This is a genomic window from Rhizobium sp. No.120 (assembly GCF_054558365.1).
On the sequence record NZ_BAAJNQ010000007.1, the window covers coordinates 1 to 223,123 of the forward strand.

216 protein-coding genes and 2 tRNA genes (1 of these 218 cut by a window edge) are annotated in these 223,123 nt (G+C 60.3%); 128 read left to right on the forward strand and 90 right to left on the reverse strand.

Going from position 1 to position 223,123, the window contains the following annotated elements; all coding sequences use genetic code 11:
* The first annotated feature begins 251 nt into the window (after positions 1–251).
* The 3 genes from ACYJRZ_RS19565 to ACYJRZ_RS19575 all read left to right on the forward strand — a co-directional run bounded on the left by ACYJRZ_RS19565 (position 252) and on the right by ACYJRZ_RS19575 (position 3,099).
* Positions 252–1,265: an ABC transporter substrate-binding protein gene (locus ACYJRZ_RS19565; RefSeq protein WP_459461691.1), complete on the forward strand. Its 1,014-nt coding sequence runs from the start codon at positions 252–254 to the stop codon at positions 1,263–1,265.
* A gap of 120 nt (positions 1,266–1,385) precedes the next feature.
* Positions 1,386–2,204 (forward strand): ABC transporter ATP-binding protein, encoded by an 819-nt coding sequence (locus ACYJRZ_RS19570; RefSeq protein WP_459461692.1) that lies wholly within the window; start codon positions 1,386–1,388, stop codon positions 2,202–2,204.
* A 13-nt stretch (positions 2,205–2,217) separates the two neighbouring features.
* Positions 2,218–3,099: an ABC transporter permease gene (locus ACYJRZ_RS19575; protein WP_459461694.1), complete on the forward strand. Its 882-nt coding sequence runs from the start codon at positions 2,218–2,220 to the stop codon at positions 3,097–3,099.
* A gap of 334 nt (positions 3,100–3,433) precedes the next feature.
* Here the strand turns inward: ACYJRZ_RS19575 and ACYJRZ_RS19580 are convergent, their stop codons facing one another.
* The 5 genes from ACYJRZ_RS19580 to ACYJRZ_RS19600 all read right to left on the reverse strand — a co-directional run bounded on the left by ACYJRZ_RS19580 (position 3,434) and on the right by ACYJRZ_RS19600 (position 10,471).
* Positions 3,434–4,642, reverse strand: a complete 1,209-nt coding sequence (locus ACYJRZ_RS19580; RefSeq protein ID WP_459461696.1) for an aminotransferase class V-fold PLP-dependent enzyme — start codon at positions 4,640–4,642, stop codon at positions 3,434–3,436.
* 376 nt (positions 4,643–5,018) lie between these two features.
* Positions 5,019–6,434, reverse strand: a complete 1,416-nt coding sequence (locus ACYJRZ_RS19585; protein WP_459461698.1) for a sensor histidine kinase — start codon at positions 6,432–6,434, stop codon at positions 5,019–5,021.
* The gene (locus tag ACYJRZ_RS19590; RefSeq protein ID WP_459461700.1) at positions 6,424–7,092 is read right to left on the reverse strand and encodes a response regulator; all 669 of its coding nucleotides are present in this window, start codon (positions 7,090–7,092) and stop codon (positions 6,424–6,426) included. Before ACYJRZ_RS19590 ends, ACYJRZ_RS19585 begins: the two co-directional genes overlap by 11 nt.
* Positions 7,093–7,155: 63 nt before the next feature.
* Complete coding sequence (locus ACYJRZ_RS19595) at positions 7,156–8,946, reverse strand: alpha/beta fold hydrolase (RefSeq protein WP_459461702.1); 1,791 nt, start codon at positions 8,944–8,946, stop codon at positions 7,156–7,158.
* A 10-nt stretch (positions 8,947–8,956) separates the two neighbouring features.
* Complete coding sequence (locus tag ACYJRZ_RS19600) at positions 8,957–10,471, reverse strand: lipopolysaccharide biosynthesis protein (RefSeq protein WP_459461704.1); 1,515 nt, start codon at positions 10,469–10,471, stop codon at positions 8,957–8,959.
* Positions 10,472–10,658: 187 nt separating this feature from the next.
* Between ACYJRZ_RS19600 and ACYJRZ_RS19605 the strand changes: the two genes are divergently transcribed.
* Complete coding sequence (locus ACYJRZ_RS19605) at positions 10,659–11,513, forward strand: glycosyltransferase family 2 protein (protein ID WP_459461706.1); 855 nt, start codon at positions 10,659–10,661, stop codon at positions 11,511–11,513.
* On the opposite strand, the gene ACYJRZ_RS19610 is transcribed toward ACYJRZ_RS19605, so the two are convergent.
* Complete coding sequence (locus tag ACYJRZ_RS19610; protein WP_459461708.1) at positions 11,480–12,682, reverse strand: glycosyltransferase family 4 protein; 1,203 nt, start codon at positions 12,680–12,682, stop codon at positions 11,480–11,482. The two genes, ACYJRZ_RS19605 and ACYJRZ_RS19610, sit on opposite strands and share 34 nt — an antisense overlap.
* Before the next feature lie 243 nt (positions 12,683–12,925).
* The gene (locus tag ACYJRZ_RS19615; RefSeq protein ID WP_015341532.1) at positions 12,926–13,162 is read right to left on the reverse strand and encodes an Lrp/AsnC ligand binding domain-containing protein; all 237 of its coding nucleotides are present in this window, start codon (positions 13,160–13,162) and stop codon (positions 12,926–12,928) included.
* 207 nt (positions 13,163–13,369) lie between these two features.
* Here ACYJRZ_RS19615 and ACYJRZ_RS19620 point away from each other — a divergent pair, with 207 nt between their 5' ends.
* Positions 13,370–14,653 carry an NAD(P)/FAD-dependent oxidoreductase gene (locus ACYJRZ_RS19620; RefSeq protein WP_459461710.1) on the forward strand — a complete coding sequence of 428 codons (1,284 nt, stop codon included), beginning with the start codon at positions 13,370–13,372 and terminating at the stop codon, positions 14,651–14,653.
* Between the two features lie 156 nt (positions 14,654–14,809).
* The gene (amaB, locus tag ACYJRZ_RS19625) at positions 14,810–16,345 is read left to right on the forward strand and encodes an L-piperidine-6-carboxylate dehydrogenase (RefSeq protein WP_459461712.1); all 1,536 of its coding nucleotides are present in this window, start codon (positions 14,810–14,812) and stop codon (positions 16,343–16,345) included.
* Positions 16,346–16,439: 94 nt separating this feature from the next.
* Here amaB and ACYJRZ_RS19630 read toward each other — a convergent pair whose 3' ends face one another.
* The 4 genes from ACYJRZ_RS19630 to ACYJRZ_RS19645 all read right to left on the reverse strand — a co-directional run bounded on the left by ACYJRZ_RS19630 (position 16,440) and on the right by ACYJRZ_RS19645 (position 20,011).
* Positions 16,440–17,765 (reverse strand): glucoamylase family protein, encoded by a 1,326-nt coding sequence (locus ACYJRZ_RS19630; RefSeq protein WP_459461714.1) that lies wholly within the window; start codon positions 17,763–17,765, stop codon positions 16,440–16,442.
* Positions 17,766–18,035: 270 nt separating this feature from the next.
* Positions 18,036–18,599, reverse strand: a complete 564-nt coding sequence (locus ACYJRZ_RS19635; RefSeq protein ID WP_459461716.1) for a TetR/AcrR family transcriptional regulator — start codon at positions 18,597–18,599, stop codon at positions 18,036–18,038.
* Between the two features lies 1 nt (position 18,600).
* Positions 18,601–19,065 carry a nuclear transport factor 2 family protein gene (locus ACYJRZ_RS19640; RefSeq protein ID WP_459461718.1) on the reverse strand — a complete coding sequence of 155 codons (465 nt, stop codon included), beginning with the start codon at positions 19,063–19,065 and terminating at the stop codon, positions 18,601–18,603.
* Between the two features lie 82 nt (positions 19,066–19,147).
* Complete coding sequence (locus tag ACYJRZ_RS19645; RefSeq protein ID WP_459461720.1) at positions 19,148–20,011, reverse strand: DMT family transporter; 864 nt, start codon at positions 20,009–20,011, stop codon at positions 19,148–19,150.
* A gap of 88 nt (positions 20,012–20,099) precedes the next feature.
* Between ACYJRZ_RS19645 and ACYJRZ_RS19650 the strand changes: the two genes are divergently transcribed.
* Positions 20,100–21,569, forward strand: a complete 1,470-nt coding sequence (locus ACYJRZ_RS19650) for an aminotransferase-like domain-containing protein (RefSeq protein ID WP_459461722.1) — start codon at positions 20,100–20,102, stop codon at positions 21,567–21,569.
* Positions 21,570–21,747: 178 nt separating this feature from the next.
* Here the strand turns inward: ACYJRZ_RS19650 and ACYJRZ_RS19655 are convergent, their stop codons facing one another.
* Complete coding sequence (locus ACYJRZ_RS19655; RefSeq protein WP_459461724.1) at positions 21,748–22,176, reverse strand: VOC family protein; 429 nt, start codon at positions 22,174–22,176, stop codon at positions 21,748–21,750.
* A gap of 103 nt (positions 22,177–22,279) precedes the next feature.
* Between ACYJRZ_RS19655 and ACYJRZ_RS19660 the strand changes: the two genes are divergently transcribed.
* The 12 genes from ACYJRZ_RS19660 (at position 22,280) to ACYJRZ_RS19715 (ending at position 33,428) form a co-directional block, all read left to right on the forward strand.
* Positions 22,280–23,137, forward strand: coding sequence for a LysR family transcriptional regulator (locus tag ACYJRZ_RS19660; protein ID WP_459461726.1), 858 nt, complete (start codon positions 22,280–22,282; stop codon positions 23,135–23,137).
* Between the two features lie 159 nt (positions 23,138–23,296).
* Entirely contained in the window at positions 23,297–23,953 is a 657-nt protein-coding gene (locus ACYJRZ_RS19665) for a response regulator transcription factor (RefSeq protein WP_069614823.1), read from the forward strand.
* Positions 23,950–25,326, forward strand: coding sequence for a sensor histidine kinase (locus ACYJRZ_RS19670; RefSeq protein ID WP_459461728.1), 1,377 nt, complete (start codon positions 23,950–23,952; stop codon positions 25,324–25,326). The genes ACYJRZ_RS19665 and ACYJRZ_RS19670 overlap by 4 nt, the downstream gene beginning before the upstream one ends.
* Before the next feature lie 103 nt (positions 25,327–25,429).
* Positions 25,430–26,113: an MtnX-like HAD-IB family phosphatase gene (locus ACYJRZ_RS19675; RefSeq protein WP_459461730.1), complete on the forward strand. Its 684-nt coding sequence runs from the start codon at positions 25,430–25,432 to the stop codon at positions 26,111–26,113.
* A gap of 20 nt (positions 26,114–26,133) precedes the next feature.
* Positions 26,134–27,552: an aspartate aminotransferase family protein gene (locus tag ACYJRZ_RS19680; RefSeq protein ID WP_459461732.1), complete on the forward strand. Its 1,419-nt coding sequence runs from the start codon at positions 26,134–26,136 to the stop codon at positions 27,550–27,552.
* Positions 27,553–27,556: 4 nt separating this feature from the next.
* A complete protein-coding gene (locus ACYJRZ_RS19685; protein ID WP_459461734.1) occupies positions 27,557–28,510 on the forward strand; it encodes an arginase in 954 nt (317 codons plus the stop codon).
* Positions 28,507–28,860 carry a DMT family transporter gene (locus ACYJRZ_RS19690; protein WP_459461736.1) on the forward strand — a complete coding sequence of 118 codons (354 nt, stop codon included), beginning with the start codon at positions 28,507–28,509 and terminating at the stop codon, positions 28,858–28,860. The genes ACYJRZ_RS19685 and ACYJRZ_RS19690 overlap by 4 nt, the downstream gene beginning before the upstream one ends.
* Entirely contained in the window at positions 28,857–29,729 is an 873-nt protein-coding gene (locus ACYJRZ_RS19695; protein ID WP_459461738.1) for a fatty acid desaturase family protein, read from the forward strand. The genes ACYJRZ_RS19690 and ACYJRZ_RS19695 overlap by 4 nt, the downstream gene beginning before the upstream one ends.
* Positions 29,719–30,534: an alpha/beta hydrolase gene (locus ACYJRZ_RS19700; protein ID WP_459461740.1), complete on the forward strand. Its 816-nt coding sequence runs from the start codon at positions 29,719–29,721 to the stop codon at positions 30,532–30,534. The genes ACYJRZ_RS19695 and ACYJRZ_RS19700 overlap by 11 nt, the downstream gene beginning before the upstream one ends.
* A complete protein-coding gene (locus ACYJRZ_RS19705; protein ID WP_459461742.1) occupies positions 30,515–31,663 on the forward strand; it encodes a GNAT family N-acetyltransferase in 1,149 nt (382 codons plus the stop codon). Before ACYJRZ_RS19700 ends, ACYJRZ_RS19705 begins: the two co-directional genes overlap by 20 nt.
* Complete coding sequence (locus ACYJRZ_RS19710) at positions 31,663–32,088, forward strand: EamA family transporter (RefSeq protein WP_459461744.1); 426 nt, start codon at positions 31,663–31,665, stop codon at positions 32,086–32,088. Before ACYJRZ_RS19705 ends, ACYJRZ_RS19710 begins: the two co-directional genes overlap by 1 nt.
* The gene (locus ACYJRZ_RS19715; RefSeq protein WP_459461746.1) at positions 32,088–33,428 is read left to right on the forward strand and encodes a class I SAM-dependent methyltransferase; all 1,341 of its coding nucleotides are present in this window, start codon (positions 32,088–32,090) and stop codon (positions 33,426–33,428) included. Before ACYJRZ_RS19710 ends, ACYJRZ_RS19715 begins: the two co-directional genes overlap by 1 nt.
* On the opposite strand, the gene ACYJRZ_RS19720 is transcribed toward ACYJRZ_RS19715, so the two are convergent.
* Positions 33,369–34,217: a MipA/OmpV family protein gene (locus tag ACYJRZ_RS19720; protein ID WP_459461748.1), complete on the reverse strand. Its 849-nt coding sequence runs from the start codon at positions 34,215–34,217 to the stop codon at positions 33,369–33,371. The two genes, ACYJRZ_RS19715 and ACYJRZ_RS19720, sit on opposite strands and share 60 nt — an antisense overlap.
* Before the next feature lie 381 nt (positions 34,218–34,598).
* Here ACYJRZ_RS19720 and ACYJRZ_RS19725 point away from each other — a divergent pair, with 381 nt between their 5' ends.
* Positions 34,599–35,345: a phosphatase PAP2 family protein gene (locus ACYJRZ_RS19725; protein ID WP_459461749.1), complete on the forward strand. Its 747-nt coding sequence runs from the start codon at positions 34,599–34,601 to the stop codon at positions 35,343–35,345.
* A gap of 20 nt (positions 35,346–35,365) precedes the next feature.
* On the opposite strand, the gene ACYJRZ_RS19730 is transcribed toward ACYJRZ_RS19725, so the two are convergent.
* Both ACYJRZ_RS19730 and ACYJRZ_RS19735 read right to left on the reverse strand, forming a co-directional pair.
* Positions 35,366–36,007: a DUF1007 family protein gene (locus tag ACYJRZ_RS19730; RefSeq protein WP_459461751.1), complete on the reverse strand. Its 642-nt coding sequence runs from the start codon at positions 36,005–36,007 to the stop codon at positions 35,366–35,368.
* 199 nt (positions 36,008–36,206) lie between these two features.
* Positions 36,207–36,281: transfer RNA gene (locus ACYJRZ_RS19735), tRNA-Gly, on the reverse strand.
* Positions 36,282–36,525: 244 nt separating this feature from the next.
* On the opposite strand from ACYJRZ_RS19735, the gene ACYJRZ_RS19740 reads away from it, so the two are divergent.
* From ACYJRZ_RS19740 to ACYJRZ_RS19755, 4 genes are all read left to right on the forward strand, one after another.
* Positions 36,526–37,035 (forward strand): prolyl-tRNA synthetase associated domain-containing protein, encoded by a 510-nt coding sequence (locus ACYJRZ_RS19740; RefSeq protein WP_459461753.1) that lies wholly within the window; start codon positions 36,526–36,528, stop codon positions 37,033–37,035.
* Between the two features lie 158 nt (positions 37,036–37,193).
* Entirely contained in the window at positions 37,194–38,168 is a 975-nt protein-coding gene (trxA, locus tag ACYJRZ_RS19745) for a thioredoxin (RefSeq protein WP_459461755.1), read from the forward strand.
* A 350-nt stretch (positions 38,169–38,518) separates the two neighbouring features.
* On the forward strand, positions 38,519–39,178 hold the full coding sequence (locus ACYJRZ_RS19750; protein ID WP_459462129.1) for an LON peptidase substrate-binding domain-containing protein: 660 nt from the start codon (positions 38,519–38,521) through the stop codon (positions 39,176–39,178).
* Positions 39,179–39,188: 10 nt separating this feature from the next.
* Entirely contained in the window at positions 39,189–39,377 is a 189-nt protein-coding gene (locus ACYJRZ_RS19755; RefSeq protein ID WP_015341504.1) for a Trm112 family protein, read from the forward strand.
* 7 nt (positions 39,378–39,384) lie between these two features.
* On the opposite strand, the gene ACYJRZ_RS19760 is transcribed toward ACYJRZ_RS19755, so the two are convergent.
* Complete coding sequence (locus tag ACYJRZ_RS19760; RefSeq protein WP_459461757.1) at positions 39,385–40,629, reverse strand: MFS transporter; 1,245 nt, start codon at positions 40,627–40,629, stop codon at positions 39,385–39,387.
* 235 nt (positions 40,630–40,864) lie between these two features.
* On the opposite strand from ACYJRZ_RS19760, the gene ACYJRZ_RS19765 reads away from it, so the two are divergent.
* A complete protein-coding gene (locus ACYJRZ_RS19765) occupies positions 40,865–41,743 on the forward strand; it encodes a LysR substrate-binding domain-containing protein (RefSeq protein ID WP_459461759.1) in 879 nt (292 codons plus the stop codon).
* A gap of 42 nt (positions 41,744–41,785) precedes the next feature.
* Here the strand turns inward: ACYJRZ_RS19765 and ACYJRZ_RS19770 are convergent, their stop codons facing one another.
* Positions 41,786–43,000: a ubiquinone biosynthesis hydroxylase gene (locus ACYJRZ_RS19770; protein ID WP_459461761.1), complete on the reverse strand. Its 1,215-nt coding sequence runs from the start codon at positions 42,998–43,000 to the stop codon at positions 41,786–41,788.
* 83 nt (positions 43,001–43,083) lie between these two features.
* On the opposite strand from ACYJRZ_RS19770, the gene tesB reads away from it, so the two are divergent.
* From tesB to ACYJRZ_RS19800, 6 genes are all read left to right on the forward strand, one after another.
* Complete coding sequence (gene tesB / locus ACYJRZ_RS19775) at positions 43,084–43,968, forward strand: acyl-CoA thioesterase II (RefSeq protein ID WP_459461763.1); 885 nt, start codon at positions 43,084–43,086, stop codon at positions 43,966–43,968.
* Between the two features lie 213 nt (positions 43,969–44,181).
* Positions 44,182–44,532 (forward strand): P-II family nitrogen regulator, encoded by a 351-nt coding sequence (locus ACYJRZ_RS19780; protein ID WP_015341499.1) that lies wholly within the window; start codon positions 44,182–44,184, stop codon positions 44,530–44,532.
* A gap of 27 nt (positions 44,533–44,559) precedes the next feature.
* Positions 44,560–45,927 carry an ammonium transporter gene (locus ACYJRZ_RS19785; protein ID WP_285206159.1) on the forward strand — a complete coding sequence of 456 codons (1,368 nt, stop codon included), beginning with the start codon at positions 44,560–44,562 and terminating at the stop codon, positions 45,925–45,927.
* Positions 45,928–46,199: 272 nt separating this feature from the next.
* Positions 46,200–48,869, forward strand: coding sequence for an FtsK/SpoIIIE family DNA translocase (locus ACYJRZ_RS19790; protein ID WP_459461766.1), 2,670 nt, complete (start codon positions 46,200–46,202; stop codon positions 48,867–48,869).
* Positions 48,870–49,006: 137 nt separating this feature from the next.
* Positions 49,007–49,669 carry an outer-membrane lipoprotein carrier protein LolA gene (locus ACYJRZ_RS19795; RefSeq protein WP_459461768.1) on the forward strand — a complete coding sequence of 221 codons (663 nt, stop codon included), beginning with the start codon at positions 49,007–49,009 and terminating at the stop codon, positions 49,667–49,669.
* A 193-nt stretch (positions 49,670–49,862) separates the two neighbouring features.
* On the forward strand, positions 49,863–50,666 hold the full coding sequence (locus ACYJRZ_RS19800; protein ID WP_459461770.1) for an exodeoxyribonuclease III: 804 nt from the start codon (positions 49,863–49,865) through the stop codon (positions 50,664–50,666).
* A gap of 117 nt (positions 50,667–50,783) precedes the next feature.
* On the opposite strand, the gene ACYJRZ_RS19805 is transcribed toward ACYJRZ_RS19800, so the two are convergent.
* Positions 50,784–51,239 carry a cyclic nucleotide-binding domain-containing protein gene (locus ACYJRZ_RS19805; RefSeq protein ID WP_145635963.1) on the reverse strand — a complete coding sequence of 152 codons (456 nt, stop codon included), beginning with the start codon at positions 51,237–51,239 and terminating at the stop codon, positions 50,784–50,786.
* A gap of 7 nt (positions 51,240–51,246) precedes the next feature.
* Positions 51,247–51,930: a response regulator transcription factor gene (locus tag ACYJRZ_RS19810; RefSeq protein ID WP_199146377.1), complete on the reverse strand. Its 684-nt coding sequence runs from the start codon at positions 51,928–51,930 to the stop codon at positions 51,247–51,249.
* Positions 51,931–52,078: 148 nt separating this feature from the next.
* On the opposite strand from ACYJRZ_RS19810, the gene ACYJRZ_RS19815 reads away from it, so the two are divergent.
* Together ACYJRZ_RS19815 and ACYJRZ_RS19820 are read left to right on the forward strand one after the other, a co-directional pair.
* Positions 52,079–52,627: a L,D-transpeptidase family protein gene (locus ACYJRZ_RS19815; protein WP_459461773.1), complete on the forward strand. Its 549-nt coding sequence runs from the start codon at positions 52,079–52,081 to the stop codon at positions 52,625–52,627.
* Between the two features lie 145 nt (positions 52,628–52,772).
* On the forward strand, positions 52,773–53,603 hold the full coding sequence (locus ACYJRZ_RS19820) for an aldo/keto reductase (protein WP_459461775.1): 831 nt from the start codon (positions 52,773–52,775) through the stop codon (positions 53,601–53,603).
* A gap of 63 nt (positions 53,604–53,666) precedes the next feature.
* Here ACYJRZ_RS19820 and ACYJRZ_RS19825 read toward each other — a convergent pair whose 3' ends face one another.
* Positions 53,667–55,121, reverse strand: a complete 1,455-nt coding sequence (locus ACYJRZ_RS19825) for an MFS transporter (protein WP_459461777.1) — start codon at positions 55,119–55,121, stop codon at positions 53,667–53,669.
* Between the two features lie 138 nt (positions 55,122–55,259).
* Between ACYJRZ_RS19825 and ACYJRZ_RS19830 the strand changes: the two genes are divergently transcribed.
* On the forward strand, positions 55,260–56,186 hold the full coding sequence (locus tag ACYJRZ_RS19830) for a LysR family transcriptional regulator (RefSeq protein ID WP_459461779.1): 927 nt from the start codon (positions 55,260–55,262) through the stop codon (positions 56,184–56,186).
* Here ACYJRZ_RS19830 and ACYJRZ_RS19835 read toward each other — a convergent pair.
* Positions 56,163–56,651 (reverse strand): MarR family winged helix-turn-helix transcriptional regulator, encoded by a 489-nt coding sequence (locus tag ACYJRZ_RS19835; protein WP_459461780.1) that lies wholly within the window; start codon positions 56,649–56,651, stop codon positions 56,163–56,165. The genes ACYJRZ_RS19830 and ACYJRZ_RS19835 overlap by 24 nt on opposite strands.
* Before the next feature lie 83 nt (positions 56,652–56,734).
* Between ACYJRZ_RS19835 and ACYJRZ_RS19840 the strand changes: the two genes are divergently transcribed.
* On the forward strand, positions 56,735–57,637 hold the full coding sequence (locus ACYJRZ_RS19840; protein ID WP_459461782.1) for an EamA family transporter: 903 nt from the start codon (positions 56,735–56,737) through the stop codon (positions 57,635–57,637).
* Between the two features lie 119 nt (positions 57,638–57,756).
* Here the strand turns inward: ACYJRZ_RS19840 and ACYJRZ_RS19845 are convergent, their stop codons facing one another.
* The 5 genes from ACYJRZ_RS19845 to ACYJRZ_RS19865 form a co-directional block, all read right to left on the reverse strand.
* Positions 57,757–59,637 (reverse strand): ABC transporter ATP-binding protein, encoded by a 1,881-nt coding sequence (locus tag ACYJRZ_RS19845; RefSeq protein ID WP_459461784.1) that lies wholly within the window; start codon positions 59,635–59,637, stop codon positions 57,757–57,759.
* A 258-nt stretch (positions 59,638–59,895) separates the two neighbouring features.
* A complete protein-coding gene (gene leuC, locus ACYJRZ_RS19850; protein WP_112341428.1) occupies positions 59,896–61,305 on the reverse strand; it encodes a 3-isopropylmalate dehydratase large subunit in 1,410 nt (469 codons plus the stop codon).
* A gap of 70 nt (positions 61,306–61,375) precedes the next feature.
* Positions 61,376–61,498 carry a hypothetical protein gene (locus ACYJRZ_RS19855; RefSeq protein ID WP_280117190.1) on the reverse strand — a complete coding sequence of 41 codons (123 nt, stop codon included), beginning with the start codon at positions 61,496–61,498 and terminating at the stop codon, positions 61,376–61,378.
* 81 nt (positions 61,499–61,579) lie between these two features.
* Positions 61,580–62,458 (reverse strand): amino acid ABC transporter permease, encoded by an 879-nt coding sequence (locus tag ACYJRZ_RS19860; RefSeq protein WP_459461786.1) that lies wholly within the window; start codon positions 62,456–62,458, stop codon positions 61,580–61,582.
* Positions 62,459–62,492: 34 nt separating this feature from the next.
* On the reverse strand, positions 62,493–63,290 hold the full coding sequence (locus tag ACYJRZ_RS19865; RefSeq protein WP_095433022.1) for a transporter substrate-binding domain-containing protein: 798 nt from the start codon (positions 63,288–63,290) through the stop codon (positions 62,493–62,495).
* Positions 63,291–63,311: 21 nt separating this feature from the next.
* On the opposite strand from ACYJRZ_RS19865, the gene ACYJRZ_RS19870 reads away from it, so the two are divergent.
* Positions 63,312–63,506: a hypothetical protein gene (locus ACYJRZ_RS19870; RefSeq protein WP_459461788.1), complete on the forward strand. Its 195-nt coding sequence runs from the start codon at positions 63,312–63,314 to the stop codon at positions 63,504–63,506.
* 106 nt (positions 63,507–63,612) lie between these two features.
* Here the strand turns inward: ACYJRZ_RS19870 and rplS are convergent, their stop codons facing one another.
* Both rplS and ACYJRZ_RS19880 read right to left on the reverse strand, forming a co-directional pair.
* Entirely contained in the window at positions 63,613–64,149 is a 537-nt protein-coding gene (rplS, locus tag ACYJRZ_RS19875; RefSeq protein WP_459461790.1) for a 50S ribosomal protein L19, read from the reverse strand.
* Positions 64,150–64,391: 242 nt separating this feature from the next.
* Positions 64,392–65,177 (reverse strand): alpha/beta fold hydrolase, encoded by a 786-nt coding sequence (locus tag ACYJRZ_RS19880; protein WP_459461792.1) that lies wholly within the window; start codon positions 65,175–65,177, stop codon positions 64,392–64,394.
* A 96-nt stretch (positions 65,178–65,273) separates the two neighbouring features.
* Between ACYJRZ_RS19880 and ACYJRZ_RS19885 the strand changes: the two genes are divergently transcribed.
* Complete coding sequence (locus ACYJRZ_RS19885; protein ID WP_459461794.1) at positions 65,274–66,164, forward strand: LysR family transcriptional regulator; 891 nt, start codon at positions 65,274–65,276, stop codon at positions 66,162–66,164.
* Positions 66,165–66,242: 78 nt separating this feature from the next.
* Here ACYJRZ_RS19885 and trmD read toward each other — a convergent pair whose 3' ends face one another.
* The 5 genes from trmD to ffh all read right to left on the reverse strand — a co-directional run bounded on the left by trmD (position 66,243) and on the right by ffh (position 70,097).
* Positions 66,243–66,926, reverse strand: a complete 684-nt coding sequence (gene trmD / locus ACYJRZ_RS19890; protein ID WP_459461796.1) for a tRNA (guanosine(37)-N1)-methyltransferase TrmD — start codon at positions 66,924–66,926, stop codon at positions 66,243–66,245.
* A 40-nt stretch (positions 66,927–66,966) separates the two neighbouring features.
* Positions 66,967–67,548: a ribosome maturation factor RimM gene (gene rimM / locus ACYJRZ_RS19895; protein WP_459461798.1), complete on the reverse strand. Its 582-nt coding sequence runs from the start codon at positions 67,546–67,548 to the stop codon at positions 66,967–66,969.
* A 182-nt stretch (positions 67,549–67,730) separates the two neighbouring features.
* Positions 67,731–68,090, reverse strand: a complete 360-nt coding sequence (gene rpsP, locus ACYJRZ_RS19900; RefSeq protein ID WP_069614776.1) for a 30S ribosomal protein S16 — start codon at positions 68,088–68,090, stop codon at positions 67,731–67,733.
* Between the two features lie 126 nt (positions 68,091–68,216).
* Positions 68,217–68,519, reverse strand: a complete 303-nt coding sequence (locus ACYJRZ_RS19905) for a chorismate mutase (protein WP_092717298.1) — start codon at positions 68,517–68,519, stop codon at positions 68,217–68,219.
* A gap of 18 nt (positions 68,520–68,537) precedes the next feature.
* On the reverse strand, positions 68,538–70,097 hold the full coding sequence (gene ffh, locus ACYJRZ_RS19910) for a signal recognition particle protein (protein ID WP_459461800.1): 1,560 nt from the start codon (positions 70,095–70,097) through the stop codon (positions 68,538–68,540).
* Between the two features lie 377 nt (positions 70,098–70,474).
* Between ffh and ACYJRZ_RS19915 the strand changes: the two genes are divergently transcribed.
* Positions 70,475–71,464 carry a hypothetical protein gene (locus ACYJRZ_RS19915; RefSeq protein WP_459461802.1) on the forward strand — a complete coding sequence of 330 codons (990 nt, stop codon included), beginning with the start codon at positions 70,475–70,477 and terminating at the stop codon, positions 71,462–71,464.
* Complete coding sequence (locus ACYJRZ_RS19920; protein ID WP_459461804.1) at positions 71,461–72,477, forward strand: MBL fold metallo-hydrolase; 1,017 nt, start codon at positions 71,461–71,463, stop codon at positions 72,475–72,477. Before ACYJRZ_RS19915 ends, ACYJRZ_RS19920 begins: the two co-directional genes overlap by 4 nt.
* Before the next feature lie 81 nt (positions 72,478–72,558).
* On the opposite strand, the gene ACYJRZ_RS19925 is transcribed toward ACYJRZ_RS19920, so the two are convergent.
* Complete coding sequence (locus ACYJRZ_RS19925; RefSeq protein ID WP_459461806.1) at positions 72,559–73,002, reverse strand: SRPBCC family protein; 444 nt, start codon at positions 73,000–73,002, stop codon at positions 72,559–72,561.
* A 276-nt stretch (positions 73,003–73,278) separates the two neighbouring features.
* Between ACYJRZ_RS19925 and dapF the strand changes: the two genes are divergently transcribed.
* From dapF to ACYJRZ_RS19950, 5 genes are read left to right on the forward strand one after another with little or no spacing between them, the layout of a single operon-like run.
* Positions 73,279–74,184: a diaminopimelate epimerase gene (gene dapF, locus ACYJRZ_RS19930; RefSeq protein ID WP_459461807.1), complete on the forward strand. Its 906-nt coding sequence runs from the start codon at positions 73,279–73,281 to the stop codon at positions 74,182–74,184.
* Positions 74,181–75,455, forward strand: a complete 1,275-nt coding sequence (gene mtaB, locus ACYJRZ_RS19935) for a tRNA (N(6)-L-threonylcarbamoyladenosine(37)-C(2))-methylthiotransferase MtaB (protein ID WP_459461809.1) — start codon at positions 74,181–74,183, stop codon at positions 75,453–75,455. Before dapF ends, mtaB begins: the two co-directional genes overlap by 4 nt.
* Before the next feature lie 18 nt (positions 75,456–75,473).
* Positions 75,474–77,021, forward strand: a complete 1,548-nt coding sequence (gene ftsY / locus ACYJRZ_RS19940) for a signal recognition particle-docking protein FtsY (protein ID WP_459461811.1) — start codon at positions 75,474–75,476, stop codon at positions 77,019–77,021.
* Positions 77,018–77,737 (forward strand): septation protein A, encoded by a 720-nt coding sequence (locus tag ACYJRZ_RS19945; RefSeq protein WP_112341417.1) that lies wholly within the window; start codon positions 77,018–77,020, stop codon positions 77,735–77,737. Before ftsY ends, ACYJRZ_RS19945 begins: the two co-directional genes overlap by 4 nt.
* Positions 77,734–78,324, forward strand: coding sequence for a DUF2585 domain-containing protein (locus ACYJRZ_RS19950; RefSeq protein WP_285176689.1), 591 nt, complete (start codon positions 77,734–77,736; stop codon positions 78,322–78,324). Before ACYJRZ_RS19945 ends, ACYJRZ_RS19950 begins: the two co-directional genes overlap by 4 nt.
* 166 nt (positions 78,325–78,490) lie before the next feature.
* Here ACYJRZ_RS19950 and ACYJRZ_RS19955 read toward each other — a convergent pair whose 3' ends face one another.
* The 5 genes from ACYJRZ_RS19955 to ccmA all read right to left on the reverse strand — a co-directional run bounded on the left by ACYJRZ_RS19955 (position 78,491) and on the right by ccmA (position 81,788).
* On the reverse strand, positions 78,491–79,102 hold the full coding sequence (locus tag ACYJRZ_RS19955; RefSeq protein ID WP_459461813.1) for a DsbE family thiol:disulfide interchange protein: 612 nt from the start codon (positions 79,100–79,102) through the stop codon (positions 78,491–78,493).
* On the reverse strand, positions 79,099–79,272 hold the full coding sequence (gene ccmD, locus ACYJRZ_RS19960) for a heme exporter protein CcmD (protein ID WP_459461815.1): 174 nt from the start codon (positions 79,270–79,272) through the stop codon (positions 79,099–79,101). The genes ACYJRZ_RS19955 and ccmD overlap by 4 nt, the downstream gene beginning before the upstream one ends.
* Position 79,273: 1 nt before the next feature.
* Positions 79,274–80,032, reverse strand: a complete 759-nt coding sequence (locus ACYJRZ_RS19965) for a heme ABC transporter permease (protein ID WP_459461817.1) — start codon at positions 80,030–80,032, stop codon at positions 79,274–79,276.
* 180 nt (positions 80,033–80,212) lie between these two features.
* On the reverse strand, positions 80,213–80,872 hold the full coding sequence (gene ccmB, locus ACYJRZ_RS19970; protein WP_459461819.1) for a heme exporter protein CcmB: 660 nt from the start codon (positions 80,870–80,872) through the stop codon (positions 80,213–80,215).
* A gap of 268 nt (positions 80,873–81,140) precedes the next feature.
* Positions 81,141–81,788: a heme ABC exporter ATP-binding protein CcmA gene (gene ccmA / locus ACYJRZ_RS19975; RefSeq protein ID WP_459461821.1), complete on the reverse strand. Its 648-nt coding sequence runs from the start codon at positions 81,786–81,788 to the stop codon at positions 81,141–81,143.
* A 262-nt stretch (positions 81,789–82,050) separates the two neighbouring features.
* On the opposite strand from ccmA, the gene acnA reads away from it, so the two are divergent.
* From acnA to ACYJRZ_RS19990, 3 genes are all read left to right on the forward strand, one after another.
* On the forward strand, positions 82,051–84,741 hold the full coding sequence (acnA, locus tag ACYJRZ_RS19980) for an aconitate hydratase AcnA (protein WP_459461823.1): 2,691 nt from the start codon (positions 82,051–82,053) through the stop codon (positions 84,739–84,741).
* 256 nt (positions 84,742–84,997) lie between these two features.
* A complete protein-coding gene (locus ACYJRZ_RS19985; RefSeq protein WP_459461825.1) occupies positions 84,998–85,741 on the forward strand; it encodes a DUF1223 domain-containing protein in 744 nt (247 codons plus the stop codon).
* Positions 85,742–86,099: 358 nt separating this feature from the next.
* A complete protein-coding gene (locus tag ACYJRZ_RS19990) occupies positions 86,100–86,501 on the forward strand; it encodes a DUF2794 domain-containing protein (RefSeq protein ID WP_459461826.1) in 402 nt (133 codons plus the stop codon).
* 50 nt (positions 86,502–86,551) lie between these two features.
* On the opposite strand, the gene ACYJRZ_RS19995 is transcribed toward ACYJRZ_RS19990, so the two are convergent.
* From ACYJRZ_RS19995 to ACYJRZ_RS20010, 4 genes are all read right to left on the reverse strand, one after another.
* Positions 86,552–87,109, reverse strand: coding sequence for an N-acetyltransferase family protein (locus ACYJRZ_RS19995; protein WP_459461828.1), 558 nt, complete (start codon positions 87,107–87,109; stop codon positions 86,552–86,554).
* Between the two features lie 119 nt (positions 87,110–87,228).
* Positions 87,229–87,969 carry a Bax inhibitor-1/YccA family protein gene (locus ACYJRZ_RS20000; RefSeq protein ID WP_459461830.1) on the reverse strand — a complete coding sequence of 247 codons (741 nt, stop codon included), beginning with the start codon at positions 87,967–87,969 and terminating at the stop codon, positions 87,229–87,231.
* A gap of 193 nt (positions 87,970–88,162) precedes the next feature.
* Positions 88,163–90,709 carry an ABC transporter permease gene (locus ACYJRZ_RS20005; RefSeq protein ID WP_459461832.1) on the reverse strand — a complete coding sequence of 849 codons (2,547 nt, stop codon included), beginning with the start codon at positions 90,707–90,709 and terminating at the stop codon, positions 88,163–88,165.
* Positions 90,706–91,416: an ABC transporter ATP-binding protein gene (locus tag ACYJRZ_RS20010; protein WP_459461834.1), complete on the reverse strand. Its 711-nt coding sequence runs from the start codon at positions 91,414–91,416 to the stop codon at positions 90,706–90,708. The genes ACYJRZ_RS20005 and ACYJRZ_RS20010 overlap by 4 nt, the downstream gene beginning before the upstream one ends.
* Positions 91,417–91,498: 82 nt before the next feature.
* Here ACYJRZ_RS20010 and ACYJRZ_RS20015 point away from each other — a divergent pair, with 82 nt between their 5' ends.
* Positions 91,499–92,149 carry an arylesterase gene (locus tag ACYJRZ_RS20015; protein WP_459461836.1) on the forward strand — a complete coding sequence of 217 codons (651 nt, stop codon included), beginning with the start codon at positions 91,499–91,501 and terminating at the stop codon, positions 92,147–92,149.
* A 68-nt stretch (positions 92,150–92,217) separates the two neighbouring features.
* Entirely contained in the window at positions 92,218–92,814 is a 597-nt protein-coding gene (thpR, locus tag ACYJRZ_RS20020; RefSeq protein WP_459461838.1) for an RNA 2',3'-cyclic phosphodiesterase, read from the forward strand.
* Here the strand turns inward: thpR and ACYJRZ_RS20025 are convergent.
* Positions 92,745–93,227 carry a low molecular weight protein-tyrosine-phosphatase gene (locus ACYJRZ_RS20025; RefSeq protein ID WP_459461840.1) on the reverse strand — a complete coding sequence of 161 codons (483 nt, stop codon included), beginning with the start codon at positions 93,225–93,227 and terminating at the stop codon, positions 92,745–92,747. The genes thpR and ACYJRZ_RS20025 overlap by 70 nt on opposite strands.
* A 91-nt stretch (positions 93,228–93,318) precedes the next feature.
* On the opposite strand from ACYJRZ_RS20025, the gene ACYJRZ_RS20030 reads away from it, so the two are divergent.
* The 5 genes from ACYJRZ_RS20030 to ACYJRZ_RS20050 all read left to right on the forward strand — a co-directional run bounded on the left by ACYJRZ_RS20030 (position 93,319) and on the right by ACYJRZ_RS20050 (position 96,921).
* A complete protein-coding gene (locus ACYJRZ_RS20030) occupies positions 93,319–93,624 on the forward strand; it encodes a 4a-hydroxytetrahydrobiopterin dehydratase (protein WP_459461842.1) in 306 nt (101 codons plus the stop codon).
* Between the two features lie 66 nt (positions 93,625–93,690).
* Positions 93,691–94,080 (forward strand): YkvA family protein, encoded by a 390-nt coding sequence (locus ACYJRZ_RS20035; protein ID WP_459461843.1) that lies wholly within the window; start codon positions 93,691–93,693, stop codon positions 94,078–94,080.
* Between the two features lie 333 nt (positions 94,081–94,413).
* Positions 94,414–94,977, forward strand: coding sequence for an invasion associated locus B family protein (locus tag ACYJRZ_RS20040; RefSeq protein ID WP_459461845.1), 564 nt, complete (start codon positions 94,414–94,416; stop codon positions 94,975–94,977).
* 286 nt (positions 94,978–95,263) lie between these two features.
* Positions 95,264–96,499, forward strand: a complete 1,236-nt coding sequence (gene rlmN, locus ACYJRZ_RS20045; RefSeq protein WP_459461847.1) for a dual-specificity RNA methyltransferase RlmN — start codon at positions 95,264–95,266, stop codon at positions 96,497–96,499.
* A 5-nt stretch (positions 96,500–96,504) separates the two neighbouring features.
* Entirely contained in the window at positions 96,505–96,921 is a 417-nt protein-coding gene (locus tag ACYJRZ_RS20050) for a hypothetical protein (RefSeq protein ID WP_459461849.1), read from the forward strand.
* On the opposite strand, the gene ACYJRZ_RS20055 is transcribed toward ACYJRZ_RS20050, so the two are convergent.
* On the reverse strand, positions 96,905–97,546 hold the full coding sequence (locus ACYJRZ_RS20055) for a LysE family translocator (RefSeq protein ID WP_459461851.1): 642 nt from the start codon (positions 97,544–97,546) through the stop codon (positions 96,905–96,907). The two genes, ACYJRZ_RS20050 and ACYJRZ_RS20055, sit on opposite strands and share 17 nt — an antisense overlap.
* 65 nt (positions 97,547–97,611) lie before the next feature.
* The gene (locus ACYJRZ_RS20060; RefSeq protein ID WP_459461853.1) at positions 97,612–98,466 is read right to left on the reverse strand and encodes an SDR family NAD(P)-dependent oxidoreductase; all 855 of its coding nucleotides are present in this window, start codon (positions 98,464–98,466) and stop codon (positions 97,612–97,614) included.
* Between the two features lie 183 nt (positions 98,467–98,649).
* Here ACYJRZ_RS20060 and ACYJRZ_RS20065 point away from each other — a divergent pair, with 183 nt between their 5' ends.
* Positions 98,650–99,873, forward strand: coding sequence for an argininosuccinate synthase (locus ACYJRZ_RS20065; protein ID WP_459461855.1), 1,224 nt, complete (start codon positions 98,650–98,652; stop codon positions 99,871–99,873).
* 84 nt (positions 99,874–99,957) lie between these two features.
* Here the strand turns inward: ACYJRZ_RS20065 and ACYJRZ_RS20070 are convergent, their stop codons facing one another.
* Positions 99,958–100,440, reverse strand: coding sequence for a MarR family winged helix-turn-helix transcriptional regulator (locus ACYJRZ_RS20070; protein WP_459462131.1), 483 nt, complete (start codon positions 100,438–100,440; stop codon positions 99,958–99,960).
* A gap of 160 nt (positions 100,441–100,600) precedes the next feature.
* Between ACYJRZ_RS20070 and ACYJRZ_RS20075 the strand changes: the two genes are divergently transcribed.
* Complete coding sequence (locus tag ACYJRZ_RS20075) at positions 100,601–101,242, forward strand: LysE family translocator (RefSeq protein WP_459461857.1); 642 nt, start codon at positions 100,601–100,603, stop codon at positions 101,240–101,242.
* Between the two features lie 97 nt (positions 101,243–101,339).
* The gene (locus ACYJRZ_RS20080) at positions 101,340–103,403 is read left to right on the forward strand and encodes a M3 family metallopeptidase (protein ID WP_459461859.1); all 2,064 of its coding nucleotides are present in this window, start codon (positions 101,340–101,342) and stop codon (positions 103,401–103,403) included.
* A gap of 76 nt (positions 103,404–103,479) precedes the next feature.
* On the opposite strand, the gene ACYJRZ_RS20085 is transcribed toward ACYJRZ_RS20080, so the two are convergent.
* The gene (locus ACYJRZ_RS20085; RefSeq protein WP_459461861.1) at positions 103,480–103,944 is read right to left on the reverse strand and encodes a MarR family winged helix-turn-helix transcriptional regulator; all 465 of its coding nucleotides are present in this window, start codon (positions 103,942–103,944) and stop codon (positions 103,480–103,482) included.
* A gap of 90 nt (positions 103,945–104,034) precedes the next feature.
* Between ACYJRZ_RS20085 and ACYJRZ_RS20090 the strand changes: the two genes are divergently transcribed.
* From ACYJRZ_RS20090 to ppa, 4 genes are all read left to right on the forward strand, one after another.
* A complete protein-coding gene (locus ACYJRZ_RS20090) occupies positions 104,035–104,718 on the forward strand; it encodes a glutathione S-transferase family protein (protein WP_459461863.1) in 684 nt (227 codons plus the stop codon).
* Between the two features lie 234 nt (positions 104,719–104,952).
* Positions 104,953–106,770 carry a translational GTPase TypA gene (gene typA / locus ACYJRZ_RS20095; protein WP_069613361.1) on the forward strand — a complete coding sequence of 606 codons (1,818 nt, stop codon included), beginning with the start codon at positions 104,953–104,955 and terminating at the stop codon, positions 106,768–106,770.
* Positions 106,771–106,970: 200 nt separating this feature from the next.
* Positions 106,971–107,477, forward strand: a complete 507-nt coding sequence (locus tag ACYJRZ_RS20100) for a GNAT family N-acetyltransferase (RefSeq protein WP_069613362.1) — start codon at positions 106,971–106,973, stop codon at positions 107,475–107,477.
* 100 nt (positions 107,478–107,577) lie between these two features.
* Positions 107,578–108,114: an inorganic diphosphatase gene (ppa, locus tag ACYJRZ_RS20105; RefSeq protein WP_459461865.1), complete on the forward strand. Its 537-nt coding sequence runs from the start codon at positions 107,578–107,580 to the stop codon at positions 108,112–108,114.
* Here ppa and ACYJRZ_RS20110 read toward each other — a convergent pair whose 3' ends face one another.
* Both ACYJRZ_RS20110 and ACYJRZ_RS20115 read right to left on the reverse strand, forming a co-directional pair.
* Positions 108,115–108,429 carry a DUF167 domain-containing protein gene (locus tag ACYJRZ_RS20110; RefSeq protein ID WP_459461867.1) on the reverse strand — a complete coding sequence of 105 codons (315 nt, stop codon included), beginning with the start codon at positions 108,427–108,429 and terminating at the stop codon, positions 108,115–108,117.
* Entirely contained in the window at positions 108,426–108,749 is a 324-nt protein-coding gene (locus ACYJRZ_RS20115; protein WP_459462133.1) for a YggT family protein, read from the reverse strand. The genes ACYJRZ_RS20110 and ACYJRZ_RS20115 overlap by 4 nt, the downstream gene beginning before the upstream one ends.
* A gap of 106 nt (positions 108,750–108,855) precedes the next feature.
* Here ACYJRZ_RS20115 and ACYJRZ_RS20120 point away from each other — a divergent pair, with 106 nt between their 5' ends.
* Complete coding sequence (locus tag ACYJRZ_RS20120) at positions 108,856–110,115, forward strand: MFS transporter (RefSeq protein ID WP_459461869.1); 1,260 nt, start codon at positions 108,856–108,858, stop codon at positions 110,113–110,115.
* 67 nt (positions 110,116–110,182) lie between these two features.
* Here ACYJRZ_RS20120 and ACYJRZ_RS20125 read toward each other — a convergent pair whose 3' ends face one another.
* The 6 genes from ACYJRZ_RS20125 to hemC all read right to left on the reverse strand — a co-directional run bounded on the left by ACYJRZ_RS20125 (position 110,183) and on the right by hemC (position 116,143).
* The gene (locus ACYJRZ_RS20125; RefSeq protein ID WP_459462135.1) at positions 110,183–110,908 is read right to left on the reverse strand and encodes a glutamine amidotransferase; all 726 of its coding nucleotides are present in this window, start codon (positions 110,906–110,908) and stop codon (positions 110,183–110,185) included.
* Positions 110,901–111,386 carry a tellurite resistance TerB family protein gene (locus tag ACYJRZ_RS20130; protein WP_459461871.1) on the reverse strand — a complete coding sequence of 162 codons (486 nt, stop codon included), beginning with the start codon at positions 111,384–111,386 and terminating at the stop codon, positions 110,901–110,903. The genes ACYJRZ_RS20125 and ACYJRZ_RS20130 overlap by 8 nt, the downstream gene beginning before the upstream one ends.
* A gap of 109 nt (positions 111,387–111,495) precedes the next feature.
* On the reverse strand, positions 111,496–113,103 hold the full coding sequence (locus ACYJRZ_RS20135) for a heme biosynthesis HemY N-terminal domain-containing protein (RefSeq protein ID WP_459461873.1): 1,608 nt from the start codon (positions 113,101–113,103) through the stop codon (positions 111,496–111,498).
* Positions 113,104–113,118: 15 nt separating this feature from the next.
* Complete coding sequence (locus ACYJRZ_RS20140; protein WP_459461874.1) at positions 113,119–114,399, reverse strand: COG4223 family protein; 1,281 nt, start codon at positions 114,397–114,399, stop codon at positions 113,119–113,121.
* Between the two features lie 79 nt (positions 114,400–114,478).
* Positions 114,479–115,207 (reverse strand): uroporphyrinogen-III synthase, encoded by a 729-nt coding sequence (locus tag ACYJRZ_RS20145; RefSeq protein ID WP_459461876.1) that lies wholly within the window; start codon positions 115,205–115,207, stop codon positions 114,479–114,481.
* 6 nt (positions 115,208–115,213) lie between these two features.
* The gene (gene hemC, locus ACYJRZ_RS20150) at positions 115,214–116,143 is read right to left on the reverse strand and encodes a hydroxymethylbilane synthase (protein ID WP_459461878.1); all 930 of its coding nucleotides are present in this window, start codon (positions 116,141–116,143) and stop codon (positions 115,214–115,216) included.
* Between the two features lie 84 nt (positions 116,144–116,227).
* Between hemC and tsaD the strand changes: the two genes are divergently transcribed.
* The 5 genes from tsaD to ACYJRZ_RS20175 are packed head-to-tail and all read left to right on the forward strand — an operon-like array spanning position 116,228 to position 119,748.
* A complete protein-coding gene (gene tsaD / locus ACYJRZ_RS20155) occupies positions 116,228–117,325 on the forward strand; it encodes a tRNA (adenosine(37)-N6)-threonylcarbamoyltransferase complex transferase subunit TsaD (RefSeq protein ID WP_459461880.1) in 1,098 nt (365 codons plus the stop codon).
* Complete coding sequence (locus ACYJRZ_RS20160) at positions 117,322–118,311, forward strand: NAD(P)H-dependent glycerol-3-phosphate dehydrogenase (RefSeq protein WP_459461882.1); 990 nt, start codon at positions 117,322–117,324, stop codon at positions 118,309–118,311. The genes tsaD and ACYJRZ_RS20160 overlap by 4 nt, the downstream gene beginning before the upstream one ends.
* Before the next feature lie 41 nt (positions 118,312–118,352).
* Positions 118,353–118,646 carry a YciI-like protein gene (locus ACYJRZ_RS20165; protein WP_459461884.1) on the forward strand — a complete coding sequence of 98 codons (294 nt, stop codon included), beginning with the start codon at positions 118,353–118,355 and terminating at the stop codon, positions 118,644–118,646.
* 3 nt (positions 118,647–118,649) lie between these two features.
* Positions 118,650–119,081 (forward strand): EVE domain-containing protein, encoded by a 432-nt coding sequence (locus ACYJRZ_RS20170; protein ID WP_459461886.1) that lies wholly within the window; start codon positions 118,650–118,652, stop codon positions 119,079–119,081.
* Between the two features lie 16 nt (positions 119,082–119,097).
* Positions 119,098–119,748 (forward strand): class I SAM-dependent methyltransferase, encoded by a 651-nt coding sequence (locus ACYJRZ_RS20175; RefSeq protein WP_459461888.1) that lies wholly within the window; start codon positions 119,098–119,100, stop codon positions 119,746–119,748.
* A gap of 4 nt (positions 119,749–119,752) precedes the next feature.
* Here the strand turns inward: ACYJRZ_RS20175 and ACYJRZ_RS20180 are convergent, their stop codons facing one another.
* Positions 119,753–120,148, reverse strand: coding sequence for a hypothetical protein (locus ACYJRZ_RS20180; protein ID WP_459461890.1), 396 nt, complete (start codon positions 120,146–120,148; stop codon positions 119,753–119,755).
* A gap of 302 nt (positions 120,149–120,450) precedes the next feature.
* On the opposite strand from ACYJRZ_RS20180, the gene sdhC reads away from it, so the two are divergent.
* The 19 genes from sdhC to ACYJRZ_RS20275 all read left to right on the forward strand — a co-directional run bounded on the left by sdhC (position 120,451) and on the right by ACYJRZ_RS20275 (position 142,182).
* A complete protein-coding gene (gene sdhC / locus ACYJRZ_RS20185; RefSeq protein WP_132720613.1) occupies positions 120,451–120,849 on the forward strand; it encodes a succinate dehydrogenase, cytochrome b556 subunit in 399 nt (132 codons plus the stop codon).
* Between the two features lie 65 nt (positions 120,850–120,914).
* Complete coding sequence (gene sdhD, locus ACYJRZ_RS20190) at positions 120,915–121,295, forward strand: succinate dehydrogenase, hydrophobic membrane anchor protein (protein WP_459461892.1); 381 nt, start codon at positions 120,915–120,917, stop codon at positions 121,293–121,295.
* A 7-nt stretch (positions 121,296–121,302) separates the two neighbouring features.
* Positions 121,303–123,159, forward strand: coding sequence for a succinate dehydrogenase flavoprotein subunit (gene sdhA / locus ACYJRZ_RS20195; RefSeq protein ID WP_459461894.1), 1,857 nt, complete (start codon positions 121,303–121,305; stop codon positions 123,157–123,159).
* A 17-nt stretch (positions 123,160–123,176) separates the two neighbouring features.
* Positions 123,177–123,956, forward strand: a complete 780-nt coding sequence (locus tag ACYJRZ_RS20200; RefSeq protein WP_004107862.1) for a succinate dehydrogenase iron-sulfur subunit — start codon at positions 123,177–123,179, stop codon at positions 123,954–123,956.
* Positions 123,957–124,292: 336 nt separating this feature from the next.
* Entirely contained in the window at positions 124,293–124,820 is a 528-nt protein-coding gene (locus tag ACYJRZ_RS20205; RefSeq protein WP_459462137.1) for a protease inhibitor Inh/omp19 family protein, read from the forward strand.
* 62 nt (positions 124,821–124,882) lie between these two features.
* A complete protein-coding gene (gene zapE / locus ACYJRZ_RS20210) occupies positions 124,883–126,046 on the forward strand; it encodes a cell division protein ZapE (RefSeq protein ID WP_459461896.1) in 1,164 nt (387 codons plus the stop codon).
* A gap of 179 nt (positions 126,047–126,225) precedes the next feature.
* Positions 126,226–127,188 (forward strand): malate dehydrogenase, encoded by a 963-nt coding sequence (mdh, locus tag ACYJRZ_RS20215; protein ID WP_459461898.1) that lies wholly within the window; start codon positions 126,226–126,228, stop codon positions 127,186–127,188.
* 27 nt (positions 127,189–127,215) lie between these two features.
* On the forward strand, positions 127,216–128,409 hold the full coding sequence (sucC, locus tag ACYJRZ_RS20220) for an ADP-forming succinate--CoA ligase subunit beta (RefSeq protein ID WP_152095821.1): 1,194 nt from the start codon (positions 127,216–127,218) through the stop codon (positions 128,407–128,409).
* Positions 128,410–128,414: 5 nt separating this feature from the next.
* The gene (locus ACYJRZ_RS20225; protein ID WP_459461900.1) at positions 128,415–128,906 is read left to right on the forward strand and encodes a DUF1579 family protein; all 492 of its coding nucleotides are present in this window, start codon (positions 128,415–128,417) and stop codon (positions 128,904–128,906) included.
* A 12-nt stretch (positions 128,907–128,918) separates the two neighbouring features.
* Positions 128,919–129,821, forward strand: a complete 903-nt coding sequence (gene sucD, locus ACYJRZ_RS20230; protein WP_459461902.1) for a succinate--CoA ligase subunit alpha — start codon at positions 128,919–128,921, stop codon at positions 129,819–129,821.
* A 175-nt stretch (positions 129,822–129,996) separates the two neighbouring features.
* Complete coding sequence (locus ACYJRZ_RS20235; RefSeq protein ID WP_459461904.1) at positions 129,997–132,981, forward strand: 2-oxoglutarate dehydrogenase E1 component; 2,985 nt, start codon at positions 129,997–129,999, stop codon at positions 132,979–132,981.
* 244 nt (positions 132,982–133,225) lie between these two features.
* Positions 133,226–134,464 (forward strand): 2-oxoglutarate dehydrogenase complex dihydrolipoyllysine-residue succinyltransferase, encoded by a 1,239-nt coding sequence (gene odhB, locus ACYJRZ_RS20240; RefSeq protein WP_459461906.1) that lies wholly within the window; start codon positions 133,226–133,228, stop codon positions 134,462–134,464.
* A gap of 14 nt (positions 134,465–134,478) precedes the next feature.
* On the forward strand, positions 134,479–135,228 hold the full coding sequence (locus ACYJRZ_RS20245) for a DUF4241 domain-containing protein (RefSeq protein ID WP_459461908.1): 750 nt from the start codon (positions 134,479–134,481) through the stop codon (positions 135,226–135,228).
* Positions 135,225–135,752 carry a hypothetical protein gene (locus ACYJRZ_RS20250; protein ID WP_459461910.1) on the forward strand — a complete coding sequence of 176 codons (528 nt, stop codon included), beginning with the start codon at positions 135,225–135,227 and terminating at the stop codon, positions 135,750–135,752. Before ACYJRZ_RS20245 ends, ACYJRZ_RS20250 begins: the two co-directional genes overlap by 4 nt.
* Complete coding sequence (locus ACYJRZ_RS20255) at positions 135,749–136,504, forward strand: SDR family oxidoreductase (RefSeq protein ID WP_459461911.1); 756 nt, start codon at positions 135,749–135,751, stop codon at positions 136,502–136,504. The genes ACYJRZ_RS20250 and ACYJRZ_RS20255 overlap by 4 nt, the downstream gene beginning before the upstream one ends.
* Positions 136,505–136,521: 17 nt before the next feature.
* Positions 136,522–137,160, forward strand: coding sequence for a LysE family translocator (locus tag ACYJRZ_RS20260; protein WP_459461913.1), 639 nt, complete (start codon positions 136,522–136,524; stop codon positions 137,158–137,160).
* A gap of 28 nt (positions 137,161–137,188) precedes the next feature.
* The gene (gene lpdA / locus ACYJRZ_RS20265) at positions 137,189–138,595 is read left to right on the forward strand and encodes a dihydrolipoyl dehydrogenase (RefSeq protein ID WP_374822862.1); all 1,407 of its coding nucleotides are present in this window, start codon (positions 137,189–137,191) and stop codon (positions 138,593–138,595) included.
* Between the two features lie 111 nt (positions 138,596–138,706).
* A complete protein-coding gene (locus tag ACYJRZ_RS20270) occupies positions 138,707–141,568 on the forward strand; it encodes a M16 family metallopeptidase (RefSeq protein ID WP_459461915.1) in 2,862 nt (953 codons plus the stop codon).
* A 101-nt stretch (positions 141,569–141,669) separates the two neighbouring features.
* Entirely contained in the window at positions 141,670–142,182 is a 513-nt protein-coding gene (locus ACYJRZ_RS20275) for a DUF2867 domain-containing protein (RefSeq protein ID WP_459461917.1), read from the forward strand.
* Here the strand turns inward: ACYJRZ_RS20275 and ACYJRZ_RS20280 are convergent.
* Positions 142,160–143,251: a TraB/GumN family protein gene (locus tag ACYJRZ_RS20280; protein ID WP_459461919.1), complete on the reverse strand. Its 1,092-nt coding sequence runs from the start codon at positions 143,249–143,251 to the stop codon at positions 142,160–142,162. The two genes, ACYJRZ_RS20275 and ACYJRZ_RS20280, sit on opposite strands and share 23 nt — an antisense overlap.
* A gap of 129 nt (positions 143,252–143,380) precedes the next feature.
* On the reverse strand, positions 143,381–144,316 hold the full coding sequence (locus ACYJRZ_RS20285; protein ID WP_459462139.1) for a tyrosine recombinase XerC: 936 nt from the start codon (positions 144,314–144,316) through the stop codon (positions 143,381–143,383).
* Between the two features lie 224 nt (positions 144,317–144,540).
* Between ACYJRZ_RS20285 and ACYJRZ_RS20290 the strand changes: the two genes are divergently transcribed.
* The 9 genes from ACYJRZ_RS20290 (at position 144,541) to ACYJRZ_RS20330 (ending at position 154,636) form a co-directional block, all read left to right on the forward strand.
* Positions 144,541–145,485 (forward strand): GNAT family N-acetyltransferase, encoded by a 945-nt coding sequence (locus tag ACYJRZ_RS20290; RefSeq protein WP_459461921.1) that lies wholly within the window; start codon positions 144,541–144,543, stop codon positions 145,483–145,485.
* A gap of 26 nt (positions 145,486–145,511) precedes the next feature.
* Positions 145,512–146,645: an AAA family ATPase gene (locus ACYJRZ_RS20295; RefSeq protein ID WP_459461923.1), complete on the forward strand. Its 1,134-nt coding sequence runs from the start codon at positions 145,512–145,514 to the stop codon at positions 146,643–146,645.
* A gap of 57 nt (positions 146,646–146,702) precedes the next feature.
* Positions 146,703–148,934 carry a primosomal protein N' gene (locus ACYJRZ_RS20300; protein ID WP_459461925.1) on the forward strand — a complete coding sequence of 744 codons (2,232 nt, stop codon included), beginning with the start codon at positions 146,703–146,705 and terminating at the stop codon, positions 148,932–148,934.
* A gap of 107 nt (positions 148,935–149,041) precedes the next feature.
* The gene (locus ACYJRZ_RS20305) at positions 149,042–149,425 is read left to right on the forward strand and encodes an AGROH133_08824 family phage infection protein (RefSeq protein ID WP_459462141.1); all 384 of its coding nucleotides are present in this window, start codon (positions 149,042–149,044) and stop codon (positions 149,423–149,425) included.
* Positions 149,426–149,687: 262 nt separating this feature from the next.
* Positions 149,688–150,254: a F0F1 ATP synthase subunit delta gene (locus ACYJRZ_RS20310; protein ID WP_112421229.1), complete on the forward strand. Its 567-nt coding sequence runs from the start codon at positions 149,688–149,690 to the stop codon at positions 150,252–150,254.
* Positions 150,254–151,783 (forward strand): F0F1 ATP synthase subunit alpha, encoded by a 1,530-nt coding sequence (gene atpA, locus ACYJRZ_RS20315; RefSeq protein WP_069613405.1) that lies wholly within the window; start codon positions 150,254–150,256, stop codon positions 151,781–151,783. The genes ACYJRZ_RS20310 and atpA overlap by 1 nt, the downstream gene beginning before the upstream one ends.
* Positions 151,784–151,811: 28 nt before the next feature.
* Complete coding sequence (locus tag ACYJRZ_RS20320; RefSeq protein ID WP_015341388.1) at positions 151,812–152,696, forward strand: F0F1 ATP synthase subunit gamma; 885 nt, start codon at positions 151,812–151,814, stop codon at positions 152,694–152,696.
* Between the two features lie 24 nt (positions 152,697–152,720).
* A complete protein-coding gene (gene atpD / locus ACYJRZ_RS20325) occupies positions 152,721–154,151 on the forward strand; it encodes a F0F1 ATP synthase subunit beta (RefSeq protein ID WP_069613407.1) in 1,431 nt (476 codons plus the stop codon).
* Between the two features lie 77 nt (positions 154,152–154,228).
* Entirely contained in the window at positions 154,229–154,636 is a 408-nt protein-coding gene (locus ACYJRZ_RS20330; protein ID WP_095436050.1) for a F0F1 ATP synthase subunit epsilon, read from the forward strand.
* 91 nt (positions 154,637–154,727) lie between these two features.
* Here ACYJRZ_RS20330 and ACYJRZ_RS20335 read toward each other — a convergent pair whose 3' ends face one another.
* Positions 154,728–155,294 carry a type II secretion system protein GspG gene (locus tag ACYJRZ_RS20335; protein WP_459461929.1) on the reverse strand — a complete coding sequence of 189 codons (567 nt, stop codon included), beginning with the start codon at positions 155,292–155,294 and terminating at the stop codon, positions 154,728–154,730.
* Positions 155,295–155,526: 232 nt separating this feature from the next.
* Positions 155,527–156,429, reverse strand: coding sequence for a LysR substrate-binding domain-containing protein (locus ACYJRZ_RS20340; protein ID WP_459461931.1), 903 nt, complete (start codon positions 156,427–156,429; stop codon positions 155,527–155,529).
* A gap of 116 nt (positions 156,430–156,545) precedes the next feature.
* Here ACYJRZ_RS20340 and ACYJRZ_RS20345 point away from each other — a divergent pair, with 116 nt between their 5' ends.
* Genes ACYJRZ_RS20345 through ACYJRZ_RS20355 form a run of 3 tightly spaced genes read left to right on the forward strand, consistent with a single transcriptional unit; the run spans position 156,546 to position 160,335 of the window.
* A complete protein-coding gene (locus tag ACYJRZ_RS20345; RefSeq protein ID WP_459461933.1) occupies positions 156,546–157,691 on the forward strand; it encodes an iron-containing alcohol dehydrogenase in 1,146 nt (381 codons plus the stop codon).
* A gap of 1 nt (position 157,692) precedes the next feature.
* Entirely contained in the window at positions 157,693–159,192 is a 1,500-nt protein-coding gene (locus ACYJRZ_RS20350; protein WP_459461935.1) for an aldehyde dehydrogenase family protein, read from the forward strand.
* A 21-nt stretch (positions 159,193–159,213) separates the two neighbouring features.
* On the forward strand, positions 159,214–160,335 hold the full coding sequence (locus ACYJRZ_RS20355; protein ID WP_459461937.1) for a mandelate racemase/muconate lactonizing enzyme family protein: 1,122 nt from the start codon (positions 159,214–159,216) through the stop codon (positions 160,333–160,335).
* Between the two features lie 36 nt (positions 160,336–160,371).
* Here the strand turns inward: ACYJRZ_RS20355 and ACYJRZ_RS20360 are convergent, their stop codons facing one another.
* Both ACYJRZ_RS20360 and ACYJRZ_RS20365 read right to left on the reverse strand, forming a co-directional pair.
* On the reverse strand, positions 160,372–161,583 hold the full coding sequence (locus ACYJRZ_RS20360; RefSeq protein ID WP_459461939.1) for an acyltransferase family protein: 1,212 nt from the start codon (positions 161,581–161,583) through the stop codon (positions 160,372–160,374).
* A gap of 173 nt (positions 161,584–161,756) precedes the next feature.
* Positions 161,757–162,332, reverse strand: coding sequence for an NADPH-dependent FMN reductase (locus ACYJRZ_RS20365; RefSeq protein WP_459461941.1), 576 nt, complete (start codon positions 162,330–162,332; stop codon positions 161,757–161,759).
* Between the two features lie 73 nt (positions 162,333–162,405).
* Here ACYJRZ_RS20365 and soxR point away from each other — a divergent pair, with 73 nt between their 5' ends.
* Positions 162,406–162,870 carry a redox-sensitive transcriptional activator SoxR gene (gene soxR, locus ACYJRZ_RS20370; RefSeq protein WP_459461943.1) on the forward strand — a complete coding sequence of 155 codons (465 nt, stop codon included), beginning with the start codon at positions 162,406–162,408 and terminating at the stop codon, positions 162,868–162,870.
* A 9-nt stretch (positions 162,871–162,879) separates the two neighbouring features.
* Here the strand turns inward: soxR and glpD are convergent, their stop codons facing one another.
* Together glpD and ACYJRZ_RS20380 are read right to left on the reverse strand one after the other, a co-directional pair.
* Positions 162,880–164,391, reverse strand: a complete 1,512-nt coding sequence (gene glpD / locus ACYJRZ_RS20375) for a glycerol-3-phosphate dehydrogenase (protein WP_459461945.1) — start codon at positions 164,389–164,391, stop codon at positions 162,880–162,882.
* 114 nt (positions 164,392–164,505) lie between these two features.
* Positions 164,506–165,279, reverse strand: coding sequence for a DeoR/GlpR family DNA-binding transcription regulator (locus ACYJRZ_RS20380; RefSeq protein WP_459461947.1), 774 nt, complete (start codon positions 165,277–165,279; stop codon positions 164,506–164,508).
* Positions 165,280–165,376: 97 nt separating this feature from the next.
* Between ACYJRZ_RS20380 and ACYJRZ_RS20385 the strand changes: the two genes are divergently transcribed.
* The 9 genes from ACYJRZ_RS20385 to ACYJRZ_RS20425 all read left to right on the forward strand — a co-directional run bounded on the left by ACYJRZ_RS20385 (position 165,377) and on the right by ACYJRZ_RS20425 (position 175,708).
* Entirely contained in the window at positions 165,377–166,147 is a 771-nt protein-coding gene (locus ACYJRZ_RS20385) for an SDR family NAD(P)-dependent oxidoreductase (RefSeq protein ID WP_459461949.1), read from the forward strand.
* 101 nt (positions 166,148–166,248) lie between these two features.
* Complete coding sequence (locus ACYJRZ_RS20390) at positions 166,249–166,587, forward strand: ArsR/SmtB family transcription factor (protein ID WP_459461951.1); 339 nt, start codon at positions 166,249–166,251, stop codon at positions 166,585–166,587.
* Between the two features lie 70 nt (positions 166,588–166,657).
* The gene (locus ACYJRZ_RS20395) at positions 166,658–167,554 is read left to right on the forward strand and encodes a LysR family transcriptional regulator (protein ID WP_459461953.1); all 897 of its coding nucleotides are present in this window, start codon (positions 166,658–166,660) and stop codon (positions 167,552–167,554) included.
* A gap of 158 nt (positions 167,555–167,712) precedes the next feature.
* Positions 167,713–168,192 carry a formate dehydrogenase subunit gamma gene (locus ACYJRZ_RS20400; protein ID WP_459461955.1) on the forward strand — a complete coding sequence of 160 codons (480 nt, stop codon included), beginning with the start codon at positions 167,713–167,715 and terminating at the stop codon, positions 168,190–168,192.
* Entirely contained in the window at positions 168,189–169,745 is a 1,557-nt protein-coding gene (locus tag ACYJRZ_RS20405) for a formate dehydrogenase beta subunit (RefSeq protein WP_459461957.1), read from the forward strand. Before ACYJRZ_RS20400 ends, ACYJRZ_RS20405 begins: the two co-directional genes overlap by 4 nt.
* 5 nt (positions 169,746–169,750) lie before the next feature.
* On the forward strand, positions 169,751–172,630 hold the full coding sequence (gene fdhF / locus ACYJRZ_RS20410; RefSeq protein WP_459461959.1) for a formate dehydrogenase subunit alpha: 2,880 nt from the start codon (positions 169,751–169,753) through the stop codon (positions 172,628–172,630).
* A 229-nt stretch (positions 172,631–172,859) separates the two neighbouring features.
* Positions 172,860–173,687, forward strand: coding sequence for a formate dehydrogenase accessory sulfurtransferase FdhD (fdhD, locus tag ACYJRZ_RS20415; protein WP_459461961.1), 828 nt, complete (start codon positions 172,860–172,862; stop codon positions 173,685–173,687).
* Entirely contained in the window at positions 173,677–173,943 is a 267-nt protein-coding gene (locus ACYJRZ_RS20420; protein WP_459461963.1) for a formate dehydrogenase subunit delta, read from the forward strand. The genes fdhD and ACYJRZ_RS20420 overlap by 11 nt, the downstream gene beginning before the upstream one ends.
* A 103-nt stretch (positions 173,944–174,046) precedes the next feature.
* Positions 174,047–175,708: an OFA family MFS transporter gene (locus ACYJRZ_RS20425; protein WP_459461965.1), complete on the forward strand. Its 1,662-nt coding sequence runs from the start codon at positions 174,047–174,049 to the stop codon at positions 175,706–175,708.
* 72 nt (positions 175,709–175,780) lie between these two features.
* Here ACYJRZ_RS20425 and ACYJRZ_RS20430 read toward each other — a convergent pair whose 3' ends face one another.
* The 5 genes from ACYJRZ_RS20430 to ACYJRZ_RS20450 form a co-directional block, all read right to left on the reverse strand.
* Complete coding sequence (locus tag ACYJRZ_RS20430) at positions 175,781–176,257, reverse strand: chemotaxis protein CheW (protein ID WP_095436032.1); 477 nt, start codon at positions 176,255–176,257, stop codon at positions 175,781–175,783.
* Positions 176,258–176,622: 365 nt separating this feature from the next.
* Complete coding sequence (gene rocF, locus ACYJRZ_RS20435) at positions 176,623–177,558, reverse strand: arginase (RefSeq protein ID WP_459461967.1); 936 nt, start codon at positions 177,556–177,558, stop codon at positions 176,623–176,625.
* Between the two features lie 537 nt (positions 177,559–178,095).
* Positions 178,096–182,280: a translocation/assembly module TamB domain-containing protein gene (locus tag ACYJRZ_RS20440; protein WP_459461969.1), complete on the reverse strand. Its 4,185-nt coding sequence runs from the start codon at positions 182,278–182,280 to the stop codon at positions 178,096–178,098.
* Positions 182,281–182,345: 65 nt separating this feature from the next.
* Positions 182,346–184,271, reverse strand: coding sequence for an autotransporter assembly complex protein TamA (locus tag ACYJRZ_RS20445; protein WP_459461971.1), 1,926 nt, complete (start codon positions 184,269–184,271; stop codon positions 182,346–182,348).
* A gap of 318 nt (positions 184,272–184,589) precedes the next feature.
* Positions 184,590–184,898, reverse strand: coding sequence for a YMGG-like glycine zipper-containing protein (locus tag ACYJRZ_RS20450; RefSeq protein WP_459461973.1), 309 nt, complete (start codon positions 184,896–184,898; stop codon positions 184,590–184,592).
* A 298-nt stretch (positions 184,899–185,196) separates the two neighbouring features.
* On the opposite strand from ACYJRZ_RS20450, the gene ACYJRZ_RS20455 reads away from it, so the two are divergent.
* From ACYJRZ_RS20455 to hemA, 4 genes are all read left to right on the forward strand, one after another.
* Positions 185,197–185,685 carry a (2Fe-2S)-binding protein gene (locus ACYJRZ_RS20455; RefSeq protein WP_459461975.1) on the forward strand — a complete coding sequence of 163 codons (489 nt, stop codon included), beginning with the start codon at positions 185,197–185,199 and terminating at the stop codon, positions 185,683–185,685.
* An 82-nt stretch (positions 185,686–185,767) separates the two neighbouring features.
* Positions 185,768–188,113 carry a xanthine dehydrogenase family protein molybdopterin-binding subunit gene (locus tag ACYJRZ_RS20460; RefSeq protein WP_459461977.1) on the forward strand — a complete coding sequence of 782 codons (2,346 nt, stop codon included), beginning with the start codon at positions 185,768–185,770 and terminating at the stop codon, positions 188,111–188,113.
* Between the two features lie 20 nt (positions 188,114–188,133).
* Positions 188,134–188,928: an FAD binding domain-containing protein gene (locus ACYJRZ_RS20465; protein WP_459461979.1), complete on the forward strand. Its 795-nt coding sequence runs from the start codon at positions 188,134–188,136 to the stop codon at positions 188,926–188,928.
* Positions 188,929–189,146: 218 nt separating this feature from the next.
* Positions 189,147–190,358: a 5-aminolevulinate synthase gene (hemA, locus tag ACYJRZ_RS20470; protein WP_459462143.1), complete on the forward strand. Its 1,212-nt coding sequence runs from the start codon at positions 189,147–189,149 to the stop codon at positions 190,356–190,358.
* 89 nt (positions 190,359–190,447) lie between these two features.
* Here the strand turns inward: hemA and ACYJRZ_RS20475 are convergent, their stop codons facing one another.
* Positions 190,448–191,077, reverse strand: a complete 630-nt coding sequence (locus ACYJRZ_RS20475) for a LysE family translocator (protein ID WP_459461981.1) — start codon at positions 191,075–191,077, stop codon at positions 190,448–190,450.
* Positions 191,078–191,196: 119 nt separating this feature from the next.
* Entirely contained in the window at positions 191,197–192,390 is a 1,194-nt protein-coding gene (dxr, locus tag ACYJRZ_RS20480; protein WP_459461983.1) for a 1-deoxy-D-xylulose-5-phosphate reductoisomerase, read from the reverse strand.
* 196 nt (positions 192,391–192,586) lie between these two features.
* On the opposite strand from dxr, the gene ACYJRZ_RS20485 reads away from it, so the two are divergent.
* A complete protein-coding gene (locus tag ACYJRZ_RS20485; protein WP_459461985.1) occupies positions 192,587–192,853 on the forward strand; it encodes a BON domain-containing protein in 267 nt (88 codons plus the stop codon).
* Between the two features lie 155 nt (positions 192,854–193,008).
* Here the strand turns inward: ACYJRZ_RS20485 and ACYJRZ_RS20490 are convergent, their stop codons facing one another.
* The 3 genes from ACYJRZ_RS20490 to ACYJRZ_RS20500 all read right to left on the reverse strand — a co-directional run bounded on the left by ACYJRZ_RS20490 (position 193,009) and on the right by ACYJRZ_RS20500 (position 195,433).
* Positions 193,009–193,386, reverse strand: coding sequence for a hypothetical protein (locus ACYJRZ_RS20490; protein WP_459461987.1), 378 nt, complete (start codon positions 193,384–193,386; stop codon positions 193,009–193,011).
* A 686-nt stretch (positions 193,387–194,072) separates the two neighbouring features.
* A tRNA-Arg gene (locus ACYJRZ_RS20495) sits at positions 194,073–194,149 on the reverse strand.
* Between the two features lie 123 nt (positions 194,150–194,272).
* Positions 194,273–195,433 (reverse strand): M20 aminoacylase family protein, encoded by a 1,161-nt coding sequence (locus tag ACYJRZ_RS20500; protein WP_459461988.1) that lies wholly within the window; start codon positions 195,431–195,433, stop codon positions 194,273–194,275.
* Between the two features lie 195 nt (positions 195,434–195,628).
* Here ACYJRZ_RS20500 and ACYJRZ_RS20505 point away from each other — a divergent pair, with 195 nt between their 5' ends.
* Both ACYJRZ_RS20505 and ACYJRZ_RS20510 read left to right on the forward strand, forming a co-directional pair.
* Positions 195,629–196,795: a D-alanyl-D-alanine carboxypeptidase family protein gene (locus ACYJRZ_RS20505; RefSeq protein ID WP_459461990.1), complete on the forward strand. Its 1,167-nt coding sequence runs from the start codon at positions 195,629–195,631 to the stop codon at positions 196,793–196,795.
* 15 nt (positions 196,796–196,810) lie between these two features.
* On the forward strand, positions 196,811–197,998 hold the full coding sequence (locus ACYJRZ_RS20510; protein WP_459461992.1) for a CobW family GTP-binding protein: 1,188 nt from the start codon (positions 196,811–196,813) through the stop codon (positions 197,996–197,998).
* A 166-nt stretch (positions 197,999–198,164) separates the two neighbouring features.
* Here ACYJRZ_RS20510 and ACYJRZ_RS20515 read toward each other — a convergent pair whose 3' ends face one another.
* The 5 genes from ACYJRZ_RS20515 to ACYJRZ_RS20535 all read right to left on the reverse strand — a co-directional run bounded on the left by ACYJRZ_RS20515 (position 198,165) and on the right by ACYJRZ_RS20535 (position 202,105).
* Positions 198,165–198,398 carry a sulfurtransferase TusA family protein gene (locus tag ACYJRZ_RS20515; RefSeq protein WP_459461993.1) on the reverse strand — a complete coding sequence of 78 codons (234 nt, stop codon included), beginning with the start codon at positions 198,396–198,398 and terminating at the stop codon, positions 198,165–198,167.
* Entirely contained in the window at positions 198,391–199,704 is a 1,314-nt protein-coding gene (locus ACYJRZ_RS20520) for a L,D-transpeptidase family protein (protein ID WP_459461994.1), read from the reverse strand. Before ACYJRZ_RS20520 ends, ACYJRZ_RS20515 begins: the two co-directional genes overlap by 8 nt.
* Before the next feature lie 230 nt (positions 199,705–199,934).
* A complete protein-coding gene (locus tag ACYJRZ_RS20525; protein ID WP_459461996.1) occupies positions 199,935–200,888 on the reverse strand; it encodes an acetyl-CoA carboxylase carboxyltransferase subunit alpha in 954 nt (317 codons plus the stop codon).
* 63 nt (positions 200,889–200,951) lie between these two features.
* Positions 200,952–201,941, reverse strand: a complete 990-nt coding sequence (gene xerD, locus ACYJRZ_RS20530) for a site-specific tyrosine recombinase XerD (RefSeq protein WP_459461998.1) — start codon at positions 201,939–201,941, stop codon at positions 200,952–200,954.
* Positions 201,938–202,105 (reverse strand): hypothetical protein, encoded by a 168-nt coding sequence (locus ACYJRZ_RS20535; protein ID WP_459461999.1) that lies wholly within the window; start codon positions 202,103–202,105, stop codon positions 201,938–201,940. Before ACYJRZ_RS20535 ends, xerD begins: the two co-directional genes overlap by 4 nt.
* Before the next feature lie 161 nt (positions 202,106–202,266).
* Here ACYJRZ_RS20535 and ACYJRZ_RS20540 point away from each other — a divergent pair, with 161 nt between their 5' ends.
* Genes ACYJRZ_RS20540 through ACYJRZ_RS20550 form a run of 3 tightly spaced genes read left to right on the forward strand, consistent with a single transcriptional unit; the run spans position 202,267 to position 205,297 of the window.
* Entirely contained in the window at positions 202,267–202,860 is a 594-nt protein-coding gene (locus tag ACYJRZ_RS20540) for a shikimate kinase (protein WP_459462001.1), read from the forward strand.
* Positions 202,857–203,987, forward strand: a complete 1,131-nt coding sequence (aroB, locus tag ACYJRZ_RS20545) for a 3-dehydroquinate synthase (protein WP_459462003.1) — start codon at positions 202,857–202,859, stop codon at positions 203,985–203,987. Before ACYJRZ_RS20540 ends, aroB begins: the two co-directional genes overlap by 4 nt.
* On the forward strand, positions 203,987–205,297 hold the full coding sequence (locus ACYJRZ_RS20550; RefSeq protein WP_459462005.1) for an HlyC/CorC family transporter: 1,311 nt from the start codon (positions 203,987–203,989) through the stop codon (positions 205,295–205,297). The genes aroB and ACYJRZ_RS20550 overlap by 1 nt, the downstream gene beginning before the upstream one ends.
* A 16-nt stretch (positions 205,298–205,313) precedes the next feature.
* Here the strand turns inward: ACYJRZ_RS20550 and ACYJRZ_RS20555 are convergent, their stop codons facing one another.
* The gene (locus ACYJRZ_RS20555) at positions 205,314–205,601 is read right to left on the reverse strand and encodes a BolA family protein (RefSeq protein ID WP_015341343.1); all 288 of its coding nucleotides are present in this window, start codon (positions 205,599–205,601) and stop codon (positions 205,314–205,316) included.
* Positions 205,602–205,707: 106 nt separating this feature from the next.
* Between ACYJRZ_RS20555 and ACYJRZ_RS20560 the strand changes: the two genes are divergently transcribed.
* The 4 genes from ACYJRZ_RS20560 (at position 205,708) to ACYJRZ_RS20575 (ending at position 210,755) form a co-directional block, all read left to right on the forward strand.
* Positions 205,708–206,328 (forward strand): J domain-containing protein, encoded by a 621-nt coding sequence (locus ACYJRZ_RS20560; RefSeq protein WP_092717659.1) that lies wholly within the window; start codon positions 205,708–205,710, stop codon positions 206,326–206,328.
* A 307-nt stretch (positions 206,329–206,635) separates the two neighbouring features.
* Positions 206,636–207,625, forward strand: coding sequence for a cobaltochelatase subunit CobS (cobS, locus tag ACYJRZ_RS20565; RefSeq protein WP_095436016.1), 990 nt, complete (start codon positions 206,636–206,638; stop codon positions 207,623–207,625).
* Positions 207,626–207,744: 119 nt separating this feature from the next.
* The gene (cobT, locus tag ACYJRZ_RS20570; RefSeq protein WP_459462008.1) at positions 207,745–209,646 is read left to right on the forward strand and encodes a cobaltochelatase subunit CobT; all 1,902 of its coding nucleotides are present in this window, start codon (positions 207,745–207,747) and stop codon (positions 209,644–209,646) included.
* 47 nt (positions 209,647–209,693) lie between these two features.
* The gene (locus ACYJRZ_RS20575; protein WP_459462145.1) at positions 209,694–210,755 is read left to right on the forward strand and encodes an esterase-like activity of phytase family protein; all 1,062 of its coding nucleotides are present in this window, start codon (positions 209,694–209,696) and stop codon (positions 210,753–210,755) included.
* A gap of 98 nt (positions 210,756–210,853) precedes the next feature.
* Here ACYJRZ_RS20575 and ACYJRZ_RS20580 read toward each other — a convergent pair whose 3' ends face one another.
* Positions 210,854–211,489: a queuosine precursor transporter gene (locus ACYJRZ_RS20580; protein WP_285174782.1), complete on the reverse strand. Its 636-nt coding sequence runs from the start codon at positions 211,487–211,489 to the stop codon at positions 210,854–210,856.
* A 117-nt stretch (positions 211,490–211,606) separates the two neighbouring features.
* The gene (gene rpmB / locus ACYJRZ_RS20585; protein ID WP_069612914.1) at positions 211,607–211,906 is read right to left on the reverse strand and encodes a 50S ribosomal protein L28; all 300 of its coding nucleotides are present in this window, start codon (positions 211,904–211,906) and stop codon (positions 211,607–211,609) included.
* A gap of 237 nt (positions 211,907–212,143) precedes the next feature.
* Between rpmB and ACYJRZ_RS20590 the strand changes: the two genes are divergently transcribed.
* Entirely contained in the window at positions 212,144–212,920 is a 777-nt protein-coding gene (locus ACYJRZ_RS20590) for a DUF3108 domain-containing protein (RefSeq protein ID WP_459462010.1), read from the forward strand.
* Positions 212,921–213,054: 134 nt separating this feature from the next.
* Positions 213,055–213,954 carry an aromatic amino acid exporter YddG gene (gene yddG / locus ACYJRZ_RS20595; protein WP_459462012.1) on the forward strand — a complete coding sequence of 300 codons (900 nt, stop codon included), beginning with the start codon at positions 213,055–213,057 and terminating at the stop codon, positions 213,952–213,954.
* 21 nt (positions 213,955–213,975) lie between these two features.
* On the opposite strand, the gene ACYJRZ_RS20600 is transcribed toward yddG, so the two are convergent.
* From ACYJRZ_RS20600 to gloB, 3 genes are all read right to left on the reverse strand, one after another.
* The gene (locus tag ACYJRZ_RS20600) at positions 213,976–215,133 is read right to left on the reverse strand and encodes an alpha/beta hydrolase (RefSeq protein ID WP_459462014.1); all 1,158 of its coding nucleotides are present in this window, start codon (positions 215,131–215,133) and stop codon (positions 213,976–213,978) included.
* A gap of 134 nt (positions 215,134–215,267) precedes the next feature.
* Complete coding sequence (locus ACYJRZ_RS20605) at positions 215,268–215,693, reverse strand: cupin domain-containing protein (RefSeq protein WP_459462016.1); 426 nt, start codon at positions 215,691–215,693, stop codon at positions 215,268–215,270.
* Positions 215,693–216,463, reverse strand: coding sequence for a hydroxyacylglutathione hydrolase (gene gloB, locus ACYJRZ_RS20610; RefSeq protein ID WP_459462018.1), 771 nt, complete (start codon positions 216,461–216,463; stop codon positions 215,693–215,695). The genes ACYJRZ_RS20605 and gloB overlap by 1 nt, the downstream gene beginning before the upstream one ends.
* Positions 216,464–216,516: 53 nt before the next feature.
* On the opposite strand from gloB, the gene ACYJRZ_RS20615 reads away from it, so the two are divergent.
* From ACYJRZ_RS20615 to ACYJRZ_RS20625, 3 genes are all read left to right on the forward strand, one after another.
* Positions 216,517–217,296: a class I SAM-dependent methyltransferase gene (locus tag ACYJRZ_RS20615; protein WP_459462020.1), complete on the forward strand. Its 780-nt coding sequence runs from the start codon at positions 216,517–216,519 to the stop codon at positions 217,294–217,296.
* Positions 217,297–217,398: 102 nt separating this feature from the next.
* Positions 217,399–218,508 (forward strand): histidinol-phosphate transaminase, encoded by a 1,110-nt coding sequence (gene hisC, locus ACYJRZ_RS20620; protein WP_459462022.1) that lies wholly within the window; start codon positions 217,399–217,401, stop codon positions 218,506–218,508.
* Positions 218,505–219,434, forward strand: a complete 930-nt coding sequence (locus ACYJRZ_RS20625) for a prephenate/arogenate dehydrogenase family protein (protein ID WP_459462024.1) — start codon at positions 218,505–218,507, stop codon at positions 219,432–219,434. Before hisC ends, ACYJRZ_RS20625 begins: the two co-directional genes overlap by 4 nt.
* A gap of 73 nt (positions 219,435–219,507) precedes the next feature.
* On the opposite strand, the gene ACYJRZ_RS20630 is transcribed toward ACYJRZ_RS20625, so the two are convergent.
* Positions 219,508–220,521: a DUF2125 domain-containing protein gene (locus tag ACYJRZ_RS20630; protein WP_459462026.1), complete on the reverse strand. Its 1,014-nt coding sequence runs from the start codon at positions 220,519–220,521 to the stop codon at positions 219,508–219,510.
* 11 nt (positions 220,522–220,532) lie between these two features.
* Here ACYJRZ_RS20630 and ACYJRZ_RS20635 point away from each other — a divergent pair, with 11 nt between their 5' ends.
* Positions 220,533–221,105 (forward strand): gamma-glutamylcyclotransferase, encoded by a 573-nt coding sequence (locus tag ACYJRZ_RS20635; RefSeq protein ID WP_459462028.1) that lies wholly within the window; start codon positions 220,533–220,535, stop codon positions 221,103–221,105.
* 27 nt (positions 221,106–221,132) lie between these two features.
* Here ACYJRZ_RS20635 and ACYJRZ_RS20640 read toward each other — a convergent pair whose 3' ends face one another.
* The 3 genes from ACYJRZ_RS20640 to ACYJRZ_RS20650 form a co-directional block, all read right to left on the reverse strand.
* A complete protein-coding gene (locus tag ACYJRZ_RS20640; protein WP_459462030.1) occupies positions 221,133–221,936 on the reverse strand; it encodes a lysophospholipid acyltransferase family protein in 804 nt (267 codons plus the stop codon).
* A gap of 122 nt (positions 221,937–222,058) precedes the next feature.
* Positions 222,059–222,781 carry a YdcF family protein gene (locus ACYJRZ_RS20645; RefSeq protein ID WP_459462032.1) on the reverse strand — a complete coding sequence of 241 codons (723 nt, stop codon included), beginning with the start codon at positions 222,779–222,781 and terminating at the stop codon, positions 222,059–222,061.
* Between the two features lie 69 nt (positions 222,782–222,850).
* On the reverse strand, positions 222,851–223,123 hold the final stretch of the coding sequence (locus tag ACYJRZ_RS20650; RefSeq protein WP_459462034.1) for a cell division protein FtsX. The gene runs 774 nt beyond the window's last position; only the last 273 of its 1,047 coding nucleotides appear in the window; the start codon falls outside the window, past its right edge — the gene reads right to left on this strand; the stop codon is at positions 222,851–222,853.

Here is a 223,123-nt window from a genome sequence, read left to right on the forward strand (position 1 = left end):
TCGATCGATCTGTCGAAGACCTACACGACTGAGTTCGTCAAAAACGCCAAATAGCGCGCAGTAGCGTTTCCGGCGCCGGCGGCATAGTCGAGCCGCCGGCATCTGCGTTCATAAAATTGCAATGTTCCCCCGCAGGGTTGCGCACTGAAAGCTGACTGAAAGGTTACCCGCGCTAGTCTCGCTGAGCTTCGTGGAGGAAGCGCCTTTCCAGAGCGTCGTGTGGCGCAAGAATAAAACAGGAGGAGACATTGATGCGTCCATCGCGCACGTTTTTTCATACCGTAGCCCTTTCCCTCGTCATGACTGCTGCTTCGCTTGCAGCCACGGTCGCCAATGCTGCCGACAAGATTTCCATCATGGTGGGCGGCTACGAAAAGCAGATCTATCTGCCGGCCAAGCTCGCCGAATCCCTCGGCTACTTCAAGGATGAAGGCCTCGAGGTCGAGCTTCTTAACGAATCCGCCGGCGTCGACGCTGAAAACCAGCTGCTGGCCGGCGCCGTCCAGGGTGTCGTTGGCTTCTACGATCACTGCGTCGACCTGCAGGCCAAGGGCAAGTTCATCAAGTCGGTCGTGCAGTTCAGCCAGGCACCGGGCGAAGTCGAGCTGGTTTCGGCCAAGTATCCGGACATCAAGTCCTTTGCCGACCTGAAGGGCAAGCGCGCCGGCGTCACCGGCCTCGGCTCGTCGACCAATTTCCTAACCCTTTACATGGCATCGAAGGCAGGCCTCTCCCCGGCTGACATCACGCCTGTTCCGGTCGGCGCCGGCCAGACCTTCATCGCCGCCATGCAGCAGGACGCCATTCAGGTCGGCATGACCACCGAGCCGACGATTTCGCGCCTGCTCAAGACCGGCGAAGCCAAAATCCTCGTCGATCTGCGCACGCTGAAAGGCACCGAGGAAGCGCTCGGCGGTACCTATCCGGCCGCGTCGCTCTATATGGATGCCGCATGGGTCGACGCTCATAAAGAAGAAGTGCAGAAACTCGCGAATGCTTTCGTCAAGACGCTGCGCTTCATCCATACGCATTCCGCCGCTGAAATCGCCGAGAAGATGCCGAAGGACTTCTACGTCGGCGACAAGGACGGTTACATCAAGGCTCTCGACGCCGGCAAGGAAATGTTCACCGCCGACGGCGTGATGCCGGAAGATGGTCCGAAGACCGTTCTCGCCGTGCTCTCGCAGTTCTCCAAGAACGTCAAGGGCAAGACGATCGACCTGTCGAAGACCTACACGACGGAATTCGTGAAGAACGTTAAGTAAGCAGTCAGAACGCCGCTTCTGGCCAGTTTTCAGACAGGTTCCGGAAGCGGCGGTTCAAGAGATTTGCAATTCACTGGGCTTTGCGTGCACGCCCTGAAGGCACGCGTCAGGATCAGCACCATGCAACAGGATGAACGCCGCACTCCGGCAATAGAGCTCATCAATGTCAGCCGCCGTTTCGTATCGCCGACCGGCAAGTCGCTGACCGCACTGCGCGATTTCAACATGACCGTCCAGCGCGGCGAATTCGTCGCCGTTGTCGGACCGACGGGCTGCGGCAAGTCGACGACGCTCAATCTCGTCACCGGCCTTGCCAAGCCGAGCGCCGGCGAAGTCCGCCTGATGGGTGGCCCGGTCAGCGGCATCGACCGGCGCGTTGGTTTCGCCTTCCAGACGGATGCGCTCTTCCCCTGGCAGAATGTCATCGAAAACGTCATGGCCGGCCCGCTGTTCCGCGGCAAGTCGAAGGCCGAGGCTGAAAAGATGGCCAAGGACTGGCTCGCCCGCGTCGGCCTTTCGAAGTTCCTGCATCACTATCCGCATCAGCTCTCGGGCGGCATGCGCAAGCGCGTCTCGCTGGCGCAGACCTTCATCAACGAGCCGGAAATCCTGCTGATGGACGAGCCCTTCTCGGCGCTCGACGTGCAGACCCGCACGGTCATGCATGAGGAGCTGCTGAAGCTCTGGGCGGAGCGCCAGGCTTCGGTCGTCTTCGTCACACACGATCTCGAAGAAGCCGTTGCACTGGCCGACAAGGTCTATGTGCTGACGGCCGGCCCGGCGACGGTGAAATCGGTCTACACGATCGACCTGCCGCGCCCGCGCGTGGTCTCTGAGATCCGCTACGAGCAGAACTTTATCGATTATTGCAAGACGATCTGGGACGATTTGCGCGAAGAAGTCGAAACCAGCTATCGCCGTGCCGCGGAAGCGGCATAAGGGAGGATTGATCATGGCAAACACAGCTCTCGAAGCAGGCAATGCCCCGATCTTCCGCGCCGGCACCTCGGACGCGGAAATCGAAGCCGCAGCGCTGAAGGCGCTCGCTCGTCGCAAGTATGTCGTCAAGGCCTGGCAGATTGGCATTCTGCTTGCCATCCTCGGCCTCTGGCAGCTCGCCTCCGACCTGCATTGGATCGATCCGTTCTTCTATTCGAGCCCTTACGGCATCGCACTGCGCCTCTGGGAGTGGATCGTCGACGGAACCGAGAGCGGCTCGCTCTGGTATCACCTCGGCGTCACCATGGAAGAAGCCCTGATCGGCTTTATCATCGGCTCAGTGACCGGCGTTCTCGTCGGCGTCGCGCTTGGCCGCAACAAGCTCGCGTCCGATATCCTGTCGATCTACATCAAGGCGATCAACTCGATCCCGCGCGTCGTTCTCGCGCCGATCTTCGTGATGATCATGGGTCTCGGCCTCGCGTCTAAAGTGGCGCTCGCCTTCATCATGGTGTTCTTCGTGGTGTTCGCCAATGCCTTCCAGGGCGTTCGTGAAGCCGACCGCAATATGATCGCCAATGCTCGCATTCTCGGTGCTTCGAACTGGCGGGTCACCCGCAACGTCATCCTGCCCTCGGCGATGAGCTGGATTTTTGCAAGCCTGCACATCTCCTTCTCCTTCGCCATCATCGGCGCCATCGTCGGCGAGTTCGTCGGTTCGCTGGCCGGCATCGGCTACCTGATCTCGATCGCCAAGGGCACCTATGACGCAGCCGGCCTCTATGCCGCGATCATTCTGGTGATGGTCGTCACGCTCGGCGCCGAATATGTGATGACGCTCATCGAAAACCGCATCACCCGCTGGCGTCCGCAGCAGAGCCTCGACACGCATTAAGCGTTGATTTTCTGGTACCTCCCAAGGCCAGGGGCCGGGCGTTTCGCCCGGCCTTTTTGTTGTCTGTTACTTAACGCGCCGAGATAGGTGACTCCCTCTCCCGCCTGCGGGGAGAGCGCAGGAGTGAGGGGCCGCGGGCTATCGACTTGGAAGAGGGGTTATGATTGGTTTCGCATGTGAAGAGCTGTAGCCAACGTACTTCCATAGGATTCGCAACACCCCCTCACCCTGGGGCCTAGACTCAATCACAGCCAGAAGGCGCATGCCCTTGATTCAATGCCATAGTGAATCGGGAGAGCCGCTCCACCTCAACCAAATTTCTGAGTTCTGACATCTAGTATGTGGTTCTTGGCTCTCCGATGGATCGCACCGCCTCAGCCAGCCGCTCGATCTCGATTTCAGTGTTGTAATAATGGGGCGAGGCCCGAACGAGATTGGGCAGATGGCGGCGCTCGCCGTCGACTGGCGTGCTGCTTGGCGCGGACACAGAAACGTTGATCGCGCGCTCGGCCAGGCGGGCAGCGACGGTGGCGGCGTCCATGTCCGCAAGAGTGAAGGTTACGATTGCGGCCGGGTCCGGGCCGAGGTCGTGGACGGTGACGGCGGGCAGGTCGCTAAGCATCGCACGCATGGAGCCGGCCAGCGCCTTTACCCGCTTCTCTATGCGCGGGATGCCGATTGCCAGTGCCTCCTCGATCGCAGCGCCGAGGCCGAGTCTCGCGGCATAGTTGCTCTCCCACGTCTCAAAGCGGCGCGCGTCAGGGCGCAGGTTATAGCGGTCGCCACCCGCCCATGTTGCGCCATACAGGTCGATCATCGCCGGCTCGATTCCCTCCAAAAGCGCGCGCTTCATGTAGAGGAACCCAGTACCGCGCGGACCACGCAGGAACTTGCGCCCGGTTGCGGCAAGCATGTCGCAGCCGAGCTGCGCCACGTTGACGGGGAGCTGGCCGACCGCTTGGCAGGCGTCGAGCAGGAAGGGGATGCCATGTGCGTTAGCAATCCGGCCCACCTCCGCGGCGGGATTGACCAGCCCGCCGTTGGTCGGTACCCAGGTAATCGCGATCAGGCGCACCCGTTCGTCTATCATTGCTTCCAATGCTCGCGGGTCCAGCCGGCCCTCGGCATCATCAGGGATCAAGTCGATCACCACGCCCGTCCGTTTCGCGACCTGAAGGTACGATAGGTAGTTCGCGGCATATTCGGCTGTGGTCGTCAGAATGCGGTCGCCCGCCTTGAAGCGCTGCGCGTAGAAGGCCCATTGCCAGGCAACCGTCGCGTTCTCCGCCAGCGCAATCTCACTGGGATCTGCGTTCAAGAGGCGCGCGACGCTGCGATAAACGCCCTCGATCCGATCGATCTCGCGTGCTTTGGCTTCGTATCCACCGATATCGGCCTCAAGATTGAGATGATCGACAACGGTGGACAGCACGCCCGTCGTCATCAGCGCCGCGCCGGCATTGTTGAGGTGGACGCGATGGCGCGTTCCCGGCGTCATCGTGCGAAGGTGGCTGATCTCGCTGGCAGTAAAGTTCTCAGTCATATCCCGTATCCAATCTGCTGACCTTGGCCGGTCATGTCCCGATACAAAAGATCGAGCCGCGTCAATCAACGATTCCCGATAGATCATAGTTCTTAGGACAGCAACTATGATTGCTTGGCGCCTAAAAGCGACCAGTCCGCATCCATCCTTCCGGTCATTCTAAAACAGCATCTCTTGCAAGAGGGTGGGTGCGGTCGCTACCATCCAAGATTGTATACTCACGAACGAGGCAATTTATGCCAAACGGATTGGAGTTTGGACTTGTCCACAGCCAGAAGGCGACAGCGGTTGTGAGTGCGACGCCTGAGAGGAAATTGGCGGCGAGCTTGCCTTGCCCCTCAGGATTCCCGACTAAACCTCTGCGCCGCCCGCACTCTTAAACAGCCGGCAGCCGCACGCTGACCAGCAGCCCGCCGCCGGGTGCGTCATCTAGCCTGACCGAGCCGCCGGCGCCGTCGACGACTTCGCGGACGATGGCGAGTCCCAGGCCGCTGCCTTCCGGCTCGGTGCCCATGATGCGATAGAAGCGCTCGAAGACCTGGCCGCGTTCCGCTTCAGGGATACCAGGACCGTTGTCCTCAACCCATAGGAGAGCTGTATCACCTTCCCGGCCGACGCCGACCGTCACGCGACCGCCCGGCTGCGTGTAGCGCAGTGCATTGTCGACGAGATTGACCAGCATTTCGCGCAGCATGGTGCCGTCGCCTTCGATATGAACTGCCGCCTCATTCACCTCGAGCCCAAGATCGATATTACGGCGCAGGGCTTCCTCGGCGAGCGTTTCCAGAACGCGCCGGGCCGTTTCCGCCAGATCGATCGTGTCGCTTCGCGGTCGGCGGCTGCCGGGTTCTGCGCGCGAGAGTGTCAGGAGCTGGCTCGCAAGGCGAGTCACTTGCCGCGTGCTGGATCGCAACGCGGTCAGCGCCTCGTCGCGCCTGATATCGTCGGTTTCACGCGCAGCAAAGCCTGCCTGGGTCGAAATCAAGGCGAGCGGCGTGCGCAGTTGGTGCGCGGCATTCGAGACGAAGCGGCGCTGCGCCGCCATCTGATTCTGCACCCGCTCCATGTGGTCATTGAGGGCATGAACGAGCGGCCGAAGCTCGTTCTGCACCATGTGAGGATCCAGCGGATCGAGGCGCTGGCGGCCGCGTTCGCGCACGGCGTCGCGCAGGCGCAGCACGGGGGTAAGCCCGCGCTGCAGGCCGATGATGGTCACCAGTCCGGCAAGCAGGACAAGCGCGAGCTGTTTGGCGAAATCAGAGAGCCACAGCCTGCGGCGCATGGCGTACTGGCTGTTGTGAGTAACGGCAACGGCGACGGAAATCGTGCTGTCCTGATCAAGGCCAACAACCGGGTGGCTCAGCATGAGTACACGGACGCCGTCGGTCCGAAATGTCATGTCCTCGCCGCTAAAATCCCGTTTCGGCCGGGGCAGATCGGGAAAACCGGCGATGAGATTCCCCCACGCCGTGACCACCTGATAGAACACGCGATCGCCATAGCCGGTATCGAACATTTCCAGCGCAGCCGGGGGAATATCGATCTGCACTGTGCCGCTTGCGTCGACATGCGTCGCTTCCGCGATGACGCGGGCGGAGGCGAGCAGCGTACGGTCGGTGACAAGATCGGCCGTCGCATCGGCAGAACGGAAGCTTAGATAAAGGTTGATGCAGATCGCTCCGATCAAGGTCAATACGACCCAGGCGAAAAGCTGCGCGCGAAGACTGCTCGCTACCCCGCCCAAGGCGCGGCTTACGAGGCCTTTAGGTGGTGCAGCCACATCATTGCGCATGGCGAAGGAGATAACCCAGGCCGCGCAATGTCGCGATCTGCACGGAGCTGCCTTCGAGCTTCTTGCGGACGCGATGCACGTAGATCTCGATGGCGCTGGTATCGGCGAGATCATCAAAGCCGAAGACGCTTTCCGAGAGCGTTGCCTTGGTGACGGTCATGCCCGCTTTCATGATCAGATGCTCGAGCACCGCGTGCTCGCGCGGCGTAAGCGCCAGGGATTCGCCGGCCAGAGAGAATTGCCGCGTGCCTCCATCGAACACCAGGTCGCCGACGGCGATCTCCGGAGCGGCGCGGTCGTGACCGCGGCGGACGGCGGCGCGTATGCGGGCTTCGAGCTCGGCAATTTCGAAAGGCTTCGCCAGATAATCGTCGGCGCCGCTGTCGAGGCCGGCAACCCGGCCGTCGAGGCTGGCATTGGCCGTCAGGATGATGACCGGCACCTTGTTGCCGCTCTGCCGCAGCCGCTTCAGCAGCGTCAGCCCGTCCATTTTCGGTAGCGACAAATCGAGAATGACGATGGCATAGGCCGCCACTTTCAGCATGTGCTCGGCATCCTCGCCATCGTAGGCGATGTCGACGACATATTGCGCCTGACGCAGCGCCTTGCCGAGCCAGGACGCCAGTTCGCGGTTGTCTTCGACGATCAGGAGCCTCATGGGGCGACTATACAGCAAGTGTTGGATATGGCGAACATTTCCGGCGGCTTTCCAGCCGGTGGATCATCGGTTGGCGAGCCTTAGGCCCATCTCCCGGACCTCCCTCAGATAGACCTTACGCGCATAGGGCGGGGTCAGATTGTGATCGGCTTCGGGAATGATGGTGAGGCGTATGTCCGGAAAATGCTTCAGGCCCGCGCCGTTCTCGCCGAACTCGTCATGCAGGTGATCGAGGCCGATATCATGGGCGCTGTAGATCAGGGACATGTCGACGCCACGCTTGGCAAGCGCGCGGAAACCACCCAGCACAGGCCCCTGAGCGGCAGCGAAGATGGGGAACGCGCCGAGCAGGTGGCGAGCTGATCGTATTGCCCGCCGCCCGAGCCCGGTCGCCATATTGCATATGGCGCTTCTTGCATCGATCTGGCCACCGAAGAGCCGCTTCAGCGTTTCCATCTGCAGGAGTTTGCGCCCATAGGTTTCGAGCGATCGGGGAGCGAAGCGCAGCGCTTCATCGACTGATCGGCTCTCGTCCCAATGAAAGCTGTAGGGATTGACCGTGATGAGGCCGCTGCAGCGCACATCGCGTAAAGCTGCCTGAAAGGCGAGATAGCCGCCGCTGCAGCGTCCGACCACATAGGTTGGCAGCAGGCTCCGCATTTCCAGCAAGTCCAGCGCCTCGGCGACATCGAGATGCTGATCGCGGGAATAGAGCACCTGCTCGGCGGTGCCGGAAAGCGGTGGGCTGTCGCCGACGTTGGCCGTATCGAAACGCAGCGAGGCAATACCGTCGCGAGCGAGCGCGCGCGCCATGGTGACCGACATACGACCCCAGCCGGCGTGCCTGTCATAGGCTGTCGTCAGAAGAAGCGCCGTTGCGCCTGTGCGGCCACCCTGGGGTTCACAGAGAATGCCGAACAGTCGGTTGTTCGTGCCGAAACGCAGCGGCGTTTCGCGAAAGCCTTCGCCGATCAGAGGCTCGGCGAAGGGCGGTGCAGGATCGGTCGTTGTGGCCTCACCGGTTTCGATGGCGATCGACTGCACCCACTCAACTATTTTCCGGCCGGCTTCGGTCGGCATGGTGGCGATGGTCGGGTTCGAGACGAGATCGTCGTAACCTTCGTAGGAAGTCTGCTCGACATCGGGGCCGAGCGTTTCGAGATGGTGCGCGAAGTCGGAGTCTCCGGGACGACCCGGGCGAGTCAGCACCAGGCAATTCGGCGCGGCGAGCCGATCCAGCATCATAAGGTTCAGCTTCTTCACCGCATCGGCGACGCTATCGGGCATGCGCAGGCTGGCGACGGTGACGCCCTCGGTCTGGCGCTGCGCTTCGGTAAGCCCCATGCTTTCATCGATCATCTTCGACCAGACGGTCAGTTCGCGCAGATAGGCGCGGCCGGAGACGACCGGCGCAAGAAAGGCGATGCCGTCGATGCCGGCAAGCCGTTCGGCGAGCGCGGCGGCGATGGTCCCGCCGAGGCCCTGGCTGACGAGGATCAGCCGCTCGCAGCCGGAAAGCGCCTTCAGCTTTGCAGCTGCCACGAGAGCGGTTTCATGCCACGGCTCCAGACCTTTGCCTTCATCGGCCAGATCAAGGGCGTCACCCGTGCCGACGTAATCGAAGCGCAGGCTCGATATGCCGATATCGGCAAGATCCTCGGCCAGAATCCGCCAGAACTTGCGGACGCACATCTCCTCGAAGCCCCAGGGGCTAAGAAACAGGACGGCGCTACCGCGCGACGGTTTGACGGCTGATGTAAACAGGCCGACCGTGCCGGCAAAGGTTACCGGGATGGCTGCGGATCTTGTCTGCCCTTTCTTGTCCTGTTTTTCGGCGGCTCCCCAACCAGCCATGCTAGTCTCCTCACATTCGGCGCGGCGCTAAGAGAGCCAGAGCCTGAGTGGCAATCGGATTGACGCGTGCAGGCAGACGCGTCGCGATCTGCTGCAAGACGTCGATATCTTCGGCTGGAACGGCTTTCAGCAGTCTGAGCGCAATGCCATAGGCCAGGGCGCCAGCGATAATGGCGCCTACGAGACCTGCGACACCGGTCAGCGCCTGAACGAAACCATAGGCTGCAACCGCGCACACAATGGCAGCAACCGTGACTTTTGCAAGGTTGATAAGCATACCGCGCGTCGATCCTTCGAATTCCATGCGGCGCACTGTCATCAAGCATAGGGCAACAAAGGCGAGCAGACGGACCAGTGCCGCACCCTCTCCTCCGTAGAAAGGTACAGCGACGGCGCAGCCGATGACCATGATGAAGCTGGCGATGACACCGATGACGGTGCGTTCGCGCACGCGATCCAGCGAATAGAGGTACTGCGTGCAGATCTGCATGAAGACATAGGGCACGGCAGTCAGGGACAGCAGTGCCACCATACCGCCACTCGGCGCAAAAGCGGGGCCGAAGATCGTTACGACGAGCTCCGGCGAGATGGCTGCGAGGCCAAAACTCATCGGCAGAGTAATGTAAGCGATGCTGCGCGCCACACCGGCGAAGACCTCGACGGGCAGCTTGTCCGATTCCCTGGCGTGCATCTGCTCGGAATAATAGGGCAAGAGGCTGCCGCTTAATTGTACGGGAAGCTGCAGCGCCAGATTGGCGAGCGACAGGCCGACGGCATAGAAGCCGACCGCTTCGATGCCCCAGTAACGCTGCAGGAACAAAAGCTCGATGCGGTTGAGGAAGATCGAGCTGTTGATGAGTTCGATCGACAGAATAAGCGACGAACTGGCGAGGGCGGAAAGGCCGATGCCGCAGCTGTTCTTGCGCGCGATCGCAATCTTGAGCGTCGCGATGAACATTGGCAGCTGGCCGATCGCATAGCCGGCAAGTGCACCGCTGACGCCAAAGAAAATCGCCCCCAAGAGGACCGTAACCAGCTGCAGCGCCGAACTTATCAAGGTAATGCGCAGGAACGCGCTGACGCGCTGCTCGCCGATCAGATAGTTCTTGCTATAGGCGCCGAGCGACTGAAGAACGAAAAATACGCCTGTTATGGCGATGACTTCAGAAGCATCACCCGCCCAATGCAAACGCTCCGTATCCCAATAGTAGGCGACATAGCCGGCGAGCAGGATCACGGTTGCGAGAATCGTCGGCTGCAGGAGGTAGGCGGCAAAGCCCAGCCGCTCTTCCGTCGAATAGCCGTTTCCCTTCAACTGCGGTAGGACGCGCAGCAGGGTAACGCCGGCCCCGAGCTCGGCGACGAGCGCGCCTGTCGTCGTCAGCCACAGGGAGAAGGCGATGATGCCGTTGGCCTCCGGGCCAAGCAGGCGCGCCGCAATGATCGAACATGCAAAGCCGGTCGCAAGCAGGGTCAATCCCGCCGCGGCGTTCAAAACCGAATTTGCCATTATGCTCTTCGTCATGAAGACTGACCGTTCCTCAAATTTCCGGAACCTGTACACATATCCGGCTCTTCATGGGGATAGCGTCAGCTCTATTTCATATGCCTTAATATTTAGGGTTTAATGCTGCCATAAGTTCATTTTTTACTTCGGCTAATATTCTTTCTCTCTGATATTGGCCGCTCTAGGGCTTGTGCGGGGGGTCTCATTGTTCAGCCTTATCGTCTGCACGATCGATCGTTTCGATCAGCTGGAGCGGCTATTCCGTTCGCTGGTGGGGCAGCGCCATAAGGATTTCGAGGTGATCGTCGTCGACCAGAATGCTGACGACCGGCTGGGGGCGTTGATCGACAGCTTTTCCTCTTCCTTCACGATCCGCCACATTCGTTCGCCAAAAGGACTTTCGCGGGCGCGCAACAATGGCATGGCCGTCGCGGCAGGCGATTACATCTGCTTTCCCGATGATGATTGCTGGTATGAGGCCGACACGCTTTCGACAGCAGCGGCACTGTTTTCAGCGCATCCAGAGCTTGCGATCGTCACCGGCCGCACGCTCGACGCCGAGGGTTTCGCCTCCGTCAGCCCGACGGGCGAGACGCGGCTGGCGCTTACGCGCTGGAACTATCTGAAGTGCGGCAATTCCAACGGCATCTTCGTGCGCCGTGCGGCGCTTTCCGATATAGGCGGTTTCGACGAGGATCTTGGGGTCGGTTCGGAATCGCCTTTCCAGAGCGGCGAGGAAGCGGATTTCTTGCTGCGCGCGCTCGGCGCCGGCAGGCAGGCAATGTTCTTTCCCGAGCTCATCGTCCACCACGATCAGGTCACCAGCGAATACGGGCCGCGGCAGGTGGAGCGAGCCCGCAAATATGGGCGCGGCTTCGGCGCTTTGATGCGCAAACAGGCTTTTCCCTTGTATTATGTCGGCTACCGCCTGTTTCGTCCGGTCGCCGGCTGGTTGGCGGCGCTGGCGCGTTTCAACGCCGATGCTGCGCGTTACAAGCGTGCCTGGCTGATGGGCATTCTGGAAGGTTACGCCGCTTGGCCGCGTTGGCGTAGAAGCTGAGGCGATTTGCCTCTCGGCGTGAGCGTCTCGGCATAGACATCCATGTAGCGTTGGGCGACTTCATTCCAGGCATAGGCGCGGGCGTCCCGCAACAATTCCTGCCGTAAGCTCAGATCGTCGGCTTCAAGGCGCTCGAAGGCTGCGGTCAGCACATCGGCCGTCGCTTCCGGATCTGCGAAATCTGCGAGCATGAGGGCCGGATGGGTTTCGGCCATCGCCTTATAGGCCTCATTGGCGTTCAGCACCGGTAGGAGGCCGGCGCTCATTGCCTCGATCGCCACCAGGCCGAAGCCTTCATATTCGGAAGCGGAAGCAAAGAGTGAGGCGCGCGCGATGATGTTGCGGATCGAGCCTTCGTCGAGCGAGACATGCAGCGCGACATTGCGCTCCAGATTGCGAACTGCAATTTCCTTTTCCAGCGTTGCCCGGTCGAGATCCGATTCGGCTCCGATAATATCGAGGTGCCAGTCCTCATGGCGGCCTGCCAGCACCTTCATGACGTCGAGCAGGTGATCGAGCCGCTTGTTGACGGAGAATCGGCCTATCGTGACGATGCGGCGGCGCGCGTCCAGCGAAGCGCAATTTGAAAACTTGCTCACGTCGGCGCCGTTTTCGATCAAGCGCACGCGGTTGTCGGCGATCTGCGAAAAAAGGCGCGCGTCGGACTGGCTGCAACAGATCAGAGAGGCATAGCCGAGCGCGGACAGCCGCGTTGCGGTATTGAACCAGACATTCTTGATGGCTGCATATTTCTGCGTGTGGAAGAAGCCGCCATGGGTGGTGGCGACCATGGGGCGCCCATGCAGGAGCTTGCCCCATGCCAGCGCATCGAAGAAGAAATCGACGGCATGGACATGAATGAGGTCGGCATCGGCCAGATGGCGGAAGACCTTTGGTGCCAAAGGATAGCGGCTGGAGCCGGACCAGGGAATGCGTACGATCTCGATACCGTCGATCGTTTCGCTTTCGGGCAGTTGGCGGGCGGGATCGGAAAACAGGCTGTTGCAGGTGACGACGCGCACCCGATAGCCGCGGGAAACCAGCTGGCGGCAAAGATTGGCAACGACGTCTTCCAGGCCGCCCTTGTTCGGCAAGAACTGGCGCACGACATGCACGATCAACGGCCCGGCCTGCTTGTTTGCCTGAATATCCGCAACAGCCGATGTCATCGATCCACCCTCGACCCCTATGCCGCGCCGCGCGGCGGCGATCCGGCGCTGCAGCGCGCCGCCCGTTGATCAGTCGGCAAAGCAGATCACCGGGTCGGTTAAAAAGGGTTTAATTCTGTGCGGAAAGCCGTGCGGTTTCGGGCAAGAGGGTTAATGTCGGGGCGATTTGCGGAGTGGGGGGTGAGGAGCATTTTTTTAAAACAGCCCGAATCACGATAAATACCGACCCGAAATCCAGATCTCTCAAAACGCTCGGAAGGTCAGCGTCGTCAGCGAGCGGACGATGCCGGGGATATTGGCGATGTGGTCGTTGATGAACTTGCCGATATCCTGCTCTTCGGCAATGTAGACCTTCATCAGCAGATCGTAGTCGCCGCTGGTGGAATACAGTTCCGAAACCAACTCCGTCTGGTAGATCGCATCGGCGACCTCATAGGTCTTGCCGGGGGCGCATTGGAGCTGAACGAAAATGGGCTTCATGAGAATGTCCTGCTTCTGTCTGCCGCCGCCATAGCGGCCAGCTTTTCTCTATCATGGTCGAAAGCGCCTTCGCCATGCAAGTTTTTCTCCAGAGCCGATGATTTTTTGGCATCATGCCATGTCCATCGGATGTAGCTCTTGCCGCTTCCGCAATTTCGCGCATGGCGCTAGATTGGCGCGATTATCTCTGTCGATTGGACTAGTTTCATGCTGAATGACTCACGCTCCCATGGTCTCTGGGAAAAGACCGCTCCCCCTCCGCCGGTAACGAAGCCTCTTTCTGGGGAAGTGTTCGCGGATGTTGTGGTGGTCGGGGGCGGCTATACCGGTCTTTCGACGGCGCTTCATCTGGCGGAAGCCGGCACCAGCGTCGTGCTGCTGGAAGCCAATGAGATCGGCTTTGGCGGCGCGGGTCGCAATGTCGGCCTCATCAATGCCGGCATGTGGGTGATGCCGGATGATCTGCCGGGTGAACTCGGTGCCGTCCATGGTGAGCGGCTGCTCGATCTGCTCGGCAATGGGCCGAAGCTGGTGATGGAGCTGATCGACAAGCATGGCATCGCCTGCGAACTCGAGCGCAATGGCACGCTACATTGCGCCGTCGGGTCGGAGGGATTGAAGGAAATCGAGGAGCGCGCCCGGCAATGGGGAAAGCGCGGTGCGCCCGTCACTGTGCTGGATGCGCGAGAGACGGAGCGGCGCGTCGGCAGCTCGGCCTATGCTGGGGCGCTGCTCGACATGCGCGCTGGCACGCTGCAGCCGCTTGCCTATGCGCGCGGCCTCGCCCATGCTGTCGTCAAAGCCGGCGTTGCCGTTCACACCGGCAGCCGCGTGATATCGACGGAAAGAAGCGGGGCCAAATGGGTGGTTTCCACCGATGGCGGCAAGGTGAGCGCCGACTGGATCGTGGTGGCCACCGACGCCTATAGCACCGGCCCGTGGGAAAAGGTTCGAAACGAACAGGTGCATCTTCCCTATTTCAATTTTGCCACCGTGCCGCTCGGCGACAACTTGCGCAAATCCGTGCTGCCGGGGCGTGAAGGCGCCTGGGATACCAAGGAAGTGCTCTCGTCCTTCCGTATGGACCAGGGCGGACGGCTGGTGTTCGGCAGCGTTGGCGCGCTACGCAATACCGGCCTTGCCATTCACAAGAACTGGGCTCGGCGCTCGATCAGGAAGCTCTTTCCGCAGCTGGGCGACATTCCTTTCGAATGCGAATGGTATGGCAAGATCGGCATGACCGATAACGCCCTGCCGCGTTTCCACAAGCTGGATCAGAATATCGTCGGCTTCTCGGGCTATAATGGCCGCGGCATCGCGCCAGGCACGGTGTTTGGCAAGGTTTTGGCCGGCCATATTCTCGGACAGATTTCCGAGGCAGATCTGCCGCTGCCGGTGACCGGCATCGTCGAGCCCAGCTTCAGGGCGGCGAAGGAAATGTGGTACGAAGCTGGTGCCCAGGCGGCGCATTTCGTTGGCGCCAGAGTCTAGAGCGTGATGTTGTCCGAAAAGTGTAGGCGGTTTTCGGACAACATCACGCTCTACTTCTTTGATTTTAGAGCGGATTCAGATTTTAGGCCGACTCGACCTAAAATCATCCGGCTCTAGGGCAATCCGGGAACCAGGATTACGGGAAGAGGAAACAAGATGAGCGCGATATCGGATCTTGCCGCCGAAACCAAGGCCATTCTGACCGAAATCGGCGTGTCGGTCGACCGTTACACCGGCGGAACACTTGCCGTTACGTCTCCGGTTACCGGCGCAGAGATCGGCAGGCTTAAGGAACAGTCAGCTGGGGAGGCGAAGGGCGCGATCGCGGCCGCGCATGAGGCGTTTCTTAGCTGGCGTAACGTGCCGGCGCCGAAGCGCGGCGAGTTGATCCGCCTGCTTGGCGAGGAGCTGCGCGCCGGCAAGGCTGCCCTCGGTCGGCTCGTCTCGATCGAAGTCGGCAAGATCACCTCCGAAGGCCTCGGCGAAGTGCAGGAGATGATTGATATCTGCGATTTCGCCGTTGGCCTCTCGCGCCAGCTTTATGGCCTCACCATCGCTACGGAACGCTCCGAGCACCGGATGATGGAAAGCTGGCATCCGCTAGGGGCGGTGGGCATCATCTCGGCCTTCAATTTCCCCGTTGCCGTCTGGTCGTGGAACGCGGCGCTTGCCATCGTCTGCGGCAATTCCACCATCTGGAAGCCATCGGAGAAGACGCCGCTGACGGCGCTTGCCGTGCAGGCTTTGTTTGAAAAGGCGTTGAAGCGCTATGTCGCCGAGGGCAGCGAAGCGCCGGCGAACCTTTCGACGCTGCTGATCGGCGGGCGTGATCTTGGCGAACTGCTGGTCGATCATCGCCAAGTGCCGCTGGTCTCGGCCACCGGATCGACGGCCATGGGCCGCGCCGTCGGCCCACGTCTTGCCGGCCGTTTCGCCCGCGCCATCCTCGAGCTTGGCGGCAACAATGCCGCCATCGTCTGCCCGACGGCGGATCTCGACCTCACCCTGCGTGGCGTAGCCTTTTCTGCCATGGGCACGGCCGGCCAGCGCTGCACGACGCTGCGCCGCCTTTTCGTTCATGAAAGCGTCTACGACCAGCTCGTGCCGCGCCTGCAGAAGGCCTATGGTTCGGTCACGATAGGCAATCCGCTTGAAGCGGGAACCCTAGTCGGCCCGCTGATCGACAAGCAAGCCTTCGACCGCATGCAGGCAGCGCTTGCGGCTGCGAAGGCGGTTGGCGGCACGGTGACCGGCGGCGAACGTGTCGAAAGCGGCTCAGCCGATGCCTTCTATGTTCGCCCGGCTCTCGTCGAAATGCCGGAGCAGACCGGGCCGGTCGAACAGGAAACCTTCGCGCCGATCCTCTATGTGATGAAGTACAGCGATTTCGACAAAGCGCTGGCGCTGCATAATGCCGTGCCGCAGGGGCTATCCTCTTCAATCTTCACTAATGACATGCGCGAGGCTGAGATCTTCGTGTCCGCACGCGGGTCGGATTGCGGCATCGCCAATGTCAATCTCGGCCCTTCCGGTGCTGAGATCGGCGGTGCATTCGGCGGCGAGAAGGAGACGGGCGGCGGCCGCGAGTCCGGCTCGGATGCCTGGAAGGCTTATATGCGCCGAGCGACCAACACGATCAATTACGGCCGGACGCTGCCGCTGGCGCAGGGCGTCAAGTTCGACGTGGCATAGCGCCGAGTTGAGCAAGGAGCTTTGAGGTGCTGCAAATGATGGTGGGGGGAGTGTGTTTTGCCGCGCTCCTCTGCACGGCCACTCACGACATGAATCAAGCGATCGCAGGCTTTGACTTCTTCTCGTCCAGCCAGCCGCCGGTGAAGCCGGCGCGTTCCAGGCCGGTGCGGAGGATCGGAGATTGCCGCATCAGATCCCAGATCATGCCGGTACGAGCGTTTTCGATCATCATGACCAGCAATCCCTGGTCGATCGCGACGGAACGGTCATCCACCCAGCCTTCCGGGCCGGTTCCTTTCACGCTTGGATTGAAGCCGCCGGGGAAGCGGCCGTCGAGCAAGAGGTTGGGATAGGTCGAAAGCAGCGCGCGTGTGCCATCAAGTGCCGCGTCGCGGTCAAATGGCAGGCAGGATAGCGGTCCCCATGGAGCTATAGTGCCGTCGTCGGGACCCAGCGGCGCGCCGCGGGCAGCATAGCCGAAGACCTTCGGGGCATAGCGCAGGCTATGTTTGGTACCAGTCGGGTTCGGGCCGTCGCAGGCGGAAAGGCCCCAGATATCCTTCGTATAGCCGGTGAAATGGCCGGGATTGCGGTCCGTGTAATCGCGCTGCACGGCGATCGCCGTCTGGGTATTGCGGAAGTAGTCGGTATCCTTGTCGGCGACATGTCTGTCGCGGATGTCGCGGAAATCGATCCAGGCATGCGAGAAGAGGTGGATGAACAGCGGCCCGGCATAGAGAAAGGGCGCGTCCTTGAACATCATCCACGTATAGGTCGAGGCAAAGGCATCATAGCTCGAGGATGGGATCGCATGCGTGGGCGAGGCGAGCGCCAGCACATAGAGGAAGATCGCCTCGTCATAGCCCTGGTAGCGCCAGCGCAGGAAGCCGCTTGCCGGCTTCCAGCCCATGCTGATGGTTTGGCCCTTGTTCAGTGCCCAATGCCAGTCGCAGCGTTCGTAGAGGAATTTCGCCTGCCTGCGCAGATCGCGCTCGACCTGGCTGTTTCCATTGAAATAGGCGGCAGCAGTCAGGACGCCGAGCAGCAGCAGGCCGGTATCGATCGTCGAAAGCTCGCTGTTCCAGGCGCGCTTGCCAGTCTCCATGTAAAGGAAGTGATAGTAGAAACCGCGATGGCCGGTGGCGCCGCGTTCGGTGCCCTGCTGGCTGTCGGCAAAGAAATCGAGGGCCGTCAGCACTCGCTTTGCCGCGTCGGCGCGGCTGATCCAGCCGCGCTCGACGGCGACCGGATAGCTCGATAGTGCGAAGCCGACGGCCGCAATGCTGCAGTGGCTCGTCTTGATCGAGGTATCCGCCACCAGTCCATTTTCCGGATTGGTATAGAGCATGAAATAGTCGAACGCCGACCGTTGCAGTTGATCGATCAGCGTATCGTCGGCTTCGTTTACCTGCTGCAGCATCTTCTACCCATCTCCTCGATGCTCCCATTCCCTGCTGAACATGGGAGCTTGGATAGTTGCAAATCAAACATGATTAACGATGACATACTTTTGTGGAGGATTCTTTAATATCAGTGGGTTGTTGAAGTGGTCATCCCCAACATCGGGAGCCTGGAGATGCCGTTTCCCTGCGATATCGCCAGCGGTAGCGCACAAATAGCGGTAAGCGCAAGCCCGTTTGGCAAGGGAAGAAGCATTGGCTGTGCGGTGATTCGCGTCGATGAAATGGCTTTAGCCGAGGGCAGTTTCCAGCCGGTGCTTCAGTCGCGCCAGGGATCTGCCAAACACCGTCTCATCTCCAAGAGCTCTGGCAAGCGTCAATGCGCCCTGGATGCCAATGACTGCCTCTTCGGCGAGCATCTTTGCCTCGGCACCCGGTACATCGGCCCTAAGCAAAGCGCCATAAAGCGCTTCGATCCAGCGATGGAAATAACCGCTGATGGCGGCGGGAAAGCGGTCGCGCGTTTCCTCCAGCGCAAAGGCGCCGATCAGGCAGACGCGGCGGCCGGAGCGGAAATAGCTGTCCGTTGTTTGCCACATGCGGGCGATCGCGGCACGCGGTTCTTCCTCCTCGAGCGGCTTGAACATCTCCGTCACGAACCATGTGTCGATATTGGCCATGATCTCAGCCGCCATCTCTTCCTTGCCGCCTGGAAAGAAGTGATAGAGGCTGCCCTTGGACAATTTCGTGCGGGCGGTGATCTCGCTCATCGACGCGCCTTCGTAGCCGAGCTCGCGAAAGACTTCAGCAACGAGGGCAATGGCGTCGGATTTTTCGAAGACGGTACGCACCATCTTACAGGCCGAGGTCGGAGAGGCCCGAATGATCGTCCGGCCGGCGGCCGAGCGGCCAGTGGAATTTCCGGTCCTCTTCTCTGATCGGCATGTCGTTGATGGAGGCGAAACGGCGCTGCATCAGGCCATCGGCGTCGAATTCCCAGTTCTCGTTGCCATATGAGCGGAACCAATGGCCGCTGTCATCATGCCATTCATAGGCAAAGCGCACGGCTATGCGATTGCCCTCGAAGGCCCAGAGTTCCTTGATCAGCCGGTAGTCGAGTTCTTTTGCCCATTTGCGCGTCAGGAACTCGACGATTTCTTTGCGGCCCCTCGGGAATTCGGCGCGGTTCCTCCATTGGCTGTCCTCCGTATAGACCTTGGAGACACGCTCCGGATCACGGCTGTTCCAGCCGTCCTCGGCCATGCGGACCTTGGCGGTGGCGGTTTCGCGGGTGAAAGGCGGGACGAGTGAGGTCGGCATAACTGGCTCCTTATAGACCGATTGGTTTTCAATAGACCGATCGGTTTATAAGATCAAGTGCTTGGTTTGCCGAGTGATGGACTCAATGGGCGAATTTTCGCGCTCCTGCGACGCAGGCGACGACGGCCAGCGTTACAACGAGCATCGACCAGCTGACGCTTTCCTTCAGCAGCGCTGCCGCAAGCGCAAAGCCGAAGAAGGGCTGCAGGAACTGCAGCTGGCCGACAGCTGCGATGCCGCCCTGGGCGAGCCCGCGATACCAGAAGATGAAGCCGATCAGCATGCTGAAGAGCGAGACATAGAGGAGCCCGAGCCAGGCAGGGCCGCCAATGCCGTCAATGTTGCGCGGCATAGTCATGAGGCAGAGCGCGATGGTGACAGGCAGGGATAGCACGAGGGCCCAGCAGATGACCTGCCAGCCGCCCAGCCGGCGCGAGAGCACCGCACCCTCGGCGTAACCGAGGCCGCAGACGATCACGGCTGCAAGCATCAGGAGATCGCCGACCGGAGAGGCCGACACGCCTTGCGCCAGCGCATAGCTACAGACCAGCGCACTGCCGAGGAGGGAGAATATCCAGAAGGCCGGGCGCGGCCGTTCGCCGCCGCGCAGCACGCCGAAGATTGCCGTTGCCAGCGGCAGTAATCCGATGAAGACGATCGAATGAGCCGAGGTGACGTGCTTCAGCGCCAGTGCCGTCAAGAGCGGAAAGCCGACGACGCAGCCGAGGGCGACGATCGTCAGCGAGGCAATGTCGCCGCGGGTAGGGCGCTTCTCGCGAAAGGCGAGCAGGAGGCAAAGACCCAAAAGGCCAGCGATTACGGCTCGAGCAACGGTGAGGAACAAGGGGTCGAAATCCATGACGGCCACGCGCGTCGCCGGCAGCGAGCCGCTGAAGATCACCACTCCCGTCAAACCGTAAATCCAACCCGTCGTCGTCTTGTCCATGGCGCATGCTCCTTCTTGATGCTCGCGGGTATCGGCGCATTTGCCTGCTCAAGCCAGAGACGGTACAGTACAATCTGAGCAAACTGTTATGATTGAAGGTGCAGTACAGATGGATAATCTCCTGATGACCGGCGCTGCCGGTACCCGGATCGAAGGCGTGATGGTGGCGATATCAGAGCGCATCGCTGCGCGCAGCCTTGTACCCGGCGCGCGGCTTCCTTCCGTGCGCAGCTTTGCCAAGACGATGCAGGTTTCCGTTTCCACCGTGGTCGAGGCCTATGAACGGCTTGCGGCCGAGGGCGTGATCCGCTCGCGGCCGGGGTCCGGCTTTTATGTCTGCGGGCCGTTGCCGCCTCTGTCGCTCTCCGAAACGGGCGCGAGGTCGGGCCGCAATGTCGATCCGCTGTGGATCTCGCGGCAATCGCTCGAAGTCGGCGACGACGCACTGAAACCAGGTTGCGGCTGGCTGCCGCCTTCGTGGCTGCCGCAGGCTGCCTTGCGTAAGGCAATGCGCACGCTGGCGCGCGGCGATATCGAAGTGCTTGCCAATTATGGGACGCCGCTCGGCCTACCGCCACTGCGGCATTTGCTGGCACGGCGCCTGGGCGAACATGGAATCAACGTGCCCCCGGATCAGATCATGCTGATGGAATCGGGTACGCAGGCGATCGATCTTCTCTGCCGTTTCCTGATCGAACCCGGCGATACCGTCGTGGTCGACGATCCCTGCTACTTCAATTTCCATGCACTGCTGCGGGCACATCGCGCCAAGGTCGTTTCCGTGCCCTTCACGCCGGCAGGGCCGGATGTCGAGCTGTTCGGTCAGGTGCTCGAACGTCATAAACCACGGCTCTACATCACCAACTCCGCCATTCACAATCCGACGGGAGCGACGCTCTCTCCCGTCACCGCGCATCGGCTGCTGAAGCTGGCAGACGCCTCCGGGCTCATCATCATCGAGGATGATATTTTCGCTGATTTCGAGCAGGTGCCGGCGCCGCGTCTGGCCGCCTATGACGGGTTGGACCGGGTGATCCATATCGGCAGCTTCTCGAAAACGCTTTCGGCTTCCATACGCTGCGGCTTCATCGCCGCGAAGCCCGAGTGGATCGACGATCTCGTCGATCTCAAGGTCGCCAGCAGCTTCAGCTGCGGGCAAGTGTCGGCCGAACTTGTCTATGTCGCGCTGAAGGATGGAAGTTATCGCAAGCATGTCGAGGCGCTGCGCGTCCGGCTTGCAAAGGCGATGGATGAGGTTTCAGCCAGGCTGGAAGCGATCGGTATCACCCCATGGCTCAAGCCGCATGCGGGCATGTTCCTCTGGTGCAGGCTGCCGGAAGGCGTTGATGCCGCCGACCTTGCCCGTGCTTGCCTCGCGGAAGGCGTCATCCTCGCCCCGGGCAATGTTTTCAGTCTGTCGGAGACAGCCGGCCGCTTCATGCGGTTCAACGTCGCACAATCGGCCGATCCCCGGATCTTCGACGTCCTGGAAGCGTCCATGCAAAAGCTGCGAGCGATGCGCAAGGATGCCGTTGCTGCCGGCATTACGTCAGCTTAGAGCATTTCCGCTTCTCTTCGAATCGCGAAAACGCTCTATATCTTGTTTCTACGCAGCTCCGGACGCAAAACCGCTACGCACTTTTGCTGGAACTGCTCTGGAGTTCCACCGGCGACAAGAGCATTTCACGCGCGGCCGGTTTTCACCGTGGCGGCTGCTCGTGTCGCCGGTCTGAGCCCTATTTGGCGAAGAGACTGTTGATGTCGGCAAAAGCCTTCATCTCGATGGCATTGCCACTCGGGTCCTTGAAGAACATGGTCGCCTGCTCTCCCGGCTCGCCCCGAAAGCGGATATAGGGCTTGATGACGAATTCTATGTTGGCTTTCGTCAACTTCTCAGCGGCAGCCTCCCATTCTTCCATCGACAGAACGACGCCGAAATGGCGCACCGGAACGCCGTGACCATCGACGGCATTTGCTGCCACATCGTTTACTTCACCCGGCGCCAGATGGGCGACGATCTGATGGCCGTAAAAGTTGAAATCGATCCAGTCCGGCGAGCTGCGGCCTTCGGGGCAACCGAGAAGACCGCCATAGAAGCTCCTCGCCGCAGCGAGATCGTTGACGGGAAATGCGAGGTGGAAGGGATGAAGCGGTGCTGCGCTCATGATCGTCTCCAAGAAGCGAAGTGATGCAGCAAGGAATAAGATACATTTTTCTCTATGAAAAACGGTATATCGTGATGTTGAGATACAGGAAAAATTATGAATCATGATTGCAGAACTTCAAACTCTTATAGCCATCGCCCGCTTCGGAACCTTTGCTGCGGCGGGAGATCGGATCGGCCTGACGCAGGCCGCGGTCAGCGGACAGATGAAGCGGCTGGAGGAAAGGCTTGGCGTTAAATTGTTCGAGCGGACCGGCCGCTCCGCAACGCTGAATGCCGCGGGACTTAGAACGCTCGAGCGCGCCAAGAGCATCATTGCGATGTTCGAGCACATCGCCGATCCCGTCGATGAGGCTTCCGGCGGCGAGCTGCGCGTCGGCGCAATCGCTTCCGTTCAATCGGCGCTGCTTGCTCGCGCTCTCGGCCCCTTCCGTCAGCGATTTGCACATCATCACCTCCGCATCGTCCCGGGGGTCTCGCTGCATCTCCTCGATCTGCTCGATGCCGGCGAGCTCGATCTCGCCGTACTCATCGAACCGCCGTTCGGCTTGCCCAAGAATCTGATCTGGCGGCCCCTGGTGCGCGAGCCCTACGTGCTTGCAGTTCCCGAGGAGCTGGAGGGCGACGATTGGCGGACGCTGCTGCGTGAACAGCCCTTCATCCGCTATGATCGCAGCTCGTTCGGAGGACGGCAGGTTGACCGCTTCTTGCGGTCGCATTCGATTGTTCCGCGTGAATCGGTGGAGATCGACGACATCGCCGGGATCGCCGCAATGGTCGGACAGGGGCTCGGGGTGGCACTTCTGCCTGTTGTCGACGGTAGCCCTCCGCCGGTCGCGCCGATCCGCATGGTGCCGCTTTCAGAGCCGGGCTTTTATCGCGAGATAGGAATATTGCAGCCGCAAGAGAGCACCCCGGCCGCAATCTGTCTTGCGGAATGCCTGATGGCGACGCAGCAATGAGACCATATTCAACGCAAAACCGTGCCTCGGAGCCGGCCGCGGGAACGCTGCCTTTTCCTGAAACTCTTGCCAGGCGGAAAATATCCGTCATAGCTTTGCCACATGGCCGCTCCAATTGCGGCTCATCCGCTATGGAATTACCGCTACGTGAGGTCGGTCGTGCGCGTTCTGCTTGTTGAAGACGACAATATCCTCGGCTCATCGCTGAAGAAGGCGCTGGAAAAGCATGCCTACGGAGTCGACTGGATGCGCGACGGCGAATCCGGGCTCGAAGCGGCGGCACATTCACATTTCGCGGCGATCGTGCTCGACATCAATCTGCCGCAGCTGAGCGGCATGGAGGTGCTGCGGCGCATCCGGCAACGGGGAAATTCCGTGCCTGTACTGCTGCTGACGGCGATGGATTCCGTGCGCCAGAAGGTCGAGGGTCTGGATGAGGGCGCCGACGACTATCTGGTCAAGCCGTTCGATCTCGACGAGCTGCTAGCGCGGCTGCGCGCGCTCATCCGCCGGCGTGACGGGCGGACTGAAAGCGTCATCCGTTGCGGCGACGTGGAGGTCGATCCCTCGGCCATGGTGGCTCGCAAAGGCAATGTGCAGGTCCACACGACGGCGAAGGAATTTCATCTGCTGAAGCTGCTCATGGAGCGCAGCGGCCGGTACGTGACTAAGAACGATATCGAATATGCGCTCTATGATGCGGAAAACACCGTTGAGAGCAACACGATCGAAGTGACGATCTACAATCTGCGCAAGAAGCTCGGCACCGATTTCATCAAGTCGATCCGCGGCGTCGGCTACATGATCGAGCGATGAACAATTCCACGCTTACCCGCAAACTGTTTCTGCGCATCGCGCCTGTTGTCGTCGTGACGATCGTCGTGATCGCCGCATTCGCCTTCAACAGCGCGACGCGGGAGATCAACAATATCTACGATGCCCAGCTCATCGACGACGCAAATGTGATCTGGAGCTTGCTGCGCCGGCCGCTGGAGAAGAATCCAGACCATGGCGCTAAGCAGATCGACGATATCGACTTCAACATGGACAATCAGCTGGCCTTTAACGAAGACGCTGATGACTATGCCGATGCGCATATGTTCCGTGCCTGGGTCGACGGCAATATCCGCTTCTACAGCAGCACAGCCTTCCTTTCTGACGTCCCGCAGCAGAAGGTGGGTTTCACCACCCTGACCTATGGCGGGGACGAGTGGCGCGTCTATTCGCTGCCGATCCCGAAGACGACCATTGTGATCGAACTCGGCGAAAAGATCGCGCTTCGCGAAACGCTCGTTTCCAACATTCTCCTCAATCTGTTCTTTCCGCTGCTGATGCTGGTGCCGGTGATCGGCTTTCTCATCTGGCTTGGCATCAATAGCGGCCTGCGCACCATTCATGGGCTGGTGCGGCAGATCCGGACAAGATCGCCTGACGATCTTTCGGCTATCCCGGTCGAAGAGCTGCCGCGCGATCTCTTGCCGCTAGGCCGGTCGATCAACCAGCTACTTGAAAAGCTCGGGCAGTCGCTGACGCTGGAGCGGCGCTTCTCCGATCTTGCCGCGCATCAGCTGCGTACGCCGCAAGCGAGTGTGAAGCTGCTTTTGCGAATGCTCGAAAACAGCGATAGCGATCAGGAGCGGCAGGCGATTATTTCCGATCTCGTGGCCAGCAACAATCGCACCATCCATCTTATCGAACAATTGCTGCGGCTTGCCAGGGTCAGTCATCACCCCCTTAATCTCACCTCGATCAAGCTTTATCACTGGATGGCGTCGCTCATTGCCGAACTCGGCAATATCGTCACCAGCCGCGAGCTCGACGTCGTGCTGGAAGGGGATGAAGCCATCCAGGTTAGAACCGATGAGGCGCTGCTGCGCATGCTCGTCACCAATCTGCTCGACAATGCAATTAAATACACTCCAGTCGGAGGGGAAATCAAAGTGTCCATCGCCTCGGAAGACGGCTTTGCCCGCATTTCGATCAGCGACAGCGGCCCCGGCATTCCCCCACACGAAAGGGAAGCGGTGTTCCAGCGTTTCTATCGCCTCCATACGCTTCACACCGAAGGGGCCGGCCTCGGGCTTGCGATCGTCGCGGATACTGCAGACCGCCTTTCGGCAACCGTCGATCTTTCCACCTCACGTCTGGGTAGCGGTCTCCAGGTCGATTTGAGATTGCCACTCGGCTAAAAATCACTGCCTCGTCGTTTTTCATTTTCGCATCATTTTCCGCTCATGCCCGGCTCATCTGAGGTTGTTAGACGCAACTTAAGATTAGGCGAAGGGGTATTTGATGCAGGTGTTTTGCGATTTTGATGGAACCATATCCATCGAAGACGCGACGGATATGGTGCTAACCCGTTTCGCCGGTTCCGAGTGGGAAGATATCGAGCAATTGTGGAAGCAGGGGCTGATCGGTTCCGGCGAATGCATGCGCCGGCAAATCGCTCTCATCGAAGCAAGCAGAGGTGAGCTCGACCGGTTCCTCGATACGCTTGCGATCGATCCCGGCTTCGAGGCTTTCCTGTCCTTCTGCCGCCGCGGCGAATTGCCTGTTACGGTCGTCAGCGACGGTGTGGATTATTTCATCCGGCGCATCCTGGCGCGCCATGGCATCGAGGGCCTGCCGATCATCGCCAATGTGCTGACCTGCAGCGTTTCCAAGGGCCGCGAATCCTATTCGCTGTTCCCGCCATTTACGGCGACCGGCTGCGTATCCGGCGCCGGCGTCTGTAAATGCCGCGTCGTCGATAGCAACGACCTTCAGGTCTATATCGGCGATGGGCGGAGCGACTTCTGCGTTTCCGACAAGGTCGACCTCGTTTTCGCCAAGGCCAAGCTTGTCGATTACTGCGAGGAAAGCGGCATTCCCTATGTCGGTTTCGAAGATTTTTCTGATCTGCTTCCAAAGATGGAAGCCGTTCTCCCGAGCGTCGAGCGACGCTCCCGTGCACTGCCGCAAGTCAAGACGGCGTGAACCAGACCAAGAGGCATTGAATGAAAACGAATGTAGCCGAAGCCTTTAGCGGCCAGACCGAGTCCGTCCGCTCCGAAGAGGAATTGCGCGCGCTTGAGGAGCTCTATTGCTCTCATGGCGACACGGTTCACTATATGGAGAAGCCGAAATTCTTCGAGGAATGCGAAGGCTCCTATGTGTACGATCGGAGCGGGACGCCGTTTCTCGATCTGCAGATGTGGTACTCCGCCGTCAATTTCGGCTATCGCAACGAGCGCCTGAACGAGGCCGCGCACCGCCAGCTCGATCGTCTCCCGCAGGTCGCGTCGCAATATCTGCACCGCGAAAAGGTAGAGCTTGCCGCGATGATCGCCCAGGACGCCGAGCGCAAGTTCGGTTACAAGGGCCGCGTCCATTTCAACGTCGGCGGCTCGCAGGCGGTCGAGGATTCCCTGAAGCTCGTGCGCAATTACACCGGCGGCAAGAGCCTGATGTTCGCCTTCGAAGGCGGCTATCACGGCCGCACGCTTGGCGCTTCGGCGATCACCTCGAGCTACCGCTATCGCCGCCGCTACGGCCATTTCGGCGATCGCGCGCAGTTTATCGAGTTCCCTTACTACTTCCGCGGCCCGAAGGGCATGTCGAAGGAAGAGTATGGACATTACTGCGTTCAGAAGTTCGCCCGCCTGTTCGAGAGCGAATATAACGGCGTCTGGGACCCGAAGGCCGGCAAGTCCGAATACGCCGCCTTCTATATCGAGCCGATCCAGGGCACCGGCGGCTACGTCATTCCGCCGATGAATTTCTTCGTCGAACTGAAGAAGGTGCTCGACGATCATGGCATCCTGCTCGTCGTCGATGAAATCCAGATGGGCGTCTACCGCACCGGCAAGCTCTGGTCGATCGAGCATTTCGGCGTTTCGCCGGATGCGCTGATCTTCGGCAAGGCGATCACGAACGGCCTCAACCCGCTTTCCGGCGTCTGGGCTCGCGAAGAAATGATCAATCCGGATATTTTCCCGCCCGGCTCCACGCATTCGACCTTCGCCAGCAACCCGATGGGAACGTCCGTCGCGCTCGAAACGATGAAGATGCTGGAAGAGCAGGATTTCGGCGCTGCGATCATGGAAAAGGGCGCGCATTTCCTCGACGGGTTGAAGCAGCTGCAGAAGCGCCATGCCATTGTCGGCGAGGTCGACGGTCTCGGCCTGGCGCTGCGCATGGAAATCTGCAAGGACGATAGCTACACGCCGGACAAGGCGACGATGGACTGGATGTGCGACGAAGGCATGAAGGGCGACCTTCAGGTCGGCGGCAGGACCTATGGCCTCGTGCTCGACGTCGGCGGCTATCACAAGAACGTCATCACCTTCGCTCCGAACCTGCTCATCACCCGCGAAGAGATCGATCTGGCGCTTGCGCTTCTCGATCAGCTTCTGACGCGCGCTGCCCGGAGATAAGGCTGTGCAACTGCTGCTTCTTCATCTCGATGATGCTTTGGAGTTGCAGCCCGACTTCGTACGCGCTTGCAAATTCGCAGGCGCGTACCAGTATTCCGGCAAGAATGCCGGGCAGCAGGTTCGGCTGTGGAGCAAGCAGGACGTCCTTGACGATCTCAGTCGCGAGATCGTCAAGAGCAGGCCTACGACAGGCAAGGCTCCGCAATTGTGCTTCATGGGTTCCGGTGATTTCCATCATATCACCGCCCTGCTGCTGGACGACGCGCTCGAACGGCAGTCCAGCGCTGTCACGCTGATCCATTTCGACAATCATCCGGATTGGGTCAAATTCGACGGCGGCCTGCACTGCGGTTCCTGGGTCAACAGCGCACTTGCCAATCAAAGCATCCAGAAGGTCATCACCATCGGCGTCTGTAGCCATGATCTCCGCAGCCCGGAGCGCAAGGGGGCCAACCTGCATTGGCTCGGCGACGGCAAGCTGGAACTCTACCCTTACCAGCATCCGCCGAGCCGCGTATTGGCCGACTACGGCCATGGCGCCAGCTATCGGCAGGAACGGGGTGCGCTGCACTGGAAATCGATCGCAGAGATCGGCGAGGAAAATTTCATCGATCACATGCTTAGCCGTATTCACACCGAAGCGGTCTACGTGACGATCGACAAGGACGTGCTGGCAGCCGACGATGCCGTTACCAATTGGGATCAAGGCCGCATGCGGCTGCCCTATCTCCTCTCCCTGATCAGCGAAATCGGCAGCCGTCACCGCATTATCGGCGCCGATGTCATTGGGGATTATTCGGCTCCAAGCTATGCTGGCAGTCTTCGGACGCAGTTCATGAAGCGCGCGGAGATCTTCATCGATCAGCCGCGTATGCGACAGGGCGCCGAGGCGATGAGAAACATCAACAGCGCGGCCAATCATGCGCTGTTGGAGGTGCTGGCGGAGTACATGGAATGACTGGCAGCCTGACACTTCCCATGCTGGGACTCATCCTGTTCTGCATACTCGCGGAGACGGCCCGCGAAGTTTGCTTCAAGCAGACGGCCGGCGAAGGCACCCTGCTTTCGGCGCTGGCCAAGCCGATCACCTGGCTCGGCATTCTGTTCTGGGCTGTGGAGCTTTTCACCTGGACGGCCGTTCTTGAGCGCGTGCCGCTGACAATCGCCTTTCCGCTGATGGCGCTGAGCTATGTGGTCATCGTGCTCGCCGGCGCCGTCATCTTCAAGGAAAACATCAACCTGCGCCACGCGGCGGGCGTGTTCTTCGTCACCGCCGGTGTGGCTTGCGTGGGAGTTACGGGATTATGAAAATCTTTGCGCACACCCGATGGGACCTGGCACCGGTTCTGGCCGCTGTCGCCCATCTCGCCTTCGATGTCTATCTGATCGTCGGCTTCGAAAGCCGGCCGCTTTGGCTTTCGGCTATTCTCGGCTGCCTTTATGCCGTTTCCATCTCCTGGAACATCAACAGCATATCGCACAACTTCATCCACACGCCCTATTTCAAGCCGCGCTGGATGAACTACGGTTTCAGCTTGCTGGAGTCGGTCGCGATCGGCTTCTCGCAGACCTATTATCATTGGGTGCATATGCGCCACCATTCCGGCAACAGCGACCGGCCGGATGAGAAAGGCGATACCATCGACCTGCTGTCGATCTATCGCTACGGCCGCGACGGCCAGCCGGAAAACGTCTGGTCCTACACGTTTTTGAGCTTCTTCCGCGACAGCCTTGGCGACATCCACAAGGCGATTGCCCGTAACCGCCCATTCGATGCGGCCTGGGGCCGGTTCGAACTCTATTTCTTCCTCGGCCTTGCGGCGCTCGCACTGGTTTATGACTGGAAAGCGGTGCTGTTCTTCGTGCCGTTCTATTATATCGGTAACTGCCTGTCGTCGCTGAACGGCTACTACGAGCATCTGAACGGCGATCCGGACGAGCCGATCGCCTGGGGCGTTTCTAGCCACAAATCCTTCTACAACTGGCTTTGGTTCGGCAATGGCTATCATGCGGAGCACCATTATCGCCCGCGGACCCACTGGACGAAACTCCAGGCGCTGCACGAGCAGATCAAGGACGAGCAGGAAAAGAACGGCACGCATGTGATCAGCACCTGCCATGCGCTTGGCTTCATGGCCAAGGAAAACCGGCAGTCGGAGCTCTCTCATGAAAGCTGACGAATTGAGCTTCTTCATGGAGGGCTCAAATGGCAAAGGCGTCCTTCTGGTCCACGGATTGACGGGGGCGCCTGCCGAAATGAAGCTGGTGGCCCGGCATCTCAACCGCAGGGGCTACAGCATCTATGCGCCACTGCTGGCCGGTCACGGCGTCGATGTGAAAACGCTCCGCGGGACCCGCTGGGAAGACTGGCTCGCCTCGGTCGTCGAGGCATCGGAGCTGCTGGCATCCAGAACGCAGGAGGTCTTTGCCGCCGGTATCTGCGTTGGTGGGAAGCTTGCCATGCTGGCCGCCGAACAGCAGAAGAAGACCATCGGCGCGGTGGCGATCTATTCTCCCTGCTTCAGTTACGACGGCTGGGACGTTCCCTTCTACTATCCGCTGCTGGCCTCGCAGATCGGCTGGCTGTCGCGCGTTCCATTCCTCGATCGGCTGAGCTTCAGCGAGACGACCTCGCTCGGGATCAAGGACGAGCGCATGCGCCGGCTGATCGAAGGCATGGCGAGCGAAGGCGTGCTGGAAAAATTCCCAGGCAAAGGTTTGGTCGAGATGCACCGGCTGGGTAAGGCTCTCCGCAGCCTGTTGCCGCAAATGCAGACGCCGACGCTGATCCTCCATGCCGAGGATGACGATCTCGCCAGCCCGAAGCATGCCCGCTACATCTCCGAGCATATCGGCGCTCCACACGAGCTGAAATGGATCACGGACAGCTATCACATGATCCATGTCGACCGGCAGCACCGTCAGGTGGCCGATTTCACGGCCGATTTCTTCGAGGCGCGTCATGTCGCAGCCGCTGCTTAAAGTCCCACCGCAGCCGATGGGCGATCCGGTGGCCGAAGTTCATGCCAGCATCCGCGCCATCGGCCGCGATGCCTGGAATGCGTGTTTCCCGGGCCAGGTCGAGGACTATGATTGCCTGCTGGCGATCGAGGAAGCCGGCCTTGAGGGGTTCGAATGGCGCTACATCACCATTACGGAAGGCGGACGGATCAGCGCGGCTATGCCGGCCTTTCTCTGCCTTTATGCCCTTGACACCACGCTGGAGGAAGGTTTCCTGCGCCGGTCCGCGCGTAAGGTCCAACGCTATTTTCCGAAGTTCCTGAAGCTGCGCCTTGCCTGTCTCGGTTCTCCCTGCACGGAAACGGGGGCAATCGGCTTTCATCCCGACGTCGATGGCGAACGACGTGGTGTCTTGCTGGCGGAGATGCTGTCCTTTTTCGAGCAGGTCGCTGCAGTGGAGCATTGCGGGCTGATCGGCCTCAAGGATATCCCCGCGCCGACATCAGCCGAATTCGGCGCCCTATTTGCTGCGCGCGGCTATGCCTCGATCGGCGGTCTGCCGACCGCCTGGCTCGACATCGATTTCAAGACGATCGATGAATATCTTGCCAGGCTTTCGTCCGGCACCCGCAAGGACATGCGCCGCAAGATGAAATCCTTCGAACAGGTCAGGGTCGAGATTCGGACCGATTTCGGCGAATTCCTGCCAGAGGTCATGGCGCTCTATCACGACACGCGCAATCGCAGCGAATGGCAGTTCGAGGAACTGACGCCTGCCTATTTCCAGGGCATTCTCGATCGCATGAGTGGCCGCTCCTTCTGCGCCTTCTATTTTGTCGAAGACAAGCTCATGGCCGCCAATCTGATCGTCCATGACGAGCGCGTGGCCATCGACAAGTTCTTCTGCATGGATGGCGAAAAGGGCCGGCCCTACAATCTCTATTTCCTGAGCTGGTTCACCAATCTGCGCTATTGCCTGGACAATGGCCTGAGCCGTTATCAAAGCGGCCAGGCCTATTATGAAAACAAGGTGCGGCTCGGCAGCAAGCTGACGGCCAATGCGATGTATTTCCGCCATCGCAATCCTGTCCTTCAGGGATTGTTGCGGCTGGTTTCGCCACTGTTTTCGACAGATGAGGCGGATGTGTAATGCCGATGCGTCTTTCCTGGCTAGCCGTGCCAGTGCTGAATACCCTGTTCCAATTCTTCATCAAGCTCGGAGCCGAGCAGATGAACAATGGAGGTGCGGAAAGTTGGCTGTGGCAAGCGCTCTCCTCCTATTGGATCTTGGCAGCCATCGTCGTCGAGATTGTGACCTTCTTCATCTGGATGAACGTGCTTGCCGAACTCGATCTCAGCCGCGCCTTCCCACTTTCCGGCATCAGCTACGTGCTGATTATCGCGACTGGCTGGTTTGTCTTCGGTGAGCGCATCGTCGCCCTGCAGGTGGTCGGGAGCGGATCGATCCTCCTGGGGGTCTGGCTGATCGCCGGTGCCAATGTGGTGCCGGAAGAGCGTGACGATTGGCATATCAAGCATGACGGGCTGCACAGCAGCGCCGGTAAGGATAGATGATGACCGGTTCTCCAGTTGAAAGCGGCCCCAACGGCAAGAGCAATGCCCTTTTCTCGGGCGTCGCGGACTGGTGCGTGATGCGCGCGTTGTCTTCGATCGTGACGCGGGGCGCATTGACCGTGACCACGGCCAGCGGCCGTATGCTGACCTTTGGCGACGGCACCGGCAAGCCGGTTCATGTCCGTTTCACCGATGACCGCGCCGAATGGGCGTTTCTTATCGATGCCGATATGCGGCTCGGCGAGCTCTTCATGGATGGCCGCTTCGTCGTTGAGCAGGGTACGCTCTACGATTTTGTGGCGATGATCTTGCGCGAGGCGCAGAACAGCACTCATCCCCTTATTGCCCGTATCATCGATTACGCGCGGACGAAGCTGCGGATTTTCCGCCATCGCAACCTGCCAGGACGATCGAAGGCGAATGTCGCGCATCACTACGATCTCGACGGTCGGCTCTACGAGCTCTTCCTCGATCCGGACCGGCAGTATTCCTGTGCCTATTTCGAGCATGCCGATCAATCGCTTGACGATGCGCAGATAGCCAAGAAGCGGCATCTCGCCGCCAAGCTTTTGATCGAGCCGAACAATAGCATCCTCGATATCGGTTGCGGCTGGGGCGGCCTTGCGCTGCATATGGCTGAGCAGGCGCCGGGCGGTTACGTGCTCGGCGTGACCCTATCGGAAGAGCAGCACGAATACGCCTCGAAGCGGGTTGCCGACAGAGCTGGCGGAACGCCGGCGGAGGTTCAGTTCGCGCTGAGGGATTACCGCAGCTTGACCGGCCGCTTCGACAGAATCGTTTCCGTCGGCATGTTCGAGCATGTCGGGCTGGCGTCCTATCGTACTTTCTTCCGCAAATGCGCCGAGCTGCTGGAGGATAACGGCATCATGGTGCTGCATACCATCGGCTGTTCGGCGACGCCCGGCTTCACGACCCCATGGCTCGACAAATATATCTTTCCAGGCGGTTATATTCCGGCGCTGTCGGAGATCGTGCCGGAGATCGAGGCGGCGGGTCTTGCCATCACCGACGTCGAGGTCCTGCGGTTGCATTATGCCAAGACGCTGGAGGCATGGCGGGAGCGTTTCATGGCGCGCTGGGATGACGCCGCCAAGCTCTACGACGAGCGCTTCTGCCGCATGTGGGAATATTATCTTTCGACGGCGGAGGCCGCCTTTCGCTACGAGGATCTCGTCGTCTTCCAGATCCAGATCGCCAAAAGAAACGATATCATTCCGCTGACGCGCAACTATATCGCCGAGAATGAAGCGAAGAGCGTTTCAAAACTTGACGTTGAAGGTTCTGTTGAGCGTAAAGCCGATGATATTCTGGTCGGGTGAGCCAAAGCGCGAGGTGATCGGGCTGTCGGCGGCATCGCCCACCAGGCGGTTGTATTTTCCGTAGACCTGCACGCTCCATTCCGGCGAGATCGTGTAGGTTGCCGCCACGGTGAAGCCGACCGATTTGACGCCAGCACCGGCATCGAAGGCATTGATATGGCCATGCCTCGCAGCTTCGCTCTCCGAGATGCCGAAGTTGGTGCGCATATAGACTGAATTTGCCATCGACAGCCGAGGGCCGGCAGATAGCAGCCATTTGTCTCCGAGCGGCTGGAACCAGTCGAGTGCGAAATCGCCGACCAGTCCATCGCCGCCCCAAAGCGACTGGCGGATCTCCGTACGGAATCGGAGCCGATTGTCCATCAGCCAATATTGGGCAAAGCCACCCGCATCGAAATTCCAGCGCACCCTGCGCTGGCTTTGCAGATGCAGGTTGTTGATGTCGAAACGGTCGTCCCGCAGCCCGACAACGGGGCCGATTTCGACACCGCCGAGATCGAACAGTTGGTAATCGAAATTGTCGTCAGGCGCGCTGTATTCCTGCGCCTCACCCAAACGATGAATGTCGAAAGACGGCAGGGCTCCGAAGGTATAATGCTTCGATCCCTCGTAGCTCGGGCCGTATTCAACGGTCGCGCCAAGCGTTACGACCCAAGTATCGGATGAGGATTTAGACGCTTCGTCCGCTCTGGACGAGGCGGGAAACATGCCCACTATGGACGCCGCCAGCAGCCCCGTTCCGGCCAGCACAGACAGCCGGGCGGAATAAGATGTCCGAACATTCAACACTCTGAAAACACCTGATGCCTGATCGCCCCTGCAGCTCTAGTAGCACAACTGGCGGCTTGGAAAACAGTAGAAAGTTTAACAGCAGACGCGGCGCCTGACCACCAGTCCGAACGCTTCCGTGTTGCTAACGCCCCCATGGACCATCCTTCAGCAGACAACAAAGCAGATCCCGTCCTGCCGTGACTGCCGCAGCGACTGCGACAATTCCCGTCAAGATAGAGAGGTTTTATTTCACGAACCTGAAGCGCATGCGCGGCCGAATATATCGTTCCGGCTTAGTCGGTTGGAAGCCGCGCGTTTTGTTCCTAGATAGACTTTGTCCAATATCGGGCTTCGACCATGGACAAATGATATGAGAGCAAACAAGACAGGTTTCAGCGCATGAAGGATCGGCCATTCGGCACATCAGGCACCCCTGGATGGTTGAACCGCTACGAGCCCCTGCTGCTTGTGATGTTCGCCGCGCTCTCCGGCGGAATTCTTTTGTTCATCTATCTCACAGGCGAGGTCCTCGAGGGCAGCACGAAGGGGTTCGACGAGGCGATATTGCTGGCGCTTCGCCAGCCTGCGAACCTTTTCGTGCCGATCGGGCCGGGATGGCTGACCCATGCCGTCAGGGACATCACGAGCCTCGGCGGGACGACGGTGCTGGCGCTGATGACCGCTTTGGTGACGATCTATCTGCTGCTGGACCGCCAGCGGGCGATCGCCATTTTCATCCTCGTTTCGGTGCTTGGTGGATGGGCATTGAGCACGGCCTTGAAGTTCGGTATCGCCCGGCCTCGGCCCGATATCGTGCCACATCTGGTTGAGGTGCAGGATCTGAGTTTTCCGAGCGGTCATGCGATGGTGTCGGCGGTGACCTATCTGACACTGGCGGCGCTGATATCAGGCACACGGCCCCATCGTTCGACGCGGGTCTTCACCGTCGCGGCCGGCATCCTGCTGACATTGATGATCGGTGCGAGCCGAATCTATCTCGGCGTCCATTACCCCACCGACGTCCTCGGCGGCTGGTGTGCCGGTGCGACCTGGGCGCTCGCCTGTTGGATCATCGCCCGCCGCTACATCTCGCCTGCCTCAACGGGCAAAAGGACTGCCGAGGACGACGGTCCGCCTTTCGAGTGAGGAAGATGATCCCTAAATGATCAGCACTGGACTTCGAGCCGCGTCGCCACCAGCAGCGAGTAGTCCGTGCCCTTGGGGTCGCTGAAGAACATGCTTGTCAGCGCAGCCTGATTTTCCGCCATGACTTCCTTCGGGTTGGGTCTGATGACCTTGCGCTTGCAGCGGCCAAAGGCTGGTCCCGATGTGCTCAAATCGTTGTCGGTGGCGAAATCGACGGCCGTATAGAGAGTCTTGTCGTAGATGCCGAAAATGGTGGTTCCCTTGAGGAAGGTCTTCTGCTCCGGCTTCAGCGAAAAGGTCAGCGTCAGCGAACCATCTTTGTAGTCCGCCTGGATAGCTTCCGGCTTGGCCATCGGCACTGCTTTGCCGTTGCTGGTGACGTTCGTATAATAACCGTACTGCGCCAGCGAATCCCGGACCGTCTTTCCCACCGCCTTGAGTTCGCTCGCGCTCAAAGCCTGGTCGCCGCTCTTGCCGTAATCCATGAGCACGGAGGAGGTGAACACCTCGTCGAAGCTCCAGACATTGCGCAGCTCGCTGATGGAGCCGTCAGGCGCCGAGACGACCTCGAATTTGGCATCGATGAAAATATGCGGATGGGCAAGTGCGGGAACGGGCAGAAGCGAAAGCATCGCCATCAGCAGGGAGATCTTTGTTTTCATGCGTGCAGTTACCGCGTTCCGTCCGATTATCCGTTGCGCAGACCTGCACGTCAAATGGGACTGATTTGAGACCCTACGCGTGTGGGCAAGGCATAGATGCAAGGGAAGGAAATAGGAATACGCAAACTTGCCTTTTCGGCAAAATACCAGCCTCGGCCCGAGCCGTGACTATTCTCTTCGGTATGGACCTTTGAGAAACTGGAGCGGGCGAAGGGATTCGAACCCTCGACCCCAACCTTGGCAAGGTTGTGCTCTACCCCTGAGCTACACCCGCTCATTCCCCTCGCGATCCGGGGTAGTGTGTTGGACCGCTGGGCGTCGTCTTGCGGCGACGGGCGCTATATGGCCTAACCATTTTTCAAATGCAACAGGGAAATGACGAGTTCGCGAAGAAAAATTGCATCTTCTTTTCGCAAGCCGTCGGAAAGCCCGGAAACGCCGGGCTTTACCGTCTCGAAGATTGCAATGAAATTGTGGGCGACGTATCAGGGGCAGACCATTTTTCATTGTGAGATGCCATGAGCGACACCAACCCGAAATCCCGCGACGATCTTTTCCGATTCCTGGATGGGCTCGGTATTGCCCATACGACCAAGGACCATGCCCCGGTCTTCACCGTCGCCGAATCGGTGTCGCTGCGCGACGAGATTCCGGGCGGCCATACGAAGAACCTGTTCTTGAAGGACAAGAAGGACAATTTCTTCCTGCTGACCGTCGAGGAAAATGCAACGGTCGACTTGAAGACCGTGCACACGCTGATCGGTGCGGCCAGCAAGGTGTCCTTCGGCAAGCCGGAAAAGCTGATGGAATATCTCGGCGTCATTCCGGGCTCGGTGACCGCATTCGGCGCGATCAACGACACGGCCCAAAACGTCACCTTCGTCCTCGATGCCGATTTGATGGCGCATGACATCGTCAATTGCCATCCCCTGTCAAACGATGCGACGACGTCGATTGCCAGCGGCGACCTCCTGCGCTTCATGGAGGCAACGGGTCATACGCCGCTAGTCTTGAAAGTGACGAGCTAAGGTACGATTTTAGCGCTAAGATATGGCAGGCGGCTTCTCTTCGAGCTGTCCGTGTGCTTTGACCATTCCATTCGGCGTGCTGCCAGACGAGCTTTCTCGGTTCGTTTGGAAATCATGCTCCTCACAAGATCAAGGATGCCGGCAGGCGGGAGACACTCATGAGCGGTTCGAACAATCCCTATAACGCTTCCTTCGGCGGGCAGATGTCGGCCTCGGCATCTTACGGCGGCGCGCCGGCCGCAGGCGGCGCTTCGCCGATCAAGGACACGACGACTGCCAACTTCGCCAAGGACGTTATCGAGGAATCGCGCAAGCAGCCGGTGCTGGTCGATTTCTGGGCGCCCTGGTGCGGCCCGTGCAAGCAACTGACGCCGGTGCTGGAAAAGGTCGTCACCGAAGCTCAGGGACGTGTCAAACTGGTCAAGATGAATATCGACGATCATCCGTCGATCGCCGGTCAGCTCGGCATCCAGTCGATCCCGGCCGTCATCGCTTTCGTCGATGGCCGGCCAGCCGATGGCTTCATGGGCGCGATTCCGGAGAGCCAGGTTCGCCAGTTCATCGATCGTCTCGGCGGCCCAGCGGACGGTGCAGGCGATCAGGCGGCGGAAATTGCCGCCGTTCTGGAAGAGGCGAGCGGCCTGCTTGCCGCCGGTGATGTCAATGGTGCCGCCGAGCTCTTCGGTGCGGTGCTGCAAGCCGATCCGGAAAATGCCAAGGCGCTCGCCGGCATGGCGGAATGCATGATCGCCGCCGGTCAGAGCCAGCGCGCCCGCGAGGCACTTGCCGACCTGCCGGAGACGCTCGCCAACGATGCGGGCATCCAGGCCGTGGTCAAGAAGCTCGACCAGATCGATGAGGCCCGCAAGCTCGGCGATCCAGTTGCGATCGAGCATGAGCTTGCCCTCAATCCCGACAATCACGAGCAGCGCATCAAGCTCGCCAAGATCCGCAATGTCGAAGGCAAGCGGGAAGAAGCGGCCGAGCACCTTCTGACTGTCATGCGCAAGGATCGCAGCTACGACGACGACGGCGCGCGCCGCCAACTCCTGGAGTTCTTCGAGGTATGGGGCGCCAAGGACCCAGCCACGATCGCGGCACGGCGGAAACTTTCCTCCATTCTGTTTTCGTAAAGGGTCTGCTTCTTAGGAGATGGGTGATCGTGCGGAACCTTCCGGACGATCGCTTGTTAGATGGCGGCTTCAGGTATTCGGCAGTCGGGTACTTCGGGCTGGCGTCTCGCAGTTTTCATTGAAAATGCTCTTGTGTTTTCGGCAGACGGGCTCACATTAATGGTGGCGGCGCGAGAAGTGCGATGACCGCGACTGTGTCGGTCCTGCGGGGCCTACTGCGGTGCGCAGCAATCTGGAGTGCATTGCGATCTTCGGCTTCGCTTTTCGCACCTTAGGTCTTTGATTTTGCGCATGTCGCTGTCGCAAAACCGCTGCGCACTTGCGCGAGATTCTTTGGCGGGATGGAAGAGATGCAAGTCGGCAATGCCAGATATTTGAAGCCAAGCGATCTGCCCGAATCGGTTGCTGTCTTTCCTTTGTCCGGTGCGTTGCTGCTGCCCGGGGCGCAATTGCCGCTCAATGTCTTCGAGCCGCGCTATCTGGCCATGTTCGATGCTGCGATCGCCGGCAACAGGCTGATCGGCATCGTGCAGCCCGCCCTTTCCGAGCCGGCCGACTCGCCGAACCTCTCGCATGTCGGCTGCCTGGGACGCATAACCTCCATCGCCGAAACCGGAGACGGACGCTATATCGCCGCGCTGACCGGTATATGCCGTTTCCGGCTGATGGATGAAATCACCACGCACCAGCCCTATCGCACCTTCCGTATCACGCCCTTCATCTCCGACCTCAAGTCGCATCATGAAGAAGATACGGTCGACCGCGCCGCACTGCTTTCGGCCTTCCGAGCCTATCTGGAAGCCAACAAGCTGGAGGCGGATTGGGAAAGCGTCGAGCGCGCCGACAATATGATGCTGGTCAATTCGCTCTCGATGATGGCGCCTTTCGATCCGGCTGAAAAGCAGGCCCTTCTCGAAGCGCCCGACCTCAAGACCCGCGCCGAAACCTTCATCGCCATCGTCAAGATCGTGCTCGCCGGCTCCGGCGATACCGATTCGCTGCTGCAATAGGAGCTTGCCGATGGATGTTACGGTCAGCAAAGTCGATCCGAAACTGCTCGATCTCCTTGTCTGCCCGTTGACCAAGGGGTCGCTGAGCTACGATCGGGAAAAGAACGAGCTGATCTCGGAAAAGGGGCGCCTTGCCTATCCGATCCGCGACGGCATTCCGATCATGCTGATTTCGGAAGCAAGACGTATTGAGGATTGAGCTGCATTCAGTTCGGTTGAGATATGTCATTCACTCGGCGATGCACCCGTAAAAGGCCCAGGAGTGTGCAATATGCAATGCAGGAGATCACCATGGCCAACCACAAAGCAGCCTGTGGACCGGCATAGGTCACCACGGTGGTGAATAATGGCGGTGCCGCTGCATAAGAGAGATTGAGGGGGACCCCAAGTCGTGCCGATGCTCGGGCGTAAGTGCCGGTAGGGAAAATCTGCAGCGGCAGCGTGGCTCGGGTAACGGCGGTAATGCCGCTGGCAATACCGTAAAGTGTGGCGAAAAGCATGGCGCCCGTGAAGCTGTTGCTCAGCAGAAGAACCGCGAAGCTCAAGGGAAACAGAGCAGAGCCCGTAAGACCGATGGTAAAGCCCGAGCAGCGCCTGCCGCCGAGAAAATCGACCATACGACCCACCCAGCGCGCAATGCCGATGAAGGCCGCTGCCGCCAGCGCGCTGGCATGATCGAGACCAGCAGCTTCGAGGAGGATGATGATCGTCAGGGCAAATCCCCAGGTTACGAAGCCATTGGCGGCAAAGCTTGCGGCCAGAAGGGCAAAGCTCGGCCCATGGATGGGGGCAGGCTCCCGCGCGGCCTTCTTAGCCAATTTCTCCCTGGGTTGACGGGCGAGCGTGGTCCAATGCAGCGGCGCGCAGACAAATAGCATCAGCGCGGCAAAGAGTAGCGTTGTTGCGCGCCATCCCCATTGATCTTGTAGAAGGCCGGTCAGCGGCCAGACGATCGTCGATGTCAGCCCGCCGGCCAGGATCAGGATGCCGAGCGCTCGATGTGCTCTGGGACCGGCGATTTCGCTGACTGCGATCTGCGCTGGTGTGGTCAACATGCAGGTGCCAGCGAGGCCGAGAGCCATCCATGAAAGGAAAAAGAAGACCGGACTGTCGGTGAGCCCTAAGGTCATCAGTCCGGCTGCGCCCAGAGCGGACCCCAACGTCATGATCGGGCGGGTGCCGTGCCGCTCGATCATGCCGCCTAGCGGCCAGGATGTCACGGCCATCACGACAAGCATGATCGTTGGTCCCGCCATGACAATGGGGAGGCCAATGTCCAGCTCGCGGGCTATGGCAGGCCCAATCACCGCGGGCAGATAGAAGGTTGTGCCCCAGCCGATGAGCTGTGTGAGTGACAGCGCGGCAACGGCACGAACTATGGGCGAGTGGAATGGCATCCACGTAATTGGCGCGAAAAGCGTGATCGGGTCGCGATGTCGAAGGCGAGGCATCAAAGACCTTTGGTGGAGCGGCTTTTTCTTTCTGGCGGAAGGAGAAAGATTGACGAGCAGGTCAGTCGGCAAAATGCAAAGAAAGTATTGCTGCCTTGCACGGCAGCCATGCTATGAATTTGGGACGGCTTGGTTCGGCTTTACAGCTGATCCATTGGGATTCTATGCATCTGCTTGTGCGGAATTTTCGCGTGATGTTCAAACGAGGAATTTAAGGGGAGATTGAGGAAAATTCATGCAGGAGCGGCACCGTATCTCGCTCAATGCCATCAGGGTGTTTGCGATCGCAGCGCGTACCGAAAGCCTGACGGCCGCCGGCAGCGAGCTTGGCGTGACGTCCGGTGCGGTGAGCCACCAGCTCAAAAAACTTGAAGACGAGTTGGGGGTGATTTTCTTCCGCCGGGGAAACAACACCGTCTCCCTCACCGAAATTGGGCGGCGGTTCTATCAGGAGGTCGCGCCTGCGATCGGGCTCATCGAGCGCTCGGCCGAGGCTCTTTATCGCGACGAAAACGAAATCGGCGTCCATGCCACCACATCGCTTGCGCTGCGCTGGCTCATTCCGTCATTGGATCGCTTTCGCGCCCTCTGCCCCCAGGTGCGCGTCCGAGTGGAAACGAGTTCGGCGCGCGGTTTTCCGGTCGTTCCCGACTCGGATGTCAGCATTCGACATTTCCGGATAGGGGAAGTCGCCGAAGGATGGGAGTTCCTTGCGCGCGACTTGCGCCGTCCGGTCGTTTCTCCTGGTCTACTGGCGAAAGATGCCAATCGTCCGGAGATTGCCGTTCGGCGCCTGCCGGCTTTGCAATGCTGTGTGGGTAACTGGGACTGGCAGCTCTGGTGTGAGGCGCTCCATCTTTCACCGGCAGATCTTTCCTTCGGCCATGCCTTCGACACGGACGACGCCGCGCTTCATGCCTGCGTTGCCGGCCTCGGAGTGCTGCTCGCACCGACCATCCTCACGGTTCGGGAAATGAAATCAGGTGTGCTGGTGAATCTGCCCGGCTATCAACCGGTCGAAACCGGCACATATCGCTACCAGCGCCGTTCGGAATCGAGAGCGGTCCGGCAATTCTGCAGTTGGATGGATGCCGAGATGCGGAACCTCGAGTAGAGGGGTTTCCGATTCAGAGATTGGCGATTCGATCTCGACCCTTCAAATTGCCTCGCCAGCCAGCAGCCGCGGATTGTGCTTTGCCGTGGTGCCGGCCGCCTGGCCGATGAAGAAGGATTTGAGGCTGGGCAGGCGGTCGACGATCCCCAGCCCGAAGTCGCGGGCGATGCGCAGGGGCGTGTTGTCGTTGGAGAAGAGTCGGTTCAGCACGTCGGTTGTCACCCCCATGCGGAAGGTGTCGAAGCGGCGCCAGGTCTGGTAGCGTTCGAGGGTGTTGATCGAGCCGATATCGAGGCCGAGGCGGTCGGCCTCGACGATGGTTTCGGCAAGCGCGGCCACATCCTTGAAGCCGAGATTGAGGCCCTGGCCGGAGATCGGGTGGATGCCGTGGGCGGCATCGCCGGCCAGCGCGAAGCGCGGCGCGACGAAAGCGCGGGCAAGCGTCAGGCCGAGCGGGAAGGCGCGGCGTTCGCCGATCGTGCGCAGCGCGCCGAGCTTGTGGCCGAAGCGGCGCTCCAGCTCCTCCTCGAAAACGAGATCGTCCGAGGCGACCAGCCGTTCGGCATCGGAAGTGCGCTCCGTCCAGACGAGCGAGGAGCGGTTGTTCTTCAAGGGCAGGATAGCGAAGGGGCCGGAAGGCAGAAAATGCTCCTCGGCGCAGCCGCCATGCGGCCGCTCGTGTTCCACGGTGACGACGATGCCGGACTGGCCGTAATCCCAATTGACCGTCTTGATGCCGGCCATGTCGCGCAGCTTGGAGCGCACGCCGTCGCAGGCGACCAGAAGCCGCGTTTCCAGCGTGCTGCCATTCGAAAGGGTGAGCGTGGTCTTGTTGTCGTCGGTTGCGAATGCGGTGGCGCTGAGGCCATGCTTGATCGGGATGCCCAAGCGCTCACAGGCGCCGCGAAGCGCTCCGACCATGGTCAGATTCGGCACCATGTGGGCGAAAGTCTGGCCCTCGGCGACTTCTCCGTCGAAGGTGAGGAAGATCGGACGAACGGGATCGCCGGTGCGCGAATCGGTGACGACCATGCGCGTAATCGGCTCGGCCTCCGGCGCGATCTCGTTCCAGACGCCGAGGACTTCAAGCATCTTCGAGGCGGCCGCGATGATCGCCGATGCCCGCATGTCTTTCTTCCAGGCGGATTCCGGTGCGGCTTCCACGATCATGACATCGAGGTGGGGGGCTGCCTGCTTGACTGCGACCGCTGCGGCAAGACCCACATATCCGCCACCCACTACCAGCATGTCCAACATAGCGCTTCCCTGTGTCTTACTGTCATGTCCTGCTCTATATAGAGCATCCTGTTCACGGTTCCTACCATGGGAGTTCAAGCAAAATGTCGCGAGAGACCGAGAAGCTCACCCCGATGGACACCGTATTGACGACCCTCGATCTCGAAACGATCGAGATGAACCTGTTTCGCGGCAACAGCCCGCAGGTCGGCTGGCAGCGCGTCTTCGGCGGGCAGGTCATCGGCCAGGCGCTGATGGCGGCGCAGAGAACGGTGGATGGCGATCGCTTCGCGCATTCGCTGCATGCCTATTTCATGCTGCCCGGCGATCCTTCGGTGCCGATCCTCTATCAGGTCGATCGGCTGCGTGATGGTTCGAGCTTCAATACGCGGCGCGTGCTGGCCATTCAGCACGGCAAGGCGATCTTCGCGCTGACCGCATCCTTCCAGGTCGACGAACCCGGCTTCGATCATCAGGGCGATATGCCTGACGTGCCGATGCCGGAGGAATTGATGGACGAGGAGCAGGTGAAGCAGCGCTATCTTGCCCATGCGCCGGAGAATGTCCGCCGCTATTGGGAGCGCAAGCGGGCGATCGAAATCAGGCCTGTTTCAATCGAGAGCTATTTTTCGCGCGCACAGCCGAGCCAGACGCAGAATATCTGGGTTCGGGTGACGGGACCGGTGCCGGATGACCGGCTCTATCGGAACGCCGTGCTTGCCTATCTCTCCGACATGACGCTGCTCGATGTTTCCCTGAATGCACATGGGACATCGGTTCTGGACCCGAGCGTCCAGGTGGCCAGCCTTGATCACGCCATGTGGTTCCATCGCCCGTTCAGGCTCGACGACTGGCTGCTCTACAGCCAGGAGAGCCCGAGTGCCTCCGGCGCGCGCGGATTTACGCGCGGCAGCCTGTTTACGCGATCCGGTGTCCTGATTGCGTCGGTAGCGCAGGAGGGGCTGATTCGTAAAAAGGCAAATGATTAAATAACGTGCGATTTTATAAATTTGCACTTTATTTGTGCTGCTCTTTTAGCGAGAAATGCCGCTTTATTGGTTCTACGTAATAAATCTGTTTTATTTCAATACGTTATAAATGTGTCACGAATCTGGCACGCCCTTTGAATGTGTATGGCCAGTCGCTGCAGAAACAATCGTCGGCGGCAAGGAGAGTCGGCTCCGTGCCGAGGCTAACAAAGGATGGGAAACCAGATGAAAATTGTGATGGCCATTATCAAGCCGTTCAAGCTCGATGAGGTCCGTGAGGCCCTCACGGCTGTCGGCATCCAGGGCCTGACTGTGACCGAAGTGAAGGGCTACGGGCGCCAGAAGGGGCATACCGAGATCTATCGCGGCACCGAATATGCCGTGAGCTTCCTGCCGAAGCTGAAGATCGAGGTCGCAGTCGCATCCGAAACCGTCGACAAGGCCGTCGAGGCCATCGCGTCGGCCGCCAAGACCGGCCAGATCGGCGACGGTAAGATCTTTGTCTATTCCATTGACCATGCCGTGCGCATTCGTACCGGCGAAACCGATTCAGAAGCGCTGTAAGACACGGCGGACCAGGGAGTTATTTGCATGTCATTTTCCAAGCTTTCCTCCGCCCTGACACGGGTGGGCGCGCTTTCTGCGGCCTTGCTTGCGCCGGCGATCGCATTTGCCCAGGATGCCGCCCCGGCTGCTGCGGCTGCGACCGCTGCCACTCCGGTTCCGGACAAGGGCGACACCGCCTTCATGTTCATCTCAACCATTCTCGTGCTCTTCATGCTCGTTCCAGGCCTTGCGCTGTTCTATGGCGGCCTCGTCCGCGCCAAGAACATGCTCTCGGTCCTGATGCAGTGCACCATGATCGGCGCGGTCGTAATGATCCTCTGGGTTCTCTACGGCTATTCCTTCGCCTTCGGCGGCGGCAGCAGCCCCTATTGGGGCGGCACAGCCAAGATGTTCCTCTCGGGCGTCTCGACCTCGACCACGGCCGCAACCTTCTCCAAGGGCGTCGTCATTCCTGAATTCATCTTCATGCTGTTCCAGATGACCTTCGCCGCCATCACGCCGGCGCTTATCATCGGCGCCTTCGCCGAGCGCATCAAGTTCGGCGCAGCCGTGCTCTTCTGCGCGCTGTGGGCGACCTTCGTCTACTTCCCGATCGCTCACATGGTCTGGGATTCCAACGGCATGCTCTTCAAGATGGGTGCTCTCGACTTCGCTGGCGGCACCGTCGTTCACATCAATGCCGGTATTGCAGGCATCGTCGGCGCTATCCTCGTCGGCAAGCGCGTCGGCTTTGGCAAGGACATGATGGCTCCGCATTCCATGACGTTGACCATGGTCGGCGCATCGATGCTCTGGGTCGGCTGGTTCGGCTTCAATGCCGGCTCCAACCTCGAAGCTTCCGGCGGCGCGATGCTCGCTACCGTCAACACCTTCGTCGCAACGGCAGCCGCCATCATCTCCTGGTCGCTGGTCGAAACCTTCACCCGCGGCAAGGCCTCCATGCTCGGCGGCGCTTCGGGCATGGTTGCCGGCCTCGTCGCCATCACGCCTGCAGCCGGTATCGCCGGTCCGATGGGCGCGATCGTCATGGGCCTGATCGTCTCGCCGCTCTGCTACTTCTTCGTCTCGGTTGTGAAGAACAAGTTCGGCTACGACGATACGGCTGACGTCTTCGGCGTACACTGCATCGGCGGCATTTTCGGCGCCATCGCAACCGGCATCTTCGCCAGCGCCTCGCTCGGCGGCGTCGGCTATGCCGATGGCGTCACGATGAGCAGCCAGGTCGTCGTTCAGCTGACCGCCGTCGTCACGACAATCCTGTGGTGCGGCATCGGCTCGGCGATCCTCTACAAGGTCGTCGACGTCATCATCGGCCTGCGCGTCGCTCCGGAAGCCGAGCGCGAAGGTCTTGACCTCGCCTCGCACGGCGAAGCTGCCTACCACAATTCTTAATCGAAGCTTGCGAAACCGGGGGAAGGTCCCAGTTTCGCTAAACATCCCGTCGCGTCCTGTTTCATCGCAAATAGGTCGCTCTTGGCCCGGACCTCGGTTCGGGCCCTTTTCTTTGGTGCAATCACATCCCGTTGGAAAAGCCGCCAATCCCCTGGCTCGGCATGCATGGTTAACACGCCATTAACCCTCCTCTGATTAGGTATGGCTAACCTGCCGGCGAGTGGGCATAGATCGATTCGCTTGCGCTTTGGACTGGAACGGGGCTTGATATCATGGGCAGAAGCAATTCGGCGGCGTTGAGCGGTCGCCCCGACCGTTTATCGCTTTCGAGCGTGGTTTGGCGTCAGATCAAGGGGCTGTCTGGCTTCGCGATATTGTTCCTGCTGGCGCTCGCCGTTGCGGCGCTGGCGACCTGGAACGTCATGGACCCCAGCTACTCCTACGCAACTGCCAATCCGCCGACCAACCTGCTGGGCTTTCCCGGCGCCGCCTTTGCCGACATCATGATGCAGTCGTTCGGCCTTGCCTCGGTTCTGGCGATGCTGCCCGTCGTCGCCTGGGCCTTCGCGCTGATTGCCAACCGCAAGCTTCATCGTGTGCCCTCGCGCCTCGGCGCCTGGTTCGGCGGCTGCATCGTGGCGGCCGGCTCGATCGCCTGCTTTCCGGCACCGCCCACCTGGCCGATCCCCAACGGTATCGGCGGCGTCGTCGGCGACCTTCTGCTGCGCCTCCCAGCCCTTTTCATCGGCACCTATCCGAGCGGCGTCGTCGCCATCATCATCGGTTTGGTCCTCGCCGTTCCGGCCATTTGGCTCATGCTCTTTGCCTCAGGCATCATCGGTGAAAACCTCGTGGAAGACGAGGAGGATGAGGACGATTATGAGGAAACCCGCAGCCGTGCCCGCCGGGTAGGCGACGTGGACGAGGATGACGACCGCGGCAGCTTCCTCGGCAATTTCATGGCTTTCGGCGCTCTCATGCATGCCTGGTACAACACGCAGGCCCGCCTGCGCCGGCTGTTCGGCATGGGTCCGCGCAAGCGCCGCGACCATGCCTTCGATGCGCCTTATGATTTCAACGACGACGAATTCGGTACGCTGAACGAGCCGGTGCGGGCCAAGGCACCCATGGCGCGGGGCGACCGTCTCGAGCCGTCCATGGATGGTCCGGCGCGCCGCGTGGTATCCGCGCCGTCGATCAGTCTCGGCGATGATGAGGATGAGGACGAGGATTCTCTTTACGATCGCGATCCGCGGCGTCCGGCCGATATCCTGCCTGACGATGAGGATGATGAGTGGCCATTGGCCCCGGCTGCTCCAAAGGGAGCCGCTGCCGGCCATCGTGTCACTCCCGCCGCGCCGCGTCCGAAACCGGGTGCGCGGGCGGAACGCGAGGCGCAGACCTCCTTCATCCGTCCCTATGGCTTCCAGCTTCCCGCTGTCCATCTGCTTGCCGAGCCGAAGGCAGTCGCCCGCGATGCGACGCTCTCTGCCGATGCGCTGGAGCAGAATGCTCGCATGCTCGAAGGCGTGCTGGAGGATTTCGGCGTCAAGGGCGAAATAATTCATGTCCGTCCCGGCCCGGTCGTGACACTCTACGAGCTGGAGCCGGCGCCCGGCATCAAATCGTCCCGCGTCATCGGCCTTGCCGACGATATCGCCCGTTCGATGAGCGCGATCGCCGCGCGCGTCGCCGTCGTGCCCGGCCGCAACGCCATCGGCATCGAGCTGCCGAACTCGACGCGTGAGACAGTCTATCTGCGCGAGCTCATCGCCAGCCGCGATTTCGAGACTTCCAAGGCGAAGCTTGCCATGTCGCTCGGCAAGACGATCGGCGGCGAGCCCGTCATCGCCGATCTCGCCAAGATGCCGCATCTGCTCGTGGCCGGTACGACCGGTTCGGGTAAATCCGTCGCGATCAACACCATGATCCTGTCGCTGCTCTACCGCATGACACCGGAGCAATGCCGGCTGATCATGATCGATCCGAAGATGCTCGAACTTTCCGTCTATGACGGCATTCCGCATCTGCTCTCGCCCGTCGTCACCGATCCGAAGAAGGCCGTCGTCGCGCTCAAATGGACCGTCCGCGAGATGGAAGAGCGCTACAAGAAGATGTCGAAGATCGGCGTGCGCAACATCGACGGCTTCAACAGCCGCGTCGAGCAGGCCGTTGCCAAGGGAGAGGCGATCAGCCGGACCGTGCAGACCGGCTTCGACCGCCACACCGGCGAGGCGATCTACGAGACGGAAGAATTCGATCTGAAGCCTATGCCCTACATCGTCGTCATCATCGACGAAATGGCCGATCTGATGATGGTGGCAGGCAAGGATATTGAAGGCGCCGTGCAGCGTCTGGCGCAGATGGCGCGCGCCGCCGGTATCCATGTTATCATGGCAACGCAGCGTCCCTCGGTCGATGTCATCACCGGCACGATCAAGGCGAACTTCCCGACGCGCATCTCTTTCCAGGTGACGTCGAAGATCGACAGCCGCACCATTCTTGGCGAGCAGGGTGCCGAACAGCTGCTCGGCATGGGCGACATGCTCTATATGGCCGGCGGCGGGCGCATCCAGCGCGTGCACGGCCCCTTCGTCTCCGACGGCGAAGTGGAGGATATCGTTGCTTATCTGAAGACACAGGGCGCGCCGCAATATCTCGATGCCATCACCGCCGATGACGACGAGGATGATGACGGCCACGGTCCGGTCGGCACGTCCAATCTTTCGGATTCGGAAGATCCCTACGATCAGGCGGTTGCGATCGTTCTTCGTGACGGCAAGGCATCGACATCCTACATCCAACGGCGTCTCGGCATCGGCTACAATCGCGCCGCCTCGCTGATCGAGCGCATGGAGCAGGAGGGACTGATCGGCCCGGCCAACCATGCCGGCAAGCGCGAAATTCTCGTCCCGACCGAAGCCGATATTCTCGATCGCTGATGCCGCAGGCCCTTTCCGCGTCGCATATCCCGTCTATGTTCAGGGAAATTTGATCGCGGCCCCTTATCGGCCCTGGGCCGTTGCGCCATGAAGACGCCGATTTTGCGCGCCATGGACGAAGCATGAAGGAGAATTCGATGATAAAGTTTGATGCGCAGCCGTCCAGCCGACTTTCCCTGACCCGCCGGCACCTTCTCGGCGCCGTGCTTGCGGTCGGCGCGGCAGGCGCTCTGCCGGTCTCGGCTTTCGCGCAGGCGCAAACGCAGGCAGCCGCAGCGACCCTCAATCCCGGCATCGCCCAGGCCATTGCCGATCATTTCTCATCGATCAAGTCGATGAAGGGCGGTTTTCTGCAGATCGGTCCGCGCGGCGATCAGATGAGCGGCGCCTTCTTCATCCAGCGGCCCGGCAAGATGCGTTTCAACTACGATCCGCCGTCCCGCATGCGCGTGATTTGCGACGGTAACAACGTACAGGTCATCAACGACCAGACGCAGACGCGAAACATGTATCAGCTGTCGAAGACGCCGCTGAGCCTGTTGCTCGCCAACAAGATCGACCTTTCCGCCGACATGGTGCGCAATGTCGATTCGCAGCCGGATCTGACAAAGATCACGCTCGGCAACCGCACCGTTTTTGGCGATTCGACGATCACGATGATCTTCGATTCGAAGAGCTACGATCTGCGCCAATGGACCGTCATCGATCCGCAGGGCAAGACGACCGATGTGATCATCAACAATGTAAAGACCAACGTCGCCTTCGACGACAGCGTTTTCCGCATCGACTACACGCGCTGAGCGTCCTCCCAACCCTTGTAGCGGAGAAGCGCCGAATGGCGCTTTTCTTTCCGCCACAGCCGGTCTAAAGCCTTAGCCTGACTGGAGCGCTTAAAGAAATCGCCGAGCCGCTCCATCTGTCTGTTTTGATGCAATTCCGGACGCGAAATCGCTGCGCACTTTTCCTGGATTTGCTCTAAGGGAAGGTTTGGGCATGGGATTTTCGATTGCGACCTGGAATATCAATTCGGTGCGGCTGCGCATGCCCATCGTCGAGCAATTCGTCATGCAGGCCCGGCCCGATATTCTCTGCCTGCAGGAAACCAAGGTTCCGAACGAGCTTTTCCCCCACGTGCCGCTCCGGGCGCTTGGTTATGAGCACATCATCATTCACGGCCAGAAGGGCTATCACGGGGTGGCCATCGCCTCCCGTTTCCCGCTGACCGAGGATCATCGCCAGGATTATTGCAATGTCGGCGACAGCAGGCATATCTCGGCGATCTTCGAGCGCGGCGGCCGGCGCATCCGCCTGCATAATTTCTATGTTCCGGCCGGTGGCGACGAGCCAGATCGCACGATCAATCCGAAATTCGGCCACAAGCTTGATTTCATCGAGGAGATGAAGAAGCTACATGCCAATGCCGAGCAGAACACGTCTGCGATCCTCGTCGGCGATCTCAATATTGCGCCCCTGGAACACGATGTCTGGTCGCACAAACAGCTTTTGAAGATCGTCAGCCATACGCCCGTGGAGACCGAAGGGCTGCTCGAGGTAATGAAGCGCGGCGCCTGGCTCGACCTGATGCGCCAGCAGGTGCCGGAAAATGAAAAGCTCTATACGTGGTGGAGCTATCGCGCCAAGGATTGGGAGGCTGCCGACCGCGGCCGCCGCCTCGATCACATCTGGTCCTCCTCCGATCTCGGCCCGCATCTGCAGAGGATCGAGATCCTGAAGGCGGCGCGCGGCTGGGATCGTCCGTCCGATCACGTGCCGGTCATAGCCCATTTCAATCTCTGAAGCGGTATTGAACTTGTTAGAGCGTTTGCGCTTTTCTTTGAATCGCGAAAACGCTCTATCCTTTTGTATTTACGGAATTCCGGACGAAAAACCGCTTCGCCCCTTTCCTGGATTGCTTCAGGAGAAACGGCCGAGCATTGCGGCCGCCTGCCTGGCAAGGGCGGCGAAGTTTTCGCGGATGCGATTCTGGATCAGCAGGCCAGCGTCTGGATATTCCTCGATCAAGCGGTGAAAGAGGGCGCGGGTGATGCGGATCACGTCGGATTCTTCGGCGGCAACGGCCGTGTATTTCCGCTCCACCAAGGTCACCATCGCCAGTTCCGAAAGCATGGTGCCTGCCTGGACCACCGCTTCCACCTGAGTCTGGCCGTTAGCATCGATGGTGCTGAGTTCGAAACTGCCGCGCGTTATGACATAGGCGCATTCGGCGGGCGATTTTTCCCGGAATAGCGTCTGGCCCTCATTCACATGGCGGCGATCGGCGCCGAAGGCGATCAGCCGCAGCGGCTCGTCGCCCATGCCGTGAAACAGCGGCAGTTGCGACAGCAGTCGGATATCGTCGTTCAGCGCCATCGATCGCCTATGGAATGATCTTGTAGCCGCCGTTTTCCGTGACCAGGATTTCGGCGTTGGAGGGATCGCGCTCGATCTTCTGGCGAAGGCGATAGACGTGGGTTTCGAGCGTATGGGTGGTCACGCCGGAATTGTAGCCCCAGACCTCTTCGAGAAGGATATCGCGGGTGACGACCTTCTGGTCGGCGCGATAGAGATAGCGGATGATGGCGGCCTCCTTTTCCGTGAGCCGGATCTTTTGGCCGTCTTCCGTGGTGAGCAGCTTCTGGCTCGGCTTGAAGAGGTATCGTCCCACAGTGAAGGTCGCATCTTCGCTCTGCTCGTGCTGGCGCAGCTGCGCGCGGATGCGGGCAAGCAGCACGGCGAAGCGGAATGGCTTCGTCACATAATCGTTGGCGCCGGCTTCAAGGCCAAGGATGGTGTCGGAATCCGTGTCATGCCCCGTCAGCATGATGATCGGCGCTTTGAAGCCGTTCTTGCGCAGCAGCTTCACAGCTTCGCGGCCGTCCATATCGGGCAGGCCGACATCCATGATAAGGAGATCGACGGGTACGGTGCGTGCGGTCTGCACGCCCTTTCCGGCGGTCACTTCCTGCAGGACGTTGAATTCCTCATAAAGCGATAATTGCTCGACCAACATCTCACGCAGGTCGTTGTCATCATCCACCAGAAGAATGGTGCGTGCCGTCATGCCGTTCGGGTCCTTGTTCTCATTCCTCCTAAGTCCTACGCCAAATTGCACTTTTGGCAAGTCGCGAGGCGGCTCAGGCTTGGTCGTTTGGTTGAAACTGCTATGATTTCAAACGAAATCACACGCAAAGCAAAAACATGTGAGGAAAATGCAAAAGACAAGGGCGGGGGCAGGGCGGACCAAATCGACGATCGTCGTGCGGCCTGCGCCGGGTAAGAAAACGCGGGCGCTGGTGCAGGTTGGGAGGATGACCGTGCCGGCGGCGATCGGCAGATCCGGGCGCAGCATATTGAAGCGAGAGGGCGATGGCGCGACCCCGATTGCCGGTATGAAGCTGCTCTACGGCTTCACGCGCGGCGATCGCGTCCGCTTCCTGCGGACGACGTTGCCGATGCGGCATATCCGGGAGGATATGCTGTGGTGCGATCAACCCGACGATCCCAACTACAACAGGCCTGTGAAGGCGCCCTTCAATCCAAGTCATGAGGAATTGCGGCGGGAGGATGGGCTTTATGATATCTGCCTGGTGCTCGATTGGAACGTGCGCTCGCGCCGGCGCAACCGCGGCTCGGCGATCTTCTTTCACCTGATCAGGCCGGGATATGAGCCGACGGCCGGATGCGTTGCCGTCAGCCTGCGCGACATGAAGCGCATCCTGCCATCTTTGCGAAGAGGTATGACGGTCCGGGTTGTCTGAAAGGTCGCGCGGGGTTAACATCCCGATATTCTCCACTATATCGGGATTTCGACCGGTGCGCCTTTGCGAACCAGACCGCCCCTTTTCTTTCAGAATTTAAATCACGCCTTCACTCCGCCTGCTTATCATCCTTTGGAGACTTATCGTGACCACGCAACCGACAATCACGTTCAATGACGGCCATTCCATTCCGCAGGTCGGCCTCGGTGTCTGGCAGACGCCGGAAAACGTCGCGCCGATGGCCGTCAGCACGGCTTTGAAAGCCGGCTACCGTCATATCGATACTGCGGCCATCTATGCCAACGAGGATGGCGTCGGCGAAGGCGTGCGCCAGTCCGGCGTCGCCCGCGAGGATATCTATCTCACAACCAAGCTCTGGAACGAGGCGCAGGGCTTCGATTCCACGCTGAAGGCTTTCGACGAAAGCCTCAAGCGGCTCGGCACCGACTATATCGACCTTTACCTCATTCATTGGCCGTCGCCGCATCGCAACCGCTATCTGGACACCTGGAAGGCCTTCGTGCGCCTCAAGGAAGAGGGCCGCGCCCGTTCGATCGGCGTTTCCAATTTTGCCGCCGCGCATCTTGAACGTATCATCGGCGAGACCGGCGTGACACCCGTGCTGAACCAGATCGAGCTGCATCCCACCTTCCAGCAGAAGGAACTGCGTGCCGTTCACGACAAGCTCAACATCAAGACCGAATCCTGGAGCCCGCTCGGCCAGGGCAAGCTTCTCGGCAATGCTGTCATCGGCAAGATCGCCGCCAAGCACGGTCGCACCCCAGCACAGATCATCATCCGCTGGCACATCGACAACGGCCTGATCGTCATCCCGAAATCGGTGACGCCGAGCCGCATCGAGGAAAACCTCAACGTTTTCGATTTCAAGCTCGAAAGCGACGACCTGGCTGAGATGGCCAAGCTCGATTCGGCTGGCGGCCGTATCGGGCCGGATCCGCTGACGGCGAGTTTCTGATTTCAGGAATTGAGCTCTGGAGGCCGGAAGCATTTCCTTCCGGCCTTTTCGTTGTAAAGCGGATCAGAGCGCTTCTTCTGAAAGAGACGCTCGCTTCGCGCAGGCAAAACCGGTGAGTGCGATTGCCGATGCCCCGACAATCAGCAGAGCGGCCACCGCAAAGGTGATCTGCATTCCGCCCGCCAGCGCCTGCGGCGCTGCGGTGGTAATGTCCGTGGTTCCCGAGGCCAGCGTGAAGACTGCGCCCATGACGGATGCGCCGGTGATCAGGCCGAGATTTCGCGACAGGTTCAGCATGCCCGATATGACGCCGCGCTGCTCGGGCTGGATATCAGCCATGATCATAGTGTTATTGGCCGCCTGAAACAGCGCGCAGTTTGCGGTGATGACGGCGATCGGCCCGATATAGCCGGCTGCTCCGAACTTGCCTTGCATGGCCGAGAGCAGGAAGAGGCCGGCTATCATGCCTGCGAGGCCCGTGATCGTCATGCGTTGAGTGCCGAAACGGTCGACGATACGGCCTGCCGGTACGCCCATCAGTGCGGCCACCAGTGGACCCGCCGACATGATGGCGCCGACTTCAGCTGCGTCGAAACCGAGTGTGGAAGAAAGGTAGAAGGGGCCGACCACTAGCGTCGCCATCATCACGGTCGAGACCAATGTGCTCATGGCAAGGCCTGCCGTCAGCGTCGAATCGCGGAACATGGAAAGGCGCAGCAGCGGCGATTTCACCCTAGCTTGCGCAAGCAGAAATAGCGCCGTTCCGAATGCCGTAACCAACAGCAGGCCGATATTTACTCTGCCGAAGCTGCCGCGCCCTATGGTCATTGCCAGCGCATAGGCGGCAAGCGTCAGCGCCAGCAGCAGGGTGCCGATCGCATCCGGTCGTCCCTGGGTGGTTTTTGCATTCGGACGATCCGCCGGCAAGAAGCGAGCGGCGAGCAGGACATTCGCAATGCCGAGTGGCACGTTGATCAGGAAGATGGCTTTCCAGCCGAGGCCGGCGATCAGGATGCCGCCGAGCGACGGGCCGAGCGTGGTACCGATGGCAGACATGGTGCCAAGCAGGCCCATGGCGCTACCGGTCCTCTCCTTGGGAACGGTTTCGCCAACCATCGCAACAGCGAGTGCCATCATCATCGCTGCGCCCAGGCCCTGAAAAGCTCTGGCGGCAAGCAGGAGCGAAAGCGTCGGCGCTATGCCGCAGAAGAGCGAGGCGAGGGTGAAGAGGCTTGTGCCAGTCAGCAGCAGACGCCGCCGACCGAAAATATCGCCCAGGCGTCCGACGCTGACGATCAGCGTGGTAATGGCGAGCAGGTAGGCGAGCACGATCCATTGCGCTTGCTGGAAGGAGGCGCCGAATGCCTGGGCAAGCGCCGGCAGAGCGATATTGGCAATGCTGGTGCCGAGCGAGGGCATCAGCATGGAAAGCGAGAGGCTGGCGAGCGCCCAGCGGGTCGAGGAGGGTGCCCGCGCGCGTCCGGCTTCGCCCGATTCTTCGAGGATTGGCTTCAACATGAGCTCCTTTTTCTGGTGACGTCTTAAAAAGTCTCGACGGAAAAGTAGCTGTCGAAGCGGCATGGCGGAATGCGCAGCATTTGCACTTCATTCGTGCGTTTGACGCTATATGTTATACAAACGTGCTATGCTCCCCTCATGTCCACGCCCGATCTCAACCTGCTTGTCACCCTGAATGTCCTGCTTGCCGAAGGCAGCGTTGCGCGTGCTGCCCGGAGGCTACGGCTCAGCCCATCGGCGATGAGCCGGCAGCTGGCGCGCCTACGCGAGACCACGGGGGATCCACTTTTGGTCAGGGCTGGGCGCGGGCTGGTGCCGACACCGCGGGCGCTGGAATTACGCGAGCGTGTCGGTCAGCTTGTGCAGGACGCGGAAGCGGCACTGCGCCCGGCTGAAGCACTTGATCTGAAGCAACTGACTCGAATTTTCACGCTGCGCACTCGCGAAGGCTTCGTGGAGAACTTTGGCGCCGAACTGATCGCCCGCATTGCCGAGCAGGCGCCTGGCGTTCGGCTCTACTTCACGCAGAAGCTGGACAAGGACAGCATGCCTCTGCGCGACGGCACGATTGACTTCGAGACTGGTGTTGTCGGTGACGATACCGGTCCGGAGCTCAGGACGCAGGCGCTGTTCCGCGATCGCTTCATCGGAGTGGTCCGAAGCGAGCATCCATTGAGCGAAGGATTGATCACGCCGGAGCGTTATGTCGCCGGCCAGCATATCCTTGTTTCGCGGCGTGGCCTGCAGAAAGGGCAGATCGACGAGGCTCTTGAAAAGCTGGGCCTCAAGCGGCAGATCGCAACGATTGTCGGCAGCTTTTCGGCGGCACTGGCCTTGGCGCGCGCCTCCGACCTGATCGTCAGTGTGCCGGAGCGTTATACGGGCAATCTGCGCGTTGACATGCACAGTTTCGCGCTGCCGGTGCCGACATCCGATGTCACGATCTCGCTGCTCTGGCACCCGCGCATGGATGCGGATCCGGCGCATCGCTGGCTGAGGGGCTGTATTCGCGATGTCTGCGCCGAATCGCGCTCGAAGCAATCAGCTAGATTCGAAGTCGGCTAAATAATTGCGCAGCAGGCGGTCAAGGGCCTTTCGTTCACCTTCAGAAAGGGTGGAGATCAGGCGTTTCTGCGTTTCGACATGCGCCGTCACCGCCGCATCGATAAGCTCGAAGCCTTTCGGCGTCAGGGATATCAGGAAGCTGCGGCCATCATCCGGGTTCTGGCTGCGCGCGACGAGGCCGGCCCTCTCAAGCTGATCGATACGATTGGTCATCGTGCCCGACGAGACCATCATCGTCTCCATCAGATCACTGGGGGAGAGGGTATAGGGCTCGCCCGAGCGGCGCAGGGTCGCCAGCATGTCGAAGTTTGCCGAGTTCAGGCCGAAGCGGCCGAAGGTCTTCTCCATCTCGCGGGAGAGATGGAGCGCGAGATTGCGCATGCGCCCGAGGAGACCCATGGCCGTCGTGTCGAGATCCGGTCGTTCGCGGCGCCACTGAGCGAGAATTTTGTCGATGCGATCCATGCCAAGACCTCGCCATGATTTTATCTTGACGTCAAGGCATTTCAGATTATCTTGAGGTCAAGATAAATTTCGAGGCTGATGCCATGAACCGCAATTTCGACCTGTTGCTCACCGCCATTGCGCCGGCGATCTGGGGCAGCACCTATTTGGTAACGACACAGCTTCTGCCGGCCGGTTATCCATTGACTGTCGCCATGCTGCGCGCACTGCCCGCCGGCCTGCTTCTGCTCCTGATCGTGCGGCAGCTGCCGCGTGGGGTCTGGTGGCTGAAGTCGCTGGTTCTCGGTGCGCTGAATTTCTCCATCTTCTGGTGGCTGCTGTTCATTTCGGCTTATCGGCTGCCGGGGGGCGTGGCGGCCACGGTCGGTGCCGTCCAGCCGTTGATCGTCATTGTGCTAGCGCGCTTGCTGCTGGGATCGCCGATCCGCAGCCTCTCCATTATCGCAGCCGTCGCGGGTATAGGTGGCGTCGCGCTGCTGATCCTGACGCCAAATGCGACGCTCGATCCGATCGGCATTGTTGCGGGCATCGGCGGTGCTTTTTCCATGGCGGCTGGCACCGTGCTCAGCCGCCGCTGGCGGCCCGATGTCTCGCCGCTGACCTTTACCGCATGGCAGCTGACGGCAGGTGGCGTGCTTTTGCTGCCGGTGGCCCTGCTGCTCGAGCCGCCGCTGCCGCATCTGACCGGCGCAAACATTCTCGGCTTCGCCTATCTCGGCCTGATCGGCGCAGCACTCACCTATATTCTCTGGTTCCGCGGCCTGTCGCGGCTCGAGCCCTCGATGGTCTCGCCGCTCGGCTTCCTCAGCCCGACGACTGCCGTGATCCTCGGGTGGGCGGTGCTTGGGCAACATCTGAGCCCGATGCAGATCTTCGGCATCGTCGTCGTGCTTGGCAGCGTCTGGCTCAGCCAGAGGGTGCAGCAGGCTCCATCCACCGAAAAATCAGCACCCACCGGGCGCTCGGCAACCGCGTCGAGAGGATAGAAGGCTACTAAAGCGCGTAGCGATCTTTGGGCTCTTGATTTGCGCATGTCGCTATCGCAAACCGCTTCATGTTCTTGCGCGACATGCTTAAGGCAATAGTTGCCTCCAGATTTCTGACATCAGCTCGTAGACGATGCCGGTAGGAGTTCGTTGATGTCTTCGGGAATGAAGCCGCCGGTTTGGCGTTTCCACAGGCGGGCAAACAGGCCATTCTGTTCGGCCAGTTCCTCGGGCCTGCCTTCTTCCACGATGCGCCCGTGATCGAGCACGACGATGCGGTCCATCTTGGCAATGGTCGAAAGGCGATGAGCGATGGCAATCACCGTCTTTCCCTCCATCACCAAGTTGAGCCTATCCTGGATGGCGGCTTCGGATTCGCTGTCCAGCGCCGAGGTTGCCTCATCCAGCACCAGGATCGGTGCGTCTTTCAACAGGACGCGGGCGATCGCGACGCGCTGACGCTGGCCGCCGGAGAGCTTGATGCCGCGGTCGCCGACGAAGGCGTCATAGCCCTTGCGGCCTTCGCTGTCTGCGAGATTGGCAATGAAGGCATCGGCGCTGGCCATTTTCGCGACCTCCTCGATTTCGTCCTTATTCGCCTCCGGCCGTCCGTAGCGGATATTGTCGCCGACCGAACGATGCAGCAGCGCCACATCCTGCGCGATGACCCCGATCGCGCGGCGAAGGCTTGCCTGCGTGACCGCGCGGATATCCTGCCCGTCGATCAGGATCGCGCCGTCCTTGATGTCGTAGAAACGCAGTAGAAGATTTGCGAGCGTGGTCTTGCCGGCTCCGGAGAGGCCGACGAGGCCGACCTTTTCGCCCGGCCGCACCGTCAGCGAAAGGTCGTTGATGACGGGCTTTCCGGATTTGTAGGCGAAACGAACGTGGTCGAAGCGGATTTCGCCGTTCGGGACGACAAGATCCCGCGCCTCCGGCCCGTCGGTGATGGTGGGCGGCGTCGTCATGACTGGCATGGCGTCCTTGATCGTGCCGATGGCCTGGAAGATCTGCTGGCCCATCTGCAGGAAGGTAAATGTATGACCGGAGAGGCGGTTGAGAACATAAACGGCGGCAGTGAATTCGCCGATCGTGACGAAGCCATCCACGAGCCCGGTAAAGCCGATCGACAGGATAGCCAGCCAGTGCATCATGTTGAGGACGACGACGATGACCTCGGCGGTACGGTAGATGCGTTGTTCGCTCTGCTGAGCTTCGATCGCCTTGCCGATGATGCCTCTGATGGCGCCGGCCTCGCTGTCTTCCGCGGCGAATTGCTTGACCATTTGCATATTGGCGTAGAGATCGGTGATGGCGCCGGAAATCAGACTGCGACGCTTGGCCGAGCGGCGTGAGCGCTCAGTGAAGACGGGCGCCAGCCTGATGGCGAGAAGCACGTTGAGCGTGATCCAAATGATGGACGGAAGGGCAAGCTGCCAGGAGAGCGCGCCCAGAAGGACGACGGAGCCGATCATCTGCATGATAAAGCGCGGAATGGACTGGAAGGCAGAAATGACCTGCTGCTGCACAGCTGACGCTACCTGCTGCAGGCGCGAGGCGACCTGGCCGGCATATAGATCGTGGAAGAAGGCGAGGTCCTGCCGCTCCACCGCCCTGTGGCCCTGCCATTGAATGGCGGCCGGCATGCCGATGCCGAGCGTATGCGAGTTTAGCGTGTTGACGAGGAAAGAGCCGATTGGGATGCAGGGAAAAAGCATCAGGCCGAGGAAGACCAGCAGCGTCCGGTCGTTGTGCAGGAAAGCGGCAGCACCCTGCTGCGTGACGCCATCGACAATGACGGACAGGCCCCAAACGATGGTCAGGCTCATGATTTCAACCGCCATGGTGCAGAGGGCGAGCGTGATCAGAATGCCGCGAAACATGAGGATGAAGTGAAGAAGAACGGCCAGTGGCCCCTTGGGGGGCAGCGGCCGATAGGGGATGTCGAGCGGCCGGATCAACCTTTCGAAGGGACGGTAGATCTTATCTGAAATCGACATGGGCCTCTCGGATCAAAAATCGGGAGGAGCGCGGAGAATGAGTCAGACGGGCTGCATAAAATCATCTTCCAGCTGCAATCTCAAATAGAGATTCTAGAAAATATTAGCGAAACTGGTGTCGCGACGGTCGGGCCTGAAGCAGTGCGGCTTAGAACTGTCGCTAAATTCCGAGATAGGCGGCTCAGGCAGGAGAATTTTCACAGTAGACAAAAAAGGCGGCTTGGAGGCCGCCTTTTGCAGTCAATCAATCGAAGCAGATCACTTCCACTCGCGGATATCGACGAAGTGACCGGCAATCGCGGCGGCGGCGGCCATGGCCGGCGAGACCAGATGAGTGCGGCCCTTGAAGCCCTGGCGGCCTTCGAAGTTGCGGTTTGAGGTCGAAGCGCAGCGCTCGCCCGGCTTCAGGCGGTCGTCATTCATGGCGAGGCACATGGAACAGCCAGGCTCGCGCCAGTCGAAGCCGGCAGCCTTGAAGATCTTGTCGAGACCTTCGGCTTCCGCCTGTTCCTTCACGAGGCCGGAGCCCGGAACGATCATGGCGTTGACCGTGGAAGCAACCGTCTTGCCTTCGACGACCTTGGCGACTGCGCGCAGGTCTTCGATACGGCCATTGGTGCAGGAGCCGATGAAGACGCGATCGATGTTGATCTCAGTCATCGGGGTGCCCGGCTTCAGGCCCATATAATCGAGCGCACGCCACTTGGAGGCGCGCTTGGTCTCGTCCTGGATTTCGTCCGGGTTCGGAACGATACCCTGAACGGAGATGACGTCTTCCGGCGAGGAGCCCCAGGAGACGATCGGCGGCAGGCTTGCGGCATCGAGCTTGACGATGCGGTCGTAATGCGCGCCTTCGTCGGACTTCAGCGTCTTCCAGTAGGCGATCGCCTGTTCCAGCGCTTCGCCCTTCGGCGCGCGCGGCTTGCCCTTGATATATTCGAAGGTGACCTCATCCGGAGCGATCAGGCCGGCACGGGCGCCGCCTTCGATCGACATGTTGCAGATGGTCATGCGGCCTTCCATCGACAGCGAGCGAATGGCTTCGCCCGCATATTCGATGACATAGCCGGTGCCGCCTGCGGTGCCGATCTCGCCGATGATGGCGAGGATGATGTCCTTGGCGGTGACGCCCGGCGGCAGCTGGCCGTCGACCTGCACCAGCATGTTCTTGGCCTTTTTCTGGATCAGCGTCTGCGTGGCGAGCACATGCTCGACCTCGGAGGTGCCGATACCATGGGCGAGCGAGCCGAAAGCGCCGTGCGTCGAGGTGTGGCTATCACCGCAGACGATGGTCATGCCGGGCAGGGTGAAGCCCTGCTCGGGTCCGATGATGTGGACGATGCCCTGGCGCTTGTCGTTTTCGGAGTAGTATTCCACGCCGAATTCGGCGGCATTCTTGGCGAGCTGCTCGACCTGGATGCGACTTTCCTCGTTTTTGATGCCGAGGTGGCGATCCGGCGAGGTCGGCACGTTATGGTCGACAACGGCCAGCGTCTTCTGCGGCGCGTGAACCTTGCGGCCGGACATGCGCAGACCTTCGAAAGCCTGCGGCGACGTCACTTCGTGAACGAGATGGCGGTCGATATAGAGAAGACAGGTGCCGTCTTCTTGGGCGTCGACCAGGTGGTCATCCCAGATTTTATCGTACAGTGTGCGTGGAGCGCTCATGGCTACAAATCCATATTGGCATTATCGAAGATGGGGGTTGACGGATCAGGACCGCCGGCCTCGGGTGTGATCAGCGAAGTCGGCTGTTGAGCGCGCCCGAAATCATCGCAAAGAAACGTGCCGGCAGGCGCTTATGGTCCTGCAGCACGAAAGCCGTGACGTATCGTCCGTCTTTGCTCATGATCTTACTCATGGCCATGCTCATATCAATTTTCAAAACCTTCGGCAATGGCGACGATAGGCCGTGTCGGTACGGTGACGATCTCGATATCGATCACATCTGCGCGCCTGGCGGCTGGCTCGCCGCTAGGCGGGGGAAGGCGGAGCGGTCGCTGCCGGAGCGGCGGCGCATCCAGGCTTCGAGTTGCCTGAGCAGCAGCGACAGGCCGATCGTCAGCAGCAGGTAGATGAAGGCGAGGATCGACAGCGTTTCGAAGTAGCGGAAATTGGTCGAGTAATAGAGCTTGGCGAGCTGGCTGATATCGGCGACGCCCAGTACGGACACCAGCGAACTGTCCTTCACCATGGCGATGAAATCGTTCGACAGCGGCGGCAGGATGACGCGGATTGCCTGCGGAAAGACGACGAGGCGGAAGCGCTGAAAGCGGCTGAGGCCCAGCGCCTTTGCCGCTTCGATCTGGCCCTGGTCCACCGCCTGGATGCCGGCGCGGAAGATTTCGGCGATGAAGGAGGAATAGGCGATGGTCAGTGCGATAATCGTGCGCCAGACGAAGGGCACGTCGCGGGTGACAAGCGGGCTTGCCCAGCCGGCGGAGGCTAGCGGGGACGTTGCGAAGTTATAGACGGCGACGAAGGCTGGCGTACCGACGAATGCGATGTAGGAAAGCAGCACCAGTATCGGGATGCCGCGCACGATCTCGATATAGAAGCGCGCCATCTGTCTGAGCACGAGGAAATCCGACAGGCCGAGCAGCGCCAGCGCCAGGCCGAGCAGCATGGCCAGCGTAAAGGCAACTAGCGTCACGAAGACCGTGACGCCGATGCCATTCAGCAGAAGGGAGAAAATCTGGGCATAGAGGCCGTTCGCCGCAATTGCGAATGAGGCGACGATGCCGAGGATAGCGAGGGCGACCAGCCACCAGGGAAAGTCATCCTTGCCGCTGTGCCCGCCCGGGCCTGCCAAAGGCGCCATTAGAGCGGGCTTCCAATATATCGGTCTTCAGAATTCATTGGCCCATCTTGTAGTCGAGGAACCACTTCTTGTTCAGCGCGTCGAGCGTGCCGTCGGCCTTGAGGCTGGCGATGGCGGCATTGATCGGAGCGACGAGATCGGAGCCCTTCTGGAAGATGAAGCCGAAATCCTCGGTGCCGAGCGGGCCGCCGACCAGCTTTAACCCGCCGTTGGAAGCGTCGACGTAGCCCTTGCCGGCCGTGCCATCGGTCAGCACCATGTCGACGTCTCCGGTCTTCAGCGCTTGCACTGTCGCGCCGAAGGTTTCGAAGGTCTTGATGCGCGGGTTCTGCTCGTTGCCGTCTAGGACTTCATAGACGGCGGTGTAGAAGGGCGTCGTGCCCGGCTGCGCGCCGATCAGGGCCTCCTTGACGGCGGCGAAGCTCTTGGCATCGGTGAAGCGCTTCTCGTCGCCACGCACGAGCATGAACTGCTGCGAGCGCATATAGGGATCAGAGAAATCGACCTTCTGCTTGCGGTCTTCCTTGATGGTGATGCCGGTCATGCCGATGTTGTACTGGCCTTCGGAAACGGCCTGGATCATCGCGTCCCAGCTGGTGTTCTGGTACTCGACCTTGAAGTTCAGGCGCTTGGCGATCTCGTTCATCGCGTCATATTCCCAGCCGATCGCCTTGTTCGTCTTCGGGTCGATGAACTGCAGCGGCGGATAGGCATTCTCGGTGACGACGACGACGGTCTTGCCGTTCAGGTTCGGCAGGTCCGCGGCGAAGGCAGCGAAAGGTGCAAGCACGAGGGCACCAAGGCCCAGAAGGAACGAACGACGGAATGCCATAAAAATCTCCCCGATTAGAGCATGATGCCGAAAAGTGTCAGCGGTTTTCGGACGACAACATGCTCTCCCTATTTGATTCTGGCGCGGATTCAGATTTCAGGTCGATTCGACCTGAAATCATCCGACGCCAGGCTGGCGGAAAACTGTCATATTTGGAAAGTGAATGGCAAGGCCATTGCCATGGCTGCGATCATAAAAATGGAAAAGCAACTCTAAGCGGGGAGCTGGCGGAGAAAATTTCTTTCCTGTGGGCGTGAGCCGGACAGCAAAAAGGCGACCCGAGGGCCGCCTTCAAGCTTAGCGATCCCAAGTGGATCGAAACTTATTCTGCTGCCGGCTCGGCTGCAGCAGCAGCTTCTGCAGCTGCCTTTGCTTCTGCGGCTTCGGCTGCTGCCTTCTCGGCTGCGAGAGCCTGAGCGGCTGCAACCTTCTCGGCGTCGATGCGTGCCTTCTCATCGGCCAGAGCCTGGCGCTCGGCATCGTTGAGCTTGCGGGCGCGAGTGCCAGTGTTTTCGACGATACGGGCAGCCTTACCGCGCAGGTCGCGCAGGTAGTAGAGCTTGGCGCGACGGACCTTACCGCGGCGAACGACTTCGACGCTTTCGATCATCGGCGAGTAAACCGGGAATACGCGCTCCACGCCTTCGCCGTAGGAGATCTTGCGAACGGTGAAGTTTTCCTGCAGGCCGCCGCCGGAGCGAGCGATGCAAACGCCTTCATAGGCCTGAACGCGGGTACGGTTGCCTTCCGTGACCTTCACGTTGACGCGAACGGTGTCGCCAGCGGAAAATTCGGGAAGGGTGCGCTTGGCTTCGATCTTGGCAGCCTGTTCGGCTTCCAACTGCTGAATGATGTTCATGTTATCAACCTCGTTGTTGGTTCAACAGCCAGAGCGCTCATCATTCTATCTTTGATCGGACCCGGAGATCTCGCCTCGGATATATGCCCGTTCAGGCAGGAGCGAATACGTCTGCTCTTCTTTGCTGGTTGATGGGAAATTTCCCATGCCGAGCGCGCACATACCCTATTGTCACGCGTTTGTCACCCCTTGATTTCAAAAGCCTAACGATCCTGTACTGTGGCGAGCTTCTGCGCAGCAGTCTAGACAACGAGGCTTGAAGCGAAACGGCGGATCGCCTGGGAAACCTCCGCGGGACCCTCCAAGGGTGCGAGGTGTCCGAGTCCCGGCAGGACGTCGAAAATCGCCTGAGGAATGGTTTTCGGCACCTCTTGCCTCAATCTTCCCACCGTCTCCACGATGTCGTCGGAACCAACGATGACGGTGGTCGGAACGGAGATTCGCCGGGTCGAAGAAGAGATGTCTGCCACCATTCCTTCGTGCACCCAGGTCGCTTTTGCCTCGGCTGTGCCGCTGAGCGTGTCCTCGATCACCTGTTTACGGAGTTCTTCATCCAGCTGCCTTCTCGATAGGATACTGAGCGCCGCCTCGATGCCCTCCCGGCTTTGATAGCTGTCGAACATCATTTGACGCTGCGCCTCCGAAACAGGTAATGCGCTCGCGGGAGCCGGGGCCAAAAGCGCAAGGCCTAGCAATCCCTCCGGTTGCTCGGACGCGATGAGTTGAGCGACTTTGCCTCCCATCGAGTGGCCGACGAGAATGTAACTCTTCAGTCCCAAGCCCTGCATGAGCGCCAAGGTGTCGGAAGCGTAGGAGGAGAGAGAGAAATCACCTTCCTTAGACGAGCGGCCCCAACCTCGCTGGTCGAAGGCAATGCTGCGGAAATCGCCCGCCAACAGCCGCATGACCGGCAGATAGGTCCTGCTCGTGCCGCCCCAATAGTGAAGAAATACAAGTGTCGTTCCATCTCCACTTTCCTCGACGACATTGAGATTGGCACCGCGAATTTTGATGGAATAGTTTTTCATGCTTCGTCCTCTGTTTCTGATGAAGACAACATGCCAAACGAAGCGATATCTGATAATTCTTCGGCTATTTATTACATTCAGAATTGGGATTTCGGAATGTCTCTCGATACACTGACGAGTATGTCGGTCTTTCGCCAGATGGTGGAGCGCGGCAGCATAACGGCGGCTGCGCAGTTTTGCGGGATGTCGGCGGAGATGGCGGGCCATCACCTGAGGTCGTTGGAAGCGAGGCTTGGCGTCCGTCTCATCAATCGCACGACGCGCCGCTTGCATGTTACAGAAGCAGGGCAGGCCTACTACCGCCGCTGCGTAGCTGTTCTGGAGGAAGTGGCGCTGGCCGATGCCGAAGCAGGTCAAAGGCAATCCTCTCCGAGTGGCATGCTCAAAATCGCAGCCCCACTGGCTTTCGGGACGGCGTTGCTGTCCGAGCCGATTGCAGTGTTCATCGAAGAGAACCCCTCTGTATCGGTCGAGCTCAGTCTTTCCGAGCGAAACGTCAGCCTCATCGAGGAGGGTTATGATGTGGCCCTAAGATTGGGAGACCTGCAGGAATCCGGGCTGATTGCCCGACGCCTCTCGGCTTTCCCCCTGATTCCGGTCGCATCGGAGGCCTATCTCGCGCAGCATTCTCCGATCTCCGCTCCATGGGATATCGCGGACCATCAGGTCCTGATCTATACGCAGACCGCCAATCCAAGGAGTTGGCGGTTCAATGATGCTGCTGGACATCATGTAGACGTCTCGCTGACTGGCAGGATCGCAGCATCCGATGTCGAATTCTTGCTACGCTTGGCACTGCGCGGGGCTGGCCTGCTTTTGGCGCCCTCCTTCGTTGTAGCGGACTATCTGGTGAGGAAAGAACTCGTCGCGATCCTTCCTGAGTGGAGTATGCGAACGCTTCCATTGAGTCTGGTGCTGCCTCATCGAACGCTGATACCCGCGACGGTGCGCAGTCTTTCAGACTTTCTCTCAAGCTGGTTCAGATAGATCGGATCTGGCCGGCTCTTAGAGCCAGTCGGGTTGCGTTAGCCAAACGCTTCCCGGCCTTATATGGCATTTACTTGCTCAACTATTGTCCAGCAAATCCGGCCGCCGCTCTTTCGTCAGCTTCTCCGCCTGCTCCCTCTGCCATTTGGCGATGGCCCCGTGGTTGCCGGATGTCAGTACCGTAGGGATTTCGCGGCCTTCCCATACCTGTGGCCTTGTGTATTGCGGATGCTCCAGCAGGCCGCCTTCGAAGCTCTCGTGCAGACCGGAGAGGTCGTTGCCCATGACGCCGGGAAGGATGCGGACGATCGCATCGAGCAGGATGAGAGCAGCCGGCTCGCCGCCCGAAAGGATATAGTCGCCGATCGAGACCTCCTCGAGGCCGCGGCCGTCGATGACGCGCTGGTCGACGCCTTCGAAGCGGCCGCAGATGATGATGACGCCGTCGCCGCTTGCAAGCTCACGCACGCGCTTTTGCGTCAGCGGCTTGCCGCGAGGGCTCATCAGCAGGCGGGGGCGGCTGTCGTTTTCGCTGGCATGGTCGATGGCGCGGGCAAGCACATCCGGTTTCAGCACCATGCCGGCGCCGCCGCCGGCCGGCGTGTCGTCGACGGTGCGGTGCTTATCGGTCGCGAAATCACGGATCTGCACGGTGTCCAGAGACCATTGCCCGCGTTCCATTGCCTTGGCGGCAAGGGACGTGCCGAGATGGCCGGGGAACATCTCGGGATAAAGCGTCAGTATGGTCGCCCGGAAACTCATGGCGCAATCACTTCCTAAGGAGGGCACTTCCCTATAAGGGTTACTTCTTCGTCTTGCCTTGGGGCTTTTCCGGCTTTGCCGGCTTGCCGATAAGATCGTCGGGGTTATCGATTAGGCCGGCGGCCAGCGGATCGATCAGGATCTTGCCTCCCTCGAGATCGATTTCGAGCACCGCGGCTTCGGAAAAGGGGATCAGCACCGGGCGCTTGCCCGGCCCCTTCAGTTCCAGCAAGTCGCCGGCGCCGAAATCATAGATGCCGCTGACGGTGCCGTAGCCGGTGCCCTGGTCGTCGACGGCTTCCAGCCCTTCGAGATCGGTGTAGAAGAATTCGTCGTCGTCGAGCTCGTCATCCGGCAGGTTATCGCGCTCGATATAGAGCTCCAACCCGTTCAACGCCTCGGCAGCATTGCGGTCGTTGATGCCGCGAAAGCGCACGATCACGACGTTCTTGGCCTCACGGATTTCCAGAACTTCGAAGCTGCGGCCATCCATGCTGTGCAGGTGGCCGTAATCGCCAAGCGCGGTCGGATCGGATGTATAGGCGCGGGCACGCACTTCGCCTCTCAAGCCCTGTGCAGCGCCGATCGTGGCCATCAATACCGGATTTTGCAGTTTCGTCATGGTCTCTTCGCCGATTGCCGGGATTATGCAGCAGATCCAAAATGCTACAGCGACCTTTGTTCACCCCATGTGACGCGCGGCGCTGTCGTTGGTTCTCTCATAGGCTGAACATTTGCCGATGGGAAACAAAAAACGGGCGGCATGTCGCCATGCCGCCCGTTTTCAATCAATGCGGGGTCCGATTACTCGGAAGCAGCAGCGGCGTCAGCAGCCTTCTGTGCCTTTTCGGCAGCGCGCTCCTGAGCCTTCTTGCCCGGCTTTGCCTTTTCCGGGTTGTTCTTGGCTTCACGCTTTGCGATGCCGGCTTCGTTGAGGAAGCGCAGAACGCGGTCGGTCGGTTGTGCGCCGTGGTCGAGCCAATGCTTGATGCGTTCGACCTTCAGTTCAACGCGCTTGGCGTCGTCCTTGGCAAGCATCGGGTTCCAGGAGCCGAGGGTCTCCAGGAAACGGCCGTCGCGCGGCGAGCGAGCGTCGGCAACAACAACGTGGTAGTACGGGCGCTTCTTGGAGCCACCGCGGGCGAGACGAATTTTCAGTGCCATGTTCATTCTCCTTAGGCTTTTCTTGACCGCTTCGTTGTGCGGTATGGTTACGTCGCGCTGCTTTTTTCTTGCTGCGTGATCCCCGTCGAAAACGTCCTGCGTCCTTCGGGATCATGCGGCCAGGGGTTACCCTTTGAAATCCGCAGCGATCTGTTCATGATGCCGGATGACTTCCTTGATGACGAAGTTCAGGAACTTCTCGGCGAAATCCGGGTCCAGATTGGCGTCTTTTGCCAGGCGGCGCAGACGCTCGATCTGAAATTCTTCGCGCGCCGGGTCGGCCGGCGGCAGGTCGTACTTGGCCTTCAGCACGCCGACCTCTTTGGTGCAGCGGAAACGTTCAGCCAGCATGTGCACCAGTGCGGCATCGATATTGTCGATCGACTGGCGGTAGTTGCCCAATTGGGCTTTTACGTCTGGATCAATCATGGGGGTCAACGATCCTTCTCACTTCTTCTTCGGCAAACCGGGAAGGCCCGGGAAACCACCGCCAAGGCCCGGCAGCTTGGCGCCGCCGAGGCCCAGACCCGGCAAGCCACCCGGCAGACCGCCGGGACGGCCGAGGCCGGCGGCTTCGGCCTGCTTCTGCAGGGCTTCGAGCTGCTTGGGATCCATGTTCGACAAGTCGGGCATGCCGCCCATACCGCCGCCGAGACCCATCTTGCCGGCAAGGCCGCCCATCAGCTGCTTCATCATGCCGCCTTTGCCCTTGCCGCCCATCATCTTCATCATGTCGGCCATCTGACGGTGCATCTTCAGAAGCTTGTTGATGTCGGAGGCATCGGTGCCGGAGCCGGCGGCGATACGCTTCTTGCGGGAATGCTTGAGGAGATCCGGATTGGCCCGCTCGGCCCTGGTCATCGAGGAGATGATGGCGAGCTGGCGCTTGAACAGGCGGTCGTCGAGGCCGGCGGCCGCCATCTTGTCCTTCATGCCGGACATGCCGGGCATCAGGCCCATAATGCCGCCCATGCCGCCCATCTTCTGCATCTGCTGGAGCTGATCGGCGAGATCGTTAAGGTCGAACTTGCCCTTGGCCATCTTGGCGGCCATGGCAGCCGCCTTCTCGGCGTCGATATTCTCGGCAGCCTTCTCGACGAGGGAGACGATGTCGCCCATGCCGAGGATGCGGTCGGCGATACGGCGGGGATGGAATTCCTCCAGCTCGCCCATCTTTTCGCCGACACCGATCAGCTTGATCGGCTTGCCGGTGACTGCGCGCATCGAAAGGGCCGCACCGCCGCGGCCATCGCCGTCCATGCGGGTCAGCACAAGGCCGGTGATCCCGACGCGTTCGTCGAAGTTGCGGGCGAGATTGACGGCGTCTTGACCGGTCAAGCTATCGGCGACCAGCAGTATTTCGTGCGGATTGGATTTCTTCTTGATATCCGCCATCTCGACCATGAGCGGCTCGTCGATATGCGTACGGCCGGCGGTGTCGAGGATGACGACGTCATGGCCGCCGAGCTTGGCGGCCTGCACGGCGCGTGCGGCAATATCGGTCGGCGACTGGCCGGCGATAATAGGCAGCGTGTCGATGCCCGTCTGCACGCCGAGCTGGCGCAGCTGCTCCTGCGCGGCCGGACGGCGCGTGTCGAGCGAGGCCATCAGGACCTTCTTGCGGTCGCGGCTCGTCAGGCGATTGGCGATCTTGGCCGTGGTCGTGGTCTTACCCGAGCCCTGCAGACCGACCATCATGACGACGACCGGGGCAGGCGCATTGAGATCGATACCCACGCCTTCGCCACCGAGCATCTCGATCAGCTCGTCATGGACGATCTTGACGACCATCTGGCCAGGCTTGATCGACTTCAGGATCTCGGCGCCAACGGCCTTTTCGCGAACGCGATCGGTAAAGGAGCGCACGACATCCAGCGCCACGTCGGCTTCGAGCAGCGCGCGGCGAACCTCGCGCAGTGCTGCGGAAACATCGGCTTCCGAAAGCGCGCCGCGGCCTGTCAGTCCATTCAGAATGGAACCAAGACGGTCCTGGAGGTTTTCAAACATCGTTTCTTCCTTATCGATCGCTTGGGATTTGGACTTGGCGCAAGTTTGCGCGGTTCCTCGCCCGAAAACGTCGTGCTTTTCCATGACGAAAACAAGACGCAAAGCCAAAAAGCACCCGAGGGCGCATCGCGCTGTCGGGTGTTGACCTCCGGGATCTCTTTATACCTTAATGGGTCCCGGTCGGTGGCTCGGAGGCTTGTGCTCGTCGCAGATTGCGGGCGATAAACAGGAAAAGGCCGGCAAAGTCAACCCAATGCGGCCGAAATGCCTGAAATGCACGGATGACATCACCATATGGATGTCGATTTGACCGTATCACCGCTTTCAAATTGTTGTATCGATCCCAGCCGTCAAGTGATTCCCCGAGACCGTTCCGAATGAATGATGCAGCCCTGACCGATCTTCTCGCTGCCTGTCGCGCTTACGCCGGTGGCCGGGTCGACACCCGTTTCAATGCGGCGGCGCAAGCCTTCTACGCGAGTGCCAAGGCCCAGCCGAAGATCGCCGCGCGGGCGGCGCGCGAGCTTAGCCGCTTGCCGCCACCAGGGGCCGCCGTTCTTGCCAATATGCTCGGGACCATCGTCGAGAAGGGCGGCGCGGTGGAGCGCAGCGGTCCGGCCGTCTGGGAACTCTATCTGGCGTGGCTGCCGCAGATCCATCGCGGCTTTGCCGGCCGCAAGGAGCTTAGCCCTCGGCAAAGGCAGCTGCTGGATGCCTTTCAGCTGCTCGGCCAATCGGCAGTTTCGCATCTTGCCGGCATGCCGCAGGAGCGCGCACTTGCCGCCGGCAACAAAGCGCTGATGGCGCAGCTTGCGGAGTTGCAGGATTATACGCCGGGTGCGGCCTGGGTCCGCCAGGTGCTTCTGAGCCGCAGCGACGAACTGCTGATGCTGCACCTGCCGAGCCGCCAGGGCTTTCGTCTGCGCTATGAGAATATCGTCAACGGCTTTCATCTGTTTACGCTCATCCAGGCAGCCCTCGGCGACAGATTGCCCGGCGGTCGTACGCCCAACCGGTTCATTATCGATATGGCACGCTGCGTGACCGTAGCAGAAGAGGGCAATGACGAGCCTTGGTGGCGCTATCAGACGGTGCGGCCGGATGAGGCAGGCCTTGCCGACATTTCCGGCGAAGCATCTGTCGAGACGATTTCGCGCATCGATGGCCGGCAGGTCATCCTGCTTTCGCCTGCGGTCGAAGGCGCAGCATTGTGGGACACGAGTTTCTTCACGCCGCAGCTATTCGCAATGCCGGCGAATGTCGTGCTCGAGGAGGCGCTGACGCGTTCTGAGGTCGAAGAATGGTTCGCCAAAGCGGGCTTTCCCGTTGGCGAGGCGACAGACGCGCAAGGGGTGGATAAGCCATGACAAGCTCATCGCGCTCGCCCAAGAAAAATCCCTATTATCAGGGTCCGGCCTCCGACCACTTTGATGGCCAACGTTTCTTCAATCCTGGTGGTGTCACTCCGGGCAATGCGTTCGATCTTTTGCGCTGGCAGCTCGGCGGCGGGCGGGTGCGCTGGCCCAATCCCGTCATCAGCGCCTTTCCGCCGGCCAAGCCCGACCGGCATGTCTTCGGCAATCAGATGCGGGTGACCATGGTCGGGCATGCGTCGATGCTGGTGCAGATTGCAGGACTGAACGTGCTGACTGACCCGGTCTGGTCGGAGCGGGTCAGTCCCTTCCGGTCCGTCGGGCCGAAGCGCGTGGTGCCGCCCGGCATCCGCTTCGAGGACCTGCCGCATGTCGATCTCGTGCTCGTCACGCACAATCACTACGACCATCTCGATCTCGAGACCCTTGCCCGCCTGCAGCAGGTGCACCGGCCAAAGATCGTCACGCCGCTCGGCAACGACACGATTATCCGCCGTGCCGTTCCCGATGCCGACATTACTGTTGTCGACTGGGGCGATAGCATCGCCCTCAGGGCCAGCGTGACGATCGATGTCGAGCCCTGTCATCACTGGTCGGCACGCGGCATGGGCGACCGACGCATGGCGCTCTGGGCCGCATTCGTGCTGACCACGCCAGCAGGCAAGATCTACCATGTCGGCGATACCGGCTTTCACGATGGCATCAATTATGAGGCTGCCCGGGAAAAACATGGCGGTTTCCGCCTCGCGATCTTGCCCTTCGGCGCCTATGAGCCGCGCTGGTTCATGAAGGGGCAGCACCAAAATCCGGAAGAAGCCGTGAGGGGCATGAAGCTCTGCAACGCGACCTATGTCGCCGGGCATCACTTCGCGACCTTCCAGCTGACGGACGAGGGCATCGATGCGCCCGTTCACGCGCTGGATGCGGCCTTGAAAGCCGAGGGTGTGGAGCCGGATCGGTTTCGTCCACTCAGGGCGGGGGAAGTTTTCGATGTGCCAGCTGTTTGAGGATTAGTGGCCGCTCATAGCAAAAGCCCTTCTCCTTGAAGGAAGAAGGGCTTTTGGCGACATTTGCTGCACGAGCAAGCCTTACTGCTTGATCTCAGGCTCAACCAGTTTCGCCAGATTGATCAGCGATTCCTGCCAGCCGAGATAGCAGGCTTCCGGCGGGATGACATCGGGGATGCCGGCCTGGGTGATGTTGACCTCGGTTCCGACGAGAACCTTCTTCAAGGTCACGGTCACTTCCATTTCGCCCGGCAGGTTCGGGTCGTCGAACTTGTCGGTATAGCGCACCAGCTCGCCGGGAACGAGTTCGCGGAAATCGCCGCCGAAGGAATGGCTCTCGCCCGTTGTGAAGTTGCGGAACGACATCTTGAACGTGCCGCCGACTTTTCCTTCAAAGTGATGCACGCTGCAGGCAAAGCCGTTCGGCGGCAGCCACTTGGCAAGTGCGTCGGCCTCGATAAATGCGCGATAGACCTTTTCCGGGCTAGTGGCCAGAACGCGGTGCAGGCGTATGGTGTTCGGCATGGTCATAATCCCTATGGTGTGACGGAGTGGACGAGCCTAGGACGTGGCAGCTTTTGGTAATCCGACATCGATAGATGATTTTTTCTCAAAATGAATTCCGTCAAGGTTTCTGGGTGAGGTCTTCGCTGTGGTCAAAGGACGAGCCTCCCGCCCTCGTGGTTCGAGACGGCCGGGAAAGCTCATCCAATTCTTAATAATACCGTCCTTCACGCACCACTGGTAATTCGCCCGCATTTCCGCCATATACAGCTCGAAAACACTGACGGACATGGCATCATGAGTAACACGGTCGAATTCGCGAGGATGAACGGGCTTGGCAACAAGATCCTTGTTATCGACATGCGCGGCCGCAATGATGTGGTGACGCCCGCTGCGGCGATTGCGCTCAATGCCGATCCGGCCACCCAGTTCGATCAGATCATGGCGATCCACGATCCGAAGCTGCAGGGCACCGATGCCTGGATCGATATCCTGAACTGCGACGGCACGAAGGCGCAGGCCTGCGGCAACGGCACGCGCTGCGTCGTGCAGGCGCTGGCGGCCGAAACCGGCAAAAAGGTGTTCACCTTCCAGACGGTCGCCGGCATCCTGAATGCCAAGGAGCATGAGGACGGCACGATATCTGTCGATATGGGCACGCCGGTCTTTGCCTGGGACAAGATCCCGCTTGCGGAGGAATTTGCCGATACCAGCCGCATCGAGCTGCAGATCGGGCCGATCGACAATCCCGTTCTGCATTCTCCTTCGGCGATGTCGATGGGTAATCCGCATGCGATCTTCTGGGTCGATAGGGATCCGATGTCCTTCGATCTCGATCGTTTCGGCCCGCTGCTTGAAAACCACCCGATGTTTCCCGAGCGCGCTAATATCACTCTGGCGCAGGTGCTGTCGCCGACCTCGCTGCGTACCCGCACCTGGGAGCGCGGCGCCGGCCTGACGCTTGCCTGCGGTTCCGCCGCCTGTTCCGCCGCCGTCAGTGCCGCACGCACCGGCCGCACCGGCCGCAATGTGACGATCGACGTCGCCTCCGCGCCTGCTCCCGGCAAGCTCACCATCGAATGGCTCGAGAGCAACGACCATGTGGTCATGACCGGGCCTGCCGAATGGGAATGGTCCGGCACCGTCGATCCGGTCACCGGCAGCTTCTCGCGCGATCCGGAGCAGGGGGCTCAGGCGCGGTGAGCGGGGTCGAGGTCATTACCTTCGGCTGCCGTCTCAACACCTATGAATCCGAAGTGATGAGGGCCGAGGCGGAGAAAGCCGGGCTCAACAATGCCATTCTGGTCAATACCTGTGCAGTGACGGGCGAAGCCGTGCGCCAGGCGCGGCAGGCAATCCGCCGTGCGCGGCGCGACAATCCGCATGCCCGCATCATCGTGACGGGCTGCGCCGCGCAGACCGAAAAGCAGACCTTCGCCGAAATGGCCGAAGTGGATGCCGTGCTCGGCAACGAGGAGAAGCTGAAGAGCGCTTCCTATCGTTCGCTGCCGGATTTCGGTGTGTCGGCCGAAGAGAAGCTGCGCGTCAACGACATCATGAGTGTGCGGGCGACTGCGCCGCAGATGATCCGCCATATCGATGGCCACGTGCGGGCTTTCATTCAAGTGCAGAACGGTTGCGACCATCGTTGCACCTTCTGCATCATTCCCTATGGCCGCGGCAATTCCCGATCGGTGCCGATGGGTGCCGTGGTCGATCAGGCGCGCAATCTCGTCGAGAGCGGCTATCGCGAGATCGTGCTGACCGGCGTCGATGCCACGAGCTATGGCGCCGACCTGCCAGCAACGCCGACGCTCGGCCTGCTTGCCAAGACGCTGCTGAAGCAGATCCCGGAGATCCACCGGTTGCGGCTTTCCTCCATCGACAGCATCGAGGCCGACCGGCACCTGATGGATCTCATCGCCGACGAGCCGCGCTTCATGCCGCATCTGCATCTGTCGCTGCAGCATGGAGATGACATGATCCTCAAGCGCATGAAGCGGCGGCACTCGCGCGCCGATGCTATGCGTTTCATCGAGGATGTGCGCCGTCTGCGTCCGGAGACGAGCTTCGGCGCCGATATGATCGCCGGCTTTCCGACCGAGACGGAAGAGATGTTCGCCAATGCCGTCGGACTTGCGCAAGAGGCCGGTATCGCGCATCTGCACGTCTTCCCTTATAGCCCGCGCCCCGGCACGCCCGCCGCCCGCATGCCGCAGCTCGATCGTGGCCTCATCAAAGACCGCGCCGCCCGCCTGCGCGAGGCCGGACAGAGATTGCATCAGGCGCATCTCGACAAGATGGTCGGCACGCGGCAATGGCTGCTTGTGGAGAATGGCGGGCTGGCGCATACGGAAAACTTCACGCTTGTCGCCGCTCCCGGCCTTCGCCCGCGCGACCTTGTGCAGGTCGCAATCACCGGCCACAATGGCAAGCACCTCGACATGCAACTTCTGGCCGCCGACGCGGCCTAATGCTTCAACGGACACTTCATGGCGCTCGGTTTCATCAAAAAAGTCTTCACCTTCGGCCGTGAAAAGCCGGCCGAGGAGCAGGCGCCTGCGGAGGATTCTCAGAAGGTTGAGGTGCCCGTTGTCGAGCAGGAATCGCCTGCTGTAGATATTTCGCCGGCTTCCGAACTTGCCGAACCTTCGTTACCCCCCTCTGTCCCTTCGGGACATCTCCCCCACGAGGGGGAAGATTGGTTGGAGGATGCTGCGCCCTCTGAGCAGGAGCAGCAGGCTGAAAGCCAGGAAAATGTTTCCGGCGTAAAGGGGATTGAGCCCGCTGAGGCTGTTCATTCTCTCGAGTCCAAGCCGCAAGAACAGCAGGACGATCTTCAGGCAATCGAACCGGAGCAACCCGCCGATCCTGAAGCCAATGTAATTTCGGAAAAGCGCCCCATCGAACCAATCTCCCCCCTTGTGGGGGAGCTGTCCGAGAGGACAGAGGGGGGTGACGAAGGTGCGGCAGATACGGACCTTCGGTCAAAAGACTCGGAATTTTCATCCGAAACCAGCGAACCCGCCGTCGAAGCCCCAATCCTCCCCAAGGGCTTCTCTACTGCCGCTTCCGCGCCAGCTCCCATCCCCGAAGCACCAAAACAAAAACTCTCGTGGTTCCAGCGCCTGCGCGCCGGGCTTGCGCGCACCTCGTCGCAGCTGACCGGTCAGATCGCGGCGCTCTTTACCAAGCGCAAGCTCGACGATCAGACGTTGCAGGACCTGGAGGATCTGTTGATCCAGGCCGATCTCGGCGTCGAGACGGCGATGCGTGTCACCGATACGCTGGCCTCCGAGCGGTACGGCAAGGATGTGACCGGCGAAGACGTCGGCCGCATCATGGCGCAGGAAATCGCCAAGGTGCTGAAGCCTGTGGCAAAGCCGCTGCAGCTTGATCTCAGCCACAAGCCGCATGTGATCCTCGTCGTCGGCGTCAACGGCACCGGCAAGACGACGACGATCGGCAAGCTGGCCGCCAAGCTCTCTGGTGCAGGGCTGAAGGTTACGCTGGCCGCCGGCGATACGTTCCGCGCCGCCGCCATCGAGCAATTGAAGATTTGGGCGGAGCGTACGAAATCGGACTTCATCGGGACGAAGCTCGGCGCCGATGCTGCCGGTCTTGCCTTCGATGCCTTCCAGCAGGCCAAGGCCAACAGGAGTGACGTGCTGATCATCGATACCGCCGGCCGCCTACAGAACAAGGCGGAGCTGATGGCGGAGCTCGAAAAGATCGTGCGTGTGCTCGGCAAGCTTGATCCGGATGCGCCGCATACCGTGCTGCAGACGCTTGATGCGACTACGGGCCAGAATGCCTTGAACCAGGTGGAAATATTCCGCAATGTTGCCGGCGTTAATGGTCTCATCATGACCAAGCTTGACGGCACGGCGCGCGGCGGCATCCTTGTTGCCATCTCGGCCAAGCATAAGCTACCGGTCTATTTCATCGGCGTCGGCGAAGGTGTAGAGGATCTCGAGCCGTTCGAAGCCGAGGATTTTGCTCATGCCATCGCCGGTACGGGGGCTGTAAACAGCCAATGAATGACAAGAACAAGTTCGACGATAGGGAAAGTGCCGCAATGACAACCAGCGACAGCGATCTCACCCCAAGTGCTGCCGACAGGCATCATCCGATGCTGAAGCTGGTGCTGGAACTCGGGCCTTTGCTGGTGTTCTTCTTCGGCAATCTGCGCGGCGAATGGCTGGCGCAGCATTTTCCGCAGCTGGCGGCACTCGGTGGCCCGCTCTTTGTTGCCACCGGCTTGTTCATGGCGGCGACGGTAATCTCGCTCATTGTCTCGAAGGTCATGCTCGGCCATTTGCCGCTGATGCCCTTCGTCTCCGGCATTGTGGTGCTGATTTTCGGCGCGCTCGGCATCTACCTGCAGAACGAAACCTTCATCAAGATGAAGCCGACCATCGTCAATGCACTGTTCGGCATCGTTCTGCTTGGCGGGCTTGCCTTCGGTAAGTCGCTGCTCGGCTATGTCTTCAACGCCGCCTTCCAGCTGGATGCCGAGGGCTGGCGCAAGCTGACGCTGCGCTGGGGTATCTTCTTCTTCGTTCTTGCCGTGCTCAACGAAGTCGTCTGGCGCGGTTCGAACTGGCTTTATCTTCCGGACACCAAGGCGGCGGATAATCTCTGGGTGAACTTCAAGGTCTGGGGAACGATGCCGATCACCATCCTCTTCACGCTGTCGCAGATGCCGCTGATCATGAAGCACACGGTTGAGCCGCCGGTGGAAAACGGTAAATGAGCGAAGCCATCGACGCCCAAAGCCGCTATCGGCAACAGAGCTTCTGGTTCATCGCCTGCGCCGTCGTTCTGCTCGTGCAGATCGTGACCGAATATATGATGGGCCGCGTGCCGATCTGCACCTGCGGTTATGTGAAGCTGTTCGAGCCGGTGGTGAAATCCAGCGGCAATTCGCAGCATATCGCCGACTGGTACACGCCGTCGCACATCATCCACGGTTTCCTCTTCTTCGGGCTCACGCATCTGATCATGCGCGGCAAGCCGCTGTCTATGCGGCTCTTCGTGGCCATGCTGATCGAATCCGGCTGGGAGATCCTGGAAAATTCCCCGATCATCATCAACCGCTATCGCGCCGCCACCATCTCGCTCGACTATGTCGGCGACAGCATCCTCAATTCATCGATGGACGCTGTGTTCATGGTCGTCGGCTTCCTGTTTGCCTGGCGCGCGCCGGTGCTGGTGACGGTCGCCATCGCCATCTTCTTCGAGCTGCTCACCGGCTATTTGATCCGCGACAATCTCACGCTCAACGTATTGATGCTGGTCTGGCCGGTCGAGGCGGTCAAGACATGGCAAGGCGGGATTTAGTCTTTTAGCCCTCACCCCTGCGGGGAGAGGGTGGCGCGATAGCGCCGGGTGAGGGGCGCGCTACCGGGAGGTGCTGACTTTCGCTCGTCGCTCAAGACCTTTTTGCTTCGTGCCCCAGCCCCCTCATCCGCCCTTCGGGCACCTTCTCCCCAAGGGGAAAAGGGAGTTAAAACGCCGGCTTCCCCTGTGCCTTTGCTATCGCCGGATAGAGCCCTTCCTTCAGGCTGGTCGGCGTGAACGGGCCGACCTGCTTATAGAGGATCGTGCCGTCGGGCGAGACGAGATAGGATTCCGGAATGCCGTAGACGCCCCAGTCGATGGCGGCCGAGCCGTTCGGGTCAATGCCGATGGCGTTGTAGGGATTGCCGAGTTCGCCGAGGAAGCGGAGCGCGTTCTCGCTCGTGTCCTTGTAATTGATCGCGACGATATTGAGCCGTCCATCCTTGGCAAGCTCCTTGAGTACAGGATGCTCGTCGCGGCAGGGGATGCACCACGAGGCGAAGACATTGACGAGCGTCAGCTTGCCCTTGACGGCGCCATCGGTCAGTGCTGGCAGGTTGGAGCCTTCGAGAGGTGCGAGCGCGAGCTTCGGCGCCTTCGTGCCGATTAGGGCCGAAGGGATGGCCGAGATGTCGGTGCCGTGCACTTCCTGATCATACATGACCTTGCCGACGGCAAATGCGATGCAGACAAAGACGATCAGCGGGATCAGCGCCAGCAGATAGCGTGCGGTGCTGCTGGATTTCGGCTGGTCCTTGTTATCGGTATCCGCAGTCATTTCGTCTCGCTTTCGGGCGCGCGCTGCGAGCGGCGACGGATGCCGGAGGCTTCCAATGCGGAGAGCTCGCGGCGGCGCAGGCGTCCGTCGATCCAGATCCACGCGATGATGGCGAGAATCATGAAGGCGGCAAAGCCGTAGGAGCCGAAGACGTAGAAGGGATGCGACATTCTAGTCCTCCCGGCTCGCCATGCGTGCGGCCATGCGGCGTTGGGTGGTGATGCGGCGGCGCCAGATCTCGTTGCGGATCGCCATCAGATGGAGCGTGAAGAACAGCAGCGTGAAGGCGAGCGCCATGGTGAAGAGCGGCCAGAGGAATTCCGCGGCTATGGCCGGCCCATCCATGCGCATGATGCTTTCCGACTGATGCAGTGTGTTCCACCAGTCCACAGAGAACTTGATGATCGGGATATTGATGAAGCCGACCAGCGTCAGGATGGATGCAACGCGGGCCGCCTTGGAAGGATCATCCATGGCGCGGTTAAGCGCGATCAGGCCGAGATACATCAGGAAGAGGATGAAGACCGAGGTCAGGCGCGCATCCCAGACCCAATAGGTGCCCCACATCGGCTTGCCCCAGAGCGAGCCTGTCACCAGAGCGATCAGCGTGAAGGCGGCGCCGAGCGGTGCCGCCGTCTTGCCGGCGACATCGGCGAGCGGATGGCGCCAGACGAGCGTGCCGATCGCCGACATGCTCATGATCGTGTAGCACATCATCGACAGCCAGGCGGCCGGAACGTGAATATACATGATGCGGACGGTATCGCCCTGCTGGTAATCGCCCTCGGTCGTAAAGGACAGATAGAGGCCGATCGCGAAGAGCACGGCCGAGATGCCCGCGAGCCAGGGAATGAGACGCGCCGAGAAAGCCAGGAACCGCGTGGGGTTGGCGAGGTCGGAAAATCGGCTGATCGCAGTGATATCGCTCATGCGGCTTGTTTAACCCGATATGGCTTTTCCGGCAATCGACCGCGTTGTCTCAGATCGGCGAAACAGTATCTCCGTCAGAGCCTTTCCGCTTTTCTTCGAAACGCGAAAACGCTCCATCCTTTTGTATTTACGCAATTCCGGACGGAAAACCGCTACGCACTTCTCCTGGAATTGCTCTGATCAATCAGTCGTGTTCCGCAAGGCAAGAGCGGCAGCGGCCGGACCGATGACAGCGAAGAACAGCGTGAGCGCGATCAATATCAGGAACGGCGGCAGGAAGGGCTGCGGTCCTTCGACGGCGGCATAGGTGGCGCTGACACCGAAGATCAGCACGGGGATCGTGAGCGGCAGCACAAGAATGGAGACGAGTAACCCGCCGCGCGGCAGCGCCACGGCGACGGCAGCACCGACCGCGCCGATGAAGGTGATCGCCGGCGAGCCGACGAGCAGGGTTAGGGCCGTCGCACCGATCGCCGTCTCGTTCATATTCATAAAGAGGCCGAGCAGCGGCGAGGCGATGACGAGCGGAAGGCCCGTCGCCACCCAATGCGCTGCGCATTTAATGAAAACTGTGAGGACCAGTGGCGTTTCCTGCATGACGAGCAGATCGAGCGAGCCGTCGTCGCGTTCCGCTTGGAACAGCCTGTCGAGGCCGAGAAGGCTTGCGAGCAGCGCGCCGCTCCAGACGATGGCGGGGCCGATGCGCGAAAGAAGCTTCAGATCAGGTCCGACGCCGAAGGGAATGACGGCGACGACGGTGAGGAAGAAGAGAATGCCGATCAATGCCCCGCCACCGGCGCGCACGGAAAGTCTGAGGTCGCGGAAGAAAAGGGCGGTCATCGCAAAATCCTGCCGTTGTGAGAGATGCCCCGGATACCCCCCTCGTCCTTCGGACCTTTCGCGACATCTCCCCCGCAAGGGGGGAGATTGGTAACCTGTGACGCGCGCATCGCCTGCTCCAACATCGAATCGATAGAAGCAGAAGCGGAGTCCGCCGGCTTTGTAGGCAGATGCGGCAAACTCCCAACGATCTTCCCCCTTGTGGGGGAGATGTCACGAAGTGACAGAGGGGAGTGACGAAGGTGCGGCATAAGAGGAAATATCTGCATCATCCCCACACCCCCTCGCTCGCCCCGGCAAACCCCGTCATTCGCATCTCCTGCACATTCTTTAACCCCAGTGGCTGATGCGTGGCCGCAAGAACGATGCCGCCACTCTTCTGATGCGCTGTTATCAGATTGGCGAAGAGCCGGTCGGCGGAGCTGTCGAGCGCTGCCGTCGGTTCATCGAGGATCCAGATCGGGCGGTGAGCGACCAAAAGTTTGGCGAAAGCGATTCGCCGCTGTTGGCCAGCGGAGAGATAGCCGAAGGGCAGATGCGTGATGCCCGCAAGCCCGACGGCGTCAGCAGCTTCCTCGACGTCCAGGCTGGAGCCACCTGGGATATCGCCGAGGAATGTTTTCCAGAAGGTCAGGTTTTCGGCCACGGTCAGCTCGGATTTCATCGCATTGCGGTGGCCGAGATAATGGCTGGCTTCGCCCGCTTGACGGCCCGCTTCGCCGCCCTTTCCGGTGAACGTGACACGACCCTTTTCCGGCCGTAGAAGGCCTGCCACAACGCGCAGAAGCGTCGATTTTCCCGACCCGTTGCGCCCTGTCAAAACCAGGGCATCTCCACCCGCCAAGTTGAAGGAAACATTCAAGAAAATCAGGTCTTCGCCCCGCGTTGCCGCCAGATTTTCAGCGCTTAGATGCATTCGCTCAGGCTTTCCCCGTTTTCGTTGCCGCAATGCGCAAAAAATTGTCCAAATTTGCGCTTTGTCACTCTGGCAAGTCTTTACGAAATTATCTATAAGACCTGCAACCACGCCAGCGGTCGGCGTGAATTCAATCCTTGCGCCGAACTTAAGGTATTTGCCTTACGTGCGGACAGCGGAAATGGCCGTACCCGCATCCTGATGTGCATAAAGTGCATAGGCGTTCGCACGACTGTGTTGGCTATCAGAAACGGGGTATCTCGTGTCTAAATCTCTTGACAGTTTCAATTGTCGTTCCACGCTGACCGTGGGCGGGAAAGACTACGTCTATTTCAGCCTGCCCAAGGCTGAGGCGAATGGTCTGCCCGGCGTTTCCAAGTTGCCTTACTCCATGAAGGTGCTTCTGGAAAACCTGCTGCGTTTTGAAGACGGGCAGTCGGTCACGAAGGAGCATATCCTTGCCGTCGCCGAATGGCTGACCAACAAGGGCACCGTCGAGAACGAAATCGCCTATCGCCCGGCGCGCGTGCTGATGCAGGACTTCACCGGCGTTCCGGCCGTCGTCGATCTTGCCGCCATGCGCGACGCGATGGTTTCGCTTGGTGGCGATCCGGAAAAGATCAATCCGCTCGTTCCCGTCGATCTCGTCATCGACCACTCCGTCATCGTCGACGAATTCGGCACGCCGCAGGCTTTTGCCAAGAACGTCGAGCTGGAATACCAGCGCAACGGCGAGCGCTACCGCTTCCTGAAGTGGGGCCAGCAGGCCTTCAAGAACTTCCGCGTCGTTCCTCCCGGCACCGGCATCTGTCATCAGGTGAACCTCGAATATCTCGGCCAGACCGTCTGGACGAAGGAAGAGGACGGCGAAACGATCGCTTATCCCGACACCTGCGTCGGCACCGATTCGCACACGACCATGATCAACGGCCTCGGCGTTCTCGGCTGGGGTGTCGGTGGTATCGAGGCTGAAGCCGCCATGCTCGGTCAGCCGGTTTCCATGCTGCTGCCAGAAGTCATCGGCTTCAAGCTGACGGGCAAGCTCAAGGAAGGCGTCACCGCGACCGACCTCGTTCTGACCGTCGTGCAGATGCTGCGCAAGAAGGGCGTTGTTTCCAAGTTCGTCGAATTCTTCGGCCCCGGCCTCGACAACATGCCGCTTGCCGACCGCGCCACCATCGGCAACATGGGTCCGGAATATGGCGCGACCTGCGGCTTCTTCCCGGTCGACAAGGAAACGCTGAACTACCTCAACATGTCCGGCCGCGCCAAGGACCGTATCGCGCTCGTCGAAGCCTATTCCAAGGCTCAGGGCATGTGGCGCGACAATGACGGTTCCGACCTCGTCTTCACCGACACGCTGGAGCTTGATCTCGGCGACGTCGTGCCGTCGATGGCCGGCCCGAAGCGTCCGGAGGGCCGCATCGCGCTGGAAAACATCGCTTCCGGCTTCGCAACCTCGCTCGAAACCGAATATAAGAAGCCCGGCCAGCTCTCCAACCGCTATGCGGTCGAAGGCACGGATTTCGATATCGGCCATGGCGACGTTGCCATCGCTGCCATCACCTCCTGCACCAACACGTCCAACCCGTCGGTACTGATCGCTGCCGGCCTTCTCGCCCGCAACGCCGTTGCCAAGGGCCTGAAAACCAAGCCGTGGGTCAAGACCTCGCTCGCACCGGGATCGCAGGTCGTCGGCGAATATCTTGCCAAGTCCGGCCTGCAGGCCGATCTCGACAAGCTCGGCTTCAACCTGGTCGGCTTCGGCTGCACCACCTGCATCGGCAATTCCGGCCCGCTGCCGGCGCCGATCTCAAAGACGATCAACGACAAGGGCCTGATCGTATCTGGCGTCCTCTCCGGTAACCGCAACTTCGAAGGCCGCATCTCGCCCGACGTCCAGGCAAACTATCTGGCTTCGCCGCCGCTCGTCGTCGCCTACGCGCTCGCCGGCTCGGTACAGCTCGATCTGACGAAGGAGCCGATCGGCGAAGACCAGAACGGCAAGCCGGTCTATCTGAAGGACATCTGGCCGACCTCGCACGAGGTTCAGGAGTTCATCCAGAAGTACGTCACCCGCGAGCTTTATGAAACTAAATATGCCGACGTCTTCAAGGGCGACGCCAACTGGCAGGCCGTGCAGGTTCCTCCGGGCCAGACCTACGCATGGGACGACAACTCGACCTACGTGCAGAATCCGCCTTACTTCGTGGGCATGGGCAAGAAGGGCGCCGGCGTTTCCGACATCAAGGGCGCTCGCGTTCTCGGCCTCTTCGGCGACAAGATCACCACCGACCACATTTCTCCGGCCGGTTCGATCAAGGCTGCCTCACCGGCCGGTTCCTACCTCCTCGGTCACGGCGTCGGCGTTGCCGACTTCAACCAGTACGGCACGCGCCGCGGCAACCATGAAGTCATGATGCGCGGCACGTTTGCCAACATCCGCATCCGCAACCACATGCTCGGCCCGAACGGTAAGGAAGGTGGCTACACCATCCATTATCCGTCCAAGGAAGAGACGTCGATCTACGATGCGGCCATGCAGTATAAGGCCGAGGGCGTTCCGCTCGTCATCTTCGCCGGCGTCGAATACGGCAACGGCTCGTCGCGCGACTGGGCTGCCAAGGGCACGAACCTGCTCGGCGTACGCGCCGTCATCGCCCAGTCCTTCGAGCGCATCCACCGTTCGAACCTAGTGGGAATGGGCGTCATCCCGTTCGTCTTCGAGGAAGGCACCACCTGGGCAAGCCTCGGCCTGAAGGGCGACGAACTCGTGACGATCGAAGGCCTGGAAAATATCAAGCCGCGCGAGCGCAAGATCGCCAAGATCACCTATGGTGACGGTTCCGTGAAGGATGTTCCGATCATCTGCCGTATCGATACGCTGGATGAGGTCGTCTACGTCAACAATGGCGGCATCCTGCAGACCGTTCTACGTGATCTCGCTGCCTGATAGGCATTAGACGCTGTTATTGGAGGCCGCCGGAAAACTCTTCCGGCGGCCTCTTGTTTTTCACGGTGATGTGTACCGCGAGCCTTCAGCTCACTCCGGCCTCACCCCATCGTGACTTTGCGTCATCGTGTTAAACTATTATCTCTTGTTTCAGATTTTTCGGGCTTGATGTGGCCTGGTCGCCCCAAGAAGCGCGAGTTTTGCAGAGCCCGTGCAGGCAGACGGCGCTCGAGATTGGATGCAGAGGTAAGATAGAATGCGCCTTCGGTTTTTGGCTCCACTTCTGGCAGGCATTGGGCTCGCAAGTTCGCTGCATGCGCAGGAGGCTCCGAAGATCAAGGGCGTCGTCGAGCTCTTCACCTCGCAAGGTTGCGCTTCCTGTCCTCCCGCCGATGCGGCCTTTCGCAAGCTGATCCGCCAGGGCAATGTCGTGGCGCTCGCCTACCACGTCGATTATTGGAACTATCTCGGCTGGAACGACACCATGGCGTCTAAGGATAATACGGCGCGCCAGTATGCCTATGCCCGGACTATGGGCCGCAGCGGAGTATATACGCCACAGGCGATCGTCAATGGCAGGGACCATATGAATGGCGCCGATCTCAGTGGCATCAATGTCAAGCTTGACGAGTTTGTGCGCCTTGGCGAGGGACTGACGATTCCGGTCAGTGCCGACATGAAGGGCGACGAGTTGGAGATCAAGATCGGCGCCGGGCAGGGCAAGGCGAATGTGGTTGCCGTCTATTTCGACAAAGAGCAGATGGTGGCGCCGAAAGGCGGAGAAAATACCGGCCAGCAGATTGCCTATATGCATGCCGTCTCCGATGTCGAGACTGTGGGCATGTGGGATGGCAAGGCTATGAGCCTCGTGCTGCCGTCAACCGTGCTCGATAAGGCCGGCCGGAAAGGTCTTGCAATTCTGCTGCAGGCATCGACGCCGGCGGGCGATCCGGCCGCCATTCTTGGGGCGACTGTCTTGACGGTCGGCTCGGACGGCTAAGCGATTTTTCCAGCTTCGATGGAGGTCTTCCGTTCGGCTTGCGCCGAAAGGGCTCCCATTTTGGCTCGTGCTGAAAAGGGGTCCCTATTTTGGCTGGCGCCAAAAAGGGGAGGTGCCCGGCGAGGACGCATTCGGGGCTGGGGTTTAATCGATGCGCCCTGGCCGGGCCGTTTGACGCGGCGGCGCCAAACGGCTGCCTATACTTCCTGTAAATTGGGCGTCGTTTTGGCTGAAATGCGGCGCTGACGAGGTGCTTTCACAGCTGGGAAAGAAATTGTGAGCTGCCAGCCGTCTTGCAATTTGATGCGGCTGAGGCAAACTGTCATTCTCCTGTCATGAGATAGCCCTTGGGGGATTGATGACTGATCAGCCGGATTTGAGACACGGTGAAAGCCGTTCCGTCGATACCAATTCATCCGTCGTCGTTGATCTCAGAGAATACAAACAGAGCAAGGACCCGTTGCCGGTGACGTTTCATCGCCGGGAGTTGGATGCGATTCTCTGGATCTATGGCCGCATGGTCGGAGAGGGCGAGTGGCGCGACTATGCGATCGACCATTTGAAGGACAAGGCGGTTTTCTCGGTCTTCAAGCGCTCTGGTGAAATGCCGCTCTTCCGCATCGAAAAGAATCCGAAGCTTTCGGCCAAGCAGGGCGCCTTCTCCGTCGTCAATACCCATGGCATGATCCTGAAGCGCGGCCATGAGCTGAGCCAAGTGCTGAAGGTTTTCGACAAGCAGCTGAAGCTAGTGGAGAAGTAGTGTCTCCGTGTTGGCTATGTCTTTGAGTGGGGCTGAATAAGAGCGCAGATCTACTCCCCAAACAATGTCCCGGGATAGACCGACGGATCGGGATCGGTGCCATCTCCCTCGCCCAGCGCCTTCTGCATCAGCATCGTATCCAGCCACCGGCCATGCTTGTAGCCGGTACCTCTGAGCAGCCCGACTTCGTCAAAGCCTGCCGCGCGGTGCACGGCGACGGAGGCGGGATGGGCGCCGCCGATAACAGCGATCATCTGGCGAAAACCGAGGCTCTCGCAGCTTTCGACGAGCGCATCGAGCAGCAGCCGGCCGATGCCGCGACCGCGAGCCTCCGGCGCCAGATAGATCGAATCCTCCACGATCCAGCGATAGGCGGGCCGTGTGCGGAACGCGGAAGCATAAGCATAGCCAAGGAACGCGCCGGTCTCGTCTTCGGCGGCGAGATAGGGATAGCCCTTGTCACGGATCGCCTCGAACCGAGCCGCCATTTCCTCCTGGGTTGGCGGTGTGATCTCGTAGCTTGCCGTGCCGTTTAGGACGGAATCTCTGTAGATGGTGGTGATTTGGGGAAGGTCGTCTGAGGTGGCACTGCGGAGGCTGACGGACATTGCTTCTATTGCCTGATCTGCGAGTTTACGATGGCAGCTATCAAATCGCAGGACTTGTGGCCAGGCAAACAAAAAAGGCGGCCGGGGCCGCCTTTCGATATCTTGTTCAGTCCGTGCCATTAACGGCGGTCGCCGAGGAACTGCAGCAGGAACATGAACATGTTGATGAAGTCCAGGTAGAGCGACAGTGCACCCATGATCGCCTTGCGGCCGGCCACAGCCACGTCGTCGGCATCATAGTACATTTCCTTGATCCGCTGCGTGTCGTAGGCGGTGAGGCCTGCGAAGATCAGGACGCCGATCACGGAGATCGCGAACTCTACGGCGGACGACGCCAGGAAGATGTTGACCAACGAGGCGATGATCAGGCCGAAGAGACCCATCATCATGAACGAGCCCATCGCGGAGAGATCACGCTTCGTCACGTAGCCATAGAGCGACAGCGCGCCGAAGGAGGCGGCGGTCACGAAGAAGGTCTGCACGACGCTCTGGCCGGTGTAGATGATGAAGATCGACGAGAGCGACAGACCCACAAGCGCGGCATAGACCCAGAAGGTCGTCGTCGCGGCGGCCACGCTCATGCGGTTGATCCTGAAACTCAGGAAGAAGACCATTGCGAGCGGGGCAAAGATGACCACCCACTTCAGCGGGCTCAGGTAAATCGCCTGGCCGAAGGCCGTCAGATGTCCGTTAGCAAAAGCGAGCGAGAAGGAGAGATAGGCGGCAACACCCGTGATCGCCAGACCCAGCGCCATCAGGTTATAGACCTTGAGCATATAGGCTCGAAGGCCCTCGTCTATCATCGCACCGGATTGCGCACCGCTCTGCGCCCGGTTTTGGTAATTGCGAAAGTCAGCCATGTTTTCCTCTTTCAAGCTCCGATTTGAGTACGGTGTCGGGTCTTTCAAGGCCCAGGCGCCGCTGCGGAGCTCAGCATGCCTGCGTAGAATATGAGGCTTTCGAGCCTCATGCACAAGGGTCAAGCGGCCAGCCCGATGTTAAATCGATGTAACATCGGGATGTTTTGACGGCTCTGCGCCCTCGACGGAGCGGTTAGAGCTCACGCAGAACGGGTGCGGCCTTCTGGCCCAGGATGCGCCAGGTGCCGATGAGACCAATACCGACGGTCAACACCAGGGCGATGACGAGAGTCGACAGGGCAACGTCAGGCAGGAAGGCCGAGGGCAAGTGCATGATGCGGCTGACGATATACCAGGCGGAGGCGGAGCCGGCGATCAGCGCGAAGACGGCGGTCGCGGCACCCAGGATCAGATATTCGTAGCTGAAGGCGCGGATCAGCGTCGCCCGCGTCGCGCCGAGCGTCTTGAGGATGACGGCATCATGCGTGCGAGCGCGGTTGCCGGCCGCGAGCGCTCCGGCGAGCACCAGTACGGAGGCGATCAGCGCGACTGAGGCGGCGGAGCGGATCGCAGTCGCAAGCTGTCCCACCAGAGTGTTGACGACATCGAGCGCATCCTTGACGCGGACGCTTGTAATGGTCGGATAGGTATTCGTGACTTTCCTCAGAATAGCCGCTTCCTGTTCGGAAGTCGCCGTTGCGTCGGTGAGAGTCGCGAGCCAGGCGTGCGGCGCGCCCTTGAAGGTGTTGGGCGAAAAGATCATCACGAAATTGATCGACAGCGACTGCCATTGCACCTTGCGGAAGCTGGCGATCTTGGCGGTAACGTTGCGGCCGAGGACATTGACGGTGACCTTGTCGCCGAGCTTCAGGCCGAGCGCCTTGCCTTCCTCTTCGGAAAAGGAAACCAGCGGTTCGCCGCTATAATCCTTGTCCCACCACTTGCCTTCCGTGACCGAGGCGTTTTCCGGCACCGCATCGGCATAGGTGATGCCGCGGTCGCCGCGGAGCACCCATTGGCCTGCGGCCGGTACCTTCATCTTGGTGACGTCCTCGCCGTTGAAGGCGACGATGCGGCCGCGCAGCATCGGCGCCTCGACGAGCTTGCCTTTTGGGTCCACGTCGAGGACGATCTTGCGGAAGCCTTCCAACTCCGGCCCCTGAATGTCGACGAAGAAGAAGTTCGGCGCCTGTTCGCTCATGCGCCCCATCAGCTCGCGGCGCATATTGCCGTCGATCAGCGTGAGGGTCACCAGCAGTGCCAGGCCGAGGCCAAGCGACAGCACGACGGACGAGGTGAGCGCGCCCGGGCGATGAATGTTGCCGATCGCCAGGCGCAGGGCGGGTGAACGCACGCGCGGGCTGCGGCGGGCAAGCCATGAGAGCAGGGCCGCTACCACGCGCAGCACGACGAAGGCACCGGCGATCGAGACGACGAAGACGACTGCGATGAAGCGATCATAGGCGGTGATGATTGCCAAGGCTGCTAGGGCCGCCATCAGCACACCGGCACCCAGCAGATAGGGCCAGCCGGGCAGGCTGCGCGCCTCGAAACCCTGCTCACGAAACAGCGCCGTCGCCGGCACCTCTCGGGCATGGCCGAGCGGCGGAATGGCGAAGGCCAGCGTCGTTAGCAGGCCAAAGACGGCGGCAAGCGTCAATGCACCGGGATAGAGCCGCGGCGCGGTCGAAATCGGCAGGAATTCCGCCATGAATTGCGACGCGATCATGGGGGCGATAGCGCCGAGGACGAGGCCGATTGCTATGCCGGCAAGTGCGATGACGGCGATCTGGATGAGATAGATCAATACCACGACGAAGGCCGGCGCACCCAGACACTTGAAGGTGGCGATGGTCGTGCGCTTCGAATCGAGAAAGGCTCGTACGGCGTTGGCAACGCCCACGCCTCCGACGATCAGCGCCGCCAAGCCGACCAGCGTCAGGAACTGTGAGAAACGGGTGACGTTGTCGGCGAGCTGCGGCGCTGCGCGGTCGCTGCTGCGGATCGACCAGCCCGCCTGTGGGAAGGCGGCATTGGCGCGGTCGGCGAGATTGCGGATGCCGGCTGCAGGATTGTCCATGCGGATTCGGTAGGCCTGTTCGACCAGACTGCCTGTCGTGATCAGGCCGGAGGCAATCAGGGCATCGCGGCTGGTGAGCAGGCGCGGCGCGAAGCCGAAGCCTTCCGAAACGGCATCCGGTTCGCGCTCGACGGTGCCTGATATGCGAAGCTTGGCGTTACCCAGCAGCAGGGTATCGCCGATCTTGAGGTTCAGGCGTTCGAGCAGCAGGGGAGCGACGACGGCGCCATAGGTGCCGTCCTTGGCGGCGAGCAGCGCTGCGAGAGGCTGGTCCGGCTCCGCTTCGAAGGTGCCGTAGAGCGGATAGGCATCGTCGACCGCCTTGACCTCGACCAGCGCCTGATCGGAGCCGTCGGGCAGGCGTGCCATGGAGCGCAGGCCGGTGGAACGGGAAACTTTCCCCAAGCCTTGGAGATAGGAGAATTCTTCCGGCGTTGCCTCGCGATTGCGCAGTTCGAAACGGGCGTCACCGGCAAGCAGCGATTGTCCCTGCGTCGCGATCGCGTCGGTGATCGAACGGGAAACGGAATTGACCGCAGCGATCGCCCCGGTGCCGAGCGCGATGCAGGCGAGAAAGATGTAAAAGCCGCCAAGGCCGCCGCGCAGTTCGCGCAGGGCGAGGCGGAAGGCGAGGGGCAGGCGCAGTCCCGCCGCGCTCATGCCATCGCTGCCTGGCTGGTGCGTGTGCGCATGCCGTCACTCTCGATCTCACCGGAACGGACGCGGATCTGGCGCGAACAGCGGGCGGCAAGCGCAGGATCGTGGGTGACGAGCAGCATGGTCGTGCCGCGTTCGGCCTGCTGGGCGAAGAGCAGGTCGGCAATCTGCCGGCCGGTATCGGTATCGAGATTGCCCGTGGGTTCGTCGGCGATCAGAACGGCCGGCGAGGGCGCCAGCGCGCGGGCAATGGCGACACGCTGCTGTTCACCGCCAGAAAGCTGGCCGGGATAGTGCGTGAGCCTTTCACCCAGCCCGACCAATTCCAGTTCACGCCGGGCGATGTCGAAGGCATCGCGGACATTCGCCAGCTCCAGCGGCACGGCGACGTTTTCGAGCGCCGTCATGTTGGCGATCAGGTGGAACGACTGGAAGACGATGCCGATATTGCGGCCGCGGAAATCGGCGATGCGATCTTCGCTCAGGCTGTGCAGCGGCGTGTCGCGGATCAGAAGTTCGCCGCTGTCGAGCTTTTCGAGGCCAGCCAGCACCATCAGCAGGGTGGATTTGCCGGAGCCGGAGGGGCCGACGATGCCCACCGATTCACCCTCCATGATGGTGAGGTCGATGCCCTTCAGTACATGCACGGATGCGGCGGCGTTGCCGAGCGTCAAATCCGCCTTCTTCAGCTCGATGATGGTTTTTGCCAATGCGAACGCCCTATATACCAGAGAACATCAGAGACAATGGCGGGCGCGATTTGGCCCGAGCAGCGAATTTAGGGAATGGATCATGGGTTTTAAAGTTGCTGCACTTCACTTCGCTGTCATCACTTTCGGTCTTTTGTTTGGCGTCGTGAGTGCTGCGAATGCACGCACCATCCAATTGGTCGGCTTCGGCGACAGCCTGATGGCGGGCTACCAGCTGCCGCCGGGCGACGGCTTTCCTGCCAAGCTGGAGGCGGCGTTGAAGACAAAGGGTCTTGATGTGACCGTCGCTGATGCCGGCGTTTCGGGAGACACGACCTCGGGCGGCCTTTCGCGCATCGACTGGTCGGTGCCCGATGGCACGGACGGCGTGATCCTCGAACTCGGCGCCAATGACGCGCTGCGCGGCATTCCGCCGGAGCAGACGGAAAAGAACCTCGAGACGATGATCCAACGGTTGAAGGACAGGAAGATCCCGATCCTCCTCATCGGTATGCTGGCGCCGCCGAACATGGGGGGCGACTACGCCGATAAATTCAATCCGATCTACGAGCGGCTGGCCGACAAATATCAGCTTCCGCTCTATCCGTTCTTCCTCGATGGCGTGGCAACTCATGCGGATTTGCAGCTGCCGGACGGGATGCATCCGAACCCTAAGGGGGTCGATATCATGGTCGAGCATATGTTGCCCGATGTTATGAGTTTTGTAGGGATGATTGACGCAGGTGCGAAATAGATGCTTGCACCGACTGCAAATGCGTGATTCCCTACCTATACCTGCAAGAGATTCGGGGAGTGCTCGTCATGCCGAGACTTTTTACCGCCCTCGAAATTCCGCGCAATGCGGCCATGAGCCTGTCATTGTTGCGCGGTGGTCTCCCGGGAGCCAGGTGGATCGACGTTGAAAATTATCACATTACCTTGCGCTTCATCGGCGATGTCGATGGCCGCACGGCCGATGAGATCGTCGACCGTTTGGACCGGATAGATCGGCCTGAATTCCAGCTTCGGCTGGAAGGCATCGGTTCCTTCGGCTCCAAGAAACCCCATTCCGTTTGGGCCGGGGTCTCGCAGACACCGGATATGTTCGCGCTGCAAGGCGAGATCGAGCGCATTTGTCAGCGCATCGGCCTGCAGCCGGATCCGCGTAAGTTCACGCCGCACGTGACGCTCGCCAGGCTGAAATCCTCGCGGGTCGACGATGTCGTGCACTATCTCTCCGGTCGCGGCAATTTCTACACCGCACCGTTCACGGTCGGACGCTTCGTGCTTCTGTCGTCGCGCGAATCTGTCGGCGGCGGTCCCTATCTCACCGAAGAGATATTCCCGCTTCACGAGCCCCGCAGCACGTTCCCGACTTTGGGCAACAGCGCGCTGCAGCCGGCCAAGAGCATGGTATAGACGGCTTCGAAATCCTCGCGGTCACCATAGTAGGGATCGGGGATGTCCTTGTTGCTGCCAAGCGCAAGGGTATTGAAGAGATGCAGCTTGCCGAGGAATTCGGCAGGCGCTGCCTTGCGTAAGTTCTTCAAATTGTCTTGATCCATTGCCAGGATAAGATCGAACCGGCTGAAATCGGCCAGCTCGATGCGGCGGGCGCGCTGGGCTGAAATATCGATTCCGTGGCCGGCGGCAGCCGCAACAGAGCGGCGATCCGGGCGTTCTCCCTGATGCCAGCCGCCAGTGCCGGCCGAATCAATCTCGAACTCGCTACCACGCCCGGCTTCGCTCGCCAGATGTTTGAATATGCCTTCAGCGAGGGGTGAGCGGCAGATATTGCCGGCGCAGACGAAAAGTACCCTGTGACGATCCATGCTATCGTTCAACCGCTAGTGCTTTTACGCAATTCCAGGAAAACCGCTACGCACTTTTCCTGGAAATTGCTTTAGAGAGGAGTGACGTGTCATGAAATACGAGAAGCTCGACCGCGCGGCAATCGATGAAAATCTTGCGGAGCTTGGAGATTGGGCGCTCGCGGATGACGGCCTTTCGATTTCGAAGACTTTCAAATTCCGCAGCTTCGTCGAGGCCTTCGGCTTCATGACGGAAGCCGCCCTTGCCGCCGAAAAATTCAACCATCATCCGGAATGGTTCAACGTCTATTCCCGCGTCGAGGTGAAGCTGACGACGCATGACGTCGGCGGTCTGACCGATCATGACGTCAAGCTAGCAAAGGCGATGGAGAAGGCGGCCGCGCGCCGGATCGATTGAATCGCGCCAGGCGATCGCCATATGTTGAAGCGGCCCGGGCGACGGGCTTCGATTGAGGTGAATGGAATGGATGACATCAAGTACGGGGAAATCCTGATGCCTGGTGACGAAGAGACCCAAAAAGAGCAGGAGAAATCGGTGCGCAGAAAATTCTGGCCGACCTTGCGGAAGGCCGCTCGCCATATCCCGTTCTCGCGCGACGTCGTTGCCGCCTTCTACTGTGCGCTCGATCCGCAGACGCCGACCCGTGTTCGCGGCATATTGCTAGCAGCACTCGGCTATTTCGTCATGCCCATTGACATCATCCCCGATTTCTTTGCCGTCATCGGCTACTCGGATGACGTAGCCGTTCTAACGCTCGCCTTCAGTATGATCAGGGGGCATATCCGCCAGGAGCATTACGACGCTGCCGACCGTGCGCTGGAGAATGAGCCCGAGGCCGTGAAGACCGCGTAATGGTCCCTTTCCCTGATCGGCCAGAATCTTCTCGGCTTTCCAGAGCTTTATGAGGCTCCCGTGATTTTAGCGAGGTCAAATTCTTGCCTGAATCTTTCTGTCTTAAATCGAATCCGTTGGGTGGTATTCCACCATCCGGGTTTTCCAATTCCTTCTTGTGCCTTTCAAGCTTTGTACGATACCTGGGTTGAAATGACACGGAGCCAGTGGCGGGCGGATCTCCGTTGACGGTTTGGTAACCTGAATAAAGTCAAAATAGGGTAGCTCACGAGCATAGGCGTGCGTCAAACGATTCGCCATGAGCTCTGGACCGCAAGAAATCGGCAGGAAACCATGTTTGTAAAAAGCTTCGCAATCGCCCTCTCGCTCGTTCTGGCCGGAACCGGCATCGCGTCCGCGCAGACCAAGAAGCAGAAGCAGACGCAGCAGGCACCGGCGGCGGCGGCGGCATCGCCGGCGGCTCCCACGCGCATTCAGCAGTTCGATGCCTGGGGCGCTTACTCTTACCAGTCCGCCGGTGGCAAGGTTTGTTACGTCCTTTCCGTGCCGACTGCGAAGACGCCGACTTCTGGCATCGACCATGGCGACAATTTCTTTATTGTGTCGCAGCGCCCGGGCCAAAACATCTCGTATGAGCCGCAGGCGATGATGGGGTACCCCCTTAAGGAGAACTCCAAGGTCAATGTCATGATCGACAACAAGACCTTCGTCATGTTCACGAAGGATAAGGCCGCCTGGGTGGAAAACGCCGCCCAGGAGCCGGCACTCGTCGCCGCGCTGAAGTCCGGACATTCGCTGAAGGTTTCCGCGACCTCGAAGAAGGGCACCGCCACGTCCTACACCTATTCGCTGAAGGGTGTGAGCGCCGCGCTGAAGCAGATCGAAAACTGCAAATAGATCGAAGGCCGACAGATCACGCGAATGTGATACTCTCGTCGCTGCGACCATGATGAAAGGCCGGCCATACTGACCGGCCTTTTTGTTATCAAGGGCGAGCCTCACGCTTTCGAGGGAAAGGGATGACGCGGGCGGAAATTAATGCTAAAGGCCGCGCCAACGATAGGTGTGCGGCAGATAGCTTGTCCCGCCGCCGCATGAATCTTCAGATTTCCGTGCCTTGCCCGCATCCGCAGCTTGCGTCAGCTTTTGCGGCATCGCCGATGTGAACCGTTGGAACGATCCTATGTCCGCAACCGATGTCATAAACCCCTCCAGGCTCAAGCCGATGCCCGTGTCGCAGCCGGTCGAGCTTTCGCCGAAGCCGTCGCTGATCGGCATGACGCGCGAGGAAATGGGGGCAGCGCTCAAGGAAAAAGGCGTTGCCGACAAGCAGATCAAGATGCGCGTCAGCCAGCTCTGGAACTGGATCTATGTGCGCGGCGTCTCCGATTTCGATGCCATGGCCAATGTGTCGAAGGACATGCGCGAAATGCTGAAGACGCATTTCACCATCGCGCGTCCCGAGATCGTCGAGGAGCAGGTCTCCAATGACGGCACGCGCAAATGGCTGCTCCGCTTCCCACCGCGCGGCGCCGGCCGTCCCGTTGAGGTCGAAAGCGTTTATATTCCGGAAGAAGGGCGCGGCACGCTCTGTATTTCCAGCCAGGTCGGCTGTTCGCTCACCTGTTCCTTCTGTCATACCGGCACCCAGCGCCTGGTGCGCAATCTGACGGCGGAAGAGATTCTGTCGCAGTTGCTTCTGGCGCGTGATCGGCTCGGCGATTTCCCGGATCGTGAAGCGCCGCAGGGCACGATCATGCCGGCCGAGGGACGCAAGGTCAGCAACATCGTCATGATGGGCATGGGTGAGCCGCTCTATAATTTCGATAGCGTCAAAACTGCTTTGCTGATCGCATCCGATGGTGACGGCCTGTCGCTCTCCAAGCGCCGCATCACCCTTTCGACCTCGGGCGTCGTGCCGGAAATCTACCGCACCGGCGACGAGATCGGCGTCATGCTGGCGATCTCGCTGCATGCTGTACGCGACGATCTGCGCGACATGCTGGTGCCGATCAACAAAAAGTATCCGCTGAAGGAGCTGATGGACGCCTGCCGCGCCTATCCTGGCCTGTCGAATGCGCGCCGCATCACCTTCGAATATGTGATGCTGAAGGGCGTCAACGACAGCCTCGAAGACGCAAAGGGCTTGATCCAGCTTCTGAAGGGCATTCCCGCCAAGATCAATCTGATCCCCTTCAACCCGTGGCCCGGCACGAACTATCAGTGTTCCGATTGGGAGCAGATCGAGAAGTTCGCCGATTTTATCAATTCGGCCGGCTACGCCTCGCCGATCCGCACGCCGCGTGGGCGTGATATTCTCGCCGCCTGCGGCCAGCTGAAGTCGGAATCCGAGCGCATGCGCAAGACTGAGCGGCTGGCCTTCGAGGCCATGATGATCGCCAACCACGGCGAGGATTGAGATCGATGCTCCTTGGACTGCGCAAGCCGATACGCCTCCTATGGGGCTATCTGGCCGCTTGCGCTCTGATGGGGTTCGTGCTCGCCTGCGTTGCTGCCTACACCCTGCCAGGGACCGGAGTGCCGGAGCTTTTCGCTCTGACCATCGAGATGACCAAGGCGGCAATGATCGTCAGCTTTTTGCCGTCTCTCGTCGTCATTCCAATAATGGAATGGCGCGGCATGCGCCGATGGTACGGCTACGCAATTTTCGGCGCGACACTGTCGGCGGTCGCATCCATCCTGATTTCTGGTGGCGTGGAACGGCCACAGGCCCTCAATCTTATCACCATTGCGGTCTGCTTCGCCTTCCTGGGAGCTGCCTGCGCTACCGTCTACTGGCTGATCGCCGGACGGCATCCCGTTCTCAGCGAGACTGAGTGAAGAAGATCTTCACCGCAAAGATCGAGAAGACGCCGGCAAAGGCGTAGTCGAGGCCGCGCATCACGCCGCGATTCCGCTGCAGCCAGGACGACAGACCGTCGGCGGCAAGAACGACGAGCATGTTGACCGGCATGCCGATGACGATGAAGAAGAAGCCGAGGAAGAGCAGCTTGTGCGTGACGGCCGGGTCGCCGGCGGTGACGAACTGCGGCAGAAAGGTCATGAAGAAGATGATGACCTTCGGATTCAACAGATTGACCCAGAAGCCATTCGAGATATTGGCGAAGGGCGTTCCGCCGACAGCATCGACCTTCTTGACCGACAGGCTGGAACCGAAGCGGATCGCCTGGATCGCCAGCCAGAGCAGATAGGCGGCGCCCCCGGTTTTGAGGATGGTAAAGGCAACCGGCGAGGCCGTGATCAGCGCCGAAATGCCGAAGGCCACAAGGCAGGTGTGGACCACGACGCCGAGCGTGGTGCCGAGTACGACGAAGAGTGCAGCCTTCTTACCCTGCGCCAGTGCGCGGCTGATCGACAGCGTCATGTCGGGACCGGGCGTCATAGCAAGAAGAAGGCTTGCTGCCGAGAAGGCGAGAAGCGTCGGCAGGCTGGGTATAAAGTCCATGAAGGCTGCTCCGAAAGCCGGATTGGGATTGATCCGTTCTTATCCGGCTTTCGGTTGATTGCAAATCAATCCTTCTTTTCGAGGAAGGCCTTGAATTGATCGGCATAGTCCGGGTGCCAGCGCGACAGCGGCGGGCGGTTTTCGACGATATCGCCGGCCGCCCAGAGCATGCGGCGTTCGTCGACCGGCCTGACCACATCGTTACCGGGGCAAAGAATGTAGAAATCGCCGCGCTTCAGGCTCTCCATCATGAACTCGACCGTCTGCTCCGGCGTCCAGGCGCCGGCAGGCTTTTCCTTGCGCTCTCCTTTGGTCAAGCCTGTGAAGACGAAGCCGGGGATGAGGAGATGGGCTGAAATCTTGGCGCCTTCCGTATTGCGCAGCTCGTGCTGCAGCGCCTCGGTGAAGACCTTCACGCCGGCTTTCGAGACATTGTAAGCGGGGTTGCCGGGAGGCGTTGTGATGCCCTGTTTCGAGCCGGTGTTGATGATAACTCCAGGTTCGCCATGCGCCAGCATACCCGGTCCGAAGACACGCGTGCCATTGATGACGCCGAGCAGATTGACGCCTAGGATCGCATCCCAGCCGGCCTGGGCGCTGAAGATCGAGGTTTCGGGGCCGATGCCGGCATTGTTCATCAACACATGCACGCGGCTGAAACGCTGCAGAACGGCGCGCTCCAACGCTTCCAGCGCGTCTTTGCTGGCGACATCGGTCTCGATGGCCATGACATGTTCTTCGCCTGCCATCGTCTTGAGCTCAGCGATCGCTTCGGCCAGGCGCTCGCCGCCGAGATCGGCGATGACGACGCTCATGCCAAGCGAGGCGAAATGTTTTGCTGCGGCAAAGCCGATGCCGGAAGCGCCTCCGGTAATGACGGCAACATTGGATTTCTTGAAAATAGCTTGAATATCGGTCACGAGCGGAGCCCTCCTCAGGCATTGTTCGGTCGCCGCCGAATATGGTACTTTCCCGAAGCGTGTCAAACCGCTTGAGCTGCCGCCGCTCGCGCTTCCCCTTGCGCCGCACGATAATCTCGCTAAAAGTTCCGCGATACAGCTTTGCGGGCCTCTCCCCTGGCCCGCCTTGAAACGGAACTCATCATGGCATCACATAAAGACGTGAAGAAAGTCGTTCTCGCCTATTCCGGCGGTCTCGACACCTCGATTATCCTGAAGTGGCTGCAGACGGAGCTGGGTGCCGAAGTCGTCACCTTCACCGCCGATCTCGGTCAGGGCGAAGAGCTGGAGCCGGCGCGCAAGAAGGCCGAAATGCTCGGCATCAAGGAAATCTATATCGAGGACGTGCGCGAGGAATTCGTGCGCGATTTCGTCTTCCCGATGTTCCGCGCCAATGCCGTCTATGAAGGCGTCTATCTGCTTGGCACCTCGATTGCCCGTCCGCTGATCTCCAAGCATCTGATTGAGATCGCCAAGAAGACCGGCGCCGATGCCATCGCGCACGGCGCGACCGGCAAGGGTAACGACCAGGTTCGTTTCGAGCTTTCGGCCTATGCGCTGAACCCGGATATCAAGATCATCGCTCCGTGGCGCGACTGGTCGTTCAAGAGCCGTACCGACCTCCTCGAATTCGCCGAGAAGCACCAGATTCCGGTTGCCAAGGACAAGAAGGGCGAAGCGCCTTTCTCCGTCGACGCCAATCTTCTGCACTCCTCTTCCGAGGGCAAGGTTCTGGAAGATCCGTCGCAGGAAGCGCCTGAATACGTACACATGCGCACGATCTCGCCGGAAGCTGCTCCCGATAAGGCCACTATCATCAAGATCGGCTTCGAAAAGGGTGATGCCGTTTCGATCAACGGCGAGCGCCTGAGCCCGGCAACGCTGCTTGCGAAGCTGAACGAGTACGGCCGCGACAACGGCATCGGTCGTCTCGATCTCGTCGAAAACCGTTTCGTCGGCATGAAGTCGCGCGGTGTCTACGAGACACCTGGCGGCACGATCCTGCTCGCAGCCCATCGCGCCATTGAGTCCATCACGCTCGATCGCGGTGCCGCGCATCTCAAGGACGAGCTGATGCCGCGCTATGCCGAACTCATCTATTACGGCTTCTGGTTCTCGCCGGAGCGCGAAATGCTGCAGGCGCTGATCGACAAGAGCCAGGAGCATGTCGAAGGCGAAGTGACGCTGAAGCTCTACAAGGGCAACGTCATGGTCATCGGCCGCGAAAGTCCGAAGTCGCTCTATTCCGACAAGCTCGTCACCTTCGAGGACGACCAGGGTGCCTACGACCAGAAGGATGCGGCAGGCTTCATCAAGCTCAACGCGCTGCGCCTGCGCACGCTCGCCAAGCGCAACCTGTCGAAGTAACCGCTTACTATCGATGCAAGAGCCCGCTTCCGGTGGCCGGAGGCGGGTTTTTCTATGTGAACCTGTGAACGCGACAGGCTTGGATTATTCCACCGGCCGCAATTCGCGTTCGACTTCCGCAGGTGCTTCCGCCTTTTGCAGATTGCTGCGGAAAGCACACAGCGCATCATGCAACTGAAGCTGAAGGTCCTGACCGAAGCCCTGCGTCGCGTTACGCTCGACTTCGCAGATTTCTTTGTCGATCTGCTTTAGCTTGGCGTCAGCCGCATCGGACAGCACGATACGCTTGGCGCGGCGGTCGAGCGGGTCTGGCTGTCGTTCGATCAAGCCACGCGCCTGCAATTTATCCAGAAAGGCACTGACCGTCATCGGCTCCAATCCCATGCGGGAGGCGATGTCGAGCTGGCGGCTGCCATTGATGGCAGCAACCTGCATGAGTGTCCGCGCCTCTCCGGCCGTCAGTCCAATCCCGGCGACAAGGATGCGTCGCTCAAAGGCTGCCCTGATCAGTCGGGCGCAATCGCTCACAAGAAAGGCGAGCGAATCCGTATTAATCCTGCTGTTCATAAGCGCTTCCCTACCTACGCTTTTTAATTTTTGGGCCCCACTACGTTCATATTGATTTCGTCCCATTAACACAACGACTTCTTCTGTCTGCAATGTGCTGCCGCTTGACCGGGTTCCACAGATTGCTACTGTTGCGCGATCACTCTCGGAAACGCTCATCATGACGCAATCGCTCGTTGTCGGCGCCTTCCTCGCCGCGCTTTTCTATGTGCTCATCCCCGGTCCTGCCTTTCTGGCTCTGCTTGGCATAGGTGCCGGCCAGGGGCGCAGGGCGGGCGCATTCTTCGTCAGCGGTCATCTGCTGGGGGATCTCGTCTGGTCCACGCTCGCCTTGGTGGCCATCGTCGGCGCCAAGACCATCGGCACCTTCGTCTTCGATCTGCTCGGTTTGCTGTGCGGCTTCTATCTCGCCTGGATCGGCTGGAGTGCCGTGACGGCCAAGCCGAAGGGCGACGGCAAGGCGCTCGTCAATGTCGATCGCCCGTTCCGTCGCGGTTTGATCTTCGGGGTGACCAATCCCAAGGGATATCCCGTTGCGCTGGCGACCTTTACGGCGCTTGTCGCGGGCTCTGCCAGCGCGCTGACCTTCAGTGCCTTGCCGCTGCTGCTGACAGTATCCTTTGCGGGGTTCATAACGGCCGATATTATTCTCATCAGCATTATCGGGGCAGGCGCTGTTCGGCGCTTCTATCGCGCGCATGAGCGGCTGATCGTACGCTGCTCCGGCGTGCTTTTCATGGGTTTTGCGGCACAGGCGCTCTGGCATGCTACGCCCGGTCTGCTCGGCTGGCGCAAGGCCTGATCGCGCCCATCAATTTGTTCTCCTCTCGCCATACCAATTCGGCGGGGCTAGCCTTATATCGTGCTTCGGTCAGATGTCTGTCGAAAGGATGCCTTGCATGTCTTCCCAAACCGCCGTCAATCCCGCGCTCACCGAATGGACCGGACATCAGGGGCTGCCGCGTTTCGATGCGGTGAAGGATACGGATTTTGCACCTGCCTTCGATGCGGCGCTTGCATCACATGAAGCCGAGATCGATGCGATTGCCGGAAATAGCGAGGCACCGACCTTCGCCAATACGGTGACGGCACTGGAGATCGCCGGCGACGAGCTGTCGCGCATCTCGGCGCTCTTCTGGAACAAGGCGGGTGCGCATACGAATGAGACGATCCAGGCGCTGGAGCGCGAGATCGCGCCGAAGATGGCGCGGCATTATTCGAAGATCGGCACGAATGCGGCGCTCTTTGCCCGTCTCGATGCGCTTTGGGAAAGTCGCGAAACCCTTGGGCTGACGCTTGAGGAAACCCGCGTGCTGGAGCGGCACTGGAAGGGTTTCGTCAAGGCCGGTGCCAAGCTGCCGAAGGCCGAGCAAGAGCGGCTGTCCGCCATCAATGAGAAGCTTGCCGGCCTCGGGGCGCAATTCGGACAGAACGTGCTGGCGGATGAAAAGAGCTGGGCGCTGCTTTTGTCGGAGGAAGTCGATCTTGCCGGCCTTCCTGACTATCTACGCGAGGCGATGGCAGCGGCTGCGCGCGAGCGCGGCGAGGAGGGCAAATATGCCGTCACCCTGTCGCGCTCGATCATCGAGCCGTTCCTGACGTCGTCGGAGCGTCGCGATCTGCGCGAGCAGGCTTTCAACGCTTGGGTGGCCCGCGGCGCCAATGGCGGCAAGACCGACAATCGCGAGATCATCCGTGAAACGCTGGCCTTGAGAGCAGAAAAGGCGAAGCTGCTTGGCTATGCCAATTTCGCCGAACTCAAGCTCGACAATACCATGGCGAAGACGCCGGAAGCGGTGAACGACCTTTTGATGACCGTGTGGGGCAAGGCGGCAGCACGCGCCGGCGAAGAGGAGAAAGACATTGCCGCGCTGATCGCCGAAGAGGGGCGCAATCACGAGGTCATGCCCTGGGACTGGCGGCACTATGCCGAGAAGATCCGGACCCGGAAGTTCGATTTCTCCGAAACCGAGCTGAAGCCCTATCTGCAGCTCGAAAAGATCATTGCCGCCTGCTTCGATGTCGCCGGCCGCCTCTTCGGCATCACGGCTATCGAGCAGAAGGGCGTTCCAGCCTATCATCCCGATGTGCGAGTCTTCGAGATCCGCGACCGTTCCGACAAGCTCGTCGCCCTCTTTCTCGGCGATTACTTTGCCCGCAGCTCGAAGCGCTCCGGCGCCTGGATGAGCTCCTTCCAATCGCAGCACAAGCTGCCGCTGAAGAACGGCAAGGTCGGCGAGCTGCCGATCATCTATAATGTCTGTAATTTCGCCAAGCCGGCAGAAGGCCGCCCGGCGCTGCTGTCGCTCGACGATGCCCGCACGCTGTTCCACGAGTTCGGCCATGCCCTGCACGGCATGCTGTCCAACGTCACCTATCCCTCGGTTTCGGGTACCGGCGTTTCCCGCGATTTCGTCGAACTGCCGTCGCAGCTCTACGAGCACTGGTTGACGGTCCCTGCCATCCTCAAGGAATATGCCGTGCATTATGAGACCGGCGCCCCAATTCCGCAGGCGCTGCTCGACAAGGTTCTGGCGGCCCGCACCTTCAATGCCGGGTTCAATACGGTCGAGTTCACCTCGTCGGCATTGGTCGACATGGCATTCCACACCCGCGGCGCCGTCGAGGATCCTATGGCGGTACAAGCGCAGGTGCTTGCGGAGATCGGCATGCCGAAATCCATCGTCATGCGCCATGCAACGCCGCACTTCCAGCATGTGTTTTCCGGCGACGGCTATTCGGCCGGCTATTATTCCTACATGTGGTCGGAAGTGCTCGACGCCGATGCCTTCGCCGCCTTCGAGGAAACCGGCGATGCCTTCAATCCGGATATGGCTGCGAAACTCAAAGGCAACATCTACTCCGTCGGCGGCTCGATCGACCCGGAAGATGCCTATAAGGCCTTCCGGGGCAAGCTGCCGAGTGCTGATGCGATGCTGAAGAAGAAGGGGCTGGCGGCCTGATCTTCGCGTTCGGTACGCAGCAAAAGTCAGTTGCCAGAGGTCAACTTTGGCGACTGAGCTGAACTTGCCTGGCTAATCAGGATTTGCGCGAAAGCAAAGCGAGCATCTCGGCCAGCTGATCGGCTTGCGCATCGTTCAGCTTATCGCCCACATGGCGTTGAAGTGCCGAGGCATAGACCGCCCACATGCGGCTGCGCATGGCACTTCCTGCTTCGGTGATAACGACCCAGCGGCCTCGGCCGTCCTCGGAAAATATTTCGCGATGAACAAGACCGGCCTTTTCCATCCGGTCGAGCAGGCGCGACAGGTTGTGCTGGGCGAGAAGCGTGCGATCCTCGATCTCATAGGGCCGCAACTTCCCTTCCGTGGCTTGCGTCAGTTCCCATAGCACGTCGTACCAGCCGAGGGGCGGCAGGCCGGCTACTTTCAAATCCTGTTCAATCGCCGCAAGGACGATTTGCTGGGTGCGCATGAGGCGCACCCATGCTCGCGTAACCGCGGCGGAGGGTTTTGAAGGGGTGGCATCTGAACAATCGGACATGGATGCAATTACATCTATGTTGACCAGGCTGGCAAGCCCGCATATAGATGCAATTACATTTATTTTGAATGCGACCCAGGAGATTTGATCGTGTCCGACCCAAAACTGGTCCTTGTTAGCCATTACCTTTGCCCCTACGTCCAGCGAGCCGCCATCACACTCGCTGAAAAAGCCGCGCCATACGAGATCCGCTACGTCGATCTATCGGCAAAGCCCGACTGGTTTCTGGCTATTTCTCCGCTTGGCAAAGTTCCGTTGCTAATCGTGCGGCAGGACGACGGAGTGGAAACGGTTTTGTTCGAGAGCGCCGTGATCTGCGAATATCTCGAGGAAACCCAATCCGGTGCTCGGCTTCACCCGGCCGATCCGCTCGCGCGTGCCCGCCATCGCGGCTGGATGGAATTCGGTTCTTCCATTCTTTCGGATTTGTGGGGTTTCGAGACCGCGAAGGACAAAGGAAGCTATGAGGTCAAGCGCAAGGCGCTGATCGATAAATTTACTCGTGTCGAGGCGGAATTGAGAAACGGTCCCTTTTTTGCCGGAGAGGCGTTCAGCCTGGTCGATGCAGTTTTTGCGCCGATCTTCCGTTACTTCGACGTGTTCGACACCATCCCATCGACCGGCGTTTTCGACGGGCTACCGCGTGTCAAGGCATGGCGCAAAGAGCTCGCATCGCGGCAAAGCGTACGAGAGGCGGTGACGCACGACTATCCCGAGCGCCTGAAGTCTTTCCTGGTGAATCATGACGCTTGGCTGCTGAAGCGCGCTGTTTGACGGAGCTTACGCAAATCCCAATCGAGGCGATGGGGTGCATCTGAATTGACGACGCGATAGAAGCGAGCTCGGCTGCCTAGCCGTGTAAGACTGAGGGGCGAGGCATGAAAAGCCGGCTTTCAGCCCCTTTCTTGCCTCCCCCCTTTCGCATTCGCGAAAAAAAGGGTATGAGCGCGCCAAATGCAATTGGCGTGTTACTGAAACACTGCGCCCCAGCCTCAGAGATTAAGACATATGGCACTTCGCAACATCGCGATCATCGCGCACGTTGACCATGGGAAAACCACCCTCGTCGACGAGCTCCTGAAGCAATCCGGCTCGTTCCGCGAGAACCAGCGCGTTGCCGAACGCGTCATGGACTCGAACGATCTGGAAAAGGAGCGCGGTATCACCATTCTTGCCAAGGCGACCTCGGTCGTCTGGAAGGACACCCGCATCAACATCGTTGACACCCCCGGCCACGCCGACTTTGGCGGTGAAGTCGAGCGCATCCTCTCGATGGTGGATGGCGCGATCGTTCTCGTCGACGCCGCCGAAGGCCCGATGCCGCAGACCAAATTCGTCGTCGGCAAGGCGCTCAAGGTCGGCCTGCGCCCGATCGTTGCGATCAACAAGATCGACCGTCCGGACGCCCGCGCAGACGAAGTCATCAACGAAGTCTTCGATCTCTTCGCCAATCTCGACGCCACCGACGAACAGCTCGATTTCCCGATCCTCTACGGTTCCGGCCGTAACGGCTGGATGAACTATTCGCCTGACGGCCCGAAGGAAGAGGGCCTCGGTCCGCTTCTTGATCTCGTTGTCAAGCACGTTCCCGAGCCGACCGTTGGCGAAGGCCCGTTCCGCATGATCGGCACGATCCTGGAAGCCAACCCCTTCCTCGGCCGCATCATCACCGGCCGCATCCACTCCGGCTCGATCAAGCCGAACCAGGCTGTCAAGGTTCTGGGTGCAGACGGCAACCTCATCGAAACCGGCCGTATCTCCAAGATCCTCGCTTTCCGCGGCATTGAGCGTCAGCCGATCGAAGAAGCGCAGGCAGGCGACATCGTCGCCATCGCCGGCCTTTCCAAGGGCACGGTTGCCGACACTTTCTGCGACCCGCAGGTTAGCGAGCCGCTGGTCGCGCAGCCGATCGACCCGCCAACCGTCACTATGTCCTTCATCGTCAACGACAGCCCCTATGCGGGCACCGAAGGCGACAAGGTCACCTCGCGCGTCATCCGCGACCGCCTCTTCAAGGAAGCCGAAGGCAACGTCGCGCTGAAGATCGAGGAAGCCGAGGGCAAGGACTCCTTCTACGTGTCCGGCCGTGGTGAATTGCAGCTCGCAGTTCTGATCGAAACCATGCGCCGCGAAGGCTTCGAGCTTGCCGTCTCGCGTCCGCGCGTCGTCATGCACAAGGATGAGAACGGCCAGCTGCTCGAGCCGATCGAAGAAGTCGTCATCGACGTCGATGAAGAGCATTCCGGCATCGTCGTACAGAAGATGTCCGAGCGTAAGGCTGAAATGTCCGAGCTGCGTCCTTCGGGCGGCAATCGCGTCCGTCTCGTCTTCCTGGCGCCGACCCGCGGCCTTATCGGCTATCAATCGGAACTTCTGACCGATACGCGCGGAACGGCCGTCATGAACCGTCTGTTCCATGACTATCAGCCGTACAAGGGCGAAATCGGCGGCCGCGTGAACGGCGTGCTGCTCGCCAACGAAGCCGGCGAAGCCGTGGCTTACGCCCTGTTCAACCTCGAAGACCGCGGTCCGATGATCATCGATGCCGGCGAGAAGGTCTATGCCGGCATGATCATCGGCATCCACTCGCGCGACAATGACCTCGAAGTCAACGTCCTGAAGGGCAAGAAGCTCACCAACATCCGCGCCGCCGGCAAGGACGAAGCCGTGAAGCTGACCCCACCGATCCGCATGACACTCGACCGTGCGCTTTCCTGGATCCAGGATGACGAGCTGGTGGAAGTGACGCCGAAGTCGATCCGCCTTCGCAAGATGTATCTCGATCCGAACGAGCGCAAGCGTTACGAGAAGGCTCGTCTGGCCTGATCATCCTAGCCGAGCAATGCATTGGACCCCGGCCTTCGCGCCGGGGTTTTTATTTGTATGTTCGGTTTTTGAGCCCTTGTCCTAAAGGTTAAAAAACCGTTAATTTTTGTTGATGATCCACGGATAAAGCCTGTGGGCAAGTCTGCCATCTTTATGAATGAGGATGGTTAATTCGCGTTGATAAGACCAGAGTAGACGTTATGAAGACGTTGTCGATTGATGTTCGGCGGGCAGAACCCCATGATGCCCGAGCCATTTCGGAGGTGCACCGCCAATCCTGGCAGTACACTTATGCCGGCATCATTCCGCATCGCGCCCTTGGGCAGATGATCGAGCGTCGCGGTGAAGCTTGGTGGCGCAAGGCGACCAGCGGTCCGGCAACGCTACTGGTTCTGGATGTTGCCGGCGAGATCGCAGGCTATGCCACGCTCGGCCTCAACCGCGCCCGCGCGCTGCCGCAGGAAGGCGAGATCTACGAACTCTATCTGCGCCCGCAATATCAGGGTCTCGGCCTCGGTCGCATGCTGTTCGGCGAGGCGCGCCGGCTGTTGAAGTCGCTCGGCTGCAAGGGGCTGGTCGTCTGGTGCCTTGAGGAAAACGAGAATGCCTACCGTTTCTATCGCGGGCAGGGCGGTGCGGATTTCTGCGAGGGCATTGAAACCTTCGATCACAGGCAACTGCGCAAGATCGGCTTCGTCTGGCCCTGAGTGGCAACTAAATCCATCCTGTTTTCCCGATGCGTTGTTGCGTTGCGGCATGAAACCGATTATTTGGCTGGCGGCAACCATCCTTATTTAGGGGACAAGCATGCGTATCGACGCGATTTCCATTGGCAAGAACCCGCCCGAAGACGTCAACGTCATCGTTGAAGTGCCGGTCGGCGGCCATCCGATCAAGTACGAAATGGACAAGGACGCCGGCACGCTGGTCGTCGACCGTTTCCTCTACACGCCGATGACCTATCCGGGCAATTACGGCTTCGTTCCGCACACGCTCTCCGAAGACGGCGACCCGATCGACGTTCTGATCGCCAGCACCCGTCCGCTGGTTCCGGGCTGCGTCATCAATGTTCGTCCGATCGGCGTGCTGAAGATGGAAGACAATTCCGGCAAGGACGAGAAGATCATTGCCGTTCCCTCACCGAAGCTGACGCTGCGCTATGAAAAGGTCAAGGAATATACCGACCTGCCGGAGATCACGCTGAAGCAGATCGAGCACTTCTTTGAGCACTACAAGGATCTCGAGCCCGGCAAGTGGGTGAAGATCTTCGGTTGGGGCGGCTCCAAGGAAGCCGGCGAGCTGATCGTTGAGGCTATCGCCCGCGCTAAGAAGGAAAAGGCCTGATCAGCCCTTTGTAATAGCGTTTAGTTTCTCCATCAAATCCTCCGGCTCGCCCTCGATCCGGAGGATTTTTTTGCGCGCCGTGTCGCCGCTGACGAGGGTAAACGTGGATTTGGGAATGCCGAGGCTCTTCGAAAGCAGAGCGATCAGCGCCTTGTTGGCCTTGCCTTTCTCGGGCACTGCAGAAACACGCGCCTTCAGATAGCATTCGCCATCGCCGCCGGCTTCCAGGCCATCGATTGCGTCACGCCCGCCATTGGGCGTGAGCCGCACGGAGAGCCTCACGTGATCCGGAAAGGCCTGCCAGGCCTTGTTCACCGCAGGAACAGGGGGACGATCGAATTCCACATCAGCGAGCGGATGAAGAAGATGATCAAGAGCAGGATGACCGGCGAAATGTCGATGCCGCCGAGGTCAGGCAGGATGCGGCGGATCGGCCGCAGGGCGGGCTCGGTGACCGCATAAAGGAAGTTGCCGACGGAGCTGACGAATTGATTGCTCGAATTGATGACGTTGAATGCATAGAGCCAGGAAAAGATGGCGCTGGCGATCAATATCCAGGTATAAAGATTCAAAGCCAGATCAATGGTTTGAAATAAGGCGAGCATATTCGTCTCCCGTTCGCGGTTGACAGACATGTAGACATTGGCGACTAAACGAGCAAGTCCCATGCTTTGAAGCATGTTGAATCATGTTTAAAAGGCCGGCATTTGCGCTAGCGGCCCGGTCGGAAAGTCTCGTCCCATGTCATTCGGTGCCAGCGGAGACCGGTTTGCCGCCTTCAGGCATGTTGCCTATACCTATTTTTTCTTCGCCCGGTTTTTGACGGGCTTTGCCACGCAGGTCGTCAGCGTCTCCGTCGGCTGGCAGATGTATGAGCACACCCGCCAGCCGATCTATCTCGGTCTGATCGGTCTGGTGCAGTTCCTGCCGTCGCTGCTGCTCATCCTGGTGACGGGCACGGCTGCGGACCGCTACAACAGGCGCCTGATTTCTGCGATCTGCATCTTCGTCGGCACCCTCTGTGCGGCCGCCCTGCTGTTCCTGACCGTATCGGGCACCTTCGCACCGCTGCCGGTGTTTCTGATCCTTACCGTCTTCGGTATCGAGCGCGCTTTCATGACGCCGGCCATGCAGTCGTTGGCGCCCAATCTGATCCCGCCCGAAGACCTGACGAACGCCATCACTTGGAACTCGATGTCATGGGATGCGGCCGCAATCCTTGGCCCCGTCGCCGGTGGCCTGCTTTATGGCATCGGGGCCGATGTCGCCTATTCCGTGGCCATGCTTTTCTTCGCGGCCGGTTCGGTGCTGACCTTCCTGATCCCCAAGCCGCAACAGCGCACCGCGCATGAGCGGCGTAGTCTCAACGAGATGCTCGCCGGCTTCCGTTTCATCTGGTCGGAAAAAGTGGTGCTGGGTGCGGTCTCGCTCGATCTTTTCGCCGTTCTCCTCGGCGGCGCCGTCGCGCTGATGCCCATCTATGCGCGCGATATCCTGACGCTCGGGCCCTGGGGCCTCGGCATGCTGCGCGCTGCGCCAAGCTTCGGCGCGATCGCTATGGGCCTGTTTCTGGCGACCTATCCTATCCGGAACCGCGCCGGCATCTGCATGTTTGCCGGCGTTGCCATGTTCGGCGTGGGTACGCTTGTCTTCGGCATTTCGCATACGCCCTGGCTGTCGATAATGGCTCTTGCCATTATGGGCGCCTCCGACCTGATTTCCGTCTATGTCCGCGAAACGCTGATCACGCTCTGGACGCCGGATCACGTGCGCGGCCGCGTCAACGCCGTCAACATGGTCTTCGTCGGTGCCTCGAACGAGCTTGGCGAGTTCCGTGCCGGTACGATGGCGCATTATTTCGGCGCGGTTCCCGCTGTTGTCATCGGAGGACTTGGCACGCTGACCGTCGCCATTCTTTGGGCCACCGGTTTCCCGCAGCTGCGCCGGATCGACAGCCTCAACGCACCGGATCGCGAGGGCGGCGAGCCGCAGCCGGTTTGAAGTGCTGCAATCGATTCATCGAAATTTCCGGTCATTTCCACCGCGCGCTTTCGTCAGGCGAAGACTTTTAGGCCGCCATTGCCTGCTTGCCCTCGAAGACGAGATTGAGGAATTCCGACAGCCAGGCCTTCAGCGCCGCGTCGAAGATCATGCGGCCTTCCAGATGTTCGCGGCCCTGCTGCGCGTTCGGCATGCAGAAGCGATGTTCGCCATGCACGACCCAGCGCTGCATCATGGCGCGTGTGAGTTCGGCATGGAATTGCAGGCCCCAGGCATTGGCGCCGTAGCGATAGGCCTGATTGGGGTAGGTTTCCGCCGTTGCCAGAAGGTCGGCGCCGTGCGGCAGGTCGAAGCCCTCGCGATGGAAATGATAGACCATCTGCGGCCAGCGCATCAGCAGGCGCCCCTTCTCCGTCGGCTGCAATGGATACCAGCCGATTTCCGTCTTGCCGTCGTCGCGCGCCTTCACCTTGGCGCCGAGATGGCGGGCGAGTAGCTGCGCGCCGAGGCAGATGCCGAGATAGGGACGGTTTTCCTTAAGCGGCACCTTCAGCCACTCGGTTTCAGCCTTGATGAAGTCGTCGGGGTCGTTGGCGCTCATTGGGCCGCCGAAGATCACGGCGCCGGCGTGCGCCTCCAGTGTCGAGGGGAGGGGATCGCCGAGAACCGGGCGCCGGATATCGAGATCGAAGCCTTTTTCCAGCAGCATCTGGCCAACGCGGCCGGGGCTGGAGCGCTCCTGATGCAGGACGATCAATATCGGGCGACCGGCGCTCTTCGGCGCTTCAATCATCATTGCCCGTCTCCACCCTGAAACCGGGCGCGCGTGCGGCTGCTTCCTGGCGCTTCATGATGCGCTCACGATCGGAAATGCCCATGAGATCGGCGATGCGCCAGATGGCATGATCTTCCATCTCGCTACGCTCGCCATCCGCATAGACGATGTCCCAGAGGATTCCGAGCAGTTCGAGCCGCTGCGCGCTGTCGAGATGGCGCTTCAGGTCCGAGGTGAAGCGATAATAGTCGACCGCTTCGCTTTCGGCTTCCTCACCGGCGGCGATCAGCTGATCGAGCTTGCGGCCATCAAGGCCATACTGCTCCTTCAGGAGCTTACGCAGCCGCTTCTTCTCGCTGTTCTCGATCTTGCCATCCGCCTCCATCACCTGGATGCAAAGAGCCGCCACGGCGACACGCGGGTCGTCGGGCGCAAAACCGGATCGGGGATGGTCTTGGGTCAGGTTATGAAGAAATTCCTGAAAGCGTTCGAACATGCGTCTCCATTCTCAAAACGGGCCGAGCACGGTTCTTGGGGCACCATGCTCCATTTTTTCTTCCCGAATTCCAGACGCAAAGTCGCTGCGCGCTTTTGCCGGAATTGCCTTAAAACAATTTGAGCCGTGTCTTCGATTCCGGTTCAAATTTATGATCTTTCACGCCCGGATCATCCGGCGCGCCACCGAAGAAGGGCCGAGGCTCCGCATCCTGCGTCGCCGGTTTGGGTGCTGTCTCGGACGCGCTCGGCACGGACTTTGCCACGGCGGGTTCCAATTCCATGACATAGGCATTGGTGGCTGGCGATGCAACTTTTGGTGAATTTGTCGTCTCCGCCGCGGTTGCGCGAGCGGACTCGCGCACCGGCGGCAGCGATTTCAGCGCCGCATCGACGGAGACCGCGGAACCCTCCTCGATCGGACCTTCGATCTGGCCGAAGGGCGCCTTCCATTCGAAGGCATCGAGGCGGCCGGTGACCGGCGACAGCGGCAGCCATTTTTCCGAGACGAAACCATCGGCGACCCAGGCAGGATCGCGCGGAGCGCGCAGCGCCTGCGCCATCCAATGGCGGACGCGGCCCTGATCGCCGGTTTCAGCCTCCTCAATATCGGCGAGAAGCAGGAACGCGCCTTCGCGCGCATCGATCCGTGCAGCAGCTTCTGCCTTGGCGCGCGCCTTGGCAAAATCGCCGGCATCCATTGCCGCCTTCGCGGTCAAGAGCAGGGCTTCGACATTATTCGGCCGGATCGCCTCGAGCCGTTCGGCGCGTTTCAGGCGATCAAGAACGGAATCGCCGCTGCGGGCTCGCACATAGGCTCTGCCGATTTCCGGATGCGGCTGCGCTTTCCAGACGTGCTCGAGTATGGAGGCAGCCTTCCGCACCTTGTCTTCACGGAACAAGGCCCTGGCAGCGATCAGCGCTGCGGGCACGAAATCGTCCACGAGCTTCAAGGCCGCCAGCGCATCGTCGCGCGCGCCGGCGGGATCGCCTTCCAATTTCTCGTCGGCACGCGCCGTCAGGAGCACGGCGCGTTGACGGTTGGCGGTTGCCTTATCGACGACATGGGCAGCCTTCTGCTGGTCGAGCAGCTTGATGGCATCGTCCCAGCGGCCGGCCTGGCTGCGATATTCCAGCGTCGCCTGTGCCGCCCATGGCAGATAGGGTGCCTGGTCGGCCGCCTTCTCAGCATATTGCCGCGCTGCTTCATGCGCCCCGAGGCGCTTGGCTTCGAGATAGAGGCCGCGCAGCCCGAGCTCGCGCGTTTCGGGATCATTGGCCATCTGTTCGAACTTCTGGCGCGCCTCGTCATGCCTGCCTTCGATCAAGGCGGCCTGAGCCTCAAGCAGGTTGATGAGCGGCTCCTGATCGGCGCGGATAAGGCCGCGGGTGCGGGCTGCCATCTTGCGGGCGAGCAGGGCATTGCCGGCGCCGGCGGCGATGAGGCCGGTGGAAAGCGCCTGATAGCCGCGGTCGCGCTTGCGGGCGCGGAAATAGCGGCTGACGGAGTACGGCGAATTCCAAATCAACCGCAGGAACCACCAGACGATCATCACCGCGGCTACGATTGCAATCAGGATCGCGGCGGCGACAATCAGCTTCGTCTGGTAAAGCTGGCCTTCCCAGACCAGCGAGAGATCGCCGGGGCGATCCGCGAGCCAGGAGAAACCATAGCCGAGAGCAAGGACGAGAATGGCGAAGATAATCAGTCTGATCATTGCTGCGCTCCGTCCTTAATTCTGTTTCCCGGTATTGGCGATCGCCTTCGACAAGGCATCACTTACCAGGTCCTCGACGCGGATGCGGGCCTCCAGCGATTGCTTGAAGGCGGCCGATGCGGATTTGGCGGCATCGGGCAGGCTGTTCCACTCGGTCACAGCGCCCGGAAGATCGCCATTTCTGACCTTGTCCTCGAAGCGGGCAGCGATGGCATCGATGCTGTCGCCGGGGACATTGCCAACAGGGCGGACCTGCACCAGCGACTTGGCGCCGGATACGAGGCGGCTGCTCCAGCTTTGGTTCGGATCATCGGTCTGCGCCGTTGCGACGATTGCCGTTGCGACATTCGAAACCTGGCGGATCAGGTCAGCCCGAGAGGGGACGCCGGTCTGAGCAAAATTCTTGAGGGCAGCGACAGCCGGGTCGTCTGGCGCGACATTGGCGAAGGTGTCGAGCTCGGGCTGGAAGGGGCCGCCGCGGTCGATGGCAGCCTTCAACGCCGCCGCCGCAATGGCGCGTGCCACAGCGCTCTCCTGGCTTGGTCCGCTCAGCTTCTTCTCGGCATCATCAAGACGCTTGCTGACTTCGGCATCGGAGGTAGCCTGGCTCTGCGTTGCCTTGCTGAGATCCGATTTCAGCTGCTCGACCTCGCTGGTGAGCGAAGCGATCTTCTGATCGGAGGCGGGATTTGCGGCGCCATTCGATCCGCTTGCCGAAGCGCCATTGGCCACGCTCGTCTCAAGCGCTGCGACGCGAGCGGCAAGCGTCGCGTCCGATTTGGCTGCCGGCGCGGCGGCGAGATTGGCGACGCTCTGCTTGAGACCGTCGATCTCCGCATTCAAGGCGGCGATCTCCGTCGAATTGTCTTTGCTCGCACGGCCGCCGGGCAGGAACCCTGCATATTGCAAGGCGCCGGCACCGATTAGGGCGATCAGCCCGCCGACGATACCGGCTGCGATCAGCCCCGAGGTTGAACCTGCGCGCGACTGCGAACGCTCGGTAAGAGGCGCTTGTTCGGCATGGGAGGCCGGAGAATCGGCCTGTTGTGCTGATGCACCTTGTGGCTCTTGCGGTGCAGCGTCGAAGATCGACTCTTGAGCTTCATTGCGAAGCGGCTCCTTGTCCGCTTCCAGCGGCATTTCCACTTCGTCGGCCGAGGAGCCGCCAAGCTCGCCATGGCCGCGCTCGGTCAAATCTTCGGGAGCTGCGTCCTGCGCAGTCTTTTCGGCTTCCAGGTCGATCGTGACCGGCTCGTCGTTGGGCTTCGAATGGTTAGGCGTGTTTCGCGATACCATGAGGTCCTCTTTTCATGCGCTGCAGCGAAGTTAGACAGACAAGACGATTATGGAAAGGCCTTACATCAAAATTGCGGCCTTACGCCCGGATCAGAAGCGCCAGAAGTCGGTCTTCATTCGGCATATCGGCGATACCGACATGCAACCGCATCGGCTCCGGAACCGCGTCTGCAACTGCTTCGCTCAAGCAAAGAAACCGGGTCTGGGCAAAAAGCTCCATGTTGTGGCCGACGAAAGGCAGACTGAAAAAGCGCCTGGCGGTTTCGAGAGAATAAAGCAGCACGGCGTCTGCGCGATCATCGGCGAAAAGCCGGTAAAGAGTGACCCCATCGGGGATGATATCCCGCATTCGGTAGCATTCGACGGTCAGAAAAGGTAGATGCCGCTTCGTCAATCCAGCTTCGAAGCCGGCTGCCCGCGGAAAACCTGCGAGATAAAGGAGAGGGGCGGTATCCCCGCCGGCAAAATAACTTGAAATCAGAGCGGCAAGCTCTGCCCCGCCTCCTTCGGCGACCTCGATATTGCTGAAGCCGAGCTCAGCGGCCTCTTTCGCCGTTGCCTTGCCCACCGCAAAGAGCGGTCGTTCGAGCTGAGGTTTGATATCGGTGCCAAGCAGCGCCACCACGCGGATTGCTTCGGCGCTGGTGACGGCGATGGCACCCTGCGTCGTCAGGAGCGCGCGTCTTGCTTCCCCGACATGATGGATGGGTTCGGCCAGCGGCAACAATAGAGCTTCGTGCCCCATCTGCGTCAGCCGCCGCATGGTGCGTTCACCCGAATGCTGAGGGCGGGTGACGACGACGCGCATCCTTTGTCAGATCCAGTCTTCGAAGAAGGTGCTGCCGGCTTCGGTGCGGATTGCCTGCCCGGCATTGACGCCGAGTGCCTCGGCATCGCGCCGGTGACCCTCGATGGTGGTCGTATGAACTTGGCGGCCATCCGGGGTGAGGATCATGCCGAAGAAGCGAAGATGGTCGCCTTCGCAGATCGCATAGCCGGCTATCGGCGTGCGACAGGAGCCGTCGAGCGCTGCCAGGAAGGCGCGCTCGCAGGATACGGCGTCGAAGGTCGGCGCATCATTGACGGCCGCGAGCAGGTCGTTCATCCTGATATCATCGATGCGGCTCTCGATGGCGATTGCGCCTTGTGCGGGCGCCGGCGGAAATTCGTCCGGATCGAGAATATCGGTGATGACCTCGACCATGCCGAGCCGCTTCAGGCCGGCAAGCGCCAACAAGGTCGCGTCGGCCTGTCCCTCTTCCAGCTTGCGCAGGCGGGTCTGAACCGAGCCGCGGAAAGTGATGACATTGATATCCGGGCGCAGACGGCGGATCAGCGCCTGGCGGCGCAGCGACGCAGAGCCGACGGTGGCGCCGTGCGGCAGCTCGATTAGTTTTGGCGCGGTGCGGCCAATGACGGAATCGCGAATGTCCTCGCGCGGCAAGTAGGCAGTCAAAGCAAGGCCTTCCGGCAGCTTCGTCGCCATATCCTTGGCCGAGTGCACGGCGAAGTCGAGCTCGCCCGAGGTCAGCTTCTCTTCCAGTTCCTCGGTGAACAGGCCCTTGCCGCCGATTGCGGCGAGCGACCGGTCGGTGATGCGGTCACCCTTGGTGGTGAGAACGACGATTTCGAACATCTCTTCCGGAAGGCCGTGGGCCGCCATCAGGCGGTCGCGCGCTTCTCGCGCCTGGGCGAGCGCCAGCGGGCTGCCGCGCGTGCCGATCCGGAAAGGTTTTGTTTGCATCCGCTTTGATCCGTTGTTACCGACAGTTCCCGTAACCATATTTCCGCTTTACCGCAATCGACCTGTAGGCAACGAACTATCTCCATGGCACCCGTTCTTCGTATTCTCGGCATCGAAACAAGCTGCGACGAAACCGCTGCGGCCATTGTCGAGCGCCAGGATGACGGCACGCCCAATGTCTGTTCCGATGTCGTCCTCAGCCAGTTGGACGAGCATAGCGCCTATGGCGGCGTCGTGCCCGAAATCGCCGCGCGTGCCCATGTCGAGGCGCTCGATACGCTGATCGACGAAGCATTGAAACGCGCCAATGTGTCGCTATCGGACGTCGATGCCATTGCCGCAACCTCCGGGCCGGGTCTCATCGGCGGCCTGCTCGTCGGTCTGATGACCGGCAAGGCGATCTCGCGCGCCACCGGCAAGCCACTATACGCCATCAACCATCTGGAAGGCCATGCCCTGACCGCGCGGCTGACCGACGGACTTGCCTTTCCCTACCTCATGCTCCTCGTTTCCGGCGGTCACACACAGCTGATCCTGGTGCGCGGTGTCGGCCAATATGAGCGCTGGGGCACGACCATCGACGATGCGCTCGGCGAAGCCTTCGACAAGACGGCCAAGCTTTTGGGGTTGCCTTATCCCGGCGGCCCGGCCGTGGAAGCAGCCGCCAAGGATGGTAATCCGGACCGCTTCGATCTGCCACGGCCGCTAGTCGGCGAGACGCGCCTCGATTTTTCCTTTTCCGGGCTGAAGACGGCGGTGCGGCAGGCGGCGACGGCGATCGCGCCTGTCACGGAGCAGGATATCGCCGATATCTGCGCCTCCTTCCAGAAGGCGATCTCGCGCACGCTGAAGGACCGGATCGGCCGCGGCCTGCAGCGCTTCAAGACGGAATTTCCGAAAATGGAAGAAAAGCCGTCGCTTGTCGTGGCCGGCGGCGTTGCCGCCAATCTCGAGCTGCGCCGCACGCTGCAGGAGCTTTGCGACGCCAATGGTTTCCGCTTCATCGCGCCGCCATTGAGTTTGTGTACGGATAATGCCGTCATGATCGCCTGGGCTGGACTGGAGCGCATGGCGACCGGCGTCGCCCCTGACGATCTCGATGTGCAGCCGCGCTCGCGCTGGCCGCTGGATCAGAAGGCGGAAACCCTGCTCGGACACGGTAAACGAGGAGCGAAGGCATGAGCGGCAATGAGCGGATCGCGGTCATCGGTGCCGGCGCTTTCGGCACAGCGCTTGCTGCCGTTATCGCGCTGACCGGTCGCGCCGAGGTGGTGCTCGTCGGCCGTAACGCAGGGCTGATGGCGGATCTTGCCGCTGATCGCATGCATGATGCCGCGTTGCCCGGAATCGAGCTGCCGGATTCGCTACGTTTTTCGGCCGAGGCGGATGCCATTTCCAATGCCGGCATCGTTCTCTTCGCCATGCCCTCGCAGGCGCAGGCCGATGCTGCCCGCCATTATGGCCCTTACCTCGCCAAGGATGCCGTCGTCGTCACCTGCGCCAAGGGTATCGACAAGGTCTCCGGCGACCTCCTGACGGACATGCTGGAGCGGGAGCTGCCACAGCACGCGATTGCCGTCCTCTCAGGACCGGGCTTTGCTGCGGATATTGCCAAGGGCCTGCCGACTGCCATGGCGATTGCCACAGCTGATATGGCGGTGGCCGAGAGGCTTGCGCAGGCGATTTCCGGCCCGACGTTTCGCCTCTACGCCTCGGATGACCGCATCGGCGTGCAGCTCGGCGGTGCCTTGAAGAATGTTCTCGCGATTGCCTGCGGCATCGTCGAGGGCCGCGGGATAGGCGATTCCGCCCGTGCGGCGCTGATCAGCCGCGGTCTTGCCGAGATGTCGCGCTTTGTCGCGGCCAAGGGCGGCAAGGCTGAAACCGTGCGCGGCCTGTCGGGTCTTGGCGATCTCGTGCTGACGGCGACCAGCCATCAATCCCGCAATCTGCGTTTCGGCATTGCCCTTGGTAAGGGAGAAATGGTTGACCCAACGCGTGGCACGCTGGTCGAAGGCGCCTATGCCGCATCCATTGCCGCGCGGCTTGCCCACGAACTCGGCGTTGACATGCCGATCACCGACGCGGTGTCCGCCATCATCGACGGCAAGCTCGACATAACCACAGCTATCGGGCAATTGATGACGCGGCCGATCACCACGGAATAGTTTCTGGGGAATAATTTCTGAATATCTGAAGGAGCCAAGCAATGCTTTTCGCCTTTGTCTGCAAGGACAAGCCCGGTCACCTGAATGTTCGCATGGAGACGCGCCCGGCGCATCTGGAGCATCTGAACAAGCTCAATGCCGAAGGGACGCTGAAGATGGCCGGTCCCTTCCTGGACGCAGAGGGCAAGCCGAACGGTAGTCTCGTCATCGTGAATGCCGACAGCGTCGAAGCGGCCAAGGCGCTTGCCGATGCGGATCCCTATACGAAGGCCGGGCTGTTCGAGAGCGTCGAGATCAAGCCGTTCAACTGGGTCTTCAACAATCCGGAGGCATGAGGGATGGCGCACTGGCTTTATAAATCCGAGCCGTCCTCCTGGTCCTGGCAGCAGCAGAAGGATGCCGGCGAAAAAGGCACCGAATGGACTGGCGTGCGCAACTATCTTGCCCGCAACAACATGCGGGCCATGCAGATCGGCGACAAGGGCTTCTTCTATCACTCCAATGACGGGTTGGAAGTCGTCGGTATCGTCGAAGTTTGCGCGCTGGCGCATCCGGATTCGACCGCGAAGGATGATCCGCGCTGGGAATGCGTTGATATCCGCGCCGTACGCGACATGCCGAATCCGGTGTCGCTCAAGGATATCAAGGCCAATCCGAAGCTCTCGCAAATGTCGCTCGTCACCTCCATGCGGCTTTCCGTGCAGCCGGTGACGGATGATGAATGGCTCGAAGTCTGCCGCATGGGCGGCTTGGACAATCCGCCGGCTTGATCCGGCTGGAGGTTGAGTGAAAACCGATCCCGAGAGCTTCATCCGTGCCAATACAAGTCTCATGGCGCCGCCGCATGTGCCGGAAATCCGGCTGCATCTGGCAAGCGAGGCGCATGATTTGTGGCTGAAGACGGAGGATGAACTCGAAGAAATTGGCCTGCCGCCGCCCTTCTGGGCCTTTGCCTGGGCGGGCGGTCAGGGTCTGGCGCGCTATATCCTCGATCATCCGGAGACCGTTGCAGGCAAGACCGTCCTAGATTTCGCCAGCGGCTCCGGACTTGTCGCGATTGCCGCGAAGCGTGCGGGTGCGCGACATGTGTTAGCCGTCGATGTCGATCCATGGGCGGGCACGGCGATCCGGCTCAATGCCTTTGAAAACGAGATCGATCTGGATTTTGCCGGCGACGATATCATCGGCGACGCCGTGGACGCGGATCTCATTCTTGCCGGCGACGTCTTCTACGATCGCGATTTTGCCGCTGGTCTTATTCCCTGGTTGCGGCGGTTGGCAGGCGAGGGGAAAACCGTGCTGGTCGGCGATCCAGGCAGGGCCTATCTTCCCAAGGAGCGCCTTGAGGCGCAGGCAACCTATCAGGTGCCGGTGACGCGGGCGCTGGAAGACAGCGAAATCAAAAAAACGACGGTCTGGCGTTTTCTCGCCGATTGAGAAATCAGTGCCTTATGACGCAGACACCCGCTTCATACGAGCAGGGATTGCCGGCATAGCGGACATCGATGACTTTTGCCTTCGGCCTTGGCTGCGCTGTGGCGGGCCGAGCGTAGGGATTGTAGCCGCCATAGCCGATGACATAGGTGCCGCCATCGGCCCGATAGACATCGGCCGAGCCGGCATAGCTGCCGGCGTTTGCCGCGTCATGCCGTTCCATGATGACGATCCGGGCAGGCTGCTGCTCGCGCCTCTGGGGCTGGGATATCTGGCTCAGGTGCACCAAGCCGGAGCGATCGTGATGATGCCAGTGGCGGTAGTCGCCCGCCGATGCCGGGGCGAAGGAAAGAGTGGCTGCCGCCAAAACGAGCGCTGCTGCCTTGAAAAGATGCGGCTTCATGATTCGCCTCGCTTCGATCGGTTAATGAAATCTTAACGGCAGATTGCCCCAAGACTGGCGCGAAGTCCACGTCTGGGTTGCCGAAATGGTAAACGGCCGGGGAATTGGAAGTCGTGCTTGCATGCTCGCTAAAGTGCAGCCCGACCCGAATCGATTAAATTCGATGCAGGCATCAATTGTGCTTGTGGATGGGCGTCTCTGTGATTAATGGTCGCAATGATGCAACGCACACTGCATGTCTCTGCGCGCGCGTTGCCCCGGATCACCGGGTTCTAAGCGTATCGTAACGCCGCGAGGTTCTGATGGCGAACGTCACACAAAACCGGCCTCTGTCGCCGCATCTGCAAATCTACAAACCCATTCCCACCATGGTCATGTCGATCCTCCACCGCATCACCGGCGGAGCGCTGTACTTCGGCACGCTGCTGGTCGCCTGGTGGCTGATTGCCGCCGCGACAGGGCAGGGCTATTTCGATCTGGTCAACTGGATCATGGGCACGATCATCGGCCGCATCATCCTGCTTGGCTACACCTGGGCGCTGCTGCACCATATGCTTGGCGGCCTGCGCCACTTCGTGTGGGATCTCGGGCATGGTTTCGATCCAGCCGTTTCGACCAGGATGGCCAAAGCCACGCTCATCGGCTCGATCTGTCTGACCGCGCTGGTCTGGATTATCGGTATCGTCATCCGGCTGGGTTGATTGGCATGATCGCTCCCGGAAGCGCCTGGGCGCATTTCGGGGTCATGCTTTAAAGGATATTTCTCATGGATATGCGCACTCCTCTGGGCAAAGTCCGCGGTCTCGGTTCCGCAAAGGAAGGTACCGATCATTTCTGGCGCCAGCGCCTGACCGCCGTTGCCAACGTTCCACTCTTCCTCTTCTTCGTCATCTTCCTGATGATCTATGCCGGCGCACCCTATGCCGAGGTCGTGCACGCGCTGTCGAACCCGATCGTCGCCGTCATCTTCGGCCTGATGGTGATCTCGGCCCTCATCCACATGAAGATCGGCATGCAGGTCATCATCGAGGACTATGTTCATGGCGAATTCGCCAAGATCGTCCTTCTCATGCTCAACACGTTCTTCGCGGTCGTTGTGGCGGGGCTCTGTCTTTTCGCCATTCTGAAGATCGCGTTCGTAGGATAATTGCATCATGGCACCGAACTCATCCGCTCAGAATGGGCCTGCCCAGAACGGGAAAGCCTACAAGTATGTCGATCACTCCTATGACGTGATCGTCGTCGGCGCCGGCGGCGCCGGCCTGCGCGCCACGCTCGGCATGGCCGAACAGGGCTTCCGCACCGCCTGCATCACCAAGGTCTTCCCGACTCGTTCGCACACCGTCGCAGCCCAGGGCGGCATCGCCGCTTCGCTGCAGAACATGACGCCGGATAGCTGGCAGTGGCATCTCTACGACACCGTCAAGGGTTCCGACTGGCTCGGCGATGTCGATGCCATGCAGTATATGGTCATGGAAGCGCCGAAGGCCGTCTACGAACTCGAGCATTACGGCGTGCCCTTCTCGCGTAACGAAGAGGGCAAGATCTATCAGCGCCCGTTCGGCGGCCACATGCAGAATTTCGGCGAGGGACCGCCGGTGCAGCGCACCTGTGCCGCTGCCGACCGTACGGGCCACGCCATCCTGCACACGCTCTACGGCCAGTCGCTGCGCAACAATGCGGAATTCTTCATCGAATATTTCGCGCTCGACCTTATCATGTCCGACGATGGCAGCCGTTGCACCGGCGTCGTCGCCTGGTGTCTCGATGACGGCACGATCCATCGCTTCGCCGCCAAGATGGTGGTGCTGGCGACCGGCGGCTACGGCCGCGCCTATTTCTCGGCAACATCAGCCCATACCTGCACCGGCGACGGCGGCGGCATGGTAGCTCGCGCCGGCCTGCCGCTGCAAGACATGGAATTCGTTCAGTTCCATCCGACCGGCATCTACGGTTCGGGCTGCCTGATCACCGAAGGCGCACGCGGCGAAGGCGGTTATCTCGTCAATTCAGAAGGCGAGCGCTTCATGGAGCGCTATGCGCCGTCGGCGAAGGATCTTGCCTCGCGCGATGTCGTCTCGCGCTGCATGACGCTTGAGATCCGCGAGGGCCGCGGCGTCGGCAAGAACAAGGATCACATCTTCCTGCATCTCGACCATCTCGATCCGGCCGTACTGCACGAGCGTCTTCCCGGTATTTCCGAGAGCGCCCGCATCTTCGCCGGCGTCGACGTGACCCGCGATCCGATTCCGGTCCTGCCGACCGTCCACTACAACATGGGCGGCATTCCGACGAACTACTGGGGCGAAGTGCTCAACGCCGACAGCAACAATCCCGAGCGCGTGCTGCCAGGCCTGATGGCCGTCGGCGAAGCGGGCTGCGCATCGGTGCATGGCGCCAATCGTCTCGGTTCCAACTCGCTGATCGACCTCGTGGTCTTCGGCCGCGCCGCCGCCATCCGCGCTGGCCAGGTCGTCGATCGCAACAGCCCGGTTCCGCCGGTCAATGTTGCTGCCTGCGATAAGATCATGGAGCGTTTCGACCGCCTGCGCCACGCCAGCGGCTCGACGCCGACGGCAGCGCTTCGTGAGAAAATGCAGCGCGCCATGCAAGAGGACGCCGCCGTGTTCCGTACCCAGGAATCGCTGGAATCCGGCTGCCGCCGCCTGTCGGAGATCTGGAAGGAACTGCCCGACATCAAGGTCACCGATCGCTCGCTGATCTGGAATTCCGATCTCGTCGAGACGCTGGAGTTGCACAATCTGATGGCCAACGCCATCACGACGATCTACGGCGCCGAGGCCCGCAAGGAAAGCCGTGGCTCGCATGCCCGCGAGGACTATACCGAGGGCAAGTTCGCCGGCCGCGACGACGAGAACTGGCGGAAGCATACGCTTGCCTGGGTCAACGAGGCAGGCGACGTGAAGCTCGACTATCGTCCGGTTCACACCGACCTGATCGCCGAAGGCATCGATCCGCACAAGATCGAGCCGAAGGCACGCGTGTACTGATCTGAGAGGAACTGACCATGGTTGAACTCGCTCTCCCCAAGAACTCTCAGATGCGCGAAGGCAAGGTCTGGCCGAAGCCGGTCGGCGCCAAGAACACGCGCGAATTCCGCGTCTATCGCTGGAGCCCGGATGACGGCCAGAACCCGAGCATCGATACTTACTACATCGATGTCGACGATTGCGGCCCGATGGTGCTCGACGGTCTGCTCTACATCAAGAACAAGATCGACCCGACGCTGACGCTGCGCCGTTCCTGTCGCGAAGGCATTTGCGGCTCCTGCGCCATGAACATCGACGGGACCAACACGCTTGCCTGCACCAAGGGTCTGGACGAGATCAAGGGTACGGTGAAGGTCTATCCGTTGCCGCATATGCCCGTCGTCAAGGACCTCGTGCCGGATTTGACGAACTTCTACGCGCAGCACCGCTCGATCGAACCATGGCTGAAGACGGTCTCGCCGCCGCCGGCCAAGGAATGGAAGCAGAGCCATGAAGACCGCCTGAAGCTCGACGGTCTTTACGAATGCATTCTCTGCGCCTGCTGCTCGACATCCTGTCCGAGCTACTGGTGGAACGGCGACCGCTATCTCGGCCCGGCCGTGCTACTGCAGGCCTATCGCTGGCTGATCGATTCCAGAGACGAAGCCAAGGGCGAGCGCCTCGACAACCTCGAGGATCCCTTCCGCCTCTATCGCTGCCATACGATCATGAACTGCGCCCAGACTTGCCCGAAGGGTCTGAACCCGGCCAAGGCAATCGCCGAAATCAAGAAGATGATGGTCGAACGGCGGGTCTGATCCGCCGTTTGGGCCCTTTCACCGCAAAATCAAAATGCTTCGGCAAGCTCGCCGAAGCGCCGCATGTCCTGCAGGTGGTCCGCGAATGCTGCCCGTTGAGAGGGGCAGACGAGCACAGGCGGGCATCGGAGAAGCAACTGAATTGACCGTTGGCAGTCACTTTGGTTGAGTTGCAGCGGATTAAGCCTTGAAACCACCCGATTCTTGTCCAGCTATGGCCTTCGGCAATTTGTGGCGGTATCGACTTGATTAACCAAAGTGAAATACGATAATTCGGACATCATTAAATATCACTTTGCCGATGTCAGCGGTGGACAATCATTTAGGAGTGTGATGATGCAGTTTCGATATGCAGTGACGGCTGCGGCGATTGGTCTGTCGCTTGCCGGTTGCCAGCGCACGGCATACAACAACGACAGTTATTCTTCTCCGCCGCCACTGCAGGCTCAGCCTGTTCCTTCCGTACAATCCAGCCAGCTTCCGCCCCCAGGCGCCGGCAACGGTTCGCAGTTTCCCGCCGCTCCGGCGAGCGCGCCGAATGCAGCCAATCCGGCACAGCAGCAGGCGATGGCGGCTTCCGCCATGGATGTCACGAAGGAATCGATGGTCGGCAGCTGGAAGGTCAGCAACGGTGGATCGAGCTGCGATATGTTCCTGACGCTGACCAACCTCGGCAGCGGCTCGCGCGGCGGTACGCGCGGTTGCGCGGGCGAACTGACCTCGATGGGGTCGTGGGAGGTTTCCGGCAAGCAGGTCCTCCTGAAAAATCGCGATGGTTCGACCATCGGCACGCTCTACAAGACGGCCGCTGCACGCTTTGACGGTTCGACCGCTTCCGGCCAACCGCTCAGCCTCAGCCGATAAGCTTATTTGAAAGGGGCTGCATCCTTTGGATGCGCCCCATTTGCACAGGCGGATATTTCCCCATGCAGCCCATGCCAGATTATTCGCTCAGCGTCTGCGAGCAGCTGAAGGCGCTGACCGCGTCCGGATCCCTTCAGGTGGACTCGGCGCAGATGGATGTGGCGAAGATGCTGGACCGCGTGCTTTCCGATCTCAAACGGAAGCGGCCGGCAGCCAAATCCAGTGCGCTGGGGTGGATGTTTGCCGCGCGCAAGAAGTCCATAGAAACGATCAAAGGCCTTTATATTCACGGCAGCGTCGGTCGTGGCAAGACCATGTTGATGGACATGTTCTTTTCGATGGCGCCATGCGAGAAGAAGCGCCGGGCGCATTTCTTCGAGTTCATGACCGATGTGCACAACCGGATTGCGGCGCAGCGGCTGAAATTCAAGAACGGCGAGACGAAGCACGCCGACCCCATACCGCCTGTTGCCGCTGATCTTTACGCTGAAGCCGAGCTACTGTGCTTCGATGAATTCACTGTAACCGATATTGCCGACGCGATGATCCTCTCGCGGTTGTTTTCCGAGCTGTTCTCGCTCGGCTGCGTGCTGATCGCTACTTCGAATGTCGAGCCGGACAATCTCTATCGCGATGGGCTCAATCGCGGCCTTTTCCTGCCCTTCATCGGTCTCTTGAAGAAGCATGTCGATATTGTGACGCTGGATTCGCCGACCGATTACCGCATGGAAAAGCTGAACAGCCAGCCGGTTTATCTGACGCCGCTTGACCAGCGCACCGACATGGCGATGGATGCTTCCTGGATGCAGGCACTGCATGGGCGCAAGGCGCAGCCGGCGGAGATCCCGATGAAGGGGCGCTCCATCCACGTCCCGCTCGCCGTCGATCGCATGGCGCGTTTTTCCTTTGTCGATCTTTGCGACGCGCCGCTCGGGCCCGCCGATTTTCTCGCCATTGCCGAGCGTTTCGATACGATCTTTCTCGATCGCGTACCGAAGCTTGGTCCGGATAAGCGGAACCAAACGAAGCGTTTCATCATTCTGGTCGATACGCTCTACGATCATAATATCCGTCTTTACGTCTCGGCAGCCGCAATGCCGGAAGAGTTGCTCGTGGAGCGGCGGGGCACCGAAGGCTTCGAATTCGACCGCACAGCCTCACGGCTTTTCGAGATGCGCAGCGCCGAATATCTCGCGCAGACTCCGGCAAGGCGCGCCGCCGAGTAACAAATCGGTGACAAAATGTCTTACGTTTACGTAAGACATTTTCGATCTAACCGATTGAAATTCCTGATCTCAAAATAATCAATTGCCAATTTCGGCCATTGGGTCTATGCGAATGGCGGCAAAGATGGATGCCTTGCAGGTGTCCCGCCACGGATTTTGATCGCAAAGGATACACCGAAATGGCGCGCAACAAGATCGCACTTATTGGTTCTGGCATGATTGGTGGCACGCTGGCGCATCTCGCCGGCCTGAAGGAACTGGGCGACATCGTCCTGTTCGACATCGCGGACGGCATTCCTCAGGGCAAGGGCCTCGACATCGCCCAGTCCTCTCCCGTCGAGGGCTTCGACGCAAACCTCACCGGCGCCAGCGACTATTCCGCGATCGAAGGCGCTGACGTCTGCATCGTCACCGCCGGCGTTCCCCGCAAGCCGGGCATGAGCCGCGACGATCTTCTCGGCATCAACCTCAAGGTCATGGAGCAGGTCGGCGCCGGTATCAAGAAGTATGCCCCGAACGCCTTCGTGATCTGCATCACCAATCCGCTCGACGCCATGGTCTGGGCGCTGCAGAAGTTCTCGGGCCTGCCAACCAACAAGGTCGTCGGCATGGCTGGCGTGCTCGACTCGTCGCGCTTCCGCCTCTTCCTTGCCAAGGAATTCAACGTATCGGTCGAAGACGTCACGGCATTCGTTCTCGGCGGCCACGGCGACTCGATGGTTCCGCTCGCCCGCTACTCCACCGTTGCCGGCATTCCGCTGACAGATCTCGTCAACATGGGCTGGCTCACTGCCGACCGCCTCGAAGAAATCATCCAGCGCACCCGTGACGGCGGCGCCGAGATCGTCGGCCTGCTCAAGACCGGCTCTGCCTATTATGCTCCGGCCGCTTCCGCCATCGCAATGGCCGAATCCTACCTCAAGGACAAGAAGCGCGTCCTGCCTTGCGCTGCCTATCTGTCCGGCCAGTATGGCGTGAAGGACATGTATGTCGGCGTTCCCACCGTCATCGGTGCCGGCGGCATCGAGCGCGTCATCGAAATCGACCTGAACAAGGCCGAAAAGGAAGCCTTCGACAAGTCGGTCGCAGCCGTTGCCGGCCTCTGCGAAGCCTGCGCCACGATCGCGCCGTCGCTGAAGTAATTTCCGCGTTATAACAGGGATAGACCCATGAACATTCACGAATACCAGGCCAAGGCGCTGTTGAAGAGCTATGGCGCACCCGTCGCGGACGGCGTTGCCATCTTCTCCGCCGATGAAGCCGCCGCTGCTGCCAAGCAGCTTCCAGGCCCGCTTTACGTCGTCAAGAGCCAGATCCACGCAGGTGGTCGCGGCAAGGGCAAGTTCAAGGAACTCGGCCCGGACGCCAAGGGTGGCGTTCGCCTTGCCAAGTCGGTCGACGAAGTCGTTGCCAACGCCAAGGAAATGCTCGGCCACACGCTGGTCACCAAGCAGACCGGCCCGGCCGGCAAGCAGGTTAACCGCCTCTATATCGAAGACGGCGCCGATATCGACCGCGAACTCTACCTCTCGATTTTGGTCGACCGCTCCGTCGGTCAGGTCGCTTTCGTTGTTTCGACGGAAGGCGGCATGGATATCGAGACCGTTGCGCATGACACGCCGGAAAAGATCATTACCGTCGCCATCGACCCGTCGACGGGCGTGACGGCTGCCAACACGGCTGCTCTTTCCGATGCGCTGAAGCTCGAGGGTGCTGCCCGCGAAGATGCCGCCAAGCTCTTCCCGATCCTTTATAAGGCCTTCGTCGAGAAGGATATGGCACTCCTCGAAGTCAACCCGCTGATCGTCATGACCAACGGCCGCCTGCGCGTTCTCGACGCCAAGGTTTCCTTCGACGGCAATGCGCTCTTCCGCCATGAAGACATCCGCGCCCTGCGCGACACGACGGAAGAAGACGAAAAGGAAATCCAGGCTCACGAATATGATCTCGCCTATGTCGCCCTCGACGGCAACATCGGCTGCATGGTCAACGGCGCCGGTCTTGCCATGGCAACCATGGACATCATCAAGCTCTACGGCGCTGAGCCGGCGAACTTCCTTGATGTCGGCGGTGGCGCCACCAAGGAAAAGGTCACGGCCGCCTTCAAGATCATCACTGCCGATCCGGCTGTCCAGGGCATTCTGGTCAACATCTTCGGCGGCATCATGAAGTGCGACGTCATTGCCGAAGGCGTGCTCGCAGCCGTGAAGGAAGTCGGTCTGAAGGTTCCGCTCGTCGTGCGCCTCGAAGGCACCAATGTCGAGCTCGGCAAGAAGATCATCAACGAATCCGGTCTCAACGTCATCTCCGCAGATGACCTGGACGATGCCGCCCAGAAGATCGTGAAGGCAGTCAAGGGCTGATCGGGATGGCTGCTTCCTTCGCTCCAACGGCTGCACATCTCCGCCTCGGTGCCTTTGCCGGCACCTGGGAAGGGGAAGAGCATGTCGCGGCTTCGGCCTGGACGAAGGAAGGAACGGCAACCGCGCAGCTCATGGCGGAGTGTCTGTTCGGCGGATTTTTTGTCGAGCAGCGCTACGTGCAGACGCGGGACGGCAGCACGTCGTTCGAAGCCCGGAACATTCTTGGCTTTGACGCTGCGGATCAGGCCTACAAGCTCTATCAGTTCGATACGGTGGGCTTTGCGCCCGCCGCTCCGGCCTCCGGTGAATGGATCGACGATAAGCTTGTCCTGACCAGGGTCTCGCCGCGCGGCCAGCAACGCACTCTCTTCCAGTTCGAAAATGAAGACTGCTACCGCATGGGCGTCACTTTTGCGCCTGCCGGCAGCGATACATGGCAGGAGGTCGTCAGCGGTGTCTATCGCCGCGTTGCCTCCGCGTCTTCCAACCTCTCGTAACAAAGGCCTCGCATGTCTATTCTCATCAACAAAGACACCAAGGTTCTGGTTCAGGGCCTGACCGGCAGGACCGGCACTTTCCACACTGAACAGGCTCTTGCCTATCACGGCACGAAGATGGTCGGCGGTATCCACCCCTCCAAGGGCGGTGAAACCTGGACCGGCTCCAAGGGCGAAAAGCTGCCGATCTTCAAGTCGGTCGCCGAAGGCAAGGACGCAACCGGCGCCAACGCTTCGGTTATCTACGTACCGCCGGCAGGCGCCGCAGCTGCGATCCTCGAAGCAATCGAAGCCGAGATCCCGCTCATCGTCTGCATCACGGAAGGCATTCCGGTTGCCGACATGGTCAAGGTCAAGGATCGTCTGATCAAGTCGAAGTCGCGCCTGATCGGACCGAACTGCCCGGGCGTTCTTACCCCGAACGAATGCAAGATCGGCATTATGCCGGGCTCCATCTTCAAGAAGGGCTCGGTCGGCGTTCTCTCGCGTTCCGGCACGCTGACCTACGAAGCCGTGTTCCAGACCACCAATGAAGGCCTAGGCCAGACGACGGCCGTCGGCATCGGCGGCGACCCGGTCAAGGGCACCGAATTCATCGACGTCCTCGAAATGTTCCTCGCCGATGACGAAACCAAGTCGATCATCATGATCGGCGAAATCGGCGGTTCGGCGGAAGAAGACGCGGCACAGTTCCTCAAGGACGAAGCCAAGAAGGGCCGCAAGAAGCCGATGGTCGGCTTCATCGCCGGCCGCACGGCACCTCCCGGCCGCACGATGGGCCATGCCGGCGCCGTCATCTCCGGCGGCAAGGGCGGCGCGGAAGACAAGATTGCAGCGATGGAATCGGCAGGCATCCGCGTGTCGCCGTCGCCGGCGCGTCTCGGCAAGACGCTAGTGGAAGTCCTGAAGGGCTGAGCCTACCTATAGCAAGGCCGGACGGGGCAACAGTCGCCTTGTCCCGTCCGGTTTCGACATTCGCAAGTGCATGCCGACGGCCTTCATGGCTGCGAACGAAATACGGTCGCCGGGGACCCGAAAACCGGCAATGCAAACAAGTTGGGAGACGGGCGAGAGCGCCCGCAGATTCACCATGGCAAGGCAAGAAGCCAACGAGCAATTTCAGATCACCTCGTTCCTGGATGGCGCCAATGCTGCCTATATCGAGCAGCTCTACGCGCGCTATGAGGATGATCCTTCATCGGTCTCCGACGAGTGGCGGTCTTTCTTCAAGGCGCTCGAGGATAGTCCCGACGATGTGAAGAAGGCAGCCCAGGGCGCCTCCTGGCGGCGCAAGAACTGGCCGATCCAGCCGAAGGGCGATCTGGTTTCCGCGCTAGACGGCGACTGGGGCGTTGTCGAGAAGGTCATCGAAACCAAGCTGAAGGCGAAGGCCGAAACCGCCGGTACGCCGACGAGCGCGGCCGACGTCCTGCAGGCGACGCGCGATTCCGTCCGCGCCATCATGATGATCCGCGCCTATCGCATGCGCGGCCACCTGCACGCCAAGCTCGATCCGCTTGGCATTGCCGCTCCGGTCGAAGATTATAAGGAACTGTCGCCGGAAGCCTATGGCTTCACCGAGGCCGACTTCGACCGCAAGATCTTCATCGACAACGTGCTCGGCCTCGAATTTGCGACGATTCGCGAGATGATCGAGATTCTCGAGCGCACCTACTGCTCCACCCTCGGCGTCGAATTCATGCACATCTCCAATCCGGAGGAAAAGGCATGGATTCAGGAGCGCATCGAAGGTCCGGACAAGGGCATCGCCTTCAATCCCGAGCGTAAGAAGGCCATCCTGCAAAAGATCATCGAAGCCGAGGGCTACGAGCAGTTCCTCGACGTCAAGTTCAAGGGCACCAAGCGCTTCGGCCTCGACGGCGGCGAATCGCTGATCCCGGCGCTCGAACAGATCCTGAAGAGCGGCAGCCAGCTCGGTCTCAGGGAAGCCGTGTTCGGCATGGCCCATCGCGGCCGCCTGAACGTGCTGTCCCAGGTCATGGGCAAGCCGCACCGCGCCATCTTCCACGAGTTCAAGGGCGGCTCCTACGCGCCTGACGAAGTCGAAGGTTCGGGCGACGTGAAGTACCATCTCGGCGCCTCCTCGGACCGTGATTTCGACGGTGCCAAGGTGCACGTCTCGCTGACGGCAAACCCGTCGCATCTGGAAATCGTCAATCCGGTCGTCATGGGCAAGGCGCGCGCCAAGCAGGATATGGGCGCCACCCAGTGGGACGGCGACATCATTCCGCTGTCGGAACGTGCCAAGGTCGTACCGCTGCTCATCCATGGTGACGCGGCTTTCGCCGGCCAGGGCGTCGTTGCCGAAATCCTCGGCCTTTCCGGTCTGCGCGGCCATCGCGTTGCCGGCACGATGCACGTCATCATCAACAACCAGATTGGCTTCACCACCAATCCGGCCTTCTCGCGCTCGTCGCCCTATCCGTCCGACGTCGCCAAGATGATCGAAGCGCCGATCTTCCACGTCAACGGCGACGATCCGGAAGCAGTCGTCTATGCCGCGAAGATCGCGACCGAATTCCGCATGAAGTTCCACAAGCCCGTTGTGGTCGACCTCTTCTGCTACCGCCGTTACGGCCATAATGAAGGCGATGAACCGTCCTTCACGCAGCCGAACATGTACAAGGTTATCCGCGCCCACAAGACGGTGCTGCAGCTCTACTCGCAGCGGCTGATCAGCGAAGGCGTGCTGACCGAAGGCGAAGTCGAGAAGATGAAGGCCGATTGGCGCGCCCATCTCGAGCAGGAGTTCGAGGCCGGCCAGTCCTACAAGCCGAACAAGGCCGATTGGCTTGACGGCGAGTGGTCCGGCCTGCACACGGCCGACAATGCCGACGAGCAGCGCCGCGGCAAGACAGCCGTGCCGATGAAGTCGCTGAAGGAAATCGGCCGCAAGCTGTCGGAAATCCCGGCCGGCTTCCATGCGCACCGCACCATCCAGCGCTTCATGGAAAACCGCGCCAACATGGTGCAGACCGGCGAGGGCATTGATTGGGCCATGGCGGAAGCCCTGGCCTTCGGTTCGCTGGTCGTCGAGGGCCACAAGATCCGCCTGTCCGGTCAGGATTGCGAACGCGGCACCTTCTCACAGCGTCATTCGGTTCTCTACGATCAGGAGACCGAAGAGCGTTACATCCCGCTCGCCAATCTCTCGCCGACCCAGGCTCGTTACGAAGTCATCAACTCGATGCTGTCGGAAGAGGCGGTTCTCGGCTTCGAATACGGCTATTCGCTTGCCCGTCCGAATGCGCTGACCCTCTGGGAAGCACAGTTCGGCGACTTCGCCAACGGTGCACAGGTCGTATTCGACCAGTTCATCTCGTCGGGCGAACGCAAGTGGCTGCGCATGTCCGGTCTCGTCTGCCTGCTGCCGCATGGCTATGAAGGTCAGGGTCCGGAACACTCTTCCGCCCGCCTGGAACGCTATCTGCAGCTCTGCGCTGAGGATAACATGCAGGTCGCCAACGTCACGACGCCGGCCAACTACTTCCACATCCTGCGGCGTCAGCTGAAGCGCGACTTCCGCAAGCCGCTGATCCTGATGACGCCGAAGTCGCTGCTGCGCCACAAGCGTGCGGTGTCGACGCTGGCAGAGATGGCGGGCGAAAGCTCCTTCCACCGCCTGCTATGGGACGATGCGGAGCTGATCAAGGATGGCCCGATCAAGCTGCAGAAGGACAACAAGATCCGTCGCGTCGTCATCTGCTCGGGCAAGGTCTATTACGACCTTCTGGAAGAGCGCGAGAAGCGCGGCATCGACGACATCTACCTGCTGCGCATCGAACAGCTCTATCCGTTCCCGGCCAAGGCGCTCATCAACGAGCTCAGCCGCTTCCGCAATGCGGAAATGGTCTGGTGCCAGGAAGAACCGAAGAACATGGGTGCATGGTCCTTCATCGACCCGTATCTGGAATGGGTGCTTGCCCATATCGATGCGAAGTATCAGCGCGTTCGTTACACCGGCCGTCCGGCTGCCGCCTCTCCGGCGACGGGCCTGATGTCCAAGCATCTGTCGCAGCTTGCGGCGTTCCTCGAGGACGCGCTCGGCGGTTGAGGGTTGCGCGATGACCGGTTTTCGTTTGAAAGTCGCGGCATCGCGTCCCAGCCTTCCGCATGATGCGACGGGGGAGAAGATGGCTGTCATGAAGAAACATGCCGCCTATCGCCGCAATCAGGTAAATGCCCGGTCGACTGCTGTGGTCGTTCGGGCGCTTGCGTCGCGGCGTATCACTCGTCCCCCGGCATCTGTCGCCGAAATTCCATTCAACTCATAAAGACGAAAAATCAGGATTTGAACAATGGCCACTGAAATCCGCGTTCCTACCCTCGGCGAATCCGTCAGCGAAGCGACCGTCGGTACCTGGTTCAAGAAGGTCGGCGATGCCATCAAGGCCGATGAGCCGCTTCTCGAACTTGAAACCGACAAGGTGACGATCGAAGTTCCGGCGCCTGCTGCCGGCACGCTTTCCGAAATCGTTGCCCAGGCCGGCGAAACCGTAGGTCTTGGCGCGCTGCTCGGCCAGATCTCTGCAGGCAACGGCGCTGCCGCCGCCCCCGCACAGGCTGCTGCACCCGCCGCCGCTGCTCCGGCGCCTGCCGCCGCTGCACCGGTTGCCGCTCCCGCCGTTTCCGCTCCGGCTTCTTCCATGCCGCCGGCACCCGCTGCCGGTAAGCTGCTTGCCGAAAACAATCTCTCAGCCGATCAGGTCGAAGGCAGCGGCAAGCGCGGCCAGGTCCTGAAGGGCGATGTGATCGCTGCCGTTGCCAAGGCTGCATCGGCTCCGGCCGCACCGGCAGCACCGGTTGCCGCCCGCGCGCCGACCGCTGTCGAGGACGTCAACCGCGAAGAGCGCGTCAAGATGACCCGCCTGCGCCAGACGATCGCCAAGCGCCTCAAGGATGCGCAGAACACCGCCGCCATGCTCACCACCTACAACGAGGTGGACATGAAGGCCGTCATGGATCTTCGCAACAAGTACAAGGACATCTTCGAGAAGAAGCATGGCGTGAAGCTCGGCTTCATGGGCTTCTTCACCAAGGCCGTCACCCATGCGTTGAAGGAACTGCCCGCTGTCAACGCCGAGATCGACGGCACCGACATCATCTACAAGAACTACTGCCACGTCGGCATGGCTGTCGGCACCGACAAGGGTCTTGTCGTTCCTGTCATCCGCGACGCCGACCAGATGTCGATCGCGGAAGTCGAGAAGGAGCTTGGCCGTCTGGCGAAGGCTGCTCGCGACGGCTCTCTGTCGATGGCCGACATGCAGGGCGGCACCTTCACCATCACCAATGGCGGCGTCTACGGTTCGTTGATGTCCTCGCCGATCCTGAATGCGCCGCAGTCAGGCATTCTCGGCATGCACAAGATCCAGGAGCGCCCGGTCGCCATCGGCGGTCAGGTCGTCATCCGCCCGATGATGTATCTGGCGCTCTCCTACGATCACCGCATCGTCGACGGCAAGGAAGCGGTTACCTTCCTCGTGCGCGTCAAGGAAAGCCTGGAAGATCCGGAACGTCTCGTTCTCGATCTCTAAGGGAGCGTTGGATCATGTCGACATGGCCCATGCGGACGCTGCGCGGATTGCTATGCGCCGTCGCCGCATGGGTGCCATCGTCGGCCGGCACGGCCGAACTCGACATTTCCAAGCTCAGCAGCAATCTCGATCTGGCGTCGCTTGGCGACGCCGATCTTGCCGCCCGCTCGATCAACATCCTGCGCATCGGCAAGGTGGAGCTGACCTCCGGGCGCATCGTCGCCAGCGACCCGCTCGTCGGGCCCGACCGAGCGGCATTTACCCGCACCGTTTCTCCTGGCGATTATCCCGTCACCTTGTATCAGGCCTTCGGCCGCATCGCTGCGGCCAGCATGCGTTTTGCTGAGGGCAAGCCGGTGCGCTGGGATCTGGCGGTGGTCCCCGGTCAGGATATCAATTCGCTGAAGAATGACGAATTCTTCGGTTATCCCGTCGATGCCGGCCTCGGTTGCTACATGGATGCCGATACCTATGCGCTGATCCAGGAGCGCGAAAAGCAGGTCCGTACCGAGACGTCGTCGTCGGATATCAACTACTACGACGACGTCCTGGCATCCGAGCTGCAGCCGAATAACGACGACTATGCCCTGCATCGGCCCGTATCTGGCAAACGCGGCAATGTCGCCGTTTTCTCGAGCGGCTGGGGCGATGGCTTCTATCCGGTGTTCTGGGGGCTGGATGCCGCCGGCAGGCCGCTGGTTCTGTTCACCGATTTCGGCGTTATGGAAAATGCCGACGGCCGGCGCGAGCCGGGAGGGCAATGACGATGCCGATCGCAACCACGATGAGCCGACTGGCCTCTATGCCTTGGATAATGTTGGCCTCAGCCGTCAATCCCGTGCCGGCCTATGCGGAAGAATGCGTGCAGGAAAAGGCTGTCTATGTCGATATGGACAATGCCTATGAGCTCCGTTTCGAGCCTATGGAAGCGGAGTCATCCGTCAGCAACAGGTTCAAGCTCACAGTGCGCAACACCAATATCGTGGCCGATGGGATCGTGATGCGAACGGACGACCATTTGCGCGCCGATGGCCGGATCATGTTCGAATGCCCTGAAGGGGATGTAACGGGCGCTGATCTCAGGGCCTGCACGGTCTGGCAGGGCATGGTCTATGCTTCAGATCTGAAAGGTCATATTCGCGCGCTGCCGGCGGAAGGGGAAAATGCGGCCGATCGGCTTTTCCTGCCGGCGCTCGGTCCCTCGATCCAGAAATCGTCCCTCTGGGGCAAGGGCAAGGCGACTGTCGCGCCCTGGGATGTCCTTAGTCTGAAAGGATGCAATCAATGACCGACGATGCACCTGTTCTTCTGGTAACTGGCGGCAGCCGCGGCATCGGCGCGGCGATTTGTCTAGCAGCCGCTCGGCATGGCTGGGCCGTGGCGGTCAATTACGCCTCCAACCGGGATGCGGCCGACGCGGTGGTGCGGACGATCCGCGATGCCGGCGGCGAGGCGATCGCGATTGCCGGCGATGTCGGCAAGCCCAAGGATATCAAATCCGTCTTCGCCAAGATCGATGCGCATTTCGGTCGCATCGACGGGCTCGTCAACAATGCAGGTATTGTCGATGTCATCCAGCGTCTGGACGAGATGACACCGGAGCGGATCGACCGTATGTTTCGCATCAATGTCACCGGCTCGATGCTGGCGGCGGCCGAAGCCGTGCGCCGCATGTCGACCCGGCATGGCGGCAAGGGCGGGGTGATCGTCAACCTCTCATCCATGGCGGCGACGCTTGGCGGCGGCGGGCAATATGTCGATTATGCCGCTTCCAAGGGCGCGATCGATACGTTCACTGTCGGGCTTGCACGCGAGGTAGCTGCGGAAGGCATTCGGGTGAATGCGGTCCGGCCCGGCATCATCGATACTGATATCCATGCCGCCGCCGGCCTGCCGGATCGGGCGCGCGATATCGCACCACAATTGCCGATGAAGCGCTCGGGAACGGCCGATGAGGTTGCGGATGCCATCCTCTACCTACTGAGCCCGCATGCATCCTATATAACCGGTGCGCTGCTTGACGTGAGCGGCGGCCGCTGATCGGAAAGGGTCGACAGATGCAATATATTCTCGAATTCCTCGGCCTGATGGCGGTGTTCTCGATCTTCATCGTCATTCCGGGCGCCGACTTCGCCGTGATCCTGCGCCAGAGCATCGTGCATGGCCGCCGCGCTGCCATGATGACCGGGCTCGGCATGGGCTTCTCGCTGCTCTTCCACATCAGCTACACCATTCTCGGCCTCGGTCTGATCGTGTCGCAGTCGCTTGTCCTGTTCAGCCTGATCAAATGGGCAGGCGTGGCCTATCTCGTCTATCTCGGCTTCAAGTCCTTCCGCCAGCCGGGTTTCGAGGTGAAGGATGTCGAGATCACCGAGGAAGATCGCAAGCCGGTTTCCGTCTGGCGCTGCCTGGCGACGGGCTTCATCACCAACGCATTGAACCCGAAGCCGGTGCTGTTCTTCCTGTCGCTGTTTTCGACGCTCGTTCATCACGATACACCGGCCCTCATCCAGTTCAGCTACGGCATCGGCATGGCGGCGGCGCTTGTCGCCTGGTTTGCCGGCGTCTCCACCTTCTTCACCGTCAAGCCGGTGCGCGACCGTTTCATCGCATCGGGCAAATGGTTCAACCGCATCACCGGAGCGGCGCTTGTCGGCTTCGGCATCCGCCTCGCCTTGGCACGGGCGACAGACTAACAAAGATACTAAACAAGGAAATTAAAACATGTCCTACGATGTGATCATTATCGGAACCGGCCCCGGCGGCTATGTCTGCGCAGTCAAGGCAGCGCAGCTCGGCCTGAAGGTCGCGGTCGTCGAAAAGCGGGCGACCTATGGCGGCACTTGCCTCAACGTCGGCTGCATCCCCTCCAAGGCGCTGCTCCACGCTTCCGAAGTGTTCCATCATGCCGGCCATGGCATGGACGCGCTTGGCGTCGAGGTTGCCGCTCCGAAGCTCAATCTTGAAAAGATGCTGGCGCACAAAGATGCAACGGTTAAGTCTAACGTCGATGGCGTCGCCTTCCTGTTCAAGAAGAACAAGATCGATGCCTTCCAGGGCACCGGTAAGATTGTTTCGGCTGGCAAGGTTTCCGTCACGGCTGACGACGGCAAGGTGACCGAGATCGAAGGCAAGAACATCGTCATCGCCACCGGCTCCGACGTTGCCGGCATTCCTGGCGTTCCGCTTGAGATCGACGAGAAGGTCATCATCTCCTCGACTGGCGGCATCGCGCTCGACAAGGTTCCGGGCAAGATGATCGTGGTCGGCGGCGGCGTCATCGGCCTTGAGCTCGGTTCGGTCTGGTCGCGTCTCGGCGCCAAGGTCACCGTCGTCGAATATCTCGACACCATCCTCGGCGGCATGGACGGCGAAGTTTCCAAGCAGTTCCAGCGCATGCTCGCCAAGCAGGGTATCGAGTTTCATCTCGGCGCCAAGGTCGTCGGTGTGGAAAAAACCGGCAACGGCGCCAAGGTCACCTTCGAACCAGTCAAGGGCGGCGACAAGGTCGTGCTCGATGCCGACGTCGTTCTCGTTGCCACCGGCCGCAAGCCGTACACGGCAGGCCTCGGCCTCGAAGAAGCGGGTGTCGTACTCGATAATCGCGGCCGCGTCGAAATCGACGGTCACTTCAAGACAAATGTCGCGGGCATCTATGCCATCGGCGACGTCGTAAAGGGTCCGATGCTCGCCCACAAGGCAGAAGACGAGGGCGTGGCGCTTGCCGAGATCCTCGCCGGCCAAGCCGGCCATGTGAACTACGATGTCATTCCGAGCGTCGTCTACACGCAGCCGGAAGTCGCCTCCGTCGGCAAGACCGAGGAAGAGCTGAAGGCCGCAGGTATCGCCTACAAGGTCGGCAAGTTCCCGTTCTCCGCCAACGGCCGCGCCCGCGCCATGCTGGCAACGGACGGTTTCGTCAAGATCCTCGCTGACAAGGAAACGGACCGTGTTCTCGGCGGCCATATCGTCGGCTTCGGCGCCGGCGAGATGATTCACGAGATTGCCGTGTTGATGGAATTCGGCGGTTCGTCGGAAGACCTCGGCCGTACCTGCCACGCGCATCCGACGATGTCGGAAGCCGTCAAGGAAGCCGCGCTCGCGACCTTCTTCAAGCCGATCCATATGTAAGGTCGGGCTATCCCGGCGAGACAAGCGCCGGGATTGCAATGCTTGCCTGATGATGCGATGTACGGGCCCCGTGCATCGCATCACCCAATCGTTCTCACCAACAAAGCAAGCATGTCACGTCAAAACCCAGCCGGTCGTCTATCCCTGAAACTTTTCGTTGCGACAGCGATCGAATTCCTCGTTGCCGTTGCGGCTCCCGCCTATGCGGAAACGCCTGTCGCCAACTGGCCTCAGGCGGCAAGCGACCTGCCGGCGGAGCAGGGAATTCGTTTTGGGACCTTGCCGAACGGTATGCGCTATGCCGTCATGCACAATGCGACTCCGGCCGGTCAGGTGGCAATCCGCTTCCGTATCGGCGCTGGCTCCCTGCAGGAGCGCGACGACCAGCAGGGCTTGGCGCATTTCCTTGAGCATATGGCCTTCAAGGGCTCGACCCATGTGCCGGAAGGCGAGATGGTGCGCACCCTTCAGCGTCTCGGTCTTGCCTTCGGCGCGGATACCAATGCGTCCACGAGCTATGGCGAAACTGTTTATGCGCTTGATCTGCCGGAAGCCAATCCGGAGACGGTTTCGACTGGATTGATGCTGATGCGTGAGACGGCGAGCGAACTGACGCTCGATGCAGGCGCCTTCGACCGCGAGCGCGGTGTCATCCTTTCGGAAGAGAAGCTGCGTGACACGCCGCAATATCGCGGCGGGACCGGTTTGCTTGCGCAACTGCTACCGGGACAGCGTGTGCCGCAGCGCCCGCCGATCGGCAAAACCGATATCATCAGCAACGCCCCGATCGATCTGCTGCAGGATTTCTACCGCACCTATTATCGCCCCGATCGCGCCGCCCTGGTTGTCGTCGGCGATATCGATGCGGCCGCCATCGAAGCCGATATCCGCAACCGCTTCGGCAATTGGACCGCCGCCGCAGCTGCATCCGCAGACCCTGATCTCGGCACTCTCCAAAGCCATGGAGAGCGCGTCGGCACGGTCATCGTGCCGGGTGGTGCGACCCGCGTGCAGCTTGCCTGGACACGCCCCTACGATGCTTCGCCGGATACGGCTGTCAAGCGCCGCGCGCAGTTGGTGGAAGATATCGGCCTCGCCGTTCTCAATCGGCGCCTGTCAGTTTTGGCACAGCAGCCCAATCCGCCCTTCGTCAGTGCGCAGGCCGGCGCCCAGGATCTGCTGAAATCGGCCCATGTCGCGATGATTGCTGCCGATAGCGATCCCGCCAAGTGGCAGGGTGCCCTGGCGGCTATCGATCAGGAGCAGCGCCGCCTAGCGCAGTTCGGTGCCGACCAAAGCGAGATCGATCGGGAAATTACCGAATATCGCTCCACGCTCCAGGCTGCCGCGAACGGAGCCGCGACGCGCGCGAGCCCGGATATTGCCGGCTCGCTCAGCTGGAGCGTTGGCGAAAACATGGTCTTCACCTCGCCCGCGGACGATCTGGCGCTGTTTGACACCGCGATGAAGGACCTGCGGGCGGAAGAGGTTAACAAGGCTCTTCAGCGCGTCTTTACCGGCAATGGTCCGCAGCTGGTGCTGCAAATCCCGCAAATGCCCGAGGGTGGCGATGCCGCTGTCGAGAAGGCGTATTCCGACTCGCGCGCTGTGGCGGTGAAGGCGCCGGAACTGACGGCTTCGGTCGCATGGCCCTATACCGATTTCGGCAAGCCCGGCGATATCGTCGAACGCCGTGCCGTCGATGATCTCGGCGTGACTATGGTGCGTTTTGCCAATGGCGTCCGCCTGACCGTCAAGCCGACCAAGTATCGCGCCGATGAGGTTTTGGTGCGAGCTGAGGTCGGCCGCGGCAGGCTGGACCTGCCGAACGATCGTCGGTTGCCAATCTGGGCTGCGCCCGCGCTGCCGCTATCCGGCCTGAAAGCCATTGGCTATGACGACATGCAGAAGGCTTTTGCCGCAAAGGTCGTGAGCATCGATTTCGCCATTCAGGATGCCTCTTTCAAATTCGAGGGAACGACCCAGTCGCGCGACCTACAAACGCAATTACAGCTGCTGACCGCCTATGTTTCCGATGCGGCCTATCGTCTGGATGTCTTCAAGCGGGTCCAGCAAGCCTATCTGAACATGCTTCCCCAGCTTCAGGCGACGCCGGGCAGCGTGGTCGGGCGCGATCTTTCCGGGCTCCTGCACTCCGGCGATCCGCGTTGGGCATTCCCGGACCGGGCACAATTGATCGATGCGAAGCCGGAAGATTTCGAGGGCTTCATGCAGCCTGCTCTTTCGAAGGGGCCGATCGAGGTCATCATCGCCGGCGATATCGAGGTGGATGACGTCATTCGCTTGACGGCGCAGACCTTCGGCGCCTTGCCGGTTCGCGGCGACGAAGAGAAACAGGGTGACGGTTCCGGCGTACATTTTCCGGCACCCACGGCCGATCCGGTCGTTCGGCTCCATGACGGGCGTGGCGACAGCGCCGGTGCAGCCGTCGCCATGCCGATCGGCGACTTCCTGTCCGATCTGCCGCGCGCCGCCGCTGCCAATGTCGCCGGGGCGATCCTGCAGAATCGCCTGGTCGACCAGTTCCGCATCGCCGAGGGAGCGACCTACAGTCCTCTGGGCGAAGTCGATCTGTCGAGATCGATCCCCGGCTATGGTTTTGCCTATCTCTATGTCGAAACCACGCCCGCCAAGGTGGATCATTTCTTCGAGCTGGTGGATAAGATCGCCGCCGATCTCGGTCATGGAGACGTTTCGCCCGACGAGCTGACGCGGGCCAAGGTTCCGATCATCGAAGCGGTGAAGCGTTCGCAGCAGACCAACGGCTATTGGGTGCAGAATCTTCACGATGCTCAAAGCGATCCTCGGCGCCTCGACCGTATTCGCAGAAGCATCAGTGGCTACGAAGCCGTGACTGCCGAGGATGTCCGTGCCATCGCAACGACCTATCTGAAGCCAAACACATCCTGGCGACTGAAGATTTTGCCGGCCAACGCATCGGCGGTCCGGTAGTTTGTCATCTGCCGGCCAAATTGCCGCAGCCGGCTTTTGTTGGTCGGGTGGCAATGCAATGTGTGGTAGTCTGCAGCCGTCGAATAAAGGCGGATGAAATCATGTCTGCAAGGCCTTTGATGGTGAAACCCCTTATGCCGCATCCGGCCCTGCCGGATGCGGATTGGGCCGACTGCTACGAGCTGAAGATTTCGAACTCGGATCTGACGGCAATTGCTGCCGCCCGAGCAATGCTCAGCCGCTTTCCGCTTTGGGTGCGGCTGCTGATACGAGTGCGCGATGCGGTAACGGGCTTGTTCGGCTTGAGATCCAGCAGCGATCTTCGGGCGGAGGAGCGGGAAAAGATCGGCTTCTTTCCCGTCGTCAGCAAGTCCGACAATCAGGTCGTGCTCGGCTTCGACGACCGGCATCTCGATTTTCGGGTCGTCATCGACGTGCGTGATGACGATCAGGGGCGTCGGTTGGTCGATGCCACGACGCTCGTTCGGCGGAATATATTGCTCGGCCGGATCTATCTCGCAATCATCACGCCATTCCACCGGCTGATCGTCGCGACCATGCTTGCCGATCTCGGTAAGCGAATGCAAGCGGTCAGTTCACCGCCGTCACTGTGAAGCCCTGCTTGCGCAGCAGCGCCACGAGACCCTTGTCACCGACGAGATGAAGTGCGCCGACAGCGATGAAAGCATTGCCCTTGTCGAGAACCGCAGCCGCGCGTTCGGCCATGACCTTGTTGCGATCGAGGATGATGCGCTGCTCGAAGGCGGCGGTATCGGCATCGGTGATCTTCTGGTCCGGCTCGATCACCTTCAGCATCGGGATCATCGCGCCAATATTGCCGGCGAGATAGAGCTCCGTCATCGTTTCGTTGACGTCGTTGATCTTGTCGCCCAGTTCGAGCGTCTGCATCAGCGACTTCAGGTGCAGTGCGACCGGCAGATCGCTCATGGCCTTAGCCTGCTCGGCCAACGTTTCGAGACCGACGACCTTCTTGCCTTCGGCCGCAGCGTCGGTTGCGAGTTTCTGATCGAGGAATTTCGCGCCGGCCGTCTTGCGGCGAACCTCACAGCCCGTCATCTCGAAGGAGCTCGAGATCAGCCAGGGCTGCATGCGCGAGACGGCGGCGAGCGCAATGCCGCGCTCCTTCAGCCCTGCTTCAAGCCGCGCATTTTCTTCGGACGTGAGATGCTGGCTGATGGTCGAGCCGTCGGTGAGCATGGTGAGTGAAGGATTGGCGAAGAGGGCCGCGGCGGCTTTCTTGTCGTCGAGAATCTCATCCGATTCGACAACGATCGTATCAGCTGATGCAACGGCGTCTGCAGCGCCCTTCGGCATGGTGAGCACGCGCGTGTCCGAGACATGCATGGTGCCGAGCAGCCAGGACGGCTTCAGGCCGGGCTTTTCGATCTTCCAGAAGATGCCCTTGCCGTTTTCCATCTTGTCGCCGGCGGCGATGATGGTGGCGTATTTTGCTGGATCGTTCTTTTGAAGTTCGGCCATCAGATCCTTGCCGCCACAGCTATCGGACACAGCGCCTTCGGCATGGGCCGGCTGCAGCGTCAGTATGGTTGCGACCAACAGTACCGCGAGCATCAGCGGAAAGGCGGTTGCAAGCCAGAGCATGACATCGCCAAGCGTCGGCTTCATCGACCGCATCGTCTTGGACTCGAGGGCAGAAATCATCAAAATCTTCCGTTAGCAGAGGCGTGATCCCTAACGCTCGAAAGCGGCTTTCGGGAGGCATGCCGAGACAGGGTTTTACTTTACGTGAGCGAGACGGAAATTCCCTTAACGCGAGAGGTTAATCTTTTCTTATGCGCGAGGGTGGGCGCGGTCGTAGACCTCGAGCAGGCGCGAGGAATCGACGCCGGTATAGACCTGTGTTGTCGAGAGGCTGGCGTGGCCGAGCAGTTCCTGGATGGTGCGCAGATCGCCGCCGCCAGCCAGGAGATGGGTGGCAAAGGAATGACGGAGCGCGTGGGGTGTTGCTGTATCCGGCAGGCCGAATGCGCTGCGCAGTTTCTGCATGCCGTGCTGGATGATGCCCGGCTGCAGCTTGCCGCCGCGCGCGCCGCGAAAGAGGGCGCCATCGGCTTCGAGATGATAAGGGCAGAGCTTGCGATATTGATCGATCGCTTCGATGACGATCGACAGCAGAGGCACCAGGCGGGTCTTGTTGCCCTTACCGGTAATGCGCAGCGAGGTTGCGCCCGGCGGAAAATCCTGCGGCTTCAAATCCAGCGCCTCGGAAATGCGCAGGCCGCAGCCATAGAGCAGGGTCAGCACGGCGGCATCGCGCGCGGCGATCCACGGTTCCTCATGCAGCTGCGCCTCATCGCTGACGACGGTGATTGCCTGCCTGTCGGAAAGAGGCTTCGGCAGCGATTTCGGTTGTTTTGGCGAGCGCACCGCAGCCGCACCCGCAGCATTCACCAGACCCTTCTTTTCGAGATAGCGCAGCAGCGAGCGAAGCCCGGCGAGGTTGCGCCCGAGCGAACGCGCGCCCGCGCCATCCTTGCGGCGCGCTGCAAGAAAAGCGCGAAAGTCGGAGGAGCGGAGCGCGTGAATATCCTCGATCGTCGCCGGACCGCCGAGATGGCCGGTGAGGAAGGTCAGGAATTGCCGCGTATCGCGTTCGTAGGCATTCAGCGTATGGGCGGCGAGCCGCCGCTCTTGACCAAGCGCGTCGAGCCAGCGGTTGCGTTCCGCCATCAACCTGGAGTCGGCGATAACAAGCAATTCGTTCAGTGGAAAACCCCTTGAAATTCGCATTCCTTCTGCCACTTTGAAGGAAGGAAGGTTATGGAATCGCTAATTTTCCCACTGTTTCCGAGGCGTTTTCCTTCGTGTTGCGGAGAGCAGCTGGACTTCAATGAAACTGCATATGGTTCGCCTTCCATATGCGAGGCGCTTGTCATGCTTCGATCATATTCGATTGCGATAGAATATATCCCAACCATTCAGGATACTTCATGGCGCGCCGCGGCTCGATAACTGCATTGGGACAACTTGCAGAGGCGATCGCTTTGGTGTCTCAGGGCCAGCCCGGACATATTGTCGATACTCTCATCGCCGAGCGCGGGCAGAAGATCGTGCGCAATCCGCTCTGGCCGCTGATGCGCCCGTTTCTCTACACGCTGCTGCGCTACAACAAGGCGATCGAATTCGCCGATGATGTCGCCAAGCTCTCCGGCTTTCAGTGCTTCGAATATATGAGCGATCTGCTGCGGCTCGATATCGGCGTCACCCATGCCGATCGTATTCCGGCTAAGGGCGGCTTCATTCTCGTCAGCAATCATCCCACCGGCATTGCCGATGGCGTCGCTGTCTTCGATCTTCTGAAATCGCGCCGGCCCGACATGATGATCTTTGCTAACCGCGATGCGGTACGCGTCAACCCGCGCTTTGCCGAGATGATCATCCCGGTCGAATGGCGCGAGGAATATAAGAGCAAGCCAAAGACGCGCGAGACGCTGCAGCTGACCAACCGCGCCGTGGCGGAGGGCAAGGTGACCGTGCTCTTCCCGTCCGGCCGCATCGCCTACTGGGAAAACGGCAAACTGAACGAACGGCCGTGGAAGACCTCGGCCGTGGGGCTCGCACGCAAATACAATCTGCCGATCCTCCCCGTTCATCTGACGGCGCGCAATTCCGGCCTGTTCTACTGGTTCGCCAAATGGTCGACCGAGCTGCGCGACATGACCGTGTTCCACGAGTTGCTCAACAAGCGCGGCGACCGGTTCGATTTCCTCGTCGGCAACCTCATTCCCGTCGAGCATCTGGACGGCGACGTCAACGAGGCAACGAAGGCACTGGAGAAGCATACGGTCTTCGACCTTGCGGCGGATGGCAACGCGACCTTCTCGCCGCTTGTTCCTCCGAGTGAGGACGAGCCTCTGGTTTCGCATTCTCTTTAATATCGGAATCGGCTAAACCCTCGGGCATGCAGCTACGCTCCATGTTTGCCCGAAATTATCGCTCCCTGCGCTCGATCCGCATGGATCTTTCCGATGTCAATCTGTTCATCGGCGAGAACGGTGTCGGCAAGTCCAATCTCTATCGTTCCCTGCAGCTGGTGCAGGCCGCAGTTCGCGGCCGGCTGGCATATGAAATCTCAAGCGAAGGCGGCATGTTCTCGGCCATGTGGTCGGGCAAGCGGCGTTCGCATGAGTCCCCTCGTATCCGCTTCGATGTCGAGCTGCTCGACATGGAGCGGGCGGCGACCTTTCGCTACTGGATCGAAGCGGGCATACGGCCACCGACCGCTGCGGGTTTCTCACTTGAGCCGGAAATCAAAACCGAGGAGCTTACGTTCGAAGCCGGGCGCAGGCCGGTCACGATGATGAAACGTGACGGGCCTGGTATTGCGGTTCGTGGCGAGAATGGCCGTATGGAAGCCTATCGCGAACAGGCCCTGCCATCGGAAACCGCGATCGCTTTGCTTGGCGATGCCGGACATTATCCGGAGATCGGCGCCTTCCGGCGAGCTGTCGATGCCTGGCGCTTCTTTCATGGTTTCCGCACTGATCGTGGTTCGCCATTGCGTGCACCTTGCTTGGCCATAACGTCGCCTATGCTGGATGAGGATGGCGCTAACATCGCCGCCGTTTTCGCCACGCTCAAACATATAAGAGGAGATACGGTCGAACTCGACTGCGTAATCGCCGCCGCTCTTGGCGGCGCGCGGCTCGTCGTGCCGGTGCCGGAGGAAACGGCGGATTTCGGGCTGATGCTGCCCGAATTTCCCAACCGCGTCTTCCAGCCGCGCGAACTGTCGGACGGTCAAATCCGCTTCCTCGGTCTTGCCGCAGCCCTGATGTCCTATCGCCTGCCGCCCCTGATCGCGCTCAACGAGCCGGAAGCGAGCCTGCATCCGGATATGCTGGTGCCGCTTGCCGACATGATCGCCGAGGCCGCAAAGACGAGCCAGATCTGGATCGTCACCCATTCCGAACGCTTGGCCGAGGCGGTACGGGAGCGCTGCGGCGCCAAGCCGCGCCGGGTGATCCGTGAGGATGGCTCCACCTGGATCGACGGCATGCGACTGACCGGCGAGATGGATGAGGGCGATGAGTAGTAGTGATCCGGCGATCCGGGTTTTCTTTTGCGTCCGTTCGAGGCATGGTCCGGCGCAATGAGCAAAGATTCTTCCGATCTGTTCGGTGCGCTTTTCGAGACGGCGCCTGCAAAATCTGTGATGAGCCGTACCGTGCCCGTTCTCGTGCCGATGCCGGCGCCAAGAGCGTATTCCTATGCCGTGCTTGAGGGCATGGCGGTGGAGCCGGGTTCGGTGGTGCAGGTGCCGCTCGGGCCGCGGCAGGTGATCGGCGTGGTCTGGGATGGCGAGGATGACGGCGGTGTCGATCCGAAGAAGCTTCGGCCGATCAGCCATGTGTTCGATTGCCCGCCGCTCGGCAAGCATATGCGCGATTTCATCGATTGGGTTGCCGCCTATACGCTGTCGCCGCCGGGGCTGGTGGCGCGCATGGCGCTGAGAGCGCCGGCCGCCTTCGATCCAGAACCGATGGTCGAGGGACTGCGATTCATCGGCGGGCAGCCGGAGCGCATGACGCCGGCGCGCGCCAAGGTGATGGAGATTGCCGCCGATGGGCTTTCGTGGACGCGCACAGGGCTTGCGCATGCGGCCGGCGTGTCCACCAGCGTCATCGACGGGTTGATCGCGCAGGGCATTTTTGAAACCATCTTCCTGCCGCCGCCGCCGGTCGTCGCCAAACCCGATCCCGAATTCACCGCGTCGCGGCTGCAGGGGCCGCAGAAGGACGCGGCCGATGAGATCCTGGCCGACGTCCGCAAGGGCGAGTTCGCGGTTTCCCTGATCGATGGCGTTACCGGTTCCGGCAAGACGGAGGTCTATTTCGAGGCCATTGCCGAAACGCTGAGGCGTGGCAAGCAGGTGTTGATCCTGCTGCCGGAAATTGCACTGACGGCAAGCTTCCTCGAGCGTTTTCAGGATCGCTTCGGCGCCAAGCCGGCCGAATGGCATTCCGATCTCGCGCCGCGCATGCGCGAGAAAGTCTGGCGACAGGCTGTCACAGGCGAAGTCAGGGTCGTGGCCGGGGCGCGCTCGGCGCTCTTCCTGCCTTTCGAGGATCTCGGGCTCATCATCGTCGATGAAGAGCATGACCCTGCCTATAAGCAGGAGGATCGCGTCTATTACAATGCGCGAGATATGGCCGTGGTGCGCGGCCGCATCGGTGATTTTCCTGTCGTGCTGGTTTCCGCGACACCTTCGGTCGAAAGCCAGGTCAATGGCCAGAGTGGGCGCTACACGACAATCCACTTGCCGACGCGCTATGGCGATGCGGCGCTGCCCGACCTGCACCTGATCGACATGCGCCGGCATGCGCCGGAGCGCGGCGGCTTCCTGTCGCCGGTCATGATCCGCGCGATCGGCAAGACGGTTGCCAAGGGCGAGCAGGCGCTGCTGTTCCTCAACAGGCGCGGTTATGCGCCGCTGACGCTCTGCCGCGTCTGCGGCCATCGCTTCCAGTGCCCGCAATGTTCGAGCTGGCTGGTGGAGCACCGTTTCCGCAACCAGATCCAGTGCCATCAATGCGGCTATGCCGAGCGCACGCCGGAGGCTTGTCCCGAATGCGGCACGCTCGATCATCTCGTCGCCTGCGGCCCAGGCGTCGAGCGTATCGCGGAGGAGGTGGAGCGGCATTTCCCCGAAGCGCGAACGATCGTGCTCTCTTCCGACATCATGGGCGGCGTCAAGCGGCTGCGGCTGGAGCTCGATGCCATCGCCAAGGGCGAGGCCGATATCGTCATCGGCACGCAACTCGTCGCCAAGGGACACAATTTCCCGCTGATGACGCTGGTCGGCATTGTCGATGCGGATCTCGGCCTGGCGAATGGCGATCCGCGCGCCGCCGAGCGGACGTTCCAGCTCCTGTCGCAGGTGACAGGACGCGCCGGGCGAACCGGCCTCAAGAGCCACGGTCTGCTGCAGACCTACCAGCCGCAACACCCAGTGATGCAGGCGATCGTCTCGGGCGATGCCAGCGCCTTTTACGAGCGCGAGATTTCGGAACGGGAGAGGGCTATCTTGCCGCCCTTCGGCCGGCTTGCCTCTATCATCGTCTCGGCCGACAGCAGGCAGGATGCCGAGACCCATGCGCGTGGCATGCGCAATGCGGCGCCGCAGGTTTCGGGCATTTCGGTGTTGGGTCCTGCCGAAGCACCGATCGCGCTGGTGCGCGGCCGCCATCGCTTCCGCCTGCTCGTGCATGGCCGGCGCAATTCGGATATGCAGGGATTCCTGCGGGCGATGCTGGCGCAGTCCCCAAAGGAGCGTGGTTCCGTACAGGTGCAGCTCGATATCGATCCGCAAAGCTTTCTGTGATTGATGCTGCAGATATCTTGCCTGCGCCTTTCCCTTGTAATGCGGATCATGCCATAAGTCGGCCATCTCACTTAACGTGATTTGCACGGCTGATTTTGAGGGCAATGATGGAGCTTTATTTTCCGGCCGAATTCGGCGAACGGCTTGCCTATTGTTCGGCTGCCGTCACAGCACTGATCGGCCTTTTCCTGATGTTTGCACCGGGCTACACCTATCGCTTCCTCAAGCTGCAGGTGAAGGAGGGCCGGTCGGAGGCCTATGCGGAAGCGCGCTCGGCCGGTGGCTTCATGGTCGGTTTCGGACTGGTGGCGATCCTCTTGGCGCAGCCAATGATCTATCTGGCGCTCGGAGCCTCCTTCGGGGTGGCGGCTTTCGGCCGCATCCTGTCGCTTATGTCCGATCGGGGCAGCGTATTTTTGAGTCTTCTCCTTCTGGTTGTGCAGGCGATTCTCGCGGCGCTACCTTTTCTCTATGGTCTCGGCTATATTTGAGCCGAAAACGGCTCCGGCGCGGCCATTTTTGCCTGCGCTATCCCCATGGTTTTCGAATTTTGCCATCATAAATTCGCCCGAATGGCGTATTCGTCGAATACGCGTGTTGCGAGTCTCAATATCCTATGTTAGACGAACCCCGAATTTCGGATGAGGCGGGAGAGCACTCCTGCTGATTTCTGGGGGAAATCAAAACGAATTCAAGGGCATATCGCTTCCGTCACCCGGAAGTTTGGTTCTTGGGTTGAAATCAGGGAATTTTGTGCCCGTGGCAGACACATCCCAGCATGTTTCTGGCGTTGCAGAACGATATGCCTCGTCGCTGTTCGAATTGGCTCTTGAAGAGGGTGCCGTGCCGGCAGTGGCCGCCGATCTCGATCGGTTCCAAGCCATGCTCGACGAAAGCGATGATCTGAAGCGCTTCGTCCTCAGCCCGGTTTTTTCGGCTGAAGAGCAGGTCGGCGCGATCGAAGCGCTGGCAAAGAAGGCCGGCTTTGGCGCCTATGTCACCAATTTTCTGAAGCTTGTGGCCAGCAACCGGCGCCTTTTTGCGCTGCCGGGCATGATCAAGGCTTTCCGCATCATCGCCGCCCAGCATCGCGGCGAGATTTCCGCCGAGGTCACCTCGGCCCATGCGCTCACTCCTGCGCAGGAAGATGAATTGAAGGCGGCGCTGAAGGGCGTCACCGGCAAGGACGTGGCGATCGCCGTCACCGTCGATCCGTCGATCCTCGGCGGCCTGATCGTCAAGGTCGGTTCGCGTCAGATCGATACGTCCCTTCGCACCAAACTCTCCACCCTTAAGCTTGCATTGAAAGAGGTCGGCTGATGGATATCCGCGCCGCGGAAATTTCCGCAATTCTGAAAGATCAGATCAAAAACTTCGGCAAGGAAGCTGAAGTCTCCGAAGTCGGCCAGGTTCTCTCCGTCGGTGACGGTATCGCCCGCGTCTACGGTCTGGACAATGTTCAGGCCGGCGAAATGGTCGAATTCCCCGGCGGCATCCGCGGCATGGCGCTGAACCTCGAAGCCGACAATGTCGGTGTCGTTATCTTCGGCTCCGACCGCGACATTAAGGAAGGCGACACCGTCAAGCGCACCGGCGCGATCGTTGACGTTCCGGTTGGTCCGGAGCTGCTCGGCCGCGTTGTCGACGCGCTCGGCAACCCGATCGATGGCAAGGGCCCGATCAACGCGACCCGTCGTTCGCGCGTCGACGTCAAGGCTCCGGGCATCATTCCGCGCAAGTCGGTTCATGAGCCGATGTCGACTGGCCTCAAGGCCATCGACGCTCTGATCCCAGTTGGCCGCGGCCAGCGCGAGCTCGTCATCGGCGACCGCCAGACCGGCAAGACCGCCATCATTCTCGACACGATCCTGAACCAGAAGTCCATTCAGGATAACGGTCCGGACAGCGAAAAGCTGTTCTGCGTTTACGTCGCTGTCGGCCAGAAGCGTTCGACCGTTGCGCAGTTCGTGAAGGTTCTTGAAGAACGCGGCGCTCTGAAGTACTCGATCATCGTGGCTGCGACGGCTTCCGATCCGGCTCCGATGCAGTTCCTGGCTCCGTTTGCCGGCTGCGCCATGGGTGAATATTTCCGTGACAACGCCCAGCACGCCCTGATCGGCTATGACGACCTCTCCAAGCAGGCCGTTGCTTACCGTCAGATGTCGCTGCTGCTGCGCCGCCCGCCGGGCCGCGAAGCTTATCCGGGCGACGTTTTCTACCTGCACTCGCGTCTCCTCGAGCGCGCTGCCAAGATGAACGACGAGAAAGGCGCTGGCTCGCTTACGGCTCTCCCGGTCATCGAAACGCAGGGCAACGACGTTTCGGCCTTCATTCCGACCAACGTGATCTCGATCACCGACGGCCAGATCTTCCTCGAAACGGACTTGTTCTATCAGGGTATCCGCCCGGCCGTTAACGTCGGTCTCTCGGTTTCGCGCGTCGGTTCGTCCGCTCAGATCAAGGCGATGAAGCAGGTTGCCGGCTCGATCAAGGGCGAACTCGCCCAGTATCGCGAAATGGCCGCCTTCGCCCAGTTCGGTTCCGACCTCGATGCGGCAACGCAGCGCCTGCTGAATCGCGGTGCTCGCCTGACCGAACTCCTGAAGCAGCCGCAGTTCTCGCCGCTGAAGACGGAAGAACAGGTCGCAGTGATCTTCGCCGGCGTCAACGGCTATCTCGACAAGCTGCCCGTTGCTCAGGTCGGCAAGTTCGAGCAGGGCCTGCTGTCGTACCTCCGCTCGGAAGGCAAGGACATCCTCGACACCATCCGTACCGAAAAGGCCATCAGCGACGCGACGAAGGGTAAGCTCACCGCTGCTCTCGACAGTTTCGCCAAGTCTTTCGCGTAATCGGGCCAAGCTCTAGGACGGACCAAGGATGCCTTCACTCAAGGATCTGAAAAACCGGATCGCCTCCGTCAAGGCGACGCAGAAGATCACCAAGGCGATGAAAATGGTCGCCGCGGCGAAGCTTCGGCGTGCGCAGGAGGCGGCCGAGGCCGCCCGGCCTTACTCGCAGCGCATGGCTGCTGTTCTGGCCAACATTTCGGCTGCCGTCAGCGATGCTGATGGCGCGCCGCTGCTGATGACCGGAACCGGCAAGAGCGACGTGCATCTGCTCGTCGTCTGCACGGCCGAGCGTGGTCTGTGCGGTGGTTTCAATTCGCAGATTTCGCGCTTTGCCCGCGATCATGCCCGCAAGCTTCTGGCGGAAGGCAAGACGGTGAAAATCTTCACCGTCGGCAAGAAGGGCTATGACGTCCTTCGCCGCGAATACGCATCGCTGATCGTCGAGCGCAAGGAATTGCGCGACGTCAAGCGCATCGGTTTCGACAATGCCGACGCCATCGGCAAGCGCATCATCGAGATGTTCGAAGCCGGCGAATTCGATGTCTGCACGCTGTTCTATTCCGAATTCAAGTCGGTGATCAGCCAGATCCCGACGGCACAGCAGCTCATTCCGGCGTCGGCTCCCGCCGTTGTCGAAGAAGATGCGGCCCACAAGGGCGCCGTCTATGAATACGAGCCGGATGCGGCTTCGATCCTCGCGGACCTGATCCCGCGCAACATCTCTGTCCAGATCTTCCGCGCGTTGCTCGAAAACGTCGCCGGCGAAATGGGCGCCAAGATGAGCGCGATGGACAATGCGACGCGCAACGCTGGTGAGATGATCAACAAGCTGACGCTGAACTACAACCGTCAGCGCCAGGCACAGATCACCAAGGAATTGATTGAAATCATTTCGGGCGCCGAAGCGCTCTGAGGTTAGGGAAAAGAGGGTAAGAATATGGCTGACGCAGCTACCCCCGCAGGTTCTGTCGGTAAGGTTACTCAGGTTATCGGCGCCGTTGTGGACGTTGCTTTCGACGGCGAGCTCCCGGCGATCCTGAACGCGCTTGAAACCGACAATAACGGCAATCGTCTGGTTCTCGAAGTCGCACAGCACCTCGGCGAAAATTCCGTCCGCACCATTGCCATGGACTCGACCGAAGGTCTGGTTCGCGGTCAGCCGGTCAAGGACACGGGCGCACCGATTTCCGTTCCGGTTGGACACGAGACGCTGGGTCGTATCATGAACGTCATCGGCGAGCCGGTCGACGAAGCAGGTCCGCTGAACACCTCCAAGAAGCGCGCTATCCACCAGGAAGCTCCGTCCTACGTCGAGCAGTCCACGGAGGCGCAGATCCTCGTCACCGGCATCAAGGTCGTCGACCTGCTGGCTCCTTATGCGAAGGGCGGCAAGATCGGCCTGTTCGGCGGCGCCGGCGTTGGCAAGACCGTTCTCATCATGGAACTGATCAACAACGTCGCCAAGGCGCACGGTGGTTACTCGGTGTTCGCAGGCGTGGGTGAGCGTACCCGCGAAGGCAACGACCTTTACCACGAAATGATCGAATCAGGCGTCAACAAGCACGGTGGCGGCGAAGGCTCCAAGGCTGCGCTCGTTTACGGCCAGATGAACGAACCGCCGGGCGCCCGCGCTCGCGTCGCTCTGACCGGTTTGACCGTTGCTGAAAACTTCCGTGATGAAGGCCAGGACGTTCTGTTCTTCGTCGACAACATCTTCCGCTTCACGCAGGCTGGTTCGGAAGTGTCAGCTCTGCTCGGTCGTATTCCTTCTGCCGTGGGCTATCAGCCGACGCTCGCAACCGACATGGGCCAGATGCAGGAGCGCATCACCACCACGACGACGGGCTCGATCACCTCGGTTCAGGCCATTTACGTTCCGGCCGACGACTTGACCGACCCGGCACCGGCAACCTCCTTCGCCCACCTGGATGCAACGACCGTTCTGTCGCGCTCGATCGCTGAAAAGGGCATCTACCCGGCCGTCGACCCGCTCGACTCCACCTCGCGCATGCTCGACCCGATGGTCGTTGGTGAAGAGCACTACGAAGTTGCCCGTAAGGTTCAGTCGACGCTGCAGCGCTACAAAGCCCTGCAGGACATCATCGCCATCCTGGGTATGGACGAACTGTCCGAAGACGACAAGCTCGCTGTTGCCCGCGCCCGCAAGATCGAGCGCTTCCTGTCGCAGCCGTTCTTCGTCGCCGAAGTCTTCACCGGTTCGCCGGGCAAGCTCGTCGCGCTCGAAGACACGATCAAGGGCTTCAAGGGCCTCGTCAACGGCGAATACGACCACCTGCCGGAAGCTGCCTTCTACATGGTCGGCTCGATCGACGAAGCGATCGAAAAGGCCAAGAAGCTGGCTGCCTGATCAGGCCAATCCATCGGCGCGCGGCCTTGTCCGCGCGCCCTTGCCTTGCGAATAAGACAATCGAGAAGTGACGGGCCATGGCTGACAATTTCAATTTCGAACTGGTTTCTCCGGAGCGTTTGCTGCTGTCGGAACAGGTTATCGATGTCGTCATCCCCGCGAGCGAAGGCGAGATGACGGTCATGGCGAACCATGCGCCGACCATGACCACGATCAAGCCTGGTGTCGTCAAGGTGCATTCGGCTTCGGGCAAGAAGCAGGACTACGTTGTTTTCGGCGGTTTCGCCGACATCCTGCCGACCGGCTGCACGCTGCTTGCCGAATCCGCCGTTCCGGTCGAAGACATGAGCCGCGACGAGCTGGACCGCCGCATCAATGCCGCCAAGGCCGAGCTCGAAGATGCCGAGCATCACGAGCACAAATCGCGCTTGGAGCACTTCATCATGGAACTCTCGCATCTGCGCGGCTCGATCCCGCAGGATTGATGCGATCCGAGAGTTGTGCGTGAGATGGAAGCGGTCCTCTGGGCCGCTTTTTTGTTATCCGTATGCTCTCGTTTGAAATATCATCAACTCATTACGGCCGTTGAGTTTTGTCGACGAGCAGCCCTAAGTTGCCAGCCGGATTGAGAATGTCAGGCACAATGTCATCGGTTGTGAACGGGATGCCGTCAGGCCCGACACTGCGAAGATAATAGTGATTGGCACCCGTGCGCTGATAGTAGAAGAGATTCTGGTTCGGCAGCGGACCGAGCTGGAAGGGGTCGGCCACGAAAATTGCATTGTTTTGTCCTGTTGCCTTTTGCAGCTCTTCCAAAGAGCTTGGATAGGATCCGTGTTGCAGCCGGTATAACTCTATGGCCGGAACCAAGGTGTTGAGTGTCTGCGATGCGAGTCGCTTCTTGAGATCATCGGCGATGCCGCCGTGCTCCACGAACCCCTTATAATAGAGACCTCCATAAAGGACGACGGTAACGAGTATTCCGAGCGCTCCAAGTGTCGCTAACAGCTGTCCCCCTTTCTTCCTGGTTAGCAATCCCCAAAGAATAGCTGTGATCCCAAAGGGTACGCCAAGGAGGGGAAAGAATGAAAATCCAGCAATGACATATGGCGCAGCGCCAAGCCGCTGCTGACTGTCTGTCATGGAAATGCCTCGCGCCAGGGAGGAATACGATGTTCGGCTCTTCTCGCGAACCTGCTGGGGATTAGCTTTTGCTGTTACGCCAGAAGTAACGCCTAACCTGGATTGTATGAGCCAGATTTGGACCGCTTGCAATATACATAGGAAATAACTGAATGGCGTTTTGATGTGAACCAATTACAATCGCGAACGATTTCCATATTTGCGATTCTCCGACAAACTCACGATCTAGATTCTAGCGATTTTCTGCCAGCAGAAACCTGTGCAGTTGCGCTGCCTCGGGAGAGAGCGAGCGAAAACGCGGTGCGCCCAGATAATATCCGAAGCCACTCTCGACGCGATCCTGGCCGACTGTGACGAGTGCACTTGACTGCAGATATTCCTCAATCAGGCCAAGGCTACCGAGTGCGATGCCTTCGCCTCTGAGGGCTGCTTCTACGGCCATGATGTAGGTCGAGAAGGACAGGCGCGGTCGCGGCAGCTTTCCCTTCAAGGGATCGCCGACGCGGCCGAACCATTGGCGGAAACTGATCCAATGGGCGTTGGCGCGCTCGTAGTCGATGAGATCGAGCCCGGCAATATCCACCGCCGTCAGTGTCTGCGCGTCCAAGCCGCGGGCTGCCAGATAATCCGGCGAGGCGACCGGGACCAGCACCTCTTTCAAGAGCGGCGTGAGGCTCCAGCGCGGATGTTCGCCGGTGGAATAGATGATGATGAGATCGTTGTTCTCCGAGGCGAGTTCGGAGTGCACATCCGTCGTCAGCAGGCGCACGGAGATGCCGGGGCTCTCCTTGCCGAAATCCCTCAGGCGCTGCCCGAGCCAGAGATGCGAGATCGAGCCGCTTGCAGCGATCGAGATGATTTCGCCCGTGCCGGTGCGAAAGGGCTCCAGGCTCTCTTCCAGATATTCCAGCGTGGCGCGCACGCGCTGGAACAGCCGCTCGCCATCCGGCGTTAGCGCCAGATTTCGGCCGCGCCGGGTGAAGAGCGTCGCGCCTAGGTGATCTTCCAGCCCCTTGATGCGGCGGCTGACGGCGGCCTGGGTGATGTTGAGCTCCCGGCCGGCGCGGGAAAAATTCATGGCGCGTGCCGCCGCGTCGAACACGCGGAATGCCTCCAGCGGTATTTTCTCTAACATCGGCTCTCCATAACTTTAGATCATCAATATTCCCAATAATTACCCGGATTTGAAGATCTGAAATTGTGATGCAAGATTGTGACATCATTTTCAGTCGCTTGTCTAAGGTGAACCGCGTGTCCTTTTCCGTTTCCGCCATCCCAGATCTTCGTTTCGGCGAGGGTGCGCTCTCCGGCCTTCCCGCCGCAGTCAAATCCTTCGATGGCGTCAGCACCGTCCTGCTCGTCATCGATGCTTTCCTGGCGCAGTCCGGCCTTGCGGCCAGGGTCAGCGCCGAGCTTGCGGAAGCCGGCGTCAAGACGCAGATCTTTTCCGATTTTGCCGGCGAGCCGAAGCTTGCGCATCTGCATGCGGCGATCGAGGCGGGGCAGGGCGCCGATATGGTGATCGGCATCGGCGGCGGCTCTGCCCTCGATATCGGCAAGATCGTCGCCTGCTGCATCGCCTTCGGCAAGGATCCGATGCATTACGCGCTGGCGGCCAATCCGCTGCCGAAGAATCCGCTGAAGAAGATCATGATCCCGACTACAGCCGGTACGGGTTCGGAGACATCGGCGACGAATATCTTTGCCGGGCCTGAGGGCAAGAAGCTCTGGATCTGGGGACCGGAGACAAAGGCCGATCTCGTTATCCTCGATCCGGCACTGACGAAGACCTTGCCCGCCAGCCTGACCGCATGGTGCGGCCTCGATGCCTTCATCCACGCTTTCGAGGCAGCCACGAACCGGAATACGCATCGCGGTGCGCAATTCTATGCGCATCAGGCGCTGCGGCTGCTGACCGGCGCACTGGAAACGGCCGTCAAGCAGCCCGACGATATGGCCGCTCGCGGCGACGTGCTGCTCGGCTCCTGTTTTGCTGGCATTGCCATCGACAATTGCGGCACGGCGATCGCCCACAATGTCAGCCATGCGTTGGCCGGCCTCGCGCCGATTCATCATGGCCTTGCGACGGCGCTCGGCTTCGAGGTGACGCTGCCATGGCTCGCCGAAGCCGATACCGCAGATCTCAATGCAGCGGCCAAGGCTTGCGGCCTCGATAGCGCTGCTGAACTTCCTGCTTTCATCTCCGACTGGATGGACTGCTGCGGCATCGTGCGCGCGCTGCCGGCTGCCTTCAAACCCTTCGATGCTTCCGATCTCGCCCGCGAGATGCGCGCGACCGAAAACCAGCCCATGCGGCGCTCGACGATCCGTGACGTGACGGATGCCGATATCCACCGCTTTGCCGCCGCCATCATGGCGCTGCCGAAAGGAATCTGAGATGACCAAGAATTACACGCGGGACTATTGGGAAAGTGTTCTGTCCACTCTCAAGCCCGAAGGACGGCACTTCATCGATGGCTTGCACCGTGCCGCCGCATCCGGCGAAACCTTCACCCGCATCCGGCCGATGGACGGCAAGCCCGGCGCTGAGCTTGCGCGCGGCAATGCCGCTGACGTCGACGCTGCCGTTGCCTCGGCCCGCGCTGCCTTTGAGAGCGGTGTCTGGCGCAAGAAGGAGCCGCTCGAAAAGAAGAAGATCATGCTGAAATGGGCCGAGCTCATCCGCGCCCATGGCGACGAACTGGCCATGCTCGAGACGATCGATGTCGGTAAGCCGGTCATGGCGTCGCTTGGTGTCGATGTGCGCCTTTGCGCCGACGGCATCCAGTTCTACGGCGAGATGATCGACAAGATGTATGACGAGATCGCGCCGACCGGCCCGAATGCACGCGCGCTGGTGCGCAAGGTGCCGCTCGGCGTCATCGGCGCGATCACGCCCTGGAACTATCCGATGATCATCGATGCGTGGAAGCTCGGCCCGGCGATCGCGGCTGGCAATTCCGTCGTGCTCAAGCCGGCCGAACAGTCTTCGCTTTCGGCGATCCGCCTTGCCGAGCTCGCAGTGGAAGCAGGCCTGCCCGCGGGCGTCTTCAACGTCGTGACGGGTTATGGCGAAGAGACCGGCAAGCCACTGGCGCTGCACATGGATGTCGACATGATCGCCTTCACCGGTTCCACCGAAGTCGGCAAGCTGATCATGGGCTATGCGGCGCAATCGAACGTCAAGCGCGTGGCGCTGGAGCTTGGCGGCAAGTCGCCGCTGGTCGTCTTCGAAGATGCCGATCTCGATGCGGCCGCCGTCGCGGCTGCCTGGGGCTGCTTCTACAATTCCGGCGAGACGTGCCATGCGTCGACCCGCCTCATCGTGCAGCGTTCGGTGCAGGATAGGCTGATCGAGAAGATCGAGGCAGTCACCCGCTCGGATATCGCGCTCAAGCATCCGCTCGACCCTGCGGCGCAGATCGGCGCGCTGATCGAGGAAGAGCATATGAACAAGGTTCTGGCGATGATCGCGGCCGGCGAGAAGGAAGGCGCGCGCCGTGCCTTCGGTGCCGAGCGCGTCATGAGCGAGACAGGAGGCTACTATGTCTCGCCGGGCGTCTTCGTCGATATGACCAACGACATGAGCCTAGCGCGGCAGGAAATCTTCGGACCAGTGCTCGCCGCCATTCCCTTCGACACGGAGGAGGAGGCGCTGAGGATCGCCAACGACACGATCTACGGGCTGGCCGGCGCCGTCTTTACCAAGGACATGGATCGCGCTTATCGCTTCTCTGAAGAGATCCATGCGGGTACGGTGTGGATCAACACCTATGACATGTCGAATTTCGCGACGCCGTTCGGCGGCTTCAAGCAGTCCGGTTTCGGCCGCGACCGTTCGGTGCACGCGATCGACAAGTATTGCGATTACAAGACGATCTGGCAGCAGTTCGGCTGAGGTTTGTAGGGAGGCATGACCATGAGCAAGATCGTTTCCATCGAGATCACCCATCACCGCCTGCCGCTCGATCCGGCATTCAAGGCAAGCTGGGATGGCCGTCCACGCCGGCACTTCGATGCGACCATCGTTCGCGTCAGGGATGATGAAGGCCGCGAGGGCATCGGCTCCGGCGACCTGATGAAGGGTTTCGAGGGGCATGAGGATCTGTTCATCGGGCAGGACCCGCGGCACGTCGAACGGCATTATGAAGTCCTCTCGCATATCAACTTCCATTATGGCCGCTGCTGGCCGATGGATCTGGCGCTGTGGGACCTCTCCGGCAAGATTACCGGCGAGCCGGTCTGGCGGATGCTCGGTGGCCGCGCCAGCCGCGTGCGGCTCTATGCATCCTCCGGTGTGTTGCGTGAGCCCTCTGCCATGGCCGACCAGGCCGAACGTTATATTGACGAGGGCTTCCCGGCCATGAAGGTGCGCTTCTCCTCGTCTTCGGGAGGGCGTGGCGGCTGGCGTGAGGACGTCAAGGCGCTGGAAGCGATCCGCGCCCGCGTCGGCGACCGACTGGAGCTGATGGTCGACTGCAATCAGGGTTGGCGCATGCCCTGGGATACGACCCTGCCATGGACCTTCAAGGATGCGCTTGCCGTCGCCAAGGAATTGGAGCGGCTCGGCGTTTACTGGATGGAAGAGCCGCTTCACCGCTCCGACCGCAAGGGCATGAAGGAATTGAAGCAGGCAACTTCGGTGCGCATCGTCGGCGGCGAGATGACGCGCGAGCTCTACGAGTTCCGCGATATCATCGAGGAGCGTGCCTTCGATGTCATCCAGCCCGATGTTGCGCTCGTTGGTGGCATCACCGGTTGCCGGCGGCTCGCCTATCAGGCGCGCGAGGCGGGCGTGCAGTTCACGCCGCATTCCTGGACGAATGGCATCGGTGTGCTCGCCAATGCGCATCTGACCGCGGGCGTTGCCGATGCAGCCTGGCTCGAATATCCCTATGATAATCCGGAATGGAGTGAAGCGCGCCGTGATTATCCGATGGCCTCGCCGCTCAAGCATGAGGCCGGCTGGCTGGATCTCGGCGTCGCACCAGGCCTCGGCGTCGTTCTCGATGAGGAGCGGCTGAAGGCGACTCGTGTCTAGGAGGCATTCAGCTTAGGCCGTTTTCCTTCCCGTCCATCATGCGGTGACGGGACGTATCCCCGTGTTCTCCCGCGAGCGCGCCCACTGAATGACGGGGCGTTCGAGCAGCACATAGCTCAGCGTGCCGATGGCAAAGATGATGGCGGTTGCGATCAGGCTTGAAATTATCCAGCCGACGAGAACATCGTCGGAGCCTGCGCCGAATGATGAGGGAAAGAGCTGCGGCATCAAGGTCAGCACGATATCCTGCCAGATGTAGACGCCGAATGAGACGGTGGCGACATAGCGGCTCGCGGGATTGTCGAGCAGCTTTGCCAGCAGCAGCGATTGGGGAAGCGCGCAAAGCGCAATCGCGACCGCCAGGGGAAGCAGCGGGAATTGATAGGGAATGCCGAGCCAGGCATAGCCTTCCGCTGCGCCGCCGATGGACTGCGGTAGCTGCCACGCGCCCATGACGATCGCGACCGCGCCGATGATGTCATAGATCGCTGAGCGTCGGGCTGGGAGGAGTGTCTGAATGCCGGCGGCGAGCGCGCCGATCGCGAATATGGCGAAGAAGCCGATCGGGTTATAGCGCGGCATCCATTCCTTGGCGCCGCCCTGGAAGCCATATCGCCATCCTTGCCCTACATTGTCGGTTGGAAGATAGGTGACCACGAGCCAATGGCCAATCAAGGATATCGCAATGATGCCGATCCAGAGCAGGCGGCTGACGAGTACGGAGCGCGATCTCAGTTTCGGATGGAACAACAGCAGGAAACCGATCGGCATGAGAACATAGCAGGTCGTCTCGAAGGGGATCGACCATAGCGGCCCATCGCCTTGCACCGGAAAAAAGGTGCGCCAGTGCCATTGGCTCATCAAGAAGAAACCGGCGATGTAGCGGCCGACCAGTTCTGCATCGAGCGGAAAGCCATAGATGGTGAAACTAATCAGGAAGCCGACCGTCAGGGCAAACCAGAAACCCGGCAGGATGCGTGCGGCACGGCGCATGGCATAGATCTTCAGCGAAGGTAAGGGTTGAGCTCTATCCAGTGCCAGCCAGAAGGGGCGTGCAAGAAGGAAACCGCTGAGGACGAAGAAGACCGAGACGCCGTGATTGCCGAAGCGCGCGATTATGAAGGTCATGTCCAGATCCGGTGGGATCTTGTAGAAATTCATTCGGAGCACGAGATGGTGAACAAGCACCATCAAACATGCGACAGCGCGCACGAAATCCGCTCCTCCCAGCCGCTTGGCCTTCTCCATTCCCGTATCCGCCCGAGATCTCCTGCTGTTGGGTTAGGTCATTGCGGCGGTTTCGGCAAGCGTGATCCTTGAAGGCAGGACGCCCGGATCCGTGGTGTCGGGTCCGGGCGTCGGACCGATCTCCCGCACCTGCCAGAAACGAGAGATCGGATTCCTGTGTTCTAGGATACTGATCAGGCGGCAACGGAGCGGTAGGGGCGCGTGACGCGGGCCGGTTTCAGGGCGTTGCTCCACCAGTTCAGCCGCGCAATCATGAGGACAAGCGATTTTCTGGCGTCGAGCGGATTTTCCAGCGTGCCATCCTCGGCAAATCTGCCCCAGGGATTGGCGAAGCTGACCGTATCGCGCACGGTGACCGTGTGCAGCTCGGCAAAGACGAGCCGCAACTGTTCCACCGCGCGCAGGCCGCCGGAGATGCCGCCATAGGAGATGAAGGCGACAGGTTTGCCGTGCCAGGGCTCGTAGACGAGATCGAGCACGAATTTCAGCGAGGCGGTGAAACTGTGATTGTATTCCGGCGTGACGACAATGAAGGCATCGGCATCCGAAAGCCGCTCCGACAGAGCTGCGACGCCGGGATGCTCGCGATTGTGCGCGAAAGGCAGATCGAATTCGAGGGGATCGATCAGGTCGATGTCGATGAGCGGATAGTGCGCCAACTCGCGGGCGACCCAGTTGACCACCCGGTCGCACAGCCGGCCCGGACGCGTGCTGCCATAGATGATCGCCAGCCGGGTTCTTTCTGTCATGTCTTGCTCCTGCTTTACGCGCTTCGGAGCCAGGGTTATAAAACCTCAAGTAAAGTTGAGGTCAATAGCGAAAATGGGAAAAATCGATCCGGCTCAATTTCCGAAGTTGCTGACGGTGGGCGAGGTGGCGACGCGCAGCGGCGTTGCCGTATCGGCACTGCACTTCTATGAGGCGAAAGGCCTGATCGAGAGCCATCGCAGCCGCGGTAACCAACGGCGCTACCCTCGCGAAGTGCTGCGGCGAGTCTCCATCATCAAGGTAGCCCAACGCGTCGGCATTCCGCTTGCCGAGGTTCAGGCGGCTCTTCGATCGCTGCCGCAGGGGCGTACGCCGACGGCATCCGACTGGAAGGCCCTTTCGGAGCGTTGGAAGGACGATCTCGACGCTCGCATCAAGCGCCTGCAGGGACTTCGCGATCAGCTGGACAGCTGCATCGGCTGCGGCTGCCTTTCGCTCGATAGCTGTCCCTTGCGCAATCCGTGGGACGCGCTTTCCGAAGAAGGCGCAGGCCCGCGGTTGCTCGATCCCGGAGAGTGAATTGGCCGCTCAGGCGTGAACGTGGCTCTCTGCCATATAGCTGTCGAGAGCTGCGGCTTCTTCCTTCGAAAGATAAAGACCCTTCTTGGAGCGGCGCCAGAGGATATCGGCGGCACTATACGCCCATTCCTGTTCCATCAGGTAGCGCACTTCCGCCTCATAGAGATCGCTTCCGAAACAGCGACCGAGATCGGCGATCGTCTTCGCATTGCCAAGGATCATGGCAGCGCGCGTGCCGTAGCGGCGGATGAGGCGGCGGGCATGAGGATCGGCGAGGAAGGGATAGCGTGATTTGAGCTTGGTGACTTCAGCCTCATAACCGCGAACCGGAAAATCGCCGCCGGGCAGCGAACTTCCGGCGGTCCAGGGCGTGCCCTTGAGGCCGATAGCTTCGCCAATCTTTTCCAGCGCATGTTCGCCGAGGCGGCGATAGGTAGTGAGCTTGCCGCCGAAGACGTTGAGCAGTGGCGCTTGGCCCTCTTCGCCTTCGACCTTCAGCACGTAATCGCGCGTGGCTTCCTGCGCCTTCGATGCACCATCGTCATAGAGCGGGCGTACGGCCGAATAGGTCCAGACGATATCCTCGGGCTTTACCGGTTCCTTGAAATATTCGCTGGCGGCATTGCAGAGATAGGCCGTCTCCTCTGCAGTGATCTTCACATCCTTCGGATCGTCCTTGTAGTCGCGATCCGTGGTGCCGATCAGCGTGAAGTCCTGCTCGTAGGGGATGGCGAAGATGATGCGGTTGTCCGGGTTCTGGAAGAAATAGGCGCGCGGGTCATCGAACTTCTTGCGCACGACGATATGGCTGCCCTGGACGAGACGGACATTGTGTACCTGGTTCTTGCCGAAGGCACCGGCGAGCACCTGATCGACCCAGGGACCTGCTGCATTGACCAGCATGCGGGCGCGAAACTGGCGCTTCTCGCCGCTGATCGTATTCTCCGTTTCGATCGCCCAGACCGCGCCTTCACGGCGGGCGGAGACCACTTTCGTCCGCGGCATAATCGTCGCGCCGCGATCTGCAGCATCGCGGGCATTCAGCACTACCATGCGGGCATCGTCGACCCAGCCGTCGGAATATTCGAACGCCTTGGTGAAGAGCGCCTTCAGCGGCTTGCCGGCGGGATCCTTCTTCATGTCCAGCGTTGCGGTCGGGGGCAGCAGCTTTCGTCCGCCGAGGTGATCGTAGAGGAAAAGGCCGAGGCGGATCAGCCAGGCCGGGCGGATGCCGCCCTTGTGATACGGCAGGACGAAGCGCATCGGCCAGATGATATGCGGCGCCATTGCCCAGAGCACTTCGCGCTCCATCAGCGATTCGCGCACGAGGCGGAATTCGTAATGTTCGAGATAGCGCAACCCGCCATGGATGAGCTTTGTGGCGCCAGACGACGTGCCGGAGGCGAAGTCGTTCATCTCGGCGAGCGCGACCTTATAGCCGCGCCCTACGGCATCGCGGGCAATGCCGCAGCCATTGATGCCGCCGCCGATAACGAAAATATCGTAGATCTGCTCGCTCACCCGCCCCTCCACAAAGGTCAGCCATCCTCTGAAGATGGAAAATCGAAACTAATCCATCTAAAGCGAAACAGATACGAATGTCAAACGAACGTTTGGTGGCTTAAAATGCGCTGATCAGGTGGATCTGCGAGCGGTTTCAACGAGATGCACATCATGCTCCAGAGCTATGGAGCGCAAGGATTCAATGCTGCATTCGTCTGTCACGAAGGTATGAACCTGCGAGAGATGACCGATGCGAACCGGAGCGGTTCGTTCGAACTTTGTGCTGTCGGCGACCAGTATGACGTGCCGGGCATTGGCTATGATGGCCTGCGCCACTTTCACTTCGCGAAAATCGAAATCCAGAAGTGCGCCGTCTGGATCGATCGCCGAGGCGCCGATGACAGCATAGTCCACCTTGAACTGTTTGATGAAATCGACGGCGGCCTCGCCGACGATGCCGCCATCCGAGCCGCGCACGACCCCGCCGGAAATGACGACCTCGATGGAGGGGAAGATGCGCAACTTGTTGGCAACGTTGATATTATTGGTAATGACCATCAGTTCATGGTGGCCAAGAAGCGCCTCTCCGACTGCTTCCGTCGTCGTGCCGATATTGATGAAAAGCGAGCTGTTGTTGGGAATCAAGCTCGCTGCGGCGCGGCCGATCGCCTGCTTTTCGGGCGCAGCGATGGAGCGTCTCGCCTCATATTTCACGTTCTCGGTTCCGCCGGGAAAGATTGCGCCGCCATGCACGCGCGATAGAACGCGGCCGTCGCAGAGATCGTTCAGATCCTTGCGGATGGTTTGCGGCGTGACCGAGAAGCGCAACGCCAGTTCCTCGACGAGTACTCGTCCTTCCGCCTTGGCGATGTCGAGAATCTCGGTCTGACGTCCGGATAGGAACATGGTTTTCGCTCCCTTTCTTTCGTTTTTTCGTCATCATATGGTAAAGTGAAAATTCCGCAATTACTGACGCGCGAATTGTGCGATTTGGGAGGATTTCGTGTTTCATCCGAAGCTGTTCGAAAATCGCAATGTGGTCGTCACCGGCGCCGGCCGTGGCATCGGGCTGGAGGTCGCGCGGCAGTTTCTCGATTGCGGCGCTCATGTCCTTGCCCATATCGGCCGTGATGCAGGGCGCCAATTGCCCGATTTCCTGATGGAAGCGGAGGCCGAGCGCCGTGCATTCCTGATTGCCGGTGATTTCGCCGCGGGCAATGGTACGCGCGATTTCGTCGATTCTGCCGGCGAGCGCTTCGACCGTATCGACGTGCTGGTCAATAATGCCGGTACCATGGTCGGGCGATTCCCTGCCGGCGAGCTGACGGATGAACAATATGAGCAGATCGTTCATCTCAATCAAACTTCCGTCATGGAAGTGACGAGAGGATTGTTGCCGCTGCTGCGGGCCGCCCGGCAGGCGGCAATCGTCAACACGGTTTCGATTTCGGCGCTGACCGGCGGCAGCCCGGGATCGGCGATCTATTCCGCCTCGAAGGCCTTTGTCGCGACCTACTCGAAAGGGTTGGCGCGCGAGCTGGCGCCTGATGGCATCCGGGTCAATTGCGTCTCCCCCGGCACGATAGCAACCGATTTTCATGAGCGTTATTCATCGAGAGAGAAGCTGGAGCAGACGCGCAAATCGATCCCGCTTCAGCGCCTGGGCACCCCCGAAGATTGCGCGCCCGCCTATCTCTTTCTCGCAGCACCCCTGCTTTCCGGCTACATCACCGGGCAGGTCATCGAGATCAACGGCGGACAGCTTATCTGCTGATAAAACGGACCTTTTTTGGTTTTCCGCGTCTTTTTTGAATCAGCTTCTGATTTGATAATATTATAAATATTCCCTGGGGGATTCTTATTAGAGGCTGTGATATGTCGTCGTCTCTACCGCAGGGCGGTGCAGCGGAACGTGATGTTGAGGAAATGACCGACAGGGCGCGAAAGTCGAGCGCCCTGCTGAAAGCACTATCGCATGAGACGCGCCTGGCGATTCTCTTCATGCTGGCCAAGAACGAGAAAACGGTGATGGAACTCGAGGCTCTTCTTGACCTGCCGCAGGCTGTCGTTTCGCAGCATCTGGCGCGCCTTCGTCTGGATAAACTCGTCGATACGCGCCGCGAAGGGCGTCTCATTCATTATGCCGTCGCGCGGTCGGAAATCTGCGCCGTGGTTGATTCGCTGCAGAAGGCTTTCTGTCAGGGCGAATGTTGACATCTGTAGCAGCCTTGCATGTTGCGTTCACCGGGCTGTCGGTCTAACCCTTTCACTTCGGGAGAGCGGGATGATCGACAAGCTGGAATTCTTCATCGCGCTGGCGAATCAGAAGCATTTCGGGCGCGCGGCCGAGGAATGCGGCGTGACGCAGCCGACATTGTCGGCGGCGATCAGGCAATTGGAAGATCAGCTCGGTGTGATGCTCGTCAGCCGCGGTTCGCGCTTTCAGGGCCTGACGCCCGAGGGGCAGCGTGTGCTGGAATGGGCTCGCCGCATCGTCGGCGACAGCCGCACCATGCGCGAGGAGATGCGGGCTGCGCGCAAGGGCCTTGCCGGCCATATCCGGATCGCCGCCATTCCGACAGCACTTGCCATGGTGCAGAAAATCACCACGCCTTTCCAGGAAAGACATCCGGACGTCACCTTCTCCATCTTATCGCGCAATTCGCTGCAGGTTTTGAGCCTGCTTGAAAATCTCGAGATCGATGCCGGCATTACCTATCTGGAAAACGAGCCGCTTGGCCGCGTCACCAGCGTGCCGCTCTATGCCGAGCGCTATCACCTCATCACCGCGGCAGGCAGCCCATTTTCTGAGCGCGAGACTGTCACCTGGAAGGAGGTCGGCGATCTTCGGCTTTGCCTATTGACTGCCGACATGCAGAATCGCCGCATCATCAATCGGCATCTTGCCGAGGCAGGCGCAACGGCGAGGCCGACGCTGGAATCTAATTCGATGATCGTGCTGTTTTCGCATGTGCAGACCGGTCGCTGGGCGAGCATCATGCCGAAGAATATTGCCGATTCATTCGGTTTTCCGGCGGATATTCACAAGATTCCAATCACGGAGCCTGACGCCGAGCATCTGGTTGGCTTGGTCGCCACCCATCGTGAACCCTTTACGCCCCTCGTCTCCGCCTTGTTGCACGAGGCGAGATTGCTCGCGGAAGAGAACGGAAGTCGATAGAAATTTCCTATCGAGTGACGGGACTGCCTTATTGATCCCTGGCCGTCTCCCTGCGAGCTTATCCCTGTGGCGTGTCGATCGCGCGCCGGAGGAAATGCCGCATAGATTCCCCGAAGATTCGCCTTCGATTTTCGGAAGCTATGCGCGGGAGGCTGCTAATGAGCTTGAATCAGGCCGCGGGCGATGTCGCAACCCGGGCCGGCACCATCATCGATAGCATGAAATCGATGGAGGGGCCGCTTTTGCCGATCCTGCATGGGATCCAGGAAGAATTCGGTTATGTGCCGCAGGATGCGTTGCCGCTGATCGCCAAAGCACTGAACCTCTCCCGCGCCGAAGTGCACGGTGTCATGACCTTCTATCACGACTATCGCGATCATCCGGCCGGCCGGCATGTCCTGAAGCTCTGTCGCGCCGAGGCCTGTCAGTCGATGGGCGGCGATGGGCTGGCCGAGCGTATCAAGCGGCTGCTCGGCATCGATTTTCATCAGACCACGCTCGATGGCGGTGTGACGCTGGAGCCGGTCTACTGTCTCGGGCTTTGCGCCTGCGCTCCGGCTGCGATGCTCGACGGCGAACTCTATGGCCGGCTCGACGACGAAAGCGTTGACGACCTTGTAAAGGAGGCGCGCCAATGACGATCACCATCTATATTCCCCGCGACGCCGCCGCCCTTTCGCTCGGCGCGGAGAAAGTGGCGCAAGCCGTCACGCAGGAAATTGCCAAACGCGACCTCGATGCGCGCATCGTGCGCAACGGCTCGCGCGGCATGTTCTGGCTCGAGCCCCTGGTCGAAGTCGAAATCGACGGCAAGCGAATCGGCTATGGGCCTGTGAAAGCGAAGGATGTCTCCGCATTGTTCGATGCCGGGCTCGCTGAAGGCGGCGAGCATCCGCTCTGTCTTGGGGAGGTCGAAAACCTCCCATTCCTCAAAGAACAGACCCGCCTGACTTTTGCCCGCTGCGGTATCACAGACCCGCTTTCGCTGCAGGATTATGAGGCCCATGGCGGGCTGAAAGGTCTGCGTCGCGCCATCGGCATGGCTGCTGGCGATATCGTCAAGGACGTCACCGATTCCGGCCTGCGCGGCCGTGGTGGCGCAGGCTTCCCGACCGGTATCAAATGGAAGACGGTGCTCGATGCGCCGGGGACACGCAAATATATCGTCTGCAACGCGGACGAGGGCGATAGCGGCACCTTCGCCGACCGGATGATCATGGAGGGCGATCCCTTCGTGCTGATCGAGGGCATGGCGATTGCAGGCCTCGCGACCGGTGCGACCAAGGGCTTCGTCTATACGCGCTCGGAATATCCGCATGCGATAGCCGCGATGACGGAAGCGGTCGAAATCGCCCGTAAGGCTGGTATTCTCGGCGCATCCGTGCTCGGCTCAGGCAAAGCCTTCGACATGGAAATCCGCACTGGTGCTGGCGCCTACGTCTGCGGCGAGGAAACGGCGCTGCTGAATAGCCTTGAAGGTAAGCGCGGCGTCGTGCGCGCCAAACCGCCGCTGCCGGCGCATAAGGGCCTGTTCAATTGTCCCACCGTCATCAACAACGTGATCTCGCTCGCCTCTGTCCCCGTCATCCTGGACAAAGGTGCTGCCTTCTATCGCGATTTCGGCATGGGTCGGTCGCGCGGCACGATCCCGCTGCAGATCGCCGGCAACGTCAAGCATGGCGGCCTCTATGAAACCGCCTTCGGCCTTTCGCTCGGCGATATCATCGACAGGATCGGCGGTGGCACGGCGACAGGGCGACCGGTCAAGGCCGTGCAGGTGGGTGGGCCGCTGGGAGCCTATTTCCCGCGGGCCCTGTTCGACACGCCTTTCGATTATGAATCCTTTGCTGCCAAGGACGGCCTGATCGGTCATGCCGGCATTGTCGTCTTCGACGATACCGCCGACATGCTGAAGCAGGCGCGTTTCGCGATGGAATTCTGCGCCGTCGAAAGCTGCGGCAAGTGCACGCCCTGCCGCATCGGCTCGACGCGCGGCGTCGAGACGGCCGACAAGATCGCTCAGGGGATCGAGCCTGAGAAGAGCAAGGAGCTGCTTGCCGATCTCTGCAACACGATGAAGTTCGGTTCGCTCTGCGCACTCGGCGGCTTCACGCCCTATCCCGTCATGAGCGCGATGACTCATTTCCCGGAGGATTTTTCTCCGGCTCCCTTGATTGAAGCGGCGGAGTAAGATCCATGTCCCTCGTTCCAGAAATCGATTACGGCACGCCGGCCTCCACCTCCGAAACCATGGTGACGCTCACCATCGATGGTCGCCAGATCACGGTGCCCGAGGGTACGTCGATCATGCGCGCCTCGATGGAAGCAGGTATTCAGGTGCCGAAGCTCTGCGCCACCGACATGGTCGATGCCTTCGGCTCCTGCCGCCTCTGTCTCGTCGAGATCGAGGGCCGCAACGGCACGCCCGCCTCGTGCACGACGCCTGTCGCACCGGGTCTCGTCGTCCACACGCAGACGGGCCGTCTGAAGGATATCCGCCGTGGCGTGATGGAGCTCTATATCTCCGACCATCCGCTCGACTGTCTGACCTGCGCCGCCAATGGCGATTGCGAGCTGCAGGATATGGCCGGCGCCGTTGGCCTGCGTGATGTGCGCTACGGCTATGAGGGCGACAATCACGTCAAGGCGCGCAACAACGGCGACATCAATCTGAAATGGATGCCGAAGGACGAGTCGAACCCCTATTTCACCTATGACCCGTCGAAGTGCATCGTCTGTTCGCGCTGCGTGCGCGCCTGCGAGGAAGTGCAGGGCACGTTTGCGCTGACCATCGAGGGCCGTGGCTTCGGTTCGCGCGTCTCTCCCGGCATGCATGAGCATTTCATCGATTCGGAATGCGTTTCCTGCGGCGCCTGCGTGCAGGCCTGCCCGACCGCGACACTGACTGAAAAATCGGTCATATCGATCGGCCAGCCGGAGCATTCGGTCGTCACCACCTGCGCCTATTGCGGCGTCGGCTGTTCCTTCAAGGCGGAAATGCGCGGCGAGGAGCTGGTGCGCATGGTGCCGTGGAAAGACGGTCAGGCCAATCGCGGCCATTCCTGCGTCAAGGGCCGCTTCGCCTATGGCTATTCGACACACAAGGACCGCATCCTCAACCCGATGGTCCGCGAGAAGGTGACCGATCCCTGGCGTGAAGTGACCTGGGATGAGGCCCTTGCCCATATCGCAACCGAGTTCAAGCGGCTGCAGTATCAGTATGGCCGCGATTCCATCGGCGGTATCACCTCCTCGCGCTGCACCAATGAGGAAACCTATCTGGTGCAGAAACTGGTGCGCGCCGGCTTCGGCAACAACAATGTCGATACTTGCGCACGCGTCTGCCATTCTCCCACAGGTTACGGCCTCGGCCAGGCCTTCGGCACCTCGGCCGGTACGCAGAATTTCGATAGCGTCGAGCATTCGGATGTCGTCATCGTCATCGGCGCCAACCCGACGGACGGTCATCCGGTCTTCGGTTCGCGCCTGAAGAAGCGGCTGCGCCAGGGCGCCAAGCTCATCGTCATCGATCCGCGCCGCATCGATCTGGTGCGCACGCCTCATGTCGAGGCGAGCTATCACCTGCCGCTGAAGCCTGGCACCAATGTCGCCGTGATGACGGCGCTGGCGCATGTGATCGTGACGGAAGGCCTATTCGACGAGAAATTCATCCGCGAGCGCTGCGACTGGTCCGAATTCGAGGATTGGGCCGCCTTCGTTTCCGAGCCGCAGCACAGCCCGGAGGAAACGGAGAAATATACCGGCGTTTCTCCGGAACTCGTGCGTGGCGCCGCTCGTCTGTTTGCCAAGGGCGGCAATGGCGCGATCTATTACGGCCTCGGTGTCACCGAACACAGCCAGGGCTCGACCACGGTCATGGCGATCGCCAATCTCGCCATGGTGACGGGCAATATCGGCCGTCCGGGCGTCGGCGTAAACCCGCTGCGCGGACAGAACAACGTGCAGGGCTCCTGCGACATGGGCTCCTTCCCGCACGAGCTGCCAGGCTATCGCCACATCTCCGACGATGCGACCCGCGATATCTTCGAAAAGCTCTGGGGCGTGAAGCTCAACAATGAGCCGGGCCTGCGTATCCCGAACATGCTGGATGCCGCCGTCGACGGTACCTTCAAGGGCATCTATATCCAGGGCGAGGATATTCTTCAGTCCGATCCTGATACCAAACATGTCGCAGCCGGCCTTGCTGCGATGGAATGCGTCGTCGTCCACGACCTCTTCCTGAACGAGACGGCCAACTACGCGCATGTCTTCCTGCCCGGGTCGACCTTCCTGGAAAAGGACGGCACCTTCACCAATGCCGAGCGCCGCATCAATCGCGTGCGCAAGGTCATGACCCCGCGCAACGGCTATGCCGACTGGGAAGTGACGCAGAAGATGGCGCAGGCCATGGGCCTTGGCTGGAACTACACGCATCCCTCCGAAATCATGGACGAAATCGCCGCGACGACGCCGAGCTTCGCGCTCGTCTCCTACGACTATCTGGAAAAGATGGGCTCGGTGCAGTGGCCCTGCAACGAGAAGACGCCGCTCGGCTCGCCGATCATGCATGTCGATGGCTTCGTGCGCGGCAAGGGCAAGTTTATCCGCACCGAATATGTCCCGACGGACGAACGCACCGGCCCTCGCTTCCCGCTGTTGCTGACGACCGGGCGCATTCTCAGCCAGTACAATGTCGGCGCTCAGACGCGGCGTACCGAGAACGTCGTCTGGCACGCCGAGGATCGCCTGGAGATCCATCCGCACGATGCCGAGCAGCGCGGCATCCGCGAGGGCGACTGGATCCGGCTCAGCAGCCGCTCCGGCGACACGACGCTTCGGGCGCTGATTACTGATCGTGTTGCCCCCGGTGTCGTCTACACCACCTTTCATCATCCGGATACGCAGGCGAACGTCATTACGACAGACTATTCCGACTGGGCGACGAACTGCCCGGAATACAAGGTGACGGCCGTGCAGGTCTCGCCGTCGAACGGCCCGTCACAGTGGCAGGTCGAGTATGATGAACAGGCCCGGCAGTCGCGGCGCATTGTCGGGAAGATGGAGGCCGCGGAGTGAGTTTTAGGATGTGGCGAAATACCCCCCTCTGTCACTTCGTGACATCTCTCCCACAAGGGGGGGGATTGGTAGCTAGCGGGATGCTCTCGGCGCAATCTTATATTGTATCTGTAGAGGTTGCAGCTTATTGTTTAGCGGATAAAGAGCGTCAAATTCCCAACGATCTCCCCCCGCGTGGGGGAGATGTCGCGACAGCGACAGAGGGGGGTACTTTCCGCCCCACCCACCAATGACCAAATTCACCCCCACCATAACCGTTCCCGAGACTGCCCGTCGCAACGGCCTGGTGCGGTCCGGCTCCCGCATCGTCCCCCAGGAAGTGCCGATCGCTTTTTCCTATGGCGGCACCTCGCATGCGGTCATGATGGGGACGCCTGCCGATATCGAAGATTTTGCCGTCGGCTTCAGTCTCACAGAGGGCATCATCACCAATATCGATCAGATCGCCGCTATCGAGCCGGTCGAGGACGAGGAGGGGATCGATGTGCAGATCGCCCTGGTCGATGACGCCGCGGATGCGCTGCGGCTGCGCCGCCGCCATATGGCAGGCCCTGTCGGCTGCGGCCTCTGCGGCATAGAATCGATCGAGCAGGCCGTGCGCAAGGTGCCGGACGTCTCGACGGTTGCTTTAAAGCTGACGCAAAAGGATATCGTTCGCGCGGTCGCGCTGCTTAACGATGCGCAGCCTCTGCATCGCGAGACGCACGCCGTGCATGGCGCTGGCTTCTATATCCCGTCCGAGGGTCTACTTGCCGTGCGCGAGGATGTCGGCAGGCACAATGCGCTCGACAAGCTTTGCGGTGCGGTTGTCCGTTCCGGCCATAAAGGCGCGGATGGCTTGGTCGCCGTCACCAGCCGCCTCTCCGTCGAGATGGTGCAGAAGGCAGCGATATTGGGGAGTTCCGTGCTGGTTGCCATTTCCGCGCCGACGGCGCTTGCCATTCGCACGGCCGAGGAGGCCGGCATGACGTTGGTGGCGCTGGTGCGCGGCGATGATTTCGAGATTTTCACCCATCCGCATCGCATCATCACGGGGAGCATCGCCGATGTCGCCTGAGGAAACGCCGCACGGCAAGACCGAAACCAAGCTTATCTATATGGCGAACCAGATTGCCACCTTCTTCAAGACGCAGCCGGCGGGCGAGGCGGTGCAGGGTGTAGCTACGCACATTAACAAATTCTGGGAGCCGCGCATGCGGAGACAGCTGTTCGCGATCATCGATCATGGCGACAGTGGGCTGAACCCTTTGGTCCTGGAGGCGGCCTCGCTCATCCACAGGCCGGCGCCGGCCGAGGAAATTAAGTCGGCTTAATACTAGCACAGATGGCGCATTGGGATGGAGAGTGGAGGCTCTATCGTCGAATGCGATTCCTTTGAGGAAGGGTGCCGGTCTTTAAAGCAAGGAGGAGTTGTTCATGACGGCTGCGGATACGAATATTTCCCGAGGGACGGCGACGGCGGGTCTGCTCGACCGTGAGCGAATTATCGCCAAGCCGGGCTTCAACCGGTGGCTCGTGCCGCCGGCGGCATTGGCGATCCATCTCTGCATCGGCATGGCCTATGGTTTCAGCGTGTTCTGGCTGCCGCTCTCCAAGGCGCTCGGTACGCCGACTCCAGCCCCTGCAGAATGCGCCAGCCTCAATCTTCTCACTGCCCTGTTCACGACAAGCTGCGATTGGCGCGTCAGCGATCTTGGTTGGATCTATACGCTGTTCTTCGTACTGCTCGGCTCCTCCGCCGCCATCTGGGGCGGGTGGCTTGAGAAGGTCGGGCCGCGCAAGGCCGGCGTGGTGGCTGCCTGCTGCTGGTGCGGCGGTATCCTGATCGCGGCCGTCGGCGTCATCTTCCATCAGCTCTGGATCATGTGGATCGGCGCCGGCGTCATCGGCGGTATCGGGCTTGGTCTCGGCTATATCTCGCCGGTGTCGACACTGATCAAATGGTTTCCGGATCGGCGCGGCATGGCGACCGGCATGGCAATCATGGGCTTTGGCGGCGGCGCGATGATCGGGGCACCTCTTGCGAGTTTGCTGATGAACCACTTTCGCACGGATGGATCGGTGGGCGTCTGGCAGACCTTCATCGTCATGGCGGCCATCTATTTCGTCTTCATGATGGGCGGTGCTTTCGGTTATCGCATGCCGCCGGCCGGCTGGCGTCCTGTGGGCTGGGCGGCACCCGCGGCCAAGAGCTCAATGATCACCACCAAGCATGTACATCTCCGAGATGCGCATAAGACCAAGCAGTTCTGGCTGATCTGGGCGGTGCTTTGCCTTAACGTCTCGGCGGGCATCGGCGTCATCGGCATGGCCTCGCCTATGCTGCAGGAGATTTTCGGCGGAGCCTTGATCGGCCTGCCGGACGTGAAATTTGCCGATCTCAGCAAGGATCAGATCGCCAGCGTGGCTGCCATCGCCGCCGGCTTTGCCGGGCTGCTGTCGCTCTTCAATATCGGCGGCCGCTTCTTCTGGGCATCGCTCTCCGACAAGATTGGCCGCAAGAACACCTACTATTGCTTCTTCGTCATAGGCATTGCGCTCTATGTCCTGGCTCCCTGGGCAGCAGGCATCCATAGCAAAGTGCTGTTCGTCGGTGCGCTTTGCATCATCCTGTCGATGTATGGCGGCGGCTTCGCTACCGTTCCCGCCTATCTCGCCGATATTTTCGGCACGCAGTTCGTCGGTGCGATTCATGGCCGATTGCTGACGGCCTGGGCGACGGCGGGGATCATCGGGCCGGTCGTGGTCAATTATATCCGCGAGGCACAGAAGGCAGCGGGTGTCGAAGGTGCGCAGCTCTACACCTTCACTATGTATATTCTTGCGGGCATGCTGGCTCTGGGCTTGATCGCCAATTCGCTGGTCAAGCCGCTCTCGGATAAATGGTTCATGTCGGACGAGGAGGTGGCGGCGCTGCAGGCAAAGACCGCCGCCGCCAATGCAGGCCCCACTGGCTCTTTCGGCATTGGCAGGGGCGGTTTCGACGGCAAGGCGCTGGTCGCCTGGGCATTCGTCGGCATTCCGCTCCTCTGGGGCGTATGGGTGACGATCAAGAGCACCTACTCGTTGTTCGGCTAAACGATCCTCTGTAAGACGACGAGGCCGCCCCGAAAGGCCGGAGCGGCTTCTTTAAAAAATCGACCTGCGAAGTTAAGCGGCGAGCTCGTCTGTTTCGTTTTCCTTGAACATCTTGGCGAGGTTCAGGAAGCAGATCATTCCGTTTTCCGTGGCGATGATACCTTCGCAATAGGCGCGATCGAAGGAGGCGGTCACTTCCGGTACGGGCTGTACCTGGCTGGAGGCGATCGTCAGAATGTCGGAGACGCGGTCGACCAGCATGCCGATGACCATGTTGTGCACTTCGGCGACGACAATGGCGCTGCGCTCGTTGGCGACCGTGCTCTGCATGCCGAGCTTGTAGGCGAGATCGATGATCGGGATCACCGAGCCGCGCAGGTTCATGACGCCGATGACGTCGGCCGGCGCATGCGGGATCGGCGTCGACGGCGCCCAGCCGCGGATTTCGCGGATCGTGGTGGTCTTGACGCAGAACTCCTGATCATGCAGCCGGAAGGCAATGATTTCCAGAGTATCGCCGCTGAAGCTGGTGGAATTGATCGTGGCCATGAACGTTCTTCCCATTGAACCCGTGACGCCGATGCGGCGCGTTATTGGCACGATAGCGAAAGAAGATTGCTTAAACCTAAACCTATACAAGCGGTTTCGTAGTATTGGCTGGCAAAGCCAGATGCTGGAAGTATGGAGGTTGTAAAGGGAGATTGATCACCCGCCCTCGTGGTTCGAGGCCGCTCACGCATCACCTCACCATGAAGGCTGATCGCTTCGCTCTGCTGCCAAAGAACGTAGCTATATCGAGGAAGGGATTATTCCACCCCCATCCTGAGCTTGTCGAAGGACGAGGGTGGCCCTAGTGAGGACTGGTTCGCTCACCGGCGAAGCGTATTCGATTTCTCTGCCGGCCAGATAGCGCCTCAAGCGGCCCGAGTTGGGCGATCGAAGATGCGCCGGCCGAAGAGGCTTGCGGCCATTTCCACCAGCACGCGGGCGCTCTTGCCGCGATCATCAAGGAAGGGGTTGAGCTCGACGAGATCGAGGGAGGAGACAAGATTGCTGTCCGAGAGCATTTCCATGATGAGGTGCGCTTCGCGATAGGTGGCGCCGCCAGGCACCGTGGTTCCGACGCCCGGTGCGATATCGGGATCAAGAAAATCGACATCAAAGCTGACATGCAGCAGGCCGTTGGCTTCGCTGACGGTATCGAGCACCTTGCGCATGATGGCGGCGACGCCTTGCTCGTCGAGGGAGCGCATGTCGAAGACGTTGACGCCGTGTTCTCGGATTTCCTCGCGCTCGCGCGGGTCGACGGAGCGGATGCCGACCTGGAAGACATTCGTCGGATCGACCAGCGGCCGTCCTGCCGGCAGAACACCCTCGATCTCGGCTTCGCCGCAAAAGAATGCGACGGGCATGCCGTGAATATTGCCCGAGGGCGAAGTGGCGGGGGAATTGAAATCGGAGTGCGCGTCAAGCCACAGCACGAAGAGCGGACGGCCGACCTCCGCCGCGTGGCGGGCCATGCCGGAGACGCTGCCCATGGAGAGGCTGTGGTCACCGCCCAGGATCAGCGGGAAGCCGCCGGACGATGCAACATCATAGACCTTTGCTTCCAGCGCACGAGTGAAAGCACCGACGATCTTCAGATTATGAGCGTGGGGATGATCCGGCAGGTCTGCGGCCGGCGCCGGATGCAGGTCGCCGCTATCCGTGACGCGATGGCCAAGTTCCGTCAGCGTGGTTTCGATGCCGGCGATGCGGAGCGCCGTTGGACCCATGCCGGCGCCGCGGCGGCCTGAGCCTTCTTCGAGGGGAACGCCGATCAGGGTAACGGGAGTAGATTGCGTATTCATCGGCATAGCTCCGAGGGTTAGAGCGCTTCCGGAAAAGCCAGCAGCGGCTTTGCCCGAGACGGCATGAAAACAATGAGATAGATCAGTTCAAAGATTCCATGAAGAGCCGAACCGGTCTGAATTATGTTGGCGTTTATTATCATTGTCCGGATGACAGCAAAAAGACGGAAAATTGTCCAGAATCGACCGCCTTTCGACAGATTGATCAATCCGATTGTGCAGAATGACAAGCATATGGACGATCTTGATGCGATCTCGCCTCGTACGACGAGATGCTACGCCCTATCAGGTTCATCAACGGCATCAATCATCGCTTCCAGGAAAAATACCATCCGCCCTCTTGCTTCGAGGCTTCGGCCCTTCAACGGGCTCAGCAGCCAACGCGCCTCAGCATGAGGGCTAATCTCCTGAGCGCGCCCCGCAAAATTCTCTCCGCCTCACTCTTGAGGTGCTTTGACGGTTGAGCGTCAGCGAGTGCGCAAGGTCTCGAAGGGCGAGGTGGCCACTATTGGCATCAACAGAAAGTTGGCTGATCCCTCAATATTCATGCTCGTAGACGACGCCGGCTTCCCCCGCGCCGTCAGATCCCGCCGCGCCGCGCAGCTTCACGCCGCGCCCGACGTTGAAATTGATAATGGCCTTGGTGTTGTTTGAGGCGCCCTGCTGCAGCTCGATATAGGTGCGGCTGTTGAGATATTTACCGGCACCGACCTGTGCTTGGCCGTTCGCATCCGTGGAGATATCGAGATCGTCGACACCGAGATGGCTGCGTAGCCCTTCGAACAAGGAGGTCGAGCGTCCGCCGGCGAGCTGGCTGGCGGCATCTGCGAGTTGGGCGATCTGCATGGCCGATAGTTTCGACATGGATTGACCGAAGATCAGCTGTGCCAGCACTTCGTCCTGCGGCAAAGCCGGAGAAGACGAGAAGCTGATCTGAGGATCGGTCGCAAGACCGGTGACATCGACCGTGATCGTGGTGGAGCCTGCCGTGGACGTCGCTTCCATGTTGAGTGCCGGCGTCAGGTCGCCGCCGAAGGTGATCTTGCTGCTATCGGTGAAATCAAGCCGGCGACTCAAGATGGTCAGACGTCCACGCCGCATGGCGAAGCCGCCGGATACGATTGGTTCGGCTGCCGTGCCGCGAACCGTGATATTGCCGCCAAGTTCGGCATCGATGCCGCGGCCACGGACGAAGATCTGCGAGGGGGCATCGAGTTGCAGATCAATGCCGAGGGTCGTCGATTTGCTGCGCGGCGCCTCCGGCTTCTGGTCCTTGAATTGGGCCTTGACTGCAGCCGGAGCATTCTTGTGCTTGATGTTGATTTCCGACAGCGATGCCGGCAGCTTTTGCGGCACGGTAATCGACGCCTTGCTGATCCGGAGGTTGCCCGTCAGCATCGGAGCGGTCATCAGCGGACCCTTGATACCGAGCGTGCCGTTGACCGTCGCGGTGACGAGGGTTCCGTCCACATAGGTGGCGTTGTTGAATTTCATCTGGATATCGGTAGGGAAACCGCTATCCGGAGCAATGCCGACCGTGCCGCTGCCGGAAACGCTGCCGCCGCTGGTAAGGTTGCCGCTCAGCCGCGAGATGACCGCCTGCTTGCCGTCGAGCGTAACAGTGACTGCTAGGCCGTTGAGCGTCAGGTTTCGCCGCACATCGACCAGCTTGGCGCCGTCGGCGGTGATCGTGCCTGTAATGGCGGGTGCCGCTGTCGTGCCACCGATCTGCATGTCGATCCTGGCGGTGCCTGTCATGACGAGGCCCTGAGCGGCCAGCTGGCCTGCCAAGGCGTCGAACGGCAGATTACCGGTAAACCTCAGCGCCATCGCTTTGTTGCCTACAATAGCAACGGTGCCGCCGCCATTCAGTGCTAGCCCGCTTTGACCGGTCAGGTTGGTGTTGATGGTCACGACATTGTCGGCGAATTTGCCGTCGGCCTTGATGCCGAGCGCGGCGAGGCCGGCGGATTTCGTCTGGCTTGTTGCCGCCCCCGACCAATTGGTCTGGAAGACGACGGCCGGCGAGGCTGCCTTGCCGGTGACGGCCACTGTGCCCGAAATGACGCCCTCCGCCGCAAGCGTCGGCGCAAAGACATTGGCCAGGCTCGCCGGCAGGTTGGCGATCTTCGCATTGATGTTCAGGACCTGCCCGGCGGTGCCATCAACGGTCACCGAACCGCCACCGGTCTGAAGGGTCAGGCCGTTCAGCGAGGCGATGCCGTCCTTGATGACGATCTTCGTCGGCGACGCGAGCTTCACTGGAATCGTGCGCGGCGCGCCGACAAAAGAATCGAGATTGACCGTCGTCTGGCCGCCAGCCGTCTCGACGCTGCCGTGAGTCGTCAGCGGCGCGTTGTCATAGGCCGATTTCAGATCGAAATCCGTGCGGCTGCCCTGCTGGGTGAAGGTCAGATTGAGATCGGCGATGCGGTTGGCGCCGGAGGCGATCGTATCGGCGCGGATGCTGCCATTTGCGGAGAAGGCCTTGAGATCATCGACGGCAAGCGCCACGACCGGCTTGCTGATAACGAGATCGTCGCGGCGGATACCATTGCCATTGGCGTTGACCTTCAGGCCGATCTTGCCGTTGGCGCTGGCGATATCAAGCGAGCCTTTGAGGTCACCCTCGGCCTTCTGCCCGGCAAGTGCGGCCAGCAGGCTGAGATCCGGCAGATCGAAGGTCAGTGCGCCTGTTGGCTCGAAGCTCGGCGACAGATCCAGCTTGCCCTGCAGCTTGTTGGTGCCGATTTCGGCCGCCAGCGATGGGATGCTCGTGCGGCCATCCTTGGAAACGGCGTCGGCGGTGAGGCGGATCGGCTTGCCATCGATTGCGCCGCTCGCTTGAACCTTTGCTTGCGGAGCTTTGGGGTCCGCGGTACCGGTCACGCCGATATCGAGCGTATCGAGCAGCCGTCCCGCCAGCTTGACGTTGACGGCCTTGACGGTCGCGTCGATGCCGAGTGCAGAGAGCGGACCCTTCGCCTTAAGACCAATATCGGCCTGTCCCTGCGCATTCGGGACGAGCTTCGAAAGGTCGAGGACCTTGCCGGATAGATCTGTGGTCAGCGATTGGTCGTTGAGCGCGAGATTGCCGTTGATCTCCGCGACGTTGGATTTCACCGCAAGATTGGAGAGCGTCATCTTGGTTGGCACCGTGCCGGCGACCTGGCCCTCCAGGGAGATCGTACCTTCGAACTTGTTCGATACGCCGTCGGGTAGCACGCCGGGCAGGGCAAAGAGCTTGAAATTGCCCGTCAGCGCCTTTGAAGACAGCGTATATTTGCCGTTGATGGTGCCGCCGATGCTGGCGCTTTCCAATGTCGTATTATTGAAGCCGATCGTATCGGACGAGAGCTGCAATGGCGCAGTCAGCGCAACTGGCGCGCGGATGAGACGATTGAGGTCAGGGCTCACGAAAGCCGTCTGGCCGACAACCAGGCGAAGCTGCAGCGGGCCGGACATGCCGGTGAGATTAAAGGCATCGCTACGGGCACTGAGATTGATCTGTCCGATGTTGCCCTGCGGCGTGCTCGCGCTGTCGAGAGCAGCTTTCGCATCGATCTTCACCGATTGCGCCGCACCCGTCAGTGCGATGTCGACCCGGGAGATCAGAGCGCGTGCCTCGCCATTTTCCATCGGCCAACGGAAGTCGACAGGGCCTGAGGTGCCGATCAGATTGGCATTGAGGCTGTTGTTGCCGGCGGGATCCAGCGTGCCCGATGCAGCAAGCACGGCGCTGCCTGTGGCGAGATTGCCGGTCTGGATATCGATCTTGCCCTTGCCGTCGAAGGCCGCGGAAAGATCAATCGTCGTCTGACCGGCAAAGAGCGCCCGCAGGGTCGGCGGCAGCAGCGAATCGACATCGCCGCCGCCCTTGACGTCGATATGGTGCAGGCCGTCGGCCGAGAGGCTGTGGTGGCCGGTGATGGCGACCGTCGGCTTACCGTCGAGTGCCGCCTGCAGCTTGCCGGCCCAGTTGGAGAGGGGGCCATCGCCGGAAAGATCAATATTGACGGCAGGACCGCCCGGCAGGTGCAGCAGCCCGGCCAGCATGCCGTCGCGCGGCTCGGAGATCTGCGTCTTCAGTTTCAGCTTGTTGTCGGCCGGAGCAAAGGCGAGATCGGCGGAAAGCTTGGCATCGGGCACGTCATGGCGGCTGGCGTTGATCACGAGGCCCATGCTGCTGTTGTTTGCCTTGACGCTGCCATTGGCGGCGAGAACGAAATCCTGTCCCGCGACGGCCTGTCCGATGCGAAGATCAGGCAGAGCTATGGCGCCGATATCGACAGCAACAGGAAGCGAGAAGCCGCTGCTTCCCGTCGATTGGGTTTCCGCGGCAGGTGTGGCGGTCGAAACCGGCAGACGTTTGAAGTCGACAACATCGGCCGCGACGCGATCGGCATGGAAGGTACCGGTCAGCAAGGAGGATGGCGACCAGTCGATGGCAAGGTTCTGCACCGTGGCATAGGTGCCCTTCGTGTCCGCAACCGTGATGGCACCAACCCTCAGATTTCCGTCGAGCAGCCCGGAAGGCGCTGTGATGGTAATGGTGCGATCTGGGGTCGAGGCAAGCTTTGCCACTTGATCGACAGCATAGCCGGTTGCTGAGGGTACCAGCCCGACGACGAGCACAGCCGCGATCACGAGCAAGAGGATTGCCACGATCGCATAAGCGACCCAGCGCACCAATTTCCCGAGGATTCGAATCAATATGCTCATGAAAGCGACAGTAACCTCAATTTCGTAACCGTGTGCTGAAACGTCCGCGACAACTATACGGTCTGTCAGAAAGCCTGGCCGATGCCGGCATAGATGCCATAAGATGTGCCATTGTCATATTTCTTCAACGGCACGGCGACATCGAGCCTGATCGGACCGAAGGGCGTAGCGTAGCGCAAGCCGACGCCAGCGCCAATGCGCAGGTCGGACGCGTCGGGCAAGACGCTGTCGGTGACGCTGCCCATATCCACAAAGGGTACGACGCCGATCGTGTCGGTAATCTTCACCCGCGCTTCGAAGGATGCGGTCACGTAGGAGCGCCCGCCGGTTTCGTCACCGTGAGAATTATAGGGCGAGATTTCCTGATAGCTGTAACCGCGCACCGAGCCGCCGCCGCCGGCATAGAAACGCCGGGTCGCGGGAATGTCCTCGATGCTGTTTGCGCCCAGCAGCGAGCCCGCAGCCAACTTGCCGGCGAAGACCACGTTGTTGTTGGCGCCTATGCCCTTGTAACCCGTGATCGAGCCTTCGAAGGAGCTGAAAACCGTGCCGCCCATCGCCTCATAGCTGGGCTTGGCGCTGATGGAGGCACGATAACCTTCGGTTGGATCCAGCTTGTTGTCGCGTGTGTCCCTGATGTATTCGAGCGGGATCGCCACCGTCAGGTAATTATGCTTTCCGAAAGCATCGGTGGTATCGGATTCACAGGACACCTCGCCGCCGGCAGATACCGTATCCTGATCGTTGATTTCATAGGCAAGGCTGCCGCTTGCCGTCGCGGTATTAGCGTCGTAGGCGTCCGGATGCAGGCTCTGCATCTTGAGGCCGGCCGTGAAGGTCGCCGAAGGATAGAAGGTCGCAGGCCTGACATAGGTGATGCCGGCCATGTAGTCGAACTGGCCGACATCGGTCGTTTCACCGATGCGGGAGATGGAGCCCTCGATGCGCAGCGAATCCGCGCGTCCGGTCAGATTGCGGTGTCCCCAATAGCCCTGCAGGCCGAAGCCGTCGATGGTGGAATATTGTGCGCCGACGCCAAAGAAGCGCTGCTTGCCTTCCGATACCTCGATGGTCGTCGGAATGCTGCCATCCGGCGCCAACTTGTCAGCCTCGCGGATGGTAACGCTCGAGAAGACGCCGAGCTTTCTCAGGCGGTCCGACGCCTTCTTCAACTCGTCGGGCGAGTAGGGCTTGCCTTCATTGATGCGGGCGTAACGCTTGATGAAATCCGGATCAACAGATTTCTGGCCGGTAACGCCGACATTGCCGAAGGGAGCGACGGGGCCGCTATCGACCTTCAGCGAGACATCGACGGTATTGCTCGAATGATCGGCGACGACATCGCGCTTGTCGAGCTTGGCGAGCGGATGCCCTTCGTTCTTGAAGTCGGCGACCATCTTGTCGCCCGCCTTCAGAATGGTCAGCGAGCCTGCATCGCCGCCGCGCACGAGGCCATAATTGGTGGGGTCGAGCCTCGCGGCGTCGCCGAGCAGGTTTATCTTGCCGAGTTTGAAAACCGGGCCGGGATCGACGCTAATCGTGACCGCAACAGGCTTGGCGCGGCTGAAGCTCGGTGTCGGCGGCAAGGCATCGAGGGGAGTGCCGTTGATGGTGATGGTGACCACCCCGCCATAACGGGCCTTTTCGTAAAGTGTGGCTATCAGACGGTCGCGATCGTCACGCGCCTTTACGACGACGCCGAGGTCACCGGAGACCGGCTTGTCCTTGTCGGAAACCAGCATCGAGCTGTCGTTCAACGCGTCCTTAAGATCCTTGTCGAGATTGTCGGCCTTGAAATCGACCGTGTAGCGCACGGGATCGGACACTTGATCCGTCGTTTCGTCTTCACCCCAGAGCTTGATGCCGAAGAGCTTGAATGCAAAGGCATTTTGGGCGCACACCGGACCGAGCGCCAGCACTGCCGCAACCGCTGCCACGGTTCCTGCCTGCCGATACGCAATACTCTTTCTCGGTTCAGTTCTTTTATGCATACGCCGCTTTACGGTTACATGAGAACTTACTCAGTTTGACGTTTCCCGGGAGTTAACGCGCGGCCACCATAGAGGCAAAAGTCTCTCAGGTGTACCGTTTTGGAGTCAAAAACGGGGAAAAGATAACCTCTTGCGGGTAAAAAGCCCGCATTTCAGGACGGGATTCCACATATTGCCGTGGGTTGAAGAATGGCGCATCGGAGTTGTCCCTACGAGCTCCGGCATGGCTGTCGTGCCGACATCAAACCCTTGGTCGCCGGAATCAAAAAAGTCCCGGACTTGCGGTCCGGGACTTCAACAATTTCAGTGAAAGATCGATCAATAGCCGCCGTAGCCGCCACCATAACCACCACGATAGCCGCCATAACCACCGCGCGGGCAATCGTCGATGTAGCGACGACCGTAGCGGTCACGATAGTAGCATTGGCCGGGCTGCTCCCGGACGCTGCCGATGACTGCACCGGAAAGGCCGCCGATTGCGGCACCAACGGCCGCGCCACGGACATTGCCGGTCACGGCTCCGCCGATGATCGCGCCACCGGCCGCGCCGATGCCTGCGCCCTGTTCGGTCGGCGTGCAGCTTGCGATAGACAAGCCGACCAATGCGAGCATAAGAACTTTCTTCATTTACTCTCTCCAACGTTAGTTAAGCCGAACCCCGGCCAACGTCGTCCCAATTCTTCAGCTCCACCACGATGGGCTGTCTTTACAGTCCTACAGCGATAGAAAATATCGTGCAAAATATGATTGTCTATTGGTAGATAGCAGATTTTTTATTGCTGAAAAAAGGCGGCTTCTCGTCTTAAGAAGAAAACCGCTTGCCACGAGGCAGAAAATCCGCCACCCCTCTAAAGTAGAGGTTGATTGGATTGCGAAAAAGTCAAATGATGCGCCTTGCCTCTGGAGGAGAGGCGAGGAGGAAAATATGGCAAAAGTGACTTTGACGGTGAACGGCCGTTCGGTCAGCGGCGAGTGCGAGGATCGTACGCTGCTTGTCCATTTTATCAGGGAAAAACTCGGCCTGACAGGAACGCATGTCGGCTGCGATACCAGCCAATGCGGCGCCTGTGTCATCCACATGGACGGCAAGTCGGTGAAGAGCTGTTCGATCCTGGCCGTTCAGGCTTCCGGCTCCAAGATCACAACCATCGAGGGTCTGGCAGCCAATGGCGAGCTGCATCCGGTCCAGGCAGCCTTCAAGGAGCATCATGGCCTGCAATGCGGTTTCTGCACTCCGGGCATGGTGATGACAGCGGTCGACATGATCAACCGTCATGGCGGCAAGCTCGACGAAAAAACCGTTCGCAGCGAGCTCGAAGGCAATATCTGTCGATGCACCGGTTATCATAACATCGTCAAGGCGGTGCTTTCAGCCAATGCCGAGATGAATGCCGCAAGCCAAGCGGCCGAATAGAGTTTCACCGAGACCGTCTGGCTAAACGCCTGGACTGTAATCTTGGCGGATTGCCGGGCCCGGAACCCCAATGGAGGATGTGATGGGCGTTGAAGGCATTGGCGCGCGTGTGGCGCGCAAGGAAGACAAGCGATTTCTGACGGGCAAGGGGCGCTACACCGACGATATGGTGACGCCGGGAATGAAATACGCCTATTTCGTTCGCAGCCCGCATGCACATGCCAGGATCAAGGGCATCGACGCGTCGGCGGCTCTTTCCATGCCGGGCGTGATCGGCGTACTCGACGGCAAGCAGCTGCTTGATGATGGCATAGGCAATCTGATCTGCGGCTGGATGATCCATTCCCGTGACGGCTCCCCGATGAAGATGGGCGCGTGGCGGCCGCTGGCGGTCGATACTGTCCGCTATGTCGGCGATGCCGTCGCCATCGTCGTGGCCGACAGCCTTGGCGAGGCACGCGATGCGGCGGAAGCCGTAGCGGTCGACTATGAGGAACTGCCTGCCGTCGTCGAGGCGGTGGACGCGCTGAAAGCCGGCGCACCGCAAATCCATCCGGAAGCGGCAAACAACCTCATTTTCGACTGGGAGCTTGGCGACGCAGCGGCGACCGACAAGGCAATTGCGGAAGCCGCGCACGTCACCGAAATCGAGATTCATAACAACAGGCTTTCGCCGAATGCCATGGAGCCACGCGCCACGCTCGGCATCTACGATGCAGCCGAAGACCATTATACCTGCTACACGACCAGCCAGAACCCGCATGTGGCCCGGCTGGTCATGAGCGCCTTCTACAATGTCGCGCCGGAAAACAAGCTGCGCGTCATCGCGCCCGATGTCGGCGGCGGCTTCGGCTCGAAGATCTATATCTACCCGGAAGAAATCGTCTGTCTCTGGGCGTCTAAGAAGACCGGCGTGCCGGTCAAATGGACGGCGGATCGCACGGAGGCCTTCCTGACCGACGCCCATGGTCGCGACCATGTCTCCAAGGTGAAGATGGCCTTCGATGCGCAAAACCGCATGACCGCTCTGAAGGTCGATACGATCGCCAATCTCGGCGCCTATATGTCGTTGTTCTCGTCAGCGGTGCCGACCTATCTTTATGCGACGCTGCTGTCGGGGCAATATGCCATTCCGGCGATCCATGCCAATGTCCGCACGGTCTATACCAATACCGTGCCAGTCGACGCCTATCGCGGGGCAGGGCGGCCGGAGGCGACCTATCTGCTGGAGCGCACGGTGGAAACGGCCGCGCGCGAACTCGGCGTTTCGCCGGCGGAACTCCGGCGGATCAACTTCATTCGCTCCTTCCCCCACCAGACGCCCGTCATCATGAACTACGATGCCGGCGATTATGAAGCATCGCTCAACGCCGCCATGCAGCAGGCTGATTGGGCCGGCTTCCCGGCCCGCAAGGCGGATGCCGCCCGCCGCGGCATGAAGCGCGGCATCGGCATGAGCTGCTACATCGAAGCTTGCGGAATTGCGCCCTCGCAGGCGGTGGGATCGCTCGGGGCCGGCGTCGGCCTCTGGGAATCGGCCGAGGTGCGGGTGAACGCGGTCGGCACGATCGAAGTGCTCACCGGTTCGCACAGTCACGGCCAGGGACACGAGACGACGTTTGCCCAGCTTGTGGCCGATCGCATCGGCGTGCCGATCGACAGCGTTTCCATCGTCCATGGCGATACCGACAAGGTGCAGATGGGGATGGGCACCTATGGTTCCCGCTCGGGTGCCGTCGGCATGTCCGCCGTCGTCAAGGCGCTCGACAAGGTGGAGGCGAAGGCGAAGAAGATCGCCGCGCATCTGATGGAGGCCGACGAAAGCGACATCGTCATCGAGAATGGCGAGTTGAAGGTGGCGGGCACCGACAAAACCTTGCCCTGGTTCCAGGTAGCGCTCGCCTCCTATACCGCCCACAATCTGCCTGCAGGTATGGAGCCGGGCCTCAAGGAAACCGCGTTCTACGATCCGGCAAACTTCACCTTCCCGGCCGGTTGCTACATCTGCGAGGTCGAGGTGGACCCGGAAACGGGCAAGACGGAGATCGTGCAGTTTGTCGCGGCCGATGACTTCGGCAATATCATCAATCCGATGATCGTCGAGGGGCAGGTGCATGGCGGCATCGCACAGGGCATCGGCCAGGCGCTTCTGGAAGGTGTGCACTACGACGAGAGCGGCCAGCTTCTGACGGCGAGCTTCATGGATTACACCATGCCGCGCGCCGACGATCTGCCGTCCTTCCAGCTTTCGCACCAGAACACGCCGTGTCCGAACAATCCCCTAGGGATCAAGGGATGCGGCGAGGCGGGCGCGATCGGCTCGCCGCCGGCGCTGATCAACGCCATCACCGATGCGATCGGCAACAACAGGCTGACCATGCCGGCGACCCCGCTAAAGGTGTGGGAAGCGGCGCGGGCCACGGCCTGAAACGAGAGGAGGATAGGACAATGTATGCAACGAATTACCATCGCGCCTCCTCGGTCGACGAAGCCGTCAAGCTTCTGTCTGATGCCGATGAAGGCAAATATGTCTCCGGCGGCATGACGCTGATCGCCACCATGAAACAGCGTCTGGCATCGCCGAGCGATCTCGTGGATCTCCGGCATATCCCTTCGATCAAGGGGATCCGCGTCGATGGCCGCAGGGTCACGATCGGCGCGGCGACCACCCATGCGGAGGTCGCCTCTTCGGCACCGATCCGTGCCGTCTGTTCCGCGCTTTGCGACCTTGCCGGCATGATCGGCGATCCGCATGTCCGGCATATGGGCACGATCGGCGGCTCCGTCGCCAACAACGATCCGGCGGCGGATTATCCGTCAGCGATGCTGGCGCTGAATGCCACCATCGTCACCGACCGGCGCCAGATCGCGGCCGACGCTTTCTTTCGGGGTCTGTTCGAGACGGCGCTAGAAGGGGCGGAGCTCATTACTTCCATCGCCTTCGACGCGCCGGAACGGGCAGGCTATGCCAAGTTCCCCAACCCCGCCTCGCGCTACGCGATGACGGGGGTCTTCGTCGCCAAGGGGGCAGGGGGCGTGCGCGTTGCAATTACCGGTGCCGGCGCAAACGGCGTGTTCCGTCATGCCGAGCTCGAGCAAGCGCTTGCGACGAACTGGCTGCCGGATGCTGTTACGGGCGTAACGGTCGATCCGTCATCGTTACTGTCAGACCTGCATGCAACGGCGGAATACCGTGCCAATTTGATCAAAGTCATGGCCAAACGCGCCGTGGCTGCGGCATAGAGTTAGCCACGAACAGGCTCGGAGCGGGGGTTTATCCTCCGCTCCGGAGAGAGTGTTTCCAGCATGGTTTCGATTGTCAAATTGATGTGATTGGCTATTCTTGTCTGGAATTGTTCAAAATTAGGGGCCATTTGCCGCAGCGGGCGCGAAAGCAATGCGGAGGGGTTGACGTGTGAACCGGCATTCTCGAAAACGGTCGCACGGTACTGGAGCATATGATGGATTTCGAAGCATTTTTTAAGGGCGAGCTGGAAGGTCTTCACAATGAAGGCCGCTACCGGATCTTCGCAGATCTGGAACGCCGCAGTGGCAATTTCCCCCGCGCTATCAGGCATACCCCGAACGGCCCGCAGGAAGTGACCGTCTGGTGCTCCAACGACTATCTCGGCATGGGCCAGCATCCGAAAGTGATCGAGGCGATGAAGCAAGCGATCGATCACTGTGGCGCGGGTGCGGGAGGCACCCGGAATATTTCTGGCACCAACCATTACCATGTTCTGCTCGAGCAGGAGCTTGCCGATCTCCATGGTAAGGAATCCGCGCTGATCTTCACCTCGGGCTACATCTCCAACTGGGCGACGCTCGGCACGCTCGGCGCGCGCATTCCCGGCCTCATCATCTTCTCGGACGCGCTCAATCATGCGTCGATGATCGAAGGCATTCGCTATGCGAAGTGCGACAAGGTCATCTGGAAGCATAATGATCTGCACGATCTCGAAGCCAAGCTGAAAGCCGCCGATCCGAAGGCGCCGAAGCTGATCGCTTTCGAATCCGTCTATTCCATGGATGGCGATATCGCGCCCATCAAGGAAATCTGCGATCTCGCCGACAAGTATGGCGCGATGACCTATCTCGACGAAGTGCATGCCGTCGGCATGTATGGCCCGCGCGGTGGCGGCATTGCCGAGCGCGAGGGATTGATGGATCGCCTAACCGTCATCGAAGGCACGCTCGGCAAGGCGTTTGGCGTCATGGGCGGTTACATCGCCGCTTCAACGGCGCTCTGTGATTTCATCCGCTCGTTCGCATCGGGCTTCATCTTCACGACGTCGCTGCCGCCAGCGCTTGCTGCGGGCGCTGTCGCTTCGATCCAGCACCTGAAGGTCAGCCAGTTCGAACGCATGCGCCATCAGGATCGCGTGCGCAAGCTGCGCGCCCAGCTCGATGCGGCCGGCATTCCGCACATGCCGAACCCGAGCCATGTCGTGCCGGTCATGGTCGGCGATGCCGCCAAGTGCAAATGGATTTCCGACCTGCTGCTCGATGTCGGCGTCTATGTGCAGCCGATCAATTATCCGACGGTGCCGAAGAAGACGGAGCGCCTGCGCATCACGCCGACGCCGCTGCATTCGGATGGCGATATCGAACAGCTGGTCGGTGCGCTGCACGCGCTCTGGTCTCGCTGTGCGCTCGCAAGGGCCGTTGCGTAAGGGACAGCTTCTGCCTGAAAAATCAAAATGCGCTTCATTGCGGAATATCGGCGTGATGCCGATTTCCGCAATGATTGTTTGTGCCGACGTTAGCCGCGGCTTCCCAAAGCAAGGCGGCAGGCGAGTCCGGCAAAGACCGTCGCCAGCAGATATTGCAGCAGTTTCGGAAAGCGCTTGATCGCCGAGAGTCGACTGCGGATGTGGCTGCCGAGCATGATGACGGAGCCGTTCACCAGGAAGCCGATCCCATTGAGAATGGTGGCGAGCAAGGCCATCTGCAGGATCATCGAGCCGCTGGGATCGACGAATTGCGGGAAGAGCGCAAGCACGAATAGGGCCATCTTCGGGTTAAGAATATTGGTCGCCAGGCCCTCGACGAAGATGCGCTTACCCGAAAGGCGCTTGAGCCCGGCCGACGGCGCGAACGCAGAACCCTGCGAGCGGAGCGTCTTGACGGCCAGGTAGAGCAGGTAGGCGCAGCCTGCCCAACGCACGATCTCATAAGCGACAGGCACGGTAAGGAAGAGCCGCGACAGTCCGAGGGCCGCCGCCATGGCATGGCAATAGGTTCCGAGTGCAATGCCAGCATAAGTGAGGAAGCCGGCGGAGCGGCCCTGGCTGACGCTGCGCGAGGCGATGAGAAGCATGTCGGGACCGGGCGTGGCGGTGAGCACCAGCGCGGCGGCACCAAAAAGAATGATCGTGGAAAAATCCGGCATCGTGATTCCCTTGAAAGTGAAGCCGGAATTTCTCTCTAGCATCATTGTCGGGAATGGCAACCGCCGTATATGCGGTTGCGTAGCGAATGCGGAAAGTTGCTATTATAGTAAGATTCTACTTACGCAGCTTTGTCCCGCTGAGCGACGAGCGCGGCGGCGCGGCGGCGTGCGTCCGCGTCGGCTGCAAAGACGGCATCCATCGTGTCGGCGCTGCCGGTTGCAATCATCTCGTCCATGACGGCTTCGGCGATATCGGCCATTTCCAGGAAGCCGATGCGGCCATCGACGAAGGCGTGGAAGGCGATTTCCTCGGCGGCGTTCATGACGGCGCCCTGCAGGCCGCCGCGCTCCAGTGCCGTGCGGGCAAGGCGCAGCGCCGGGAAACGCACTTCATCCGGCGCCTCGAAATCGAGCCGTGCGAGCTTGGCGAAATCCAGCCGGTCGACGTTGAGCTTGGTGCGAGCGGGGTAAGTCAGCGCGTAACCGATGGCGGTGCGCATGTCGGGACAGCCGAGCTGCGCCAGCACCGAGCCATCCGTGTAGCCGACCATGGAATGAATCACGGATTGCGGGTGGACCACGACCTCGATCTGGTCGGGCCGGACATTGAACAGGTGCTTGGCCTCGATCATTTCCAGCGCCTTGTTGAACATCGAGGCGCTGCCGATGGAGATCTTGAAACCCATCGACCAATTGGGATGGGCGCGCGCGATCGCTGGCGTGACATTGGCCATCTGCTCGCGCGTCCAGGTGCGGAAGGGGCCGCCGGATGCGGTCAGGATGATGCGTTCGACCGCATGCTGCTGGTCGTCTTCCAGCGCCTGGAAAATGGCGCTGTGTTCGCTGTCGACCGGGATCAGACGGCCGCCGCCCTCGGCAACGGCGCGCACGAAGAGATCGCCTGCCGAGACAAGACATTCCTTGTTGGCGAGCGCGATATCGGCGCCGCGGCGGGCGGCTGCCAGCGTCGGCGCGAGGCCAGCTGTGCCGACGATCGCCGCCATCGCCCAATCCGAGGGCATCGAAGCGGCTTCGATCAAGGCATTCTTGCCGGCGCCGACGGCGATGCCCGATCCGGCCAGCGCATCCTTCAGATCCAGATAGCGCTCTTCCTTGGCCGTCACCGCAAAGGCGGCGCCGCAGGCCCTGGCCTGCGCGGCCAGCAGGCCGATATTGTCGTGCCCGGTAATTGCGGCGATATCGAAGGCATCGCGTCCGCCAAGTTGGGCGATGACGTCGAGCGTATTCTGGCCGATGGAGCCGGTCGAACCCAATATCGTCAGGCGCCGACGCCCCTTGCTGGCGGTGTTCATTCAGGTATCCGCATTTGCTGCTGCTTCCCATGGCTCTACAGGGGATTGCCGGGAGCGGCAAGTCCGGAGCCATGCAGCCGGCTCTCTGTCAGCACACGCGGAAAGCGAGTGTGCAATTAGTCATATTTTTTTCAATCTGCATTGAACCAAATGCAAACTGCTGCGTTTTCCGACCACCTGAGTGCGGAGGTGACGAATGGTTTTCAAGGCGGCAACGTTTCACGGCATGGAGCTCTATCTGGAAAACGAGCAGGCCAGGCGCTCGGCGCTGGAATCCGCCGTTGCCAACGCGCTCGCCGTCGCTGGCGGAATCGATGCTTCCGATGTCACCGTGATTGCGGCAGGCCAGGAAATCCGCCTGCACGGTTCGGTCGCGACCTTTCAGGAGGTGACGCGGGCAACCGCGGTTGCGGAATCCATTCCTGGCGTGCGGCTGGTGAGGAATAGAATCGCGGTGGGGTGATAAGTTCGCGTTCACCCTGCGTCCGACAGGGATCAGCCTGCATTGCCTCTTCGGAGAGACGCATGAAAAAGCCCGTGATCGCCGCAGGCTGCGGAACGGCGAAATGAAAGATTGGGAAACGGCTTGATTTAAGAAGCAATCAAGCCGGTCGAAATCTACGCGGCCGGAACGTGAGTCACGCCTATCTTGGGAGCCTTTCGCGCCTTCCGTTGCTCCAGAACCATTTCCGTCGTTGCCGAAAGACTCATTTTTTCCATCTTGGCGATAAAGCGCTGAGCTGCCAGATACGATAACCCCCCTGCAAAAGCGACTTCCACATCATGTTTCTGCCGTTGGCATAGCGCCTGCGCCGCGACCGCTATCGCTAATGCGTCCGATTTGAAATCGTCTATTTGGGCGACCTTCGATTTCAAGCAATCGATGAAAGCCTCGGTCGCCGCTTTTTGGTAGGCTTCTGGACTCCGGGGCGTCGAGGGGGTGCAGGATGTCATTATTCCGCAGACGAAGCAGCTTAGAGCTAATGCCACGCGCATTCGGTTGTTCCTGTTTTAGGTTTGTCGCTCTTTCGTTGTGTATAGCTGGTTGCGTTCGCGATTCAACTTCTGTGTGCAAAAGCTAACACGATCTCAGAAGAACGCGATGCGGGTCGCGCGCCCTATGGGACGCTAACGCTATGATGGTGTCTCTATGTCAGCAATGGCATCTCTCCAGAAATATGTTTTGGTTGCCATTTGAACTTGCGCGCTGTGCCACTCGGTTTTGCGCGTTACAGCACACCTGAAAACGGAGGATTTGCATCATGGAAGAAGGTTCAGACGCTTACAAAATCGGGTTTCTGCTCGGACAAGTTCATGCGCATTCAAGCCATTGCGATCGAGCATCCAGATCCAAGACAGCTTCCGAAGTCGGCCTCGCGAAGATCGAAATATCGCCGGTCACAGACGCAGCAGTGGCTGGCTATCAATAGACCATGGATGAACTCCAAAAAGCGATCCCAGGAGGTCCGGAGCACATTTGATTGCTGCCTACTCCAGATATGATTAGAGCAAACGAATCGAAGGAAGCATGCGTGTGATTAGCACGCTTTCCCAGAAAGCACCCGCCTAGAGCCGAGACGAGCGTTGGCGAACCAGTTTTGCCGTGCCGAAGCTAACGCCGATCTGCGCGAAAGATCGCGCTGCGCCACAAATTTAATGCGATTTGGGCCTATTGAAAATAATGGTGATCTCGACGCGATTCGAACGCGTGACCCTCAGATTAGGAATCTGATGCTCTATCCTGCTGAGCTACGAGACCACTCGGCATGATCCATACAAAAGCAAAGGCCCGAAGCCAAGCCTTTTTGCGTCGTGGAGACAATCTGTCTTAAGCGGGCTCCGCGCAGCCTCAAAGACCACGCGGAGGTATCGGAGACGAGCCTCAGGCGTTGAGGCGCTGTTCGGCGAGGCGCACCCAGTAGGAGATGCCGTGGGCGATGGCTTCGTCGTTGAAGTCGTAGGCCGGGTTGTGCAGGCCGGCGCTGTCGCCGTTGCCGACGAAGATGAAGGCGCCGGGGCGGGCGAGCAGCATGTAGGAGAAATCCTCGCCGCCCATCATCGGGTCGATGTTCGGGATGACGTTCCCCGCGCCGGCGATTTCCTCGGCCACCGCAATCGCGTGATCGGTCTCGTCGGCATGGTTGAAGGTGACCGGATAGTTGCGGTGGAATTCGATCTCGGCTTCCGCGCCATGGCTTGCAGCAATGCCTGTCACGATCTGCTTGAAGCGTTGCTCGGCAAGGTCGCGCATTTCGGGATCGAGCGTACGCACGGTGCCGGCGAAGCTCGCATCGTTCGGAATGACGTTGTGTGCATTGCCGGCGTTGAACTTGGTAACGGAAACGACCACCGATTTCAGCGGGTTGGCGCTGCGCGAGGCGATGAGCTGCAGATTGGAGACGATCTGCGCGCCGATGGCGATCGGATCGATCGTCTTGTGCGGCATGGCGGCATGGCCGCCGAGCCCCTTGATGGAGACGGTGAATTCATCCGTCGCGGCCATGATCGCACCCTTGCGGATGGCGAAATGGCCGACGGGCAGGCCCGGCATGTTGTGCATGCCATAGACCTCAGCGATCTGGAAGCGCTCCATCATGCCATCCTTGACCATGGCGTCGCCGCCGGCGCCGCCTTCTTCGGCCGGCTGGAAGATGACGGCGATGTTGCCATTGAAATTGCGGTTCTCGGCGAGGTATTTCGCAGCCCCCAGCAGCATGGCGGTGTGGCCATCATGGCCGCAGGCATGCATCTTACCGGGAGTCTGGGAGGCATAGGGCTTGCCGGTGATTTCGGTAAGGGGCAGGGCATCCATGTCGGCGCGCAGGCCGATCGTGCGGCCCTCGCCCTTGCCGCGAATCAGGCCGACGACGCCGGTGCGGCCGATGCCGGTCACCACTTCGTCGACCCCGAAGGCGCGCAGTTTCTCGGCCACGAAAGCGGCCGTATTCTCAACCGCATAGAGAAGTTCGGGATGCGCATGGATATGGCGGCGCCACTCGGTTACTTCGCCCTGGAGTTCTGCGGCTCTGTTCAAGATCGGCATATGCTGATTTTCCTGCTGCTCAATATCGATTCTGGTTCAACCTGCGGGTCCGTGACATTGCCTCGGCCAGCTTATCGCGGCCCTTGTGGCGTGCCATCGGGAAATAAAGTCGTCAATCGCCTTTGCCTTCTCCTAGCCATATAGGTTAAATAGACGAAGCTTTCGAGAAAATTCCGGACTTCTGAAGGATAGATCGTGCCGACGAAGCAGAATCGTTTGTATGCCGCCCTGCGGCTCGTTCCTATGGCCGCAGCAGCATCCATGCTTTTCCTGTCGACCGCACAAACGGCCGGAGCCAATCCGCATATTCTCGTCGATGTCAGCACCGGACGCGTTCTCGACCAGCAGGAGGCGTTTCGCCGCTGGTATCCCGCCTCGCTCACCAAGCTGATGACGACCTATGTCACCTTCCGCGCCATCCAATCCGGTCAGGTCCGTCTCGATACGCCCGTCATCATGTCGAAGCTTGCTGCCGCACAGCCGCCGGCGAAGATGTACTTCAAGCCGGGTCAGAAGATGACGCTCGACAATGCCTTGAAGATGATGCTGGTCAAATCGGCAAACGATCTTGCCATGGCCGTGGCCGAGACGGTCGGCGGCTCGCAGCAGGGCTTCGTGGCGCGGATGAATGCCGAAGCCGCGCGCCTCGGCATGCGCGACTCGCATTTCATCAATCCGAACGGCCTGCCCGGCAAGGGGCAATATACGACGGCGCGCGATCTTGCCATTCTCAGCGTGGCGCTGCGCCGCGAGTTTCCGCAATATGCCGGCTATTTCTCGCTCGAGGGCTTCACCAACGGCGTCAAGCAGGTGCCGAACATCAATATGCTCATCGGACGCTTCGACGGCGCCGACGGCATGAAGACCGGCTTCATCTGCGCGGCTGGCTTCAACCAGATCGCCTCGGCAACCCGCAACGGTCGTACGCTGATCTCGGTCGTCCTCGGCACCGACAGCCTGGCGGCGCGCGCCGATGATTCCGCCAATCTCCTGGAAAAGGGTTTTCAGAACCAGCTGTCCACCCGTGACACGCTGGCGACCCTCAGACCCGATGCGCCGGTCGCGGCCGACGTCGCCGATGTCACGGCCGACATCTGCAGCACCAAGGGCGCGCAGGCGCGCAGCGAAACCCGTGATCCGTTCGGCCGCACCAAGGTGCAGTCGCCCTACATCCACGAAATGGATCACGAGCCCAATTTCGTCTATGCCGGCCTGATCGGCGGCCAGGACATCGCAACGGCCGCCAAGGGCGACAAGGACGATGTGACGGCGAAAGGCGACAAGGCGACCAGGGACAATAAGATCGCCATCTCCGGCGGCGCGTCCAATGTGCCGGTCCCGATGCCGCGGCCCACTTTCTAATATCGGACAGGAATCATGAGCGTTTCGCAGCAAAGAGTGCCGGTTGCCATCCTGACCGGCTTCCTCGGTGCGGGTAAATCGACCCTGCTCAACCGCATCCTCAAGGATGAGGCTATGCGCGATGCGGCCGTCATCATCAACGAGTTCGGCGATGTCGGCATCGATCATCTGCTGGTGGAAAGCTCCGGCGATTCCATCATCGAGCTTTCCGATGGCTGCCTGTGCTGCACGGTGCGCGGCGAGTTGGTGGATACGCTGGCGAACCTGATGGACGCCATGCAGACCGGCCGCATCCGGCCGCTGAAGCGCGTCGTCATCGAAACGACCGGCCTTGCCGATCCTGCTCCCGTCATGCAGTCGATCATGGGCAATCCGATCATCGCAACCAATTTCGACCTGGACGGCGTCATCACGGTCGTTGATGCGGTCAATGGCCTGCAGACGTTCGACAATCACGAAGAAGCGCGCAAGCAGGTGGCGGTCGCCGACCGTCTGATCGTGTCCAAGACGGGGATTGCCGGCGCCGTGCCGGAAGCGCAGCTGGAGAGCAGGCTAAGGGGGCTCAATCCGCGCGCGCAGATCCTGAATGCCGATAGCGACGAGGCCGGCCGCGCCGCCATTCTCGTCAACGGCCTCTATGACCCGGCGTCCAAGATTGCCGATGTCGGTCGCTGGCTGCAGGACGAGCTGGAGGCGGACGACGATCATCATCACCATGATGCGCACGATCACCACGACCATGACCACCATCATGATCATCATCACCATCATCATGGGCACCACCACGGCCACCGGCATCAGCACGCTCATGACGTCACCCGCCATGACGGATCGATCCGGTCTTTCTCGATCGTCGAGACGCAGCCTATCGATCCGATGGCGCTCGAAATGTTCATCGATCTCCTCCGTTCGGCCCATGGCGAAAAGCTCCTGCGCCTGAAGGCGATCATTGCCGTCTCCGATCGGCCGGAGCGTCCTGTCGTGCTGCATGGCGTGCAGAATATCTTCCATCCGCCGGTGCGCCTGCCCGCATGGCCCGATCCGGAAGACCGACGCACCCGCATGGTCATCATCACCAAGGATCTGCCCGAGGATTTCGTGAAGGGCTTGTTCGACGCCTTTCTCAGCAAGCCGCGCATCGATACGCCCGATAGAGCGGCGCTGGAAGACAACCCGTTGGCCGTGCCCGGGATGAAGTTTTAAATCTCGATGAGATTTAACAACCCGCCTCGCCCTTGGACAGGCTCAGGGTGAGGCTGATCTTGGCCGCACGTCGCCTATGATCGAAGAGAAGGCGGCGGTCGCTCCATCCTCGTGGTGAGGCGGGAGCGTAGCGACCCTCGAATCACGAGGATGGCCCTTAAGCCGATCAGCCCTTGCGGATTACAAATCGATGGCCGCCATCCGTCTTCTCGCTTGCGAGAAGCGTGTGACCCTTTTCGTTGCAGAGATGGGGAATGTCGATGACGGCGAGTGGATCCGTGGTTTCCACAGCCAATGTTGCGCCTGTTGCCATGCCGCGCAAGCGCTTTTCCGTCTTGATCGCCGGATAGGGGCATTTCAGCCCCCGCAGATCGTAGATCTCGGTATCCGGACTATTCACTCTTGGCCCAGAACTTCCAGAACGGCGGCTTCTTGGCCTCGGTCTGCGCGGTCTCGACGGTCGGAGCTGGCGCATAGGCGAGCGCATTGAGGCCGGAGTTCATCGGGTTCGCCGTCGGGATCGGCACATTTGCCGGAACGTTGGCTGCGACGACCGGACCGGCGGCGGGCTGCTGCACAGTCGCCACCGGTGCGCCTGCCGCAGGGCTCGCTGCCGCCACGCGGATACTTGCCGTCGTCGGATTGCTCGTCGGGCTGATCACCGTGCCGCCGCGTGCAATCTGCTGCGCCGATTGGTTTGACATCATCGATTCGAGATCGGCGACTTTCATCATCTTGCCAGCAGCAAGTGCGGTGCCTGTCGGAGCATAGGCGAGATCATGGCCCTTGCGCTGCTTGGCGACGATGGCTTTGCGCTCGGCTTCGGTCGGGTCGTACCAGGCCATGCCGTCGAACTTCTTCGAGGCAGCGGCATAGTCCGCCTGATACTGCTTGTCATAGGTCGCAAGCGCCATCTGTAGGGCAGGCGGCGTCGTCATGACAGGGCATTTGCCGCCGGCATTGAACGGACCGCTGGCCTGCTGGTTGAAGACGTATTTCTTCTCGCAGACCTCGACTTCGGGCGGGCGCTTGGTGACTTCGAAATTGTCGTAGCCGACCTTCAGCATCTTCCAGAATTCGATATTGGGGCTGAGGCGATGCTTCCACATGTTTTCCGCCGTCATGCGGAAGGGGAAGGCTTCGAGCTGAACGGCCTTCTGGCCGCCCTTGAAGGCGTCGCGCGCGAAGGCATAGATCTCCAGCACCTGCTGGTCGGTCATGGAATAGCAGCCGGACGACGAGCAGGCGCCGTGGATCATCAGATTGTTGCCGGTGCGGCCATTGGCGGCATCGTAGCGGTTCGGAAAGCCGGTGTTGATCGCGAGGTAATATTTCGAATTCGGGTTCAGGTTGGCCGGCGTCAGCATATAGAAGCCTTCCGGTGCCTGCCGGTCGCCTTCCTTCACCTTCGGGCCTAGACGGCCGGACCAGGCGCAGATCTTGTAATCGGCGATGACTTCGAAACGGTTGTTCTGGTTCGCCTTGAGGATCTCCATCACGCCTTCTTCCTTGAAGATGCGGATCATGATCGGCGAGTTGCGGTCCATCCCCTTCTTAGCCATGTCGGCGAGGATATGGCTCGGAAGCGGCTGTTCGACCTTGTTCTTCACCGTCGACAGGTCGATCGACGCGGTGTCCAGCGCGTCGTTACAGCCGGCGAGCGCCAGCGCCATCAGGGAAACATAGGCAAGGTGTCGAATGCGCATTCTGACTTGGTCCATAAATGCGAAGAGTGGCAGCTCGATCTGTTTCGCCACTCCCCTCGAAGCATGAAACGGAATCATAGATGGCTTATACTTGAAAATTCCTTACCAGCCTATGACGTGCCCGCAGCGCGTCGGCAAGCTTTTCTTTGCCACAATAGCTTCGATAACGGAAATGTGGCCAAGGTTTGGCCTCATTCCCGTTTTTCGCGATCACTTTTTCCGAATGCGGCTTAGAGATTGCGGCCGATGTTCAGGAATTTCTGGCGGCGGTCGCTACGCAATTGTTCGCCCGAACGGCTGGAAAGGTCTGCAAGCGCGTTTGCAATCGTCTCGCCGGCCGCGTTTATCACCGCGTTCGGATCACGATGCGCGCCGCCGACAGGCTCGGGAATGATGCCATCGATCACGCCGAGGCTTTTCAGATCATCGGCGGTTATCTTCATATTGGTGGCGGCTTCCTTGGCGCGCGTTGAATCGCGCCACAGGATCGATGCCGCACCTTCAGGCGAAATCACGCTGTAGATCGAATGTTCGAGCATATAGACGCGGTTGCCGACGGCAATCGCGATCGCGCCGCCCGAACCGCCTTCGCCGATGACGATGGAGACGATCGGCACCTTCACGCCGAGACACATCTCGGTCGAGCGGGCAATCGCTTCAGCCTGGCCGCGCTCTTCTGCCCCAACGCCTGGATAGGCGCCGGCGGTATCGACCAGCGTGATGACAGGCAGCTGAAAGCGGTCGGCCATTTCGAGAATGCGGATCGCCTTGCGGTAGCCTTCCGGCCGGGCGCTGCCGAAATTGTGCTTCAGGCGGCTCTTGGTGTCGTTGCCTTTTTCCTGGCCGATGAGGGCGACCGGCTGACCGCGGAAGCGGGCAAAACCTGCCTGGATGGCGGCATCCTCGGAGAATTGACGATCGCCGGCGAGCGGCGTGAATTCCGTAAACAGCGTATTGGCATAGTCGACGAAATGCGGGCGCTGCGGATGACGAGCGACCTGCGTCTTCTGCCAGGCGTTAAGCTTTGAATAGATGTCGACCATCGCCTCGCGGACGCGGCTTTCAAGCCGTCCGACTTCTTCGGACGTATCGATGCTTTCGTCTTCGCTCGCCAGTTTCTTGAGCTCGTGAATCTTGCCTTCGAGATCCGAGATGGGTTTTTCGAAGTCCAGATAATTGTGCATGAGGTGCGTTTCCGATCCTTTTGCCCGTGACGAGAGATGGCGGCTTGAGCCTGTATGCCGGTCCTAATCCTGTTTTTTTGCCTGTTTGGCAAGGGGGTGATGCGTTTGGACCAGCTGATGAAGGCGTTCTTCCAGCACATGTGTGTAGATTTGTGTCGTCGAAATGTCCGAATGACCGAGAAGTTCCTGCACGACGCGCAGGTCCGCGCCATTGGCTAGAAGATGGCTTGCGAAGGCATGGCGCATCACATGCGGCGAAATCATCGAAGGTGTCAGACCGGCCCGGATGGCAAGATCCTTGAGATCGCGCGCGAAGACCTGACGCGGCAGATAACCCTGCTTGGAAGCGGCGGGGAAAAGCCAGGGGCTTTCGGGCAGCGGCTGGTTTGAGTTGGCTGAAATGGCGGCCTGCAGGCGCCCATAAGCTCTCAGGGTCGAAATGGCGGTCTGCGACAGCGGCACGAGCCGCTCCTTGTTGCCTTTGCCGCGGATCATCAGGAAGCGGCCTTCCTGATCCAAGACCTTCGCCGGTAGAGAGACGAGCTCGCTCACGCGCATGCCGGTGGCATAAAGCATTTCCAGAAGGACCAACATACGCAGGCGCTGGAGCCGATCAGGCCCTTCGACCGCCGCTTCCTGCTCCGCCTGGCTCAGAAGCTTCGTCACCTCCTCGACGCCCATCGTCTTCGGAAGCGCGCGGCCCTTCTTGGGGGCATCGAGAATTCCGGTGGGATCGTCCGTGCGCAGACCTTCGGCGTAGAGGAACTTGTAGAATTGCCGCATGGCGGAGAGGCGGCGCGCCTGGGAGGACGGCTTGAAGCCCTGGCTCGAGAGGCTGGAGAGATAGGCGGCCAGATCGTTGGGGCTTGCTTCCGTCAAGCGGACGCCCTGCCTGGAAAGAAAAGAATGGAGATCGTCGAGATCGCGCTCGTAGGATTGCAGCGTGTTGACCGCAGCACCCCGCTCGGCGCTCATCATCTCCAAAAAGGCTTCCAGATGCACTCGCCCCAGATCTCTCTTGCTCGCTCGTACATTCCCGGCTTGCGCGGTCATGGTTTCACCGAACCTGTCGCCGGCGGGTTGAGGCGCTCGGGGGCAATGCGGATCGTCACATCGCGCGGCTGGGGATCGACGAAGAGCACGAGAGCCCACATCGCTCCATATATCGATCCGGCGATGACCGCGCAGATGACAAGGAAGCGAAACAGGGTAGGCATTCGAAAACTCTCCTTCGCCGTTCAGTGGCGCGGCGATGCGCAATCATTATATTCCTTCAAGAGTTAGCCGAAGGATATTGCAGACATGTTTACGGCAGCGGTGTCTTGACGCTACCGGCGCATTTGACGATACCGTTTCCAAAGAAATTGTGAATGGGCCGATGAGTGAACAAGTTCTGACCCTTGACGAAAGCCTCAAAGACAGGGCGCGCGGTGCGCTGGGTCAGCGCAATCTCGTCTTCGTGGGATTGATGGGAGCGGGAAAATCCGTGATCGGTCGGTCCGTTGCGCAGCAGCTCGGCCTTCCTTTCGTCGATACGGATGCAGAGATCGAGCGCGTGTCGCGCATGACGATCGCCGAACTATTTGCCGCCTATGGCGAGCAGGAGTTCAGGGCGTTGGAAACGCGCGTCATCAAGCGGCTCCTCAAGGGCGGCCCACGCGTCGTCTCGACGGGCGGCGGTGCGTTCATCAACGAAAGCACGCGGCTGCATGTCAAGCGCGGCAGCCTTTCCGTCTGGCTGAAGGCCGATCTCGACGTACTGTGGGATCGGGTCAACAAGCGTGACACGCGCCCTCTGCTGAAGACAGAGAATCCGAAACAGACCCTCGAAAACCTGATGAATGCGCGTTATCCGATCTATGCGGAGGCCGATATCACGGTTCAGTCCCGCGATGTCGGCAAGGATATCATGGTCAATGAAGTCCTTGCCGCCATCGCCGAGAGAAAGAAGACAGAAAGCAAATTGCCATGAATGCGATCACACCGGCTTCCGCGGAGCGTCTCGTGCGCGTGCCTCTCGGCGAGCGTGCCTACGACATCCTGATCGGTCCCGGCCTGATCGCCCGGGCAGGCCAAGAGATTGCAACGCGGCTGAAGGGCCGCAAGGCCGCCATTATCACCGATGAAAATGTCGCGCCGCTCTATCTAGACCCATTGGTGGACAGCCTTGAAGCAGCCGGCATCCAGGCTTCGAGCCTCGTTTTGCCGGCCGGCGAAAAAACCAAGAGCTTCGAACATCTGATCACCGTTTGCGATGCGGTGCTGACGGCGCGCGTGGAGCGCAACGATGCGGTGATCGCACTTGGCGGCGGCGTCATCGGCGATCTCTCGGGCTTTGCCGCCGGTATCGTGCGCCGCGGCGTTCGTTTCGTCCAGGTGCCGACGTCGTTGTTGTCGCAGGTGGATTCGTCCGTCGGCGGCAAGACCGGCATTAATACCCATCACGGCAAGAACCTGGTTGGCGTCTTCCACCAGCCCGATCTCGTGCTTGCCGACACCGATGTGCTGAATACGCTGAGCGAGCGCGAATTCCGCGCCGGCTATGCCGAAGTCGCCAAATACGGCTTGATCGACAAGCCGGATTTCTTCGCATGGCTTGAGGCGAACTGGAGGCAAGTCTTCTCGGGTGGCGCGGCCCGCATCGAGGCAATTGCCGCGAGCTGCCAGGCAAAATCCGATGTGGTCGTTGCCGACGAGCGTGAAAACGGACCGCGCGCCTTGCTCAATCTCGGCCACACCTTCGGCCATGCGCTGGAGGCCGCAACCGCCTATGACAGCCGCCGGCTGGTGCATGGCGAGGGTGTTGCGATCGGCATGGTGCTGGCGCATGAATTTTCGGCGCGCCTTAATCTCGCAAGCCCCGATGACGCAAAGCGCGTCGAGGCGCATCTCAAGGCTGTCGGCCTGCCAACGCGGATGGGCGATATTCCGGGCGAACTGCCGCCGGCCGAAGCGCTGATGGATGCGATCGCGCAGGACAAGAAGGTCAAGAGCGGCAAGCTTACCTTCATCCTCACGCATGGCATCGGCCAGTCCTTCGTTGCCGACGACGTGCCGTCTTCCGAAGTCTTGAGCTTCCTAAAGGAAAAACATCCCTAATGACCGTCGAGGGCACGCTGGCTGTTTTATGGGAATATTGGCCCGAGATCGTCTCGATCGTCGTACTCGTGCTGCTGTCGGCCTTCTTCTCCGGATCTGAAACGGCGCTTACCGCCGCCTCGCGTAGCCGAATTCACACGCTTGAGGCCAATGGAGACGAAAGTGCGGGCATCGTCCGCCGCTTGATCGAGCGGCGCGACCGGCTGATCGGCGCCCTGCTGATCGGCAACAATCTTGCGAACATTCTGGCCTCTTCGCTGGCGACGAGCGTTTTCCTCGGCCTGTTCGGCAATTCGGGTGTTGCATTGGCGACCGCTGCAATGACCGTAATTCTCGTCATCTTCGCCGAAGTGTTGCCGAAGAGCTGGGCGATTTCGACGCCGGATCGCTTCGCGCTCAACGTGGCCAGCACCGTCAAGCTGTTTGTCGCTGTCGTCGGACCGATCTCAAGTTTCGTCAATGCCATCGTCCGCTGGATCCTCGGTCTGTTCGGCATCAACCTCTCCAGAGAGGTCTCGATGCTGTCGGCGCATGAGGAGCTGCGTGGCGCCGTGGACCTGCTTCACCGCGAAGGGTCCGTGGTCAAGGCTGACCGTGATCGTCTGGGCGGCGTGCTCGATCTTGGCGAGCTGGAATTGTCCGATATCATGGTGCATCGCACAGCGATGCGTGCCATTAATGCCGACGATCCACCTGAGGTAGTGGTGCGGGCGATCCTCGACAGTCCTTATACTCGCATGCCGCTATGGCGCGGCACGATCGACAACATCATCGGCGTCGTGCATGCTAAGGACCTGTTGAGGGCGCTGGCGGAACGTAATGTCGAGCCGGAAAATCTCGATATAGTCAAGATCGCGCAAAAGCCCTGGTTCGTGCCCGACAGCACCAATCTGGAAGACCAGCTCAACGCCTTCCTGCGTCGCAAGCAGCATTTCGCCGTCGTTGTCGATGAATATGGCGAGGTGCAGGGCATCGTCACCCTGGAAGATATTCTGGAGGAGATCGTAGGCGATATCGCCGATGAGCACGATCTCGATATCCAGGGCGTGCGGCAGGAGGCCGATGGCTCGATCGTTGTTGACGGTGTCGTACCGATTCGCGACCTGAACCGCGCGCTCGACTGGGATTTGCCCGATGAAGAGGCAACGACGATTGCCGGCCTCGTCATCCACGAATCAATGACCATTCCGGAAGAGCGGCAGGCTTTCACCTTTTACGGCAAACGCTTTATCGTGATGAAACGGGAAAAGAACCGTATAACCAAGCTGCGCATTCGCCCTGCCGAGACGGAAGAGACGAAGGTTCCTTAGGAATCATCACCGATGACTACCAGCGAACGGCTTCACCGGGTGCCGCTGGCTCCACGGCCAGCGCATGCAGCCCGGCATCCAGCTCGGGCTTCAGCAATTCATTGATCGCCCGATGCCGCGCCAGGCGCGGCATGCCGGAAAACTTGGCGGAAACGATTCGAATTCTTATATGGGTCTCGCCGGTTCCGGTCATATCGGGCTGATGACCCGCGTGAAGGTGGCTTTCATTGATAACGGCAAGGCGCTCTGGCGCGAAGGCGTCGGTGAGCTTCCGCTCAATGCGGGATTGCAGTGTCGTTTCCATATTCCCGCTTCGGCCTCGCTCTAAAAAAAGGCTCCCACAAAGCCTATAACATTCCTGTTTGTCAATTCTTGTTGTGGGGTATCCAAGGCCCCATAATTAGGACGCCATGAGACTTGATTCAAAATATTTCGATCGTATCCGCACCCGCCGCAAGCGCGCGCAAGAGCCCGAACAGGGTCCGCCGACGTGCCAGTGGGATGGCTGCGACAAGCACGGTACGCATCGCGCCCCGGTGGGGCGCAATGCGGAGGGGCAATTCTTTTTGTTCTGCTTCGAGCACGTCAAGGAATACAATAAGGGCTATAATTATTTCTCCGGCCTTTCGGACGGGGAGATCGCGCGCTACCAGAAGGAAGCCATTACTGGCCATCGTCCGACTTGGACCGTTGGTGTCAACAAGGCGGCCAAGAACAGCCCTCTGCAATCGGACATCCGCTCCGGCGCCTATAGCCGCGTCCGCGATCCCTTCGGCTTCGTCAAGGAGGGCGAGGGACAGGGCCGCGGTCCGCGTTTCCCGCAGCAGCGCAAGCTGAAAACGCTGGAAGCGAAAGCGTTCGATACGATGGGGCTCGGCGCCAATGCCTCGGCTCCGGATATCAAGCGCCGCTACAAGGAATTGGTGAAAATGCACCATCCCGATGCCAATGGCGGCGATCGGGGTTCGGAAGAGCGTTTTCGCGCGGTCATTCAGGCCTATCAATTATTGAAACAGAACGGTTTTTGTTAATTCCCGTCCTTGCTCTCCGCCTTCAATCAGGTATGGTCCAAATCGGCTGAAGCTGCGGGCAACCGCGGCAGGGTGCGCATTTGGCTGGCTGCACCTCGGTCAACTTTCCGGACGCGGCGTTTCTTGTCCGGGACTCTGTTCAAGGATGCTCGCAAGCGATCATATATCGCGCCGAGATTTTGCTTTAGTCCCGGAGAAGTATCGCCGCTGTTCCGACCGAACGGATGCGGAGAAAAAGCTGCGGCGCTTCGGATAGATCGGCTGAGTTTGATATGGCAGGGTTAGAGCCACCCGCCCTGGAGACATGATGAGCAAGATTGACCTTGATATTTCCGAGATCCCCGATACCACCGTTTCGGTTCGTGAAGTCTTCGGCATTGATTCCGATATCCGCGTGCCCGCCTATAGCCAGGGCAGTGCCTATGTGCCCGATCTGGATACGGACTACCTTTTCGACCGCGAGACCACGCTCGCTATCCTTGCCGGCTTCGCTCATAACCGCCGCGTGATGATCTCGGGCTATCACGGCACCGGCAAGTCCTCCCACATCGAGCAGGTCGCCGCCCGGCTCAACTGGCCGTGCGTGCGTATCAACCTCGACAGCCATGTCAGCCGTATCGATCTCGTCGGCAAGGATGCGATCGTCGTCAAGGATGGCCTGCAGGTCACGGAATTCAAGGATGGCATTCTGCCCTGGGCCTATCAGCACAATGTCGCGCTCGTCTTCGATGAATATGACGCCGGCCGTCCGGACGTGATGTTCGTCATCCAGCGCGTACTGGAATCGTCAGGTCGCCTGACGCTGCTCGACCAGAGCCGCGTCATCCGTCCTCACCCGGCCTTCCGCCTGTTCGCAACCGCCAACACCATCGGTCTCGGTGACACGACCGGCCTCTATCATGGCACGCAGCAGATCAACCAGGCGCAGATGGACCGCTGGTCGATCGTGACGACACTGAACTACCTGCCGCACAACAATGAAGTCGATATCGTGCTGGCAAAGGTGAAGTCCTTCCGCAACGACAAGGGTCGCGACACCGTATCCAAGATGGTCCGCGTTGCCGATCTGACGCGCGCCGCCTTCATGAATGGCGATTTGTCGACCGTCATGAGCCCGCGTACCGTCATCACCTGGGCGGAAAATGCGGAAATCTTCGGCGATGTCGCCTTTGCCTTCCGCGTCACCTTCCTCAACAAGTGTGATGAGCTGGAGCGGCCGCTGGTCGCCGAGCACTATCAGCGCGCGTTCGGCGTCGAGCTGAAGGAAAGTGCCGCCAACATCGTGCTCGAAGCCTAGAACATTTCCGCTTTTCATAGAAACGCGAGAACGTTCTATCTTTTTGTTTTGACGCAATTCCGGATAGAAAACTGCTATGCATTTTTCCTGGAATTGCTTTAAGGAAAAGCCGATACATCATGTCAGGTCGCGGAGATAATTCCAAAGCGAAGCCGGGCGCCCCGGTGGACATGGAGCCGTTGCGCCGGGCGATCACCGGCTGTGTCCGCTCGATCGCAGGCGATGCCGAGGTCGAGGTGGCCTTTGCCAATGAACGCCCGGGCATGACCGGCGAGCGCATTCGCTTGCCGGAGCTTTCGAAGCGGCCGACAGCCCATGAGCTCGCGGTGACCCGCGGCCTCGGTGATTCGATGGCCCTGCGGCTTGCCTGCCACGACGCCCGGGTCCATGCCGTCATGGCGCCACAGGGTGCGGATGCCCGCAGTATCTTCGATGCCGTCGAGCAGGCCCGTGTCGAATCGATCGGCTCGCTGCGCATGAGCGGCGTTGCCGCCAACCTCAACTCCATGAATACGGAGAAATACGCCAAGGCGAATTTCTCCGGTATCGAACGGCGCGAGGATGCACCGATCGGCGAGGCCATGGCGATGATCGTGCGCGAGAAGCTGACCGGTCAGAAGCCGCCGGAAAGCGCCGGCAAGGTGCTGGACCTCTGGCGTCCCTTCATCGAGGAAAAGACCGGCGGTCAGCTCGACAACCTGTTGTCTGCCATCAACGACCAGCAGAGCTTCGCCCGAGTCGTCCGCAACATGCTGACGGCAATGGAAATGGCCGAGGAATATGGTGACGAGCAGTCGGAACCCGACAGTGAGGACCAGCAGAGCGAAGAGGACAAGCCGAGCGGCGAGGATCAGAACAACGACGACGTCAAGGAAGACGAAGGTTCTGATGCCGCTCCAGCCGAGGACAGCGAAGCTTCCGACGAGCAGATGGAAGACGGCGCCACCGAAGACGGCGGCGAGATCTCCGACGACGATATGAGCGAAGAGGGCGAGGAAGATTCCGAAACGCCGGGCGAGACCCGCCGTCCGAATACGCCCTTCGCCGACTTTAACGAGAAGGTCGACTATCACGTCTATACCGAGGAGTTCGACGAGACCACGACCGCGCAGGAGCTTTGCGACGTGGCCGAGCTCGAGCGCCTGCGTGCCTTCCTCGATAAGCAGCTCGCCCATCTGCAGGGCGCCGTCGGCCGGCTGGCAAACCGCCTGCAGCGTCGCCTGATGGCGCAGCAGAACCGCTCCTGGGACTTCGATCTGGAAGAGGGCTATCTCGATCCGGCTCGCCTGCCGCGCCTGATCATCGACCCGACGCAGGCGCTGTCCTTCAAGATGGAGCGCGACACGCAGTTCCGCGACACGGTAGTTACGCTGCTGATCGATAATTCCGGCTCGATGCGCGGACGGCCGATCACGGTCGCCGCCTCCTGTGCCGACATCCTCGCCCGTACGCTGGAGCGCTGCGGCGTGAAGGTCGAGATCCTCGGCTTCACCACTAAGGCATGGAAGGGCGGGCAGGCGCGCGAGAAGTGGCTTGCCAGCGGCAAGCCGCAAACGCCGGGCCGGCTGAACGACCTGCGTCACATCATCTACAAGTCCGCGGACGAACCCTATAGACGGTCTCGCAGCAACCTCGGGCTGATGATGCGTGAGGGTTTGCTCAAGGAAAACATCGACGGCGAGGCACTGATCTGGGCACATAACCGCCTGCTCGGTCGCCGCGAGCAGCGACGCATCTTGATGATGATCTCGGACGGTGCACCGGTCGATGATTCCACGTTGTCGGTCAATCCGGGCAATTATCTGGAGCGGCACCTGCGCGCCGTCATCGACCAGATCGAAACGCGTTCGCCGGTGGAACTGCTGGCAATCGGTATCGGCCATGACGTGACGCGTTACTATCGTCGTGCCGTCACCATCGTCGATGCGGATGAGCTTGCGGGCGCCATGACGGAGCAGCTTGCATCGCTGTTCGAAGATCAGACGAGCATGCCGCGCTCGCGCATGCGCCGCGCCAGCTGAGCCCGCTCAGGCGTTTTTCGGCACCGGCCCTACGGCCGGTGTCTTTTCTGCCAGAAGGGGCTGTTTCCTTCGGCCTTGATCGGTGGTGCCCAAAGGCGGTCCTATCGGCAGCAGTTCTCGTAACGCTGCTTGCCGGGTGTAGCTCCGGCGATAATGGCGAGAACGGTGGTCCGGCAGATATCCGCGCGACCGTAATTTCCACCTTCAAGGCCGGCTCGAATGAAACGCGGTTCGGCGCACTGGAATTTGTCGGTGGGCTTGAGCTCAGCTCGGATAATGTGCTTCTTGGCGCCATCTCTGCTATTCGATTTCGCCCCGATCAGCGACAATTCATTTCCGTGCTGGATACCGGGCATTGGCTGACGGGAGCTATCGAGCGCGATGAGGAGGGCCGACTGAGGGGTGTCAGCGACGCGCGCATTATGCCGATGATCGACCGTCATGGCGGCACGGATGCCGGCAAAGGGGACATGGATGCGGAAGGGCTTGCGCTGCGGGGCGACCATGTCCTCGTCAGCTACGAGCAATACCATCGCGTCGATGTCTATCCCGACCCGGATTTCGAAATTTCTCCGCCTGATGAAAGCTTGCCTCTTCCCATTCCGCGATTGCAGCTGCGCGCCAATCGCAGCCTCGAAGCGTTGATGATCGCGCCGCAGTCGAGCCCGCTTGCCGGCGGCGCAGTGATTGTTGCCGAAGACAGTCTGGACGATCAGGGTAATCTGCTTGCCGCCGTTCTGGATGGGCCGCTGCAGGGGCGCTTCGCCGTGAAGCGCCATGGCGGCTTCAATGTCAGCGACGGCGTCTTTCTGCCAGATGGTGACCTATTGCTGCTGGAGCGGCGCTTCGGGCTGATCCATGGCCTCGGCGTGCGTATTCGCCGGATCGCCGGTGCTGATATCAAGCCGGGCGCTGTCGTGGATGGCAAGGTGATCTTCGAGGCGGGCTCCGGAGATCAGATCGACAATATGGAGGGTCTTGATGTCTTCCGCGCGGCCGACGGTTCCCTGCATCTTGTCATGGTCTCGGATGACAATCATTCAATTCTGCAGCGCAGCCTGATGCTGGAGTTCAAACTGCATGATGACAATATCGTCAGTCAGAATTGAAAGCGGGCGAGCGGCCTGGTTCTTGGCCGCTGCCATCCTTCTTTGTCAAAAAATGGTGCTGCGCGTCACATGAAGTCGCGCAGCGGACCATTCGGCTGTCAGGCGGTTGGCGCCTGCGGCATCGGCTTCAGCATGTTCATCAGCGCGCCGTAGGGCAGCAGCATCACGAGGCCGACGGTCACCTTGACCGAGAAATCGCCGATGGCCCAGGAAATCCAGCGCGGCGCCGAGGTGGAGAAGACACCAAGAATTGGTGCCCATTCGATTGCGAAGGGATCGTTCGGCCCGAAGAAGACGAAGAAGGGCGCGAAAGCGAATGAGAAGAAGATCAGCGTATCCAGCATCGAGCCGATGAGCGAACCGAACAGCGGCGCGCGCCACCAAGCCATGCGGCGCAGGCGGTTGAAGACCGAGATGTCGAGCAGCTGGCCGGCGAGATAGGCCGAACCGGAAGCGATCGCGATGCGTGGCTGTGCCGTATAAAAGGACAGGGCGACACCAACGACGAAGCCGGCAAAGACGACCTTGCGCGCGGCCTTCGGGCCGAACTGGCGGTTGGTCAGATCGGTGATGAGAAAGGCGACCGGATAGGTGAAGGCACCCCAGGTGAGAATATCCGCGAGATTGATGCCAGCAAGTGTTGCCTGCAGCGGATACTGTACGAGGATGTTGGAAGCGACGACGACCAGCGTCATCAGCAGAACGTAGATAAGGGTATGACGTATCGTCAGCATTTTTTTATCCTGGGAGATGCCACCAGTTGAAAGAAACCGGACATGGAAAAAGGCTTGTCCGGAGATGATCCGTGCAAGCCTTTTAGCCGGTATGAAATCGCGAAGTGCTAGTGCTGCTTAGGCAGCAACGGCAGCTTCAGCGGACTTCTTGACGATCTGACGACGCAGCAGGCGAGCGCGCATGCTGAGTTCGTTTTCGCTTGCCTTCAGGAGGAAAGCGTCCAGACCACCGCGATGCTCAACCGAACGCAGCGCTGCAGCGGAAACGCGCAGGCGGTAGCGCTGGCCGAGAACGTCGGAAATCAGCGTGACCTGGCAAAGGTTCGGCAGGAACCGACGCTTGGTCTTGTTGTTGGCGTGGCTAACGTTGTTGCCCACGAGGACGGCCTTGCCGGTCAATTCGCACATGCGGGACATGGTACACCTACTTTTGTTTTTCTCGGCCATCAGACAGACATCCCGGGCAAAACCCGACGCGCAATCCAACAGGCCATAATTGGAAAGTTGCGGTTCTATAGTCAGAGAGGCTGGCCGCGTCAAGCCAAACCTTGTGTTTTCCCGCAATTCCGTCAAAAAGCTGCTGTTGTCTTACGCTCGCAGCAGGCGAGCAAAGCGACTATATATCCTGCCTGACCCTCGTTGAAGGCCCTGATCATGGTTCAAATACGGAAATGGCTTCTCATTTCAGCGATCGTTGCGTCGATACCGTCGATGGTATTGGCCGATGTGCTGCGGCACGAAACGCGCTATCGTGTTTCGCTGGCCGGCCTGCCGATCGCAAGAGCCGATTTCAAGACCGAGGTCGCCGGCAAGCAGTTCACCATTCGCGGCGACATCACCTCGGCAGGCCTTGCGGATCTCGTCACCTCGATCGATGCAAAGACCGATGTGACCGGCGTTGTCAACGACAGCAAGCTGCAGGCGACGCATTACACGCTCTTCTACAAGAGCGGGAAGAAAGAGCGCACCTATGATGTCGCTTATGTTAACGGCAGCGTGACATCGAATACAATCACGCCCGAACCGAAACGTCCCGATACTTGGGTTCCCATTACGGAAAGTGACTTGAAGTCCGTGCTCGATCCGATATCGGGCATGATCTTTCCGATCACGCCCAGCCTCAACCTCTGCAACCAGACGCTGGCTGTCTTCGATGGTGAAATGCGGATGGATCTGAAGCTGTCGCCCAAGGGATCGCATCCCTTCTCGACAGAGGGTTTCAAGGGCAAGACCATCGCCTGCGGCGTGCGCTTCACTCCGAAGAGCGGCTACAAGAGCACGCGCAAGGACTATCTCTATCTTGCCAAGAGCGACAATATGGAGATCTGGTTTGCCAAGGCGGATACCATGAATGTCTACGCTCCCGTCTACGTCCGTATCCCGACGCAATACGGGACGGTGACGATTACGGCCGTAAAATACGGCAGCTAGGCCGGCAGCTGTTTCATAGAAACGCTTGACGATTTCCGTCGTTGTTTCTACCCAATTCCACGAAAATTGCTGTGCATTTTCGTGGAATTGCTTTGGCGGGCTGGGGACGTCCGCGGCAAGGGGCTGAAGCAGAGATGAAATTTCGCGCGACGTTGACGGGCTTTTCGGCCATTCTGATGTGGTCGTTTCTGGCGCTCTTGACCGTCGCCTCCGGCAAGATGCCGCCCTTCCAGCTGCTCGCCATCTGCTTTGCCATCGGCAGTATTCCGGGCATCATCGTTCTTCTGCTGAAGCCCGAGCGGTTGCAGCTGCTCCGCCAGCCCGCCAAGGTCTGGTTCACAGGCATTGCCGGCCTGTTCGGCTATCATTTCCTCTATTTTACGGCATTGCGCCACGCGCCGGCGGTGGAAGCGGGCCTGATCGCCTATCTCTGGCCACTGTTGATCGTTGTCGGCTCCGCATTGCTGCCTGGTGAGCGGCTGCGCTGGTATCATATTCTCGGCGCCTTGATGGGGCTTGCGGGCACCGTTCTGATCGTCGGCCGTAACGGTTTTCATTTCGAAGGCGCCTATGCCGTCGGCTATGGCGCGGCATTTCTTTGCGCCTTCACCTGGTCCGGCTATTCCTTGATAACGCGCCGCTTCGAGGCCGTTTCCACTGATGTCGTTACCATCTTCTGTCTTGCGACATCGATTCTCTCCCTTTTCTGCCACCTTGGCCTTGAGGAGACGATCTGGCCTGAGAGCTTGCCCCAATGGATCGCCGTTCTCGGCCTCGGCCTTTTTCCGGTCGGCGCCGCCTTTTATGCTTGGGATTATGGCGTCAAGAACGGCGATATCCAGATCCTCGGCGCGGCAAGCTATGCCGCACCGCTACTCTCTACGTTGATCCTGACGCTGTTCGGTTTTGCCGAGCCAAGTTGGGGCATTGCATTTGCCTGCCTGCTCGTCACGGGAGGCGCGGTACTGGCCGCCCATCGCATGATCCTGCGCCGGGACGATGCCGTGCGGGTGCAGGCGGAAGCGGCGGAATAACTCCGCCGCCCTCTTTGCCATTTATTTCTTGAAGACCTTTTCGAGGAAGGCCACGAGCGACGGCCGCCAAACATCCATCTCATGCTGGAGATCCGGATATTCGTGGTATTCGTGCTTGATCTTCTTGTCGTCGAGCGTCGCCTTCAAGCCGGCTACGTCCTTGCCGACCACCTGATCCTTGCTTCCGACCGTCACGGTGAAATTATGCAAGGCCTTGTTGATCTTTTCCGGCTCATTCAGCACGGCATCGACCGTCTTGTTCGGAACGGTCGTCGTGCTGACGCCGCTGAATGTAGCGACCCAGCCGAAGGTATCCAGATGTGAGAGGCCGGATACAAGAGCCTGATAGCCGCCCTGCGACAGGCCGGCCACGGCGCGGCCGCTCGCCTCGTTTCGCACCCTATAATGCTTCTTTATGTAGGGGATAAGATCTTCGATCAGCTCACGATCGGCTGCCTCGGCATTGGCCGGATAGAAATTCGCGCGACGATCGGCAGCCGGGAAATTCTCGGCAATCGCATTCGGCACATCGGTTTCGGTGTCCGGAATGACGACGATCATCGGCTCGATCTTCTTTTCGGCAAGGAGATTGTCAAGGATCTGCGGCGCGCGGCCCTGGAGGACCCAGGATCCCACGGTATCGCCGAAGCCGTGATAAAGGTAGAGAACGGGCAGCGGCTTGGAGGAATCGGTATAGCCGGGTGGCGTGTAGACATACATCTGCCGCTCCGAATCCAGCGCCTTGGAATGCAAGGTCACCAGCCGCAGGTCGCCGTGGGGCACATTGCGGATATCGAGAATGCTGCCCGGCACCAGGATCAGGCTGGTATTGACCTGCCGCTGCGGCTTGGGCGCATTGGTGCCGGGATCGATACTGCGGAAACCGTCGACGTTGAAATAATATTCGTAGAGATCCGGCTTCAGCACCTCTGTCTTGGCGCTCCATGTGCCGTCGTCGGCGTGCTGCATGGCGATAGGATCGCGCGAACCCAAGGTGACGGAAACGGCCTTTGCCGAGGGAGCATAAAGGCGGAAGGTGATCGAGCCATCCTTTTCGACCGAGGTGACAAAGTTTTTCAGGGGCTGAGCTGCCGGCGGCGAAGCCGGTGCATCAAGGGCAAAGACAGGGGCGCTCATGACACAGCCTGCCGCGACGAGCAAAGGGAACAACAAACGCACGAAAAAACCTCCTCCGGATGAATCAATTTTCGCTCTCCCCGTGTAAAGCTGACGCAGCGCACAGCTTTTTCAAGGCTGTCCCGGCGCGCTGTCTAGTCACACCCTTCTTGACGTGAATGAAAGGTAAAAGAGGTTCAGTCTGAGGCCGGCTTCCAGTGTGGCGGTGCCATCTCGAAGCTCGAAAATTCGAAGCCGGGTGCGACCGTGCAGCCGACGAGCGTGAATTGCCCGAGGCTTTCGGCCGATTGCCACCAGTTGGCCGGAATGATTGCCTGCGGGCGCTCGCCCTTGGCTAGATCAAGGCCGAGTATCAGCGTTTCGCTGGTCTTGCTGTCGGCGGAGCGATGCAAGGCAAGAGGCGCCCCGGCATAATAGTGCCAGACCTCGGCAGCGTCGTGCACCCGATGCCAGTGCGAGCGCTCGCCGGCTTCGAGCAGATAATAGATCGCCGTGGAATGGCCGCGGGCGCCGCCATTTTCGTCGCGAAAGGTTTGCACATACCAGCCGCCTTCCGGATGCCGCTGCATGGAAAGCGTTTCGATGATCTCTTGTGCCTGCATCAGAAATTGTCCTTGCGCTTGCGGATCTCGGCGAAGACCTCGTCATTGCTGCGGCTTTCCATCAACAGATGGCGGCGGATGGCCGGATCGGCGGCGCGCAGGAACGGATTGGTTTCCTTTTCAAGCGCCAACGTTGTCGGGATGGTGAACTTGCCTTCCGCCCTCAAGGCTTCGATATCCGCGGCGCGTGCCTTCAATCGCTCATTGTCGGGGTCGATGGTCAGCGCAAAACGGGCGTTGGAAAGCGTATACTCATGGCCGAAATAGACGGCCGTTTCGTCCGGCAGGACCGCAAGCTTCTGGAGGGAGGCCCACATATCGATCGCCGGCCGTTCGAACAGGCGGCCGCAGCCGAGCGCAAACAGCGTATCGGCAGCAAAGAGCAGCTTGTCATCTGCAAAGTGATAGCAGACGTGGCCGGCGGTATGCCCGGGCGTTTCGATGACGTTGACCGTATGGCCGGCGAACTCGAACGTATCGCCATCAGCAACGGCGCGATCGAGGCCCGGGATGGCGACAGCCTCGTTGATCGGGCCGATGATCTCGCAGTCGAACTGTTCCTTCAGCGCCAGATTGCCCTCGACGTGATCGGTATGGTGATGCGTCGTCAGGATATGGCTAATGGTCCAGCCGCGACGATCGGCGGCCTTAAGGATCGCATCCGCTTCGGGAGCGTCTATCGATGCCGTCAATCCGGTTTCGGGATCATGGACCAAGACGCCGTAATTGTCGGAACGGCAGATAAAAATCTCTAATTCCAATGGTTTCATGATCGAAATCGTCCTCATCTTTTCCGTGAGTAGAGAATGTAAGCCGTTCGGCCTTGAAGTCCAACGTTCGGCTGATAACATTTGTTTCGATGCATACCGATATCGTCGATCTTCGCCAGTTTTATCATTCCGAGCTTGGTCGCTTGGCGGAGCAGTCGATTGCCATGGCGCTTTCCTCCATCTGGGCACGCATGCCGGAGGAGCGGCTCGTCGGCCTTGGCTATGCCGTTCCTTATCTCGACCGTTTTCGTGCGGATACCGAACGCACTTTCGCCTTCATGCCGGCGGGGCAGGGCGCCGTGAACTGGCCTGTGGGCTCGGCCTCGGCGACAGCCCTGATCTTCGATGAGGAATTGCCGCTGCCCGACAGTTCGATCGACCGTGTACTGATGGTGCATTCGCTGGAATTTGCGGAAAGCCCGCGCGAGACGCTGAAAGAGCTTTGGCGCGTTCTGGCGCCGGGCGGTCGGCTTGTTATTGTCGTGCCGAACCGTACCGGCGTGTGGGCGCGCATGGAGCATACGCCGTTCGGCTCGGGCCGGCCCTATTCGCGCGGCCAGCTGACGTCGCTGCTGCGTGAGACCAATTTTACCCCCGGCGCGACCGCCGAGGCATTGTTCTTCCCACCTTCCAAACTGCGCACAGTGCTGCGGCTGCGTCGCGCCTTCGAGCGGGTCGGGCGGACTCTTTGGCCGGCTTTTTCCGGCGTCATCATCGTAGAGGCGCAGAAGCGGCTCTATCAGGGGCTGCCCGTTGCCGTTCGTGCCTCGCGCCGTGTTTTCGTGCCGGTGCTGGCACCGCGCGGCATACCGACGACGCGCGATAGCGCGTGACGCTTTCGCCGTCGCGCCGACACTCGACAAATTTATCAATCCGCTTTAATGCGACGGGGTGTCACAAACCGGAATTTTCCGGTCTTTCCCAAGGTCGATCCCATGAGCATGGAAATGAGCAAGCCCGTCCCGCGTCCCGGCATTCTCGATATTGCCGCCTATGTGCCGGGCAAGGAGCATGCGCCGGGCGTTGCACGCGTGTTCAAGCTCTCCTCGAACGAGACGCCGCTTGGCGCCAGCCCCAAGGCCATCGAAGCCTTCCGCGGCGCTGCCGGCAATCTCGAGCGCTATCCGGACGGACAGGCCAAGGAATTGCGCCAGGCGATCGCCGATGTGCATGGGCTGAATGTGGCCAATATCCTTTGCGGCGCCGGCTCCGACGAGCTGCTCGGGCTGCTCTGCCACACCTATCTCGGCACCGGTGACGAAGGCATCATCACCGAACACGGTTTCCTGGTCTACAAGATCCAGATCATGGCCGCCGGCGCGACGCCGGTCACGGTCAAGGAAAGGGATTGCACCGTCGATGTCGACGCGATCCTCGCGGCGGTCACGGAGAAGACTAAAATGGTCTTCATTGCCAATCCGGCCAATCCCACTGGAACATACGTGCCGGTCAGCGAGATCCGCCGCCTGCAGGCGAGCTTGCCCAAGCACGTCATTCTCATCCTCGACGCGGCCTATGCCGAATATGTCCGCCGCAACGATTACGAAGCCGGTCTTGAACTCGTTTCGGCAAACCAGAATGTCGTCATGACCCGTACCTTCTCGAAGGTCTATGGTCTTGCAGCGCTTCGTATCGGCTGGATGTATGCCCCGGTCGATATCGTCGATGCGATCAACCGCGTACGCGCTCCGTTCAACCTGAACAGTGCGGCCATCGCTGCCGGCGCCGCTGCCGTTCGCGATCAGGCCTTTACGGAAAAGGCCGTGGCCCACAATACGCTCTGGATCGAGAAGATGACGGCTGCGCTCGAAGCCCTAGGCCTCGGGGTGACGCCGTCAGTCGCGAATTTTGTCCTGATCCATTTCCCCGATAGCGATGGCAAGCGCGCTGCCGAGGCCGATGACTTTCTGACGAGCCGCGGCTATATCCTGCGCGCCGTTCGCGCCTACGGCTTCCCGAATTCGCTGCGCTTGAGCATCGGTACCGAAGAGGCCAATCTCGGCGTCATCGACGCTCTGACCGAATTTATGGGACGCAAGGCATGAGCAACATCCAGTTCGATCGCATTGCGCTGATCGGCATCGGCCTGATCGGCTCTTCCATTGCCCATGACATCAAGCGCCTCGGTATCGCAAAGGAAGTGGTGATCTCGACACGCAGCGCCGAGACGCTGAAGCGTGCCGAGGAGCTGAAGCTCGGCGACCGCTATACGCCTTCGTCGGCTGAAGCAGTGAAAGGTGCCGATCTCGTCATCGTTTCCGTGCCTGTGGGCGCCTCCGAGAGTGTCGCCAAGGAAATCGCTGCGCATTTGAAGTCGGGCGCCATCGTCACCGATGTCGGCTCGACCAAGGCATCGGTGATCGCACAGATGCAGCCGCATATGCCGTCCAACGTGCATTTCATTCCGGGCCATCCGCTCGCAGGTACCGAGAAATCCGGCCCGGATGCCGGTTTTCCGGGGCTGTTCAAGGGGCGCTGGTGCATCTTTACGCCCGTTCCGGGCACGGACGAGGCCGCAATCAAGACGCTTCGCGGCTTCTGGGAAACTTTGGGCTCGCGTGTCGACGAGATGGACCCGGAGCATCACGACAAGGTGCTGGCGATCGTCTCGCATCTGCCGCATCTGATCGCATACAACATCGTCGGGACCGCCGACGATCTCGAGACGGTGACCGAATCGGAAGTCATCAAATATTCCGCCTCCGGCTTCCGTGACTTCACGCGCCTCGCTGCGTCCGATCCGACCATGTGGCGCGACGTCTGCCTGCACAATCGGGATGCTATATTGGAGATGCTGTCGCGCTTCTCCGAGGATCTGGCATCGCTGCAGCGCGCCATCCGTTGGGGTGACGGCGACAAGATCTTCGAACTTTTCACCCGCACCCGCGCCATCCGCCGTTCAATCGTGGAAGCCGGCCAGGACGTCGACGTGCCGGACTTCGGCCGTCATGCGCTGGATGTGAAGGAATAGCTCTTCTTATGCCTTCTCCCGTCGGGGAGAAGGTGCCCGAAAGGGCGCATGAGGGCCCGGGAAGGTGTTTGACTCAGATCGGCGGGATCTTTCCGAGCGGGATGAAGCCGCTGAGTGAGAGACGACCGCGATCGGCGGTAAGATCGACGGAAACCTTGTCGCCACCATTGGCAAGCGCCTTCAGCATCTTCGTCGCCGTCTTGATGATGTTCTTGGCAGCGGGAAGCGTCGTGGTCAGGCTATCGCCCCAAGGCCCGATCTGATTGATCTCCAGCTTGAACTGGCCGGAGAGAAAACCCTCATCGTCGAAATTGAAGGGGCCGGAAAGCGTCATGATGCGGCCGTCGCCAATGTCGATGACGGCCTGATGAAGGACGCCTGCCGAGCCGCGAAGCCCCTCCCGGTCGCTGCCATCGAGCAGGCCGGCCTTGCCGGACAGCGTCACCTTGGCGCTGGTCGATGCGGTCGGCAATGTCTGCGGGAAGTCTTTGATGACGGCATTGGCATTTTCGACGCCGATCGCGAAATCCAGATCGCTTCCATTCTGGCTCGCATGCATCTCCGTGCGGGCGGCTGTGACATTGACGCTCTGGCTGGTGACGGAGGAGACGATGCCCGCCTTCAGCCCGTTGATGACAGTCTGAGTCTGTGCGACACCGCGGCCCTTGGCGACGAGGTTCGATTGCAGATCGGCCCATTCGGCCGATACGGTCAGGCCTTCCGTCGTGCGCAACTCGGCAGGGGATTTCAGGCTCCAGCTCACATGATTGGGCTGGAAGACCGGTGCGGAGGCGCTGAGCCTGTCGAAATTGGTGGTGACGCCGCGCGTCTGGTTGTCGACCGTCACCGCGTCGCAGGTCAGGCCGATGGAGAAGGGGAAGCCGTGGAAGGCCATGTTCTCGCATTTGCCGGCAATGCCGGCGCTGTTCTGCTGGCCGAGCGCCTTCAGGACATTTGTCCTGACGAAACTGGTCGCATAGTACCAACCGCCGGTGTAAAGACCGGCTAGAACCACCACCAGCCCAAAAAGGATGAGCCACAGACGTTTGCCTCGACCGGTCGTTACGCTCTGGCTTGACGCTGCCATGTTGTTCTCCAATGGTTGGACTGAAGCTTCACAGTGATTTGGCGTTGGATATGGACGAATTTTGGGTGTTTGGCTATGGATCCCTCATGTGGAATCCGGGCTTTGGTTATGACGAGCGGGCCGAGGCCCTGATCTTCGGTTATCGTCGCTCGCTCTGCGTCCGTTCCTGGGTCCATCGCGGCACGGAAGAAAACCCTGGCCTCGTCCTCGGCCTCGATCGAGGCGGTTCCTGCCGCGGCATGGCCTTCCGGATTCCGGCTTCAGATTGGGACGAGGTGCTGACCTATCTGCGCGAGCGCGAACTCGTCACCAACGTCTATCTGGAAAAGAACTTGCCAATCCGGCTGGCTGACGGGCGGCGCGTGACGGCCGTCGCCTATGTCGTCGATCGCAATCATCGACAATATGCCGGCTCTCTGGATGCGGTCGAGGCGGCGCATGTGGTGGAATCCGCCAATGGCCGCTCCGGCCCGAACGATGCCTATCTCTTCAATACGCTGACGCATCTGCGCGACATGGGCATTCGCGATCATTGGCTCGAACAGGTCGCCGGCGAAGTGGAGCGGATGCGAAAGGTATCCTGAGCCAATCGTCTGGCATTGAGAGCTCGCTCAAACTGCCGCGGTAACGGGTTTTGCCTTAGCGATTTCCGCCAGACGCAGCGCCGCCGTCGGCGGGATCGGCAGGTTCGGGTTGTTGGCGATGGTTTCGACCAGCAGCTCGTCGCTTGCTCTTTCCGTCTCGTCGATCAGGCGCGCAAAAAAGGCATCGGGGTCCATGCCGGGCTCGATCGGTGGCAGGATGCGCACCTTGATATGGCCGGGATATTTGCGGAAGGTGCGGCGCGGCCAGAAGAGGCCGGGATGCATGGCAACGGCGACGACGGGGATGCCGAGGTCACGATACATGCGAGCAATGCCGTACTTATAGACCGGCTCAGCGCCTGGCGGTCGGCGCGTACCCTCGGGGTAGATGATGAGCTGGCGGCCGGTGGCGAGCTCTTCGCGCGTGCGCTTCAGAACATCGAACATGACCTTACCGCGGGCGCCGCGATCGACCGGGATCATGCGCTGTTTACCGGCATACCAGCCGAACAATGGGATCCACATCAGCTCGCGCTTCAGAATATAGACCGGGTCGTCGAGATAGGGCAGCAGTGCGAATGTATCCCAGAACGATTGATGTTTGGGCGCGAAGATGAAGCTGCCCTTGGGGATATTTTCCAAGCCCTCGATCTCGAAGGTGGTGCCGACGATCTTCTCCATAAGCCAGGTGCTGGATTTCGCCCATGCCTTGGGGATCGCATAGGCCGCCTTGCGCGGCATAAGGAAGTAAATCGGCGCCAGCACGATCATGCGAATGATCAGGTTGGCATAGAAGGCCGTGTTGAACAGGATCGAACGCAAGATAATCATCGAGACTTTCCCAATGCACCGGCTTGCGCCGGCATCCAAAGGTTTGCCTACACGATTACAGCGTCAATAAAAAGTCGGTCTTTGCGGGGTTTTCGCGTCTGCATGGTTTGACACGGCGAGCCTCAGTCGTCCTCCTCGGCCGGTTGCCGCGAGCGCAGGCCTATCGGCCGTCCGAGGCCGGTCAGGTTGCGGGCGCCGGCAAGGAGGACCTTGGCATATTCGGAGATCATCGTGCGCAGCGCATTCGGGTCCGTGAACCAGTTCTTACTCTTCAGATCCGAGTTGACGACCGGATAGGGGATGAAATCGGTCGAAGGATCGACATACTTCAGTTCCGCGAGGCTGCGGGGCATATGGTAGTTGTTCGTGACAACGAGAACGCTCTTGTAGCCCCTGGCGTGAATCCATTTTGCTGCTTCGCGGGCATTGCCGATCGTATCGAGCGCGTCGTAGCCGATATCGACACAGCAGCTAAACAGGCTGGCAGAACTCTGCGTCAGTTTGCGGATCTGCGTCGGCGTGGTGGTCGGATGTGCGCCCGAGATCAGCAGGCGGTTGCCGGCGCCGGTGCGCAGCAGTTCTACCGCCTGATCGATCCGCTGATAGCCGCCTGTCAGCACGACAATGGCATCGGCCTTCGGCTCGAGCGGCGGTTTCAAGGTGGTAATCGAATCGGCAAAATGCAGGAAGCCGCCGAAAACGATGGCGGCGAGGAAAATGAAGGCGAAGCCGCCCCAGCGCAAGAGGCGCCGGAACAGGCCGCGGCGCACGGGTCTATCGCCGCTGGGGCGTGTCCGCAGCGACTGCAAACTTACGGTCTTGCGAGTCGTCAGATCCATGCTCATGATTCGCTATTATACGCCAATTGCGGCAAGGAGCGGGCTGGCAAACGGTAAAAAAACATCGCTGGAGCGTCAATTCTGTACGCTATCCGTCCGTCCCGGGTCGGAACGGATCAAATCGATCTCGTAGATCGTGCGCATGACAGTGAAGCGTGCCGTCAGCGTCGTCAGCAGCGCGATGATGATCATGGTGGCGAGAATGCCGACATAGCCGAGTGCGCCGACGGAGAAAGTTCCGAACAGTGCGGTTGCCTGATCGGTCTGCGGTGTGGCGATCGTATGGCTCTGCAGAAGGCCAGCTGTTGCGAAGAAGAGGGCTGCGAGCGCGCTGCCTGCTCCCGAGCC

Bases quoted from the DNA above. Each gene is read 5' to 3' on its own strand.
- ACYJRZ_RS19565 (WP_459461691.1), top strand. From the start codon at position 252: ATGCGTCCATCGCGCACGTTTTTTCATACCGTAGCCCTTTCCCTCGTC.
- ACYJRZ_RS19570 (WP_459461692.1), top strand. From the start codon at position 1,386: ATGCAACAGGATGAACGCCGCACTCCGGCAATAGAGCTCATCAATGTC.
- ACYJRZ_RS19575 (WP_459461694.1), top strand. From the start codon at position 2,218: ATGGCAAACACAGCTCTCGAAGCAGGCAATGCCCCGATCTTCCGCGCC.
- ACYJRZ_RS19580 (WP_459461696.1), bottom strand. From the start codon at position 4,642: ATGACTGAGAACTTTACTGCCAGCGAGATCAGCCACCTTCGCACGATG.
- ACYJRZ_RS19585 (WP_459461698.1), bottom strand. From the start codon at position 6,434: ATGCGCAATGATGTGGCTGCACCACCTAAAGGCCTCGTAAGCCGCGCC.
- ACYJRZ_RS19590 (WP_459461700.1), bottom strand. From the start codon at position 7,092: ATGAGGCTCCTGATCGTCGAAGACAACCGCGAACTGGCGTCCTGGCTC.
- ACYJRZ_RS19595 (WP_459461702.1), bottom strand. From the start codon at position 8,946: ATGGCTGGTTGGGGAGCCGCCGAAAAACAGGACAAGAAAGGGCAGACA.
- ACYJRZ_RS19600 (WP_459461704.1), bottom strand. From the start codon at position 10,471: ATGACGAAGAGCATAATGGCAAATTCGGTTTTGAACGCCGCGGCGGGA.
- ACYJRZ_RS19610 (WP_459461708.1), bottom strand. From the start codon at position 12,682: ATGACATCGGCTGTTGCGGATATTCAGGCAAACAAGCAGGCCGGGCCG.
- ACYJRZ_RS19615 (WP_015341532.1), bottom strand. From the start codon at position 13,162: ATGAAGCCCATTTTCGTTCAGCTCCAATGCGCCCCCGGCAAGACCTAT.
- ACYJRZ_RS19620 (WP_459461710.1), top strand. From the start codon at position 13,370: ATGCTGAATGACTCACGCTCCCATGGTCTCTGGGAAAAGACCGCTCCC.
- amaB (WP_459461712.1), top strand. From the start codon at position 14,810: ATGAGCGCGATATCGGATCTTGCCGCCGAAACCAAGGCCATTCTGACC.
- ACYJRZ_RS19630 (WP_459461714.1), bottom strand. From the start codon at position 17,765: ATGCTGCAGCAGGTAAACGAAGCCGACGATACGCTGATCGATCAACTG.
- ACYJRZ_RS19635 (WP_459461716.1), bottom strand. From the start codon at position 18,599: ATGGTGCGTACCGTCTTCGAAAAATCCGACGCCATTGCCCTCGTTGCT.
- ACYJRZ_RS19640 (WP_459461718.1), bottom strand. From the start codon at position 19,065: ATGCCGACCTCACTCGTCCCGCCTTTCACCCGCGAAACCGCCACCGCC.
- ACYJRZ_RS19645 (WP_459461720.1), bottom strand. From the start codon at position 20,011: ATGGACAAGACGACGACGGGTTGGATTTACGGTTTGACGGGAGTGGTG.
- ACYJRZ_RS19650 (WP_459461722.1), top strand. From the start codon at position 20,100: ATGATTGAAGGTGCAGTACAGATGGATAATCTCCTGATGACCGGCGCT.
- ACYJRZ_RS19655 (WP_459461724.1), bottom strand. From the start codon at position 22,176: ATGAGCGCAGCACCGCTTCATCCCTTCCACCTCGCATTTCCCGTCAAC.
- ACYJRZ_RS19660 (WP_459461726.1), top strand. From the start codon at position 22,280: ATGATTGCAGAACTTCAAACTCTTATAGCCATCGCCCGCTTCGGAACC.
- ACYJRZ_RS19670 (WP_459461728.1), top strand. From the start codon at position 23,950: ATGAACAATTCCACGCTTACCCGCAAACTGTTTCTGCGCATCGCGCCT.
- ACYJRZ_RS19675 (WP_459461730.1), top strand. From the start codon at position 25,430: ATGCAGGTGTTTTGCGATTTTGATGGAACCATATCCATCGAAGACGCG.
- ACYJRZ_RS19680 (WP_459461732.1), top strand. From the start codon at position 26,134: ATGAAAACGAATGTAGCCGAAGCCTTTAGCGGCCAGACCGAGTCCGTC.
- ACYJRZ_RS19690 (WP_459461736.1), top strand. From the start codon at position 28,507: ATGACTGGCAGCCTGACACTTCCCATGCTGGGACTCATCCTGTTCTGC.
- ACYJRZ_RS19695 (WP_459461738.1), top strand. From the start codon at position 28,857: ATGAAAATCTTTGCGCACACCCGATGGGACCTGGCACCGGTTCTGGCC.
- ACYJRZ_RS19700 (WP_459461740.1), top strand. From the start codon at position 29,719: ATGAAAGCTGACGAATTGAGCTTCTTCATGGAGGGCTCAAATGGCAAA.
- ACYJRZ_RS19705 (WP_459461742.1), top strand. From the start codon at position 30,515: ATGTCGCAGCCGCTGCTTAAAGTCCCACCGCAGCCGATGGGCGATCCG.
- ACYJRZ_RS19710 (WP_459461744.1), top strand. From the start codon at position 31,663: ATGCCGATGCGTCTTTCCTGGCTAGCCGTGCCAGTGCTGAATACCCTG.
- ACYJRZ_RS19715 (WP_459461746.1), top strand. From the start codon at position 32,088: ATGACCGGTTCTCCAGTTGAAAGCGGCCCCAACGGCAAGAGCAATGCC.
- ACYJRZ_RS19725 (WP_459461749.1), top strand. From the start codon at position 34,599: ATGAAGGATCGGCCATTCGGCACATCAGGCACCCCTGGATGGTTGAAC.
- ACYJRZ_RS19730 (WP_459461751.1), bottom strand. From the start codon at position 36,007: ATGAAAACAAAGATCTCCCTGCTGATGGCGATGCTTTCGCTTCTGCCC.
- ACYJRZ_RS19740 (WP_459461753.1), top strand. From the start codon at position 36,526: ATGAGCGACACCAACCCGAAATCCCGCGACGATCTTTTCCGATTCCTG.
- trxA (WP_459461755.1), top strand. From the start codon at position 37,194: ATGAGCGGTTCGAACAATCCCTATAACGCTTCCTTCGGCGGGCAGATG.
- ACYJRZ_RS19750 (WP_459462129.1), top strand. From the start codon at position 38,519: ATGCAAGTCGGCAATGCCAGATATTTGAAGCCAAGCGATCTGCCCGAA.
- ACYJRZ_RS19755 (WP_015341504.1), top strand. From the start codon at position 39,189: ATGGATGTTACGGTCAGCAAAGTCGATCCGAAACTGCTCGATCTCCTT.
- ACYJRZ_RS19760 (WP_459461757.1), bottom strand. From the start codon at position 40,629: ATGCCTCGCCTTCGACATCGCGACCCGATCACGCTTTTCGCGCCAATT.
- ACYJRZ_RS19765 (WP_459461759.1), top strand. From the start codon at position 40,865: ATGCAGGAGCGGCACCGTATCTCGCTCAATGCCATCAGGGTGTTTGCG.
- ACYJRZ_RS19770 (WP_459461761.1), bottom strand. From the start codon at position 43,000: ATGTTGGACATGCTGGTAGTGGGTGGCGGATATGTGGGTCTTGCCGCA.
- tesB (WP_459461763.1), top strand. From the start codon at position 43,084: ATGTCGCGAGAGACCGAGAAGCTCACCCCGATGGACACCGTATTGACG.
- ACYJRZ_RS19780 (WP_015341499.1), top strand. From the start codon at position 44,182: ATGGGAAACCAGATGAAAATTGTGATGGCCATTATCAAGCCGTTCAAG.
- ACYJRZ_RS19785 (WP_285206159.1), top strand. From the start codon at position 44,560: ATGTCATTTTCCAAGCTTTCCTCCGCCCTGACACGGGTGGGCGCGCTT.
- ACYJRZ_RS19790 (WP_459461766.1), top strand. From the start codon at position 46,200: ATGGGCAGAAGCAATTCGGCGGCGTTGAGCGGTCGCCCCGACCGTTTA.
- ACYJRZ_RS19795 (WP_459461768.1), top strand. From the start codon at position 49,007: ATGATAAAGTTTGATGCGCAGCCGTCCAGCCGACTTTCCCTGACCCGC.
- ACYJRZ_RS19800 (WP_459461770.1), top strand. From the start codon at position 49,863: ATGGGATTTTCGATTGCGACCTGGAATATCAATTCGGTGCGGCTGCGC.
- ACYJRZ_RS19805 (WP_145635963.1), bottom strand. From the start codon at position 51,239: ATGGCGCTGAACGACGATATCCGACTGCTGTCGCAACTGCCGCTGTTT.
- ACYJRZ_RS19810 (WP_199146377.1), bottom strand. From the start codon at position 51,930: ATGACGGCACGCACCATTCTTCTGGTGGATGATGACAACGACCTGCGT.
- ACYJRZ_RS19815 (WP_459461773.1), top strand. From the start codon at position 52,079: ATGCAAAAGACAAGGGCGGGGGCAGGGCGGACCAAATCGACGATCGTC.
- ACYJRZ_RS19825 (WP_459461777.1), bottom strand. From the start codon at position 55,121: ATGTTGAAGCCAATCCTCGAAGAATCGGGCGAAGCCGGACGCGCGCGG.
- ACYJRZ_RS19830 (WP_459461779.1), top strand. From the start codon at position 55,260: ATGTCCACGCCCGATCTCAACCTGCTTGTCACCCTGAATGTCCTGCTT.
- ACYJRZ_RS19835 (WP_459461780.1), bottom strand. From the start codon at position 56,651: ATGGATCGCATCGACAAAATTCTCGCTCAGTGGCGCCGCGAACGACCG.
- ACYJRZ_RS19840 (WP_459461782.1), top strand. From the start codon at position 56,735: ATGAACCGCAATTTCGACCTGTTGCTCACCGCCATTGCGCCGGCGATC.
- ACYJRZ_RS19845 (WP_459461784.1), bottom strand. From the start codon at position 59,637: ATGTCGATTTCAGATAAGATCTACCGTCCCTTCGAAAGGTTGATCCGG.
- leuC (WP_112341428.1), bottom strand. From the start codon at position 61,305: ATGAGCGCTCCACGCACACTGTACGATAAAATCTGGGATGACCACCTG.
- ACYJRZ_RS19855 (WP_280117190.1), bottom strand. From the start codon at position 61,498: ATGAGTAAGATCATGAGCAAAGACGGACGATACGTCACGGCTTTCGTG.
- ACYJRZ_RS19860 (WP_459461786.1), bottom strand. From the start codon at position 62,458: ATGGCGCCTTTGGCAGGCCCGGGCGGGCACAGCGGCAAGGATGACTTT.
- ACYJRZ_RS19865 (WP_095433022.1), bottom strand. From the start codon at position 63,290: ATGGCATTCCGTCGTTCGTTCCTTCTGGGCCTTGGTGCCCTCGTGCTT.
- ACYJRZ_RS19870 (WP_459461788.1), top strand. From the start codon at position 63,312: ATGATGCCGAAAAGTGTCAGCGGTTTTCGGACGACAACATGCTCTCCC.
- rplS (WP_459461790.1), bottom strand. From the start codon at position 64,149: ATGAACATCATTCAGCAGTTGGAAGCCGAACAGGCTGCCAAGATCGAA.
- ACYJRZ_RS19880 (WP_459461792.1), bottom strand. From the start codon at position 65,177: ATGAAAAACTATTCCATCAAAATTCGCGGTGCCAATCTCAATGTCGTC.
- ACYJRZ_RS19885 (WP_459461794.1), top strand. From the start codon at position 65,274: ATGTCTCTCGATACACTGACGAGTATGTCGGTCTTTCGCCAGATGGTG.
- trmD (WP_459461796.1), bottom strand. From the start codon at position 66,926: ATGAGTTTCCGGGCGACCATACTGACGCTTTATCCCGAGATGTTCCCC.
- rimM (WP_459461798.1), bottom strand. From the start codon at position 67,548: ATGACGAAACTGCAAAATCCGGTATTGATGGCCACGATCGGCGCTGCA.
- rpsP (WP_069614776.1), bottom strand. From the start codon at position 68,090: ATGGCACTGAAAATTCGTCTCGCCCGCGGTGGCTCCAAGAAGCGCCCG.
- ACYJRZ_RS19905 (WP_092717298.1), bottom strand. From the start codon at position 68,519: ATGATTGATCCAGACGTAAAAGCCCAATTGGGCAACTACCGCCAGTCG.
- ffh (WP_459461800.1), bottom strand. From the start codon at position 70,097: ATGTTTGAAAACCTCCAGGACCGTCTTGGTTCCATTCTGAATGGACTG.
- ACYJRZ_RS19915 (WP_459461802.1), top strand. From the start codon at position 70,475: ATGAATGATGCAGCCCTGACCGATCTTCTCGCTGCCTGTCGCGCTTAC.
- ACYJRZ_RS19920 (WP_459461804.1), top strand. From the start codon at position 71,461: ATGACAAGCTCATCGCGCTCGCCCAAGAAAAATCCCTATTATCAGGGT.
- ACYJRZ_RS19925 (WP_459461806.1), bottom strand. From the start codon at position 73,002: ATGCCGAACACCATACGCCTGCACCGCGTTCTGGCCACTAGCCCGGAA.
- dapF (WP_459461807.1), top strand. From the start codon at position 73,279: ATGAGTAACACGGTCGAATTCGCGAGGATGAACGGGCTTGGCAACAAG.
- ftsY (WP_459461811.1), top strand. From the start codon at position 75,474: ATGGCGCTCGGTTTCATCAAAAAAGTCTTCACCTTCGGCCGTGAAAAG.
- ACYJRZ_RS19945 (WP_112341417.1), top strand. From the start codon at position 77,018: ATGAATGACAAGAACAAGTTCGACGATAGGGAAAGTGCCGCAATGACA.
- ACYJRZ_RS19950 (WP_285176689.1), top strand. From the start codon at position 77,734: ATGAGCGAAGCCATCGACGCCCAAAGCCGCTATCGGCAACAGAGCTTC.
- ACYJRZ_RS19955 (WP_459461813.1), bottom strand. From the start codon at position 79,102: ATGACTGCGGATACCGATAACAAGGACCAGCCGAAATCCAGCAGCACC.
- ccmD (WP_459461815.1), bottom strand. From the start codon at position 79,272: ATGTCGCATCCCTTCTACGTCTTCGGCTCCTACGGCTTTGCCGCCTTC.
- ACYJRZ_RS19965 (WP_459461817.1), bottom strand. From the start codon at position 80,032: ATGAGCGATATCACTGCGATCAGCCGATTTTCCGACCTCGCCAACCCC.
- ccmB (WP_459461819.1), bottom strand. From the start codon at position 80,872: ATGACCGCCCTTTTCTTCCGCGACCTCAGACTTTCCGTGCGCGCCGGT.
- ccmA (WP_459461821.1), bottom strand. From the start codon at position 81,788: ATGCATCTAAGCGCTGAAAATCTGGCGGCAACGCGGGGCGAAGACCTG.
- ACYJRZ_RS19985 (WP_459461825.1), top strand. From the start codon at position 84,998: ATGCGCCTTCGGTTTTTGGCTCCACTTCTGGCAGGCATTGGGCTCGCA.
- ACYJRZ_RS19990 (WP_459461826.1), top strand. From the start codon at position 86,100: ATGACTGATCAGCCGGATTTGAGACACGGTGAAAGCCGTTCCGTCGAT.
- ACYJRZ_RS19995 (WP_459461828.1), bottom strand. From the start codon at position 87,109: ATGTCCGTCAGCCTCCGCAGTGCCACCTCAGACGACCTTCCCCAAATC.
- ACYJRZ_RS20000 (WP_459461830.1), bottom strand. From the start codon at position 87,969: ATGGCTGACTTTCGCAATTACCAAAACCGGGCGCAGAGCGGTGCGCAA.
- ACYJRZ_RS20005 (WP_459461832.1), bottom strand. From the start codon at position 90,709: ATGAGCGCGGCGGGACTGCGCCTGCCCCTCGCCTTCCGCCTCGCCCTG.
- ACYJRZ_RS20015 (WP_459461836.1), top strand. From the start codon at position 91,499: ATGGGTTTTAAAGTTGCTGCACTTCACTTCGCTGTCATCACTTTCGGT.
- thpR (WP_459461838.1), top strand. From the start codon at position 92,218: ATGCCGAGACTTTTTACCGCCCTCGAAATTCCGCGCAATGCGGCCATG.
- ACYJRZ_RS20025 (WP_459461840.1), bottom strand. From the start codon at position 93,227: ATGGATCGTCACAGGGTACTTTTCGTCTGCGCCGGCAATATCTGCCGC.
- ACYJRZ_RS20030 (WP_459461842.1), top strand. From the start codon at position 93,319: ATGAAATACGAGAAGCTCGACCGCGCGGCAATCGATGAAAATCTTGCG.
- ACYJRZ_RS20035 (WP_459461843.1), top strand. From the start codon at position 93,691: ATGGATGACATCAAGTACGGGGAAATCCTGATGCCTGGTGACGAAGAG.
- ACYJRZ_RS20040 (WP_459461845.1), top strand. From the start codon at position 94,414: ATGTTTGTAAAAAGCTTCGCAATCGCCCTCTCGCTCGTTCTGGCCGGA.
- rlmN (WP_459461847.1), top strand. From the start codon at position 95,264: ATGTCCGCAACCGATGTCATAAACCCCTCCAGGCTCAAGCCGATGCCC.
- ACYJRZ_RS20050 (WP_459461849.1), top strand. From the start codon at position 96,505: ATGCTCCTTGGACTGCGCAAGCCGATACGCCTCCTATGGGGCTATCTG.
- ACYJRZ_RS20055 (WP_459461851.1), bottom strand. From the start codon at position 97,546: ATGGACTTTATACCCAGCCTGCCGACGCTTCTCGCCTTCTCGGCAGCA.
- ACYJRZ_RS20065 (WP_459461855.1), top strand. From the start codon at position 98,650: ATGGCATCACATAAAGACGTGAAGAAAGTCGTTCTCGCCTATTCCGGC.
- ACYJRZ_RS20070 (WP_459462131.1), bottom strand. From the start codon at position 100,440: ATGAACAGCAGGATTAATACGGATTCGCTCGCCTTTCTTGTGAGCGAT.
- ACYJRZ_RS20075 (WP_459461857.1), top strand. From the start codon at position 100,601: ATGACGCAATCGCTCGTTGTCGGCGCCTTCCTCGCCGCGCTTTTCTAT.
- ACYJRZ_RS20080 (WP_459461859.1), top strand. From the start codon at position 101,340: ATGTCTTCCCAAACCGCCGTCAATCCCGCGCTCACCGAATGGACCGGA.
- ACYJRZ_RS20085 (WP_459461861.1), bottom strand. From the start codon at position 103,944: ATGTCCGATTGTTCAGATGCCACCCCTTCAAAACCCTCCGCCGCGGTT.
- typA (WP_069613361.1), top strand. From the start codon at position 104,953: ATGGCACTTCGCAACATCGCGATCATCGCGCACGTTGACCATGGGAAA.
- ACYJRZ_RS20100 (WP_069613362.1), top strand. From the start codon at position 106,971: ATGAAGACGTTGTCGATTGATGTTCGGCGGGCAGAACCCCATGATGCC.
- ppa (WP_459461865.1), top strand. From the start codon at position 107,578: ATGCGTATCGACGCGATTTCCATTGGCAAGAACCCGCCCGAAGACGTC.
- ACYJRZ_RS20115 (WP_459462133.1), bottom strand. From the start codon at position 108,749: ATGTCTGTCAACCGCGAACGGGAGACGAATATGCTCGCCTTATTTCAA.
- ACYJRZ_RS20120 (WP_459461869.1), top strand. From the start codon at position 108,856: ATGTCATTCGGTGCCAGCGGAGACCGGTTTGCCGCCTTCAGGCATGTT.
- ACYJRZ_RS20125 (WP_459462135.1), bottom strand. From the start codon at position 110,908: ATGATTGAAGCGCCGAAGAGCGCCGGTCGCCCGATATTGATCGTCCTG.
- ACYJRZ_RS20130 (WP_459461871.1), bottom strand. From the start codon at position 111,386: ATGTTCGAACGCTTTCAGGAATTTCTTCATAACCTGACCCAAGACCAT.
- ACYJRZ_RS20135 (WP_459461873.1), bottom strand. From the start codon at position 113,103: ATGATCAGACTGATTATCTTCGCCATTCTCGTCCTTGCTCTCGGCTAT.
- ACYJRZ_RS20140 (WP_459461874.1), bottom strand. From the start codon at position 114,399: ATGGTATCGCGAAACACGCCTAACCATTCGAAGCCCAACGACGAGCCG.
- ACYJRZ_RS20145 (WP_459461876.1), bottom strand. From the start codon at position 115,207: ATGCGCGTCGTCGTCACCCGCCCTCAGCATTCGGGTGAACGCACCATG.
- hemC (WP_459461878.1), bottom strand. From the start codon at position 116,143: ATGCAAACAAAACCTTTCCGGATCGGCACGCGCGGCAGCCCGCTGGCG.
- tsaD (WP_459461880.1), top strand. From the start codon at position 116,228: ATGGCACCCGTTCTTCGTATTCTCGGCATCGAAACAAGCTGCGACGAA.
- ACYJRZ_RS20160 (WP_459461882.1), top strand. From the start codon at position 117,322: ATGAGCGGCAATGAGCGGATCGCGGTCATCGGTGCCGGCGCTTTCGGC.
- ACYJRZ_RS20165 (WP_459461884.1), top strand. From the start codon at position 118,353: ATGCTTTTCGCCTTTGTCTGCAAGGACAAGCCCGGTCACCTGAATGTT.
- ACYJRZ_RS20170 (WP_459461886.1), top strand. From the start codon at position 118,650: ATGGCGCACTGGCTTTATAAATCCGAGCCGTCCTCCTGGTCCTGGCAG.
- ACYJRZ_RS20180 (WP_459461890.1), bottom strand. From the start codon at position 120,148: ATGAAGCCGCATCTTTTCAAGGCAGCAGCGCTCGTTTTGGCGGCAGCC.
- sdhC (WP_132720613.1), top strand. From the start codon at position 120,451: ATGGCGAACGTCACACAAAACCGGCCTCTGTCGCCGCATCTGCAAATC.
- sdhD (WP_459461892.1), top strand. From the start codon at position 120,915: ATGGATATGCGCACTCCTCTGGGCAAAGTCCGCGGTCTCGGTTCCGCA.
- sdhA (WP_459461894.1), top strand. From the start codon at position 121,303: ATGGCACCGAACTCATCCGCTCAGAATGGGCCTGCCCAGAACGGGAAA.
- ACYJRZ_RS20200 (WP_004107862.1), top strand. From the start codon at position 123,177: ATGGTTGAACTCGCTCTCCCCAAGAACTCTCAGATGCGCGAAGGCAAG.
- ACYJRZ_RS20205 (WP_459462137.1), top strand. From the start codon at position 124,293: ATGCAGTTTCGATATGCAGTGACGGCTGCGGCGATTGGTCTGTCGCTT.
- zapE (WP_459461896.1), top strand. From the start codon at position 124,883: ATGCAGCCCATGCCAGATTATTCGCTCAGCGTCTGCGAGCAGCTGAAG.
- mdh (WP_459461898.1), top strand. From the start codon at position 126,226: ATGGCGCGCAACAAGATCGCACTTATTGGTTCTGGCATGATTGGTGGC.
- sucC (WP_152095821.1), top strand. From the start codon at position 127,216: ATGAACATTCACGAATACCAGGCCAAGGCGCTGTTGAAGAGCTATGGC.
- ACYJRZ_RS20225 (WP_459461900.1), top strand. From the start codon at position 128,415: ATGGCTGCTTCCTTCGCTCCAACGGCTGCACATCTCCGCCTCGGTGCC.
- sucD (WP_459461902.1), top strand. From the start codon at position 128,919: ATGTCTATTCTCATCAACAAAGACACCAAGGTTCTGGTTCAGGGCCTG.
- ACYJRZ_RS20235 (WP_459461904.1), top strand. From the start codon at position 129,997: ATGGCAAGGCAAGAAGCCAACGAGCAATTTCAGATCACCTCGTTCCTG.
- odhB (WP_459461906.1), top strand. From the start codon at position 133,226: ATGGCCACTGAAATCCGCGTTCCTACCCTCGGCGAATCCGTCAGCGAA.
- ACYJRZ_RS20245 (WP_459461908.1), top strand. From the start codon at position 134,479: ATGTCGACATGGCCCATGCGGACGCTGCGCGGATTGCTATGCGCCGTC.
- ACYJRZ_RS20250 (WP_459461910.1), top strand. From the start codon at position 135,225: ATGACGATGCCGATCGCAACCACGATGAGCCGACTGGCCTCTATGCCT.
- ACYJRZ_RS20255 (WP_459461911.1), top strand. From the start codon at position 135,749: ATGACCGACGATGCACCTGTTCTTCTGGTAACTGGCGGCAGCCGCGGC.
- ACYJRZ_RS20260 (WP_459461913.1), top strand. From the start codon at position 136,522: ATGCAATATATTCTCGAATTCCTCGGCCTGATGGCGGTGTTCTCGATC.
- lpdA (WP_374822862.1), top strand. From the start codon at position 137,189: ATGTCCTACGATGTGATCATTATCGGAACCGGCCCCGGCGGCTATGTC.
- ACYJRZ_RS20270 (WP_459461915.1), top strand. From the start codon at position 138,707: ATGTCACGTCAAAACCCAGCCGGTCGTCTATCCCTGAAACTTTTCGTT.
- ACYJRZ_RS20275 (WP_459461917.1), top strand. From the start codon at position 141,670: ATGTCTGCAAGGCCTTTGATGGTGAAACCCCTTATGCCGCATCCGGCC.
- ACYJRZ_RS20280 (WP_459461919.1), bottom strand. From the start codon at position 143,251: ATGATTTCTGCCCTCGAGTCCAAGACGATGCGGTCGATGAAGCCGACG.
- ACYJRZ_RS20290 (WP_459461921.1), top strand. From the start codon at position 144,541: ATGGCGCGCCGCGGCTCGATAACTGCATTGGGACAACTTGCAGAGGCG.
- ACYJRZ_RS20295 (WP_459461923.1), top strand. From the start codon at position 145,512: ATGCAGCTACGCTCCATGTTTGCCCGAAATTATCGCTCCCTGCGCTCG.
- ACYJRZ_RS20300 (WP_459461925.1), top strand. From the start codon at position 146,703: ATGAGCAAAGATTCTTCCGATCTGTTCGGTGCGCTTTTCGAGACGGCG.
- ACYJRZ_RS20305 (WP_459462141.1), top strand. From the start codon at position 149,042: ATGGAGCTTTATTTTCCGGCCGAATTCGGCGAACGGCTTGCCTATTGT.
- atpA (WP_069613405.1), top strand. From the start codon at position 150,254: ATGGATATCCGCGCCGCGGAAATTTCCGCAATTCTGAAAGATCAGATC.
- ACYJRZ_RS20320 (WP_015341388.1), top strand. From the start codon at position 151,812: ATGCCTTCACTCAAGGATCTGAAAAACCGGATCGCCTCCGTCAAGGCG.
- atpD (WP_069613407.1), top strand. From the start codon at position 152,721: ATGGCTGACGCAGCTACCCCCGCAGGTTCTGTCGGTAAGGTTACTCAG.
- ACYJRZ_RS20330 (WP_095436050.1), top strand. From the start codon at position 154,229: ATGGCTGACAATTTCAATTTCGAACTGGTTTCTCCGGAGCGTTTGCTG.
- ACYJRZ_RS20335 (WP_459461929.1), bottom strand. From the start codon at position 155,294: ATGACAGACAGTCAGCAGCGGCTTGGCGCTGCGCCATATGTCATTGCT.
- ACYJRZ_RS20340 (WP_459461931.1), bottom strand. From the start codon at position 156,429: ATGTTAGAGAAAATACCGCTGGAGGCATTCCGCGTGTTCGACGCGGCG.
- ACYJRZ_RS20350 (WP_459461935.1), top strand. From the start codon at position 157,693: ATGACCAAGAATTACACGCGGGACTATTGGGAAAGTGTTCTGTCCACT.
- ACYJRZ_RS20355 (WP_459461937.1), top strand. From the start codon at position 159,214: ATGAGCAAGATCGTTTCCATCGAGATCACCCATCACCGCCTGCCGCTC.
- ACYJRZ_RS20360 (WP_459461939.1), bottom strand. From the start codon at position 161,583: ATGGAGAAGGCCAAGCGGCTGGGAGGAGCGGATTTCGTGCGCGCTGTC.
- ACYJRZ_RS20365 (WP_459461941.1), bottom strand. From the start codon at position 162,332: ATGACAGAAAGAACCCGGCTGGCGATCATCTATGGCAGCACGCGTCCG.
- soxR (WP_459461943.1), top strand. From the start codon at position 162,406: ATGGGAAAAATCGATCCGGCTCAATTTCCGAAGTTGCTGACGGTGGGC.
- ACYJRZ_RS20380 (WP_459461947.1), bottom strand. From the start codon at position 165,279: ATGTTCCTATCCGGACGTCAGACCGAGATTCTCGACATCGCCAAGGCG.
- ACYJRZ_RS20390 (WP_459461951.1), top strand. From the start codon at position 166,249: ATGTCGTCGTCTCTACCGCAGGGCGGTGCAGCGGAACGTGATGTTGAG.
- ACYJRZ_RS20395 (WP_459461953.1), top strand. From the start codon at position 166,658: ATGATCGACAAGCTGGAATTCTTCATCGCGCTGGCGAATCAGAAGCAT.
- ACYJRZ_RS20400 (WP_459461955.1), top strand. From the start codon at position 167,713: ATGAGCTTGAATCAGGCCGCGGGCGATGTCGCAACCCGGGCCGGCACC.
- ACYJRZ_RS20405 (WP_459461957.1), top strand. From the start codon at position 168,189: ATGACGATCACCATCTATATTCCCCGCGACGCCGCCGCCCTTTCGCTC.
- fdhF (WP_459461959.1), top strand. From the start codon at position 169,751: ATGTCCCTCGTTCCAGAAATCGATTACGGCACGCCGGCCTCCACCTCC.
- fdhD (WP_459461961.1), top strand. From the start codon at position 172,860: ATGACCAAATTCACCCCCACCATAACCGTTCCCGAGACTGCCCGTCGC.
- ACYJRZ_RS20420 (WP_459461963.1), top strand. From the start codon at position 173,677: ATGTCGCCTGAGGAAACGCCGCACGGCAAGACCGAAACCAAGCTTATC.
- ACYJRZ_RS20425 (WP_459461965.1), top strand. From the start codon at position 174,047: ATGACGGCTGCGGATACGAATATTTCCCGAGGGACGGCGACGGCGGGT.
- ACYJRZ_RS20430 (WP_095436032.1), bottom strand. From the start codon at position 176,257: ATGGCCACGATCAATTCCACCAGCTTCAGCGGCGATACTCTGGAAATC.
- rocF (WP_459461967.1), bottom strand. From the start codon at position 177,558: ATGAATACGCAATCTACTCCCGTTACCCTGATCGGCGTTCCCCTCGAA.
- ACYJRZ_RS20440 (WP_459461969.1), bottom strand. From the start codon at position 182,280: ATGAGCATATTGATTCGAATCCTCGGGAAATTGGTGCGCTGGGTCGCT.
- ACYJRZ_RS20445 (WP_459461971.1), bottom strand. From the start codon at position 184,271: ATGCATAAAAGAACTGAACCGAGAAAGAGTATTGCGTATCGGCAGGCA.
- ACYJRZ_RS20450 (WP_459461973.1), bottom strand. From the start codon at position 184,898: ATGAAGAAAGTTCTTATGCTCGCATTGGTCGGCTTGTCTATCGCAAGC.
- ACYJRZ_RS20455 (WP_459461975.1), top strand. From the start codon at position 185,197: ATGGCAAAAGTGACTTTGACGGTGAACGGCCGTTCGGTCAGCGGCGAG.
- ACYJRZ_RS20460 (WP_459461977.1), top strand. From the start codon at position 185,768: ATGGGCGTTGAAGGCATTGGCGCGCGTGTGGCGCGCAAGGAAGACAAG.
- ACYJRZ_RS20465 (WP_459461979.1), top strand. From the start codon at position 188,134: ATGTATGCAACGAATTACCATCGCGCCTCCTCGGTCGACGAAGCCGTC.
- hemA (WP_459462143.1), top strand. From the start codon at position 189,147: ATGGATTTCGAAGCATTTTTTAAGGGCGAGCTGGAAGGTCTTCACAAT.
- ACYJRZ_RS20475 (WP_459461981.1), bottom strand. From the start codon at position 191,077: ATGCCGGATTTTTCCACGATCATTCTTTTTGGTGCCGCCGCGCTGGTG.
- dxr (WP_459461983.1), bottom strand. From the start codon at position 192,390: ATGAACACCGCCAGCAAGGGGCGTCGGCGCCTGACGATATTGGGTTCG.
- ACYJRZ_RS20485 (WP_459461985.1), top strand. From the start codon at position 192,587: ATGGTTTTCAAGGCGGCAACGTTTCACGGCATGGAGCTCTATCTGGAA.
- ACYJRZ_RS20490 (WP_459461987.1), bottom strand. From the start codon at position 193,386: ATGCGCGTGGCATTAGCTCTAAGCTGCTTCGTCTGCGGAATAATGACA.
- ACYJRZ_RS20500 (WP_459461988.1), bottom strand. From the start codon at position 195,433: ATGCCGATCTTGAACAGAGCCGCAGAACTCCAGGGCGAAGTAACCGAG.
- ACYJRZ_RS20510 (WP_459461992.1), top strand. From the start codon at position 196,811: ATGAGCGTTTCGCAGCAAAGAGTGCCGGTTGCCATCCTGACCGGCTTC.
- ACYJRZ_RS20520 (WP_459461994.1), bottom strand. From the start codon at position 199,704: ATGCGCATTCGACACCTTGCCTATGTTTCCCTGATGGCGCTGGCGCTC.
- ACYJRZ_RS20525 (WP_459461996.1), bottom strand. From the start codon at position 200,888: ATGCACAATTATCTGGACTTCGAAAAACCCATCTCGGATCTCGAAGGC.
- xerD (WP_459461998.1), bottom strand. From the start codon at position 201,941: ATGACCGCGCAAGCCGGGAATGTACGAGCGAGCAAGAGAGATCTGGGG.
- ACYJRZ_RS20535 (WP_459461999.1), bottom strand. From the start codon at position 202,105: ATGCCTACCCTGTTTCGCTTCCTTGTCATCTGCGCGGTCATCGCCGGA.
- ACYJRZ_RS20540 (WP_459462001.1), top strand. From the start codon at position 202,267: ATGAGTGAACAAGTTCTGACCCTTGACGAAAGCCTCAAAGACAGGGCG.
- aroB (WP_459462003.1), top strand. From the start codon at position 202,857: ATGAATGCGATCACACCGGCTTCCGCGGAGCGTCTCGTGCGCGTGCCT.
- ACYJRZ_RS20550 (WP_459462005.1), top strand. From the start codon at position 203,987: ATGACCGTCGAGGGCACGCTGGCTGTTTTATGGGAATATTGGCCCGAG.
- ACYJRZ_RS20555 (WP_015341343.1), bottom strand. From the start codon at position 205,601: ATGGAAACGACACTGCAATCCCGCATTGAGCGGAAGCTCACCGACGCC.
- ACYJRZ_RS20560 (WP_092717659.1), top strand. From the start codon at position 205,708: ATGAGACTTGATTCAAAATATTTCGATCGTATCCGCACCCGCCGCAAG.
- cobS (WP_095436016.1), top strand. From the start codon at position 206,636: ATGAGCAAGATTGACCTTGATATTTCCGAGATCCCCGATACCACCGTT.
- cobT (WP_459462008.1), top strand. From the start codon at position 207,745: ATGTCAGGTCGCGGAGATAATTCCAAAGCGAAGCCGGGCGCCCCGGTG.
- ACYJRZ_RS20580 (WP_285174782.1), bottom strand. From the start codon at position 211,489: ATGCTGACGATACGTCATACCCTTATCTACGTTCTGCTGATGACGCTG.
- rpmB (WP_069612914.1), bottom strand. From the start codon at position 211,906: ATGTCCCGCATGTGCGAATTGACCGGCAAGGCCGTCCTCGTGGGCAAC.
- ACYJRZ_RS20590 (WP_459462010.1), top strand. From the start codon at position 212,144: ATGGTTCAAATACGGAAATGGCTTCTCATTTCAGCGATCGTTGCGTCG.
- yddG (WP_459462012.1), top strand. From the start codon at position 213,055: ATGAAATTTCGCGCGACGTTGACGGGCTTTTCGGCCATTCTGATGTGG.
- ACYJRZ_RS20605 (WP_459462016.1), bottom strand. From the start codon at position 215,693: ATGCAGGCACAAGAGATCATCGAAACGCTTTCCATGCAGCGGCATCCG.
- gloB (WP_459462018.1), bottom strand. From the start codon at position 216,463: ATGAAACCATTGGAATTAGAGATTTTTATCTGCCGTTCCGACAATTAC.
- hisC (WP_459462022.1), top strand. From the start codon at position 217,399: ATGAGCATGGAAATGAGCAAGCCCGTCCCGCGTCCCGGCATTCTCGAT.
- ACYJRZ_RS20625 (WP_459462024.1), top strand. From the start codon at position 218,505: ATGAGCAACATCCAGTTCGATCGCATTGCGCTGATCGGCATCGGCCTG.
- ACYJRZ_RS20630 (WP_459462026.1), bottom strand. From the start codon at position 220,521: ATGGCAGCGTCAAGCCAGAGCGTAACGACCGGTCGAGGCAAACGTCTG.
- ACYJRZ_RS20635 (WP_459462028.1), top strand. From the start codon at position 220,533: ATGGTTGGACTGAAGCTTCACAGTGATTTGGCGTTGGATATGGACGAA.
- ACYJRZ_RS20640 (WP_459462030.1), bottom strand. From the start codon at position 221,936: ATGATTATCTTGCGTTCGATCCTGTTCAACACGGCCTTCTATGCCAAC.
- ACYJRZ_RS20645 (WP_459462032.1), bottom strand. From the start codon at position 222,781: ATGAGCATGGATCTGACGACTCGCAAGACCGTAAGTTTGCAGTCGCTG.